Origin of the sequence: Sedimentitalea sp. XS_ASV28 (assembly GCF_041224545.1) — a bacterium.
Classification (GTDB): Bacteria; Pseudomonadota; Alphaproteobacteria; order Rhodobacterales; family Rhodobacteraceae; genus Sedimentitalea.
Genome location: NZ_JBGFGP010000166.1, coordinates 1 through 229,304, shown reverse-complemented (window position 1 = coordinate 229,304; position 229,304 = coordinate 1). Strand labels below are relative to the sequence as shown.

Here is a 229,304-nt window from a genome sequence, read left to right as displayed (position 1 = left end):
CGACCCAATTCTCCTCGGTGCGGGCAGCGCCGATGCCGCGACAATTCCACAGAGAGCAGCGCGAACAGTGAAGAATCCGCATATGAGCGTTGGTCTGCCCTTTTCATGTGCACATTTAGATGGCAGGCTACTGCCCACTTAGTGGCCGAAGAGTCACTTGGCGCAATGCGCAAACAACAACACTGAAATTGGGAGAATTTCATGACTTTCAGATCTTACTTGGCGGCCGGTGCGACAGCGCTGGCGCTGAGTGCCGGCTCCGTTGCGGCACAGGCGCTGGTCTATTGCTCCGAGGGTTCGCCAGAGGGATTCGACCCGGCGCTCTATACCGCCGGCACGACCTTTGACGCCTCGAGTCACCCGATCTACAACCGCCTTACCCAGTTCAAGGTCGGCACCACCGAGGTGATCCCCGGGCTGGCCGAAAGCTGGGAAGTCAGCGAAGACGGCAAGAGCGTCACGTTCAAGCTGCGCGAAGGAGTCAAGTTTCACAGCAACGCCAACTTTACCCCGACCCGCGACTTCAATGCGGATGACGTGATCTTCAGCTTCGACCGGCAGGGTAACGAAGAGAACCCCTATTATACCGTGTCCGGCGGCACCTGGGAATATTTCGGCGGCATGTCGATGCCCGACCTGCTCGAGTCGATAGAAAAAGTCGATGACTATACGGTCACGTTCAATCTGACCCGCCCCGAAGCGCCGTTCATTGCCAACATGGCGATGGATTTCGCGTCGATCGTGTCCAAGGAATACGCTGACGCGATGCTGGAAGCGGGCACGCCCGAGATGCTGAACCAGGCACCGATCGGCACCGGCCCCTTCGTGTTCCAGGCCTATCAGAAAGACGCCGTCATCCGCTATGTGCGCAATGACGACTACTGGGGCGAGCCGGCACGCGTCGAGGCGCTGATCTTTGCGATCACACCGGATGCCAGCGTGCGATATCAGAAGGTGCAGGCGGGTGAATGCCACGTCATGGCCTATCCGAACCCCGCCGATATTGCCGAAATGCAAGCCAACGAAGACATCGTGGTGATGGAACAAGAAGGCCTGAACGTGGGTTATCTCGCCTACAACACCACGGTCCCGCCCTTTGACAACCCCAAGGTGCGCAAGGCACTGAACATGGCGATCGACAAACAGGCGATCATCGACGTGGTGTTCCAGGGCTCGGGCCAGATCGCAAAGAACCCGATCCCGCCGACCATGTGGTCCTATAACGACGCCATCGTGGACGATCCCTATGATCCCGAGGCGGCACGGGCCGCGCTGGAAGCGGAAGGCGTCAGCGATCTGAAGATGAAGATCTGGGCGATGCCGGTACAGCGCCCCTACAACCCCAACGCGCGACGCATGGCCGAGCTGATGCAGGCGGACTTCGCCAAGATCGGCGTCGATGTCGAGATCGTGTCCTATGAATGGGGCGAGTACCTGTCGCGCTCCAAGGAACTGGATCGCGACGGCGCGGTGCTGCTGGGCTGGACCGGTGACAATGGCGACCCGGACAATTTCCTCGCGGTGCTGCTGGGATGTGACGGGCGTGAAGCCTCGAACCGCGCACAATGGTGCCATGAGCCCTTCGAAGAACTGATCGGCAAGGCCAAGGTGCTGCCAACCCAGGCCGAGCGCGCACCGCTCTATGAGCAGGCGCAGGTGATCTTCAAGGAGCAGGCCCCCTGGGCAACCATCGCGCATTCGGTTGTCTATATGCCGATGCGCCCCGAGGTCGACAACTATGTGGTGCACCCGCTGGGCGGCCATATCTTCAACGAAGTCGGCCTGAAGTAAACATGATCGGAGCGGTGCCTCATGCACCGCTCCTCTCTTTTCACGCAGCGAAAGTCAGCCACGTGACCAATTCCCTTTCCAACAGCCTGTCCCAATATGCCGCTGTCGCCCGCGATCTGGATGTCGACGCCGTCGGGCTGGTGCCGGGCCCGAATTTCACCCGCGCCCTGAACCACAGTTTCATGAGCCATGAACGTCCTTTCCTGCTGGTGATCCCCGCCAGCGGTCAGGCGGCGGCGCTGGTTCCCAATCTCGAGTTGCGCAGCTGGGACCTTGTCGGGTTCGACGGTGCGGTGTTCGACTGGCGCGATCAGGATGGCTATGACGCGGCGTTTGCCGCCTTGATGACCCATCTGAACATTTCCTCGCTGGCCGTCGAAGGTCAGGTCATGCGCGTCTTTGTGCATCACGCGCTGAAAGCCGCGCAGCCCGACCTGCGCATCGTGGATGGCGAACGCGCGATCTCGGGCCTGCGGATGATCAAGACCGCCGAAGACGTATCGGCCCTGCGCGCCGCCATCGAGATTTCCGAACGCGCCCTGACGCAGACGCTGGAGAGCGTGCGCATCGGGCAAAGCGAAACCGATATCGAGCAGGTTTTGATCCAGGCTCTGTTCGCCGAAGGCGCCGAGGACATGGCCTTTGGGCCGATTGTCGCCGCCGGTGACAATTCCGCCCGTCCGCATGCCCACGCCCGGTCCGATTACGCAATCAGGCCGGGCGACGCGCTGCTGATCGATTTCGGCGCGCGCAAGCATGGCTTTGCCGCCGACATTACGCGCACCGTCTTTCTGCAACACGCAACCGACGAGGCGCAGCAGGTCTATGATACGGTGCTGCGCGCCAATCTGCGTGGTTTCGAGGTTACGCGCCCCGGCGTCACCGCGCATGAGATCGACGATGCGGTGACCGGCGTGCTCGAAGCCTCGCCCTATGCCGACCGGATCCGCACCAAGACCGGCCACGGGCTGGGTCGCGATGTCCACGAGGCTCCTTATATCATGCGCGGCAACCACATGCCCCTGCCCGCCGGGACGGTCTATACCAACGAGCCGGGCCTCTATGACATCGGCAATTTCGGTGTGCGCATCGAGGATGACATTCTGATCAACGAGGGCGGCTGCACGTCGCTGACCACTTTTCCAAAGGAGCTGACGATCCTGCCATGCTAAAGTATCTCGGTTCCCGCCTGCTGACCTTCATTCCGACGTTCATCGGCGTCACACTCATCTCATTTGCCTTTATCCGGGTACTGCCCGGTGATCCGATCATCGTCATGGCCGGGGAACGCGGTCTGACCGAAGAGCGATATCAGGAGCTGACCGAACAGTTCGGTTTTGACCGACCGATCTATGAACAGTTCTGGGATTACTTTACCGGTGTGTTGCAAGGGGATCTCGGCGATTCCTTCGTCACCAAGCGCCCGGTCTGGGACGAATTCTTTGCGCTCTTTCCCGCAACGCTTGAACTGGCGTTCTGCGCCATGGTGTTCGCCGTCGTGATGGGGCTGCCTGCGGGCGTCATCGCCGCGGTGAACCGGGGCAAGTTCTTTGACCGCGCCCTGATGAGTTCGGCGCTGGTGGGATATTCTATGCCGATCTTCTGGTGGGCGCTGCTGCTGATCATCGTGTTCTCGGGCAATCTGGGCTGGACGCCGGTCTCCGGGCGCATCGACCTTGTCTATTACTTCCCTAACTCCACCGGCTTCATGCTGATCGACAGCCTGATGTCCGGCCAGAAGGGTGCCTTCATCTCGGCGGTGCGGCATCTGGTGCTGCCTGCCATCGTGCTGGGCACGATCCCGCTGGCGGTGATCGCACGCCAGACCCGTTCGGCGATGCTCGAAGTGCTAGGCGAAGACTATATCCGGACCGCCCGCGCCAAGGGCATGTCGCCCGGCCGGATCAACGGCATCCACGCCCTGCGCAACGCCCTGATCCCGGTGATTACGGTCATCGGCCTGTCGGTTGGCACCCTGCTCGGCGGCGCGATCCTGACCGAAACAATCTTCAGCTGGCCGGGGATCGGCAAATGGATGCTCGACAGCATTTTCCGTCGCGACTACCCGGTTGTGCAGGGTGGCCTGCTGCTGACTGCCGTGATGGTGATGGTGGTGAACCTGTCCGTCGATGTCCTCTATGGCGTCATCAACCCCAAGATCAGGAAGCGCTGAGATGACTGACGCAACCGCCCCAGTTGAAACCGCCCGTCCCGGTCGCCTTCGCGAGTTCTGGTTCTATTTCCGCGAAAATCGCGGCGCTGTCTTTGGCCTCTGGATCTTTATCGGCTTTGTCATCTGCGCCGCGCTCGGCCCGTGGCTGGCCCCCTATGATCCGACCGAACAGTTCCGTGAATTCGCCCTGCTGCCCCCGGCCTGGCAGGACGGTGGCGACTGGGCATTTCCGCTGGGCACCGATCCGCTGGGGCGGGACATGCTGTCGCGCCTGATCGAAGGCGCGCGCTATTCCTTCTTTGTCGGGGTGATTGTCGTGACCGTTGCGGCCAGCGGCGGCATCCTGATCGGCATGGTTGCCGGGTTCGCGCCGCAATGGCTAGACAGCGTGATCATGCGGATCATGGACGTGATCCTCGCCTTCCCGTCCCTGCTGCTGGCGCTGGTTCTGGTGGCGATCCTCGGACCCAGCCTGACCAACGCGATGATCGCGATCGCCATCGTTCTGCAACCCCACTACGTACGCCTGACCCGCGCCAGCGTGCTGGCGGAAAAGCAGAAGGATTATGTGACATCGGCCCGCGTTGCCGGCGCCGGGTTGATGCGCCTGATGTTCGTGACCGTGCTGCCCAACTGTCTCGCGCCGATCATCGTGCAGGGGGCATTGTCGTTTTCGACCGCAATCCTTGATGCCGCGGCGCTCGGGTTCCTCGGAATGGGAGCGCAACCGCCCACGCCCGAGTGGGGCACCATGCTGGCCGAGGCGCGCGAGTTCATCCTGCGTGCCTGGTGGGTGGTAACGTTCCCGGGCCTCGCCATTCTGATCACCGTGCTGGCGATCAATCTGATGGGCGACGGGCTGCGCGACGCCCTTGATCCGAAACTGAAGCGGAGCTGAACCATGAGCTTTTTGCGCATCCGCAACCTCAGCGTCGATTTCTCGACCTCCTCCGGCAAATTCCGCGCGGTCGACTCTGTCGATGTCGATATCGATACCGGCGACGTTCTCGCCATCGTGGGCGAGTCCGGCTCGGGCAAATCGGTCTCGATGCTGGCCCTGATGGGGCTTTTGCCGTGGACCGCGACGATCAGCGCCGACGAGATGATGTTTGACGGTCACGACCTCAAGACCATCAGCCCCAAGGCCCGTCGCAGTATCGTCGGCAAGGATCTGGCGATGATCTTCCAGGAACCCATGTCGTCGCTGAACCCCTGCTTCACGGTGGGATGGCAGATCAAGGAAGCCTTGCGGTTTCACCTCGGGCTGGACCGCAAGGCGCGCCACGCGCGCGCCATCGAACTCTTTGAACAGGTGGGCATCCCCGCGCCGGAAAAACGCCTGTCGGTGTTCCCGCACCAGATGTCGGGCGGCATGAACCAGCGGGTGATGATCGCCATGGCGATCGCGTGCAATCCCAAGCTGCTGATCGCGGACGAACCCACCACGGCGCTGGACGTGACCATTCAGGCACAAATCCTCGACCTGCTGGTCAGCCTGCGCAACGACACCGGTATGGGGCTGGTGCTGATCACTCATGACATGGGCGTGGTGGCCGAAACCGCCGAGCGGGTCAGCGTGCAATATGCCGGCCAGAAGATCGAGGAACAGCCTGTTGCCGGCCTGTTCGCGACGCCGCATCACCCCTATACCTCCGCGCTGCTCAGCGCCCTGCCCGAACGCGCCACGGAAAAGCGGCTGCCGACCATTCCCGGCGTCGTGCCCGGGCAGTTCGACCGGCCCAAGGGCTGCCTGTTCTCGCCGCGCTGTCAGTTCGCGGACGCCAGGTGCAAGAACGAACCGCCGGCGCCACAACCCGATTCCATGGGCCGTGCGCGCTGCCACTATCCTCTGAACGGCGATGAAAGGATTGCGTCATGAACGCCCCGGTGATGAGTGCAAGCGCCCTGGCGCGTCACTATGAAATCGGGGCAGGCATGTTTCGCAAGCCTCAGACCCTGCGCGCAGTGCAGCGGGTCGATTTCAATCTCTACGCGGGCCGCACCCTCGCCGTCGTGGGCGAATCCGGCTGTGGCAAATCCACCCTCGCCCGCATGGTGACAATGATCGAGGAACCCACGGCTGGCGAGCTGACGCTGGATGGCAAACCAGTGGTGAAATCCGCCTGGCCCGAGTTGCGCACCGATGTGCAGATCGTTTTTCAGGATCCCTATGGTTCGTTGAACCCGCGCCAGCGAATCGGCACCATTCTGATGGAGCCGCTGGTCATCAACCGCTCCGACATGTCCGCCGCCGAGCGCGAGGCGAAGGCCCGTGAGATGATCGGGCTGGTCGGGCTGCGCCCCGAGCATTTCGACCGCTACCCGCACATGTTTTCAGGCGGTCAGCGGCAGCGCATCGCAATTGCCCGCGCGCTGATGCTCGATCCCAAGGTGCTGGTGCTGGACGAACCGGTTTCGGCGCTCGACGTGTCGATCCAGAGTGCGGTTCTGAACCTGCTCGTCGATATTCAGGAACGGATGAACCTGGCCTATCTGTTCATCAGTCACGACCTGAGCGTGGTGCGCCATGTCTGTGACGACATCATCGTGATGTATCTGGGTCAGGCGGTCGAGACCGGGCCGAAAGAGGCGGTGTTCGCCGCCCCGCGCCATCCTTATACCAAGGCGCTGCTGTCGGCGACGCCGCGCGCCGAACCGGGGGCCAACAAGGAGCGGATCAAGCTGACCGGAGAGTTGCCCTCGCCCCTGGCCAACCTGCCCGGTTGTCCCTTTGCACCGCGCTGCTGGAAGGTGCAGGAGCTGTGCCGCGCGGAGCGACCGTCGCTATCCGGTGACGATCACGCCGCGGCCTGTCATTTCCCGCTCGACGACGAGGACCACGCTCAGACATAGGACGTATCAACCGGCTTGAAATCATCCGCGCGCGCCCTGTTCCAGCGCAGCAGATATCCGAACTTGTCCTCTTCCTCGCGCAGCAGAAATCCCTCGGGAAGATAAGGATAAATCTCTTGTCCGGTGACCATGTCGCGGTCGGCCTCGCGCATCAGCAGGTGATGCGGCAGGAATTTTCCCGGATGATCGAGCCCCGCCGCGCCGGTCATCTCGCCCAACGCCCGTAGCGTGTTCTTGTGAAAGCGAAAAACCCGCTCGGACTTGCGGGTCACGTCAAGCGCGCGCTGACGCAATGGGTCCTGTGTCGCCACGCCGACCGGACAATGATTGGTATGACAGGCCTGCGCCTGGATACAGCCCACCGCGAACATGAAGCCACGCGCAGAGTTCGCCCAATCCGCGCCGAGCGCCAGTACCTTTGCCATGTCAAAGGCGGTGACCACCTTGCCCGACGCGCCGATCTTGAGCTTGTCCCGCAAGCCGACGCCCCGCAGCGTATTGTGGGCAAAGGTCAGCCCTTCGATCAGCGGCATGCCCATATGATTGGCAAATTCCAGCGGCGCCGCGCCGGTGCCACCTTCCTTGCCGTCCACGACGATGAAATCAGGAACCACACCCGTTTCCAGCATCGCCTTGACGATACACATGAATTCGCGCCGGTGCCCGATGCACAGCTTGAAACCCACCGGCTTGCCATCGCCGTTTTCCCGCAGCGTCGCGATAAACTCCATCATCCCGATCGGCGTCGAAAACTCGGGATGCGCCGCCGGCGAGATACAGTCCTGCCCCATCGGAATACCGCGGGCCTCGGCGATCTCTTCCGAGATCTTCGAGGCGGGCAACATCCCGCCATGACCCGGCTTGGCCCCCTGGCTCAGCTTCAGTTCGATCATCTTGACCTGCGGATTGGCGGCCTGGTCACGGAACTTGGCGACGTCGAACCGGCCATCAAGCGTCCGGCAGCCGAAATAGCCGGAACCGACCTCGTAAATCAGATCGCCCCCACCCTGCGTGTGATAACGGCTGATTCCGCCCTCGCCGGTGTCATGGGCAAATCTGCCCTTCCTGGCACCAATGTTCAGAGCCATGATCGCATTGGCCGACAGCGCCCCGAAGCTCATCGCGGATATGTTGTAGATCGAGGCGTCATACGGATTCTTGCAGTGTTCGCCGCCGATACTGACCCTGAAATCCGTATCCTCGATATGGGTTGGCACCACCGAATGGGTGATCCATTCGTAACCTGAATCATAGACCCGTTCGCGCGTTCCAAAGGGCCGCTTGTCCTCGACGCCCTTGGCGCGCTGATAGATGATCGAGCGCTTGTCGCGTGAAAACGGCTCTTCGTCCTGGTCGCTTTCAATCAGGTACTGGCGGATTTCGGGACGGATGCCCTCGAACAGAAAACGCATATGCCCGATCACCGGATAGTTGCGCAGGATCGAGTGACGGTTCTGCGTCACATCATAGACACCAAGCCCGGTCAGATAGGCAAACCCCGCGAAAGGCAGCAGGAACCACCAACTGTAAACGGCACCGAACAGTGACAGCAGCGACAGCGCAGCCACGCCCGCAAAAACCAGAAACCTCATTGATCTTCTCCGTATCGGGTCAGATGACCGCCGAAATTGCTGTTTCGACCTTGTCGGTCAGTTCGTCGAGCTGGTCATCGTTGATGATGAACGGCGGCGCGAGGAGGATATGATCGCCCCGCTTGCCGTCAATCGTGCCGGACATGGGATAGAACACGAGCCCGGCCTCGAAGCCCGCCTTCTTGATCTTGCCCGCAATGCCAAGTGACGGATCAAACGGTTCCCTGGTCTCGCGGTTTTCGACAAGCTCGATCCCCCTGAACAGCCCGCGCCCACGCAGGTCGCCGATATGGGGATGCTGACCGAAGCGGTCCGAAAGCCGCTCTTGCAGCTTGTCGCCCTGCTCCCGAACCCGCGGCAACAATCCCCGGTTCAGGATTGCCGAGACAACGGCAAGGCCGCCCGCTGCGGCGACAGGGTGGCCGATATAGGTATGGCCATGCTGAAAGAATCCGCTGCCATTGGCGATCGTGTCGTACACGTCAGAGGTACAGAGCATCGCCCCGATCGGCTGATAGCCCGCGCCCAGCCCTTTGGCGATACAGGCAATGTCAGGCGCGATACCGTCCTGCTCGCAGGCAAAGAATGTCCCGGTGCGACCCATGCCGCACATTACCTCGTCAAGGATCAGCAACACGCCGTACTTGTCACAAATCTCGCGGATGCGCTTGAAATATCCCGGCGCCGGTTGCAGCGCACCGACCGTTGCACCAACCACCGGTTCCGCCATGAAGGCCATGACAGTCTCGGGGCCAACCCGCAGAATCTCCTTCTCAAGCGCGTTGGCAGCCCGCAACCCATATTCCTCGGCGGTCTCTCCGTCTTGGCGCAGGCGGTATTCGTAGCACGGGTCGATATGGCTCACATCCAGCAGCAGCGGCCCGAACTGCGCCCGGCGCCATGCATTGCCGCCCGCCGACAGCGCACCGATGGTATTGCCATGATAGCTTTGTTTGCGCGCAATGAGGCGGCCCCGCTGCGGTTCACCCTTTTCGACCCAGTATTGCCGCGCCAGCTTGATCGCGGACTCGGTGGCTTCGGAGCCGCCAGACACGAAATACACCCGGTCGAGTTGGCCGGGCGCGTGCTCGATCAGCAGGTCCGCAAGCGCCTCGGCCGGCTCGGAGGTGAAGAAACCGGAATGCGCGAATGCCAGCTTGTCGAGCTGCGCCTTGATCGCTTCGGTGACCTCGGCATCGCCGTGACCAAGGCAAGACACTGCGGCCCCCCCGGAGCCGTCCAGGTATCGCTTTCCGTTGCTGTCGATCAGATAGCAGCCCTCGCCAGCTATCGCGGTCGGAGGATTGAGCTTCGAATGGCGGGGAAATACATGTGACATTGGTCGTTCCGATTTGTCCTCAGGCAAGTCAGGCCGGACCCCGGCAAGGGATCCGGCCTGATCATCTCAGCCTATCTTCAATTGTCTGCCTTGCAATATCACTTCTGCATGACAGGACGCCTCGTTCCTATGCCGCGATTGCATCCGCCAGCGCGGCTTCGAAGATCGCAAGACCTTCCTCGATGATCGCGTCCGAAGCGGTCAATGGTACCATGATGCGGAGCGCGTTGCCATGCATGCCACAGGCCAGCAGGATCAGACCCCGCTTGAGCGCATGGGCAATGACCGACTTGGTCAGGGCCGCGTCCGGCGCCGCGGTTTCGAAATCGGTGACGAATTCGACCGCGAGCATGCCGCCGAGGCCGCGGATATCCCACATCCGGTAGGGGGCCGTGCGGGCGCCGATATCGGCAAAGCGGGCGCGGAAGGTTTCGCCAAGCGCGATGGAACGGGCCAGCAGACCTTCGGCTTCGATGGCCTCGATCGCCGCAAGGGCAGCGGCACAGGCGACGGGGTTGCCACCATATGTGCCGCCCAGACCGCCGGGCGCGGCGGCATCCATCACGTCGGCGCGACCGACGACGCCGGCGATCGGATAGCCGCCTGCCATTGACTTGGCGACGGTGATCAGATCGGGCGCAACGCCGCTGTGTTCGATGGCGAACCACTTGCCGGTGCGGCCAAATCCCGACTGGATTTCATCCGCGATGAGCAAAATGCCATGCCTGTCGCAGATCGCGCGCAGGGCCTGCCACATCTCGGCGGGAACCGGGTGATAGCCCCCCTCGCCCAGCACCGGTTCGAGGATGATCGCCGCCACGCGCGATGGATCGGCATCGGTGAGAAACAGGGTCTGCAGCGCCTTGAGCGCATCGTCGACGGTGACACCGTTGCGGGCATCCGGGAACGGTGCGCGGAAGATGTCAGTCGGGAACGGGCCGAAATCCTTCTTGTAGGGATTGACCTTGCCGGTCATGCCCAGGGTCAGGTTGGTGCGACCATGATAGCCGCCGGAGAACGCGATAACGCCGGGACGACCGGTGGCGGCACGCGCAATCTTGACCGCGTTTTCAACCGCTTCTGCGCCGGTGGTGACCAGCAGCGATTTCTTGGCGAAATCACCGGGGGCCAGCGCGTTCAGCTTTTCCGCGAGGGCGACATAGGGCTCGTATTGCACGACCTGAAAACTGGTATGCGTATAAAGATCTTCCTGTGCCTTTGCCGCTGCGATCACCTTGGGATGACGGTGGCCGGTGTTCAGAACAGCGATGCCGCCGGCAAAATCGATGTACCGGTTGCCTTCCACATCCCACAGTTCCGAATTCTCGGCGCGGGCGGCAAAAACCGGTGCGGCCGATGCAACGCCGCGCGCGACCGCAGCTTCGCGCCGCTTGAGCAATGCGGCATTGCTGCCGCCGGTCTGGCCAGCCGCCGCCTTGGTCGCGCGCGGCGCCGCGGTCTTTGCAGCGGTGGTTTTCGTCGTGCTACGAGGCGTGCGGGTCTTGGACGCCGCGGTTTTCTTGGGGTCTGCCTTGGTTGCAGTGGCCATGTCGCTCTCCATCTGAACGGCTGATCAAAATGATTATTTTCTTGCTTAATATTATTTTCACACCGGAGCAAGCCTTTCCAATCATCCATAAGGAAAATCTGGAATGGTAATATTTTCCTTTATTATCAGCTAACAAGATGATTGACGCCCACAGGTCCTGAGGATTAATATTTCAACCAAGCGGATCAGCAAAGGACGAGACACGTGGATATTGGCGGCAAACTTCGGTCTGTACGGGAAACACGTGGCCTGACACAGCGCGATCTCGCCGGGCGTGCGGGCCTGACCAATGGTGCGATTTCGCTCATCGAACAGAACAAGAGCAGCCCGTCGGTTGCCTCGCTCAAGCGATTGCTGGATGCGATCCCGATGACCATGTCCGAGTTCTTTTCCGAGTTCGAAACCAACGATTCGCCGAAATACTTCTATAACGCTGACGAATTGATTGAACTGTCGCCACAGGACATGGGCCTTGGTTCCGCAGCGGCGCGCGTATCGCTGCGTCAGGTCGGCGACGCCTCGCGCCACGCCCTCCAGATGCTGCACGAGGTCTATCCGCCGGGCGCGGATACCGGCCCCGACCTGCTGAGTCATGTCGGCGAGGAAGCGGGAATCGTTGTTGCCGGGGTGATCGAAATCACCGTCCAAGATCAGGTCCGCGTTCTCAATCCCTGGGATGGCTATCTCTTTGACAGCCAGTTGCCTCACCGCTTCCGCAATATCGGCGACAAGGATTGCATCATTATCAGCGCCTGCACACCCCCAACCTTCTGAGACCATGCGCCGGTCGGTAACATCGGTCACATGACAACAACGGGCAGACAGTTCGGGTGACATCTTTGCTACCGATCCGGCCTGCGGTGTCGCACGATGGAAACCCGCGTTTCCCCGACGGGCTGCGCACCGGGTTGACCGCCGGACCGGCGCAAGCGAGAGTTGTCATGCCCTGAGCGATGGCATAGGTCTTTGCGCAACGTTCCATCAGGGAGACTACCATGACCGACGGCCCCACCTATGGCTTTGACACGCTTCAGATCCACGCCGGCGCACGCCCGGACCCCGCCACCGGGGCGCGCCAGACACCGATCTACCAGACCACCGCGTATGTCTTTCGCGATGCAGAGCACGCAGCGGCGTTGTTCAATTTGCAAGAGGTCGGCTATATCTATTCCCGCCTGACCAACCCGACCGTCGCGGTCCTGCAAGAGCGCATTGCAACGCTTGAAGGTGGCGTCGGCGCTGTCTGCTGCTCCTCCGGTCATGCGGCGCAGATCATGGCGTTGTTCCCGCTGATGCAGCCCGGCTGCAACATCGTCGCCTCGACCCGGCTCTATGGCGGCACCGTCACCCAGTTCAGCAATACCATCAAGCGTTTCGGCTGGTCTGCCACTTTCGTCGATTTCGACGATCTTGATGCGGTCAAGGCGGCGATCGACGACAACACGCGGGCCGTCTTCTGTGAATCCATCGCCAATCCCGGCGGCTATATCACCGATCTGGATGCGATCTCGGCGATGACCGACGAAGCGGGTATCCCGCTTGTCGTCGACAACACCAGCGCCACGCCGTATCTCTGCCGCCCCATCGAACATGGTGCAACGCTGGTCGTGCATTCGACCACCAAGTACCTGACCGGCAACGGCACCGTAACCGGCGGCTGCATCGTCGATTCCGGCAAGTTCGACTGGTCGGCGAATGACAAGTTTCCCTCGCTCAGCCAACCGGAGCCGGCCTATCACGGCCTGAAATTCCACGAAACCTTCGGTCCGTTGGCCTATACGTTCCACGGTATCGCCATCGGCCTGCGCGACCTTGGAATGACGATGAACCCGCAGGCCGCGCATTACACGCTCATGGGCATCGAAACGCTCAGCTTGCGGATGGAGCGCCATGTCGAGAATGCCAGGAAAGTGGCAAAGTGGCTCGAAGACGATCCGCGCGTGGAATACGTGACTTATGCCGGGCTGGAATCCTCGCGCTATTACGACAGGATGAAATCTATCTGCCCGAAAGGTGCCGGCGGCTTGTTCACCTTTGCGGTGAAGGGCGGTTATGACGCCTGCATCAAGCTGGTGGATGCGCTGGAAATCTTCAGCCACGTGGCCAATCTGGGCGATACCCGCTCGCTGGTGATCCACTCGGCCAGCACCACGCACCGGCAGCTGACACCGGAACAGCAGGAAGCCGCCGGCGCGCAGGCCAATGTGGTGCGGATTTCAATCGGGATCGAAGATGCGAACGATCTGATCGCCGATCTCGATCAGGCCCTGGCCAAGGCAACCAGCTAAAACGTTTCGGGATTGACTTGAAACATGTGGTATCACTTAACGCGTTGAAATCTTTGATTTCAGGCGGCGTTGAGTGATTCAGGTTTATCGCGAAATGCTATAGGCTGTGCGGGGCCGCGATACGCGGCCCCATGCCCCTTAATCCGCGATTGCAAAAACCACAGAGACCAGCGCGGACAGGCTGAGCTCGCCCGCAGCGACCGGAACTGATGCCTCTGCCATCATCGCGGCGGTCTGCATCATCATCGGCCGTGCGCCACCGCCCCCCTGTTCCGTGATGGCAACGATCGGACCAAGCGTGATTCCCGCCGCATCGGCCAGCAACTGCGCCTTGGCGAGCGCGTCCTTGACCGCAGCCTGGCGTGCAGCGTCCTGCAAGGGTCGCGGCTCCTGAATATCGAATTGCAAACCATTGAAATCGTTTGCGCCCGCCGAAATCACTGCATCCAGCGTCGTACCCAATGTCGCGAGGTCACGCACCCGCACCATGACCATGTTGCTGGCGGTGAACCCGGTTATTTTCGACTCGTAATTTCCCGAATTGCCACGCCCGGACCAGACCGGGTTCAGCGACAAGTGCTGTGTCTGAATATCTTTCTGGGCGATTCCCTGAGATGTCAGCCGTTCGAGAACCTCCGCGACCGCCGCCGAGGTCGCGGCCATCGCTTCCTTGGCCTCGCGTGCCTCGTTCGTGACGCCCAGAGTGATCGTCGCCATGTCGGGGGTTGCCGCGACTTCACCCTCTCCGGTCACGATGATCTGGCGCGGTTGCTCCTGCGCGGTAATAGGCATCGCTAATGTCGTGGCAATCATCACCGCGAGCGCGACCAAACCTGTCTTGTGTCGTATCATGGGATCCTCCATTTTCGCTGATGTCCACATGGGCATCTACCCGCCGTCAGCGCAAGAGGGTGTCTGGCTTTCCCTTTTCCTCGGTCGGCTCCTGCATTAAAGTCCCGCCACGGACACGTGCCGTATGTGGGTTGGGTCTTGAGGGCTGTGTGTTAATGAAACCGGGATTTGCGCTTTCCCTGTCCCTTGAGGGCATCGCGCTGCTGCACAGGGCTGTGGACGGATGGCGCGTGGTCGGAGAGGTCAGCCTCGACGCGCCGGACCTGGCATTGGTTCTGGAGACCCTGCGCCAACGCGCGATCGAGATCGATCCGCGCGGACCGCTCTGCAAGCTCATCATTCCGAACGATCAGATTCGATATCTCGATGTTCCGGCCACCGGGCCTGACGACGATGCCAACCGCGATCTGGCGCTCGCCGCATTGGCCAAAGCCACGCCGTATACGCTACAAGAACTTGCCTACGACCTGAAGATCGGAGCCGAACGGACACAGGTTGCCGCGCTCGCCCACGCGACGCTTGCCGAAGCGGAACATTTCGCAACCGAGCACGGGTTCGAACCGGTCAGTTTTGTCGCGATCCCCGAAGACGGCACGTTTGACGGTGAACCTTTCTTTGGCGAGGCCGGCGGACTTCCGGCTGGCGCGTCGCTCGAGCGCGACGAGCACCCCGTCTCGATCGTCGGTCCATTCATCGACCCGGCACCGCAAGACCCGGTCGAGACGAGTGATGCCGACGCCCCCGCCGCCCCCGAAGACCTCCCGGATGATCCCGTGCCTTTCGTCAGCCGCCGCGGCCAGGGCGATGAACCATCGTCGGCCCCGCGTCTCGCCGGTGCGTCGCGCGGTGAGCCCGCTGCGTCTGTCGCGGATGCCACGGGCGACGAAAAGCCAAAGCCCGCGCCCGTTGTCACCGACCCCGTCACGCCCGCAGACACAGTCCCACGGCCCGCCGGAGACCGACCGTCCAAACCGGTCATCATCCGCCCGACTCAGGAGGTTGCCCCGCAGGTTTCCGTGCCGGCATCTCCCCAATCGGCGATTCCGGCTCCCAAGGTCACGGAACCCGAGCGCGCACCAGAGCCGGTGCCGCAACCGAAGAACGAAGCGGAACGCCTGACCGTATTCGGTGACCGCGACAAGACCGCAGTCGGGGGCAAGCCGCGACATCTCGGCCTGATCCTGATGGCGGTGCTCTTGCTGTTCCTGGCGGGCGTCGCCGCCTGGGCCGCGCTTTTCCTTGATGACGGCATCGCTGGGCTGTTCGATCGCGGCTCGGAAGCGGAAGAAGCCATCGTCTCGGTGCCGACAACCCCGGACGCGCGAACCCACGCGCCGAGCGATCCTGCCGTCGAGGCGCCTGGCGACGGGCGAGCGGACGAAACCGCAGGTATCGAGCCGGATGCGGTGGCGCCCGTCACTCCGTCGCAGGATGCACCGCTTGCCGCCGCGACCGACCAGCGGCAAAGCGCGCCGGTCGCTCCGGCAACTCCCGAAACAGACGATCTGAACGATCTCTACGAGGTTTCGATCGACCGGACCGATCTTGCCCAGGATGCCCTGGCGCTGCCCGCCATAGCCACACTGGATACCGATCAGCCGCTTGACGCGGTCGCCGCGCCCGCCGCTGCAGGAACCACATTTACCCTCGGCGATGACGGATTGGTAATCCCGACCCCCGAAGGCGCGCTGAGCCCGGAGGGTATCCGGGTGTATCTGGGCAAGCCGCCCGTCGTGCCGCCTGCCCCTCCAACGCGCTTTGAAGCCGAGCCCGACCTTGATGCCGGACGCGACCGGCTGGCGCAGCTTCGCCCGAAATCGCGACCTTCCGATCTCGCGGAGCAAACGGAGCGGGCGCAGCTTGGCGGTCTCACACGCTCCGAGCTGGGCAAGGTGCGGCCCAAGACCCGCCCGCGCACGCAAAAGCAGGAGGCCGAGCGCGACGAGACACCCACGGCGCTGGCCGTCGTGCTCTCCAGAACGCCCAAAGTCCGGCCCCGAAATTTCTCCACCAAGGTGGAAACCGTCCGCAAACAGACCGCCGGCCCTTCCACGCAGGTCGCCGCTGCAACAGTGGCACCGCAAACGGTCACGCCGCCTATTCCCTCTTCGGCTTCGGTCGCGCGTCGGGCGACGCTGGACAATGCAATCAACCTGCGCCGGATCAACCTGATCGGCGTATACGGAACACCGTCGAACCGGCGCGCCCTGATCCGGCTGCCGAGCGGGCGCTATCAGAAGGTCAAGGTCGGCGACCGGGTGGATGGCGGCAAGATCGTCGCGATTGGCGACAGCGAGTTGCGCTATCAGAAGAGCGGCCGCAACGTGACGCTCACGATGCCGCGCGGATGACCCACCATCCCAGATGAAAAACACCGCAGGCCCGTCGGAGCTTGCGGTGTCGCAGATATTGGAACGGCGGCAAGCAAGGCCCACGATTTTACATCCGCCCTGCTGTTCGCATCGTCAGAATGCTTCACGATCCACGCTCACACGGACACGTTGAAGGCTCGGATCACACAAGACCAGCGCGAAACTCTATAGCATTTCGCGATAAACCTGAAGTACCTAACGCTGCCTGAAATCATAGATTTCAACGCGTTAGGTGATACCAGATGTTTCAAGTCAATCGCGAGACGCTTTAGTGACCGACGAGTTCGCCGCTGTCGATCTGTTCTTGCTCGATACTCTCGAACAGGGCCTTGAAGTTGCCCTCGCCAAACCCGTCATCGCCCTTGCGCTGGATGAATTCGAAAAAGATCGGGCCGATCACCGTCTTGCTGAAGATTTGCAACAGGATCTTTGTTTCGCCGCCATCGACAACGCCCTCGCCATCGATCAGGATGCCGTGCTTCATCATCCGGTCCAGCGGCTCTTCGTGACCGACAACACGATCCTTGCTGAGCGCGTAATAGGTTTCCGGTGGGCCGGGCATGAACTTGACGCCTTTTTCGGCAATCGCGTCGGTGCTTTCATAGATGTCGTCCGATCCGACAGCGATGTGCTGGATCCCCTCGCCCTTGTATTTCTTGAGGTAGGACACGATCTGGCCTGTCTCGCCCCGGTCCTCGTTGATCGGGATCCGGATGCGCCCGCAAGGCGAGGTAAGCGCGCGGCTGAACAGACCTGTATATTTGCCTTCGATGTCAAAAAAACGGATTTCCCTGAAATTGAACAGGTCGCCATAAAAGCGGAACCACTTGTCCATGTTCCCCTTGAACACGTTGTGAGTCAGGTGATCGAGGTAAAAGAACCCGACACCGCGCGGCTTGGACTGGGCCAGCCATTCGAACTCTTCATTATAGGGGCTGGTTTCGTAATAGCGGTCGATGAAATAGATCAGGCTGCCACCGATGCCCTTGATCGCGGGAACATCCATGGTCTTGTCATCACCCTCATAAGGCTCGGCCCCTTTGGACACCGCGTGGTCAAAGGCCTGCTGGGCATCCACCACGCGCCAGCCCATCGACGGGGCGCAGGGGCCGTGTTCTTCGACAAATCGTGCGGCAAAGCTCTGCGGTTCGGCGTTCAGAACATAGGTGATGTCGCCCTGCTGCCAAAGCTCGACATCCTTCGACTTGTGCCGCCCGACGCGCGCATACCCCATGCGAGCGAACAGATTGCGCAGTTCCTCGGGTTCCGGATGGGCGAATTCGACAAATTCGAATCCATCGGTGCCGGCCGGGTTTTCGTCGCTGATGACGGATTTCGGGGCATTATGCGGAAATGGGCCCATCCTGAATGTCTCCTGTTGCTGATGCTGTTCGCTTTGATACATATAGGACAGACCAAACGCGGTTTCTGCGCAATCTCGGCCATGCCAATCAGTTGATGCGCGCAATTCCCGCGCGAATCCTGCGAATTTCGAGGGTATCCCGCACATGCTCGATTCGACCGACACCCGCCTTCTGGCTGCGTTGCAAAAGGACGCACACCTGACCGCGCAGCAGTTGGGCGAAATGCTGAACCTGTCTTCGAGCCAGGCGGGGCGCCGTCGCCAAAGGCTGGAGAGCATGGGATATATCCAGGGGTACGCGGCACGGCTCGACCCCTTGCGCCTCGGGTTGACGGTGCAGGGGTTCATCCAGGTTCAACTGGGCACGCACGGCCCGGAACAATCCAGGGGATTCGCGCGACTAATCCAGACCCGTCCCGAGATCACCAGCGCATGGACAATGACCGGCGATGCGGATTACCTGTTGCGGGTGTATTGTGAAGATCTCCCGGCGCTGAACGCGCTGATCCATGACGTGTTGCTGGCCCATCCCGTCGTCGCGCGGGTGCAGAGCCAGATCGTGATGGACCAGTTGAAGCGCGACGCACCACTCCCCACCTGACCGGGAAAAGGACCCTTCTTTCATGGAAAATTTCCTGTATCAGGCCACGATCTATCTGGCTGCGGCGGTGATCGCGGTGCCTTTTGCCGCCCGGTTGGGGCTCGGATCGGTGCTTGGATACCTTGCCGCAGGCATCGTCATCGGGCCGGTTCTGGGGCTGGTCGGCAGCGAAACCCAGGAGTTGCAGCATTTCGCCGAATTCGGCGTGGTGATGATGCTCTTCCTGATCGGGCTCGAACTCGAACCCCGGGCGCTCTGGGACATGCGGCACCGGCTGATCGGCCTGGGCGGACTTCAGATCACGATCAGCACGCTGGCGCTGATGGCGGCGGCCATGTCGGCCGGGCAATCATGGTCGGTCGCGCTTGCCATCGGTCTTGCCCTGTCGCTGTCGTCGACCGCGATCGTGCTTCAAACCCTGTCCGAAAAAGGTCTGATGCAGACCGGCGGCGGCCGGGCGGCGTTCTCGGTGCTGCTGACACAGGACATCGCGGTTATCCCGATCCTCGCCTTGCTGCCGCTGCTGGCCAGCGCGCCGAACATGTCGCTCAATGCCGACGGTTCGATCAAGCGCGCCGCGGAAGGAGAATATGCGGACAAGCTGTCGCTGGTTGACGGGTTGCCCGGATGGGGGGTCACTCTCGTCACGATCGGTGCCGTAGCGGCGGTTATCCTCGCGGGGATCTACCTGACCCGCCCGTTGTTCAGATATATCCACCTGTCACGCCTGCGCGAGATGTACACCGCGCTCGCCCTCAGCATTGTCGTGGGTATCTCGTTCCTGATGACGCTGGTTGGCCTGTCGCCCGCTCTGGGCGCATTCCTCGCCGGCGTGGTCCTCGCAAACAGCGAATTCCGGCATGAACTGGAGAGCGACCTCGAACCCTTCAAGGGGCTGTTGCTGGGGCTGTTCTTCATCACGGTCGGCGCCGGGATCAATTTTGGCCTGTTCTTCTCGGAACCCGCCGATCTGATCGGTCTTGCGTTGCTGGTGATCCTGGCCAAGGGCATCGTGCTTTACGTGCTTGGTCGCGCCTTCGGCCTCAAGGGTCGCGATCGCTGGCTCTTTACGCTGAGCCTCGCGCAGGCCGGTGAATTCGGTTTCGTGCTGATCGCCTTTTCGGTCGGTCAAGGGGTCATTCCAACGTCGGTCTCGGAAAAGCTCCTGCTGATCATTGCCCTGTCGATGCTGATCACGCCGCTTCTGTTCATCACCTATGATTTCATCTCAAGCCGGATGCGGGACAAGAGCCCGGGCCACGAGGCGGATTCGATCGATGAACAAGGACCGGTGATCATCGCCGGAATCGGCCGTTTCGGACAGATCGTGAACCGGCTCGTTCAGGCCAGCGGTTTCAAGACCGTCGTGCTGGACAACAACATGGAAACCATCCAGTTGATGCGCCGTTTCGGCTACAAGGGCTTTCTCGGAGATCCGACGCGGCCCGAACTGCTCAAGGCCGCGGGGCTCGGCAAGGCGCGGGTGCTGGTCGCGGCGATGAACAACCGGCAGGCGGTGACGCGGCTTGTGGCCTATGCGCGGCGCGAACGGCCGGATTTGCATATCGTGGCGCGGGCGCATGATCGCAACCATGTCTACGAGCTTTATCGCGCCGGAGCGAATGACATCGTGCGCGAAATGTTTGACGCCAGCTTGCGCGCGGGCCGATACGTGCTGGAGAATGTCGGGCTCAGCGAATTCGAAGCCGATGCGGCAGAGCGCACATTCTATGATCACGACCGGTATGCGGTGCAACAATTGGCCGAAGTCTGGGATCCGGACATTCCGCCGACCGAAAATACCGCCTATCTCGCCCGCGCACGCGAACTGGAAAAGGAACTTGAGCTCGCCCTGACCAACCGCGCCAGCGAAGAGGGCAGGAAATCGGCCTGATCCGCCTGCCAGCCGCCTATCCGGCGGCGACCCCGGCTTCGGCAAAGGTGGCCATGCCACTATGGCAGGCGACCGCAGCCTTGACGATGTTGATGGCCAGAGCCGCGCCCGATCCCTCGCCAAGCCGCAGGCCGAGCGACAACAGCGGTTCCTTGCCCAAACGGTCGAGCAGGGCGCGGTGCGCGCCTTCGGCACTCAGGTGACCGGCCACTGCGTGATCCAGCGCCCCGGCATCGACCGCCTGCAAACAGGCGGCGGCGGCACAGCAGATGAACCCGTCCAACACGACCGGAATCCGCAGGCTGCGCGCGGCGGCAATTGCGCCCGCCATCGCCGCCACCTCGCGCCCGCCAAGACACCGCAACACGTCGAGCCCGTCCGACTGCGGATGCAATGCCACTGCCTCGGCGACCACCCGCACCTTGTTCGCGAGACCGTCCTCGTCCACGCCGGTGCCGCGTCCGGTCCAGTCTCCGGCCGCTCCGCCAAAAAGCGCATGACAGATCGCCGCCGCCGATGTGGTGTTGCCAATCCCCATTTCCCCGACGACCAGCAGATCCGCCTGTGGATCGACCGCTGCCCAGCCGGCTTGCAGCGCGCTCAGGCAATCCTGCTCCGACATCGCAGGACCGCGCGTGAAATCCGTTGTCGGTCGGTCCAGTTCGAGCGCGTGAATGTCCAGCGACGCCCCTGCCGCCCGGGCCAGTTGATTGATCGCGGCTCCGCCATGTTGGAAATTCGCCACCATCTGCACCGTGACATCGGCAGGAAAAGCCGACACACCCTGTGCCGTCACCCCGTGATTGCCGGCAAAGACGATGATCTGCGGCGATGCAAGGACCGGGCGCGGATTGCCGCGCCAGCCTGCGTACCAGAGCGCCAGATCCTCGAGCCGGCCCAGAGCCCCCGGCGGCTTGGTCAGTTGACCGTTGCGCTCTGCCGCGCCCTGTCGTGCCGTCCCGTCCTCTTGCGGTGCATCGGCAAGCAGTGCGCGCAGCGCATTCAGATCGGTCAGGTCAGGTCGCATTCAAAGCCTCGTTGCATTGGGTTCCGCCCCCGTGTTTAACCATTGCGCAACCCGCGACAACACAGGAAAAGGCCAGCATATGCGCAAACCCGACATTCTCTGCGCGTGGGGGTTGAACGTCGGGGTCGCCTTTGCCCTTCTAAGCCGCCTGCCCCTGCCCCGATTGCCGGATGTGGCCTTTGCCCGACAAGCCGACGCGGTCTGGGCCTTTCCGCTTGTCGGGCTTGTCGTCGGTGGGATCGCGGGGCTTGCGGGGATCACCGGCCTTGCAATCGGTTTGCCCGCGCCCGTCGCGGCGGGGCTGGTGCTCGTCATGCAGGTGGTCTTGACCGGTGCCATGCACGAGGACGGTCTGGCCGATACGACCGACGGGTTATGGGGCGGCTGGACCCGCGAGCGCCGGCTCGAGATCATGAAGGACAGCGCCATCGGCAGCTATGGCGTTCTGGCGCTGATCCTGACAGTCGGGTTGCGGTGGACGGCGCTCACCGCTCTGCTGCCGCTCGGAGCCGGACCGGTGATCGCTGCCGCCGTGCTGGCCCGCAGCTTTCTGCCGCTTCTGATGCACGGTCTGCCGCATGTCCGTGAGTCGGGGCTGTCACACAAGGTTGGCAGACCGCCGCGCGGTCCGGTCGCCGTCGCGGTCGCGCTGGGGTTCCTTGCTGGCTGGATTGCGGTCGGCCCGGCGATTGTCGGCGGCTGGCTTTGTGCCGCGACGCTCGTACTGGCTCTGGCCCTGCTGGCCCGCGCGCGCATCGGCGGGCAAACCGGCGACATACTCGGCGCGGCAGAACAACTCGCGGAAATCGCGGTGTTGCTGGCCCTGCTGGCCATTGCCGCGCCGTGATCGTCAATCGGTGGTGCGCAACCGCGACAGCTGAACGACCAGAATCGCGACCAGCGGCAAGGCCAGCCCCAAGACCGCCACGGTAATCAGCAGCCAGCCAAGCTCGCTGTAATCCGCAGCAACCTCGATCGCGCCGGTCGCCCGGTCCCGGACTTCACGGGTCACGAGGAACAGCTGGTTCAGGTACTTTGTTGCAAGCGCACTGGCCGAAAGCGCGAGGTTGGTAAAGGACGCCATGACCGCAAAGAACGTCGCCTTGAGGTTTGGCGGCGCATTGCGGGCGATCCAGGCGAGCATGGGGATCATCGCCACCTGCCCCAGCGGCGATTCGACCGCCGTATCGAGTATCGCAATAAACCGCGCATCGACGAGTCCGCCGGTATGCGCCGCTGTCCAGTTCTGCACCCCGTAAAAGAGACCGATATTCGGCAAGGACAAGATCGCCGCCGCAAATGTAAGCAGCAGGATGATCTGTGTTATCGGGCGCTTGGCCATCATTGGCCGCAACAGGATGATCCCGGCCAGCGTCAGCACCGAGGTGATGAGGGAAAGCACCGACAGGAATTGCTCGTCAAAGCCCAGCACGTCGATCTCGAACCACGTCTGACCCGGGCCCGGCAACGGCACGGCGCGAAAGACAAAGATGATGATCGCCGTCCCGACCAGCATCCGCGCCTTGGCCGGTTCCAGCACCGCAATCAGCTGTCTCATCAGGAACAACACGATAGCCATCGAACCGACGAACACGACTTCCTGGGAATAGGCGAAATCCGAAAGACCGATTGCGAGCGTCAGGACCACGTAAATCGCACCGCCGGTAAAATACCAGTGATTGGGCGTTGGCTCGTCCCCATCGCGCCCCAGCGCCGCTTCGATCTCGATTTCCGTCTTGCCCAGCCCCAGCAGCCGTCGTTTGTCATACCTGCGTTGCAGAGCGGCGAGCGCAACACCGGAAACGGACAGAAGCGGAATGATCAGCGCGATAAGATAAATCCGCGCATAAATCCCTGCCTTTGCGGTTTGTGGCAGGTCTTCTGCGCTGGCGAACATCACGATATTCAACACCGCCACCGCCACCGTACCGCTGATCAGGGCAAAGCGGCCAAGCGTCTGCATCGTGGTGTGCATAGCGCGAGACTGTTCCTCGGGAATGGGTTCGCCATCGCGATCCAGCCGGGGCACCGCCTCGACCGACATGGCGTCCGCCACTGCGTCCTGAATCACATAGCCGCACGGGGCGAGCAGGACGCTGATCACGTACCAGGCGCTGATCGGCAGGATCGCAGCCATGGCATCGGGATCGGTGACAAGAAGATACATGATGACAAGGCTGGATGCGATCAGCGCCGCCCCGAGATAGATCAGCCAGCCCTTGTAGCGCCAAATCAGGTCGACGAGATGGCCAAGGGGCATCTTGAGCGCCCAAGGAATGCCCGCCCAGAAAGCGATACCGGACAGGAACGCGGCGGACAAACCAAGATAATCCTTGACGAAAAACGTACCGACAATCGCGGTCAGCCCGGACACGCCATAAGAAAAGTAGATCATCAGAGGTGGCAGGAACGACCACCGCATCTGTCGTCCCAGATCGATAAAGACGCGTTCGAACCACCCCGCGTTTCCCGTGTCGGCCAATGTCGTTTTCCTTGTCCTGTCCGCGACGGCACACGCTAGAACGCCGGCTGGCGCATGTCGATTGTCCGCTGTCGGTGATACCGCCTTATCGACGCGATGTCCTGAGACGGCGTCGCGGTTCGGGCTGGTCGCTCATGTTTCGCGCGCCGATCGGACGTCGTTGTTCGTGCGCGCGGCCAGGCAACGCGCCGAGGCACATCCGGCTCCGGCAGGAGCAGGAGCCGGTCGCGCTGCAACGACAGCCGGAACGAAAAACGGTGGCCCCAATGGGCCACCGTTCGAATCTCGTTAAAATCAGCGTGACAGGCATGAGGTCGTAACGACGTTACGCCGCCCGCGACATCAGGACGTCGCCAACCTGTTTGGCCGCGATATCCTCGTCACCCCCGCCGACGGCTGCCACTTCGCGGGTCAGACGTTCGAGCGCGGCTTCGTAAAGCTGACGTTCCGAATAGCTCTGTTCGCGCTGATCGTCGGTGCGGTGCAGGTCGCGGACAACTTCGGCAATTGCGATCAGATCACCGGAATTGATCTTTTGTTCATATTCCTGCGCCCGGCGCGACCACATGGCCCGCTTGACCTTGGCCTTGCCCTTGAGCGTCGTCATCGCCTTGGTGATAACGTCGGGCGAACTCAGCGAGCGCATGCCGATTTCGGTTGCCTTGTGGGTCGGAACCCGCAGGGTCATCTTGTCCTTTTCAAAGGAAATCACGAACAGCTCCAGCGTAATACCGGCAACTTCCTGCTCCTCAACCGAAACGATCTGGCCCACGCCATGCGCGGGATAGACGACATATTCGTTGGGACGGAAATCTAGCTTCTTCGATTTGGTCATTCAGATAGTCCTTGCTTGCGACTGGTTCAGACGGCAAAAACCCGCAGCGGCGCACGACAATGCCCCGTCTGACGGCGTTCGTTTACTTGACTGAGCCACTCCTGATGAGTGCGGAGGAGGGCATTTTCCCAGACTTTGATACCATTTGCGACAGTATCATAGCATAATTTTACCGCTTCCGGAAGTGGACGTGCGTAAACTTGTTGACGATTGCCGGTCACTCCGGCGGAATCGACGCAGGACAGCGCCGAATTACTGTCCGCCCGATCAACCGCCCTCGCCCGGCGCCTCGGAAAAATACTTCTCCAGTTTGCCGCTTTCGCCATCACGTTCTTCGGCTTCAGGAAGCGGATCCTTCTTGGTGATGATCACCGGCCACAATTCCGCATATTTGCGGTTGAACTCGACCCACTTGTCCATGTCCGGTTCTGTGTCGGGGCGGATGGCATCCGCAGGGCATTCCGGTTCGCACACGCCGCAATCGATACACTCATCCGGATGGATGACCAGCATGTTCTCGCCTTCGTAGAAACAATCCACGGGACACACCTCGACACAATCGGTGTATTTGCAGGCGATGCAGGCGTCGTTCACGATATAGGTCATGATGGGCTTTCCGGTTCACGTGTTGGCGGACTAGCTAATTCAGCGCCGCCGGTACTTCAAGTCTGCAATCCGCCACAGCATCCGCGCGCAGGGCCGAATTCCGGCGTTTGCGACCAATCGGCCAACCCACGTTCTACCCAGCGGCGAATGTTGGGCGCGAGTTCTGCATTCACCATAAAAATCGGATCAGAAATCGCCCTCATCCACCGTGCGCAGCGCATCCAGCGCCCTGCGCGCCTTTTTCGTCGGTCGCTCTCCGGCCCGTTCGGGCGGGGGCTGACGCGGCTCTGGCGGTGCGAGATCCTCGTAAAGACCCTGCGCCTCGCCAGCAGGGCCGCGCCGCGCGCCGAGCTCGACAATCCGGACCACCCTCGCCTGCCGCCCCTGAACGAAGGTGAGCACATCTCCGGCGCCGACGCCATAGGCCGGCTTGAGCGTGCGCTCGCCATTCACCCGCACATGCCCGCCGCTGACCTGCTTGGCGGCAAGGGTGCGGGTCTTGAAGAACCGCGCCTGCCACAACCACTTGTCCAGCCTCAGCTTGTCCGGCGGCGCGGCGCCCACAAGCCTATCCGTTGTCCTTGAGCCCCATCAAGGCGGCAGCGAACGGGTTATCCGGATCGATCTGCTTTTCCTTGCGGGGTGGGCGCGCGGAATAGGATTTGGCACCCTTGTCCTTGCGATCGCCCTTGTCCTGCCCCTTCCTGCGCGGGGGACGTCCCTTGCCCTGAGGCTTGGTGCCCTGAGCGTCCCGCTGACCCGTCTTGTTGCCGCGCGAACGCTGCTGGTCACGGCGCGGCCGGGCCCAGGTGAACGTATAAAAGACCTCGATCTCGGGTTCCTGCGGCGCCTCGGGTTTCTGCGGCGCAGGGTCCTCCTGCGCAGCGGGGTCCGCCTGCACGGCAGCCCCTTGCGCAACCGGATCGGCGGTTTGTCCGGCAACGGGTGGAGTCTCCGCCGTATCGTCCGCAACCGGTTCAACCGCTGCGGGTTCGGACGCGGTCGCCTCCTCTGTCGTGGTGCCGGGCGTCGCAGCCGGGGCGGGCTTGACCTTGGCCCGTTCGCCGCGCTCGCCCTTGTAGCCGAGCCCCTGCATCAGATCCGCAAACTGATCCAGCGTCGTCCCGGTGATGGAGAGCATGTCTGGCTTGGCCTCGAAACCGCCCCGGCTGTCCTCGGTGCGCAGCATGTCCGCGAGCCGTTCAAGCATGTCGATCCGCACCGCGCGCTCGCCCGCAGCGCGATAACCGCACATCGTGTGATACCCTTCGGGCGCGTCCTGCACCGTCGGCACGGTCACCAGGCCAGGTGGCGGGGATTCCGGAAACTCCTGCAATCCCTTGGCCAGCGACCACAGCACCAGCCGCAAACGCGTCGGCGCAGGCTTGAGCAACAGTGGCATGAAAATCGTGAACTGACCGAACCGGACGCCATGCTTGCGCAGCGCGCCGCGGGCATCCTGATCGAGATCCTTGACCTCTTGCGCCACCTCGGCACGGGGAAGGATGCCCAGCGACTCGATCATCCGGAAGCCAAAGCCGCGCGCAAGTCCCGACAGTTCCTCGTCGCGTTGCAGGGTCAGCAAAGGCTCGAACAGCGACGCAATCTTGCGGTCGATGAAATGCTGCAACCGGCGCGCGACCTTCTGGGCCACATCGGGTCCGGCCGCTTCATCGACGAACACCTCGACCTGCGGCTTCAGCGGCTCCGGCCCCGCGACCAGCTTGCCCACCGCGTGTTCACCCCACATCAGACCGCCCTGTTCGGTAAAGTCGATCTCGGTATCGGGGGCATTGTAAAACCGATCCGCCCGCAAATGGAATTGCGGCGCAAGCGCCTGAAGCGAGGCGGCCTTGACCGCCTTTTCCTCGGCCCCCGCCGCCGCTGACTTGTCCGCGGAGAATCGAAACCCTTCCAAACGCCCGACGAATTCACCTTCGACGGTCACTTCACCCTTATCGTTCACTTCGGCCAAAAGGGCCTCCTTTTGCTTGAGCCGGCGCAAAAGCACGGATGTACGCCGGTCCACAAATCTCTGTGTCAGTCGCTCGTGCAGCGCGTCCGACACCCTGTCTTCTACAGCGCGCGTCACGTCGCGCCAATGGCTTTCGTCGCCTGTCCAGCCCTTGCGCTGCGCGACATAGGTCCATGTGCGGATAAATGCCAATCGCTTGCTCAGCGTATCGATATCCCCGTCTGTCCGGTCGATACGCCTGATCTGCCGGGCGAGCCAATCGTCGGGCACCCTGCCGCTTTCGTGCAGATAGCCGAAAATGATCTCGAGCAGGGCAGAATGCTCCGCATGGCTGATTCCCCGGAAATCGGGGATCCGGCACACATCCCACAACAGGCGGATCGAGGCGGGGTCGGACGCACGGGCGAAGACCTCGTCCACTTGCGCCAGGGATTTCAGTGCGCCCAGATCGTCCGCCTCGCGCGCCTTGACCAGGTTCTCATCCGTCGGCGTCATCTCCAGCGCGCGGATCAGATGATCGACCGATCCGAACTCCAGCGCGGCGTTGCGCCAGTTCAGCTTCTTCAGGGGTGTGAAGCGATGCTCCATGATCGCCTGTGCCACCGGTTCGTCGAGCGGTCGCGCTTCGCCGGTGACGCCGAACGTGCCATGCGACATGCCCCGCCCCGCACGGCCCGCTATCTGCGCCAGTTCGTTCGGCGCGAGCGGCCGCATCCGGCGCCCGTCAAACTTGGTTAGCGCCGAAAATGCCACATGGTCGATATCGAGGTTCAACCCCATCCCGATCGCATCCGTCGCCACAAGGTAATCAACGTCGCCGTTCTGGTAGAGTTCGACCTGCGCGTTGCGCGTGCGCGGCGACAGCGCTCCCATCACCACTGCCGCGCCACCCTTTTGCCGGCGGATCAGTTCGGCAATGGCATAGACGCCCTCGACCGAGAACCCGACGATGGCGCTGCGCGCGGGCATGCGGCTGATCTTTTTCGCACCGGAATAGACGAGCTGCGACATCCGCTCACGCCCCTGGAACTGCGCCTCCGGCACCAGCGCGCGGATCGGACCGCGCATGGTATCGCTGCCCAGGAACAAGGTTTCGAGATGCCCCCGCGCACGCAGCAAACGGTCTGTAAAGACGTGGCCTCGCTCGGGATCGGCGCAAAGCTGGATCTCGTCGATCGCGACAAAATCGGTCCCCATCCCTTCGGGCATCGCCTCGACGGTGCAGACCCAGTATTGCGTGCGTGGCGGAACGATACGCTCTTCGCCGGTGACGAGCGCCACCACAGACGGACCGCGCACCGCGACAATCCGGTCGTAGACCTCGCGCGCCAGAAGCCGCAGCGGCAGCCCCATGACACCGGTCCGATGGCCCAGCATGCGTTCGATGGCATAATGCGTCTTGCCGGTATTGGTCGGGCCCAGCACGGCCACAATACGCGATGACCCGGTCACCTGTCGCCCCCTGCCCCGTCAGGGCCTAAAGTGCCGCGCCCTCGATTCCCGGGCGCAGACGGTCCAGGGCTCTGGTTACTTCCTCGTGATGGGGATGTATAGCCTGCGCCCGCGTGTAGGCCTGATAGGCCCGCGTTTTGTCGCCGAACTCTTCCAGCAGGGCGCCAAGACCGATTATCGCGTTGTAATCGTTGGGGTTGAGCGCCAGCGAGCGTTCCAGATCCAGAAGTGCCGGCCCGTAAAGCTCGGCGTGAAAATAGGCCAGCGCCCGGGTGCTCCAGCCCTGTGCGAACTCCGGCGCGTGATCGGTCAGCGCCGTCAGATGTTCGATCGCCGCCGCCGTGTCGTCTTGCTCAAGGGCGTCGCGTCCGCGTTGCAGCAACAGGTCCATGGACGGCGAACCGCTGCGCGACCAAAGCCGTTGCAATTGCCGGTCCAGACGCCGCGCCTCGTCCGCATCCGCCGTCGCGAGCGCCTGCAACAGCGCCTGCTCATCCTCGGAATCCGCGGTTTGCGCGATCAAAGGTATGGAATTCATTACTATGGCCAAAACTGCCGCGACGATAGCTTTGATCAAGGGATGGATAACGCTCATAACGTTGTTCAGTGTAACGCGATGCATGGGAAATTCCAGAGCCCCCTGCACCAAAATCTTGAGAGTGAAAATGAGCGAATTCCTTGAAAAGGCTGCGGCCGAACTCAACACGAAGCTGGCGACCTCCGACTTTGACGGCACCGCCAAGTTCGACATCGCCGGTGAAGGCGCGATCATGCTCGACGGCAATGGCGCACGCGTCGCCGATGACGAGGCCGACGTTACCCTTAGCGCCGATGCCGAAACCTTTCAGGCCATTTTCGAGGGCGATCTGAACCCGACCTCGGCCTTCATGACCGGCAAACTGTCGGTGGATGGCGACATGGGCATGGCCATGAAACTGGCATCGGTTCTGGCCTGATGAAACTGGTGTCCGCCCCCCTGCATGACGATATGGTCGGCGTGCCCGAAGGCGGGCGGGCCTACTGGTTGAAAACGTCGGATGGCATCCGCATCCGTGTCGGCGTCTGGCGGCCCGAAGGGCGCACACGCGGCACCGTGCTGATGCTGCCCGGCCGTACCGAATATGTCGAGAAATACGGCGATACCGCCGGTGAACTGGGCCGGCGCGGATACGCGACGCTGGTGATCGACTGGCGTGGCCAGGGCCTTGCCGACCGGTTGCTGGATGACACGCGCCTTGGGCATGTGAACATCTTTACCGACTACCAGAAGGACCTGGCCGCCGCGATGAAACTGGCGCGTGCGATCGAATTGCCGACGCCGTTTCACCTGATCGGTCATTCGATGGGCGGTGGCATCGGGCTGCGGGCGGTGATGGAAGGGTTGCCGGTCCAGAGCTGCGCCTTTACGGGGCCGATGTGGGGCATCTACATGTCGCCGATGGTCAAGCCATTCGGATGGGCGCTGTCGCACGTTGCGCCGATGGTCGGCATGGGAACGCGCCTGCCGCCGAGCACGCGTCACGAAGGCTACGTGACCGCGAATGCGTTCGATGGCAACGCGCTGACAACCGAACCCAGCATGTACAGGATGATGCAGGATCAGCTTGCCGCGCATCCCGAGCTTGGCATCGGCGGACCGACGCTGGTGTGGTTGCGCGAGAGCCTGATGGAATGCCGCACGCTCGCGCAACGGCCTTCGCCCGACCTGCCCTGCATCACTTTCCTTGGCTCCGGAGAGCAGATCATCGATTGCGAGGATGTACGCCAGCGCATGGACCGATGGCCAAACGGGCGGCTCGAAATCGTGCAGGGTGCGCGCCACGAGGTTCTGATGGAGACTCCCGAGATCCGGGCCGACGTGTTCGATCAACTCGACGAACTGTTCAGCCGCCCGCCAAGCGGAACACAGGACAGCGCCGTTTCCGCCTGACCCCGGCAAAGGCGAAAATGGCCAATATCGGAGTGCGCCCGGCGACCGAGTGCCGGACGCTGTTTCCCTAACCGCAGTCGCCAGTCAGGCCGACCCGGTTTTCGCGGATGGCCGCGACGGAAACGGTGCAGCTTTTTCCGTCCACATCCGTTGTCACGCTGTCGCCAACCGCAACCACTTGCGTGCTCAACCCGTTGACGGCCAGCCGCGCCTTGCCGTTGACCACACCCGAGACGAACACCCTCAGGGCACCATCGGCCAGCATCAGCACCTCGCCCGGACCTGCGACGGCACCGCCCTCCAGTGCGACCCTATCCACCGCCGATCTCGTCCAGCTCTCCAGCGACGCCGACATCTCGGCCAGCGTCGTCTTCAGCGAGTCCGCCTGGCTCGCGGCCGTTTCCGAGATCTTGCCGCCCAGCGTATCGCGAAGCCCTTCGATCTTTTCGCCGACCGCCGACACCAAGTCACCCGTCGCGGCCGCCCCATCCGCCACCGCCGCATCCAGCGCATCGAGCCGGGCCGACATCGCCTCAAGAACGCTACCCTGCTCCCGGGCCGCCGCGCTCACCGGTGCGATTTCTTCGCGCACGAGGGTCCTGACGTCTTCGTCCAGCGTATCGTTGCCGATGAACAACCCCAACAGCAGCCCGATCAGCGCACCACCGGCGCCCGTTACCTTCGGATCGTTGAAAATACCCACACCAAATCCTCCCTTTCGATTGTCGCACCATGACCGCACGACGGACCCGGAATGTCAAAGGGTCCGCGATGTTCGCGCGTCGCCGCGAAAGAACCCACTTCGATGCCGGTCCGGCGGATTATTTCGCGGCATTTCCGCGCCGCCACTTGCATCTGCGCGGGCCGGGGCACTAATTCCAAGACAAAGCAGAAGGATTGCGTAATGACGATCAAACCGAATTTCGATGCCAATGCCTCGTCCGGCGGCAAGGATCTTGGCAACCTGCCGGAATGGGACCTCAGCGATCTCTACACGTCGCAGGACGCGCCCGAACTCAAGCGCGACCTTGACTGGCTCGAAACGGCCTGCGCCTCTTTCGCCGCCGATTACGAAGGCAAACTTGCGGATCTCGACGCCGCAGGATTTCTGGATTGCGTGCTGCGCAACGAACGCATCAGCGCGGTTGCCGGGCGCATCATGTCCTTTGCCGGGCTGCGCTATTACCAGCAGACGACCGATGCGGACCGGGCCAAGTTCATGTCGGACATGCAGGAAAAGATCACCAATTTCACCACGCCGCTGGTGTTTTTCACGCTTGAACTGAACCGGCTGGATGACGGGGTTCTCGCGGCCCATTTCGCCGCCAATGCCGATCTTGCGCGCTATCGGCCGGTCTTTGACCGTATCCGCGCGATGAAACCCTACCAGTTGTCGGACGAGCTGGAGAAATTCCTTCACGACATGGGCGTGGTGGGCGATGCGTGGGAAAAGCTGTTCGATGAAACCATCGCCGGACTCGAATTCTCGGTCGACGACGAAACGCTGAACATCGAAGGCACGCTCAACCTGCTGACCGAACAGGATCGCAACATCCGCGAGGCCGCCGCACGCGAGTTGGCCGATGTGTTCGCCGAAAACATCAAGACCTTTGCCCGTGTGCACAACACGCAGGCCAAGGAAAAGGAAGTCGTCGACCGCTGGCGCGGCATGCCCACACCGCAAACCGGCCGGCACCTGTCGAACGATGTGGAGCCCGAAGTCGTCGAGGCCCTGCGCAAGGCCGTGGTCGCCGCCTATCCCAAGCTCAGCCACCGTTATTACGAACTGAAACGCAAATGGCTGGGGCTCGACAAGATGCAGGTCTGGGACCGCAACGCCCCCCTGCCGATGGAAGACAGCCGCGTCGTCGACTGGGCCAGCGCCGAAAAGACCGTGATGGATGCCTATAACGCCTTCGATCCGCGCATGGGCGAAATTGCCGCGCCGTTCTTTTCCAAAGGCTGGATTGATGCCGCCGTCAAACCGGGCAAGGCCCCCGGCGCCTTTGCCCACCCCACCGTGACCGAGGTTCATCCCTATGTCATGCTGAACTATCTGGGCAAACCGCGCGATGTCATGACCCTTGCGCACGAGCTGGGCCATGGCGTGCATCAGGTTCTCGCCGCCGGTCAGGGTGAAATGCTGTCTTCCACGCCGCTGACGCTCGCCGAAACCGCGTCCGTGTTTGGTGAGATGCTCACCTTCCGCAAGATGCTGGATAACGCCGAAACACAGGAGCAGCGCAAGATTCTGCTCGCTGGCAAGGTCGAGGACATGATAAATACGGTTGTCCGCCAGATCGCCTTCTACGATTTCGAGTGCAAACTGCACGCGGCACGGCGCGGCGGAGAGTTGACGCCGGACGACATCAACGCCCTCTGGATGAGCGTTCAGGCCGAAAGCCTTGGGCCCGCATTCGAATTCATGGACGGCTACGAAACCTTCTGGGCCTACATTCCGCATTTCGTGCACTCGCCCTTCTATGTCTATGCCTACGCCTTTGGCGATGGGTTGGTGAACGCGCTCTACTCGGTCTACGCCGACGGCGACCCGGGCTTTGAGGACAAGTATTTCGACATGCTCAAGGCCGGCGGGTCCAAGCACCACAAGGACCTTCTGGCACCGTTCGGTCTGGATGCGTCCGATCCCCGGTTCTGGGACAAAGGCCTCGACATGATCTCCGGCTTCATAGACGAGCTTGAGGCGATGGAAGCATAGAGAAGGGCCGGCACGCACCTGGACAGCCGACCGGAGCCGAGGGATGTCAAAAGAACACAAACGCCTGAACCTTTCCGCCGCGCTGGCCTCTGTTTCGGTGGCGCTGTGTCTGGTGATTCTGAAGCTCTGGGCGCTTGGCCAGACCCAGTCGCTGTCGGTGGCGGCCTCGCTTGCCGACAGCGGTCTCGACCTTCTGGTTTCGGCCCTCGGGCTCGCCGCCGTCGCCTATGCGGCGCTGCCACCCGATCACGATCATGCCTTCGGGCATAGCTCTGCCGAGGATCTGTCCGCGCTTGGTCAGGGGCTGTTCCTGCTGGTCACGGCGCTTGCGCTTGCCACGGTCTCGATCGAACGTCTGCTGACGCCGACCCCGGTCACGCTCGCCGCCGAAGGTGCGGGCATCGTCGTGATGGTGGTGTCCATCCTGCTGACCGGTGCGCTGGTGCTGTGGCAGAGGCATGTGGCCCGGCGCACGGGCAACCGCGTCATCGCTGCGGATTCGCTGCATTATGTCGGCGACCTGCTGCCCAATATCGGGGCCATTGCCGCGCTCTGGATGTCCTCGCGATACGGGATAAGTTCGCTGGACACGATTGTCGGTCTGCTCGCGGCCCTGGTTCTGTTCATCGGCGCGCTGCGCATCGGCATCGGCGCATGGCACGCCCTGATGGACCACCGTGCCGATCCCGACCTGATCGCAGGAATCGAGACGATCATCTCTGCACATCCGGGGATCAGGGGCTTTCACGACATGCGCACCCGCACCGCCGGGAGCCGTACCTTCGTGGACTTTCACATCGAACTCGACGGACAGCTTTCGCTGAACCGGGCCCATGCAATCGGTGCGGATCTGCGCCGGCGAATCATCGACACGTATCCGCAAACCGATATCCTGATCCACAAGGATCCCTACCCGGAGGGCGAGGCCTGATCTACGGAGTGGCAAACATGCTCCCTGATCGGATACAAGTGGCTGTATAATCACCGCAAAGATCAGACCTATATGCAAACCAAACCCGACTCCGACGTAAAGAACACGAACGGCCGCGCCCTGCGCGGCCGTCTGGCACGCGTGGTCGTCAGAATCCGCAGGCGCGTACCGCCGGGATTGCGCCTGGTGCTCGGTCTTCTGCTGATCCTCGGCGGGGTGTTCGGGTTCCTTCCGGTGCTGGGCTACTGGATGATCCCGTTGGGCGTCATGGTGGCCGCGCTGGACGTCAAGCCGCTGCTGCGCTGGTTTCGTGGCGATCACAGGGGTTAGATCGTTTCGCGCTTGGCCGTCTTTCCCGTGGCCATGGCGAGCAACGTCTTACCGGATCATTTCAGCTGGCTGTCCTTGCTGCCCCGCCGGTTGATCCCGCCCCGCGCCTTGTAGGCGCTGTCGCGTTCCTGCATGCAATCAATGCACAGCTTCACGCCGGGGATCGCCTTGCGCCGCGCCTCCGGGATCGGTTCGTCGCATTCCGCGCAATGTGTCAGGCTTTCGCCCTCCGGTGCGCGCCGCGCCTTGAGCCGGGCCAGTTCATCGGAAATCGAAGCCTCGATCTGCTCGCTCACCGCGCCATCGCGCGCCCATCCACCGGCCATCGCCTCTCTCCTTGCAGGTGCGGATAGGATATATGACGTCCGCGCCATTTCGGCTACCCGGTCTGTCATCGTCCGCCGACCGTGCAAACCGCCAACTGGCGCGGATCATCCACGCCCGCACCCCGAGTTGCCCCCGATCCTAGCGCAACGGCACCGATGCACCCAACCCCTTTGCCGCAAAGTCACGATTGTCATTCTCCGGTCACCGGTTAGGCTCGGCTGCAAAACAACCCTGGGAGGCTCCATGCGACGTTTCGCAAAATGGCTGGGGCGGTTCCTGCTGCTCCTTCTGGTACTGGCGGGCGCGTTCTTTGTCTTTGCACCCGGCTATATCGAACGTGCGCGCAACGCCGTGGTGCCTCATGATCCCTACCCGGTCTCCCCGGCGGCGCAGGATCTGCATGACGACATGATCGTCGGAGACTGGCATGCCGATCCGCTGTTGTGGAATCGCGATCTCACCGAACGCGGAAGCTATGGGCAGGTCGATCTGCCCCGTCTGATCGAGGGCGGTGTCGCGCTACAGGTGTTTACCGCCGTCACCAAGAGTCCGGCGGGGCAGAACTATGAACAAAACTCGGCGGAAGCATTCGACAATATCACCCTGCTTGCCGTGGGACAGCTTTGGCCGCCGCGCACGTGGCAAAGCCTGCTGCAACGGGCCGTCTACCAGGCGGAGAAACTGCAGGGATTTGCCGACCAGGCCCCCGGCAGTCTCAGGATCATCAAGAGCCGCGCGGACCTTGACGCGGTGCTTTCGGAGCGCGCAAAGGGCGCAAGAACCGTGGGTGGCATTCTCGGGATCGAGGGCGCGCACCCGCTTGAAGGCAAGCTCGAAAATCTCGACATCCTCGAAGCCGCCGGGTATCGCCTCGTGGGGCTGCAACATTTCTTTGATAACGCGCTCGGCGGATCGCTGCATGGTCTGGGCAATCACGGGCTGACCGAATTTGGCCGGGCCGTGGTGAACGAGGTTGTGCAGCGCAACATGGTGCTCGATCTTGCCCATTCCAGCCCGCAGGTGGCCCGCGATGTTATTGCGATGACCGACATACCGCTTGTCGTCAGCCACTCGGGCATTCACGGGCATTGCGCGACCAAACGCAACTATCCGGACGATCTGATGCGGGACATCGCGGCAACCGGCGGGGTCATCGGCATCGGCTATTGGGCCGAGGTGGCCTGCGGCGACATAGCGCCGGACGGGGTGGCCCGCATGATCCGGGCGGCCATCGATACCGTGGGCGAAGACCATGTGTCGCTGGGTTCGGATTTCGACGGATCGGTCGAAACGGCCTTTGACACGTCGGAATTGCCCGCTCTCACCCAGGCGTTGCTGGATCAGGGCCTGACCGACACGCAGATCCGCAAGGTCATGGGCGAAAACATGGTACGGGTTCTGCGCGCACGGCTGAACTGAACAGGCGGGCGGTCCGTGCGGACCCGGGCCGCACTCGCGGCAACCACGTCCAAAGCGGCGCATCATGAACGCGCGTCCGTTTTGCCGGCGCGCAACAAAAGACCTTGCGAGCGGACATTTCGACCGGTATCGAGCACGGGTCGGTTTTCGCAAGGAATGAAAAGGGAATCCGCCGCCATCTGGCGAAACGGAACTGCCCCCGCAACTGTAAGCGGCGAGTGAGCAGCGAGACATCCACTGTGGCTGGTCCATGGGAAGGTCGCTGTCCACCATGACCCGCCAGTCAGGAGACCTGCCGGCACATAACTGCAACGCGGCCCGGACGGGGTGTCCGGAGAGGTGTCGAATGAAGTCTTTTCCCGGATGGTTCCAGTGGATCATCACAGTCAGAACGAGCCCGGTTGCCATATGTGCGGCTGATTTCGTCAGCGACGGGCACGACATGTCTTTCCTGTCTTCGGGCGCATCATCAACCGGAGACCATACATGTTCATCAGAACCCTGACCGCAGGGAGCCTGGCGGCGGCCTGCCTCATTATGCCCGCGCGGGCCGAGACCACCTACCCCCTGACGCTCGCGAATTGCGGCGTCGAGGTCACCTTTGACGCCGCCCCCGCCAGCGTCGTGTCGGTCGGTCAGGCGGCCACCGAGATTCTCTATGCGCTCGGGCTTGGCGACAAGGTCACCGGAACATCGGTCTGGTTCACCGACGTGTTGCCGGAATACGCGGAACTGAACGCCGGGGTCGAACGTCTGGCCGATAACGACCCGAGCTTTGAAAGTGTCGTCGCCAAGCGCCCTGGCCTGGTTGCGGTGCAATATGAATGGCATGTCGGTCCGCAGGGTATCGTCGCCACGCGTGAACAATTCTCCGATCTCGGCATTCCGACCTACACGCTGCCCGCCGATTGCGTTGGCAAGGACAACTCGAAAGGGTCGGATGGCACGCGTCTGGAACTGTTCTCGATGGACAGCGTCTATCAGGGCATCCTCGAACTCGCCCGGATTTTCGATGTCGGTGACCGGGGCGAGGCGCTCGTCGCCGACCTGCGCGCCCGCGAGGAATCGGCGATCGCAAAGGCCCGCGGCCTCGGACTTGACGACGCTTCGGCGGTCTTCTGGTTCTCGTCTGCGGAAATGGACATCGATCCCTATGTCGCGGGCCAGGGCGGTGCGCCGGCCTATATGATGCAGGCGCTTGGATTGGCCAATGTCATAGAGAGCAACGAGGAATGGCCAACCGTCAGCTGGGAAACCATCGCCCGCGCCGATCCGACCGTAATCGTGGCCGCCCGCATGGAGCGCCGCCGCTTCGAGGCCGATGACATCGGGAAAAAACTGGAGTTCCTGCGCAGCGACCCGGTCGCCAGCCAGATGGAAGCCGTCAAAAATGACCGCATCCTGATCCTGGATGCACATGGCATGGATCCCTCGATCCGCAATATCGGCGCACTTGAAACCCTGGCCGACGCATTGGCCGAGTACGACCGGCAATGACCCATGCGGCCATTCCCGTGACACATGTCAAACCCGTTGCAATGTGGGGCGTGACGGGGATGGCCGTTCTGTTTGCCGCGATCTTTGCCGGCGTGATGATCGGCGAGACACCGCTGCCGCCGCGCATGGTGCTGGCGGTTTTTGCCAACCGGCTCTGGGATGCGGGCCATCTGGTCGATCCGATCGACGCGGGTATCATCTGGAGTTACCGCCTGCCCCGCACGCTGGTGGCGGCGGCCTGCGGTGCCGGGCTTGCGCTGTCCGGCGTTGTCTTGCAGGCGCTGGTGCGCAACGCACTCGCCGACCCGTACCTTCTCGGCGTGTCCGCAGGGGCCGGCACCGGGGCGGTCGCGGTGTCGATCCTCGGTCTGGGCGGCGGGCTCATCGGCATCTCCGCCGGAGCTTTTGGCGGTGCCGCGCTGGCCTTTCTGCTGGTTGCCGCGCTGGCGCGGGCGGCGGGCGGCGGCTCGGCACAGCTCATCCTGGCGGGCATTGCCGGTTCACAGCTTTTCAACGCGCTGACATCGTTCTTCATCGCCAAATCCGCCAATGCTGAACAGGCGCGCGGGATCATCTTCTGGCTGCTGGGCAATCTTTCGGGGGTGCGCTGGCCGGATGTCTCGCTCGCCCTGCCGGCCGCTGCGATCGGCTTGCTCGCCTGTTTCTGGTTTGCCCGTGCCATGGATGCGTTTTCATTTGGGACCTCATCGGCGGCATCGCTCGGCATCGCGGTGCGCCCTGTGCAAGCCGTGCTGATCGGCGCGACCACCCTGATGACCGCCATCATGGTCAGCATCGTCGGCTCCATCGGTTTTGTCGGCCTCGTTGTCCCGCACGCCATGCGCTTTATCGTCGGTCCCCGTCACGGTCGGCTGGTTCCGGCGTCGGCCCTGGCGGGTGCGGTGTTCCTGATCGCCGCAGATGTCGTCTCGCGCATCCTGATTCCCGGACAGGTCGTTCCCATCGGCGTTGTCACAGCACTTGTGGGCGCGCCCGGATTCGCCTTGATCCTCCTGCACAACCGGAGGCGACCATGAGGCTGGCGGCGCGGGATCTGGGCTGGACGACCGGCGGCAAACGCATAGTGGACGGCGTATCGCTCGATATCGAACCCGGCGAGACGCTTGGCCTCGTCGGACCGAACGGGTCGGGAAAATCGACGTTGATGCGGTTGCTTGCCGGGCTTGCACCGCGTCCAAAGGGGAGTGTGCAACTCGACGATGCGCCCATCGAGACCCTGACGCGGCGGCAGGTCGCGCAGCGGATCGCCTTTGTCGAGCAGATCGCCGATACGAGCGAGGCTTTGCGCGTGCGCGATGCGGTCGAACTCGGCCGCACACCGTGGTTGTCGGCGCTGGCGCCATTCGGCGCGCAGGATACACAAATCGTCGATGACGCGCTCGCCGCCGTCGACATGCTCGCAATGGCAGGGAACCGGTGGTCGACCCTCTCGGGCGGCGAGCGGCAGCGCGTTCACATCGCGCGTGCGCTGGCGCAACGTCCGCGCCTGCTGATGCTGGACGAGCCGACCAACCATCTCGACATCCACCACCAGCTGACCCTGCTGCGGCTGGTGTGCCGCCTGCCCGTCACTGTTGTCATGGCGTTGCACGACCTGAACCAGGCGATGTGCTGCGACCGGATCGGCGTGATGGATGGCGGGCGTCTTGTCGCCTGCGGACCGCCCGCCGAGGTCCTGACCCCGCAACGCCTTGCCGTGATCTTCCGGGTGCAGGCCACACCGCTACATGATCCCGTGGACGAAACGACACAGTTTCGGTTCCGATGCCTTGAGAACGACATATGACCCCGCTTCACGCCGCTTTTGCAATCTGCATCCTTACAACTTCCGCGCGCGCCGAAACCCACGACGTGAAAATGTTCACGCGTTCGGAGCGCGGTCCGATGATCTACGAGCCGGACGTCCTGGCCATCGCGCCGGGTGACAGCGTGCGTTTCCTACCGACGCAACCCGGCCACAACGCCGCGACCATCGACGGGATGATTCCCGCAGCGGCCACGCCCTTCAAGAGCCAGGTCAACGAGGATTTCACCGTCACACTGACCGAGCCGGGGCTCTACGGCATCAAATGCAGCCCGCATTACGCCATGGGAATGGTCATGCTGATCGAGGTCGGTGGACAAACCGACAGGATTCTGCCCGACGATCTGCCCGACCGCGCCCGGCAGCGGTTCGAGACCATCCTCGAAGCGCAATAGACGCGCAAAGAAAAGGCAGCGTCCCGTTCAGGACGCTGCCAATTTTCACATACGTACCGGTCAGCCCGGTCAGGCAGTCGCCAGCATTCCCTTTTCGCGGGCGAGTTCACGCATTCTCTTTTGCAGTTTCTCGAATGCGCGCACCTCGATCTGGCGGATGCGTTCGCGGCTCACGTCATACTGTCCGCTGAGGTCTTCCAGCGTCACCACCTGATCGGACAGGCGGCGCTGGGTCAGGATATCGCGCTCACGATCATTCAGCACATCCATCGCCTGCGCCAGCAATTCACGCCGCGCTTCCAGCTCGTCACGCGCTTCGTAATCGCCCGCCTGATCGGCGTCTTCATCCTCGAGCCAATCCTGCCATTGCATCGTCCCCTCGCCTTCCGAGCCGACCGTGGCATTGAGCGAGGCATCGCCACCGGACATCCGGCGGTTCATGCTGATCACCTCGTCTTCGGTAACACCCAGATCCGTGGCGATCTGCTTCACATTGTCCGGATGCAGGTCGCCGTCTTCCAGCGCGCCGATCTTGGCTTTGGCCTTGCGCAGGTTGAAGAACAGTTTCTTCTGCGCCGAGGTCGTGCCCAGCTTGACCAGCGACCATGAGCGCAGGATGTATTCCTGAATGCTCGCGCGGATCCACCACATGGCATAGGTCGCCAGCCGGAACCCTTTTTCCGGGTCAAAACGCTTGACCGCCTGCATCAGACCGACATTGGCTTCTGAAATCACCTCGGCCTGAGGCAGGCCATAGCCGCGATAGCCCATGGCGATCTTGGCCGCCAGCCGCAGGTGGCTGGTGACCATCTTGTGGGCGGCTTCGGTATCCTGCTCCTCGACCCATCGTTTTGCCAGCATGTATTCTTCTTCCGGCTCAAGCAGAGGGAACTTGCGGATTTCCTGCATATACCGGTTCAGACCGCCCTCGGGCGTCGGTGCCGGCAAATTTGCATAGTTGGCCATTCTGATGTCCCTTAATGTTTATTGTCTTAACATGAATATGGTGTGTCTGATGCACCATTCAAGTGAGATCGCTAACACAATGCCCTGAAACAGCGGCTAGTTTGAGGGGGAAAAGAGTGCATTCACGCGCATGTGCAGTTCATGACAGCGCAAATGAAACAAATCGCGTAGAAGCAGCTATAAAAAGGGTCCCGGTCGTGAAATCGCGGTCACATCCGGTAACAATGCGTGAAACGGAACGGCCCGTTATCCGGGTGGCAGGCGCAAGGCTTCGATCAACGCGGTCATGTCATCGGGCATGTCGCATTCGAACCGGACCGCAGCCCCCGTCACCGGATGAACAAAGCCCAACACCGCCGCGTGCAAGGCCTGGCGCGGAAATTCGCGGACCGCATCGGCGGCCGGACCGGCGATCGCCCGCCCCGGCAGCTTGCGCCGCCCGCCATAAACCGGATCGCCGATCAACCCGTGCCCGGCATGCGCCATATGCACCCGGATCTGGTGGGTACGCCCGGTTTCCAGCCAGCATTCCACCAGCGCCGCGACCGGCGGAGCGCCGAACGGCTCGACGATCCTGACGCGTGTCACCGCATGCCGCCCGCCCTGAAAGAGAACCGCCTGTTTCTGCCGGTCGGTTTTGTGCCGGGCCAGTTGCGTGGTCAGGCGCAGGATATTGCCCGGTTCGAACGCCGCCCCCCGTACCCCGCGCAAGCGCGGATCATTGGCATCGGGCACACCGTAACACAGCGCCCGATAGTAACGTTCGACACTGTGCGCCTCGAACTGTGCGGCCAGCCCGTGATGCGCAACATCGGATTTCGCCACCACGAGCAAACCGCTGGTGTCCTTGTCGATCCGGTGCACGATCCCCGGCCGCCGGACACCACCAACGCCCGACAGGTCATCGCCGCAATGATGCAGCAGCGCGTTGACCAGCGTGCCCGAAGGCGTCCCCGGCGCGGGGTGAACAACCATGCCCGCCGGCTTGTTTATCACCACGAGGTCATCGTCTTCGTGCACGATATCCAGCGCGATGGCCTCGGAGCCGATGTGGCTCTCTTCGGCCGACTGCACCGTCAGCACCACCCCGGCCCCCTCTTCGACGCGTGCCTTGGCATCGGTCTGCACCACGCCGTCGACCGACACCGCCCCGTCCGCGATCATCCGGGCAAGCCGCGTACGCGACAACGCCGCGTCGGCTGGTACATCTCGCGAAAGCGCCTTATCAAGGCGCGGCGGCGGATCCGCCGCGATGGAAAACCTGATTTGACGCGTGCCCATGACTGATCCTTCCGAACCGGTCGAAGAACCGGCCAACCTGCGTTTCCTGCGTCGGCTCGTAACGGTGCTGACTGCGGTGATGATTGGCGGGCTTTTAGTGATCGTTTCGCTGATTGTCATCCGTTTCTCGTCAGACCGCACACCCGCGGCGATCCCATTGCCCGATCACATCACCCTGCCCGACGGCACGCGGGCCGAGGCGTTCACGGTGACCGCCGACTGGTACGCGGTGATCACCGGCGATGAGCGCGTGCTGATCTATGACCGCGCGAGCGGTGATTTGCGCAAGACCATCGACCTGCGGACCACCGAGTGAGCAAGGACCAACGCCGTGCCGCTGCGCTTTGCCAATCTCGCCCTGCTGATCCTCTACCCCGTGGCGTGGTTTGCGCCGCTGTTGCGCGCCGGGCTGCTGCCGCTGTTCGGTCTGAGCGAGATCTCGGTCATGACAGGCCTGCAGAGTCTTTGGGACAGCGACATCGTACTGGCGCTGCTGGTGACCTTCCTCGCGATCTTTGCGCCCTACCTCAAGACCATCGGGCTTGCTCTGATCCATTTCGGCCTGATGCGGCGCAAGGTGCTGCCAGCCTTTGATGTGCTTGGCAAACTGGCCATGGCCGACATATTCCTGATCGCGCTCTACGTGGTGGTCGTCAAAGGCATCGGGCTGGCCACCGTCGAGACTGCATGGGGTCTCTATCTCTTTTCCGGCTGCGTGCTGGCCTCGATCGCGATTAGCCATTTGACCGCCAAGCGCTGAGGGGCCATGAAAGCGGCATGGCAAAAACCAATTCCTTTACCTGTTCGTCCTGCGGCGCGTCGTTTTCGAAATGGTCCGGGCGATGCGAAGCCTGCGGCGACTGGAACACCATTGTCCAGGAAGTCCCCCTGTCCGCCGGTCCCGCATCGAAATCCCTCGGCGCGAAACGTGGAAGCGCCGTCAGGCTGACCGATCTTTCGACCGAGGAAACACCGCCCCCCCGCACGCTATCGGGTGTCACGGAACTGGATCGCGTTCTCGGCGGCGGTCTTGTTCCGGCCTCTGCGTTGCTGGTGGGGGGCGACCCGGGTATCGGCAAATCGACATTGCTCCTTCAGGCGGCGGCGCGTTTTGCCCGGAACGGGTTGAAAACCGTCTATGTCAGTGGCGAAGAGGCCAGCGCACAGGTGCGCATGCGCGCCCAGCGGCTGGGCTTGGCGGATGCGCCGGTCAAGCTCGCCGCGGAAACCAACCTGCGCGATATCCTGACCACCCTGGAAGCCGAGAAGCCCGAGCTTGCAATCATCGATTCGATCCAGACCATGTGGGCCGACAATGTCGACAGCGCGCCCGGCTCTGTCAGCCAGGTGCGCGCCGCAGCCCATGAACTGACCACCTTTGCCAAGCGGCGCAATGTCTCGGTGATCCTGGTCGGCCATGTCACCAAGGAGGGGCAGATCGCCGGCCCGCGCGTGGTCGAGCACATGGTGGATACGGTGCTCTACTTCGAGGGCGAGCGCGGCCACCAGTTCCGCATCCTGCGCGCGGTCAAGAACCGGTTCGGTCCCGCCGATGAGATCGGCGTGTTCGAGATGACCGGCCGGGGTCTTGCCGAAGTCACCAACCCCTCGGCCCTGTTTCTCAGCGAGCGGGGCCAGCCGACGCCCGGCTCTGCCGTCTTTGCCGGAATCGAGGGCACGCGACCGGTTCTGGTCGAGCTTCAGGCGTTGGTGGCCCCGTCGCCGCATTCGCAACCGCGCCGCACCGTCGTCGGTTGGGACGGCGGGCGGCTGGCGATGATTCTCGCGGTGCTCGAAGCACGGTGCGGCATTCCCTTTGCCGGGCTCGATGTCTATCTCAACGTTGCCGGCGGCATGAAGATCTCCGAACCTGCCGCGGATCTGGCAGTGGCCGCCGCCTTGCTGTCTGCTCGCGAGGATACCGCCCTGCCCGCCGATACGGTGGTTTTCGGGGAAATCAGCCTGTCCGGCGCATTGCGCCCGGCCCCTCAAACAGAAAACAGGTTGAAAGAGGCGCAAAAACTTGGTTTTACCGCCGCCATCGCTCCGGCAGGTGGCAAATCCGGCACAGTTTCCGGTCTTGCGCTGACGCGGGCGACCGATTTGACGGGATTTGTTGGCGAAGTGTTCGGGGCCGGGTAAGGTCTCGCTGCCGCAGCAGACAGCAACAGGACGGGCACAGACGAATGGACGGTTTTACCATTATCGACGGGCTCGTTGCCCTCATCATCGTTGTTTCGGCGCTATTGGCCTATTCGCGCGGTCTGGTGCGCGAAGCCATGGCGATCGCGGGCTGGATTGCTGCCGCGATCCTCGGGTTCCTGTTTGCCCCCAAGGTCGAACCGCTGATCAAGGAAATTCCGATGCTCGGCGAGTTCGTCGCCGACAGCTGCGAACTCAGCATGATTGCGGCCTTTGCCGCCGTATTTGCGGTTGCCCTGATCATCGTGTCTTTCTTCACACCGCTGTTTTCCTCGCTTGTTCAGCGCTCTGCACTGGGCGGGGTCGATCAGGGGCTCGGCTTTTTCTTTGGCGTGGCGCGCGGCATCCTGCTGATCGCCATCGCCTTCTTCGTCTACGACACCGTGATCACCGGACAGACATTCACGATGGTTGACGAAAGCCGCTCTGCACAGGTTTTTGCCAAGCTCACCGGCAGCATAGAAGAGCAGAATCCCGAACGGGCGCTAGGCTGGGTGACCCAGCAATACGAGAATCTCGTCGGATCGTGCAGCCAGTAACGATTCGTCCTGCTGAGACAGCACATCCGCCAGCACGCACAGGCCCTGGGTGCTGACCCTGCGTGCAACTCACGCCAGACGTGAAGAGACCCCGCTACGCACGATGCCGCAGTGCAGAGTTGCAACGGTTTCATGACAGCACGGGTGACATGGGCCGTCTCAGGCACTATGTCAGGGCCAGATACCGCAAACGGATTCGGAGCTGCCAGCTTTGTCGATGAATTCCATGCCACCCTCGCACCCATTCGATGACGACAAACTCCGTGAAGAATGCGGGATTTTCGGGGTCATCGGCGTGCAGGACGCCTCAACCTTCGTTGCCCTCGGATTGCACGCGCTCCAGCATCGCGGTCAGGAGGCCGGCGGCATCGTCAGCCACGATCCGCAGCTTGGATTCAACCAGGCCCGGCGGTTCGGCTATGTACGTGACAACTTCACCAGCCAGAAAATCATGGAAACCCTGCCCGGTCCGCTGTCGATCGGGCACGTGCGGTATTCGACGTCAGGGAGCAAGGGGCAGACCGCGATCCGCGACGTACAGCCGTTCTTTGGCGAATTCTCGATGGGCGGCGCGGCGATTGCGCATAACGGCAACATCACCAATGCCAATGCCCTGCGCCGCGAGCTGATCGACCGCGGCTCGATTTTCCAGAGTTCCTCTGACAGCGAATGCATCATTCACCTGATGGCCCGATCTCTGCAACGCAACATCCCCGAACGGATGGAAGACGCGCTGCGCCGTGTCGAGGGCGCGTTTTCGGTCGTCGCCATGACCCGGACCAAGCTGATCGGCGTGCGCGATCCGCTGGGCGTACGCCCCTTGGTTCTGGGCAAGATCGGCGATGGCTGGGCGTTGAGTTCGGAAAGCTGTGCGCTCGACATCATCGGTGCGGAATATGTCCGCGAGATCGAACCCGGCGAGATGGTCGTGATCAACGAGAACGGTGTCGAAAGCCGCTTTCCATTCCGGCCGCGCAAATCCCGGTTCTGTATTTTCGAACACGTGTATTTCAGCCGACCCGACAGCATTCTGGGTGGGCGCAGCGTCTATGAAACCCGCGAGAACATCGGTCGTGAACTGGCCAAGGAAAGCCCGGTGGACGCCGACCTCGTTTGTCCCGTGCCCGACAGCGGCACGCCTGCGGCGATCGGGTTTTCACTGCAAAGCGGCATCCCCTACGCGATGGGGATCATTCGCAATCAGTATATGGGGCGCACCTTTATCGAGCCGACCGAGCAGATCCGCAACATGGGTGTGCGCCTCAAGCTCAACGTCAACCGCGCCCTGATCAGGGACAAGCGTGTCATCCTCGTCGATGACAGCGTCGTGCGCGGCACCACCAGCCGCAAGATCAAGGAAATGATACTGGATGCGGGCGCCCGCGAGGTGCATTTCCGCATCGCTTCGCCGCCGACGGCCTGGCCCTGTTTCTACGGTGTCGACACGCCGCAGCGGGAAAAACTGCTGGCCGCAACCATGAGCGAAGAGGAAATGTGCGCGCATCTCGCCGTGGACAGCCTCAAGTTCATCTCGCTGGACGGGCTCTACCGCGCGGTTGGCGAAGCAAATGGCCGCAATGCCGCGACACCGCAATATTGCGATGCCTGCTTCTCGGGGGAATACCCGGTCGAGCCTGCCGACATGCTGGAACAGGGATTTCAGTTGAAGGCCGCCGCCGAATAACACCGAACCGGATTGGCGAGTCCCCGCCGATCCGCAGGGGCGTGTTCACCGCGCCCACTTTCGCCTGCCTCTGGCCCATGTTAGCCGCTGCGTCCGGGGGTGCTGCGGCGCAGCATACCTGACCAACCGGTCCATGAGGCATTTATGACAAGCAGCAACGAGGCGGGGAAAACGCCTGAACGTGTGGCAAGGATCGCCACCACAGATCGCGCACTTGCGCGGGGCAAGACCGACCTGATCGGCCTTTTTGGCCCGCGCAACAACATGTCCGCACTGATCCGCACGTCCAGGGGGGCCATCAAGCGTGTCGAAGTGGGTGAAACGCTCAGCATCGGGCGCATCATCGCCATAGACGAGACAGGCGTCATCTTGTCAAAGAACGGCCAGAACCGACGCCTGACCCTGCCCGCAGGCTGATCCGGGCTTGACCGCCGCGTTTTCCCGGTTCAAAGCGCGCGCATGACACAGATAGCATTGATCACAGGCGCCTCGCGCGGGCTGGGCGCCGCGCTGGCGCAGGCGCTGGCCCCGACACACCATATCGTGGCCGTCGCCCGCACCACCGGCGCATTGGAAGAGCTCGACGATCACATCCAGGCCGCGGGCGGCAGCGCCACGCTGGCCCCGATGGACATCACCGACACCGCAGCCATGCAAACCCTGTGCCGTGGAATCTATGACCGGTGGGGCAGGCTCGACATGTGGCTGCACACGGCCATCCACGCCGCCCCGCTCAGCCCGGCCAGTTTCGTCGACGCCAAGGATTGGGACAAATCCGTCGCGGTGAATGCCACGGCGACCTCTACGCTGATCGGCTATGTTGCCCCCCTTCTCGGAAGCGAAGGGAGGGCGGTGTTCTTCGACGATGACCGGGCGGGCGAGAAGTTCTTTGGCGCCTATGGGGCGACCAAGGCCGCACAGATGGCGCTCGCCCGCAGTTGGGCGGCGGAAACCGTCAAGACCGGCCCCAGGGTTCGGATCCTGTCGCCCCGACCGATGCCCACAGCCGTCAGGGCCCGCTTCTTCCCCGGGGAGCCGCGCGCCCCCCTGAACGCGCCGGCATCCGAGGCGTCACGGCTGCTGGCCGAGTTGTGAGCGCAGCGATCTTGCCGCAGCCCGGCATTATCGTGGCGCAAACGGCGGCGCTCGCTTGCCGCGTGACAACACGGCCACTATCAAGAGCGTGGAGGGACAGGCACATATGCGTATTCTGATCACCAACGACGACGGCATCAACGCGCCGGGCCTCGAGGTTCTGAGCGCCATCGCGGCGGATCTGGCCGGGCCGGACGGAGAGGTCTGGACCGTGGCACCGGCCTTCGAACAATCCGGCGTCGCCCATTGCATCAGCTATACGCATCCGATGATGATCGCGCAGATGGGCGACCGTCGCTTTGCCGCCGAGGGCAGCCCGGCCGATTGCGTGATGGCGGGCCTGCACGAGGTCATGAAAGACACCCGTCCCGACCTCGTGCTGTCGGGGGTGAACCGGGGCAACAACTCGGCAGAGAACGCGCTCTATTCCGGCACGCTGGGTGGCGCGATGGAGGCGGCCCTGCAAGGGCTGCCGGCAATCGCACTGTCGCAATATTACGGCCCGCGCAACAGCGATCTCGACAATCCGTTCGACGCGGCAGCCGTGCATGGCGCGGATGTGGTACGCAGGATCCTCGCCGCGAACCCGGATCAGGGTGACGATTACCGCCTGTTCTTCAACGTGAATTTCCCGCCCGTCCCGGCCCGCGAGGTCCTGGGCACGCGGGTCACGACCCAGGGCTATCGCCGCGGTGTGCATTTCGGGGTCGAGCCGCATAATGCGCCATCCGGGCGCCGCTTCTTGTGGATCAAGGGCGGCAATCAGCAGGTGCGCACCGAACCGGGGTCGGACGCCCATGCGAACCTGGATGGCTATGTCTCGGTCACGCCGATGCGCGCCGATCTGACCGCCCATGATGCACTGGAGGCGCTGAAAGCCATCGAATGACCGGTCCGGAACCCGAAACCAAGATGCAGTTCCTGTTTGCCCTGCGCTCGCGCGGGGTGACCGACAAGCGCGTGTTGCAAGCCATGGAAGAGATCGACCGTGGCGTGTTCGTGCGTGGCCTCTTTGCCAACCGGGCCTATGATGACATGCCGCTGCCCATTGCCTGCGGACAAACGATCAGCCAGCCGTCGGTGGTCGGGCTGATGACACAGGCGCTGCAACTCAGCCCGCGGGACAAGGTGCTCGAGGTCGGCACCGGGTCGGGATACCAGGCGGCGATCCTGTCGCGGCTGGTGCGTCGGGTCTATACCGTGGACCGTCACGCCCGGCTGGTCCGCGAAGCCAACGAAGCATTTTCCGCCCTGAACCTGAGCAACATCACCGCGATGACGGCGGACGGGTCCTTTGGCCTGCCCGAACAGGCCCCGTTTGACCGCATCATCGTGACCGCCGCCGCCGAAGACCCCCCCGGCCCGCTCTTGGCCCAGCTCAAGATCGACGGTATCATGGTGGTGCCGGTGGGCCAGTCGGACGCGGTTCAGACGCTGATCCGCGTTCTGCGCACCAGCACCGGCTATGAATACGAAGAAATCAGACCCGTCCGCTTCGTGCCTCTGCTTGAAGGTCTCGGCAAGGACGGATGAACAGGAAGAGCAACGCGAACTGCACCCGAACCCCCGCACACAGACAGGGGAAGACTTTGAGGACAACGAGATGGCAAATCCCCTAGGACTGACTTCGGCCCGGCTATTGGGCGCGGTGGCTGCGGCTGCGTTGCTGGCCGGTTGCAACGGACCTCTTGATTACGACCTGCGCGGTCAGCTCGGTGCCTTCAACACCACCAACGCCGCCCGCAACGTCACCGCGAGCAGGCCCGCGCCCGATGCGCGCGGGATCATCTCCTATCCCAACTATCAGGTGGCCGTAGCGCGGCGCGGCGACACCATAAACGATGTCGCGGCCCGCGTGGGCCTGCCCGCTGCCGAACTGGCAAAATACAACGGCATCGAGCAGAACGTGACATTGCGCGACGGCGAAATCATCGCCCTGCCCCGTCGTGTCGCCGAGCCTGCCGGAACGGTGGATATCGCCACGCTCGCCGGTGATGCGATCGACAATGCCCCGGACACCTCGCAGGTCCAGACCAGCACCCTGCCGCCCGCAGGCGCCCCGGCAACCCCCAAACCTGTGACCAAGACCGAACCGCTGCGGCACAAGGTGGTGCGCGGGGAAACCGCCTACACGATTTCCCGGCTTTACAACGTGTCCGTCAAATCACTGGGTGAGTGGAACGGGCTTGGCCCGGATTTCGCCATCCGCGAGGGACAATATCTGCTGATCCCCGTCGCCGGCGCAAGCAGCCCGAGCCGGAGCGCGAGCGCGGTTACCCAGCCGGGCAGCGGCTCGCCGACGCCGACCCCGCCAAGCGCAACCGCGCCCCTGCCCGACGAAAAGGTCGCGGCAAACGTGCCGGAGCCGCAGAAAACCAATGTCGGAACCCCCACGCAAACCAGCAACACCGCCATGGCGTTCCCGTTGCAGGGCAAGATTATCCGCACCTATTCCAAGGGGCGCAATGAAGGGATCGACATTGCAGGCAGCCCGGGCGCATCGGTCACCGCCGCCGCCAGCGGCTCGGTCGCCGCAATCACCCAGGACGCGGATCAGGTGCCGATCGTCGTCGTGCGCCATCCCGACAACCTGCTGACGGTTTATGCAAACGTGGACAAGATTGCCGTGAAGAAGGGCGACAGCGTCACTCGGGGGCAAAAACTCGCGCAACTGCGCAGCGGCGAGGATTCATATGTGCATTTCGAGGTGCGCGACGGGTTCGAGAGCGTCGATCCCATGCCGTATCTGGAGTAACCTTGGCGACCGCACAAATGGCGCTTGACCTTTGTCCGGCCGGTTTCACTAACTATAGGTAGAGTGAAACCAAGGGAAACGCATGATGAAATACTCTGTTCTTCTCGGCTTCGCTGTCGCCGCGCTCCCGATTTCCTCCGCGGCACAGGATTGCCGGTGGTCCGGCGGCTCCTACCGTGGTCAGGAAATGTCTTTTGAAGTCCGGATCGACGTCAACGCGGATTGTACTGAAATGACCATGACATCATCGGGCAATGATGGCGTGCAACCGACGGATGCCGCGCAGACCTTTCCGCTGAGCGATGGCAAGCATGGGTGGGTTGCCGACGTCAACGGCGTCAACGCCACGCTCGCAAAAGACGATGATTTCGTGACCTTCTTTGGCGAGGGGATTGACGTCCGCGTCGAAATGCACCCCTTGGAGTGATCGTACCACGCGGGTCGTGCCCCGGTTCGGGGGGGCTGGACGGATAAGCCGCTTGTCAGGTCAGGCTGACACGGTGCCGCCCGGCGAGATCGGTAAAGAACTGCCACGCCACGCGGCCTGAACGCGCGCCTCGGGTCGCCTGCCATTCAATCGCTTCCGCGCGCAGCGTTTCCGGGTCGGCTGCGACCCCGTATTCGGCGCAATAACGGTCGATCATCGCCAGGTATTCGTCCTGCGTACAGGGATGAAAGCCCAGCCAAAGCCCGAACCGGTCGCTGAGCGAAACCTTTTCCTCGACCGCCTCGGACGGGTTTATGGCACTGGACCGCTCGTTTTCGATCATGTCGCGCGGCATCAGATGGCGGCGATTGCTGGTGGCATAGAAGGCGACATTCTCGGGCCTGCCCTCGATCCCGCCGTCCAGCACCGCCTTGAGGCTCTTGTAATGCTGGTCGTCATGGGAAAACGACAGATCGTCACAGAACAACAGGAACCTGTAGGGCGCGGCGCGCAGATGGTTCAGCAGGCGGCTGACGCTGGGCAGATCCTCGCGCTGCAATTCCACCAGCTTGAGGCCCGGATGGTCTTGCAGCACTTCGGCGTGGATCGCCTTGACCAGGCTCGACTTGCCCATGCCGCGCGCGCCCCAGAGAAGCGCGTTGTTCGCAGCGTAGCCCCCGGCAAAACGGCGCGTGTTGTCCAGCAACGTATCGCGCGCGCGGTCGATCCCCACCAGAAGACCCAGACCCACCCGGCTCACCTGTGGCACCGGTTCGAGCCTGTCGGGCTCCACATGCCAGACAAAGGCGCTGGCAATATCGAAATCCGGGGCTGGCATCGGAGCCGGCGACATCCGTTCAAGTGCCGCGGCAATCCGGTCCATCGGGTCATTGATCACTTGTTGTCTTCCTCGTCCAGTCCCGCCATCGCCGCATCCGCGAGGTCCTCGTCGTCATAATACCCGTCGGCCCGCAACTGTTCCTCGCGCTTGGTCTCCACCCGACGGACCAGAAAGATCGAAATCTCGTACAGGCCGTACACCACGGTGAACAGGATGATCTGGGTGATGACATCGGGCGGCGTGACAAGGGCGGCAAGCACGAGAATGCCCACAACCGCGTATTTGCGCACGTTTCCAAGGCCGTCGGCACTGACCAGCCCCGCCTTGCCCATCAGCGTCAGCAGCACCGGCAGCTGAAAGCAGAGACCGAAGGCGACGATGAACTTGATGGTCAGGTTCAGGTATTCCTGCGCGCTGCCCTGGAACACCACGCTCAGCGGCGCGGCGGCCTCGCCTGTCAGGGCCTCGCCTTCGGCACCGAATTGTTGAAAGCCAAGGAAGAAATCATAGGCCAGCGGCGTCACGACGTAAAAGGCAAAACCCGCGCCCAGCAGGAACATGAACGGAGACGCCACGAGGAACGGCAGGAACGCGCCCTTTTCGGATTTGTAGAGCCCCGGGGCCACGAACCGCCACATCTGCAGGCCGATATAGGGAAAGGCCAGCAGGAAGCCGCCCAGAAGCGACACCTTGATCGCGACAAAGAATCCTTCCTGCGGGCTGATGAAGATCAGGTCGCAATCCTGTCCCCGCTCGGCCAGAACTTGGCACAGAGGCGCGGTCAGGAAATTGAAGATCGGCGTCGCGACGGCGAAACAGGCCACCATGCCGATGAGAAAGGCGACAACCGAATGGATCAGCCGGCTGCGCAATTCGGCCAGATGCTCGATCAGCGGCGCGCTGCTGTCGTCTATTTCGTCGGTCTGGCTCATGTCTTGCTTTCCGGGCTGTCCGTCAGCGCGGCCTCGGCCGCATCCGCGCGGGCTTGTGCTTCGGCCGCCTCGCGCCGGAGCCGGTCTGCCTTGGCGCGGGCGGTGGCGGCCTGAATCTTCTTGGCCTGTTCCGCACGCTCTTCGGCCAGCTTCCCGGTTTCACTGCCAGACTCGTATTTCTTGGGATCGAGCTTGGTTGGATTGAGGCTGTCGGTCAGGTCGCGCGTCGCGTCCTTGACGCCGTCCATCACGCTCGACATCGGGTTGGTCGCCGATTTCATGCCCTTGGCCACGTCCCGAATACCCGATTCCTCGGCGGCTTCGTGCATGGCGCTGGAAAACTCGCGTGCCATCCCCTTGGCCTTGCCCACGAACCGTCCCACATTGCGAAACAGCACGGGCAGGTCCTTTGGCCCGACCACGATCAGTGCCACGATGCCAATGACCAGCAACTCGGTCCAGCCCAGATCGAACATGCGGTGTTACGCCTTGTCCTTGTCGGTTTCCGGCGTCACGTCGCGGGCCAGCTCGGACGGGTCTTCGTCATCCTCTTTCTGGCCTTCGCTGATGCCTTTCTTGAAGGATGTGATTCCCTTGCCCACTTCGCCCATCAGCGAACTGATCTTGCCCCGGCCAAACAGCACCAGCACGACGATTGCAATCAGCAAGATGCCGGGAAGGCCAATATTGTTCAACATGTCCGTCTCCTCAGATTCGTGCAGGTCGCGAGTCATCGCCGCGCTGCAAAATTCATCCGTTTTCTAAGCGCCCCAGCGCCTCCACAAAAGCCGGATCGGCCCGAAAGTGCCGCAGGTCGCGCCGTTCGCCTGCGGAAAACCGGCAGCGCCCGGTATTCCTGACAGGTTTTTGTCAGTTTCTATGGACAATGCATCCTCCTCGTGCCACCAAGCCACATGGCCCGCACAGACCGACTTGTGACCCTGATCAACCTGCTGCGTGACGGAGCGTTGCACCGGGCACAGGATCTTGCGTCCGGGCTGGGGGTTTCGGTGCGCACCGTCTATCGCGACATGGATCGTCTGCTTGCCGCCGGGGTCCCGATACAGGGCACGCCCGGCACCGGCTACAGGATGGCCGATACGATCGCGCTTCCGCCGCTGCACCTGTCGCCGGCGGAGCTCGACGTGTTGCAACTGGGAATTGCCATCGTATCCGAGGCCGCCGACCCCGCGCTCAGCGCTGCGGCGCAGACCCTGACGCAAAAGATCGACATGGCGCTGCCAGCCGAAACCGTTGCCGAGGCGGATGCGTGGAAAACCGCACTGACCCCATTGGCGAACGCGGCGCGCGGCCTGTCGCACATGGTCAGCCTGCGCAGCGCCATTGCCGGACGGCAAAAGCTGCGCCTGTCTTACCGCGACACGGCGGAGCAGACCCGACAGGATACAATCCGTCCGCTGAAACTCGAAAGCTGGGGGCGGGTCTGGCTCCTGACCGCCTGGAGCGAGACCGGCAGCGCATTTCGTGATTTCCGCGTCGATCTGATCGAAACCGCGACTCCCTTGCCCGAGCTGTTCGCCGACGAGCCAGGCAAGCGCCTGTCCGACCGGGTCTGATCAGGCGGGAAACACGAAACAGCGGTCGCGCCGGATCGTCAGCCACATGACCTTGCCCGCCGAGGGCAGGAAGACGTTGGGAACCGTGGCCTTGATCACCGAACCGTCGTGCGACATGCGAAACTCGACAAGGCTTTCATGCCCCATGAACCGTGCCCGTTCGACGACACCCCGCGCCGCCACCCCATCGGTGGGGGTGGGCAATGGCCCCGACCCGCCACGGTCGAAATCGATGCGCACATGCTGGGGCCGGAATACGATGTCCACATCGGTGCCATCGGGAATGCCCGGCGCAAGAAACTGGCCAAAGGGGGTATCCGCAAGCGCCCCGTTCACCTGAGCGCGCAAGACATTGGTATCGCTGAAGAACGATACCGCCGCACGATCGACGGGCCGGGTATAGACATTATATGGCGCGCCTTGCTGCACGATCCGGCCATCCCGCATCAGGGCGATTTCATCGGCCATGCGCATCGCCTCTTCGGGCTCGTGCGTGACAAGCAGGACGGCGGTGTCCTCTTCCTTGAGCAGGGTCAGGGTTTCGTCGCGAATGCCATCGCGCAACCGGTTGTCGAGCCCCGAGAACGGTTCATCCATCAACATGATCCGTGGACGCGGCGCCAGTGCACGGGCCAGCGCCACCCGCTGTTGCTCGCCACCCGAAAGCTGGTGCGGATAGCCGTCGATGAATTGCAACAGGTCGACCCGCCGCAACAATTCCTCGACCCGCGCGCGCTTGTCATCCCGCGTGCCGCGCAAACCGTAGGCGACATTGCCCGCGACGCTCAGATGCGGAAACAACGCGAAGTCCTGGAACATCAGCCCGATTTCTCGCCGCTCGGGCGGCACCCGGAAAACGGTGTCGCAGACCAGCTTGCCATCAACCCAGATTTCGCCGCTGTCTTGCATTTCGACCCCGGCAACCATGCGTAGCGTCGTCGACTTGCCACAGCCCGACGGACCGAGCAGGCAGGTCACCTGTCCCGGTTCGATACTGAGCGAGACATCATTCACCACCGTGCGCCCGTGGAATTTCCGCGTCAGATTGCGGATTTCGAGCCTGGGCGCGGAGCGCGCTGGGGCAGGTTGCGCTGTTCTGACGTGCTCCACCGGGTTCCTCTTGGACGTCGCGATCATGGTCGTCGGGTATCAGCGCAGATAACAATCCCCACGCCCCTGCGCAACCTAGCGTGGCGCAAAGACCGACCAGCCGGTGCGCAGCGCCAACCGTTCCAGCGCCCGCGAAGCCAGATGCGAGTTGCCGACCGCATTCAGGCCGGGCGACCAGCAACTGATCGCCGCCTGCCCCGGCACCACTGCCATGATGCCGCCGCCGACACCGCTCTTGCCCGGCAGGCCGACACGAAAGGCGAATTCGCCGGAACCGTCATAGTGCCCGCAGGTCAGCATCAGCGTGTTGATCTGTCGTGCCATCCGCGCGGAAATCGCACGGGGTCCGCCCGGCGACAGGCATCCGTCAAACGCGAGGAACCGCGCGGACGCCGCCAGTTGTTCCGTCGTCATCGCAATTGCGCAATGGTGAAAATATACGCCCAGCGTCTGTTCCGGCGGACTGGTGATGGTGCCAAAGCTGCGCATGAAATTCGCCAGCGCGGCGTTTTGGAACCCCGTCGCCAGTTCCGAACGCGCCACGTCGGGGTCGATGGCGATATCGTCATCGCTGGCCAGGAACCGCACGAAGCGCAGGATTTCGCCCAGGGCTTCCTTGGGCACGAAGCTGCCCAGGATACTGTCGGTGACGACGATTGCACCGGCATTGATGAACGGGTTGCGCGGCAGTCCCTTTTCATACTCCAGCTGCACGATCGAGTTGAACGGATCGCCCGACGGTTCGCGCCCGACCCGGCTCCAGAGACGATCCCCCAGACGACCGAGGCCAAGCGCCAGCGTGAATACCTTGGACACGCTCTGGATCGAAAAACGGGTCTGCGCATCGCCTGCCGAAATCGTCTCGCCGTCGCGGGTGATCACCGACAGCGCAAACTGGTTCGGGTCGATGCGCGCCAGCGGCGGAATGTAATCCGCCACCTTGCCCCGCTCGGTCTCTGCGGCCATCTCCTCGGCGATGTCGGTGACGATGTCACGCAAACGCTCGCTGCTCAGGTCCTGCTTTGCCATGCGTTAATCCGCAATCAGTTCGAATAGTGCCTCGGCCCGCACCCGTCCATTGATCTGAAGTTCGACGCGATGCGGCCCCGGATACAACCGGAATGTGGTGGCGTCGCCCTTGAGCTTATGCGATTTGCGCAGATCGCTCGCGGTGCCTTGCGCAAGGTCGAGCTGTTTCAGCTTGAACACCTTGGGGGCCAGTTCGCCATTGGCGCGGCGCCGCCAGAACACGTAGTCGACCAGCGCACGCGCCCCCGTCGCCGAGCGCAGCGTTGCGGACATCGCCAGCGCATCGCCAATTGCCACGCGATCGGGCACATCAAAGCGCAGCACCTCGATATCCGCACCCGCATCGAAGCCCAGCAAGGAGAGCGCCCGCGCATCCCCCGCCTTGATGAGCCCGCGCAGGGCATGTTGCGTCATCCAGTCAAGCTCCGCGCGCTCCTGCATCGCCTGTCCGGCCCAGTGCTCCAGCCGGTCCATGACAAGAGCCGGGTCTGTCTTGCTGATGTCATTGAGGTGGTTGGCAACCGAGCGGGTGACATATCGCGTCCGGTCCGCATGCAGCACATCGAGCAAGGGCAGCGGCGCGGTGAGGTCGATTGCCACCGATTGCCCCCAGGGCAGGCGCGGGCGGCTGCCTTCGCTTACCAAACGGCGCACATGGTAATTGGGATGGCGCGCCCAACTTTGCATCCGCCCGAGAACAAGGTCCGGCCAGCGGTTCAGAAACGGACGGATCGCCCATTCCATCGAGAACCGCTGGGTGATCTCCTCGAGCAGGTCCAGCGATACATCCGGGCTGTCAAGCCCGCGCAGAACGATCAATTCCCCCAGCGGCGCAAAGATGAAATCCCCGAAATCATCGTCCGTCAGCGTCGGGTCCAGCGGCGGGGGCAAGGCCGCGCGCAAGGTCGGCGCGATTTCATCGAGGGGTCCGGGCAATCGCTCGCCCAGACATTCCGCGATCCAGCTTATGCGCTGTTTCAGCTCGAGTTCGGTCAGGCGCGCCATGACCTGCCGTTCGAACAGATCGCCATCGAATGCCGGGTTTGCCGCCGCGAAAAGACCGGCCAGATAATGCACCTTGCCTGCGTTGAACAGCTGATCCTTCAGCGAAAACCCCTGCGCCATGCTACATCGTCACATTGGTCGCGCCACCGTCGAGCAGGATGTTCTGCCCGACGATGAACCCCGCGTGCCGACTGCACAGAAAGGCGCAGGCCGCGCCGAATTCCTGACGCGTGCCATAGCGCCCGGCGGGAATGGTCGCGGCCCGCTGCGCCTGTGCCTCTTCGAGCGACACGCCCTGCGCCTTGGCAACGCCTCCGTCCAGCGAAACCGCGCGATCGGTGGCGTGAATGCCCGGCAGAAGGTTGTTGATGTTGACCCCGCTTCCGGCCACCTGCCGCGCGGTGCCCGCGACATAACCGGTCAGCCCGGTGCGGGCGGAGTTCGACAGGCCAAGCGCCGCGATCGGCGCGCGCACCGACTGGCTGGTGATGTTGACCACCCGGCCCCAGCCCTTGTCGATCATCGCCGGCATCAGTGCCTTCATCAGCGCGATCGGCGCGAGCATGTTCGCATCCAGCGCCTTGATGAAATCGTCGCGATCCCAGTCGGACCACATGCCCGGCGGCGGCCCGCCGGCGTTGTTGACAAGAATGTCGACCCCCGCCGCCGCTTCGATCACGCGGGCCTGCCCCTCGGCGGTCGCCACATCGGCGGCCACGGTGACAACCTCGACACCATGTTCATCGCGGATCGCCTGTGCAGACGCCTCGAGCGCCTCGGCCCCGCGCGCGTTCATGACCAGGTTGACCCCTGCCTCTGCCAGCGCCTCGGCGCAGCCCAGCCCGAGACCCTTGCTGCTGGCACAGACCAGTGCCCGTTTGCCGGCGATTCCCAAATCCATCTCTGATCTCCCATTGATTTCTGTCCCTCGCATAGCACCGCTGCCGCCGGCAATGCCAGCGAATGCCGCGCGCCGCAGATTGCGGATGCCGATATTCTTGCGCTTGGCGCGTTCCTTACCTATACGCGCCTCATGTTGGACACCGCTTCTAATCGCCCCGAATTGCCGCCCGAAATCGCGCGCCGCCGTACCTTTGCGATCATTTCGCACCCGGACGCGGGCAAGACCACGCTGACGGAAAAATTCCTGCTCTATGGCGGTGCCATCCAGATGGCCGGACAGGTCCGCGCCAAGGGCGAGGCCCGGCGCACCCGGTCGGATTTCATGCAGATGGAAAAGGATCGCGGCATTTCGGTCTCGGCCTCGGCAATGTCGTTCGACTACAACAGGTTCCGCTTCAACCTGGTTGACACGCCGGGTCACTCGGATTTTTCCGAAGACACCTATCGCACGCTCACGGCGGTGGATGCGGCGGTGATGGTCATCGACGGTGCCAAGGGTGTCGAAAGTCAGACACAGAAACTGTTCGAGGTCTGCCGCCTGCGTGATCTGCCCATCCTGACCTTTTGCAACAAGATGGACCGTGAAAGCAGGGACGTCTTCGAGATCATCGACGAGATTCAGGAAAATCTGGCGATCGACGTGACGCCGGCCAGTTGGCCCATCGGGCAGGGCCGCGATTTTATGGGCTGCTACGACATCCTGCGCGACCGGCTTGAACTGATGGACCGCGCCGATCGCAACAAGGTCGCCGAAAGCATCGAGATCAACGGCCTCAATGATCCGGCGCTGGTCGAGCACGTGCCCGCGCAACTCCTCGATCAGCTGCGCGAAGAGCTTGAGATGGCGCGCGAACTGCTGCCCCGGCTGGATCCGCAGGCGGTGCTCGAAGGTCACATGACGCCGATCTGGTTCGGCTCGGCGATCAACAGTTTCGGGGTCAAGGAGTTGATGGACGGCATCGGCCTTTATGGCCCGCAGCCGCAGATTCAGTCGGCGCAGCCCCGCCAGATCTCGCCGGAAGAGAGCAAGGTCGCGGGCTTTGTCTTCAAGGTGCAGGCCAACATGGACCCCAAGCATCGCGATCGTGTCGCCTTTGTCCGCATGGCATCGGGACATTTCAAGCGGGGCATGAAGCTGACCCATGTGCGGTCGAAAAAACCGATGGCGATCACCAACCCCGTTCTGTTCCTTGCCTCGGATCGCGAGCTTGCGGACGAGGCCTGGGCCGGTGACATCATCGGTATCCCGAACCACGGGCAGTTGCGCATCGGTGACACGCTGACCGAGGGCGAGGCGCTGCGGGTGACGGGCATTCCGTCCTTTGCGCCCGAACTGCTGCAGGGTGTGCGCGCGGGCGACCCGATGAAGGCCAAGCATTTGGAAAAGGCGCTGATGCAATTCGCCGAGGAAGGCGCCGCCAAGGTCTTCAAGCCCTCTATCGGCTCAGGCTTCATCGTCGGGGTGGTCGGAGCCCTGCAATTCGAAGTGCTGGCGAGCCGGATCGAGCTTGAATACGGCCTGCCGGTGCGTTTCGAAGCCAGCCAGTTCACCAGCGCCCGCTGGGTTTCGGGGGACAAGGCCGCGGTCGACAAGTTCGCCAACGCCAACAAGCAACATATCGCACATGACCATGACGGCGACATCGTGTACCTGACCCGGTTGCAATGGGACATCGACAGGATCGAACGCGATTACCCCGATGTGCGCCTGACCGCGACCAAGGAAATGATGGTCTGAGCAGATGGGGATTTTCAGCGGCTGCGCACCGGTGTAAGCACAGGGTATGGACAAACGCGACGCAACCTATGACGGCGGCCTCGCGGCCATGCTTGAGCGGTATAATGCGCGCCGCAAGCCCTTCAACCCGGACGTCGTGGCCCTGCCCCCGCTTGATGCGGATCTCGACGCGCTTGCCGCGCAGGTCGTCACACAGACCGATCTGACGCCACGCACCGCGACGCGCTGGTCGCGCAAGAAGGCGCAGATTGCCTCTGAATTCCCCGGCAAGTCGCAGCTTGCCCTGTTGAACGCCCTTCTAATTTCCAACCTGCGGAAATACAGCGCCCCGCCGCACGCGGCGGCGCTGTTTCGACGTCTCTGGCTGGAACAGCACGGGCACCTGATCGATCAGCTTGATCTTCGGTGGAAAGTGTCATCGGTGATGACTTTCGCCGACCACGGCGAAACCGACGTGCAGCGACAGGTCGGACAGGCGCTGCGGATGCTGTTTTCGATGATGAAGCTCTACGAGTTCGAACGTCTCTACGGCAGAACGCCGCCCGGCGTACCTTACCCTGTCAATCGCCGCCTGCAGGTCCCTCTGCCCTTGCAGATGGGCGATTATTCGATCCGCAACGGCGGGCTTGACATCAACATTCTCGCCCCGGTCTGGGAACTCGCGCTGAGCGATCCGGGCATCGCACCGCTTGCCGATCACCTGATGCAGGAACTGAACCGCGACCCCGACAACATCTTTCGCCGGTTGCAACTGATGCGCCAGAAAATTCAGGACAGGACATGATCCGCTGGGGGATCGTTGCAACCATCAAGGCACCGACCAGCGCGGTCCTGAATTTCGTGGCGCATCACCTCGAACTGGGCGCGCACCGGATATATGTCTATCTCGACGAAGCCGATCCCGCGACATTCGCCCTGCTCAAGGAGCATCCAAAGGTCCGTGTGAAGACATGCGACGACGCCTACTGGGCCGAACATCCAAGGCATCCGAAAAAGCACCAGGTCCGACAGTCGGCCAATGCCACCCATGCCTATGCCCGGGCCGAGGTCGATTGGCTGGCCCATATCGATGTGGATGAATTTCTGTGCCCGAAGACCTCGCTTGCGGATCAGCTTGCCGCCCTGCCCGAAACCGCCCAATGTGCCCGCATCTATCCTGCCGAGGCGCTGGCCGGGGACGGCACCGCCTTCAAGCTGACCAAACGACTCCCCTACGAGCGCGCGGCCAGCGCCGAGCAACTTTATCCCACTTACGGAAAATATCTCGAAGGCGGGTTTCTCAGCCATGTCGAGGGCAAACTCTTTGCCCGCACCGGCCTGAAAGATGTGATATTTCGCATTCACAATCTGCTGCACGGCGACATCAGGAACCCCGGCAAAGCCGTGCTCGACGACACGATCCTGTGCCACTGCCACGCCCGGAGCTGGGACGCGTTCATGGCCGCCTATAAATTCCGGCTGGAGCGCGGCTCGTACCGCGCCGACCTCGCACCGATGCGCGTGGAGCGTCGCAACAGAATGACCATGCATCAACTGCTTTCGTTGATCACGAAGCACTACGGAGAGCAAGGGTTGCGCGCTTTCTATGACGAACTCCACGCCGATACCCCCGACCATCGCCGGCGCCTTGCCGAACAGGGTTTGCTGCATCTGTGCGACCTGCAACTCGATCAATCGCGCCGGAAACAATTCCCCTCGTATTGAGAACCGAATGCCCGGACGGAAACAATCGTCAATTCGCACAGGAATTTGACAGCGCAGTTTGACCGCTGCGTCCCTTTTTGTTAATGCAGCGAGACGAGCCAGCATGCGCACAAGCGCAGGACCGCTGTGGTCCGGCTCTGACAGGACGGCGGGCCCAGAAAGTGTCCGCAACACACGGACACAAATGACAAAATTTTCAGAACTGAACCTGAATCCAAAGGTACTCAAAGCAATTGACGAGGCCGGGTACGAATCCCCGACCCCGATTCAGGAGGGCGCGATCCCGCCCGCGCTCGAAGGCAAGGACGTGCTTGGCATCGCGCAGACCGGCACCGGCAAGACCGCGAGCTTTACCCTGCCGATGATCACCCTGCTGGCCCGTGGCCGCGCCCGCGCCCGGATGCCGCGCAGCCTGGTGCTGTGCCCCACACGGGAACTCGCCGCGCAGGTGGCCGAGAATTTCGATACCTATGCCAAACATGTCAAACTGACCAAGGCGCTGCTGATCGGTGGCGTCAGCTTTGGCGAGCAGGACAAGCTGATCGACAAGGGCGTCGACGTGCTGATCGCCACGCCGGGGCGCCTGCTGGATCATTTCGAGCGCGGCAAGCTGCTGCTGACCGGCGTTCAGATCATGGTGGTCGACGAAGCCGACCGGATGCTGGACATGGGGTTCATCCCCGATATCGAGCGCATCTTTTCACTGACCCCCTTTACCCGGCAAACGCTGTTCTTCTCGGCCACGATGGCCCCCGAGATCGAGCGCATCACCAACACCTTCCTGTCTGCGCCAACGCGCGTCGAGGTCGCGCGCCAGGCGACCACCAGCGAGAATATCGCGCAATCGGTGGTGATGTTCAAAGGCAGCCGCAAGGATCGCGAAGCCAGCGAGAAACGCAAACTGCTGCGCGCCCTGATCGATGCCGAAGGCGAAAAATGCACCAACGCGATCATCTTCTGCAACCGCAAGATGGACGTGGATATCGTCGCCAAGTCGCTCAAGAAATACGGCTATGACGCGGCGCCCATTCACGGCGACCTCGATCAAAGCCAGCGCACCCGTACCCTCGACGGATTCCGCGACGGCACCCTGCGCTTTCTCGTGGCTTCGGATGTCGCCGCGCGCGGGCTCGACGTGCCCAGCGTCAGCCATGTGTTCAACTTTGACGTTCCCGGCCATGCCGAGGATTACGTGCACCGGATCGGACGCACCGGTCGCGCCGGGCGTGATGGCACCGCGATGATGATCTGCGTTCCGCGTGACGAAAAGAACCTGGATGATATCGAAAAGCTGGTGCAACGGGAAATCCCGCGACGCGACAATCCGCTGAAGTCCGAGGCCAAGACCACCAAATCGGACAAGGACGACACGGCACCGAAACCGGACACCCGCAGCAAGCCGAAGAAGTCCGATGTCGCACCCAAGGGTGCCGCGAACAAGGCAAAGGCAGAACAGGGCGGTGCGTCCTCGCGCGGGCGCTCGTCCGGTGGCGACAAGGTCGTCGGGATGGGCGATCACCTGCCCAGCTTCATCGCCCTCAGCTTTGAAGAGCGCCGGGCCGGGTAACCCGCCCCGCGTGATGTACCGCCAGCGCAACCGGAGCGGATTACCGCATCCGGCTGATCACTACCGTCACTTCGGGTTTTTTGCCGATCTCGGCCTGGGCGGTTTGTCGGGCGGTGCGGCGCAGCGCCTCTTCCAGCTTGTCGTCGTCGCGCAGGGTCTTGTCTCCGGCGCGCCCAAGGAACTGGCTCAGATCCTCTTCCAGCACCTCGACCAGCAAGGCGTTTGACCGTCCGGTTTCGGCCAGCCCGACGGTGTCGCACCACGGCTCTCCCAACGGCTCGTCCTGCTCGTCCAGAATGACCGTCACGGTCACATGCCCGTTCAGCGCCATGCGGATACGATCGCGTATGATCCCGTCCAGCGCGCCGATCTTTACCGATCCATCCAGGTAGGTCCGGCCGGTCTCGACATATTCCGCGACGCTCGGTGCATTGCCGGACAAATCCATCATCATTCCATTGACCACGACGGCGGATTGATAACCGCGCTCTGTCGCAAGGCGCGCATGTTCACGCAGGTGGCGATGTTCGCCATGCATCGGAATCACCATTTGCGGGCGAACGATGTCATGCATCCGCTCGATATCCGGGCGATTGGCATGGCCCGATACGTGGTATTTGCCACTGCTGTCGTCCACCACGTCCACGCCCATTTCGCTGAACTGGTTGATCACGCGGATCACTCCGCGCTCATTTCCCGGAATCGTCTTGGACGAGAACAGGAACATGTCCCCCTCCTTCATCTGGATGCCGCGGTACTTGCCCCGTGCGAGCTGCGCACTTGCGGCGCGGCGCTCGCCCTGACTGCCGGTAACCAGCAACATCAGGTTCTCGCGCGGGATGTCGCGCGCGGCCTCGTCGCTGATCGTGGTCGGAAAGCCGGACAAGACGCCGGTCTCTCTGGCGGCTTCGACCATCCGTTCCATGGCGCGGCCCAGCAGCACGATCGAGCGCCCGGCCCGGTGCCCCGCCTCGGCCAGCGTCTTGACCCGCGCCACGTTGCTGGCAAAGGTCGTCGCGACGACCATGCCCGCCGCGCCCGCAACCAGCTCTTCGAGCGCCGGACCAAGCGACAGTTCCGAACGCCCCGGATCGGGCGAAAACACATTTGTGGAATCACAGACCAGCGCGCGCACGCCATCCTTGCAGACCTCGGCCCAGAGCCCCGGATCAAACGGCTCGCCCACGACCGGCGTCGGATCGAGCTTGAAATCGCCCGTGTGGATCACCCGCCCGTCCGGCGTGTCGATGACAAGTGCGCCGCTTTCGGGAATCGAGTGCGAGATGGGCAGGAAACCCACCTTGAACGGGCCGGCCGTGACCTGTTCAGGCCAGGCCGAACAGGTCCGAACCGCGTCCTCTGGATGGCCAAGCTCTGCCATCTTGCGGCGCGCGATATTGGCGGTAAAGGCGCGGGCATAGACGGGCGCGGCCAGATCGCCATAAAAATGCGCGACCGCCCCCACGTGATCTTCGTGCGCATGAGTGACAAAGATGGCATCCAGCCGGTCGGCCCGCTCCTTGAGCCAGGTGATGTCAGGCAGGATCAGGTCAACGCCGGGCGAACCGTCCATATCCGGAAAGGTCACGCCCAGATCGACAAGGATGAAACGTTCCTTGTCGGGCGCGCCGTATCCGTAGAGATAGGCATTCATGCCAATTTCGCCCGCCCCGCCAAGCGGCAGGTAAACCAGTCTCTTGCTTGTCATCGGGTCAGCCGTTGTCCTTGTTATACTTGTGGATCACGGTCAGGCCGTGCATCGTCAGGTCTTCTTCCATCTCGTCGAACAGATCCGCGCTGTGCTGAAACAGCGGGGCCAGCCCGCCAGTGGCGATCACCCGCATGTCCCGATCCCGCTCGGCCTTGACCCGTGTGCATATCTCGCGGACCAGTCCCACATAGCCCCAGAAAATGCCGGATTGCATACATTCGAGGGTGTTGGTTCCGATCACCTTTTGCGGAACGCTGATATCCACGTGCGGCAGGGCAGCGGCGGCCATGTGCAGCGCCTCGAGGCTCAGGTTGACACCCGGCGCGATCACGCCACCAATATAGGCTCCGTCGCTGGCCACAACATCAAAAGTGGTCGCGGTGCCGAAATCCACGACAATCAGATCACCGCCGTGACGATCGAACGCCCCCGCCGCATTCACCAGCCGGTCGGGGCCGACCTGCGTGCCCAGATCGACGCGCGGCTCATGGGGCAGCAGGCAGTCGGGCTTGCCCACCACGATGGGCCGGCACCCGAAGAACCGATCGGAAAAAACCCGCAGGTTATAGACCACACGGGGCACTGTGGACGAGATGATCACATCGTCGATTTCCACCTCGATCCCGTAATGCTTCACAAGGGTCGAATACCACGTGAAATAGGCATCTGCGGTCCGGGCGTGATGGGTCGATGTGCGCAGGGTGCACAGAAACTGTTCGCCATCCCAGATCGAGAAGACGGTATTGGTATTGCCGCAATCAATCGCGAGAAGCATCCGCAACCCCCTCAGAAATAGACATCGGCCGCCGGGATCGTCACGCGGCCTCTGCTGGTGTTTAGAACAAGGTTTCCCTGGGCGTCCACCGTCTGGAACGTACCGGTGGTTTCGCTGTTCCCGGTGCGTGCGGTGATCACCTCGCCCAGCCGCGCCGCCCGGTTGAGCCAGGCGGTACGGATCGGCTCGAACCCGTAGGCTGTGAACGCGGTTTCATGGCGGGCATAGGCGGCGGCCAGAAAGGTCAGGAAAGTTTCCGCATCAACCCGCGCTCCGGTCGACGAGAGCAGCGAGACAGGAGGCACCGCACCCGGTTCCACCATTTCCGATGACGGCGCATCGACGAGGTTGACGCCAATTCCGATTGCCAGATGCCCTATCCGTGGCCCCCGCCCCGAGCTTTCAAGCAGTATGCCCGCCAGCTTGCCGCCATTCAGCAGGACATCGTTCGGCCATTTCAACTCGAACCCCTCGTTGCGGCCACAGACGGCGACACAGGCATCAAACAGCGCCAGCGAAGCCACGAACGAGCGGAGCGCGGCAACCGCCGGCGGCTCCTGCGGAAACAGCACCAGTGTCGCCGCGAGATTGCCCTCCGGATTGGACCAGGCCCGGCCACGACGACCCCGCGCGGCGGTCTGGCGATGTGCCATGATCCATTCCGGACCGGCGAGTTCCGGCGCGATGCGGGCCGCTTCGTTCAATGTCGAATCGACTTCGTCAAGCACACGGCGACCATAGCCATCGGGCCACTGGGTCATGCCCATGTCGCCGTCGCGGTCATGGTGTGCGGACGGAAAAGGCCAAGCCGGCTCACTGAAGCAACGTCGCCGCCGCCGCGGCCGCCGCGCCTTCGACGCCGAACATGTTGACGATACCCAGCAACATCACGGCAGCCGACGCCATCAGAAATCCCCAGAGCACGGGCGAGGCGTTGGTTTCCAGCTCGGCACCCTCGTCGCCGAAATACATGAAATAGACGATCCGCAGATAATAGAAGGCCCCGATCACCGAGGCGATGACACCGGCAACCGCCAGCCAAGCCAGGCCACCATCATAGGCCGCGCGCAGCACGTAGAACTTGCCGAAGAAACCGAGCATTGGCGGCACGCCCGCCAGCGAGAACAGCAAGATCAGCATTGCCAGCGCCCGCCCGGGTTCGCGCCGGGCATAGAGATTGAGGGCGCTGATTTCGGTCACTGGACGCCCGTCCTTTTCCATCATCAGGATAAAGGCAAATGTTCCGACGTTCATCGTGACATAAATCGCCATATAGATCAGCATTGCCTGCACACCGAACTCGGTGCCGGCGGCAAGCCCCATCAGCGCAAAACCCATATGCGCAATCGAGGAATAGGCCATCAGCCGCTTGATGTCGCGCTGTCCGATCGCGGCGACGGCCCCGACGAACATCGACAGAACCGAAAGCAGGGCAATCACCTGCTGCCAGTCGGCAACCGCATGGCCGAACGCGTCATGCAACACCCGCGCAAACAGACCCATTGCCGCCATCTTGGGCGCGGTCGCAAAGAAAGCGGTCACGGGGGTGGGCGAGCCTTCGTAGACGTCCGGGGTCCACATGTGGAAGGGGACGGCACTGATCTTGAACGCCAGGCCCGAGATCACGAAAATGAGACCGAAGAGCAGACCCAGCGACACATCGCCATGCTGCGCAGTCTGGATGATCCCCGCGAACAGGGTCGTCCCGGCATACCCGTAAACCAGCGACGCACCATAGAGCAGCAACCCCGAACTCAGCGCGCCCAGCACAAAGTATTTCAACCCGGCCTCGGTGGATTTCACGCTGTCCCGACGCAACGCGGCAACGACGTAGAGCGCCAGCGATTGCAGTTCGAGGCCCATGTAGAGCGACATCAGGTCGCCGGCGCTGACCATCATCATCATGCCGACCGACGCCAGTGCGACGAGCAGCGGGTATTCGAAGCGAAGCAGCCCCCTGCGCGACATGTAATCCTGACTCATCAGCAACACAGCCGCGGCCGACATCAGGATCGTGACCTTGGAGAAACGGGCAAACCCGTCATCCACGAACATGCCTCCAAATGCGATGCTGGTGCCGATGTCCCGGGTGGCGATGAAAATGCCAAGTATCACCATCAACGCAGAGGTCGCCCAGACAAGTGCCGGGCCGAGCCGGTCCTTGCCGGTATAGGCCGCGCCGAGCAGAGCCAGCATTGCAAACACCGCCAGCACGATTTCCGGAATGATTACGGTCAGATCAGCCTGGATCATAGGTCCGGCCCCCTCAATTCGATGCAAGCTGATTGGCGGTTTCCGCCGCCGTCAGCGCAGTGTCATAGCTCGCTAGCAGAGCCGTGGTCGATGGACCGATGATATCTGTCACCAGCGACGGGTATACGCCCAGCAGCAGCGTCATCACCACCAGCGGCGCAAAGATCGCGCGCTCGCGGCCCGACATGTCCTGAATGGTGCGCAGACTCTCCTTGATCAGATCTCCGAACACCACGCGCCGATACAACCAAAGAGCGTAGGCCGCGCTGAAGATCACACCGGTCGCCGCAACGGCTGTAACCCAGGTGTTGACCTGAAAGGCACCCATCATCGTCAGGAATTCGCCGACAAAACCGGAGGTGCCGGGCAGGCCCACATTGCCCATCGTGAAGAACATGAAAACCAGCGCATAGGCGGGCATTCGCACGACAAGCCCGCCATAGGCGTCGATTTCGCGGGTATGCATCCGGTCATAGATCACGCCGACACAGAGAAACAGCGCCGCCGAGATGAAACCGTGGCTCAGCATCTGAAAGATCGCGCCATCCACACCCTGCTGGTTCGCCGCAAAAATGCCCATGGTGACAAAGCCCATATGCGCGACAGACGAATAGGCAATCAGCTTTTTCATGTCTTCCTGCACCAGCGCCACAAGCGACGTGTAGACGATGGCGATCGCGCTCATCCAGAGCACCACGGGAGCCATGACATCCGCCCCGACCGGGAACATCGGCAGGCTGAAGCGCAGGAACCCGTAGCCGCCCATCTTGAGCAGGATTGCAGCCAGCACCACCGAACCGGCGGTCGGCGCCTGCACGTGCGCATCCGGCAGCCAGGTGTGAACCGGCCACATCGGCATCTTGACCGCGAAGCTCGCGAAAAACGCGAGGAACAGCAGCGTCTGCATGCCCCCGACGATCTGCATGCCCATCAGGCTGAAGGTCTCGCTGCCAAACTGGTGGGTCAGCAGGATCTCGATATCGGTCGTGCCGGCATCCGAGAACATGGCCACCATCGCCACCAGCATCAATACTGAACCGAGGAACGTGTAGAGGAAGAACTTGAAGCTGGCATAGATCCGGTTCTTGCCGCCCCAGATCCCGATGATCAGGAACATCGGGATGAGGCCCGCCTCGAAGAACAGGTAGAACAGCACCAGATCGAGCGCCGTGAACACGCCGAGCATCAGCGTTTCGAGCAACAGGAAGGCGACCATGTATTCCTTGACCCGCACGGTCACATTCCAGCTCGCCAGAATGGTAAGCGGCATGATGAAGGTGGTCAGCATCACGAACAGTACGCTGATACCGTCCACGCCCATCTTGTATTGCAGCCCCAGCAGCCAATCCGATTGCTCCACGAACTGAAAGCCGGTGTCGTTCGGGTCGAATTCGAAATAGATGCCCAGCGACACGAGGAACGTCACGCTGGTTGCAAACAGGGCGACATACTTGGCATTGCGTTGCGCCGCCTCGTCATCGCCGCGCAGGAAAACCACCAGGATCAGCGCCGCCAGAGCCGGAACGAAGGTGACTATGGAAAGGATGTTATCCATCAGTTCGCTCCTCCGCCGATCGACATCCATGTGACAAGCGCGGCGACACCAAGCACCATCCAGAACGCGTAGGTAAAGATGAAGCCGGACTGCGCACGCCCTGCGAGCCGGGTAAAGAACGGCACGATGCCCATCGCCACGCCATTGAGGAAGCCGTCGATCAGGCCGACATCCCCGCGTTTCCAGAGCAGGCGACCGATGCGAAGCGCGGGTTTCACGAAGAGCGCGTCATAGAGCTCGTCGAAATACCACTTGTTCTTGAGGAAGAGGTAGAGCGGCCGCTGGTTCTCGGCGAGCCGCGCCGGAAGTGCCGGATTGACGAGGTAGAACCAGATCGCAATCCCGAGCCCCAGCAGCATCGCGACAAAGGGCGACACCTTGACCCAGGCCGGTGCCGCATGGGCATCGTCCAGAACGTGGTTGTCCGGTGCGAAATACAGCGCGCCGTCGCCCGGTTCACCGGCAAAGACGTAATGATGCTCGCCTTCCGTCGCCTCGCCCTGATCCGCTTCGCTGGCCTCTGATTCCGTGCCATGATCGGCGGCCTCTTCGGGCTGCTCCTCGGTCCCATGCCCGCCATTTTCATCCGATGCCGCCGCCTCGGCGACCGGAATACCGTAGAATTTCCCCACCTGATCGGCGTGACCAAAGAAGCTGCCGTACCAGAGCATGCCCGCAAAGACCGCACCAAGGCTCAGCACACCCAACGGGATCAACATCACCATCGGGCTTTCATGAGCGTGCTCATGCGTGTGCTTGTCGCCGCGTTCCTCGCCAAAGAAGGTCAGGAAGATCAATCGCCAGCTGTAGAAACTGGTCATGGCCGCCGCGATTACCAGCATCCAGAAGCCGTAAGCTGATCCACCCGCATAGGCGCTCTCGATGATGGCGTCCTTGGAGAGGAAACCGGCAAAACCGATCGTGGTGAGCGGAATGCCGACACCGGTGATCGCCAATGTGCCGATCATCATCGCCCAGTAGGTATAGGGGATTTTCTTGCGCAGGTTGCCATAGTTGGTCATGTCCTGCTCGTGATGCATGGCGTGGATGACCGAGCCGGCCCCCAGGAACAACAGCGCCTTGAAAAACGCGTGGGTAAACAGGTGGAACATCGCAGCCGAATACATCCCGACACCGGCGGCCACGAACATATAGCCAAGCTGGGAACAGGTCGAATAGGCGATGACCCGCTTGATATCGGTCTGAACCAGACCCACGGTGGCCGCGAAGAACGCGGTGGACGCCCCGAGAACAGTGATGAAGGCGGTGGCACCGGGCGCAAATTCAAACAGCGGCGACATGCGGCAGACAAGGAACACCCCCGCAGTCACCATTGTCGCGGCGTGGATCAGCGCCGAAACCGGCGTCGGGCCTTCCATCGCGTCGGGCAACCATGTGTGCAGGAAAAGTTGCGCCGATTTCCCCATCGCGCCGATGAACAGCAACACGCCGATCAGGTTTGCGGCGTTCCACTCCGCCCACAGAAAGCTGAGCTGTGTTTCGGCAAGCACAGGAGCGGCATCGAAGATGTCGTTCATGTCGATGCTGTCCACCAGGAAGAACAGCGCGAAGATACCGAGTGCAAAGCCGAAATCGCCAACCCGGTTGACCACGAAAGCCTTGATCGCGGCGGCATTGGCCGAAGGTTTGCGATAGTAGAACCCGATCAGCAGGTATGACGCGACGCCCACCCCTTCCCAGCCGAAAAACATCTGAACGAGGTTGTCGGATGTCACGAGCATCAACATCGCAAAGGTAAAGAAAGACAGATAGGCAAAGAACCGGGGCTTGTAGGTTTCACCTTCTTTCCACTGGGGATCATTGTCCATGTAGCCAAAGCTGTAGAGATGCACGAGCGCGGACACCGTGGTCACGACAATCAGCATGATGGCGGTCAGACGGTCCATACGGATCGCCCATTCGGTCGCCAGCGTTCCGCTTTCGATATAGCGCAGCATCGGGATTTGCGACGTCACACCATCAAAGGAAAAGAACACGACCCAGGACAACAGGCAGGACAGGAACAGCAGACCGGTCGCCACCCACATCGCCGCGGTTTCGCCAATGAACTTCCACCCGAACCCGCAGATCAGGGCACCGAGAAGCGGAGCAAAGAGGATGATGGTTTCCATATGTCTCTCAGCCCTTCATCATGTTGACGTCTTCGACCGCGATGGTGCCACGGTTGCGGAAGAAGCAGACCAGAATCGCAAGGCCGATTGCAGCCTCGGCAGCGGCCACCGTCAGCACGAACAGCGTGAACACCTGCCCGACCAGATCGCCAAGAAAGCTCGAGAACGCCACAAGGTTGATGTTTACCGCCAACAGCATCAGTTCGATGCTCATCAGCAGGATGATCACGTTCTTGCGGTTCAGAAACAGGCCGAAAATGCCGATGACGAACAAGGTCGCCGCAACCGTCAGGTAATGTTCAAGTCCGATCATGTTTCACCATTCCAGCAACGGATAACCGTGCTTCCTGCATGCGTGTTGGGCCAGCGCTGCGACCTCGGAGTTTTCCTCGATCTGGTTGAGGTTGAAACCGAGTGAATCGAGCGGAAAGGCCTCGGGCGGGGTCTCGCCCGAATAGACCGAGGCATAGCTCTTGTTCGCGCAATCGAAACTGTGAACGGCATGGGCGCTTCCATCCGCGCCGTCCTTGCGCGAGTGAAGCTGCACAAAACCGTCACCGAAATCCTTGCTGGCGATCTCGTAATCCCTGTCGACCTGTTGCGGTGTGGTGATCGGACTCTCGGCCGATACGGCACTTGCCAGAAGCAACTGGCACCCCGCAAGGATCATGCCGACGCGGCGGGTCGTGGTAGAGGTACGAGTCATCGGTTAAAGCCCCTGCCCGGGTTTGACGTCTTTCAACTCCATCGCGGCGGCCGGATCGCGCATGATCTGCGCAACCACGTTCTGCCGCTTGATGTCGGTCCTGTGGCGCAGGGTCAGCACGATTGCACCGACCATCGCCACCAGCAGGATCAGACCCGCCAACTGGAACAGCAGAAAATACTGATCGTACAGGATCAGGCCCAGGGCTTCGGTATTCTGCCGGTCAACCGGGATGACTTGCGTGCGCAATTCGCTGGCGGCGTGACTGCTCTCCCATACGCCGAAGGCCATGACCAACTGCATCAGGATCACCAGCCCGATCAGCAGCGCAAGCGGCATGTAGCGCGCCATCTCGGCCTTGAGTTCGGCAAAATCCACGTCCAGCATCATGACGACGAACAGGAACAGGACCGCCACCGCGCCCACATACACGATGACCAGCAGCATCGCGACGAATTCCGCGCCCAGCAGAACGAACAGCCCCGCCGCCGAAATGAAGGACAGGATCAGCCACAGCACCGAATGCACCGGCTGGCGGCTGATGACGGTAAACAGGCCGCCGGCGATCACGCTGATCGAAAAGAGGTAGAAGGCAAAAACGCTCATGACTTGTCCTCCTCTGTCTCGCCCATCACCTCTTGCGCCAGTTCCAGCGCCCGGGTCATGGCGGGAATGCCGGCAAAAACCGACATCTGGCCGATGGTTTCGACGATTTCCTGCTTGCGCGCGCCCGCGGCAATGGCGTGGCGCACGGTCTGGCGCACCGCGGTATCTGCCTGCGCGCCCTGCATGGTCAAGCCGCAGAGCGTGATCAGAAGTCTGGTCTTGGCATCCAGCCCATCCTTGTTGACCGTATTGCCGAACATCAATTCCATCGCCTCTTTGGGCATGGTCGGCCACAAAGCCTCAAACCCTTTTGGCGAAAAGCTCTCGAGCGCCGGGTTCAGCGCCTTGGCCATCTCCTGGGCCTGTTTCATCATGGCCTCGAACGGATTCTGCGGGTCACTCATCGTTCATGGCCTCTTCCTCGAATACTTCAAGCGCCGCGTTCTTCGTGTTGATGACGGCCGGAAACCCGCCGTAAAGCGCCATCTGGAAAATCACTTCGCCGATTTCACTCTGCCTGGCACCCACCTTGCGTGCATTGGCGATATTCACCTTGAGCTGCGGCCGAGTCTGACCACCCAGAGCCGTCGGTGCCGCGACGGTCGCCGGCAGGCGGGTTTTCTCGTCCAGCCCCTCGCGCGCACAGAACCGCCCATAGGCCACGTCGAAGATGGTCCGCGACAGTCCCGGCACCAACGCGTCATAGCGTCTGGCCAGCACGGCCTCCATCCCGGGATTGACCTTTTCCGCCAATTCGCTGCCACGTGCATAGGTGCCTTTATCGGTGCCTGCAGTATTCATCGGTACGGCGCGTCCAGCTCCAGGTTCCGGGCGATTTCGGCCTCCCACATCTCGCCATTGGCGAGCAGCTTCTCCTTGTCATAGAAAAGCTCTTCACGGGTTTCCGTGGCGAACTCGAAATTCGGCCCCTCGACGATGGCATCCACCGGGCAGGCCTCCTGACAGAAGCCGCAATAGATGCACTTGGTCATGTCGATGTCATAGCGCGTGGTGCGGCGGGAACCGTCTTCGCGGGGTTCCGCATCGATAGTGATCGCCTGTGCCGGGCAAATCGCCTCGCACAGCTTGCACGCAATGCACCGCTCTTCGCCATTGGGATAGCGGCGCAGCGCATGTTCGCCCCTGAAACGCGGGCTGAGCGGCCCCTTTTCGTGCGGATAGTTGACCGTCGCCTTGGGCGCAAAGAAATACTTGAGGCCCAGTTTCATCCCGACCACGAAATCCCAGAGCAGGAAGTACTTGGCCGCGCGGGTATAGTCGATATTCGCCATGATCAGACTCCCGTGCTCCAGCGGGCGAAAACGCCCCAGAACCAGCCGAATTTTGCCGCGAAGGACACGAAGACCACCCAGACCAGGCTGAACGGCAGGAAGACTTTCCAGCCCAGCCGCATCAGCTGGTCATAGCGGTAACGCGGCGTGATCGCCTTGACCATCGCGAAGAGGAAGAAGAAGAACGCCATCTTGGCGACCATCCAGAGCACGCCATCCGGAAGCCCCGGGATCGGCGACAGCCAGCCGCCGAAGAACAGCAGCGAGGTCAGTGCGCACATCAGGAAGATGGCGATATATTCACCGGCCATGAACAACAGGAATGGCGTGGCGGAATATTCGACCTGGTATCCCGCGACCAGTTCCGACTCCGCTTCGGGAAGATCAAAGGGCGGGCGGTTGGTTTCCGCCAGCGCCGAGATGAAGAACAGGAACACCATCGGGAAGTGGGGCAGCCAGTACCAGCCGAAAAAGCCGAAACCGGTATCCTGTGCCCGCACGATGGCGCTGAAGTTCATCGAGCCCGTGGAAATGATCACGCCGATGATGATCAACCCGATGGACACCTCGTAAGAGATCATCTGCGCCGCCGAGCGCAGGCTGCCGAGGAACGGGTATTTCGAGTTCGACGCCCAGCCCCCCATGATCACGCCATAGACTTCGAGGCTCGATACCGCGAAGACATAGAGGATCGCCACGTTGATGTCGGAAAGCACCCAGCCGTCGCTGAACGGGATCACCGCCCAGGCGATCATCGCGAGCACAAAGCTGGTCAACGGCGCCAGAAGGAACACCGCGCGGTCCGCCCCGGCGGGGACGACCACCTCCTTGACGACGTATTTCAGCGCGTCCGCCACCGATTGCAGCAAGCCATAGACGCCCACGACATTGGGGCCGCGTCGCATCTGGACAGCGGCCCAGATCTTGCGGTCGCCATAGACAAGGAACAGCAGCGAGATCATCACGAAGGCAACCACGGCGAGCACTTGTGCAAGAACCAGCACCGCGATGCCGCCCGGAGTGGAAAAGAAATCAGCCATAGGTCCTCATACCGTCGGTATTCCGTTGTTCTGCTTGCGCGGCGGCCACGGGACAGGTGCCCGGCTTGTCCAGCTTGCATGGCAATGATGACGCGTTGGTGTAAACAGCATCTGCCGGCCATATACCAGCCTCTTCCGCGCATTTCGCGCGCAATTGATGCGCGGCAATCGCCAAGAGGTCTCGAGGGGTGCCCGATGGAGTTATGTTCCCCACACCGATCATTCCGCCGCGACCCGCGCCTGCCCGCGCGCCTTGTTGGCCGCCGACAGTTCGGCCATCAGCGTGCTGGCCCGCGCAATCGGATTGGTCAGGTAGAAATCGCTGATCGCGCAGCGGAAGGATGCCGAGCCGAGAGGCGCCTCGGGCAGCGGCTGAACCTCGTTTTCAGGAACCTCATCCACCTTGGCAAGGTGCGGCACCTCGGCGACCAGCGTGCGGCGCAGCTGTGCCAGCGAGTCATAGGGCAGCGCCTCACCCAACTCGGCACTCAACGCGCGCAGAATCGCCCAGTTTTCCTTGGCCTGCCCCGGCGGGAACCCGGAGCGCAACGCCAGTTGCGGGCGGCCCTCGGTGTTGACGAACAGCCCGGCCTCTTCGGTATAGGCCGCGCCGGGCAGGATGACGTCGGCGCGATGCGCACCGCGATCGCCGTGGCTGCCCTGATAGATCACAAAAGCCCCCTCGGCGATCTCGATCTCGTCGGCCCCGAGGTTATAGATCACATCCGCATCGTCGATGGCATCCATGCCGCGGTCATTGGTGCAGCCCACATCCATCGCACCAACCCGCCCGGCGGCGGTGTGCAGGATCAGCAGGCCGCTCGCCGTCGCCTCGGCGACCTGTTGCGCGGCAGCGAGAACAGCGGCGCCGTCCGCCTCCTGCAAGGCACCCTGCCCGACAATGACCAGCGAGGAGCGGTTGCGGATCTCATCGTCACCGCCCATGTCCACCACCTGCTGCAGCGCCGCGCGGTCCGTGCCGACATGGGCGTAATCGTAAGTGAGGTCCGCCGCCTGCCCGACAAGCGCGATGTCGGAGCCGCGCGCCCATGCGCGGCGGATCCGTGAGTTCAGAACCGGCGCTTCGACACGCGGGTTGGTGCCGATCAGCAGGATGCGCTCGGCCGTATCGATATCCTGGATCCGCGCCGTGCCGACATATGCACCGCGATTCCCCGCAGGCAGCCTGGCCCCGTCGGTACGGCATTCGACCACGCCACCGCGCCCCTCGATCAATTGCCTGAGCGCAAAGGCCGCTTCGACCGGGGCAAGATCGCCCACGACCCCGGCGGGAGTCTTGGCCGAGCCCAACGCGGCGGACGCGGCGGCCAGCGCCTCGCTCCAGCTTGCCGGGCGCAGCTTGCCATTCTCGCGCACATAGGGTTGATCGAGCCTTTGCCGGCGCAACCCGTCCCAGACAAAGCGGGTCTTGTCCGAAATCCATTCCTCATTCACGCCATCGTGGTTGCGCGGCAGGAACCGCATGACTTCGCGGCCCTTGGTGTCGATCCGGATATTCGAGCCAAGCGCGTCCATCACGTCGATGCTCTCGGTCTTGGTCAACTCCCACGGGCGCGCGGTGAACGCATAGGGTTTGGACACCAGCGCACCCACCGGGCACAGGTCGATGATATTGCCCTGCAGGTTGGAATCGAGCGTCTCGCCAAGATAGCTGGTGATCTCGGCATCCTCGCCACGCCCGGTCTGTCCCATCTGGGTGATCCCGGCAACCTCGGTGGTAAAGCGCACACAGCGCGTGCAGGAAATGCAGCGCGTCATGTGGGTTTCCACGAGCGGCCCGAGATCGAGGTCATCCGACGCCCGCTTGGCCTCGCGATAGCGCGAGAAATCGACGCCATATGCCATCGCCTGATCCTGCAGATCGCACTCGCCGCCCTGATCGCAGATAGGACAATCCAGCGGGTGGTTGATCAGCAGGAACTCCATCACCCCTTCGCGGGCCTTCTTGACCATGGGCGAATTGGTCTTGACCTGCGGTGCCTGCCCCTCGGGACCGGGCCGCAGGTCCCTGACCTGCATGGCGCAGGATGCCGCCGGTTTCGGCGGACCGCCGACAACCTCGACCAGACACATGCGGCAGTTCCCCGCGATCGACAGCCGCTCGTGATAGCAGAAACGCGGAATCTCCACGCCCGCCACTTCGCAGGCCTGAATCAGGGTCATCGCCCCATCCACTTCGATCTCGGTTCCGTCGATGTTGATCTTGCGCAGGTCAGACATGGTCTATCTCGCCTTCAGCAGCGCGCCGATCGCGCTGGATTTTGCTATCTCCGCACGACCGAACGCGCAGAAGGTTTCGGGTTTGTCGAGCACGACACCCTTTGATTTCAGGTAGCTTTCGCCCTTGGCGCGCATCCGGGCCTTCTCGGTGTCGGATTCGACATAGGCGCGGATCTCCGCATCGGTATAGCCCATCTCGTTGGCGCGTCCGCGCAGCTTGAACAGCGTGTTGTAACCCTTCAACCACCGCCCGCTGATGGTCTCGCATTTGCGCCCGACCTCGTTGGCCAAAGCGACCACGAACAAGGTGTCCTCGATCTCGGCGACCTCGCTCAGTGGGGGCCTGGATTGCGCCGCCGTCATCGTCGGGCCAATCGCAACAACAAGCAACGCCAGGGCACAGGTTTTCAATCGGATCATGTCGGCATCCTCCTGCAAGAAGGCCCGACAGCAACGATCGCCGGGATGATACGCAATATCATCCGCGCGTTATCACCGGCGATCGCGGCAAAACGGGTCATGGATCGCATTTCCCGCGGAAGGTGATGGTGTCATCCACGATCGCAAGGCGGCTGATCTCGGTTTCTGGGCCGATCGTCCAGGCGATTCTGGAGCTGCCGTAGTTGGTCACGCAATAGATCGTTCCCTGATATCGCGCGGCATCACGGGCACCGTCCACCGACTGCGACACCTTGTAGATGGTCGAGGTGAAATCGGCGCGCGATACCTTCTTGTCCACAGCCTTGGTCTTGGATTTGAAGATCACCCCGTCAAAAGCGATGCGGTTCGGATTGTCCCGCCCGCAGGCAACCGGCCCCGCAAGCGCGGCAACCAGCAGGAGCAGAACTGTTTTGCCGGACATACCCATATTATCCTACTCGCGAGTGGACCGGACGATAGACCGGTTCCTTTTCGATGACGGCAATCGAGTCGTGAATGTGCAGACCCGATACGATGCTGCCGAGTTCGGGATGGCGCATGCCCTTCCTGTGATACCAGCGGTGCATGTCATCGACAAGTTCACGGGCAAACCGGAAGAAATTCTGGTCGCTGTGATAGCCGCCGCCGTATTTCTCGATATAGGCGGTGTGCAGATCCTCGATCATGTAGACACCGCGCTCCTGCAAACGCGGAAACAGCGTCTCGAACGAGGTGCGTACATGCGGCATCCGGTGGCTGCCATCATCCAGAACCACGTCGATACCGCCCATTTCATCGACCAGCGCATTCAAAAAGTCCGGGTCCGCCTGGCTGCCGATACGCACCTGTGCGGCCTGACCGTCGAACTTCGCGCAGTGCTTTCTGATGTCGATGCCGTAGATCACCGCATCATCGCCAAGATAGTTGCGCCACATCTGCAGGCTGCCGCCCTTGTTGATGCCAATCTCCAGGAACCGCACCCCGGTTCCGCGAAACCGCGAGAAATAGCGATCATAGATCGGGATATAATGGTGCCACTTGTGTACCACGGCACCGCTATTGCCGGCAAAAACCGGCAGCATATCACCGTCATACCCATATTTCTCGCGGATATCGGCGGCCACGTCGCCATTTTCATCGAAACGGAAACGCCTCATGCTGCCTTGCCCCCGGAGATCAGCAGAAAACCTGCCTGCATTACCTTCATATCCACACCTTGCCTTACTCCGCCGCAACCGGGACGCAGCGCTTGTCCCGCCACATCGTCGCCTGATCCATCTGCGCCCAGCCGAACGCGGTTTCATCCGGACCATTCCGGCGCAGATGCTCAAGGCGCGCCAAGGCCTCATCCAGCGTCGGACGATGTCCCGCCGGGACCCACCACATGACGAAATGTTGTTCCCCGAGTATGTCGAACCACTCCCGGCGTCTATCGTAGAATTGCTTGTGCACCGTGCCCCAGACGAATTTCTCCAGCGCCGCCACATCTTGCCAGACGGTCAGGTTGGCGACGAACTGGGGATCGTTGCCGATGCTGTTCTCGGTGTTTCCGGTGCCCGGTTCGCCGGATCCTTCCATCATCCAGACAAAGCCCGGCATCCGCTTGCCCAGGCCATTGATCCGGTCGAGATTGTCCATGAAGTCGGCCACGCGCGGGTCATCCGTCGGCGCAACCAGACGCCCGACATTCAATTCCGCCAGATGATAGTCCTGCGTCCCGGTCACAGCGACACCACCCGTCTCGCAGCGCGGCACCGAACAGACACCACCGATGCCGATGCGGGCGCATATGTTTGCAAAGCTCTCATCCCTACTCCGCCGCCACGGCGCTGATCCGCCCGGTTCTCTTGTGCTTGATCCGATCCTCGATCTCGTCGCGGAAATGCCGGATCAGACCCTGAATCGGCCAGGCCGCAGCGTCACCCAATGCGCAGATCGTGTGGCCTTCGACCTGTTTGGTCACATCCAGCAGCATATCGATTTCCGCGACCTCTGCCTCTCCCGTGACCAGCCGGTCCATCACCCGCATCATCCAGCCCGTACCTTCGCGGCAGGGCGTGCACTGGCCACAGCTTTCGTGCTTGTAGAATTTGCTCAGCCGCCAGATCGCCTTGATGATGTCCGTCGAGTTGTCCATCACGATCACCGCCGCCGTGCCCAGCCCCGACCGCTGCTCGCGCAGCCAGTCGAAATCCATGATGCAATCTTCCTTCATGATCTTGCCGGGCAGGCAGGGCACCGACGAGCCGCCGGGAATCACCGCCTTGAGATTGTCCCATCCGCCACGAATGCCACCGCAGTGACGCTCGATCAGTTCCTCGAAACTGATGCTCATGGCCTCTTCGACGACGCAGGGGTTGTTCACATGCCCGCTGATCGCGAACAGCTTGGTCCCCGCATTATTGGGCCGCCCGAATGACGAGAACCACTCGGGACCCCGTCGCAGGACGGTTGGAACGACGGCGATGGATTCGACATTGTTCACCGTGGTCGGACAGCCGTAGAGCCCCGCCCCCGCTGGAAATGGCGGCTTCATGCGCGGCATGCCCTTTTTGCCTTCGAGGCTTTCGAGCAGCGCGGTTTCCTCGCCGCAGATATAGGCTCCGGCTCCATGATGCAGGAAAAGATCGAAATCCCAGCCCGATCCGGCGGCGTTCGGTCCCAGCAGCCCGGCATCATAGGCTTCGTCGATGGCCGCCTGCAAAGCCTCTCGCTCACGGATATATTCACCGCGAATGTAGATATAGCAGGTATTGGCATTCATAGCGAAAGACGCGATCAGGCATCCTTCGATCAACGTATGCGGATCGTGGCGCATGATCTCGCGATCCTTGCAGGTGCCCGGCTCGGATTCGTCGGCATTCACCACCAGATAGGCCGGACGCCCGTCGCTTTCCTTGGGCATGAACGACCATTTCAGGCCCGTCGGAAAACCCGCGCCACCGCGCCCGCGCAGGCCGGAATCCTTCATCTGCTGGATGATCCAGTCACGCCCCTTCTGGATCAGGCCAGCGGTTCCGTCCCAGTGCCCCCGCGCCCTGGCACCGGCCAGCGTCCGCTCGTGCATGCCATAAAGGTTGGTGAATATCCGGTCCTCGTCTTTCAGCATGGCTGCCTACCTTTGACTGTCCTGACGCATGCGCCAAAGTTGATATGTGTTGATCCCCGCATAGACGAAGCCGGCCAGGGCCATGAAATCGAAAAGCAGGGCGTACCGTCCGGGCAATCCGAGGGCCGGGCCGACAAAGATCGACAGAACGAGCCAGGCCACCCCCGTTCCGGCAATGACCAGGGCGATGTGACGGCCCTTGCGGGCAATGGCGATGTCGCGCTCGTTCTCCATTCTGTTCGGCCCGTCTGCCTGTCGCCTCATGCCGAGGCGGAGTTGTTCTCAAATCGCCACGTGCCCTTGCGCGCGGCAAGCTCCGTCTGACCGGGCAGCGCCTTGGAGGCCTTGACCAATGTGCTGGCCGACAGGCCGGGCAGTTGCCCGGCGGAGTCGGCGGCGACCGGTGCCGGGGGCGTTTCCTCGGTCAAGACCGGCTGCGACTCCGGCTCGGTGGGGGCCTGCGCCACCGGTTCAGCGGCCACCGGAGCAGTCCGGGGCTCGGGCGGTGCCGGTTGTGCGACCTCTCGCGTCACCTCGGTTTCCGTCGTGCCGGTCTTTGGCAGGAGCAGAACGCCAAGTCCGAAAATCACCAGCGCCCCGACCACCGCAAAGCCCGGGCCGCTTCCGGCGACAAGCAGGACGAGCCCGACAACGGCCCCGGCGATCGCTGCGGGGACCCAACTGCGTGAAGTCTTGTCTGATGTCGTGCTCATGGCCCAATTCCTTTTTGCTGCCGTTTCGCTCAGGTGTCGTATATCCCGTCTTTCTTGGCGCGCGCTGCAAATTCGGTTTCCTCGCCCGCCGCCAGCTTTCTGGCCTGCGCGACCCAGTCATCACGGCTGACCCGGCCCTTGAAACCGATCAGGTTGTCATCGACCCAGGCGACCTCGTCCGCGCTCCACGCCGCAATCTGATCGAAATGATAAACGCCAATGCCGTTCAGCACGCCTTCGAGTTTCGGGCCGACCCCCTTGATCAGCTTGAGATCATCGGCTCTCCCGCCCCGCGCGGCGTCAAGGAATTCCGGCTTTTGCCCGGTTTGCTCATCGGATGTGACCGTCTCTTGCCTTGCGGCGGCGGCTTCCGGTTTCGCAGCAGACCCTGCCTGATACTTCCAGTCCCCCTTGCGCGCGGCAAGTTCCTGCTGCCCCGGCAACCCGGCGGACGGCTTGATCCGTGCGGCGTCACCACCGTCGCGAGCTTTGGCAACCGGCGCGGGCTTTTCCGCGTCCTGCACCACGTCCTGAGCCTCGGGCGACGCGGACGGTTTGCCGGCATCATTTGCCGCGTCCTTGCGCCAGGGTGTCAGCAACGGCACCTCGGTGCCGTCGATCCGCTTGATGGTATCGCCGATATCCACCGCCAGTTGCGCGCTCGCGTTATACTTGGTGTGGCCGCTGTCGAATTCCTTGAGACTGGTCAGACCGCTCAGCGGTTCGGAGGCGAAGCGGCCATTCTGCGGCCCCGGAACCGGCACCTTGCCCGCCGCCAGTTCGTCGATGATTTCGCCGAAACGGTCGGCGGTCAGGTCCTCGTAGTAATCCTTGCCGATCTGCACCATCGGCGCGTTGGCACAGGAGCCGAGGCATTCCACCTCTTCCCAGCTGAACTTGCCATCCGCGGACAGGGTATGCGGTTTGGCGGCGATCTTTTCCTGGCAGACGCCCATCAGATCCTCGGCGCCGCAGATCATGCAGGACGTGGTTCCGCAAACCTGAAAATGCGCAACACTACCAACCGGTTGCAGTTGAAACATGAAGTAGAAGCTGGCAACTTCGAGCGCGCGGATATAGGCCATGCCGAGCATGTCGGCCACGGTTTCGATCGCCGGGCGGGTCAGCCAGCCTTCCTGTTCCTGCGCCCGCCACAGGAGTGGGATGACGGCGCTGGCCTGCCGGCCTTCGGGGTATTTGCTGATCTGCGCTTCGGCCCAGGCCATGTTGGCATCGGTGAAGGCAAAAGTTTCGGGCTGTTCGGAGTGCAGACGGCGGAGCATCAAATCGTCTTTCTGTTCACGCCGAGACGTCGGACGCCTCCGGCGGGAGTATTTTCACAAAGCTGAAGACTGGAGGGCAGCATCACCGGTCGATCTCCCCGAAGACGACATCCATGGTGCCGATGATCGCCGCCACGTCGGCAAGTTGATGACCGCCCGCAACGTGATCCATCGCCTGCAGGTGCAGGAAACCGGGCGCGCGGATCTTGGCACGGTAGGGCTTGTTGCTGCCATCCGCGACGAGGTAGACCCCGAATTCGCCCTTTGGCGCCTCGACGGCGGCATAGACCTCGCCCTCGGGCACGTGGAATCCCTCGGTATAAAGCTTGAAGTGATGAATCAGGCTTTCCATCGAGGTTTTCATGTCGCTGCGCGCCGGCGGTGTGATCTTGCCACGGGCAAGCACGTCGCCCCGGCCTTCGGGCGCGCGCAGCTTGGCGATGGCCTGGGTGATGATGTGCAGGGACTGGCGCATTTCCTCCATGCGCACGAGGTAGCGGTCATAGCAATCGCCGTTCTTGCCCACGGGGATCCGGAACTCGAACTCGTCATAGCATTCATAGGGCTGCGCGCGGCGCAAATCCCAGGCGAGGCCGGAGCCGCGCACCATCACGCCGGAGAAGCCGTAATCGAGTATGTCCTGCTCGGACACCACCCCGATATCGGCGTTGCGCTGCTTGAAGATGCGGTTTTCGGTCAGCAGCCCGTCGATATCCGCCAGCACGCGCGGGAAATCGGCGGCCCATGTCTCGATATCGTCGATCAGATCGTCGGGCAGATCCTGGTGCACGCCGCCGGGGCGGAAATAGGCCGCGTGCAGCCGCGCACCACAGGCCCGTTCGTAGAAGACCATCAGCTTTTCGCGCTCTTCAAAGCCCCAGAGCGGCGGGGTCAGCGCGCCGACATCCATCGCCTGCGTGGTCACGTTCAGCAGGTGGTTCAGGATGCGTCCGATCTCGGAGTAAAGCACCCGGATCAGACTGGCGCGGCGGGGCACCTCGACGCCGGTCAGCTTTTCGATGGCCAGGCACCAGGCGTGTTCCTGATTCATCGGCGCCACGTAGTCGAGACGGTCGAAATAGGGCAGGTTCTGCAGGTAGGTGCGGCTCTCCATCAGCTTTTCTGTGCCGCGATGCAACAGGCCGATATGCGGGTCGCAACGCTCGACGATCTCGCCATCCAGTTCCAGCACCAGCCGCAACACGCCATGTGCTGCCGGGTGCTGGGGTCCGAAATTGATGTTGAAATTGCGGATTCTCTGCTCGCCCGTCAGGGCGTCGGTCGAACCGTCGTCAAATTTCGAGCCGTCCATCTATAGTTTCTCCAGCTCTTGCAACTTGATACCCATCCACCACAACAGGGCGATGGTTCCGAACGGGACGAGGCACGCCACGGCCCAGTACTTGTTGATGCCAAAGAACGGCAACAGCTTGAGCATCGGTATCGCCGTCAGGGCCGACAGGATCAGCCACCACAATCCGTCCATCACTTGGCCTCCGGTTTCTCATCCCCTGGCAGGATGTACTCGGCCCCTTCCCACGGGCTCATGAAATCGAACTGGCGGTATTCCTGCACCAGCGACACGGGTTCGTAGACGACGCGCTTTTCGGCCTCGTCATAGCGCACCTCGATATAGCCGGTGGTCGGGAAATCCTTGCGCAGCGGATGGCCACGAAAGCCGTAATCCGTCAGGATGCGGCGCAGATCCGGATGGCCGGTGAACAGGATGCCGAACATGTCGAAGACTTCGCGCTCGAACCAGTTGGCCGAGGGGTGAACCTCGATGATCGACGGCACCATGTCCTCATCCCGCAGACCGACCCGCAGGCGGATTCGGTGATTCTGGTACATCGACAGAAAATGATAGACCACGTCGAAACGCTTGGCCCGGTCCGGGTAATCCACCGCCGTGATGTCGACCAGGGTCGAGAACCTGCAGGTCGCGTCCGACTTAAGGAATTCGACGAAGGGCACGATCGACCCCGGCGTGACATCCACGTTCAACTCGCCATGCGACACATCCCATGACAGCACGGAATCCGGGCGCTTGAGTTCGATATGCGTGCCAAGTTCCTTCAGTGCATCGCTCATCTTACGATCGTCCCCGTGCGGCGAATCTTGCGTTGCAGCTGCATCAGCCCATATAGCAACGCCTCGGCGGTGGGCGGGCACCCCGGAACATAGATATCGACCGGAACCACACGGTCACAGCCCCGGACGACCGAGTAGCTGTAATGGTAATAGCCGCCGCCATTGGCGCAGGACCCCATCGAGATCACGTAACGCGGCTCGGGCATCTGGTCATAGACCTTGCGCAGGGCCGGCGCCATCTTGTTGGTCAGTGTTCCGGCAACGATCATCACGTCCGACTGTCGCGGAGAGGCACGCGGCGCGATACCGAACCGTTCGGCATCATAGCGCGGCATCGAGGTATGCATCATTTCAACCGCGCAGCAGGCAAGCCCGAAGGTCATCCAGTGCAGGCTGCCGGTACGCGCCCAGTTGATGATGTCTTCGGTCGACGTCAGCAGAAAGCCCTTGTCCTGCAATTCCGCGTTGAGGGCCCGTGTGGCGACCTCCTTGTCGGCACCGGCGGTGTTAGCACCCGTTTGCACGGCAGTCTGACCTACTCCCATTCCATCGCCCCCTTCTTCCATTCATAGGCGAAGCCAAGCGTCAGCACGGCGAGGAAGGCCATCATCGACCAGAAGGCCGCGTCGCTCAGATCCTTGAAGCCGACAGCCCAGGGAAACAGAAAGGCAATTTCGAGGTCGAAAATGATGAACAGGATCGAGACAAGGTAGAATCGAACGTCGAATTTCATCCGCGCATCGTCAAACGCGTTAAAGCCACACTCATAGGCGCTGACCTTTTCAGGATCCGGATTGCGCACAGCCAGGATCACCGCTGCCAGGATCAGAACGATTCCAAGCCCTGTCGCGACGATCAGAAACACCAGGATCGGGAGGTATTCCCGCAACATCTCTTCCACGAGCGTCTCCATTTTTGCTGCGCGCGGTCTCACGCGACGCTGACTAGGGATTTGTCTACTCTTGACGATCCGGGGGGTCAACCAAGGGAAACTCTGGCAGGCTGGGCGTTATCGACACAGGGGACGACCGGTTTTGCCGATGTCTCGGCGTTCTCGGCGTACTTGACGCAGGGGTAACGGCATGTGTTCATGGCGCCGGATCACCAGTAAATATGGAGAATGAAATGCATTTGGCCCTGACCCGCGCCAGCGGTTTTGCCCGCGACCTGGGCATTGAGCGGCCCATTCTGCTCGCCCCGATGGCGGGCGCCTGTCCGGTATCGCTATCGGCGGCGGTGGCCGCGGGGGGCGGGCTGGGGGCCTGTGGCGCATTGCTGATGTCACCGGAGCAGATTGCCGGCTGGGCACGCGACATGCGTGAAACCTCGAATGGCGGGTTCCAGATGAACATCTGGATCCCCGATCCCGCACCGAAACGGGATGCGGCCCATGAGGAACGGCTGCGCGCCCATCTGGCGGAGTGGGGGCCGGCTGTTCCCACGGATGCTGCGGAAACACCGATGCTCGATTTTGACGCGCAGTGCCAGGCGATGCTCGCGGCCTCTCCGGCGGCGATGTCCTCGATCATGGGGGTGTTCCCGCCCGACGTCGTGACCGAGATCAAGGCGCGCGGCACCCGGTGGTTTGCCACCGTCACCACGGTCGCCGAGGCGCGCGCCGCTGCGGCGGCGGGAGCGGACGTGATTGTCGCACAGGGGATGGAGGCGGGGGGGCATCGCGGGGCCTTTGACGCGGATCGGGCGGCCACCGCGCTGGTCGGGCTGTTCGCGCTGCTTCCGGCGGTGGTGGACGCGGTGGACGTGCCGGTCGTGGCGACCGGAGGCATCGCCGATGCGCGCGGCATCGCGGCGGCGCTGATGCTGGGCGCGTCGGCAGTGCAGATCGGCACCGGGTTCCTGCGCACGCCCGAGGCAGGAACCAATCCCACATGGGCCGACGCCCTGGCGCGGACCGCGCCCGAAGACACCATCGCAACGCGGGCATTTTCCGGGCGTCTGGGCCGTTCGGTGCGCAACGCCTATACGGCGGCGGATGGCCCGGAACCGGCACCCTACCCGATCCAGCGATCGCTCACCGGCCCGATGCGCGCGCAGGCGGCCAGGGATGGCAATATCGATGCGATGCAGGCCTGGGCCGGACAGGCCGCCGCCCGCGCATCGGACGAACCGGCGGCCCGGATCGTCACCCGGCTCTGGGAGGAAACCCTGACGCTCTTCGGTTGACGCGGCTCAGGACATCCATGCGGCCTTGCGCTTGTCGAAGAACGCGGCAATGCCTTCGGCGGCCTCTGCGGTTTCCCAGCGATCGACAAGCGCGCGGATCGTCATGTCGATCGCGGCCTCATCCACCTGAGACGCCAGATCGCGCACCAGTTTCTTGGCCGATGCCACCGCGCCCGGCGCGCAGGACAGGTACGGTACGACTTCGCGCTCGACCGCCTCGGCCAGGTCGCCGGCCGCAACCGTGCGCGCCAGCAGCCCCAGATCAACCGCTTCCGCCGCATCAAACAGCCGCGCCGACATGAAGACGCGCCGCGCCCTCGCCTCGCCCATCCGGGCCACGACATAGGGTCCGATGGTCGCGGGGATCAATCCGAGACGGGTTTCCGTCAGCCCCATCCTGACGTGATCCACACCGATCGCCACGTCGCAGACACTGATCAGTCCGAGACCGCCGCCAAAGGCGTTGCCCTGCACCGCACCGATCACCGGTTTCGGCAGGGTGTTCAGCGCGCCCAGCATCTCGGCCAGCTTGCGCGCCTCGCGAAAGCGGGTTTCACCATCGGCCGCCATCTGCGCCTGCATCCAGCCCAGGTCGCCACCGGCGCAGAACGATTTGCCCTGCGCGGCCAGCACGACCACCCGCACCGCATCGTCCGCGCCCATTTGCGCGGCGGCTTGCGTCAACTCGGCAATCATCTGCGCCGACATGGCATTGTGCTTGTCCACCCGAACCAGCGTCAGCGTCGCAACACCGCGTGCATCCTTGGCGATTTCAATTGTCTCGTACATCACACCCCCCCGCGCATCGCGCGCGCCATGTCCGCCGCCTTGCGCAGCACATCAGGTTTCAGACCGGTCGAATAGCCCTGCCGCTGCAGATGCGCGGCAACCGCTTCGGTGGCGACATTGCCGCTTGCGCCGGGCGCATAGGGGCAGCCGCCAAGGCCGCCAACAGCCGCGTCGAACACCCGCACCCCAAGCGACAGCGACGCATCGATATTGGCGAGTGCGCGCCCTGCCGTATCGTGGTAATGCCCGGCCAGCCGCGACACCGGCACATGATTGCGCACCGCCATCAGCATGCGTGCGATGCTGTCCGGCGTGGCCTGACCGATCGTGTCGCCAAGCGAGATTTCGTAGCAGCCGTATCCAAACAGCGTATCCGCCAGTTCGGCGACCCGCGCGGGATCGGTCTTGCCGTCATAGGGGCAGTCGGTCACGCAGGAAATATATCCGCGCACCGGCAAATCCACGTGACGCGCGGCTGCGAGAATGGGTTTGAAACGCTCGATGGATTCGGCGATCGTCGCGTTCACATTCGCCTTGGAAAACCCTTCGCTCGCCGAGGCAAACACCGCGATCTCGTCAGCCTGTGCCGCAAGCGCATCATCATAGCCGCGCATGTTCGGCGTCAGCGCCGCATAGCGCACGCCCGGAACACGGGTGATACCGGCCAGCACCTCGGCACTGCCCGCCATCTGCGGTACCCATTTCGGGGATACGAAACTCGCCACTTCGATCCGCGAGAATCCCGCACCGCTCAGGCAATCCACCAGCGCGACCTTCTCCCCGACCGGGATCTCGCGCTTTTCGTTTTGCAGACCGTCACGCGGCCCGACTTCGAAAATCTCTACCGACTCGCTCATTGTCTCTCCCACCGTTACATGACCTGTGCCGTTCAGTCGTCTTCGGGTTCCAGCCGCACCAGCGCCGCGCCGGCCTCGACCTGGGAACCGGCGGCTGCCAGCACCTCGGCAACGATACCGTCGCGCGCCGCAAGCAACGCGTGTTCCATCTTCATGGCCTCCAGTACCGCGAGGCGGTCGCCCGCAGCAACTGCTTGTCCGACTTCCGCAAACACCGCCTTGACCAGCCCCGGCATCGGCGCCTCGATCAGATTGCCATCGCCGGCGGCCCCCGCCGCACGCTCCAGCGGGTCGACGATGTCGAAGGCAATGCCATAGCTGTCAAACACGGTGACGACACCTGCGGCGCAGGCGGTGTCCGGCATCGGTTCTCCATCGACCAACCAGCGCCCGCCGACCCGCATCGCGGTCACGTCGCGATCACCCACGGTCCAGGATTGCCGGTCAGGGCCGTCGGCCCGCATCTGCAACTCGGCCGGTTCGCCCTGCCACGCGAGCGTCACCGCGCGAACCAGCGGCCCCCACAGGGTAAAGCCCGTCGCCCAGTCGCCGCCCGTCATGCCAAGCGCAACCATGCCCGCCGCCACCCAATGACGCGGTTCCGGGTCGGCGGTGGCGATCAGACCGTCGATGTCGCGCCCGATCAGGCCGGTATCCACATCACCCGACGCGAACCCCGCATGCCGCGTCAATGCGCCGAGAAACGCGAGATTGGTAACCGTGCCCGCCACTTCGGTCCGCGCCAAAGCGCGATCCAGCCGGGCCAGCGCCACCGCGCGGGTCGGGCCATGTACCGTGACCTTGGCGATCATCGGATCATACCACGGCGAGATCACGTCCCCCGAACGGACCCCGCTGTCGGCGCGGCAATCGTCGGGGAAAGACAGATGCGTCAGGGTGCCGGTGGCAGGCAGAAACCCCTTTGGCACATCCTCGGCATAAAGCCGCGCCTCGAACGCGTGCCCGTTGATCGCCAGTTCCTCTTGCGCGGCAGGCAGCGCTTCTCCGGAGGCGACGCGCAACTGCCATTCCACCAGATCGACACCGGTGATCGCCTCGGTCACCGGGTGCTCGACCTGAAGGCGGGTGTTCATTTCCATGAACCAGAAGCGGTCCGGCCGCAGCCCCTCGCTCGCATCGACGATGAATTCCACGGTTCCGGCCCCCGCATAGCCGATGGCTTCGGCGGCGCGCACGCCCGCCTGCCCCATCGCCGCGCGCATGTCGTCCGTCATGCCCGGTGCCGGTGCCTCTTCGATCACCTTCTGGTGACGCCGCTGCAACGAGCAGTCCCGCTCGAACAGGTGCACCGCCCGCGTCCCGTCGCCAAAGACCTGCACCTCGATATGACGCGGTTTGGCGACGAATTTCTCGACCAGGACGGCATCGTTGCCGAAAGCGGTCCGGGCCTCGCCGCGCGCGCTGTCCAGCGCGGCCGCGAAATCCGCCGCCTTTTCCACCAGCCGCATGCCCTTGCCGCCGCCGCCCGCAACCGCCTTGATCAGCACCGGATAGCCGATCTCCTCTGCCGCCGCCGCGAGGTGGGCCGGATCCTGGTTGTCGCCGTGATAGCCCGGCACCACGGGCACACCGGCCTTTTCCATCAGCGCCTTGGCCGCGTCCTTGAGGCCCATCTTGCGGATGGCGTCGCCGGACGGCCCGATAAATGTCAGCCCGGCGGCCTGCACCTCGTCGACGAAATCCGGGTTTTCGGACAGAAACCCATAGCCGGGGTGGATCGCCTGCGCGCCGGTCTCGCGGGCCGCCTGAATGATGCGCCCGCCCAGCAGATAGCTCTCGGCCGGGGCAGAACCGCCGATATGCACCGCCCTGTCCGCCATCTGCACATGCCTGGCCGCGGCATCGGCGTCCGAATAGACGGCGACGCAGCGCACGCCGATCTTCTGCGCGGTTTCCATGATGCGGCAGGCGATTTCTCCGCGGTTGGCAATCAGTATCGTGTCAAACATCACTCTGATCCTTTGGCTGTTCGGGTCGCCGGGGGCCAGCCCCCGGACCCCCGGGATATTTCAGGCAGGAAAAAGGTCAAAACCGCCGCGCATTCGTAACGCGCCGCTTGCCTCGGGCGGCGGCAAAACCGATGCCGGACAGGATGCGCCATGCCGGTTCCGGCGCGGCATTGCACCCGGGAGGCCACCGGAATGGCTCACATCCGGAACACGCCGAACCGCGTGTCTTCGATCGGGGCATTCAGGGCGGCAGACAGGCTCAGCGCCAGAACCTCGCGTGATTTGCGCGGGTCGATCACCCCGTCATCCCAGAGCCGCGCGCTGGCGTAGAGCGGGTGCGACTGGTGTTCGAACATGTCGATTGTCGGGCGCTTGAATTCGGCCTCTTCCTCGGGCGACCATGCACCGCCGCCGCGCTCGATGGCGTCACGCTTGACGGTCGCCAGGACGCCGGCGGCCTGCTCGCCGCCCATGACCGAAATCCGGCTGTTGGGCCATGTCCACAGGAAGCGTGGCTGATAGGCGCGCCCGGCCATGCCGTAATTGCCCGCGCCGAACGAGCCGCCGACCAGCATGGTGATCTTGGGCACGTTGGTGGTGGCCACCGCCGTCACCAGCTTGGCACCATGCCGCGCGATGCCTTCGTTCTCGTATTTGCGCCCCACCATGAAGCCGGTAATGTTCTGCAGGAAAACCAGAGGGATTTTCCGCTGCGAGCAGAGTTCGACGAAATGCGCGCCTTTTTGCGCGGCTTCGGAGAACAGCACACCGTTATTGGCGATGATCCCGATCGGGCAGCCCTTGAGATGCGCGAACCCGGTTACCAGCGTTTCGCCGAAGCGGGGCTTGAACTCGTCGAAACGGCTGCCGTCCACAAGCCGCAGGATGACCTCGCGGATGTCATAGGGCGTCCGCAGGTCGGCGGGCACGACGCCGAGGATTTCATCCGGGTCGTGGGCCGGCTCTTCGGGGGCTTCCCATTGAACCGTCCGGGGCCTGCCCCGGTTCAGCGATGCCACCGCCCGGCGCGCCAATGCCAGCGCATGGGCGTCGTCCTCGGCGAGATAGTCGGCCACGCCCGAGAGCCGGGTATGCACATCGCCGCCGCCGAGATCCTCGGCGCTGACCACCTCGCCGGTCGCGGCCTTGACCAGCGGCGGACCGGCGAGGAAGATCGTGCCCTGTTCGCGGACGATGATGGTGACATCCGACATCGCCGGCACGTAGGCGCCACCCGCCGTACAGGAGCCCATCACCACGGCGATTTGCGGGATGCCCTTGCCGCTCATCCGGGCCTGATTGTAGAAAATCCGCCCGAAATGGTCGCGATCCGGAAACACCTCGTCCTGATTGGGCAGGTTGGCGCCGCCGCTGTCCACGAGATAGATGCACGGAAGGTGGTTCTCCTCGGCAATCTCCTGCGCGCGCAGGTGCTTCTTGACGGTCATCGGATAGTAGGTGCCGCCCTTTACCGTGGCGTCGTTGCAGACCACCATGACCTCCTGGCCCTGGACACGTCCGATCCCCGCGATCACGCCGGCGCAGGGGGCCGCGCCGTCATACATGTCATGCGCCGCCGTTGCACCGATCTCGAGGAAAGGCGAACCCGCATCCAGCAGGTTGGCAACCCGCCGGCGCGGCAGCATCTTGCCCCGGCTCTCATGGCGCGCGCGGGATTTTTCGCCGCCACCGATCCGGGCGGCCTCGGCGGCACCGCGGATGATCTCCAGCGCCTCAAGATGCGCCGCACGGTTCTGTTTGAAACCGTCCGAAGACGGCAGAGCGCTTGATGTCAGTCTCACGGTTCAGCCTCCTGTTGCGCCGCGACGCGACGATTGAGTTGCCGGGGCCTCGCCGTCTGACGAGCACCGGGCAGCCTGATGGAAGATACAACTTCCTTTTCATATGAGCGCCTTATCAGGCGATCCTCAACATATACTCAAGCGATCCAGCAGCCGGATCCCGACGCGGGTCGATACGTGGCGTCGCGATGACCGGGCATGGCTCAGCCCATGGTTCCCAGCATCTCGCGCCCCACCAGCATCCGGCGGATTTCGCTGGTGCCGGCGCCGATTTCCATCAGCTTGGCATCGCGGAAGATGCGGCCGACCGGGTTGTCGGACAGGTATCCTGCACCGCCCATCGCCTGCACAGCCTGATGCGCCTGCACCATCGCCTGTTCGGAAGCATAAAGACAGCAGGCCGCCGCATCCTGGCGGGTCACGTCGCCGCGATCACAGGCCTTGGCCACCTCGTAGACATAGGCCCGCGCGCTGTTCATCGCGGTATACATGTCCGCCATCTTGCCCTGCATCAACTGAAAGCTGCCGATGGGTTTGCCGAACTGCTTGCGCTCGGCCATATAGGGCATGATCTCATCGAGGCAGGCCGCCATGATGCCCGTGCCGATGCCGGCCAGAACAACGCGCTCGTAATCCAGCCCCGACATCAGGACCGCGACGCCGCGCCCCTCTTCGCCCAGCACGTTTTCAAACGGCACCTCGCAATCTTCGAAGATCAGCTCGGCGGTGTTAGACCCACGCATGCCCAGCTTGTCGAAATGGGGACTGGTCGAGAAGCCCTTGAAGCTTTTCTCGATCAGAAAGGCGGTGATACCCCTGCTGCCGGCTTCGGGATCGGTCTTGGCATAGACCACCAGCGTATCCGCATCCGGACCGTTGGTGATCCAGTACTTGTTGCCATTCAGGACAAAGCGATCATTGCGCTTTTCCGCGCGCAGCTTCATCGACACGACGTCGGAGCCCGCCCCCGCTTCGGACATGGCCAGCGCGCCCACATGCTCGCCCGAAACCAGCCCGGGCAGGTATTTGCGCTTCTGCTCGTCATTGCCGTTCAGCTTGATCTGGTTGACGCAGAGATTGGAATGCGCGCCGTAGGAGAGCGAAACCGATGCGCTTGCACGGGCGATTTCTTCCACGGCGATGACATGCGCCAGGTAGGACATGCCCGAGCCGCCGAACTCTTCGGGAACGGTGATGCCCAACAGGCCCAGTTCGCCCATCTCCGCCCAGAGCTCGGCGGGAAATTCGTTCGAACTGTCGATCTCGGCGGCCAGCGGCTTGACCCGTTCTTGCGCCCAGCGATGTACCATGTCCCGCAGCGCATTTACATCCTCGCCCAGGTCAAAGTGCATTGAAGCGTTGAACATCGCGATCTCCCTCCTCCGATTTAATGAACGACCGTTCAATAAACTCATAACAGCCGGAACCGAGTCGGTCAACTGTCATGCGGCGGCAGGCCGGAAACGCACGCGTCGACCGCCAGCAAGAACGCCGCAGAACCGGCGGCAAACCATTGCCAACACGTGATATAGAGGCCACTCCCAGCCCCTTTGGCCAGCTGAGACCCGCGCGAACCGGGCTGCCGTGTCGCCCGCCCTCAATGCCGTGGTCGATGCGGGGCGTTTCATGTCGATCGCCAGAGGCTCTATCCGATCAGATCGGCAACGATCCCCGGCAGGTCGGCGAACCGATCCAGCAATGCTTCGGGCTGCAACGCCGCCATATCGTCGCCCGATGGCCCGAACGTGACCAGCACCGAAGGCACCCCGGCGGCCCGCGCGGTGTTTCGGTCGGTATCGGAATCGCCGATCAGAACACAATGGGCCGGGTCGCCCCCGGCGCGCCGCGCCGCTTCGCGCAGCGGTTCCGGATCGGGCTTGCGCACTGCCAGCGTGTCGGCACCGACCAACGACGCAAAGGCATCGCGCACCCCCAGACGACGCAGCAGCAGGTCCGCCAGCGCCTCGGGTTTGTTGGTACAGATTCCCACACCATAACCTGCGGATTTCAGAGACTGCACGGCATCCATCGCACCGTCATAAAGCACCGTATGTGTGTCAATCGCCTCTCGATATGCCGCGAGCAGGACCGGATATTGCGCTTCCACCGTTGCCGGGTCGTAGAGACCCAATCGTTCCAACCCATGCCGCAGCATCATCTTGCCGCCGCGCAGCGCGACCCCCGCGTCGTGCTCCGGCACCAGAACATTGCCGTGGCCAAGCCCGCGAAAACAGGCATTCGCCGCCGCGAGCAGATCGCCCGACGTGTCCGCCAGTGTTCCATCAAGATCGAAAATAACCGTGCGCATCCGTTCCCCCGTCTGACCAACCGGCGGCAATTCGCCCGCCCCTGTTGCATACCGCAACCTTGTGTGATTGCTGCAAGCCTTGCCATGCCACGCCCAGCGGATAAAACGGTCGGCACAAAAACACAAAGAGAATTCATATGAGTATTGCATTGGTCATTCTGGCGGCGGGCAAGGGCACCCGGATGGAGTCGGACCTGCCCAAGGTGCTGCACCCGATCGCGCAGGTGCCGATGCTGCTTCACGCGATGCGTGCCGGAGCGGCGCTGGACCCACAAGAGGTGGTGATCGTCGCCGGTCACGGCGCCGAGCAGGTCGCCAGGGTCGCGCAGGACGAAAGTGAAACCGCCCGGATCGTGATGCAGACCGAACAATTGGGCACCGCTCACGCGGTCGATCAGGCGCGCGAGGCCCTGGCCGGGTTCTCGGGTGATGTGGTCGTGCTTTATGGCGATACGCCGTTCGTACAGCCCGAAACGCTCGCACACATGGTGGCGGCACGCGCGAAACACGACCTTGTGATCCTCGGGTTTCATGCCGCCGAGCCCGGGCGCTATGGCCGGCTGGTCACAGAGGGCGATCAGGTGCAGCGCATCGTGGAGTTCAAGGACGCCACCGACGAAGAACGGCAGATCAACCTGTGCAACAGCGGCCTTGTCGCCTGCGACGCCGGACTGCTGTTCGAACTGATTGCCGAGATCGACAATGACAACGCCGCCGGAGAATATTATCTCACCGACATCGTCGCGCATGCCCGCAAGCGGGGCTTGTCCGCAACCGCCGTTACCTGCGACGAAAGCGAAACGCTGGGGGTGAATTCGCGTGCGGAACTGGCTGCGGCGGATGGTGTTTTTCAGGCCCGCGCCCGCGCCGACCTGCTTGCGCTCGGGGTGACGCTGATGGCCCCCGAGACCGTTTATCTGGCCCAGGATACCGTGATCGGGCGTGACACCGTGATCGAGCCGAACGTGGTTTTCGGCCCCGGCGTTACCGTCGAATCCGGTGTCACCATCCGGGCATTTTCGCATCTGGAAGGCTGCCACGTCAGCCGCGGCGCGGTGATCGGCCCCTATGCCCGGCTGCGCCCCGGCGCCGAGTTGGCCGAAGGCGCGCGGATCGGGAATTTCGTCGAGATCAAGAATGCCGTCATTGACGCGGGGGCAAAGGTCAACCACCTGTCCTATGTCGGAGATGCGTCGGTCGGCGCACGCGCCAATATCGGTGCGGGCACCATCACCTGCAACTACGATGGCGTGATGAAACATCGGACAACTATCGGCGCGGATGCCTTTATCGGTTCCAATACCATGCTGGTGGCTCCGGTTTCGGTCGGTGACCATGCGATGACCGCAAGCGGATCGGTGATCACCCGCAATGTCGAGGATGACGCGATGGCGATCTCCAGAAGCAAGCAGGAAAACAAGCCCGATCGCGCCCGGAAACTGTTTGAGATATTAAGGGCCAAGAAGGCCAGACGCGACAAGGAACGGTAATCATGTGTGGTATTGTAGGTGTCCTGGGTAGTCACGAGGTGGCGCCCATACTGGTCGAGGCTCTCAAGCGGCTGGAATACCGGGGTTATGACAGCGCCGGCATCGCGACGCTGAATGACGGTGTCCTGGACCGGCGGCGCGCGGTGGGCAAGCTGGTCAACCTGAGCGACCTGCTGGTTCACGAGCCGCTCCCCGGAAAGTCCGGGATCGGGCACACCCGCTGGGCGACACATGGCGCGCCCTCGGTCAAGAACGCCCACCCGCATCGCGCCGGCGGCGTGGCGGTGGTTCACAACGGCATCATCGAGAATTACCGCGAATTGCGCGCCGAACTGGCCGAAGAAGGCATCCGGTTCACCACCGATACCGATACGGAAACGGTCGCGCTGCTGACCGAGCATTACATGTCGCAGGGCAACGATCCGATTGCAGCCGCCTACAAGACCATCGCGCGGCTGGAGGGCGCCTTTGCGCTGGCGTTCCTGTTTGACGGAAATGACGATCTGATCATTGCCGCGCGCAAGGGCTCTCCGCTGGCGATCGGACATGGCGACGGCGAGATGTTCGTGGGCAGCGACGCCATCGCGCTGGCGCCCCTCACCGACCGTATCACCTATCTGGAAGAGGGTGACCGGGCCGTCGTGACCCGTCAGGGCGTTACCATCCACGATGCCAGAGGCAAGCTCGCCAACCGCGCCATCAAGAAGATCAAGCTGGCCAGCACCAGTGTCGACAAAGCCGGGCACAAGCATTTCATGGCCAAGGAAATCGCCGAGCAGCCCGAAGTGATCGGCGACGCCATACGTCACTACCTGCCCAGCGGCGAAGACACGGTCAACCTGCCCGGTGACGGCATCGATTTCACCCGCGTCAAGCGGATCACCATGGTTGCCTGTGGCACGGCATATTATGCCTGCCTCACGGCGAAATACTGGTTCGAACAGATCGCGCGACTGCCCGTCGAGGTCGATGTCGCGTCCGAGTTCCGCTATCGCGAACCGCCGATCACCGAGGGAACGCTCGCCCTGTTCGTCAGCCAGTCGGGCGAAACCGCCGATACGCTTGCGGCACTGCGTTATTGCAGCGGCAAGGCGCAGCAGATCGTTTCGGTGATCAATGTCCCCGAGAGTTCCATCGCACGCGAAAGCGATCTCGCCCTGCCGATCCTCGCCGGCATCGAGATCGGCGTCGCCTCGACCAAGGCCTTTACCTGTCAACTCGTCGTGCTGCTGATCCTGGCAATCAAGGCCGCGTCGGATCGCGGCGAACTGGACGAAGATACGGTAGCCGACCACATCGCGGCCCTGCGCGGGCTGCCGGCGATCCTGAATGTCGCGCTCGATCAGAACGACACGATCAAGGCCGCGGCCCAACGCCTGAGCGAAGCCCGTGACGTGCTGTTTCTGGGGCGTGGACAGATGTATCCGCTGGCACTTGAAGGCGCGCTAAAACTCAAGGAAATCAGCTATATTCACGCTGAAGCTTATGCGTCAGGTGAACTCAAGCACGGCCCGATCGCCCTGATTGACAAGCATATGCCGGTGGTGGTCATGGCACCGCGCGACACGTTGTTTGACAAGACGGTGTCCAACATGCAGGAGGTCATGGCACGTCGGGGCAAGGTGATCCTGGTCTCGGACGATCGTGGCATCACCGAAGCCAGCGATGGCGTCTGGGACACGATCCGCATGCCGCATATCCACACATCGCTTGCGCCGATCCTTTATGCGGTCCCGGCGCAGTTGCTGGCCTATCACACGGCCGTCGCCAAGGGCACGGATGTGGATCAACCGCGCAATCTCGCGAAATCGGTCACGGTCGAATAGATGGCCAAGCAATTCGACAGTCTCGATGACAGGCACAAGGAGTTCATCGCGGCCCAGCATCTGTTCTTTGTCGCCACGGCCGATGAGAGCGGGCGGGTCAATCTCTCGCCAAAGGGGGGTGACTCGCTGCGCGTGCTTTCTCCGACCCGGCTCGTCTGGCGCAACCTGACGGGGTCGGGCAATGAAACCGCCGGTCATCTGGCACGGGTCAATCGCATGACCGTGATGTGGTGCAGCTTTGGAAAACGTCCCCTGATCCTGCGCGCATATGGTCAGGCCCGCACCGTTCATCCCCGCGATCACGACTGGCACGACCTGAACCGCCAATTTCCGCCCCATATCGGCGCAAGACAGGTCTATGACCTGACCGTTGGTATCGTACAGGCGTCCTGCGGATATCAGGTTCCCTTCATGTCCTTCGAGGGCGAGCGGGATACGCTCGACAAATGGACGCAAGATCGCGGGCCAGACGGCATTTCCGGCTATTGGGATGAACGAAACCGAAAGACCATTGATGGGCTGCCCACGGGCATCCTGCCGGAATGAGCACCCCGAACGCGGGCAATCATCCCGGCGGATAATGCGCGCATTTGCGGAACTCCGACCTTATGCCCCTTGTCGCGTCGCGGCCCGCGCTTTACCTATATCACATGACTGCGCCCCTGATTGATCCCTTTGCCCGCGCCATTACCTATCTGCGCGTTTCCGTCACCGACCGGTGTGATTTTCGCTGTGTCTATTGCATGTCGGAAAACATGACCTTCCTGCCCAAGAAAGAGCTTCTGACGCTGGAGGAACTGGACCGCATGTGTTCCACCTTCATCGGACTTGGCGTGGAGAAGCTGCGCATCACCGGTGGTGAACCTCTGGTGCGCAAAGGCATCATGACGTTTTTCGACTCGATGACCCGTCATCTGGAGAGCGGCGCGCTGAGGGAACTGACCCTGACCACCAATGGCAGCCAGCTTGAACGCTTTGCGGATGACCTCTATGCCGCCGGCGTGCGCCGGGTGAATATCTCGCTCGACACGCTGGATGACGCCAAATTTGCGGAAGTCACCCGCTGGGGCCGCCTGCCACAGGTCATTCGCGGGATCGACGCCGCCCAGCGCGCTGGCCTGAGGGTCAAGATCAACGCGGTCGCGCTCAAGGGGTTCAACGAAGAGGAACTGCCGGCAATAACAAGGTGGTGCGCCGAACGGGACATGGATCTGACCTGGATCGAGGTCATGCCGATGGGCGACATCGGGAACGAGAACCGGATCGGGCAATACTGGTCACTCAAGGATGTGCGTCGCACCTATGCCGAGCATTACACCGTCACCGATCTGGCGGAACGCACCGGCGGCCCGGCGCGTTATGTCCGCCTCGAAGAGACCGGGCAGAAAATCGGTTTCATCACGCCGCTGACCCATAATTTCTGCGAAAGCTGCAACCGCGTGCGGCTGACCTGCACGGGTGAGTTGTTCATGTGCCTCGGGCAGGAAGACAACGCGGATCTGCGCGCCGCGCTGCGCGATCACCCGGACACCGAAGCCCCCTTGCGCGAGGCAATCCGGGCGGCCATCGCGCACAAGCCCAAGGGTCATGATTTCGATTATTCCCGTCAGCGCCCGGACGGGCAGATGTCGCGCCACATGAGCCACACGGGCGGCTGATGGCCCGCCCCGTCGCCAGGCCGACGGCTCTGTTTCACCTTTATCGGGGCGCCGCGAGGGTGTTGTCGCCGTTGGCCTATCTGCTGGTGGCGCGCAAGCTGCGCCGCCACGACGTCAGCCCGCGCCGCATGCATGAACGTCTGGGCAATGCCAGCGAACACCGCCCCGCCGGGCGGTTGATCTGGTTTCACGCGGCCAGTGTCGGAGAGAGCCTGTCGGTGCTCACGCTGATCACGCATATGGGCGACTATCTGACGGATGCGGAGTTCCTCATCACCAGCGGCACGGCGACCTCGGCGGCGCTGATCGCGCGGCGGCTGCCCCCGCGCACCCGGCATCAATTTGCGCCACTGGACGCGCCCGGTCCGATCCGTCGGTTTTACGATCACTGGCAACCCGACGCCGGTATCTTTGTGGAGAGCGAGTTATGGCCCGGCATTCTCGCCGAGGGGCACCAGCGCGGTGTCCCGCTCGCCCTGCTCAACGCACGTCTTTCGGAAAAATCCGCCGCGACCTGGCAAAAGGTGCCGGCGACAGCGCGCTTTGTGCTCGACCGATTCGATTTGATGCTGACACAGAATGCCGAGATCGCCGACAGGCTTTTGTCGATCGGGGCCGATCCCGCGCGGGTCGAGGTGGGTAGCAACCTCAAGGCGACCTCTGCGCCTCTACCGGTGGATCACGATACCCTGGAACAGATGCGCCGCGCGCTCGGCGATCGTCCGGCCTGGGTTGCCAGTTCGACACATCCCGGCGAGGAACAGGTGGTGCTTCAGGCGCATCAGACGCTGCTGCAGGACCATCCGGACCTGTGCCTGATACTGGTGCCGCGCCATCCGGAACGCGGGAATGACGTTGCAACACTGGTGCGCGACGCGGGGCTGAGCATGGCGCGCCGCACCGCGCAGGAGCCGATCACCGACGACATACAGGTCTACATGGCTGACACCCTGGGCGAGACCGGAACATGGTATGCGCTCAGCCCGCTGGTGTTTCTCGGAGGCTCGCTGCGCCCCATCGGGGGCCACAATCCCTATGAGGTCGCACAGGCCGGGGCCGCAGTGATGACCGGCCCGCATGTCAGCAATTTCGCCGAAACCTATGCCCCGCTGTTCGACATGGGCGGCGCGGTCGAGGTTTCCGACGCGGCGAGCCTTGCGAACGGGATGCGTGGCTGGCTGGACGATCCGGACACCCTGGAACAGGCGCGCGCAGCAGCACGTGCATTCGTCGCCAGCCAGCAGGACAAGCTGGCCGGTCTGGTCACCACGCTCTGTTCGGCTCTGGGGCTTGCGCCCCGTGGCTGAACTGTTCGTGACCAACCTGAACCCGCGCTTCACCGGCGTGTCGGCGACCGCCGCCAATGTGCTGCGACAACAGGCACGGCTTCACGACCTGCACCTTGTGGGCCACCCCCTGCCCGGCTGCCCCGCGCCGATCTCTGTCGCAAGGGCACGCGCCTTGTCCCGGACCCCGCCGCCGGATCGTCCCTTTTCGATCTGGCATGTGCGCCGCAATCCAGAAATGCGGGCGGCGATCTGGGCCCGCGACGTGCTGCGCCTGCCCATCCGTATCGTGTTTACCTCGGCAGCGCAGCGTCGGCACTCGGCCTATCCCCGCTGGTTGATCAGCCGCATGGACGCGGTGATCGCCACGACCGACACGGCGGCAGCGTATGTGCCCCATGTCCGCGCAGTGGTGCCACACGGGGTCGATACCGACCTGTTCACCCCGGCACGCGACCGCGCGGCGGGCTGGGCGGCCCTTGGGTATGGCGGCACGATGGGGCTCGCGACGGTGGGCCGCATTCGCCCGGAAAAGGGCACGGACCGGTTCGTCGCCGCCATGCTGCGCCTGCTGCCCAGGTTGCCCGATGCCGTCGCTCTGGTGATCGGACGGGCGACACGGGAACATGCCGGGTTCCAGCGGCACTTGCAGGAACAGATCGCGGCGGCACAGCTCACCGACAGGATCCTCTTTCCGGGTGAGGTTCCTGCGGATCAGCTGCCGTCGCTGATGCGCGCCCTGTCGCTAGTGGTGCAGCTGCCCCGGTACGAAGGCTATGGCATGGTTCCACTCGAAGGCATGGCGAGCGGCCTGCCCTTCATCGGTAGCGACGCCGGATATTACCGCGCCTTTTCGGTCGATGGACGCGCCGGAGTGATCGTTGACCAGGACAGCCCGGATGAGGTTGCCGATGTGGCATTCGGCCTTCTGACCGATGGCGCCCGCTACGCCGAGATGTCCGCAGCGGCACGCGAGGTCGCCGGCACGCGCTTTAGCGCCGCGACCGAGGCCGAGGGGATTGAAGCCGTCTATCGGCAGCTTTGGCAAACCGGCTGAGGCTCGCGTCAAAGAACCGGCTGCTCGCACCGGCCCCTTTCACACGCATCCGGTATCAGGCCGCCGGCATCCGCTGTTCGACAATCCCGGCCCACCAGCTGCACCCGGCGGGAATCGTCTCGTCGTTGAAGTTGTATTCCGGGTGATGCACCGGCGCCGTGTCGCCATTTCCAACAAGAATATAAGCGCCCGGGCGCTCTTCGAGCATAAAGGCGAAATCCTCGCCGCCCATCACCAGCGGCGCGTCTTCACAGGCGCCGGCGACCTGCCGTGCCACATCGGCGGCAAAGGCCGTCTGTTCGTCATGGTTCACCATCACCGGATAGCCCCGGTAATAGGCCACCTCTGCCTGACCGCCAAATGTCGCCGCGACCCCGGTGCAGATCTCCTTGATCCGCTGTTCGGCCAGGTCGCGCATGGCGGCACTCATGGTGCGCACCGTGCCCCTGAGATAGACCTCTTGCGGAATGACGTTGAACGCCTTTGACGAGGTTTCAAACGACGTTACCGACACGACGACCTGATCCACCGGATCGGCATTGCGGCTGGCAATGGTTTGCAGCGCCAGCACGGCATGCGACGCCATTACTGTGGTATCGACTGTCTCATGCGGCTTGGCGGCATGACCGCCCCGCCCTTTCAGCGTGATGTCGAACTGGTCGGTGGCGGCAAAAAAGGCACCTGGACGGATCGCGAAACTGCCGACGGGCTGACCCGGCCAGTTGTGCATCCCGTACACCTCCTGAATGCCCCACCGCTCCATCATGCCATCCTCGCACATTTCGCGACCACCACCGCCGCCTTCTTCGGCGGGCTGGAAAATCACCACCACGGTGCCGTCGAAATTCCGGGTCTCGGCAAGGTATTTGGTGGCACCCAACAGCATGGCGGTATGCCCGTCATGGCCACAGGCATGCATCGCACCGTCCGTCTTGCTGGCATAGTCAAGCCCCGTTGCCTCGTGGATCGGCAGCGCATCCATATCCGCCCGCAACCCGATCACCTTGCCCTGCGTGTCGGTTTTGCCCTTGATGACCCCGACAACCCCGGTACGACCGATGCCGGTCACCACCTCGTCACAGCCGAAGGTTTTCAGCTTGTCCGCGACAAGCGCGCTGGTGCGGTGGGTCTCGAACAGGATTTCGGGATTCTCGTGAATATCACGACGCCAGGCAGTGATCTCATCCTGCATTTCTGCAAAGCGGTTCTTGACAGGCATGGGAATATCTCCTGATTCTTGCAAGGCGTCGAGCGGAACTGCCCCATGTTCTACGCCTCTGTCCTGCAACGCTCAACCGGATCCGCGCAGAGGGCTGCTAGCCATGCTGCAATCTTGCCAGCCGTTTTTACATGGAAATCGACGCCGGCCTGAAACTGCGCGATTTCGATGTATTCCTCGGGTTGATGTGCCTGTGCAATGTCGCCCGACCCACAGACCACGGCGCAATAGTCCGCGTCCGGTTCGAGCGGACCGACATGCGCAAACAGCGCCGCCTTGTGCGGTTGCGGTTCAATCAGTAGCCACTGTCGGTCGTCAGCACATAGTGCCCCGGCTCGACCTCGTCATAGAGCGACGGGGCGGGCTGGTAATCGACGCCGTGGATCGGCGACGGGATCGGCTTGAAATCGAGGTCCTTCTCGGATTTGCGCCGACGCGGGTCTGCAATCGGAACCGCTTTCATCAAGGCCTGTGTATAGGGATGCTGCGGATTCTCGAAAACCCGGGCGCGCGGCCCGAGTTCGACGATCCGGCCCAGATACATCACGCCAACCTGATGGCTGACCCGCTCGACCACGGCCATGTCATGACTGATGAACAGGAAGGACAGGCCGAGTTCCGCCTGCAGTTCCATCATCAGGTTCAGAACCTGCGCCTGTACCGACACGTCCAGCGCGCTGACCGCCTCATCGGCGATGATCAGCTTGGGATTGAGCGCCAGCGCGCGGGCGATGGCCACCCGCTGCCGTTGTCCGCCCGAAAGTTCATGCGGATAACGACGCATGAAACCGCGCGGCAGTTCGACCCGGTCGAACAACATCGCCACCCGGTCACGGATCGATGCGGCGGAGTTGGAGCCGTAATTGCGCAGAGGCTCGGCCACCTGGTCCATCAACTGCATCTGCGGATTGAGCGAGGCGAAAGGATCCTGAAAGATCATCTGCATATCCAGCCGCGCATCACGCAGTCCGCGTGCGCCAAGCTCCAGAATATCGACCCCATCCAGATTGACCTCGCCCGCCATCGGTTCGACAAGACGCAGGATCGAGCGGCCGGCGGTGGACTTGCCACACCCCGACTCGCCCACGAGGCTGAGCGTCTGGCCGCGATTGAGGGTAAAGGACAGGTCCTCGACCGCGTGGACATTGGCAACCGTCCGCCTGAAGAATCCGCCCTTGACCGGGAAACGCGTCGTCAGGTTGCGCACGGTCAGCAACACATCATCCGTGCCGGTGATCGGGGCGATTTTCTGCGCGCGCGCTCCCAGCAGTTTCATCGGTTCCGGCGCGCGCTTGCCGCGCATCTCGCCGAGCTTGGGTACCGCCGCCAGCAGCGCCTTGGTATAGTCATGTTGCGGCGCCTCGAAAATCTGCTCGACGCTGCCTTCCTCGACCTTGCGGCCACGGAACATGACCACCACGCGGTCCGCCATCTGTGCCACCACCGCCATGTCATGGGTGATGAACATTACCGCCGTGCCGGTCTCGCGCTTGAGCCTGTCCATGAGCGCCAGGATTTCGGCCTGAATCGTGACATCCAGCGCGGTTGTCGGTTCATCGGCGATCAACAGCCGGGGTTCACACGCCATCGCCATGGCGATCACCACCCGCTGCCGCATGCCGCCGGACAGTTCATGCGGATATTGTTTCAGCCGCCGTTCCGGTTCGGGGATGCGCACCTCGCGCAGCAACGCCAACGCGCACTCCGTGGCCTCGGCCCGTGACAGCCCCTTGTGCACCCGCAGGCCTTCGGTGAGTTGCCGCCCGACCGTGAACACCGGATTGAGCGCAGTCATCGGCTCCTGAAAGATCATCCCGATCTCATTGCCGCGAATCTGCCGCATCAGGCCCTGGTCGGCCTGCACGACGTCGATCTGCTCGCCATCACGGCGATCGAAAACCAGCCGTCCCGCACCGATGCGACCGCCACCGAATTCGACCAGCCGCATGAGGGAAAGCGATGTCACCGATTTGCCAGACCCCGACTCTCCGACGATACAGACGGTTTCGCCCGGATTGACGTCAAAGGAGACATCCTCGACACCGACCACTGGACCATCCTTGGTCTGGAACTCGACCCTGAGACCCTTGATCTGCGCAATCGGTTGATCCAGCAAAGACGTTCTCCGGGATTGACAAATTCGAAGGCTACGGCGCGAGTGACACCGCTGTCAAACCCTCCGGTTGAATTCAGGAAAGGCAACTCTTGCATTTTCTGCAAACTCTGTTTCGATAAGCAGACAAGTGCCGCAAGGGACGTCGCTAAAAACAACGTATTGTTTTAACCCGTCATTGTATCTCCTGCATGTCCCTGCTGCAGCACAAGAAACACCTGCAGTTTCATGCGGGGAGAGGCGTGAAAGCGTCCAACAAGGAGAACGACATGACTATCAGAGCCCTGTTGCTTGGTGCAATCGCAGGAACAGCGGTTGCACCTTCAGCATTTGCAGAGCGTGGATCGGACGGCGAACTCAAGGTGATCTACTGGCAAGCGCCGTCGATCATGACCCCCTATCTTTCCGGCGGCCTCAAGGATCTAGAAGCCGCTTCGCTGGTGATCGAACCGCTCGCGCGCTACGATCAGGACGGCAACATTGTGCCCTGGCTCGCGGAGGACGTGCCGACCGTCGCCAATGGCGGTGTCAGCGAGGATCTGAAATCGATCACATGGACGCTCAAGGAGGGACTGTTGTGGTCGGACGGCACGCCCGTCACCTCCGAGGACGTGAAATTTACCTGGGAATACTGCACCGCCGAGGGCGGCGGATGTGCCCAATCCGAGAAATTCGGCGATGTCATCGATGTGGAAACCCCGGATGAGCGGACAGTTGTGATCAGGTTCGGCGTGCCCAAGCCGTTCCCCTATGGCCCGTTCGTCGGAGCTCAGGCGCCGATCATCCAGAAAGCGCAGTTCAAGGATTGTCTTGGCCCCAAGGCACCGGAATGCACCGAGGCCAACTTCAATCCGATCGGCACCGGCCCGTTCACCGTGACCGAATTCCGCCCCAACGATGTGGTCACCCTCGCGGCGAATGAAAACTATCGCGATCCGGACAAGCCCGCCTTTGCGACCATGACGCTGAAAGGCGGCGGCGATGCCGCGGCGGCGGGCCGTGCGGTCATGGAAACCGGCGAGTTCGATTATGCCTGGAATCTGCAACTCGCGCCCGAAGTGCTCAAACGCATGGAAGCGGCCGGCAAGGGCAGGAACATCGTCGATTTCGGCACCCAGGTCGAGCGCCTGCATGTCAACCTGACCGATGTGGATCCCGCTCTTGGTGACGAGCGTGGCACCGCCAAGCATCCGCACCCCTTCATGACCGACAAGGCGGTGCGCCAGGCCTTGTCGATGGCAATCGACCGCGCCCTCCTGACGGAAATCGGTTATGGTGATTTCGGCAAGCTGACCTGCAATGTGCTGCCCGCACCCGCGATCTATGCGTCCACCGCCAATGACGGATGCCTTGTGCAGGACATTGAAGGAGCCAACAAGCTGCTGGACGACGCGGGCTGGGTGCGCGGACCCGATGGCATCCGCGCCAAGGATGGCGTGCGCCTGTCGATCCTGTTCCAGACCTCGGTCAATGCGGTACGGCAGGATTATCAGGCGCTGATCAAGGACTGGTGGTCGCAGATCGGCGTGGAGACCGAACTGCGCAGCATCGATGCCTCCGTGTTCTTCGGCTCGGATCCGGGATCGCCCGACACGTTCGAAAAGTTCTTTGCCGATATCGAGATGTTCACCAACAATTTTGACGGCACCGACCCCGAGGCTTACATGGCCAACTGGATCTGCGAAGAGTTCCCGCGCCCGGAAACCCAGTGGCAGGGCAACAACATGATGCGCTTCTGCTCCGAGGAGTATGATGCGCTGGTGGCGGAAATGGCCGTTACCGGCGACCTGAACGAACGCGCCCGCCTCGCCAAAGAGCTGAATGACATCCTGATGCAGGACTATATCATGATTCCGCTGACGCACCGGGGCCGCAACTCTGCACAGGCGAATTCGCTGGGGGGCGTCATCATGAACGTGTGGGATTCCGAATTGTGGAATGTCGCCGACTGGTACCGCAAGTAACGGCCCTGCTGCCTGATCCGCCGACCTGCCGCGCCCCCATTCGTTTCGGGGCGCGGCATCGTCGCAACAAGAACAAGCCGCAAGGGCCACTGAATGCTGACCTTCACGATCCGACGACTGGTCCTGGCAGTACCGACGCTTCTCTTCATCAGCCTGATCATCTTCCTGTTGCTGGAACTGGCCCCCGGAGACCCGATGTCGCAGGTGCCGTTGACGGTGCCGGTAGAAGTCAGGGAAGAGATGCGCAGGGCGCTCGGGCTGGGTGAGCCGGTTCCGCTACGTTTCTGGAAATGGGTGGTGCAGTTCTTCTGGATCGAACCGCAGATCCTGATCGACCATGTGTTCGGCACCCATCTGGCGGATGGCAAGCTGCGCGTTCTGAGCTGGCAAACCCGCTCACCGGTCATGGACATTGTGGTCCAGCGCATTCCGCAAACCCTCTGGGTGGTGGGCACCGCCTATGTCGTGGGTATCCTGATCGCCCTGCCCATCGGCATATACTCGGCCTACCGGCAATATTCATGGTTCGATCAGGCCGGCACCTTCGTGTCGATGATCGGCTTTTCGGTGCCGCCATTCTTTTCGGGGGTGCTGGTGATCGTCATCTTTTCGGTGAATCTCGGCTGGTTCCCCTCGATCTACGACACCACCCATGAGGTGACCGACTGGAACAGCTTTGTCGTACAATTGCGACAGATGATCATGCCGGTCATGGTGCTCGCGCTCCAGATCACTGCCCAGATCAGCCGCTTCATGCGCGCCTCGATGCTGGACAACCTGAACCAGGATTACGTGCGCACCGCCCGCGCCAAGGGCATCAGCGAGTATTTCGTGGTCATGGTGCATGTGCTGCGCAACTCGATGATTCCGGTGGTGACGGTGATCGCGCTTGGCGTGCCCGCGATCTTTGGCGGTGCCATCATCACCGAACAGGTGTTCAAGGTGAACGGAATCGGCCAGTTGCTGATCAGTTCCATTCAGGCGAACGACCTGCCGATGGTGCAGACGCTGGCCTTTATCTTTGCGGTGCTGATCGTCCTGTTCAACCTGATCGCCGATGTTCTTTACGGCATTCTTGACCCGAGGATCCGCTATGACTGACCCGCGACACGACAGGTCATCCGATCCGGTCGATGAAATCGCCGCGCTCGCCGCGCATGATCCGGGCGTGACCGTTGCAGGCGGCCCCGTGCCGGACCGCCCGCCTCGCAGCCGATGGCTGGATGTGTGGGATCAGTTCAAGACCCACAAGGGCGCGCTCTGGGGCGGCATCCTGTTCCTGCTGATCATCCTGACGGTTTATCTCGGCCCTTATGTCTGGACCATTGAGCCGACCCAGATCGACATTCGCGCCCGCAACCAGGGGCCAAGCCTCGCGCATCCCTTTGGAACCGATCAACTGGGGCGCGATATCCTGTCACGCATGATGTCCGGCGGGCAAACCTCGGTTTCCGTGGGCATGACGGCAATGCTGCTGGCGCTGTTCCTCGGGTCCTTCGTCGGGGTGATCGCCGGCTATTTTCGCAGGCTCGACGGCCCGCTGATGCGGCTGACGGATCTGTTCCTCGCCCTGCCTCTCCTGCCGCTGCTGCTGGTGATGATGCTGCTCTTTCGCGAGCCGCTCAGCGCGGCGTTCGGCGCGGAACAGGGCATCTTCATCCTGATCGTCTGCGCCATCGGCATCACCAGCTGGATGCCCACCGCCCGCATCGTTCGTGGCGATGTACTGGCACTGAAGGAACGGGAATTCGTTCTGGCGGCCCGCAGCATCGGCACCACCGACAGCAAGATGATCGCGCGGCATATCCTGCCCAATGTCCTCAGCCCGATCATGGTCTCGGCGACGCTGGGGATTGCCACCGCGATCATCACCGAAAGCAGCCTGTCTTTCCTCGGTCTCGGCTTTCCACCGGATTTCCCGACATGGGGGCGGCTGCTTTTTGACGGCACGGACTATCTTCAGGATTATCCCGAACGGGTGATCTGGCCGGGTGCGGCGATTTCGCTGACCGTGCTCAGCGTCAATTACCTGGGGGACGGGCTGCGCGATGCGCTGGACCCGCGCATTCGCGGCAGATAACCGGTTCGGAGCGTCCCGTTGTGGCCCTCGCAGGCAGCCCGCGTCACTCCATCTTGCGGCGAATACGACGCACCATCCACCAGACCATCGCGATCACCGGCAGTGTCACCAGCGCGGTCAGCATTCCCTTGCTGAGCCCGGTCGCGCCGGCGAGCGGATAGAGCAGGTATCCTGCAAGCGAAACGGCGTAATAGCTGATGGCCACCACCGACAATCCCTCGACCGTATGTTGCAGGCGCAGTTGCAGGTCGGCGCGGCGATCCATGCTCTCAAGCAGGGCCTGGTTCTGCGCGCTGCGCTCGACGTCAACGCGGGTTCGCAGCAGATCACCCGCCCGGATCGCCCGGTCGGCCAGCGATTGCAGCCGTGTCTCGGTTGATTTGACCGTGCGCATCGCGGGCGCATAACGGCGCATCATGAACTCGCCAAAGGTCTGCCGCCCGTGAAACCGCGCTTCACGCAACACCCGGATACGCTCGTTCACCAACGCCTCATAGGCACCGGTCGCCCCAAACCGGAACGACGAATTCGCCGCCAGGGTCTCGAGCTGCGAGGAAATCGACAACAGCTCGGGCAGGATCACGTCCGGCGGCGTTGTGCCCCGTGTCATTTCCGTCATCAGCGCCGCGAGGTTGTTGTCGAGCTGGGCGATCTGCGTCGACATCTCTCTGGCGCGAGAAAACCCGAGCATCGACATGGATTTATAGGTTTCGATTTCGCAGATGCGCTGAATCAGCCGACCGATGCGCGACTCGCTGGTCTGCTCTTCAACGAAAACGGCGAACCGCAAATGTCCGGCGGGGTCGATGCGGAAATCGCCCGACATGATCGCACTCTCGTCCAGCACATGCGCGATGGCCGTGCTCTCGGGCACGAACCAGTCGGCCAGCTTGCGCGTGATCTCCTGGTCAGCAGGCCGTGGCTCCACCCGGACCATCGCCGATGTGATCCGCTGTCCCGGTGCGGTCTCAAGCCAATCTTCGGGAAACACTTCGAAATCGGCCGGGTCGAACGGTCGGCTCGACACGCCGTCGCGATAGGCGGTGTAGCTTACGAATTCGGTATGTTGCTCCCATTTCAGGACGTGCTGACCGATACGGTTGCTGTAATGCGTCGCACCGGGCTGCGGATGTGGCGCGCCATGACGGTCCAGCAGCGCGATCAGGTGGGAAAGATCCGCGCCCCGATCGCGGCTGACCGCTTCGTTCGGTTGCTTGATCGCGACGAATACGACGCTGCTGCCCGCTTGGATTTCAGGAAACGGGCGGGCATGCAGTTCGTTTGCCAGTCGATAGCGTAATGGGTGATCTTCGATTTGGGGCATCAGACCGTCCTGTCAGAGCGCCCGCGAGAACCGGGCACAATTGGCGCTAAATCATATAAATTCAATCAGTTAAAGGAATACATTGGTATACCCGGGCCATGCAAACGCAACTGCCTGAAAATAACGCATGGCCAGTCATTCGGACAAAAAACATGGCGCAACCCGTTTCTCCGCCGCAATTTCAGGGGTTTGAAATGCCGGCCTGCCTTGATGACGCGCCGCACCCTGAAATGAAAAAGCCCCCACCGGATATCCGGCAGGGGCTCTTTTTCGTCGCGTTGCGTCAGGTCACTCGATCATCGGCAACAGCTTGTCGAGCGACTCTTTCGCGTCACCGTAGAACATCCGGGTATTCTCCTTGAAGAACAGCGGGTTCTCGATGCCGGAATAGCCGGTGCCCTGACCGCGTTTGGAGACAAAGACCTGCTTGGCCTTCCAGCATTCCAGCACCGGCATGCCGGCGATGGGACTGTTGGGATCTTCCTGCGCCGCCGGGTTCACGATGTCGTTCGAACCGATCACGATGGCAACATCGGTATTGGGGAAGTCATCATTGATCTCGTCCATTTCCAGCACGATATCGTAAGGCACCTTGGCTTCGGCAAGAAGCACATTCATGTGCCCCGGCAGACGCCCGGCAACCGGGTGGATCGCAAAGCGCACATTCTTGCCCTTGGCGCGCAGCTTGCGGACCAGTTCGCTGACCGATTGCTGAGCCTGCGCAACCGCCATCCCGTAGCCCGGGATGATGATGATGCTGTCGGCATCGTTCAGTGCCTGCGCCACGCCGTCGGCCTCGATCGCGACCTGCTCGCCCTCGACTTCCATCGCCGGGCCCGACGTACCGCCGAAACCGCCAAGGATCACGCTGACAAAGTGACGGTTCATCGCCTTGCACATGATGTAGGACAGGATCGCACCCGACGAACCGACCAGCGCGCCGACCACGATCAGCAGATCGTTGCCCAGCGAGAAGCCGATCGCCGCCGCGGCCCAGCCAGAGTAGCTGTTCAGCATCGACACCACGACCGGCATGTCGGCGCCGCCGATGCCCATGATCAGGTGGTAGCCGATGAACAGCGCCGCAAGCGTCATCAGCAGCAGCGGCAGGAAGCCACCGGTGTTGAAATACCAGATCAGACAGATCAGCGACAACGCCGCCGCACCGGCATTCAGTGCGTGACCGCCGGGCAGCTTGGTTGCAGCAGACGTCACCTTGCCCGCCAGTTTGCCATAGGCGATGACCGATCCGGTAAAGGTGATCGCACCGATGAAGATGCCGAGGAACAGTTCGACGCGCAGGATGTTGATCTCTACCGCATCCTTCTTGGCCAGAAGCGCCGCGAACCCGTCGAGAGATTTCCTGGCTGCGTCGTCCATCGCCAGCACGTTGCCCAGTTCGAAATGCGCGTTGAAGCCGACGAAGACCGCCGCAAGGCCGACGAGGCTGTGCATCGCCGCGACCAGTTGGGGCATCTCGGTCATCTGAACGCGCTGTGCCACCACATAGCCGATCGCGCCACCGGCAGCGATCAGCAGAAGCGACAACAGCCAGAGACCCGATCCGGGCCCGATCAGCGTGGCAAAGATCGCCAGCGCCATGCCCACGATACCGTACCAGACAGCGCGTTTTGCGCTCTCCTGGCCGGAAAGACCGCCCAGCGACAGGATGAAGAGAACTGCCGCGACCACATAGGCCGCCGTCGTGAATCCGAATTCCATGCTACGGCCTCCTTAGGATTTCTGGAACATGGCGAGCATCCGCCGGGTGACAAGAAAGCCGCCGAAGATGTTGATCCCCGCCATGAAAATGGAAAGCGCAGCGAGTATGATCACGAGTAAGCTGCTTGAGCCGATCTGCATCAGCGCCCCAAGAATGATGATCGAACTGATCGCGTTCGTGACGGCCATCAGCGGCGTATGCAGCGAGTGCGACACGTTCCAGATCACCTGGAACCCGACAAAGACCGAGAGCACGAAGACGATGAAATGCTGCATGAAGCTCGCCGGGGCGACGAGACCGACCCCGAGCAGCACCACCGCGCCCACCGCGATCAGCGTCACCTGTTGCTTGGTCTGGGCCTTGAACTCGGCCACTTCCTGCGCGCGCTTCTCTTCCGCGGTCAGTTCCTTCGGTTTTTCCTTGGGCTTGGCCGCGATCGCCTGCACCTTGGGCGGTGGCGGCGGGAAGGTGACTTCCTTGTCATGGGTGATGGTGGCACCGCGGATGACGTCATCTTCCATGTCATGATTGATCGCCCCGTCCTTTTCAGGCGTGAGATCGGCCATCATGTGACGGATGTTGTTGGCATAGAGCGTCGAGCTCTGCGCCGCCATGCGCGACGGGAAATCGGTATAGCCGATAATCGTAACGCCGTTATCGGTCACGATTTTTTCGTCCATCACGGTCAGTTCGCAATTGCCGCCACGTTCGGCGGCAAGGTCGACGATCACGCTGCCCGGTTTCATCGACTCGACCATGTCCTTGGTCCACAGCACCGGCGCGGGCCGGTTCGGGATCAGGGCCGTGGTGATGACGATATCCATGTCCGGCGCAATTTCGCGGAACTTTTCAAGCTGCTTGGCCTGGAATTCGGGGCTGGACGGCGGCGCATAGCCTCCGGTCGCCGCGCCGTCGGGCAATTCGGACTCGTCGAACTCGAGGAACACGAACTCGGCCCCCATGGACTCGATCTGCTCCGCAACTTCGGGACGTACGTCAAAGGCATAGGTAATCGCGCCCAGCGACGTCGCCGTACCGATCGCGGCCAGACCGGCCACGCCGGCGCCAACGACCAGCACCTTGGCCGGGGGCACCTTGCCCGCCGCCGTCACCTGACCGGTGAAGAAACGACCGAAATTGTTCCCCGCCTCGATGACCGCGCGATAGCCCGCGATATTGGCCATCGACGACAGCGCGTCCATCTTCTGGGCGCGGCTGATCCGTGGCACCATGTCCATGGCGATGACGGTTGCGCCCTTTTCGGCGGCCTTGCCCATCAGTTCCTCGTTGGACCCCGGATAGAAGAACGAAATCAGCGTCTGGTCCTTGCGAAGCCGCTTGACTTCGGTTTCGGTGGGCGGGCGCACCTTGGCCACCACATCAGAGGCCTTGTAAAGGGCAGCCGCAGTCTTGACCACTTCAACGCCCGCAGCCTCATAGGCCGCATCCGAAAAGCCGGCCTCAAGCCCGGCCCCGGTTTCGATCAGGCATTCATGTCCCAGCTTCTGAAGCTGCGCCGCGCTTTCGGGCGTCATGGCGACACGACGTTCGCCCTCGTGAATTTCCTTCGGCGTTCCTATCTTCAATCCAAGTCCCCCTGATTTACCCGGCTCGGGCACAATACAGCCAAATTTCTGGTCGCTTCACTACCTTGCGCAACAAACTTGCGCAAGCTGCGCAGACTGCCGCGTGTCAAAAATGTTACTTGCTCACACCCATCTGCGCACTTTTCTTTCGTAGCGGGCAAAATCCATTCGGAACATGCGCCGCAATCTATCTTCTTCCGGAAGAATGAAACGCTTTTCTATCACCCACACGAAAATCGGTACCAGAGGCAGCGACAGAACCGCGTCAAATCGCAGGACAAGGCCCGCCAGGACAAGCGCGTCGCCGACATAGATCGGGTTGCGCGTCCGTGAGAAAATACCCGACTGGATCAGCCTGCCCGGCGTCCCATGCGGGTTGATCGTGGTCGCATGCCTGCGGAATTCGCTCAGGGCGAGCACCATCAGCAGCAGGCCGCCGCCGATCAACATTCCGCCGAGCAGATCGGCCCATTTGCCGCCGAAACTCAACCCGTAGGAAAAATACGTCGACTGAACCCAGGCGAGCGCAACGCAGCCCAAGAGCCAGACCGGGGGAACATCAATCCATTTCATCGGATCATCTTCGCCAGATGGGCGACTCCTTGCGTGGTTTATCGTCGGCGAGTGTGCACCTGAATCGCGTCCCTTTTCCACCCGGCCATTCGTAGCGATCGTCGCACCCTGTGTCGGGGCGCGCTTGTGTCCGGAGCGCGAGCCGATAGGGTAATAGCGAGGCAAGGGAGGAACGGCATGACACTTGAAGGAAAACACGCGATCGTCACCGGCGGCGGCACCGGGATCGGTCTGGCCATCGCGCGGGCGCTTGCGGCAGAAGGCGCACGGGTGACGATCACCGGGCGGCGACAGGAGGTGCTCGACGAGGTCGCCAGCGACGGTCTCTTTGGCATGGCGATGGATGTGCGCGACGAAGACGACGTGATATCCAAGGTCGCGGCGGCGGTCGATGCCCGTGGTCCGGTGCAGATTTGCGTGGCCAATGCCGGCATCGCCGAAGGCCGCGCGGTCCACAAGACCACGCTGGACTTCTGGCGAAACATGATGGCGACCAATTTGGATGGCGCATTTCTGACCATCCGCGAATGCCTGCACAGCATGCGCGGGACCGACTGGGGACGGGTCATCACGATGGCGTCGATTGCCGGGGTCAGGGGGTTGCCGGGCGCAGCCTGCTATACCGCGTCAAAACACGGTCTGATCGGACTGACGCGGGCACTGAGCGAGGATTACTTGGGCAAACCCATGACCTTCAACGCGATTTGCCCCGCCTATGTCGATACGCCGATCGTCGAACGCAACACCGGCAACATCGCCAAGCGCGCCGGGATCAGCGAGGAGGACGCCCGCGCGGTCATGGTCGGTGCCAACCGGCACAAGCGCCTGATCGCGCCCGAAGAGGTGGCCGCCGCCGCCATGTGGCTCGTGCGTCCGGGATCGGAGAGCGTGAACGGCCAGGTGATCGAAATCGCCGGAGGCCAGATGTGAGAAACGCCCGCGCCCGGACCTGCGCAGCGCCATCAACCAGGGAACACCAATGACCGATTTTGCAGCCACAAAGGCGATGTTCGAAATTCCCGAGGGCGTGCTGTATCTGGATGGCAACTCGCTGGGCCCGCTGCCCCGGGCGGCACAGGGGCGGGTGGCCCGGATGCTGAGCGACGAATGGGGCAAGATGCTGATCACCGGATGGAACAAGGCCGGATGGATGGCGATGCCGATGGCCCTGGGCGACCGGGTGGGCAAGCTGATCGGGGCCGAACCGGGCCAGGTGGTTCTGGGAGACACCCTGTCGATCAAGGTCTATCAGGCCCTTGCCGCCACGCTCGACATGAACCCGGATCGTCGCGTGGTGCTCAGTGACAGCGGCAACTTCCCGTCCGATCTCTACATGGCCGAGGGATTGTTGCGCAGCCTTGGCCGGGGCCACGAATTGCGCGTGGTCGATCCGGACGCGGTAGAGGAGGCCATAAACGACGAAATTGCGGTTCTGATGCTGACCGAGGTTGATTACCGCACCGGGCGATTGCACGACATGGCGGAGTTGACGCGACGTGCCCATGACGCCGGCGTGATGACGGTCTGGGATCTGGCGCATACGGCAGGTGCGGTCCCGGTGGACGTTTCCGGGGCCGGAGCCGATTTCGCCGTCGGCTGTACCTACAAATACCTCAATGGCGGGCCGGGCGCGCCGGCCTTCATCTATGTCGCGCCGCGTCATGCGGAGCGGGCAGTCCCTGCCCTGTCCGGCTGGCTGGGTCATGATGCGCCCTTCGCGTTCGAGCAAAGCTATCGCCCCGGTCAGGGTATCGAGCGGATGCGCGTCGGCACGCCGCCCATCATCCAGCTGACCGCGCTGGAAACTGCGCTGGATATCTGGGACATGGCGGATATGCAGGATGTCCGTGCCGCGTCGATTGCCCTGTGCGAGATGTTCATCGCCGAGATCGAAGCCTCCTGTCCCATGCTGACCCTGGCCAGCCCGCGCGAGGCCGCCAGACGTGGCAGCCAGGTCTCGTTCCGGTTTGAGCATGGCTATGCCGCGATGCAGGCCCTGATCGCCCGCGGAGTGATCGGCGATTTTCGCGCGCCGGACATCATGCGCTTTGGTTTTACCCCACTCTATATCGACGCCGACGATGTCCGCGCCGCCGTCGCGATCATTCGGGATGTCATGCAGAACCGGCTGTGGGACCGCGCCGAATACAAGACCCGCGCGGCGGTCACATGAGATCGACGATCCACCCGATTTTGCGGTTTCCAATTCACCCGCAACCGGAGCCGGCACCATGACCGATCCCTATGACCCCTCGCGCGAGGGGGCGCAGATGTCTTTCGACGGGCGCATGTCCTATGGCGACTACCTGCACCTGTCACAAATACTGGACGCGCAGAAACCCCTGTCGCAGGCACATGACGAGATGCTGTTCATCATACAGCATCAGACCTCTGAATTGTGGATGCGGCTGGCGATACACGAATTGTCAGCGGCGCGGGAGGCGCTGCAAGGTTGCGACCGGCGTCCCGCCTTCAAGATGCTGTCGCGCGTGTCGCGCATATTCGAACAGCTCAACAGCGCGTGGGACGTGCTGCGCACCATGACGCCAAGCGATTACACCACGTTTCGCGAAGCGCTCGGGCAATCCTCGGGTTTCCAGTCGCACCAGTATCGCCAGATCGAATTCATGCTGGGCAACCGCAATACAGCGCTGCTCAAACCCCATGCCCATCGCCCCGACATAACGAGGTTGCTGACGGCGGAACTGGCGAAACCATCCTTGTACGACGTGGCCCTCGCCGCTCTGCACCAGAGTTTTCCCCTGCCTGACGCGGTTCTGAACCGGGATCTTGAACAACCCCATTCCGAGAACCCGCAGGTCGCCGACGCCTGGAGCACGGTCTATCGCGATCCGCAAACCCACTGGGAGCTGTACGAACTGGCCGAGAAACTGGTCGATCTGGAGGATTATTTCCGCCGCTGGCGTTTCAACCATGTCACCACCGTCGAACGCGTCATCGGGTTCAAGCGCGGGACGGGGGGCACCGGCGGCATCAGCTATCTCAAGCGGATGCTCGAGGTTGAGTTGTTCCCGGAGCTTTGGCATCTGAGAACCGGTCTCTGAGGGCTCGCCGCTCAGCCTGCCATCAGACCGCCCGCGATGAGTGTTGCGAATATCGCAAGCCTTGCCCGCAATTGGGAAACCGAATTCGCCGTGGTTTTCAACCCTTTCAACCCCACCATAATGACATCCGCGACCTGCTCGGGCGTGTCTGGCAGCGTGATCCGGCCCTCTGCCGCCGTCCGTTCCAGCCATTGCATGTAAATGTCGCGCAACCGATCCTCGCCCGTCTGCTTGATGGTTGCGGTGGTTTTTTCGCCGGTGTCGAGAAGTTCCATGCCGTGCGGAGACTTGACCAGCGTTTCGATCATGTCACCGATCTGAGTTTCAAAGGCATCCTGCAACAGTTCGGGCACGGTTTTTTCGGCGCTCAGGGCCGTCGCAAGATCCCCGGCCGCATTGTCGTAATACATCTGCGTCAGGCTGCGAAAGATGTCGTCCTTGTTCCTGTAATGCTGATAGACGGCGGCACGCGACATTCCCGCACCGTCGGCAATGTCGTTCATAGAGGTCTTGCGAAACCCGTAGGTTGAAAACGCCTGCAATGCCGACCTGAGAATGGCATCCCGTTTGGAAACGTTCGAATCATGCATCATGGTAAAAGGCCTTGATCGTCCTTGATTTTTCGCCTGATTGACATTCTGACATTTTTTGATATATTTGTCAAAATGTCATAGCAATCGCCAGGATCGGGGCCAGCCATGTCAACCCAACTCACCATCAACGGCAAATCTCATCAGGTGGACCTCCCGGACGACGTTCCCCTGCTCTGGGTGCTGCGGGACGAAATCGGTCTGACCGGCACCAAGTTCGGCTGCGGCATCGCGGCCTGCGGCGCCTGCACGGTGCATATCGATGGCGAAGCGGTACGCAGTTGTCAGGTGCCGCTGTCCGATGTCTGGGGCGATGTCACCACGATCGAGGGTATCGGCACACCCGACGCCATGGCGGTCATTCAGGAAGCCTGGGTCGAACATCAGGTTGCCCAATGCGGCTATTGCCAGTCCGGCCAGATCATGCAGGCGGCGGCGCTGCTGGCCGAGACACCCGACCCGACGGATGCCGAGATCGACGACGCGATGCAGGGCAATCTGTGCCGGTGCGGCACCTACCCCCGAATCCGCGCAGCCATTCACACCGCCGCCGGCAAGATGCAGGAGTCCTGATCCATGGCAAGCTTTGGTAAAATCGCCCGCCGGACCTTTCTGATCGGTTCCGCCGCCATCGTCGGCGGCGTGGCATTCGGGGCATATTATGTCTCCCGACCCGCTCCCAACCCGCTGAAACCCGCCGAGGGCGAGGCGGCGTTGAATCCTTTCGTACTGATCGACCAGCAAGGCGTGACCCTGTTTGCGCCCCGTGCCGAGATGGGTCAGGGGGTCAGAACAACCTGGGCGGCGCTTATCGCAGAAGAGCTCGACGTCGACCCGGACGCGGTTCGCATCCTGCACGGTCCAGCGGCAACCGCCTACTACAACACCGCGCTCGTTGGTGATGCCCTGCCCGGCAAGGGGTACGACAAATCCGACTTCATGCACGGTGTCGCCGAAACGCTCGGCGTGTTCGGCAAGGTCATGGGCATGCAGGTCACCGGCGGATCGACCTCGATGATCGACGGGTTCGAGCGCATGCGTGCGGCGGGGGCATCAGCGCGTGAGACGCTGAAAGAGGCCGCCGCGCAACGTCTCGGTGTTGATCGTCAATCGCTCAGGACAGCGAACGGCAAGGTCATTGCGCCGGATGGCGCCGAGATTGCCTATGGCGACCTTGCCGTGGCCGCCGCCGCGCTTGATCCGGTCGAGGCCGAATTGCGGCCAGCCACCGAATGGCGACTGCTGGGCAAGTCGCAGCCGCGCGTGGACATGGTCGGCAAGACCACGGGCACCGCAGAGTTCGGCATCGACGTGCGGCTGGACGGCATGAAATTCGCCTCTGTCCGGATGTCTCCCCGGCGCGGCGGCATGATACGCTTTGACGCGTCGCAGGCCACCGGGATGCCGGGCGTCGAAAAGGTCATCGACCTGGGCACCGGCGTCGCTGTTGTCGCCAACAACACATGGATCGCGATGCAGGCGCTGGACGCGATAGACGTGGAATGGGACGAAGCCCCCTATCCCGCCGAGACCGATCAGCTTTTTGCCGAGATCGCCTCTGCCTTTGACGCCGGTCCGAATTCGACCATGCGTAACGACGGCGATGCGACCAGGACCCCGGAAGGTGCGACCGAGCTTCGCGCGGAATACCGCATGCCCTATCTGGCGCATGCGACGATGGAACCGATGAATGCAACCGCGCTTTATACTGGAACACGGCTCGATATCTGGTCTGGCAACCAGGCACCGGTATTCACCGCCCGCCACTGCGCCGATGCGGTGGGTCTGGAGGTCGAAGCCGTTGATGTGCACACCACCTATCTCGGTGGCGGTTTCGGACGCCGTGGCGAGGTGGACTTTGCGGTGCTCGCCGCGCGGGTCGCCCGGGAGATGCCCGATACCCCGGTCCAGGTCACCTGGTCACGGGAAGAGGACATGCAGCATGATTTCTATCGCCCCGCAGCGATCGGCCGGTTTCGCGGCGCTGTCCAGGATGGCAAGGCCGTGCTGCTCGACGGCGACATTGCGGCGCAATCCTGCAACCATCAGGTGATGGGCCGCTGGCTGGGTGCCCCTGCGGTCGGCCCCGACAAGATCACGGTAGACGGCGCCTTCAACGCGCCCTACGCGATCCCGAATTTCCGCATCCGGGGCTATCTTGCCGAACTGGCGGTTCCGGTCGGCTTCTGGAGATCGGTCGGACCATCGGTGAACGGATTTCTGCTGGACAGTTTCGTTGACGAGATGGCCCATGCCGCCGGGCGCGACCCCCTCGATTTCCGCCTCCAGATGGCGCGCGCCGAATGGGAACCGGCGGCGGCCTGCCTTGAAACGGTGCGTGACATGTCGGGCTGGACCGGCAAGACCCCGGACGGTGTCGGACGCGGCGTGGGCTTTACCTACAGCTTCGGAACCCCCGTCGCGCAGGTCATCGAAGTGGTCGACGAAGACGGCACGATCCGGATCAACAAGGCATGGATCGCCTGCGACCTCGGAATCGTGCTCGACCGCAGCATCGTCGAAGCACAGATGATCGGCGGCATGAACTATGGTCTGTCAGCGGCCTGCTACGGCGAGATCACATTTTCCGATGGCGAGGTCGAGCAACTCAATTTTCCCGACTACGATGCAATCCGGATGCACACGGCACCGGTCACCGAGGTCGCCATTCTCGAGAACAAGGCGTATATCAGCGGCGCGGGGGAACCGGGCACGCCGCCGTCAATGCCGGCACTGGGCAATGCGCTGTTCGACCTGACCGGCACCCGCGCCCGCGACCTGCCCCTGAACAAGCATTTCGACCTTCTGATCTGAGGGCAAAATATGCCCGCCGCGACTCAGGCGCTCTTTTGCAGGGCCGGGCGCGCCGCCCAGGCGCGGACCGCATCGCCGAAAGCGGTAAACAACGGGCGCGAAACCGGGTCATTCGCCGCGTCCCACTCGGGATGCCATTGCACCGACAGGGTAAAGCCCGGCGCGCCATCGACATAGATCGCCTCGGGTGTTCCGTCCGGCGCATGGCCGTCGATCACGATGCGCGGCCCGGCTCGCTTGATGCCTTGCCCATGCAACGTGTTCGTCATGACCTCGGTCGTCCCGAACAGCTCGTGGAACACGCCCCCTTCGGCAAAGCTGACCCTGTGGCGCAGCGCGAATTTTTCTTCCAGCGTGCCATCCGGCGGCATCCGGTGGTTCATCCGCCCCGGCAGGTCGCGGATCTCGGGATGAAGCGTTCCCCCCATTGCCACGTTCACCTCCTGGAACCCGCGACAGATACCGAAAAACGGTTGACCCCGCTCGACACAGGCCCGCACCAGCGGCAGCGTGATCGCATCCCGTGCCCGATCAAACGCGCCATGCGCTTCGGTCGCGTCCTCGCCGTATTCCTCGGGGTGCACGTTCGGGCGCCCTCCGGTCAGAAGGAACCCGTCGCAGGTCTCAAGCAACTCGTCCACCGACAGGAAACGCGGATCCGCCGGGATCAGCATGGGCATGCAGCAGGACACCTTGGCCACCGCTTCGGAGTTGTGCGACCCGCCCGCGTGGGCCGGATATTCGTCATTGATGAGATAGCTGTTGCCGATGATGCCGACGATGGGGCGCGCCATGTGAATGCCTGTCTTTTGCGTTTGCACAAGAATAGGACGCCGCGTGACGAACGGCAACTCCGCGACTCTGCGTAGCGGCGCAGGCGGGTGTGTCGTGACGCACCGATGCGCCGGCATCGGGCCCGTCAGATTTCGCCGTCAAGCCCTGCCGCTTCGATGCCCGCCAGTGCGGCCCGCGCATCGTTGTCCGAGGTGTCGCCGGTTACACCGACCGCACCGATCACCGCCCCTTTCTTGTCGCGGATCAGCACGCCGCCCGGCACCGGCACCACCTGCCCGCCGAAAAGCCCATTTACCGCGTCCATGAAATAGGCCTGCTGCTCGGCCCGCGCCATCTGCGCGGTTCCCGCCATGCCCAGCATCACCGCGCCATGCGCCTTGCCATGCGCAATCGCGAAGCGTCCCGGCGACGCACCATCCTCGCGCTCGAACGCCTGCACATGCCCGCCCGCATCCAGAACCACCACCGACAGCGGTTTCAATTCCAGCTCCCGGCCCTTCTCCAGAGCCTTGCGAATGATGGTTCGCGCCTTGCGCAGTGAAATCGCCATAACCTGTTCCTCCCATTTGCTGCTGGAATATCTGCCGTGGCGCTTTCGTCAATAGCTGATGTCAACGCACGCGGGTTACCGAACCGTCAGACTTCAAACATCCATATCGATATCCACGAGGTCACGACCCCGCAACACGCAACGAACGTCTCTGGTTGCATAGACGATGTCGGGATTTTCCGATGTCCTGTCGATCCGATAGGAAAGATCGATCGTTTTGACATGGTCCCCTTTCGCGGAACTGGAGATGATCTGTTGCACAGGATATTCCAGCCTGCTTCGCGCATGCCCGTCACATATTTCGACGGCGAGCCCGGTGCCGATGGTCTCCTCTTCACGGGCGCGTGCGCGTTCCGCCTCGACCTGCTGAGACACCGCCGCCCCGAGGCTGACGCATTGCGTGAATTCGGCAGTACCCTTCACGAACCCGGATTGAAGGCACGCCCTCTCTGACGAAGAGTACCGGCTGACATCCGTCTTCACCGCCGAAGTGTTCACGTCCATGTTGCATCCGGCAACAAACGCAATCGGAAGCATGATCACTGCTCGCATGTTGATGTCCTCGATATTGGCAGATTTATCGCACCCCGCCGCGTGTTTCCGGCACATGATGCAGAAGGGCCGTTATGAACTGGTCTGTTCCGGATGTCCAGTTTTACGCGCCCGGCCTTGCGAAAAGCGGGTGACGACACGACTGCGACCTGCCCTCCGTCAGCGCGACGCGTTGGCAAGATATGCCGATACAGGATGGCGGTGGCGCGATGCGGCGACTTGCCAAAGTCGCGCCTTCCGTATTGCCGAAATGCGATGCAAGATCCGTGACGACCGGCATCCGGGAGCGCGAGGGCGTCGCCGCGCCCCCGCGTCCCGGTCGCAAGTTATGCGCGAGCGGCGGCTTTCAGCTCAAGACGGCGGGCATGAAGCACCGGCTCGGTATAACCGCTTGGCTGCGCGCGCCCCTTAAACACCAGATCACAGGCCGCCTGAAACGCGATCCCGTCAAACCCCGGCGCCATCGGGCGATAGAGCGGATCCCCTGCGTTCTGTTCGTCGACCACCGCGGCCATGCGGCGCATCGCATCGGCGACCTGCTCCTGGGTGACCACGCCGTGGTGCAGCCAGTTGGCGATATGCTGGGCCGAAATCCGGCAGGTAGCCCGGTCTTCCATCAGGCCGACATTGTTGATGTCTGGCACCTTGGAACAGCCGACTCCCTGATCGATCCAGCGCACCACGTATCCGAGTATGCCCTGCGCGTTGTTTTCGACCTCGCGGATTTTCTGCTCGTCCGTCCAGCGCCGATAGGTCGCCAGCGGAATGGTCAGCACCGCATCCACATGCGCCCGGCGCCCCCCGGCCCTGAGCCTGTCCTGCACCGCGAACACATCGACCTTGTGATAGTGCAGCGCATGCAAGGTCGCTGCGGTCGGGCTGGGAACCCAGGCGGTGTTGGCACCGGCACGGGGATGCGCGATCTTCTGATCCAGCATCGCTTCCATCATGTCGGGCATGGCCCACATGCCCTTGCCGATCTGCGCTTTTCCCTGCAACCCGCATTCGAGGCCGATATCGACGTTGCGATCCTCATAGGCGCCGATCCAGTCCTTGCGCTTGATGAAATCCTTGCGCGAGAACGGACCCGCCTCCATCGACGTATGGATTTCATCCCCGGTGCGATCGAGAAACCCGGTATTGATGAAACAGACCCTGCTCTTCGCCGCCTCGATACACTGCTTCAGGTTGACGCTGGTGCGCCGCTCCTCGTCCATGATGCCGATCTTTACGGTGTTGCGCGGCAGGCCGAGTATGTCCTCGACCATGTCAAATGTCCTGACCGCAAAAGCGACCTCTTCCGGCCCGTGCATCTTGGGCTTTACCACGTAGACCGATCCGCTGACCGAGTTGCCGCCCTCGCGTTGCAGATCGTGCATGGCGATCAGAACGGTCACCATCGCATCCATCAGCCCTTCGAATGTCTCGTTCCCTTCCGCGTCCAGAATGGCGGGGTTGGTCATCAGGTGGCCGACATTGCGAACCAGCATCAGCGCCCGCCCCTTGAGCGCAAGGTCGCTGCCATCGGGCGCGGTATAGGCGCGGTCGGGATTGAGCGCGCGGGTCACCGTCTTGCCGCCCTTCTCGAGCGTCGCCGACAGATCGCCCTGCATCAGCCCCAACCAGTTGCCATAGGCCAGAACCTTGTCCTCGGCGTCCACGCAGGCGACGGAATCCTCGCAATCCATGATCGCGGTGATCGCGCTCTCCATCAGCACGTCGGCAAGGCCGGCCTGGTCGTGACAGCCGATGGGATGCGCGCGGTCGAACACCAGTTCCACATGCAGGCCGTTATTCGTCAGTACCACCGCATCCGGTGCCCGGGGGTCACCCCGATAACCGACGAACTGCGCGGGCTTTACCAGCGGCTGACCATCCACCAACAAGGCACCGTCGCGCACGTGATAGCGGCGCACATCCGCATGGCTGGTGCCGACAATCGGAAAGGCCTCGTCCAGGAACACGCGCGCCCGCGCCACGACGCGCGCGCCGCGACCCCGCTCATAGCCGCCAACCGGCGGGGTACTGCCCATCGCATCGGTTCCGTAAAACCCGTCATAGAGACTTCCCCAGCGGGCGTTCGCGGCATTCAGCGCGTAGCGCGCATTGGTGATCGGCACCACCAGCTGCGGCCCCGGAACCGTGGCGATCTCGGGATCGACATTATCCGTATCGATCTGGAAATCCCCGCCCTCGGGCAGCAGATACCCGATCTCTTCCAAGAAGGACGTGTAGGCCGCGTGATCATGGGTCTTGTCGCGGTTCTCCAGATGCCAGGCGTCGATTTTGGCCTGCAATTCGGCGCGACGGTCCAGCAGCGCACGGTTTTCCGGCCCCAGCTCACCCATGACACGTGCAAGACCGGCCCAGAACCTGCCGGCGTCGACACCCGTCCCCGGCAGCGCCCGTTTTTCGATGAACTCCACCAGTTCGGGCGCGATTTGCAGCCCCTCGATCATGGTCCTGTCGCTCATAAAGGTCCCTCTTCCTGAGATGTGCACAAATGTATACAGCGCTAGTTAGTTTGAAAGTTTCCGATAGGCAACAAGCGACCACGATACGGATCATGCACAGTGAGCGGGTCGCCGGGCGCAAATGCAGACCGCCACGATACGCAGGATTTCATCCCGCCTCATCGACCGGTTGCAACCGGGGGCAGGCGAACCTAACGTCGCCTGCGAACACCTGATGCATTCCGGAGATACAACATGAAGGACACCGCCCCGCAGACGATCTTCCTGAAGGATTACACGCCCTTCGGATTTGTCGTCGAGTCCGTTCACCTGACCTTCGATCTCTCGCCGAATGCCACCCGCGTCGCCAGCCGCATCGCCTTTGCGCCGAATCCCGAGGCGCGCGATCACCGCTTTTTCCTGCATGGCGAAGATCTCAAGCTGATCCGCGCCGCGATCGACGGCACGCCCGTCAGTCCGGATGTCATCGACGAAGGCCTGACCTGCGCGGTGCCGGAGGGATCGTTCATATGGGAGTGCGAGGTCGAGATAGACCCACAGGGCAACACCGCACTCGAAGGGCTCTATATGTCGGGCGGCATGTATTGCACGCAATGCGAGGCCGAGGGGTTCCGCAAGATCACCTATTATCCCGACCGGCCCGACGTGATGAGCGTGTTTACCGTCGAGATCAAGGGACCGCACCCGGTGCTGCTTTCGAACGGCAATCCGCAGGTTCAGGGCAAAGGGCACGCGATCTGGCATGATCCCTGGCCCAAACCCGCCTATCTCTTCGCGCTCGTGGCGGGCGACTTGCTGGCCCATTCCGACAGTTTCACCACCTGCTCGGGCAAGGAGGTCGAGCTGAACCTCTATGTGCGCGCCGGTGACGAGGACAAATGCGCCTTCGGCATGGAGGCGCTCAAGAAATCGATGAAATGGGACGAAGAGGTCTATGGCCGCGAATACGATCTTGACGTGTTCAACATCGTCGCGGTGGATGATTTCAACATGGGCGCGATGGAGAACAAGGGGCTGAACATTTTCAACTCCTCGGCCGTTCTGGCCAGTCCGGAAACCGCAACCGACGCCAATTTCGAGCGGATCGAGGCGATCATCGCGCACGAATATTTCCACAACTGGACCGGCAATCGCATCACCTGCCGCGACTGGTTCCAGCTGTGCCTGAAAGAGGGGCTGACCGTGTTCCGCGATGCGCAGTTCACTTCGGATGTGCGTTCCGAACCGGTCAAGCGCATCCAGGACGTGATCGAGCTGCGCGCCCGCCAGTTCCCCGAGGATCAGGGACCGCTGGCGCATCCGGTGCGGCCCGAGAGCTTTCAGGAGATCAACAATTTCTACACCGCCACGGTGTATGAAAAGGGCGCAGAGGTCATCGGGATGCTGAAACGGCTGGTTGGCGATCAGGCCTATGCCGAGGCGCTGGATCTCTATTTCGCGCGTCATGACGGGCAGGCCTGCACGATCGAGGACTGGCTCAAGGTGTTCGAGGACGTGACCGGACGCGATCTCGCGCAGTTCAAACGCTGGTATTCGCAGGCTGGCACCCCGCGCCTTGCGGTGCGGGAAGAATGGGATGACGGCACCTATACGCTGCATTTCTCGCAATCGCTTGGCGCAAGCGCCGCAACCCCGGAACCACAGCCGCAGGTCATCCCCATCCGCGTCGGCCTGCTCGGTCCCAATGGCGACGAGGTACAGGCCACCCGGACGCTGGAGATGACCGAGGCCACGCAAAGCTTCCGCTTTGAGGGGCTGGGGGCAAAGCCGGTCCCGTCGATCCTGCGCGAGTTCTCGGCCCCTGTCGTGCTGGAGCGTGAAACCGACACCGCCGAACGGGCATTCCTGCTGGCGCATGATACCGACCCGTTCAACCGGTGGGAGGCCGGCCGCACGCTCGCCCGTGAAACCATGATGGACATGGCGACATCCGGGGCGCCGGCGGGCGCAGCCTATCTTGACGGGATGCTCGCCGTTCTGCGCGACGACACGCTGGACCCGGCCTACCGGGCGCTGATGCTCGCGCAGCCAAGCCAGTCCGAACTGGCCAACGCGCTGGCCGAAGCCGGAACCACCCCCGACCCGGATGCCATCTGGCAGGCCAGCGAAACCCTGGCTCTCGCGCTTGCACAACACGCGCAGGACGTGTTGCCGCGCATCATGGCCGAGTGTCGCGTGGACGCTCCCTATCGCCCGGACCCGGACCAGAGCGGCAAGCGCGCGCTTGGCGCACGGGCACTGGCACTGGTGACGCGTCTGGACGGGGGCGCGCAGGCGGCAGAGCAATATGCGGTTGCCGACAACATGACGCTGCAGCTGTCATCACTTGGCTGCCTGCTGGCTGCGGGCAAGGGCGAAGAGCAGGTCGCCGCCTTTTACGCGCAATGGCAGGGCGACCGGCTGGTGATCGACAAGTGGTTCGGCATGCAGATCGCCCAGGCTGCGCCCGACCGGGCGGCGGATGTCGCGGCGCGCCTGACCGAGCATCCCGATTTCAACTGGAAGAACCCCAACCGCTTCCGCGCGACGCTGGGCGCGCTGGCGATGAACCATGCGGGTTTTCACATCGCCGACGGATCGGGCTACCGGCTGCTGGCCGACTGGCTGATCCGGCTCGATCCGGTCAATCCGCAGACCACCGCACGCATGTGCAGCGCCTTCCAGACATGGCGGCGCTATGACAGCGCGCGCCAGTCGCTGATCGGGGCCGAACTTGAACGCATCGCCGAAACGCCGGGGCTGTCGCGGGACACCACCGAAATGATGAGCCGTATCCGGGGAGCGGAATAGATGCGCAGGGCTCTGCTTGTCACCGGGGCGAGCGCCGGTGTCGGAGCCGCCACGGCGCGGCTGACGAGGTGGCCGATGCGATCCTTTACCTGCTGTCCGACGCGGCCCGCTATGTCACCGGCAGCAGTCTCGAAGTTACCAGCGGACGGTGAGTAGCAGGGACCTCATCTTTGAAAGGCGCGGGCGATCACCGGGCATGCTGATCGCCCTTGTCCTGATCTACGCCGTGCTGATCGGCCTTTGCGTGATGGTCGATGCCGCGTGGTGGCTTGTCATGTTGCTCGCGATGCCGACCCTGCCGGCCCTGGTCGATGTGCTGCGCGACACGCGCGCGGGGCTGCGGCTGTCGCGGAACCGGCTGGAATGGCATACCGGGAAACGGCACGGCGCGCTGACGCTGGGCGAGATCGACCACATGCGTCTTGACACGCGATGGGATTTCTCGGTGCGCGCCACCGCGTGTCTGCACGACAACAAGGAGGTCCGGCTGCCTTATGAAGCCATACCGCCGCACCGCGCCCTTGAAGCTGCGCTGCAAGCGCGCGGTATACCGGTGCAACGCCGGCATTTCACGGTGTTCTGAACCGGTGGCGCGCGGCCCTCTTGCCCCGATCTGATCCGTGTCCTAGAAGGCAGCGACGTTGGACAAGAGGCACGCCATGCTGGATCTGAGCTATACCACCCCCAAGCCCAAAACTATTGCCGGGGCCAAGCACGATTGGGAACTGGTCATCGGCATGGAGGTGCATGCACAGATCAGTTCGAATGCCAAACTGTTCTCGGGCGCCTCGACCACCTTCGGGGCCGAGCCCAACTCGAACGTCGCTTTCGTGGATGCCGCGATGCCCGGCATGTTGCCTGTCATCAACGAATTCTGTGTCGAGCAGGCGGTGCGCACCGGGCTGGGCCTGAAGGCCAAGATCAACCTGACCAGCGCCTTCGACCGCAAGAACTATTTCTATCCCGACTCGCCTCAGGGCTACCAGATTTCCCAGCTTTACCACCCGATTGTCGGTGAAGGCGAAGTGCTGGTCGAGATGGGTGACGGGATCGCGCGGCTGGTGCGCATCGAACGCATCCATATCGAGCAGGACGCGGGCAAATCGATCCACGATATGGATCCGAACATGTCTTTCATCGACTTCAACCGGACGGGCGTACCGCTCATGGAAATCGTCAGCCGCCCGGATATTCGCGGCCCCGAAGAGGCGGCCGCCTATGTCACCAAGCTGCGCCAGATCCTGCGCTATCTGGGGACGTCTGACGGCAACATGCAGAACGGCAACCTGCGCGCCGATGTGAACGTGTCGGTCTGCCGCCCCGGAGACTATGAAAAATACCAGGAAACTCAGGATTTCTCGCATCTGGGCACCCGCTGCGAGATCAAGAACATGAATTCGATGCGCTTTATCCAGCAGGCCATCGAGGTCGAGGCGCGCCGCCAGATCGCCATTCTGGAAAGTGGTGGAGAGGTCGAGCAGGAAACCCGTGGCTTCGACCCCGACAAAGGCGAGACGCGCAGCCAGCGGTCCAAGGAAGAGGCGCATGATTATCGCTATTTCCCCGACCCCGACCTGTTGCCTCTGGAAATCGAGCAGGCCTGGGTCGATGACATCGCGGCCAATCTGCCCGAACTGCCCGACGAGAAGAAGGCACGGTTCATCAAGGATTTCGGCCTGTCCGATTACGATGCCTCGGTGCTGACCGCCGATCTGGAATCGGCCGCATATTTCGAAGCCGTCGCGCAGGGGCGTGACGGCAAGCTGGCGGCGAACTGGGTCATCAACGAGCTGTTCGGACGGCTCAAGAAAGAGGATCACGCGATCACCGACAGCCCGGTCTCGCCCGAGCAGCTTGGCGGCATCATCGCGTTGATCACCAAGGGCGACATCTCCGGCAAGATTGCCAAGGACCTCTTTGAGATCGTCTATACCGAAGGTGGCGACCCCGCCGAGATCGTCGAAGCGCGCGGCATGAAACAGGTCACCGATACCGGCGCCATCGAAACCGCCGTGGATGAAATCATCGCCGCCAACCCCGCGCAGGTGGAAAAGGCCAAGGTCAATCCGAAACTGGCCGGCTGGTTCGTCGGTCAGGTGATGAAGGCGACCGGCGGCAAGGCCAACCCCAAGGCCGTCAACGAAATCGTCGCGTCCAAACTGGGTCTCTGACACAACGGTTCACGTCGGTCCGTTCACGCGGCTGGCGTGTATCAGAGCTTCAGGGCCGGGCCCGGGCAGGTTTCGTTGCCAAGGCACACGCGCTAGGATCGCGCGAGCAGGATCAGTAGGAGAGACCAGATGAGCCAGACCGCGCCGTTCATGTCAAAGGTCATGACCGTGAAACCGGAGTGGATCGATTACAACGGTCACATGAACATGGCTTATTACAACGTGCTGTTCGACAGCTGCGCGGACGAGGCCTATACGTTATTGGGCCTTGGCCCGGACTATGCGAAATCGCGCGGCTTTACCACCTATACGGCCGAGTTTCACATCTGCTATGTGCGCGAATTGCACGAGGGCGACCGGGTCCGGGCGAGCCTGCAACTGGTCGATCATGGCGACAAGAGCTTTCACACCTATCAGGAACTCTACCACGAAGACGGCTGGCTCGCAGCAACGGGCGAGGCATTGGGACTGCATATCGACATGAGCGGGCCAAAGGTCGCGCCATTCCCGCCGGACGTTGCCGAAAAATTCGCCGCGATGGCAGCGGCACAAGCGGACCTGCTCCGCCCCGAGCGGGCCGGGCGCAGCATCGGCATTCGGCGATAGGGCTGGTATTGGTCGCAACCGCGCTGTTATAGGAAACCAAGAACGAACCCGGGGATCCCTGACTGACATGCCACGCTATGAATACAAGGTCGTCCCTGCCCCGCAGAAAGGGCAGAAATCCAAGGGTGTCAAGACGCCGGAAGGACGGTTTGCCTTGTCCATCGAGGCGATTCTGAACGAGATGGCGGCCTCGGGATGGGAATATCTGCGGGCTGAACTGTTGCCGAGCGAGGAACGCTCGGGGCTGACGGGGTCGGCGACCAACTGGCGCAATCTGCTGATCTTTCGCCGTGGTCTCGAAGAGGATGCGGCCATCGTCGCCCCGGTGATGGACACCCCGGCGACCGCAGCCCCCGTTGTCGTGCCTGCGCCGCCCGTGAGTTCGGAAGAACCCGTGCGGACGCCGCCGCTGGTGTCGCCCGTCGACACCGCCCCGGCCTCTCCAGACAAGGATCGCGACCCGGTCTGATCCCGTGGTCGGCCCCCGGGCATGTCATGTCTGCGCCATTGGGGCGCTGCACCGCGATCCGGGTTATTGCGCAGGTTTCAGCACGCAGGCAAACAGATGCTCGCCGTCCACAGACCCGACACTGCCCCGCGCCTGCCACAGCGGGACGGAATTCGCGGGTCCGGTCGGGCAGGTCATTTCAATGCGCCTCTTGAACGGGCCGCATCAGACCCCGATATCCAGCGACAGCGCATGGATACGACCGACAAGGTCCGCTCCGAGTGCCGCGTGGACCGCACGGTGTTGCGCGATCCGGGATTGATCGCGAAAGGCCGCAGAGCGGATCCGCACGTTGAAATGGCTTTCGCCCCCCTCTTGGTAGCCGGCATGGCCCCGGTGCCGCTCGCTGTCATCGACGATGTCCAGCGCGGTGGGGGAAAAGGCGGCCTGCAACCGCTCGCGAATCTCGTTGGTGACGCTCATATTCTGACTTTGCGGCATTTTTTTTGCCGCACCCTCTTCTATCTCACGCGACATACTTTAAACTCTGGTCTCCGAGTCTAAAAGACGCCCGTGCAAAGGTTCCCGTGATGACAAAATCAGACCCGTTTGGCTTTGACATGTCAGTCAAGTCCGCCAAGAAAAAGAACCCCCGCGGGCGGCGCGGCATGTCCGGCGCATCCGAAACCTCGGTCCGCCAATGCGAGCATCCCGGCTGCACCGAGGCCGGAAAATTCCGCGCGCCCAAGGCGCCGGACGTGCTGGACGACTATTACTGGTTCTGCCAGCAGCACGTGCGCGAATATAATCTGAAATGGAACTTCTTTGACGGCACGACCGAGGCCGAGATCAATGCGCAACAGACCAAGGACAAGGTCTGGGAGCGCGCGACCAAGCCGATCAGCGATCCCGAGGCGCGCGCCTGGGCGCGGCTTGGCATCGAGGACCCGCATCAGGTGCTGGGCGCGAACGCCACCCAGAACCCCGGCCGCAACGCCGGTGCCGGGCGGCGCCTGCCCCCGACCGAACGCCGCGCCATCGAGATTCTGGAAGCCAAGGATACATGGACCAAGCCGGAAGTGCGCAAGGCCTACAAAAAGCTCATCAAGGTGCTGCACCCGGACATGAACGGCGGCGACCGGTCGCAGGAAGAGCAACTGCAACTCGTCGTCTGGGCCTGGGACCAGATCAAGGTCAGCCGCAATTTCAAGGACTGACGCGCCCAGCAGCCCGCACCGAATCTACCAGACGTTTTCATACTCTTACGCGCGGGGACGGTTGCGCGTCGGATGTGATGGCTGGTGGCCGATGCATCGGCATTTGCGATGGGTTTTTCACAATTCTTTGGCAGAGGGTCCCATTACCTCGACCAAGCTACGGTCGCACCCGATGCCCGGTTGCATGGCGGGGATCCTGAACCCGCCGATCACGCCGGTCCGGCCCCCGACGGCCTTTAGGACACCTCGCAACTGCGCCCGCATATCTTCGGCCCTGAAAGGTTTGACAGAACGTTGGCTGGCGCGGCGACATCTTTCTGCATATCGGACGCGCCGTCACGATCCTGATGCCTACCCCGTCGACCCGAGCCCTGACATCACTCTGCTGGCGCTGTTCTTAACATGGCGTCTGAGGCCCATTATCGGTTTACGCGCGCCACAGCCCGAAGTGCCACCGCTCTCCGTGATTTTACACGCTGGCCGCCGGGGATATCGACGAAGGGTTGCATGATGCATAGAGCTTGCTGCGGCCGGTCATGGGTAACATCCGCCGTTGGCATCCAGTTATTGCTTCCCCGTACGTCGTCATTTTTACGCCTCTTGCGTGAACTGCGCGTGATATAAACTGCGCTTCACCCGTTCTTGAGGACCGGAGCAAAAGCAGATTTATGAGGATATGTCAGGAAAACATACACTAAGCGTACGTTAGGCGATGGCTGTGTATTTGATGATGGTGCGGTCGAGAAGACTCGAACTTCCACGGGTGTTACCCCACAGCGACCTCAACGCTGCGCGTCTACCAATTCCGCCACGACCGCACGTCAGGGCTGGTGGGCGGGCTATAGACCAAGCACGACACCTTGTGAAGGGGCAAATTCACTCTTTGTGACGGTTCACCGATCGACGCCCCCTTCCCTCCCGGTCGGCACCGCGCTAAAGCGACACAATGGTGGACTGGATCACATCCGACTCGCGCGTCGACTACCACGATGCTGTGGCCTTCATGGAGCGGCGCGCCGCCGACATCGCCGCCGGAACCGCGTCCGAGTGCGTCTGGCTGCTGGAACACCCCCCGCTCTACACGGCGGGAACAAGTGCGCGGCCACAAGACCTGACCGACCCCGACCGCTTCCCGGTGTATCCGACCAAACGCGGCGGGCAATACACCTATCACGGTCCGGGCCAGCGCGTGATCTACGTCATGCTTGACGTCGGAAAACGCGGCCACGACGTGCGCAGATTTGTACAGCAGCTCGAGGCCTGGGTGATCGCGGCGCTTGCCGAATTCAATGTCACCGGACACATCCGCGATGGACGCGTCGGCGTCTGGGTCGTTCGTGACGACAAACCGCTGACCGCAACCGGCGCCAGAGCCGAAGACAAGATTGCGGCGATCGGCATCCGCTTGCGCAAATGGATCAGCTTTCACGGAATTTCGATCAACGTCGAACCGGATCTCGATCATTTCAGCGGGATCGTCCCCTGCGGCATCACCGAGCACGGCGTCACCAGCCTGGTCGACCTCGGGCACCCCGTCACGATGCATGACCTCGACGTCGCTCTCAGACGCAGTTTTGACGACATCTTCGGAGTATCGAATCCGCCACCCCGCCCCGCGTGAAGGTTACAGGATGTGCGGCTTCCCATTTCATCTTTGTAAAAATACTCCGGGGGAGACGCCCGCAGGGCGGCGGGGGCAGCGCCCCTAACCGGCGAGCGCCTCGCGAATCCTGTCGGCATGTGCCCGGATCGCGTCCATGTCTCCCATCTTTCCCGGCGGGCGCAAGCCGACATCCGAATGACGCGGCAACACGTGGAAATGCAGGTGGAAAACCTCCTGTCCTCCATCCGCTTCATTGAACTGCTGAATTGTCACCCCGGTCGCATCGAACGCGGCCATCACCGCACGCGCCAGTTTCTGAACGGTTCGCGTCACCGCTGCCAGTTCGGCCTCGCCGGCATCGAGGATGTTGCGGCACGGAGTCTTTGGGATGACAAGGCAATGGCCGTCGGCGCGCGGCATGATGTCCATGAAGACCAGCGTATCGTCGTCCTCGTAGACCCGGATCGACGGGATCTCATCCCGCAGGATCTTTGCAAAGATGTTGTCGTCATCATAGGTCATCGACCTGCTCCCGTATCTTACAATGCCTGCCGCTTTGTGCGAAGTCAGGCGCAGCAGGTCAACCCACACACGCCTCCGGAGGCAACCACCGCCCATTGCATCGGCACGGAAAACAAGGGGGGCGCGGCAATTTATCTTGATCCAAATCAAACTCCACCATTGAAGCCGTTCTGTAGGCATTCTAAAACCTGAGAGGAATTTCGCACGCGCCAGACACTCCGCGCGTGTTCATCTGTTACAGGAGGCGCCAAATGGCCGACGCAGCCATTCATGGTCACGAGCACGCGGACGAGCGCAGTTTCTTTACGCGCTGGTTCATGTCCACCAACCACAAGGACATCGGGATACTCTACCTGATCGTGTCCGCATTTGCCGGTCTGATCTCTGTCGCGTTCACCGTCTACATGCGGATCGAACTGATGGAGCCCGGCGTTCAGCACATGTGCATGGAAGGCGCACGGCTCTTCGCCGATTCGTCGCAGCCCTGTACGCCGAACGGCCATCTCTGGAACGTGCTGATCACCGGCCACGGCATCCTGATGATGTTCTTCGTCGTGATTCCGGCATTGTTCGGCGGATTCGGCAACTATTTCATGCCTTTGCAGATCGGCGCGCCGGACATGGCCTTCCCGCGCATGAACAACCTGTCCTTCTGGCTGTATGTCTTTGGCACCACCCTGGCAGTCTGCTCGGTGCTGGCACCCGGCGGCAACGACCAGGCGGGTTCCGGGGTCGGCTGGGTGCTTTACCCGCCGCTTTCGGTCAAAGAGGGCGGCATGTCCATGGACTTCGCGATCTTCGCGGTACACGTCTCCGGTGCCTCGTCGATCCTCGGTGCGATCAACATGATCACCACATTCCTGAACATGCGTGCGCCGGGCATGACTCTGTTCAAGGTGCCGCTGTTCGCCTGGTCGATCTTCGTCACCGCGTGGCTGATCCTGCTGTCGCTGCCCGTCCTCGCCGGTGCGATCACCATGCTGCTGATGGACCGCAACTTCGGGTTCACCTTCTTTGACCCCGCCGGCGGCGGCGATCCGATCCTGTATCAGCACATCCTCTGGTTCTTTGGCCACCCGGAAGTGTACATCGTGATCCTCCCCGGCTTTGGCCTGATCAGCCATGTCATCGGGACCTTCGCGCGCAAGCCGATCTTCGGCTACCTGCCGATGGTCTGGGCGCTGATCGCAATCGGCTTCCTCGGCTTCGTCGTGTGGGCGCACCACATGTACACGGTTGGCATGACCCTGAACCAGCAGGCCTATTTCATGCTCGCGACCATGACCATCGCGGTGCCCACGGGTGTCAAGGTGTTCAGCTGGATCGCGACCATGTGGCGGGGCTCGATCGAGTTCAAGACACCGATGCTCTGGGCCTTCGGCTTCCTGTTCCTGTTCACCATCGGTGGCGTGACCGGGATTGTCCTCTCGCAGGCCGCAGTGGACCGCTACTATCACGATACCTACTACGTGGTTGCGCATTTCCACTACGTGATGAGCCTTGGTGCGGTCTTCACCATCTTTGCAGGCATTTACTTCTACCTGCCCAAGATGACCGGGCGCATGTATCCTGAAACCATGGGCAAGCTGCATTTCTGGATGATGTTCATCGGGGCCAACCTGACATTCTTCCCGCAGCACTTCCTGGGCCGTCAGGGTATGCCGCGCCGCTACATCGACTACCCCGAGGCTTTCGCCTACTGGAACTGGTGGTCGAGCATCGGTGCCTTCCTGTCCTTCGCCTCGTTCCTGCTGTTCTTCGGAATCATCTGGTACACGCTCACCCGTGGTGCCAAGGTGACCGAAAACAATCCCTGGAACGAGTATGCGGATACGCTGGAATGGACCCTGCCCAGCCCGCCGCCTGAGCACACGTTCGAAACCCTGCCCAAGCAGGAAGACTGGGACAAGCGCCACGCGCACTAGCCCTCTCAGGCAGGTACAGACCAAGAGACCCCGGACAACTTCCGGGGTCTTTTTTGTTGCACCGTCCGCCGCTCATTTGCCGTGGTCCGCGCAACCGTCTTGCGCAAACCCGATCACCGCCCTACCAATTATACATGCATCGCAACGGAGGTTTCCGATGATTACCGTCTCGCCCCTATCCACCCAAGGCGTACTGGAGGTCCAGATATCCGGCAAGCTGACCGCAGAAGAATATGCCAGCACCCTCACCCCCGCGATGGACGAGGCTGCCGCGCGTGAAGACCGCTTGCGATTGTTGCTGCGCGTGGGCCCCGATTTTTCCGGATTTACGCCCAAGGCCGCCTGGGCAGACGCCAAGCTCGGCCTGCGTCACTGGGCCGGTTTCGAACGCATCGCCGTCGTGACCGATGTCGACTGGATCGAGAACACGATGCAGTTCATGGGCTTTGCCCTCCCCGGTGCCGTCGAAACCTTTGATCTGGACGAAGTGGACGATGCACGGCGCTGGCTTACCGAATCTCTCGGCAGCCTGCACATGCGTGATATCGGGGATCAGGTCCTGCATGTTCAACTGCTCGGCAAACTCGACACCGCCGCCTACGCCCGCGGCGAAGACGATATGGATGCTTATGTCCGCGATCACGGCCGATTCAAACTGCTTCTGGATCTGCGCGAGTTCGATGGCTGGCAAGGTCTCGCCGCGCTTGGCGATCACCTGAAACTGATCCGGGATTACCGCCATATCCCGACCAAGGTCGCCGTTCTGGGCGATGAATCCTGGCAGAAACTGGCACAGAAACTCATGCGCTACTTCATTTCAGCCGAGAGCCGGTATTTCGACGAGGACGATATCGAAAACGCCAAAGCCTGGCTTGCCTGATCACAAGCCACAAGAACGACAGGGCGGGCCGACCTTTGAAATCAACCGCCCTGTCACACTTGTCGGCCCATGACAAATCGCCAGATCGAACCTCGCGATGCCCTACAGCTGGTCACATACCGACGCCACCACCCGGGAGTTGCAGCTCTGGCCGCATCAGTCATTGCCACCAAAGGGCTTCGCGGGATTTATCCTCGCCACCTTCCTGTTGATCCTGTTGCCGCTTCTGCCGGTATTGGGAAGCGTCGTGTTGTGGGGCCTGCTGCCCTTTCTGATGTTGGCCGTTGCCGGTCTCTGGTACGCGCTTGAACGCAACCGTCGCGATGCGCAGGTCCTCGAGATCCTGACGCTCACCGAAAGCCACGCCCATCTTGTCCGGCACAACCCGCGCAGCCCGGCGCAGGAATGGCAGTGCAACCGCTATTGGGCGACCACGCAAATGCACGAAACCGACGGTCCGGTGCCACACTATGTGACGCTCAAGGGGGCAGGTCGCGAGGTCGAGATCGGCGCGTTCCTGTCAGAAGACGAACGGATCACCCTGTTCGAAGAATTGGACCGGGCGCTGCGTCCCTGACCAGCGCATCCGTCATCGCTATGTTCGCGATTCGCGCGAATCATGGCAACCGGCACGCTTGCCAGGCCTCAACAGCGGTAGCTTGCATGACACAAGACAGGCGTCGCGGCGGGGTCAGCCGGCGCAGAGACTTTCCTTGACCAGCGGCCCGACCTTGCCAAAGTCCATCTGCCCGGTATAGCGCCCCTTGAGTTCGGCCATCACCTTGCCCATGTCGCGGATCGATGTTGCACCGGTCGTCTCGACAGCCGAGCGGACCGCCTTGGCAATCTCATCCTCACCCATTTGCTTGGGCAGGAATTCTTGAATTATTTCAATCTCCTGCCGCTCTCTTTCGGCAAGATCGATGCGCCCGCCCTCTTCATAGGCGCGCGCGCTTTCCTGTCTCTGCTTGGTCATCTTGCTCAGAATCGCCAGCACGTCGGCGTCACTGACACCGCCCTCCGCTCCTTCGCCACGCGCTGCAATGTCCTGATCCTTGATCGCCGCACAGATCAATCGCAATGTCGACAGGCGCATGGTGGCCTTGTCTCGCATTGCCTGTTTGAGGGCATCATTTACCCGCGTTCGCATGTTCATATTGAGTGTTCCATCCCCATGGAGTTCGAAACACCGACACTACAGAAGTAAAAAGCGCGTTTCAACCGTGGGGCCGCGACGTAACCTGTTGATAATACGCGATGTCCCAAATTGTGACCGGACTTGACCTGTGTCCGCGTGCCGCTTAGGTATCCGTGAATTCAGCCCATAAGAGAGTCGCACCATGGCCCAATCCGCCTTGCCAAAGCCCACCGCCTGCCTGGCGCTTGCTGACGGGTCCGTGTTTTATGGCGTCGGTTTCGGTGCAACCGGGCAGACCACCGCAGAGCTCTGCTTCAACACGGCCATGACCGGCTATCAGGAAATCATGACCGACCCCTCCTATGCCGGGCAGGTCATCACCTTTACCTTCCCGCATATCGGCAATGTCGGTGTCAATCCGGACGATGACGAGACCGCCGATCCGGTCGCGTCGGGCATGGTGGTCAAGTGGGATCCCACCGCACCGAGCAATTGGCGCGCCACCGAGCATCTGCAAGAGTGGCTGGCGCGGCGTGGCCGCATCGCCATCGGCGGTGTCGACACGCGTCGGCTAACCCGTGCGATCCGCCAACAGGGTGCGCCCCATGTCGCCCTGGCGCATGACCCGGACGGCAAGTTCGACCTTGAAGCTCTGGTCGCCGCGGCACGCGGTTTCGCCGGCCTCGAAGGGATGGATCTCGCCAAGGAAGTGACCTGCGCACAATCCTACCGCTGGGACGAGATGCGGTGGGCCTGGCCCGAAGGCTATGCGCCCCAGACCGCCGCGAAACACAAGGTTATCGCCATTGATTACGGTGCCAAGCGCAACATTCTGCGCTGTCTCGCAAGCGCCGGATGCGATGTTACGGTGCTGCCCGCGACCGCATCCTCGGAAGAGGTTCTCGCGCACCAGCCTGACGGGTTGTTCCTGTCCAACGGTCCCGGCGACCCGGCCGCCACCGGCAGCTATGCGGTGCCGATGATCCGCGACGTGTTGGACAAGACGGACATCCCGGTTTTCGGCATCTGCCTTGGGCATCAGATGCTGGCGCTCGCGCTCGGAGCGAAGACCGTCAAGATGAACCACGGGCACCACGGGGCCAACCATCCGGTCAAGGACATGGAGACCGGCAAGGTTGAGATCACTTCGATGAACCACGGGTTTGCCGTGGATGCCCAGACATTGCCCGACGGGATTGTCGAGACACACCGGTCGCTGTTTGACGGTTCCAACTGCGGCATCCGAATGAAGGAACGTCCGGTATATTCGGTGCAACATCACCCCGAAGCCAGCCCCGGCCCGCAGGACAGTTTCTATCTCTTCGAGCGTTTCGCCGAAGCGATGAGCGCGAGAAAGTCCTGACGAAAGCTTAGTATTTTAGGCGCATTGTCGATAAATACCAGCAACTTAATCTGCTGTTAACATCCGCCGCGTCACGCTGATGCCCGACTTCAACTGCTCGTCGGGCCAACGGGATGAATACACAAAACCTGCGACTACTGGCGCCCCGGCCGGCGTTCATCGCACCGGCGCACAGGCCGTTGCCACTTGGACAGTACCTCGTCGAGCGCGGAACCATCACCTCGAACCAGCTCGTGCGCGCGTTGCAACTGCAACTGACGCTCGGCGCGCCAATCGGCGAAATCCTGGTGTCAGAAGGATGGGCCAGCCCCGCCGATATTCGCGATGCCCTGGCGCAACAATACCAGATCCGCGAAGTTGACCTGACGCTTGAGCCACCGGACGAAGACCTGTGCCATCGCATGCCGCACGGCTTCTGGCTCAGTCATCGTGTCATCCCCTGGCGGCGCGAGGACGGTACGGTGCTGATTGCCACGGACCGGCCCGATTGCTTTGAAAGCGTGCGCGCCGCGCTTGGCGATGTCTATGCCGCGCCGCTGCCGGTACTGGCCAGCGGCGCGCAGATCGAGGCCGCTATCGCCGAACGGTTTACCCTGCCCATGGCCAAGGCCGCGGGCGCGCGGGTTCCCGCGCAATTCAGTTGCCGCACCTGGCAATCGCGACACCCCGCAACGCTTCCGCTGCTGTTTCTTCTTTTTGCGATACCGGTGGGCGTCACGCCTGTTGCCGTACTCGCGGCCCTCAGTCTTCTGGCCATCGCGACCTTGTTGATGTTCTCTGCTCTCAAGCTGCTGGCCTTCGTCGCTTATCTGGTGGGAAACGCTGGCACCGGTCTGCCGGACAGATCGCCGATCGCCGCTCGCCCACGACCACGCCGCCCCAAGATTTCGGTACTCGTGCCGCTGTTTCGCGAAAAGGAAATTGCCGGTGCGCTGATCCGCCGGCTGGAGAAGCTGACCTATCCCAAGGCGCTTCTGGATGTCGTTCTGGTGCTTGAGGAACACGACGATGTCACGCGCCAGACCCTCGCGCAGACGCGGCTGCCCGCCTGGATGCGTGTCATCAGCGTCCCGGCCCATGACGGTCTGACGACCAAACCGCGCGCGATGAACTACGCGCTGGACTTCTGCCGGGGCGAGATCATCGGGGTCTGGGATGCCGAGGACGCACCGATGCCCGATCAGCTCGAAACCGTCGCGGCACGCTTTGCCGAGGCACCGGACGATGTGGTCTGCCTGCAAGGTATTCTCGACTACTACAACCCGCGCACCAACTGGCTCGCGCGATGTTTTACCATCGAATATGCAAGCTGGTTCCGCGTGGTGCTGCCGGGTATCGCCCGGCTGGGTCTGGTGATCCCGCTGGGTGGAACAACGCTGTTCTTTCGGCGCGACAAGCTTGCGGAACTGGGGGGCTGGGATGCGCATAATGTGACCGAAGATGCCGATCTGGGCGTCCGCCTGTGCAGGGCGGGGTATCGCACCGAATTGATCCCCACAGTTACCTTCGAAGAGGCGAATTGCCGCTCCTGGCCCTGGATCAAGCAGCGGTCGCGTTGGCTCAAGGGCTTCATGGTCACCTACCTCGTCCATATGCGAGACCCCCACCAGTTGCTTTCCGATCTCGGCCTCGCGCGGTTTCTGAGCCTGCAGGCCTTTTTCGTCGGCACTCTCAGCCAGTTCCTGCTGGCGCCGATCCTCTGGTCGTTCTGGCTGGTCCTGCTGGGCTTGCAACATCCGATTCACACGCTGGTTTCCGCATCAACGGCCACCGCGATCACCGGGCTGTTCGTCAGCGCGGAATTTCTCCTGTTCTGCATCGGTGTCGCAGCGGTCATGGCCCCCGAACGGCGCTTCCTGCTGCGATGGGTGCCGACCATGATCTGCTACTTCCCACTCGCCGCAATCGCCGCCTACAAGGCGCTCTACGAACTGATCCTGCGCCCCTATTACTGGGACAAGACGCAGCATGGCCACGCCCCGTCAGAGCTTGGCGTGGACTAGCACCGCTAACTTGCTGATCTCGGTTTGCAGCCACGCACCCGTGATCCGGCGGGCCAGGCACCGCGCGTGAATTTGGCCGCCGCTGCGCCACGTTGGATCGAAATTCCCCGCCCTTCCCCTTGCCCTTGCCTGCCGAATGTTGCACCACACGCTGGTTCGGCCCCCAATCGGGGCGACAGAGGATGAGGACAACGGGCATGGCCGACGGCACGATTGAGATGAATGCAAAACCGACCGAGGAGATCTCGGTTCGCGAGGTGTTCGGGATTGATACCCCGATGACGGTCAAGGCATTTGCCGATCGGACCGACCGTGTGCCCGAACTTGACGCCACCTACAAGTTCGACCCCGATACCACGCTGGCGATCCTGGCGGGCTTCTCCCACAACCGACGGGTCATGGTGCAGGGCTATCACGGCACGGGCAAGTCGACCCATATCGAACAGGTTGCGGCGCGACTGAACTGGCCGACCGTGCGGGTCAACCTGGACAGCCATATCAGCCGGATCGACCTGATCGGCAAGGATGCGATCAAGCTGCGCGATGGCAAACAGGTCACCGAGTTCCACGAAGGCATCCTGCCCTGGGCCCTGCGCAATCCGACCGCGATCGTATTCGACGAATACGACGCCGGGCGGGCCGACGTGATGTTCGTGATCCAGCGGGTTCTTGAACATGATGGCAAGCTGACCTTGCTGGACCAGAACGAAATCATCACGCCGAACCCGTATTTCCGTCTGTTCGCGACCTCGAACACGGTCGGCCTGGGCGATACGACGGGCCTCTACCACGGCACCCAGCAGATCAACCAGGCGCAGATGGACCGATGGTCGCTGGTGGCGACGCTGAACTACCTCAGCCATGACGCCGAAAGCGCCATCGTTCTGACCAAGGCGCCGCATTACAACACCGAGAAGGGTCGCAAGACCATCAGCCAGATGGTAACCGTCGCCGATCTGACACGCACGGCATTCATGAATGGAGATCTCTCTACCGTGATGAGCCCGCGAACGGTAATCACATGGGCACAGAACGCCGAGATTTTCCGCAATGTCGGATATGCCTTCCGCCTGTCCTTCCTCAATAAATGCGACGAGCTGGAGCGGCAGACGGTCGCCGAATTCTATCAGCGTTGCTTTGACGAGGAACTGCCCGAGAGCGCCGCGAGCACGGCACTGGGCTGAGCCCGGACGAACAGGCCCGTCCTGCTATTTGGCGGGACGGGATTGTTGCCTGCTCGCAAGGGCATAGCTCCATGTTCCCTTGCGACGCCGCAACTGGCGCGGGCCGAGATCGGCATTCAATGCCGCGGCCACGCCCGCAAGGTCGGGATGTTCCCCGTGCAGCACCCGGATCTTGCCATAGACCGAAGGGCACAGGGGCAGCCGGCAATTATAGGTGGCCGGCAGCACATGCGCCCGCCCCGTCCCCTGCCACAGGGCGACCCGCAACAGCCATTGGTCGCTGTTCCCCTCATAGCCACGTGACAACAGCCCATGCCAGTTCGCGATCAGGTCGGACGCGGCCTGTCGGCCTGACAGGAACAGCACGCCGCTGTTCCACTCGGGAAAGGCCGTTGGCAACCTGAGCAGGTCCGGGGGGCTCGGATAGCCCAGAAACTCTCGCTCGTCATGGATCGGAGCGTGAACACCCATGTAATCAAACCGGGTAAGCATATCCCAGGCCGGTTGCAGCGACCCACAGATATGGGTGTCGTTGTCCAGATAGAGGAAATCCGACCCGCAGGCAGCGCGGATCGCCGCCGCTTTCATCAGCGGATCATGCCAGGCGCTCTCGCGCGGGGCTGCGCCCTCGATCAGGTGGATTTCCGCGCCCAGATGGACCAGCCGCGGCGCGCAATCCGGTGTGGTATGCACCTCGATCCGGGCCTTCGGGTGATGCTGCCGCAACGAGCGGATCGACCCCTCGAGTTGCAAGACGTACTTTCGCTTTCCGTAAACACAATATACAACGCGCAAGACCGGTATCCTTCGCCAAATACGTGCGACCGACATCTGCCGGGCCCGATCATCTTGCGTGGGAATACTCCGGCGCGCAACGCTAACCCTGAGACTGTCGAGCATCGCAATGGCCATCAAATCCGACAACCCCGCCGATCCTTTCAAGAAGGCATTGGCCGAGGCGACCAAGGTGATGGCCGACGACCCGGACCTGTCGATCAGCTACACGGTCGATCCTTCGGGACTGTCGGGCGATGCGATGCGCCTGCCCCAGGTCAGCCGCCGCATGACCCGTGAAGAGGTGCTGCTTGCGCGGGGTACGGCCGATGCGCTGGCGCTGCACCGCAAGTACCACGACACCGCCACCCACGCACGATACGCGCCTCCGGGTGACATGGCGCGTGAATTATACGAAGCCATGGAAACCGCCCGATGCGAAGCGATGGGTGCGCGGGATATGCCCGGCACCGCGGGCAATATCGACGCCAAGATCGGCAACGAAGCGCTGCGCCGCGGCTATGACCAGATCACCGAGGCGTCCGAAGCACCGCTATCGGTTGCCGCCGGATACCTGATCCGCCATCTCGCGACCGGGCGCGACATGCCGCGCGGCGCGCAGAACGTCATGGACCTGTGGCGCGGATTCATCGAGGAGCAGGCTGGCGGGACACTCGAAAACCTTCAGGATCGGCTTGCCGACCAGTCGGATTTCGCCAGGTTCGCGCGGCAGGTCATCGCCGATCTGGGCTATGGCGACCAGCTTGGCGAGGATCCCGACAGCGAGGACGAGGACCAGGAAGATCAGGCCGAGGACGATCCCGAAGAGGATCAAGACCCCGACAGCACCGGGCAGGACGACGATGATGACAGCGCCGATGCCGATCCGGAGCAGACGCAGGACGATCAGCAGGATCAGTCCCAGGCACAGGTGAGTTCCGATGATCTTGCCGATCAGGAACTGGCGGAAGATGCCGAAATGCCCGACGGCGAAGCGCCGCTGGAACCCCCTGCTCCACAGCCGATCTCGGACGCGGACCCGGACTACAAGGTCTACAAGACCGAGCATGACGAGGAAATCGCCGCCGAAGACCTCGCCGAACCGGTCGAGCTTGAACGCTTGCGCGCCTATCTCGACCAGCAGCTCGAACCGCTCAAGGGGGCGGTGTCGCGACTGGCCAACAAGCTGCAGCGCCGCCTGCAGGCACAGCAGAACCGTTCGTGGGAATTTGACCGCGAGGAAGGCATCCTAGATGCCGGTCGCCTGGCACGGGTCGTTGCCAACCCCACCACCCCGCTCAGCTTCAAGGTCGAAAAAGACACCGAGTTTCGCGACACCATCGTGACGCTGCTGCTGGACAACTCCGGCTCCATGCGGGGTCGCCCGATCTCGATCGCCGCGATCTGTGCCGACGTTCTGGCGCGGACACTGGAGCGGTGCAACGTCAAGGTCGAAATCCTCGGGTTCACGACGCGGGCCTGGAAGGGCGGGCTGGCGCGCGAAGCGTGGCTGAACGATGGCCGCCCGCAACAGCCCGGACGCCTGAACGATTTGCGTCACATCATCTACAAGCGCGCCGACGCTCCGTGGCGCCGCTCGCGCGACAATCTCGGCCTGATGATGAAAGAGGGCCTGCTCAAGGAAAACATCGACGGCGAGGCGCTGGAATGGGCGCATCGGCGCATGGTGAACCGCCGCGAGGCGCGCAAGATCCTGATGGTGATTTCCGACGGTGCACCAGTCGACGATTCCACCCTGTCGGTCAATCCCGCCAGCTACCTTGAAAAGCACCTGCGTGACGTGATCGATATGGTCGAGCGGCGAAAGGCGGTCGAACTTTTGGCCATCGGCATCGGGCACGACGTCACCCGCTATTACGAACGCGCCGTGACGATCACCGATGTCGAGCAACTGGCAGGCGCCATGACCGAACAGCTTGCCGCCCTGTTCGACGCGGACCCGCGCGCGCGCGCTCGGGTCATGGGGATCAGAAAGGCGGGGTGATCGACCGGGGGTCTTCTGCGAGGCGGCTTTCTCTTGATATCACGCAAGCCGGTCAGAACGACGACAGCGGACGAACCCGTCAGTATTTCTTGTATCGGGCGCTGTAGCAGTTGCTGTTCAGCCCGGTCACATTGCGCATCCGTTCCACTTCCGAGCCGTCGGCGTTGAAGGTGAATTCCCAATAGGTCAGCCCCACGAAATTTCCGGAGCTGTTATAGGCATTAGTCGTGCCGCACATCGTTTTACCGCCGTTGCGGCTCGGGACCGCGCGAGACAATTCCAGCCCGCGAACGCCCCGTTTCGATCCTGCCTTTTCGACCAAAGCATCTGCGGCGAGGTCGGGCAACTCGACTTTCTCTTCGGTGCCTTCTGCGCCAACTGCCATTGGCAACAGGAGGAGGATGGCAATCAGTCGTTTCATCGCCCGTATACTCCCGCAACACTCACACGCAGCCTAGCGTCAGTTCCGCCCGGTCCGCAAGCCGTGCACCGGTCTTCGCACGCACGTTACACGGGCTGGACATTTTGCGCCGACCCGCTCAGGTTTCGCCCGGACACAGGAAGCAGGCAGATCAGACATGTTCCAGAGTTTCGAAGTGACGTCCCGCCCCGAACAAGGCCCCCCGCGCCTCGCCCGGCTGCGCGCGGAAATGAAAGCTCGCGAGCTTGAAGGGTTCCTCGTGCCACGCGCAGATGCACATCAGGGAGAATATGTTGCGGATCATGACGCACGGCTGGCCTGGCTTACCGGCTTCACCGGATCGGCCGGTTTCTGCGCGGCATTGCAGGACGTGGCCGGCGTCTTTGTCGACGGTCGCTATCGCACGCAGGTCAAGGCCCAGGTCGCGCCGGACTTTACGCCCGTACCCTGGCCTGACACCAACCTGCCCGAGTGGCTGATCCGGCACCTTCCGGACGGCGGTCGCGTGGGGTTCGATCCGTGGTTGCACACCATCGCCGAGGTTGAACGCTGGACAGATGCGTTCTCGGGCACCGATATCTCCATGGTGCAAAGCGAAAACCTCGTCGACGCGATCTGGACCGATCAACCGCCAGCCCCGATGCAGCCGGTAAAGGCACATCCGATTGAATTTGCCGGGGAAACTGCGGACTCCAAATTGACGCGGCTGGCAGAGGAATTGCGCAGCGCGGGTCATCGCGCGGCTTTGATAACGCTGCCTGACTCGATCATGTGGCTGTTGAACATTCGCGGCTCCGATATCCCCCGCAACCCTGTCGCACACGGGTTTGCGGTTTTGCACGATGATGCACGCGTCGATCTGTTCATGCAGGCCGACAAGCTGCGCGCCGTGCGTGACCACCTGGATGACTCGGTCTGCATCCTGCCGCCGGACAAGTTCCTTGAGAGCATCGCCGCACTGCATGGTCCGGTGCGGGTCGAAAAATCGTCGGCGCCGCAAAAGATCGCTGATGTGCTGGGCGAATCGATGGTCTTTGGCGACGATCCCTGTTCGCTGCCCAAGGCACGCAAGAACCGCGCCGAGATCGACGGGAGCGCGGCGGCGCATCTGCGTGATGGCGCTGCGATGGTGGAGTTGCTGGCCTGGCTCGATGCGCAGCCCACAGGCAGCCTGACCGAAATCAAGGTGGTCAAGAAACTGGAAGAGATCCGGCGCAGGGACAATGCCTTGCAGGACATCAGTTTTGACACCATCTCGGGCACCGGTCCGAACGGGGCGATCATGCACTATCGGGTTAGCGAGGAAACCGACAGCGTCCTGGAGGACGGGCATCTGCTGGTTCTGGACAGTGGCGGGCAATATCTTGACGGCACGACCGACATCACCCGCACCATTGCAATCGGCCCGCCCGGCGCGCAGGAACGCGCGGCCTTTACACGCGTCTTGCAAGGCATGATCGCCATGTCGCGTCTGCGCTGGCCCAAGGGGCTGGCCGGACGCGATATCGAGGCGATCGGACGCATGCCGCTTTGGCTGGCCGGACAGGATTTCAATCACGGGCTGGGCCACGGGGTGGGTGCCTATCTGAGCGTTCACGAAGGTCCTCAGCGCCTGAGCAGGATGAGCACGGTGCCCCTGGAACCGGGGATGATACTGTCCAACGAACCGGGATATTACCGCGAGGGGGCGTTTGGCATCCGGATCGAGAACCTTCTGGTGGTCGAAGACGCATCGACGCCGCCGGATGGCGACGCCGAGCGTGAAATGCTGTGCTGGAAAACCCTGACCTTCGTGCCGATCGACCGGCGGCTCATCGACACCGACATGCTGTCCCCCGATGACCGGAAATGGCTGAACAACTACCATTGCGACGTCCGCGAAAAGATCGCGCCTCGGGTAGGCAAGTCAGCACAGATGTGGTTGGATGCGGCGACCGCGCCGATCTGAGGTTGCGGCATCAAATTTCGCGCAGGCACAACGGGCCAGACGCATAGTTCCAAGGGGAAACCAGATGGCAAATCATATTCGTATTCGCAAGAAGCCCGGCACCTGGACTGTGCGCTCGGGCGGCGCGGTATTGGGCGAAACCACTGCGGCGCTTGAGTTGAGCGAAGGCGATCTTGCGCCGGTGATCTATTTTCCGCGCGACGATATCGCCATGGCGTTCCTTGACCGGACCGACAAGACAACCCACTGCCCGCACAAGGGCGATGCGAATTATTATTCGATCGTCAACAAATCCTCGGTCGATGAAAACGCGGTCTGGACCTACGAGAATCCGCTCGAGGCGGTGGCCGAGATCAAGGACCATCTGGCCTTCGCGACCGGCGACACGATCAAGGTCGAACAGGTCTGAGCAGGGCGCAGAAATGCAAAAACCGGGGCGCTTGCCCCGGTTTTCACTTATACCATTTTGCGAATAACCTGTTTCGTCAGGAAATTTGCCAACTCTTTATATTAAATTTGTTTACGCGGATGCCTGCTTGCGTTTGACGAAAGCCAGACCGCCAATTGCGCTGGCCATCAACAGGAACCCGGCGGGCAGCGGAACCGGCGACGGCACGGGGTTTTCGACAAGACCGCCATTCAGCGTGCCGATCCCCCCGCCAGAGATCGAAGCATTGAAGATATCGAACGCGTCATCGACAAACCGGAAGGTCATGAACAGGGTCTCGACCGAACCGGCAACCTCGATTTGAGGCGACAGGCCGGAACCGACATTGCTGATCGCAAAGTTGAACGGGTTGGTAAATGTGCGGCTTCCGATGTCGGAAGCACCCAGCGTCGTCCCGAAATCGATCTGAACGCTGGCACCGGATTCGAACAGGCCTTCGCCGCTGCATCCATTGCAATTGTAACCGAAACTGGAGAAGCTTGCGTCGCCGACACCCGACAAATCGAACTGAAACGTAACATCGTTGCTTGCGTCGACAGTTGCGGCGCTGGCCGGTGAAATCAGGCTGGCCACGATAACAAATGCAGCCGCAGCCAACCCTGAAAGTTTGAAAGTCATGCGATGAACTCCGCTTACTGATTACCTCACTGCAGGCGTTATCACCCGGTTTGATGGTCAAATGAGGACCCAATTGCGTCAAGTTTCGGACAATTGTCACTATCGGCGAAAAAAATGTTTCGTGGTCAGGAATGCTCTTCCGCCGCTGTCGCGGCGAGCGCCCGGTTATACGCCTTGAGCGCGTCAACATAAAACAATGCCCCCACAAGTCGCGGTGTGGTGTCATCGCCCTCCAGAACCACGACCGGCAGGAACCCGTCCTCGCCCCGCTCCAGCATAGGCATTGCCGATTCGAGCGTGCTTGACGGCGTGATGCACGTACCTTCGCCGATCATCTCGGCGCAACGCTCGGGATCGGCGGCGCGTGCGTGATCGGGGGGGCGCATCACCGCCCCCGCCCGCAACAGCGACAGCACATAGGCCTGTGGGCCTGCGGCAAGGCCGATGCCCCGGCGCTGCAACTGCGTGAGAAAGAACGAACGATCCACGATGCGCGAGGCCAGAGCCGTCGACAGGCTGACCGAGACCATGACGGCGAGGCCGATCTGCCAGTCTCCGGTCAGTTCGAACACGATCAGGGTGGTCGAGATCGGCGCACCCAGCACCGCCGCCGCCACCGCCCCCATGCCGGCAAAAGCATAAAGCGCATGTGTTCCCGACACTTCGGGCAGCACGTTGGTGGCGATGATTCCAAAGGACAATCCGGTCAGCGCGCCAACCATCAGCGACGGCGAAAACACCCCGCCCCCCATCCGCCCGCCTATGGTGATCGCCACCGCAGCGACCTTGACCACGGTGAACAGGATCGCGGTGACCAGAACCAGTTCGCCCGACAGGGCGATCCGCGTGGTTTCGTAGCCGACACCGATGATATGCGGAAACCAGATCGCGATCACGCCCAGCATCGCCCCGGCAATGGCCGGCCGACTCCACCCGGGAAACCCGAGTCGCGCTTGCAGATGATCGGCGATGTTCTCGGTCCAGAAAATTGCCCGCATCAACACTGCGGCCACAACCCCGCAGACAAGTCCCAGCAGCAGGAACGCCGGAAGCTCGACATAGAATTGCAGGGCCCCCGGCGTGATCAGATTGAACTCGGCCACATCTCCGAGGTGAAGCCGGTTGATGACTGTCCCTGCAACGCTGGCAATGGCAATCGGCGCAAAGGAATGCACGGCAAAATGGCGCAGCACCACCTCAAGCGCAAAGATCGCCCCGGCGATGGGCGCATTGAAGCTGGCCGACACGGCGGCGGCCACCGCACAACCCAGAAGGTCGCGACCGGTGATGCCGTCGGCGTGGATCCGGTCGCTCACCCAGGTGGAGATCACCCCCGCCATGTGAACCACCGGACCTTCCCGGCCAGACGAACCGCCCGAACTGAGCGTGATGAAAGACGCGGCCAGCGATGCCAGGCCGGCGCGGGTCTCGACCCGCCCGTCGCGCAGCGCGGCGCCCTCGATCACATCGGCCACCGCCCGCACCCGGCCATCCGGGGTGAACCGGTTGAGGATCACACCGACAACAAGCCCGCCGACGATCGGAATCACGAGGATCCAGTACCATGGCAATTTTTCCGCATGGCTGTGCAGCAGGCGGACATCCTCGGTGCCGTAAAGCGCCGCCTGCAATGCCGCGATCCCGAGGCGAAAACCAAGCGCCGCAAACCCCGCTGCGATACCGATGAGCAGCGCGATGAACCAGAACTGGATATGGCTCGGGCCGCGCTGGCGCATGACGACCAGGCCGTTGCGCAGCGCGTGACCGGCTTGCGCCAGTTGCCTGGCGAGGATCGAGCGGGTGGTGTCTGCCATCTGGATACCGGTGTCCGGGCCTTTCCTGTCTACTGCGGTTTCACGTCGACCCGAATTTTCGAACTCACGGGCGACCTGTCCTGAACTCGCTTCACCCTGCAAGCAAGGCGCGCGCCGCCGCGCGGGCCTCGTTCGTCACCGTATCTCCGGCGAGCATCCGGGCGATTTCATCGGTGCGCTCGGTCTCGGCGAGGGGCACGACACGCGACAGGGTCATCCCGTCGATGACCTGTTTCTCGACACGCCAGTGATGCGACCCGCGCGCGGCAACCTGCGGCGAATGGGTCACGACCAGTATCTGGCCATCCTCCGCGAGCCGGGCCAGCCGCCTTCCCACCGCATCCGCGGTCGCACCGCCCACACCGCGGTCGATTTCATCAAATATCATGGTCAATCCGTCGTCACGCGCCGACAGGCACACCTTGAGCGCCAGCAGGAACCGGCTGAGCTCGCCCCCCGACGCAATCTTGTTCAGCGCGCCGGCCGGTGCGCCCGGGTTGGTTGCGACGGTAAAGGTGGCCGTGTCCTTGCCGTCAGGCCCGGCTTCCGCCGTATCGAGGATCGTTCGGAACGTTGCGCGCTCCATCCGCAGCGGCGCCAGTTCCGCCATCACCGCCGCGTCAAGCCGTTCGGCGGCAACGACCCGTTCCGCAGAAAGCACAGCCGCGGCAGCATCATAGGCACTTTGCGCTGACCGGAGCTCTGCTTCCTGCTGCGCGAGGTCCGCATCGCCAGCATCCAGTGTCGCCAGGCGGTCGCGCAAGGACGACCCGACCTCGGGCAACGCGTCGGGGATGCAATCGTGCTTGCGCGCAAGTGCGCGCAGGGCGAACAAGCGCTCTTCCGTGGCCAGCAGCTCGTGCTCATCGAAGTCCAGCGTGTCGAGGCTGGATTCGATCCCGGTCTGCGCCTCGCCCAGTTCGACCAGCGCCCGGTTCAGCGCCGCAAGCGGCTCTTCCAATGTGCCATCGGCCTGATCGGCAACCCCATCGAGCCATCGCAGGGCATCCGACATCGCGCCCTCGGCACCATCCCCGCCCAGCAGGCCAAGCGCGCGGACCACGTCCTCGCGAATGCGGACCGCAGCCTGCATCCGGCGGCGTCGCGAGTCGAGTTCCGCATCTTCGTCGGCCTGCGGGTCCAGCGCATCGAATTCCGCGACCGCATGGCGCAGGAACTCTTCCTCTTCGCGGATCGCATCAAGGGCGGCGCGTGTGTCGTGCACGCGCTTTCGTGCCTGCGACAGCGCGCTCCAAGCCGTCCTGGTTGCAGCCCGCGCGGGTGCCAGCGCTCCGAACGCATCGAGCATGTCACGATGCCCGCGCGGGTCGAGCAAGCCACGATCATCATGCTGGCCGTGCAGTTCGACAAGCGTCTGGGAAAGCGCGCGCAACACGTCCCCGGAACAGCGGCGATCATTCACCCAGGCCGTCTTGCGCCCATCAGGCAGGTTGACGCGGCGCAGGATGAGCTCATCGCCCCCCGGCAATCCCGCCGCCTCCAGCACGGCATGGGCCGCATGAGCGGGAGGCAGGTCGAATACCGCAACGACCTCGCCCTGTTCTGCGCCCTGCCGCACCAGTTCGGCACGTCCGCGCCAGCCCAGTACGAACCCCAGGGCGTCCAGCAGGATCGACTTGCCGGCACCGGTCTCTCCGGTCAGCACGTTGAGACCCGGCTCGAAAGCAAGCTCCAGCCGGTCGATGATCAGCATGTCACGAATATCAAGCGCGCGAAGCATTCCACCTATCCCGCGTGCGAAGCGGCCCCAGTTCCGGGCCGCCGCCCCATGTCACGATTGCATCATTTTCGGCTGTGCGCCCTGAAGGATTGCAAGATGCGCTCCGGACCGGCACCGGTTCAGAGCCATTGCCCCTTGACCGACTGTCGGTAGATTTGACTGAGCCAGTTATTGCCACGGCTCTTCATCTTGAGGCCACGGCTGGTCAACAGCTTATAGGCGTCCTCGTACCACTCGGACGAGCGGTAGTTGTATCCAAGGATCGCACCGGCGGTCTGTGCTTCGTCCAACAGCCCCAGCGACAAATAGGCTTCAATCACCCGAAACAGCGCTTCGGCAGTGTGGCTCGTGGTCTGGAAATCCTCGATCACCACCCGGAAACGGTTGATCGCGGCGGCGTAATGGCTGCGACGCAGATAATAGCGCCCGATTTCCATTTCCTTGCCCGCGAGGTGGTCGAACGCCAGATCGAACTTCAGTATCGCCGACGTCGCATACTCGCTGTCGGGGTATTGCTCGATGACCGTGCGCAGCGCTTGCAGCGCCTGAAAGGTCAGCCCCTGGTCGCGGCCGACTTCGTCGATCTGGTCGTAATAGCTGAGCGCGAGCAGATACTGCGCATAGGCGGCATCCTGATCCGCCGGGTAGAAATCGATGAACCGCTGCGCGGCGGCGCGGCTGTTGGGGTAATCCTTGCCCTGATGGAAGGAATAGGCCTGCATGATCAGCGCGCGCTTTGCCCAGGACGAATAGGGATAAAGCCGTTCTATCTCGGAAAAGTACCAGGCTGCGTCGTCAGTGCGGTCCCGCGCGAGGTCGAACTCGCCGCGTTCGAATATCTGTTCCGGGGTATAGCTTTCGAGCGACTCGGTCCGGTCCGCCCTCTGGCTGCCGGAACACGCAGCGAGAAATGCCGCGAGAACAACCGCGCCGATGACCTTGGCCCTGTACTTGCCACCCAACATTCTAGATTACCCTTGTCGCCTGATCCGGGGTGTCGCCCCGATTGCGGTTGGGTCTAGCACAATATTTTCGGGTGCAAAACGCCTTAAAGACATGCGGACGCGATCGTATCGGTTGTGGGGTTTCCAAGTCAGGCGACCTGCGGGATCTCCGCCCAGACAAGCCCCTGCCCCGGCAGGCGCGCGGCCTCCTCGCCATCGCAGATCACCATCCGGAAAGCACCCGGCGTGTCGAACAGCGCCCGCAGCAGCGTATTGGTCAGCGAATGACCGGCCCGTTCACCCACGTAACGGCCAAGAATCGGACCACCGGCAAGCGCCAGATCTCCGAGTGCGTCCAGCATCTTGTGGCGTACCGCTTCGTCCGCATGGCGGAAGCCACCCGGGCTGAGCACATCGTCGCCGTCAACGACAACCGCATTATCCAGCGTTCCGCCAAGTGCAAGGCCCTGCGCATGCATCGCATCCACATCGGCCTGCCGACAGAAGGTCCGGCTGTCGCACAATTCGCGCGCAAAGGCACCGTTGCGCATGTCCAGAACCTTGCTCTGGCGCCCGATCGCCTTGTCGGCGAAATCTATGTGAAATTCGATCTCGAACCCGTCCGCCGGCAACAGCGTCGCGCGCGCGCCGTCTTTTTCCACCGTGACCGGCTGCAAAATCTCGATCGCCACGACCGGCGCACCCTGTACCCGCACACCGCGCGCCATGATACCCCGCACGAACGGCGCGGAAGAGCCGTCAAGGATCGGAACCTCGGGGCCATCGATGTCGATCAGCGCATTGTTGACACCGCAACCGGACAGCGCCGCCATCACATGTTCTATCGTCGAGACGGACACACCCGCCTCATTCACAAGCCGGGTACATAGCGGGCTGCGTTCCACGCGATCCCAGAGTGCGGGGATGACGGAATTGCCAAGCTCGATATCGGTTCGACGAAAGCGGATGCCAAATCCGGCCTGGGCCGGACGCAACACCAAGCGCGCCGGCGCACCGCTGTGCAGACCGACACCTTCAAATGTTACCGGGGCTTTGAGCGTATTTTGCAAGACAGGCCTCTAACCGTTTCTCCAACCACGTCCGGGTCGGCGTATCACCAGTTAAGCGGCTGTCATTTGTCGCTCAACTCAATCTTTGTAACCGAATGAAACATGGATGTAACAGATCGGCAGAACCCCGCCACACCAAACGCAACTTATTGAATTCAAAACGAAAAAGACCGCCCCGAGGCGGTCTCTTTACGGCCTATTGTGACAGGATCAGTTGGCCTGCCTGCGCAGGAATGCCGGAACTTCAATCCGATCCTGCTCGTGCTCGGGCTCGTCATGATAGGGTTCCGCGACGTCACGTTGATGCATTGGCGGTTGCTGACGGACGGTCTGCGCTCCGCGCTCCGCAGGCGTGTCCGCCGCGTGGCCCGTCATCCGGTTGATCAGCGAATTGACGCTGAACCGGGGCTTGTCCCCTGCGTCGACCGGAGCCGCGGCCGCAGGCCGGCGTGATTGTGCGGCCGTGCCGCGCTGTGCCGAGTTGGGCACGTTCTGGACCGCACGTTGCAGGCGGGCCAACGCCTCGGGCGACGGGGTGCCCGGTGCGCGCGGCGCCACGAATTTCTCGACCTCTGCCTGCTCGGCGCGCGGCTCGAACGCAGCGACACGGGGCTCGTAGGCGGGTGGCGGCAAGCCGTCATCCTCCTCTTCGCGGTCGTCGGCCGCCGGGGGATAGAACTCTTGCTGCTCGTCCTCGACCACCGCCTCGGCCGGCTCGACGGTTTCAAACAGCGTGCGCTCCTGGGGCGCTTCGGGCGCGGTCGCCGCAACCGGCGCGTCTTCCTTTTGCGGTTCGGACCGCTCTTGCTCGGTGCTGACACTGGTGCGCAGCGGGGCCGACATCGAGCGGCGCGGAACCGGCACATCGGTGTTGACTTCGACCGCGTCGATACCGGTGGCGACGACGCTGACGCGCATCACGCCTTCCATGTCGGTATCGAGTGTCGAACCGACGATGATGTTCGCCTCGGGGTCCACTTCCTCGCGGATGCGGTTGGCGGCTTCGTCCAGTTCGAACAGAGTCAGATCATGGCTGCCGGTGATGTTGATCAGAACACCCTTGGCACCGCGCAGGCTGATTTCGTCGAGCAGCGGGTTGGCGATCGCCTTCTCCGCCGCCTGGATGGCGCGATCTTCGCCCTCGGCCTCGCCCGTGCCCATCATGGCCTTGCCCATTTCGTCCATGACGGCGCGAACATCCGCGAAGTCGAGGTTGATGAGACCCGGACGCACCATCAGGTCGGTGACGCCCTTGACGCCCTGGTACAGAACGTCGTCCGCCATCGAAAAAGCTTCGGTGAATGTGGTTTTCTCGTTTGCCAGCCGGAACAGGTTCTGGTTGGGAATGATGATCAGGGTATCGACGACCTTTTGCAGGCTGTCGACGCCATCTTCGGCCTGGCGCATCCGCTTGGCGCCTTCGAACTGGAACGGCTTGGTAACGACGCCAACCGTCAGAACACCCAGTTCGCGTGCCGCCTGCGCAATGATCGGCGCGGCACCGGTTCCCGTTCCGCCACCCATGCCGGCAGTGATGAAACACATATGCGCACCGGCCAGATGATCGACGATCTGTTCGATGCTCTCCTCGGCGGCCGCGGCCCCGACGCTGGGTCGGGCGCCCGCACCCAGACCTTCGGTGACCTTGACGCCGAGCTGTACCCGGTTCTGCGACGCGCTCTGCTGCAGCGCCTGCGCATCGGTATTGGCCACAACGAACTCGACGCCGTCGAGCTGTTTTTCGATCATGTTGTTCACGGCGTTACCGCCAGCCCCGCCAACACCAAACACGGTGATCCGTGGTTTCAAATCGTCCTGTCCGGGCATCGAGAGATTCAATGTCATTTGAGTTCCGCCTGTTCTGCCGACCCACGTTCGCGGGTATTTTTTCGTCCAATTGTCACGACCTTAGCTGCCATAGGGCCTGACGTCACCACAAAAACGCAAAAACACCCCAAAATATGGACCATTTCGCGCGTGTTTCCGCCCAATGTCGCGTGTCGAGCAATATCTAGCGGTCACCAATTGTCCCGGAACCACTTCACGGCACGCCGAAACGACCTTGCCGGATAGCGGTCAACGGGAATTTCGAAATCCCACCACTCGTCCTGCGGGTGCGCCGCGAACAGGGCGAGCCCCACCGCACTGGCGAATCCGGGGCCGGTGGCGGCCTGCGGCAGGCCATGTACACGCAGCGGACGCCCCAGCCGCACCTGCTGGCCGAGAATGCGGCTGGCCAACCCGTCAAGCCCCGGTATCTGGCTTCCGCCGCCCGTCAGAACGATCTGCTGACTGGGCAGGTGCTCGAACCCGGCCGCGTCCAGACGCACGCGGACCTCTTCGAGAATTTCCTCGACGCGCGGACGCATGATGCCGATCAGTTCGGCGCGACTGACGGTGCGGCGATCATGTTCGTAATCGCCGGTATCGCCGCCGATTTCGATCAGTTCGCGATCATCCATTCCGGTGGCGTGAACCCCGCCATAAAAGGTCTTGATACGCTCGGCATTGCTCGCCGGGATGCCAAGCCCCATGGAAATGTCAGCGGTGACATGATCGCCCCCCATGCGGACACTGTCGGCATAGATCATGTGTTTCTTCATGAAGATGGAAACCCCGGTCGATCCGCCCCCCATGTCGACACAGGCCGCGCCAAGCTCCTGTTCATCCTCGACGAGCGCCGAGATGCCGCTGGCGTAGGCCGAACTGGCGATACCGGCAAGCTCGAGATCACAGCGCTTGACGCAATGCACGAGATTCTGCACCGCGTCGGCGTCCACCGTCAGCATGTGCATATCGACCGACAGCGCTTGCCCCAGCTGCCCACGCGGATCGATCAGACCCGAACGGTGATCCAGCGCGAAATTGACGGGCTGCGCATGCAGTACCTCGCGCCCCGAACCGTATTCCGGCACGTCACAGGCGGCGAGGACGCGGGCGACCTCGGCCTCGGTCACCACCTGACCCTCGAGTTCGATCTGGGCATCGAGCCCATAGCTGCGCGGGCTCGCCCCCGAGAAACAGGCGATGACATGATCCACCCGGATATCCGCCATCTTCTGTGCCGCCTGCACCGCCGTGCGGATGGCCCGCTCGGTTTCCTGCATCGCGGTGATCTCACCAAACTGCACCCCCCGCGCCCGCGTTGTCGCGGCCCCGATTACGCGGAACGCGGATTGCCCCGCCAGCGAGCCGATGGAATTGTCCTCGCTCAACTGCTCCGGCCCGTCGAATCGCAGTACGAGGCAGGCTGTCTTGGAGCTTCCGACATCCAGAATGGCGATCACGCCACGTTGCAGCGCCTGTCGCCGCATTTGCCGCATCGCCCGCTGTGTGTGATAGAAATCCGCCATTGGTTACTGCCCGCTTCCGTTGATTTCCCGAATCCGCCACCAGTTCTCGACGGCGTCCGATGTCATTCTCAGGGTCGGCCGCGACTCGAGCCGCAGATCGACCACGGCGACGTCGCGCTCGAGCATGTCCTGCGCCTCGCTCAGCGCGATCACCCGTTCAAGCGCCCGCACCGGGCGATCGGGGGGCAACAGGATGCGCTGATCGCGGTCGAGCACCACGTCCCAGCGGCGCTCGCCAACCCGCACCAGCCCGCGAAGACGATCGCCCAACGGTTCCGCGGCCTGGATCAGCGCCAGCGCCTCTGGCACCACCTGATCCGCGCCCTCGCCCGCGATCACGGCAAGATCGGGATACTCAAGGCGGCTGCCGATCATGTCGATATGCGCGCCTGTCCGGTCCAGCAGTTCGACGCCGTTGCGGGTCCGCCAGATAATCGCCGGCGTGCGCGCGATCACATCGACCTGGAGCACCCCGCCGGGGCGAATGCGGACGCTGGCATTCCTGACCGGATCGAGTCCGGCAATTTCGGTGCGGATCTGTTCGAGGTCGAGATCGAAGGAACTGACCGGGAAATCCAGCGGCACGGCTTCCCGGATGTCGTCCGACAGGCTCGGCGAAGCGCCGTCGATGGCCATCAGCCCGACCATGAATTCCGGGCGTTCCTCGATGCTGGTGCGCAACTCGCTGAACTTTTGCATCAGCCCGTCACGACGCGTCTGATCGGCCAGGTAGCCGCCCGCGGTCCCGACCACGATGACCAGAGGAACCCCGATGCGCAACGCGGTCCGGATGCCTGGCGTCAGCATCCAGCGCTGCATGCGGTAGCGCATGCGCGATGGCGCGGGATCGCGCGGTGTCGGCGCTACCGGTTGCATGATGCGTCCTCGACCAGCCAGCGGCACAGCGCGCCGAACCCGATCCCCGTCACCTCGGCCTGTTCGGGGCTGAGCGATGTCGGGGTCATGCCTGGCTGCGTGTTGGTCTCCAGCAGGAACAGACCCTGCGCACCGCGCGCTTCGTCCCATCTGAAATCGGTGCGACTGATTCCCTTGCAGCCAAGCGCCGCGTGCGCGCGCAACGCGTAATCCATGCACAGATCGAAAATCTCGGACGGAATGTCGGCGGGCACAACATGCCGCGATCCACCGGGCTTGTACTTGGCGTCATAATCATACCAGCCATCGGTGAGAATGTCGGTCACGGTCAGCGCCCGATCCCCCATCACCGTCGCCGTCAGCTCGCGCCCCGGCACGAATGTTTCGACCATCACCTCGGCCGGCATATCGTCGGAGAGCTGCGGCGGGCCATTGGACTCTTCATGTACCAGATAGACGCCGACCGAAGACCCTTCGTTGTTGGGTTTGACCACGTAGGGCGTCGCCATCACATGGCGCGCTCGCGCTTCGTCGCGATCGCAGATCAGGCTTTCGACAACGGGCAACCCGGCGGCGCGGAAATATTCCTTGCTGCGCTGCTTGTCCATCGCCAGTGCCGAGGCCAGAACGCCGGAATGCGTATAGGGTTGCCCCAGCCACTCCAGCAGACCCTGCACACAGCCATCTTCGCCCCACCGCCCATGCAGGGCATTGAAAACGACATCGGGCGACAAGGCGCGCAGACGCTCGCACAGGTCCGCGCCCGCATCGAGTTCGGTTACTTCAAATCCTTCGTCCCGCAGAGCGGTTGCGCATTCGCGCCCGGTGGACAACGACACCTCGCGCTCGGCAGAGGGTCCGCCCATCAATACCGCAACTGTCCGGGGTGTCCTGCTCGACTGACCCACGACTAGCGCCTCGATTTCCCGTGCCTTTGGCGGCCGGTGTTTTTCAATTTACCCGATTATTTCACACCCGTGTTCTTGCCTGTCCGGATATGTTCGGGGTCTTCAGCTCGCTACGGGTTCACCGACCCGCATGATTTCCCACTCTAGCGTGATCCCGCTGGAATCGTAAACCTTTTTTCGCACCTCTTCGCCCAGTCCTTCAAGGTCGGCGGCACTGGCCCCGCCCGCATTGATCAGGAAATTCGAGTGCTTCTCGCTCATCTGCGCGCCGCCACGCCGCGCGCCGCGCATTCCGGCGTCGTCGATCACTTTCCAGGCCTTCAGGTCATGCACGTCATCGGCCCGCCCGGTGCTGGAGAATCCGGCGGGGTTGCGAAAAGTCGATCCGGCGCTGCGGTCCCTGGTCGGTTGGGTTTCATCGCGTTTGCGCAGCTGCGCCGCCATACGGGCATGCAGTTCGGCGGAATCCCCGGCCCCGGCCCGCAACGTCGCATCGATCAGAACCGCGCCTTCGGGCAGATCGGTTTGCCGATAGCGCGGATTCAGGTGATCCGGTGTCAGGGTCGCGATCGTGCCGTCGCGCAGCACCACGCGCGCCGACACCAGATGATCGGCGACATAGCTGCCATAGCATCCGGCATTCATCCGCACCGCGCCTCCGATGCTGCCGGGGATGGTCCGCAGAAAGGTCAGGTCGAGCCCCGCATCCGCCGCCTTGCGTGCCACATGGGCATCCAGCGCCGCAGCACCGGCGGTCACCAGATCGCCCCTGATCCCGATGCCGTTGAACCCGCGACCAAGCCGGATCACCACCGCGCGAATCCCCCCGTCGCGAACGATCAGGTTCGAGCCGACCCCCATCGGGAACACGGTCACATTCGGGTCGAGCCATGCCAGAAACGCAGACAGATCCTCGGCATCGGCCGGCTGAAACAGCCAGTCCGCAGGCCCGCCGACGCGCAGCCATGTCAAATCGGCCAGCGGCCGGTCCGCCGTCAGCCGCCCGCGTATCGGTGCAGTGGTAAGGTCAACCATGATCACGCATCCCAAACGATTTCCACCGGACCCAGCGGATCACGCAGATCACCGGCCAGCGCAGCACGGACATCCCCGCCACCAGCGCGATCAGTCCGGCCCAGGGGCCATTCTCATAGGTGACAAGACCCAGGATCGGAATACCGGCAGCGATCAGCGCGTAAGCCCGCCGCCAGTGGTTGTCGCGACTCGGCAATAATGCCAGCACATTTGCAACCAGCGCCCAGAGTGCCGCGAGCGTCAGGGACAGTGGCATTTTCCAGTCCTCAATCGCCTCACCGTCGGGCTCCCCACGATATACATGGCATGCCCGGTAAAACATGGGCACGCTATTGCCGCCTGCAATTGCAAAGTGCAATCCCGCATGGCCCGAAATACGATACAAATGCAGTCACTTTCCGAAACGTCACCCGCGCAGACGATCCGGCAGGTTATTGGCCCATGCGCTGATGGTGCCCGCACCGAGGCAGACAACCATGTCTCCGGGACGTGCCTGCTCGCGGACCAACCGTTCAAGATCCGGTTCATCCATCAGCGCCCGCGCATGCCGGTGTCCGTGCCGGATCAGCCCCGCAACGAGATCATCCCGGCTCGCCCCCTCGACCGGCTCTTCGCCAGCGGCGAAAACCTCGGCGATCGCAACGACATCCGCATCGTTGAAGCAGCCGCAGAAATCCTCGAACAGATCACGCAGGCGGCTGTAACGGTGCGGCTGATGCACCGCGATGACGCGTCCTTCGGTGGCCTGACGCGCAGCCTTCAGGACCGCGGCGATTTCGACCGGGTGATGGCCGTAATCGTCAATGATGGTCACCCCATCCACTTCATCGACCTTGGTAAAGCGGCGGTTGACGCCGCCAAACGCGGCGAGGGCGGCCCGGATTTCATCGGTCTTCATTCCCAGGTGACGGGCAACCGCAACGGCGGCAAGCGCGTTGGACACGTTGTGATCGCCCGGCATCGGCAACGTGCAGCCCTCGATCACCTTGTCCTCGCCCTGAAGCTGGATGTCGAAATGGGCGACACCGGCCTTGTAGCTCAGGTTTACCGCGCGCACATCGGCCTGGGTGTTGAACCCGTATGTCACCACGCGGCGGTCGGTAATCCGACCAACCAGCGCCTGAACCTCCGGGTGATCGGTACAGCACACCGCGACGCCGTAGAACGGAATGTTGGACACGAATTCGTTGAACCCGTCGCGCAGCTTTTCGAAGTCGCCCCAATGTTCCATGTGTTCGGGGTCGATGTTTGTCACGATGGCGATGGTCGCGGGCAGGCGGTTGAAGGTGCCGTCGCTTTCATCGGCCTCGACCACCATCCATTCGCCCTGTCCCATCCGCGCGTTCGAGCCATAGGCATGGATGATACCGCCATTGATCACCGTCGGGTCGAAATGCCCGGCGACCATCAGTTCGGCCATCATCGTGGTGGTCGTGGTCTTGCCGTGAGTCCCGGCGACGGCGACATTGGATTTCAGCCGCATCAGTTCGGCCAGCATCTCGGCGCGGCGCACCACCGGCAGACCGCGCTTGCGCGCCTCGTCCAGTTCGGCATTGCCCCGCTTGATCGCGGATGAGATGACCACCACCTCGGCCGCGCCGAGATTCTCGGCCCGTTGCCCGATGCTGACCTCGGCCCCGAGCTGTGCCAGCCGGTCGGTGATCCTGGACGCCTTGAGATCCGATCCCTGCACCCGGTACCCGTGATTCAGCAAGACCTCGGCGATACCCGACATGCCGATGCCGCCGATGCCGACAAAGTGGATCGGCCCGACATCGAGGGGGAGTTTGGTGGCTGCATTCATAACCGGGCTTCCATCCATCATGAGTTCACTCTGTCCTTTGTGCCAATTCGCTGACCAGCGCAACAAGACGCTCTGTCGCGTCCGGCGCACCCGCGCCCAGTGCCGCCTGCGTCATCTGTGTCGCCGCCCGCGGGTTTTCCAGAATCGCCGTCATCTGTTCGGCCAGGCTCTGCACCGCAAGCGCGCGCTCGGGGATCATGATCGCGGCCCCCGCCTCGACCAGCCCGCGCGCATTCGCGGTCTGGTGATCCCCTGCCGCCGCCGCAAACGGGATCAGGATCGAAGGCCGTCCAATCACCGTGAGATCGGCAATCGACGACGCCCCGGCGCGGCTTATCACCAGCTGGGCTTCGCTCATCCGGCGCGGAACATCCTGAAAAAAGGGCTGCACATCGGCGTCAATGCCATTGGCCGCATAGCGCGCCGCGACCCGGTCGATATCCTCGGGGCGCGCCTGATGGCTGACCCGCAGATGCCTGCGGATCGGATCTGGCAGGGCAACGATCGCATCCGGCACCACATCCGAGAGAATGCGCGCGCCCTGACTGCCCCCCATCACCAGCAGCGACATGGGATAGTCACCCGGCGGAATATAGGACGCCCCCGCCCGGTTGAGCACCGCCGCCCGCACCGGGTTGCCCACATGTATGCCATTGGCCCCTTCGGGCAGTTCGGTCGGCCAGACACCGCAGCCGACACAGGCCACACGGGTCGAAAACACCTGGTTGACCCGCCCCAGAACACCGTTCTGCTCGTGGATCATCCGCGGCAACCTGAGCAACAGCGCCGCCCCGAGCGCCGGAATCGACGGATAGCCGCCAAATCCCACCACAACGTCGGGGCGATCACGGCGCATCTGCAACATCGCGCCCGCGACGCCCGACGCGATCCGCGGCGCGACCATCGCCTTGGCGGCAAATCCCCCGCGCGCGAATGTCGCGCTATTCACCTCGGTGATCTCGGTCGAGTGCGGAAAGCCACCGGTATAGCGCGCGCCCCGCGCATCGGTCGACAGCTTGACCCGCCAGCCCCGCTGCAACATCGCCTCGGCCAGCGCCTGCGCCGGAAACATGTGCCCGCCGGTGCCGCCCGCCGCCATCATCAGGAGCGGACGGCTCATCTGCCGCGCCCCCGCAAGAGATCGGCAAACTCGCCCTGTGGGCGGGTGCGGGTAAACGCCAGCAACATGCCGACCGCGATTCCCCCGGCGATCAGCGACGAGCCACCGTAGCTCACAAACGGCAGGGTCATCCCCTTGGCCGGAAGCAACCGCACCGCGACCCCCATGTTGATCATCGCCTGCACGCCAAAGATGCAGGCCAGCCCGGTTCCCGCCAGCCGGATGAAGGGATCCCGCTCGCGCATCAACCGCAGCAGCGAGCGCACGACGATGCTTGCATAAAGCGCGATTATGATCAGCACGAGCACCAGCCCGTATTCCTCGGCAGCCACGGCCACGATGAAATCCGTATGGGCATCGGGCAGCGACCATTTCACCTGGCCCTCACCCACGCCGACGCCGAACAATCCGCCTTCACGGATCGCGTTGGTGGCGTAACCGAGCTGTGTCGTCGGATCGACATCCGGGTTCAGAAAGCCGTCGATGCGCCGGGCGAAATGTTCGGAATTGGAATAGGCAAGCGTGCCGCCCAATATGACCAGCCCCGCCATACCGACCAGCAGGATCATCGGCGCACCGGCCACGAAATACATGACGCCCCAGCCGAACAGCACCAGACAGGCCTGCCCGAAATCCGGCTGCAACGCCAGCATCAGGACGATCGCGACGCACAGTGTAAAGGACCAGGCCGTACCCGGTGGACCGTTGATCTCCTGACTCGCGGCAAGCATCCACGCACCGACCACGATAAAGCCGGGCTTGAGAAATTCAGAGGGTTGCACACTGGCAAAGCCGAGGCTGTACCAGCGCACCGCGCCCTTGCCGAAATCGGTCCCCAGAAGCGGCAGAAACGCCAGCCCGACAAAGGCCGCAAGAAAACCCAGCACCGCCAGCCGCCGCACAACCGTCGGCGACATCATCGAGGTCAGCAGCATCGCGATCAGCGCAAGGCCGCCGAACACCGCCTGCCGGCTGACATAGTGGAACGGTTCGAACCCGTTGCGCGCCGCAAGCGGCGGCGAGGCCGCAAGCCCCAGCAACAACCCGATCACGAACAGGATAAGGACACAGGACATCGACCACTTGTCGATGGTCCGCCACCATTTTGGAAGAATAGGATCACCGGCCCGCTCGGGGACCGCGCCATACACCATCTCGGTCATGGATTACCGCCGTTTTCTGCCTCATCACGCCCCTTTGCGGGGTCTGTGTCGCGAGGCTACAGCAAAAACAGGCATCAGGCCAGTCTCTTCCTCTTGCCTTTGGCGGCAATCCGCGCCAACCGGCGGGTATGGAATTTGATACCGTGATCCTCGGGGCCGGTGCCGCCGGTCTGATGTGCGCGGCCCATGCCGGCCCCAACGTGTTGCTCGTCGACCACGCCCGCGCACCGGGCGAAAAAATCCGCATTTCCGGCGGCGGGCGCTGCAACTTCACCAATCTTCATGCGGGGCCGGAGAACTTTCTGTCGGAAAACCCGCATTTCGCAAAATCCGCCCTCGCGCGCTATACCCAGTGGGATTTTCTCGATCTCGTGCAACGACACCACATCGCGTGGCATGAAAAGACGCTGGGCCAATTGTTCTGCGACGGATCGGCCAGGCAGATCATCGCCATGCTGCTCACCGAAATCGAACGATCCGGTACAACGCTCTGGTTGCAGACCACGCTCAGGCAGCTGCGCAAGACGGAAACCGGCTTCGCGGTGGGGCTTGATCGCGAAGGCACCCGGCACGACATCGACTGCAAGACCCTCGTACTCGCCACCGGCGGCAGGTCGATCCCGAAGATGGGAGCCACCGGTCTGGCCTATGACATCGCCGCGCAATTCGACCTACCGGTCACCGAAACCCGCCCCGCCCTCGTACCGTTGACCTTTCCGGACGGCCGGTTCTCCGATCTCTCTGGGGTCTCCCTGCCGGCCCGCCTGTCCAACCATCGCACCAGCTTTGACGAGGCACTGCTCTTCACCCATCGCGGCCTCTCAGGCCCCGCCATTCTGCAACTTTCCTCCTACTGGCGCGAGGGCGAAGACATCATCGTGAACCTCGTCCCCGATCTCCCGCTTCTCGACATCTTGCGGCGCCAGCGTCAGAGCGAAGGCCGCCGACAACTCGGCACGGAACTGTCACGCCATATCCCCGCACGGCTGGTACAACACCTGTCCAGCCGCCTGAACCTGTCCGAACGCCTCGCCGATCAATCGGACAAGGCGCTCGATACCCTGGTTGCCGCCCTCGCCAACTGGCGGCTGACCCCCGCCGGCAGCGAAGGCTACCGCACCGCCGAAGTCACCCTGGGCGGCATCGATACCGCCGCGCTGTCCTCGAAAACGATGCAGGCCCGAACCGTTCCGGGTCTCTACGCCATCGGCGAAGCCGTGGACGTGACCGGCTGGCTCGGCGGATACAACTTCCAGTGGGCCTGGTCCTCGGGCCACGCCGCCGGCACCGCCATCGCCGCAAGCCGCTGACCATCCCGCCCCTTCATCTTTGTAAAAATACTCCGGGGGAGCCGCCCGGCGGGCGGCGGGGGCAGCGCCCCCGGAAAGCTTCGCGATGGACCTTGAAGCACCCTGCTCGGCCGATGCGTCGAGTTCCCGCGTCCAGCAACCGTCAGGTTTCTTGCGACACGCTCCCGCCCGCCAGCCGCTGGCGCACCTGGGTGGTGAAATCCTCACCGCGCCGCTCGAAATTGTCATATTGATCGAAACTCGCCGCCGCCGGCGCGAGCAGTACCGTGTCGCCCGCCTCTGCCTCCGCCATGGCGCGCGCCACCGCTTCCGCCATCGTGGTGCAAATTTCGGTCTCCACATCCAGTTGCATCGCGAAATTCGCCGCTTCGCGCCCGATCACATAGGCCTTGACCACCGCGCCGCTCGCCGCGTTCACACCGGCCAGTCCGCCTTCCTTCTCCAGGCCGCCGCAGATCCAGCGAATACGCGCAAAGGCACTGAGCGCCTTGGCCGCGCTGTCCACATTGGTCGCCTTGCTGTCATTCACATAGGTCACGCCATCCGCCTCGGCGATGATCTGACTGCGATGCGGCAGGCCCGGATAGCTCTGCAATGCCCGTTCGATCACCCGCGGTGCCAATCCCACGGCGCGACAGGCGGCATAGGCCGCACAGGCATTCTGATGGTTATGCGCCCCCGGCAGGCCCGCGATCCCGCGCAGGTCGATGGATCCCGCCTGCCGCCCCTTGCGAAACTCCGACAGGAATCCCTTGCGCGCGGCGACCTGCCAGCCCGGGCCGGTCGGCTTGCGCGTCACCGACACCCGGATCACCCGGTCATCCGCAGGCCCCTCGGACAATTGCCCGGCGAGATAGGCGCCCTCGGGTTCGTCAACACCCACCACGGCGCGATCCGGCCCACCTTCCGCGAACAGCCTGCGCTTGGCGGCAAAGTACCCGCCAAGCCCGGCATGCCGATCCAGGTGATCCGGCGACAGGTTGGTAAAGACCGCGATGTCCGGCGTCAGCGCCCGCGCGAGATCGGTCTGATAACTGCTCAGTTCGAGCACCACCACCTCGCCATCCCCCGGCGAATCGATATCCAGAACGCCGCGACCGATATTCCCGGCAAGCTGCGACACGCGTCCGCTCTCGGTCAGGATATGATGGATGAGCGCCGCCGTGGTCGATTTCCCGTTTGATCCGGTGACGGCCACAACACGCGGCGGGCTGTCGAACCTGTCCCATTCGGGCGTCGCGAAAGAGCGAAAGAAAAGGCCTATATCATTGTCCACCGGCACGCCCGCTCGCAACGCGGCGGCAACCACCGGGTTCGGCGCGGGATAGAGATGCGGAATGCCAGGGCTGACGATCAGCGTGGCAATATCCTCGAACGCATCGTTGCGCGACAGGTCGCGACAGGTGAAACCCTCGGCCTCGGCCGTTGCACGCGCCGCCGGATTGTCATCCCAGCAGATCGCGATCGCCCCGCCCGCCCGGATCGCACGCGCCGCGCTCAGCCCGGACCGACCAAGACCCAGAACCGCGACCTGCCGATCGGCCATACCCGTGACTGGGATCATCCCGGCCTACTCCCGTGCTTTTTCCACCACCGCAGCCCCGACACCATCGCCAGCAGCCCGATCAGGAAAATCGCCGCAGCGAGCCCAAGGTGCAAGTGCAATTGCACATGTCCGAAGACGGATCTTATGGAACTCCCGACCCCAAAGCCCAGACCGCACATCGTAAGCGCCCAGAGCAACGTCGCCAGCATGTCCAGCACCGCGAAACGCACCCAGGGAACCGGCGTCATTCCGATCATGATCGCGCCGACCGTCTTCATCCCGAACACGAACCGAAAGCCCAGTATCGCCGCAACGGGATGGCGCTCGATCCGTGTGCGCAGCGCGGGAACCGGCCCACGCGCCAGCTGTTTCTGCACAAAGGCACGGTGCCCGGCATGCCGCCCGAGCAGGAACATGGCATTGTCGATCAACCATCCGCCAAACGCGGCGGCGAGCACGACGCCAGAAAAAGGCAAAAGCCCGCGATGCGCCAGTACACCCCCTAGAAAGGCCACGGCGCCGCCCTCGATCACCGTACCCGCGACGATCCCCGGCAAGCCGACGGCCTGAACGAACGCCTCAAGCGACACGCGATCCGTCCCGGTCTTTCCTGGGATCCGCACGCCGACGCGCCGCCCGCGTCATCGTGAAACTGCCAACATCTGTCACCACGCTCTCCCCCGTTGCACGGCGCGCATTGCATTCCGCCACGAGACGCCGGCGCAGACAGGAACCGGAGCGGTCTAGCGCACCTTCAGCGTCGCGAGGCCGATCATGGCAAGGATCAGCGAGATGATCCAGAACCGGATGACGATGGTTGGCTCTGCCCATCCCTTCTTTTCATAGTGGTGGTGGATGGGTGCCATCAGGAAGACGCGCTTGCCGGTTTTCTTGAAATACAGCACCTGGATGATCACGCTGAGCGCCTCGACCACGAACAGCCCCCCGACAATCGCCAGCACCAGTTCGTGCTTGGTCGCGACCGCAATTGCCCCAAGCGCACCGCCAAGGGCGAGCGAGCCGGTATCCCCCATGAAAACCGCCGCCGGCGGCGCATTGTACCACAGGAACCCGAGCCCGCCACCGAAGAGCGCAGAGCTGAAGATCAGGATCTCGCCGGTTCCGGGCACATAGTGGACATCGAGATATTCGGTAAAATCGACCCGCCCGACCGCATAGGCGATCACACCCAGCGTCGAGGCGGCGATCATCACCGGCATGATCGCCAGACCGTCCAGCCCGTCGGTCAGGTTCACCGCATTGGCGGCACCGACGATCACGATGACCCCGAACGGCACGTAGAACCAGCCAAGGTTGATCAGGGTGTCCTTGAAAACGGGCAATGCCAGTTGCCCCTGCAGGTTCGCGGGATGGTACTGCGCCGCCCAGCATGACGCGATCACCGCGATCAGGATTCCCAGCAGCAGACGCAATTTGCCCGGCACGCCCGAGGTGTTCTGTTTGCTGACCTTGGCATAGTCGTCGGCAAACCCGATCGCCGCAAAGCTGGTGGTCACGAACAGCACCAGCCAGACAAACGGATTGTCCAGCCGCGCCCACAGCAGGGTGGCGGTGATCAGGGCTCCGACAATCAGCAATCCGCCCATCGTGGGCGTTCCGGCCTTGACGAAGTGGCCTTCGGGACCGTCATCGCGGATCGGCTGACCCTTGCCCTGCCGTCTGCGCAGCACCGCGATCAGGGGCTTGCCAAACAGGAACCCAAAGATCAGCGCGGTGAGGAACGCGCCGCCGGCACGAAAGGTGATGTACCTGAAAAGATTGAAAAAATCCCCGCCATCGGAAAGCGCCGTCAACCAATAGAGCATCTTAACGCCCCCTACTCATTATCTTGTGTCGCGAAGTCCGGCTCGCCATGACCCATTTTGCGGATCGCGTCAACGATCTCGCTCAGCTTCATGCTGAGCGATCCCTTGACCAGAACTACGTCGCCGCCATGCACCAGCTTGCGCAGCACGGAGAGCATGGCCGCCCCGGTCTCTTCACGGCGTCCGCGTTTGGCAGGGGGCAGCGCCGCGTGCAGGCTTGCCATCAGCGGTCCGACACAATGCACCGTGTCGATCCGCGCCATTGCAGGCAGTTCCGCCAGCGCCGCATGCATCGCGGGCGCCTGCGGACCCAGTTCCTTCATATCGCCGAGAATGGCGATGCGTCGGCCCCGCCCGGTTTCCGTCGCGGCCAACACCTCAAGCGCGGCCGCCACCGATGTCGGGTTGGCGTTATAGGCGTCGTCCAGCAGCGTCAGGTCGTGATCGGTTTCGACCGGGTCCATGCGGATGATCTCGCGCACACCGCGCCCCTGATAGGGGCTCCAGCGCCCGAGGCTGAGCACCGCAAGTGCCGCATCCGCACCAAGCGCAGTGGTCGCGGCCAGCGCGCCCAGCCCGTTCATGGCAAAATGCCGCCCGGCCGTGGCGATCTTGAACAGCAGCGGCTCGCCCTGCACCGTGGCCCTGGCGATTGTCCTGTCGCCGTTCACCGCAACGTCGAGCAAGCGGTATCGGGTCGCACGAGTGCCGAAATCGATACGCTCGGCCCCGACCGCGTCCGCCTTGGCGCGCAGCAGATCGGCGGTGTCGATATCGGCATTCAGGATGGCCGTGCCTCCGGGTTCCAGCCCGTCGAGGATCGCCGCTTTCTCGGCGGCAATTTCGGCCACGTCTGCAAATGCCTCAAGATGCACGGCGGCCACCGTGGTGATCATCGCCACATGCGGACGGGCCATGCGGGCGAGCGGTTCGATCTCGCCCGGGTGGTTCATGCCGATCTCGATCACCGCAAATTCGGTATCGCGCGGCATCCGCGCCAGTGTCAGGGGCACGCCCCAATGGTTGTTGTAGCTTGCCACGCTGGCATGTGTACGCCCCTGATCGCCCAGCATCCGGGCCAGCATCTCCTTGGTCGAGGTCTTGCCGACGCTGCCGGTCACCGCGACCACGCGCGCCCGGGTGCGGGCACGCGCCGCGCGGCCCAGCCCTTCCAGCGCCTGCTGCACATCCTCGACGACAAGCAGCGGTGCATCTGCCGCGACGCCATCGGGCACATGCGTGACCAGCGCGGCTGAGGCCCCCTTGTCCAGCGCCTGCGCCACAAAGTCATGTCCGTCCCGCGCGGCCCTGAGCGCGACAAAGAGATCGCCGGGCTGCAGGCTGCGGGTATCGATCGAAACGCCGGTGGCTGCCCAATCCCCTTGCGCCTGCCCGCCTGTGGCGGCAGCGGCTTCGCCGGCGGTCCAGAGCGTCATGCCAGCCCCCCATCCAGCGCCGCCACCGCGACACTGGCCTGTTCCACATCGTCGAACGGCAGCACGTCATCCCCCACGATCTGCCCAGTCTCGTGCCCCTTGCCCGCAATCAACAGGGCGTCGCCCGCACCCAGTTCGTCAATCCCGCGCAGGATTGCCTCGGCGCGGTCGCCCACCTCGGTCGCATCCGGCGCGCCCTCAAGCACCGCCTTGCGGATCAGGGCCGGGTCCTCGCTGCGCGGATTGTCGTCGGTCACGATCACGAGATCCGCATTCTCCGCCGCCGCGCGGCCCATCAGCGGGCGCTTGGTCGCATCGCGATCGCCGCCCGCGCCGACAATGGCGATCAAGCGACCGAGCACATGCGGCCGCAGGGCGGCAAGCGCGGTCGCCACCGCATCCGGGGTATGCGCGTAATCAACGAACACCGCGGCCCCGTTCGATCGGGTCGCCGCCAGTTGCATCCGTCCCCGTACCGTGCTCAGCCGTGGCAAGGTGTCGAACACATCCCCCGGCGCATCGCCACAGGCAATCGCAAGCCCGCAGGCCAGAAGCACGTTCTGCGCCTGAAACCCGCCAATCAGGTTCAGCCGCACCTGGTGCGGCTTGTCCCGAAAGGAAAACCGGATGTCCTGACCGGTGGAATCAAAGCGCTGAGACAACAGATTTATGTCGCCCAGGCCCCGGCCAGTGGTCACGATCTGCTGCCCCTTGGCGGCGGCAATCGCACGCATTTCCGGACCCCGGTCATCGTCGAGGTTGATGACCGCCGTGCCCTCGGCGGGCAGTACGCGGCGGAACAAGCCGGCCTTGGCCGCAAAATAGGCCTCGAACGTATCGTGATAATCCAGATGATCCTGGGTGAAATTCGTGAATGCCGCCGCCGTCAGGTGCACACCGTCAAGGCGGCGCTGCTCAAGCCCGTGGCTCGACGCTTCCATCGCGGCATGGGTGATGTCGTGAGCGGCCGCAGCGGCCAGGGTGCGGTGCAAGGTAATCGGTTCGGGCGTGGTATGGGCAAGCGGCGCGGTCCACGCGCCTTCGACCCCGGTGGTGCCGAGATTGATCGCCGCATGCCCGAGTTCGGTCCAGATTTGCCGCACGAATGTCGCAACCGATGTCTTTCCATTCGTACCCGTGACCGCGACGACGGTCTTGGGCTGCGCAGCGAACCAGAGCGCCGCCGTAAAGGCAAGCGTCTGGCGCGGATCATCGGCGACGATCAGCGCAGCATCGGACGCCGCCAATTCGATCTCGGCCAGCGCCGCCCCCTCCGCGTCGGTGAGGATCGCCGCCGCGCCCATGCGCAGCGCATATTTGATGAACTCGCCGCCATGCACGCGGCTTCCCGGCAGGGCGGCGAACAGGAAACCGTCCCTGACTTCGCGGCTGTCGACGGCAAGACCGGTGATCTGCGGATCCCGCCCGCCGCGCGCCGTCAGCGCCAGCTGGCTGAGTGATTTGACCGGCGGTGTTTCGGCTGTGCTCATGTGCCCGGCTCCCCAAGGCTAGTTTGAAGTCAGCCTTATACCAGCGGACTGCCCCGGTTCAACGTCAGGACGCACCCCCAGAAGAGGCGCGATGCGGCCGATCATTTCCGCCGCGACCGGAACCGCTGTCCAGCCGGCGGTACGCCGTGGTTCGCTGCCGGAATTCTCGGACGGTTCATCCAGCGTGACGATCAGCACGTATTTCGGATCCTGCACCGGGAACAGGGTGGCAAAGGTCGCGATGACCTTGTCTTCGTAATATCCGCCGCGGGGTTTGGGTTTGTCCGCCGTTCCGGTCTTGCCGGCCACACCGTATCCCGGCACCTCGCCAAGGCTCGCGGTGCCATCGGTCACCACCCGGCGCAACATGTAACGGGACGCCGCCGCCGCCTGGTCGGACATCACTCGTGGCCCGTATTGCGGACCGTCCTGACGCAGGATCGTCGGCTTGACGTAGAATCCGCCATTGGCGATCGCCGCATAGCCTGCCGCCAGATGCATCGGGCTGATCGACAGACCATGACCGTAAGAGATCGTCATCGTACTGAGCTCGGACCAGTTTTTCGGCAGGAGCGGCTCGGCGCCGCTGGCCTCGACAACTTCGAACGGCGTCACCGACAGCATGCCAAGCGCGCCCAGGAATTGCTTCTGACGTGCGGCGCCGACCTGTTGTGCCAGCCGGGCGGTGCCGATATTCGAAGACTTCTCGATGATCTTGGATACCGACAACTCTTTGCCATAGTTTCTGAAATCCGAGATCCGGAACTTGCCCCAACGCAGTGGCCCGCGAATGTCGATCATCGTGTCCGGACCGACAAGGCCAAGGTCCATCGCCTGAGCGGTGGTAAAAATCTTGAAGGTAGACCCAAGCTCGTACACGCCCTGGACCGCCCGGTTGAACAAAGGGCTGGCCGACGGATCAAACCCCGACGTAGGGGGGCGCGGGCGTTCGTTAGGATCGAAATCGGGCAACGATACGACCGAGATCACCTCGCCCGTATGCACATCCATCAGGGTCGAGGTGGCACCGCGCGCGTTCATCAGCTTCATGCCGCCATAAAGCACCCGTTCGGCCGCCGCCTGCACCGTCAGGTCCAGCGACAATTGCAACGGTTTCGTCCCGTTGGCCGGGTCGCGCAAATAGTCGTCAAACTGCTTTTCGACCCCGGCAACCCCGATCACCTCGGCGGCGTTCACACCCTCCTTGCCGAAACGCGTCCCGCCGAGCACATGCGCCGCGAGCGTGCCATTCGGGTAGAGCCGCATCTCGCGCGGGCCGAACAACAGCCCCGGATCGCCAAGATCATGCACCGCCTGCTTCTGCTCGGGGCTGATCTTTTTCTTGATCCAGACGAATTTGCGCTTGCCGGTAAAGTCCTTGAGCAGGCGGTCCGGGTCGAGATCGGGGAAAATCCGTGCCAGCCCCTCGGCCGCAGCCACCGGATCGATCAGCCTGGGCGGCTGCGCATAGAGCGAATGGGTCTCCAGATTGGTTGCCAGAATGCGGCCCTTGCGATCGACGATATCGGCACGCTGCGTGGCGATGGTCGTATCCCCGCTGCTGGCGACGGGTTCCTTGGCTTCGGACGTCGCAAGAAACCCCATGCGCAGACCAACCACGGCGAACGCGCAGAAAAAGAAGAACCCGAGAACCAGCAACCGCCCCTCGGCACGGGCGCGGGTGCGATCGCGCATTTCCTCGTGGCGGCGGCGGATATTCTCGCGTTCGATGACGTCGGGATTTTCTCCCTTGGCCCGCGCGGAGAGAATACGTGCGAGCGGACGGAGCGGCGTGCGGATCACAGCGGTTCCTCCACGGCCAGCGTGGAAATGTCGATCGGGTTGATCAAGGACAGCGCCTCTGGCACCGGATAGCTGACTTCGTCGACACGGCCGAACTGATCCGGACGCAACGGCAGAAGGCCCAGCCTGTCGAAGTTGATGTTGGCCAGTTCGCGAATGCGGTTGGGACGATTCAGATAGGCCCATTCCGCGCGCAACACGCTCAGCCGCGCCTGCGCCGCCCCGATTTCACGCTGCAACTGCCGAGTCTCGCCCAGAACCCGCTGAGTGGCATAGTTTTCGCGATAGGCCCAGAAGGCCAGCCCAAACACCGCGAGGGCGGCCAGAACATAAGCGATGCTGCGCATCAGTGTCCTCCTTTCAGCTGTGGCATTCCGATGGCCTGCGCATCGAGCTCGCCCGCAGGGGCATCCGTGCGGATCGCCACCCGCAGCTTGGCCGACCGCGCGCGGGGATTTTCGGCAAGCTCGATCTCGTCAGGTCCGATCGCCTTGCGTGACTTCAGGGTGAATTGCGGAGGGGCCTCTTCGGTTTCGGGCGCATAGCGATTGGCCCGCCCGCCCTGTCCGGCGCGCGCCGCCAGAAACCGTTTGACCATGCGATCCTCGATGGAATGAAAGCTGACCACCGCAAGCTGCCCGCCGGGGCGCAGCGCCCGCTCTGCCGCCATGAGGCCGCGATAAAGCTCGTCATATTCCTCGTTGACGGCGATGCGCAGCGCCTGAAAACTTCGCGTCGCCGGATGCGATTGCCCGGGCTTGGCGCGCGGCAGGCAGGATTCGATGATCTCGGCGAGCTGCAGGGTGCGCGTGATGGGCGCGTCGCTGCGCGCGCGGATGATGGCCCGCGCGATGCGCCGGCTTGCCCGCTCCTCGCCATAGTGGAACAGGATGTCGGCAAGCACGCTTTCGCCCGCTTCGTTCACCAGATCCGCCGCGGACGGCCCGGTTTGCGACATGCGCATGTCCAGCGGTCCGTCCTGCATGAAGGAAAAGCCGCGCGCGGCCTGATCAAGCTGCATCGAGGACACGCCCAGGTCGAGCACCACGCCATCGAGATCGCTGGCATACTCGTCCATCCGCGAGAACACGCCCTGCTGCATCAGCAACCGATCACCGTATTGCGCGGCCCATCCCCGCGCCATCTCGAAAGCCAGCGGATCGCGATCGACGGCCACCACCCGCTCGGCCCCCGCGTCCAGCAGCCCGCGGGTATAGCCACCCGCGCCAAACGTGCCATCCAGCCAGACACCGCCAACCGGCGCAACGGCCGCAAGCAACGGGCGCAGCAGGACCGGAATGTGCGCATCAGACCTGTCCGCGCCGCCCGCGACCGTCATCAGATCAGCCCCCCGAACCGCCGGGCGGTGCGGCACCGTCCAGGTAGACAAGGGGATCGAAATCGTCGGGAAGATCGTCCAGCCAGGCCTCGGTCTTGGCCAATTCCTCGGTATCATAGGTCTCGGGCTTCCATATCTGGAATGTGTCGCCGGCAGCGATAAAGAACGCTTCACCCTCCAGCCCGATCTTGTTTCGCAGCTTGGCGGGCAGAACCAGGCGCCCGGTCTCGTCAACATTGGTCGGAAAGGACTGGCCGTGGAACAGGCGTTGCAGCATCTTGCGCTCCATCGAGCCACGGGGCATCGCGTCGATCTTGGCATCGACCTCGTCGATCGCCTCCATCGTGTAACACTCAAGGTAGTTTCGCCGGTGATCGCCGTAGACGATCACAAGCTCGGGGTTGCCGCCGGGATGACAGCTGGGATCGCCGGCTTCGAGAACGCGGCGAAAAGAGGCCGGGATCGTCACCCTGCCCTTCGTGTCCACCTTGTGGTGGCCTTCGCCTCTGAACCTGCGGCCCAAGTTCTCTGCCTTTCCTTGCGCGTCCCGACGCCCGTCCGTTCACCCCCTGAATGAGAAACGGCGGGTTGATCCGCTGCCACCGATCAACCCGCCGCCATCGTCCCGCTTTGCGGGTGTCCAGTCGCGCGCGCCACCTGGGGGGATGTCTGCTCGCTTGCGCGCCGGATCTCTTTGGTCTGATGAAGCCGAAGCCTGTATGAAACCTGCTTATCGTTGGTTGGGGTCGTTTGGTGCCCCTGCTGTCTTCTTCATCCGATGAACTAGGGATGACACGGGAATTCATGGGACGCAATAGTTTTCTACGGGAAAATTTCACTCATACAGAGCAATGCGGATCAAGACACCCCCTGAAATTCATGAAATCTGTAAGATTATTGTCACAAGTTGGGATGATTTAGAGACCGACCACAATATGTAGTAAATTTGAGCCACCCGAAGAATTTCCCACGATTTCCCGAAAAATATCGATCCTGTGTCATTCCCGACTCAAATGTTCACTATGGGTTCTAGTTTTCGCTCAAAAACCCAGATCAATACGACGACTGCGCTTTGCTTGATTCTGACCGGTTCGCACAGTCGGCGGCCCCGTCCCATGATTTCCCAGATCGGGTTATTACAATCGCGGTGCGCGTATGGAGGCATCGTCCTTACCGCCGCCATACATTATAATAGCATCCGAATACCGACCGAACCGGACCCATCGAAACAGGCATCCGTCGGTATTGCTGCACGGGTTCGCTCACGCCATCCCGCCGTCGATGAGCCCCAGTCTGTCCGACCCAGCAGCTGCTGAAGAGCGCCATCAACATCGGCCCCCGCCAGACCACCGCCCTTGAGTCGTCCACCATCAACCCGATGAACATCATCGTGACCCCGTGCGCCCGCACAGGAATGATGGTTCTCCGGTCAGATGACGCAGGCTTGCCCGACGCTCCCATCATTCGCGGTCGGCGCAGCCGATACCACCTCGACAGCCTGTATATTCAAGACTGCAGTTTCTGCATCGCAGCGAAGCGACCCCACCTGATCGGCGATCGCGGATCACGCGGCTTCGATCACGAAACGCACGGATTTTCCGTCAATCGTGATGGCGCGCACCATGTCACGACTCACAAGATCGCCGCCATCAGAGAGAATCAGGACCGAAAATACTGATTTAACATGACCTTGCGTCAATTTCACAAGGTCACTCCTTGCCTGATACTGGCAGACGTACACTCCGCTTCACCCAACACGGGAAATCTGACGGTTTTCTGAGCAAATATGAGGCAAGCGCCTGACAAACATACATTTACCCCATGCAATTGCTGCATAGCAGCATTGTTCAGACCTCTATTGTGCATCCGCAGCATTCGCCTATCTTGGTGTCAAGTTGAGGCGCCAACAAGCGACAGCGCATCTGAGGTAAAGAACAATGAGCACACTTGTACTTGAAAAATCAAACAGCGTCCCGATTGCATCCAACTGGCTGCAGCGGCTCAAAACGCGGTTTCACAACTACCGTGTATATCGCAATACGCTGAACGAGCTGTCTGTTCTCTCCGATCGCGAACTCGCAGACCTGGGCCTGCATCATTCGATGCTGCAACGCGTTGCCTATCAGGCCGCCTACAAAGCACACTGACAGCGAAGTCACACCAGTTAACCGGATTCAGGCTCTCCTCTCCTCCTCCCTGGAGCGTCTGTTTCTAGCGGCGGCACCTCTCCTCCTCCCTTGTGTCGCCGCACCTTCCATACCGGTCCAGCAGACCGGCCCTGATACACCGGGCGCTCTCCTCCTCCCTGCGCCCTGGTGTTGTAAGAGCGGCGGCACCCCTCCTCCTCCCTGGTGTCGCCGCACCCTTTTTCATCCAGCATATTGCAAAGACGGCCAGAACCGTTGCCAAACCGGCGCGGATCATTTCTGTTGTCGACGAACCGTATCCGCATCCCCCACAGGAAGACCGAACGCATGATTGCCCTGTCGCTCCACATTCTGGTTGTCATCGCGCTCAGCATCCGACTGCTGCTGCGCGAAGACCTCGCATCCACCACGCGCCTGGCCTGGTTCATGGTGATCAGTGTCCTGCCGGTCGTCGGTTCGGTGCTCTATTTCCTCTTCGGCGAGATCGACCTGGGCCACACCGCCAGCAAACGCATTGCCACCGTCACCCGAGAGGTACATGCGGCGGGGCGCGATTTGCAGCCAAGGGAACATGACCCCATCGATCAGATACCCGACCGGTTTGTCCCGGCTTTTTCCTACAGCCATTCGATCAATGGTTTCCCCGCGGTTTCGGGCAATGCTGTCGAACTGATGCCCGACGCCCAAACCGCGCGCGAGCGGCTGATCGCGGATATCGACGCAGCACAGCATCAGGTCCATGTTCTCTACTACATCTGGCTTGATGACGAGACCGGCACCAATACGGCCCGCGCGCTTATCCGCGCCGCGCAGCGTGGTGTCACCTGCCGGGCGATGGCCGATGGTCTGGGATCACGGGTATTGGTGAAATCCGCGCTCTGGGCCGAGATGCGCGCCGCCGGCGTCCAGGTTGCGGTGGCCCTGCCCATCAACAACCCGGTCGCAACCATTCTCAAGAGCCGGCTCGACCTGCGCAATCACCGAAAGATCACGGTGATTGACGGAAAAATCACCTATTGCGGCAGCCAGAACTGCGCCGACCCCGAATTCCGGGTCAAGGCGCGTTACGCCCCCTGGGTCGACATCATGCTGCGTGTCGAGGGCCCGGTGGTGGCGCAGAATCAGTTGCTTTTCGCCGGAGACTGGATCGCCCATTCCGGCGGTTCACTGTCCGATTTCCTGCTGACTCCGGATCGGCACAACCCCGGCTGCATCGCCCAGATCATGGGCGACGGTCCGACCGAACGCCGGTTGGCCACGCCGCATCTGTTCTCGGCCCTGATGAATGGCGCCCGGCAACGCGTGACCATATCAACCCCCTATTTCGTACCCAATTCCATCGTGCTCGAAGCGATCTGTGCCGCCGCCTTTCGCGGGGTTGCAGTGACCATGATCTTCCCGGAACGGAACGACTCCTGGGTCGTCGCCGCCGCCAGCCAATCAAGCTATCGCAACCTGCTCGACGCTGGCGTCGCAATCCACGAATACAAGGGCGGATTATTGCACTCAAAGACGCTCACCATTGACGACGAGGTCAGCCTGATCGGGTCTTCCAACCTCGACCTGCGCAGCTTTGATCTGAATTTCGAGAACAACATGCTGCTCTGTGACCGGGCGATCACCGCCGACATCACGGCACGACAGGCCGAGTATCTCGCCAATTCCGATCGCGTGACACTTGCCGAAGTCGATGGCTGGAGCCGCCCGCGGCGCATCTGGAACAACGCGGTCTCCAGCGTCGGCCCGATCCTCTGACCGGGCCGCAGACCGCCTCAGAACGGAATATCGTCGCTGGTGCTGACAAAACGGGCCACGACCTTTTTGGACCCTGCCTTTTCAAAATCGATCTCGAGCTTGTCGCCTTCGATCCCGGTGATCGCGCCATAGCCGAACTTCTGGTGAAAAACACGTTCGCCGATGGTAAAACTGCTGACCGCGCTCAGGTCGATCACCGTGTTGCGGCTTTCCCTGGGTTGCGACAACCGGCGTTCGCCGGCCCGCGCCTGCAGGCGTTTCCAGCCCGGCGAATTATAGCCATCCGCATTCGCCACCCGTTCGGCGATCTCTGACTGGGCGGATTGCCGCGCCATGCCCGCCGCACCGTAACCGCCACCATACAGCCCCGGCGGCGTCAGCACCTCGACATGCTCCTCGGGAAGTTCGTCGATAAACCGCGATGGAAGCTGCGATTGCCATTGTCCAAAGACGCGACGGTTTCCCGCAAAGGAAATCGTGCACAATTCCTCGGCCCGCGTGATACCGACATAGGCCAGCCGCCGCTCTTCCTCGAGCCCTTTCAAACCGCTTTCATCCATGCTTCGCTGGGATGGAAACAGGCCGTCTTCCCAACCGGGCAGGAACACGGCGGGAAATTCCAGGCCCTTGGCCGCATGCAGGGTCATGATGCTGACCTTTTCGCCCGCATCGTCCTTTTCATTGTCCATGATCAGACTGACATGTTCGAGAAACCCTTGCAGGTTTTCAAACCCTTCCAATGCCTTGACAAGTTCCTTGAGATTCTCGAGCCGTCCCGGCGCTTCGGGGGTCTTGTCGTTCTGCCAATGGGCGGTATAGCCACTTTCATCCAGGATGATCTCGGCCAGTTCCGTATGGGTCATCTCCGGCTCGCCCGTCATGCGGCCCCAGCGCGCGATACCCTCGACCAGTTGCGCCAGCGCCGCGCCGCCCTTGCCCTTGATCAGCCCGCTCTGCACCGCCAGCCGGGCCCCTTCAACCAGCGACACACCATTGGTCCGCGCGGTGGTCTGGATGATCTGTTGCGCCTTGTCGCCTAAACCGCGCTTGGGCGTGTTGACGATGCGTTCGAACGCGAGGTCATCGTCGGGGCTGACCACGACGCGGAAATAGGCCATCGCATCGCGAATCTCCATACGCTCGTAAAATCGCGGCCCACCGATCACCCGATAGGGCAGTCCGATGGTCAGAAAGCGATCTTCAAAGGCGCGCATCTGGTGGCTGGCGCGAACGAGAATCGCCATCTGGTCGAGCCCGATGGCCCGCATCCCGCGCGCGCCGCGCTGCATCGCCTCGATCTCCTCGCCAATCCAGCGCGCCTCTTCCTCGCCGTCCCAATGCCCGATGAGCCGGACCTTTTCGCCATCCTCGGCCTCGGTCCACAATTCCTTGCCCAACCGCCCCTCGTTGCCGCGAATGACCCCCGAAGCCGCCGCGAGGATATGCGGGGTCGAGCGATAATTCTGCTCCAGTCGCACCACATGCGCACCGGGAAAATCCTTTTCAAACCGCAGGATGTTGCCCACCTCGGCCCCGCGCCAGCCATAGATCGACTGATCGTCATCCCCGACACAGCAGATGTTGCGATGCGATGCCGCAAGCAGCCGCAGCCACATGTATTGCGCCACGTTGGTGTCCTGATACTCGTCCACCAGAATATACCGGAACCAGCGCTGGTATTTTTCGAGCACATCGGGGTGGGTCTGGAAAATCGTCACCATGTGCAACAACAGGTCGCCGAAATCGACCGCGTTCAATTCCTTGAGCCGCGCCTGGTATTGCGCATACATCTCCACGCCCCGGTGATTGTAGGCACCGGCATCCGCCGCCGATACCTTGGCCGGAGGCAGCGCGCGGTTCTTCCAGTCATCGATGATCCCGGCCAACTGCCGGGCGGGCCAGCGTTTTTCGTCGATGCCGGCGGCGGAAATCAGTTGTTTCAGAAGCCTGATCTGATCGTCAGTGTCGAGAATCGTGAAGTTCGACTTGAGCCCGGCAAGCTCCGCGTGACGGCGCAACAGCTTGACACAGATCGAATGAAAGGTGCCCAGCCAGGGCATCCCCTCGATCGACTGGCCCAGCATTTCGCCCACGCGCTCTTTCATTTCGCGCGCGGCCTTGTTGGTAAAGGTCACGGCCAGAATCTCGTTCGGGCGGGCCGCCCCGGTGTTCATCAGGTGCACGATCCGCGCGGTCAGCGCCCTGGTCTTGCCCGTTCCCGCCCCTGCCAGCATGAGAACCGGGCCGTCCAGTTGCTCGACCGCCTTACGCTGCGCCGGGTTCAGGCCGTCAAGATAGGGCTGTGGACGCGCCGCCATTGCGCGCGTCGAAAGCGATCCGCCCTCAAAGGCGTCGATGTCGTCAAAGCTGCTCATGCGGGCAATGTAGACCATGCCGCCGGGCAGGAAAAGGGATGTTCGCGGCTTGTTCCCGGCTTAGTCGATACCGCGCAGAACCTCGAGCAATCCCTCGCCGCTGACGCCGAAATGCGCCTCGGCGGCCTCCTGCGCCGCCTTGGTCCTGGCCCCGAACAGCCCATCGATCGGCCCCGGGTTGAACCCGGCATTCAGCAGAAGCGACTGCCATTCGGCGGTGCTGGCTTCCCCGGTCAATTCCGCGTGCGCCCTGCCGGTCAGCACCACACGATCCGACAGGCCGTGCGTGCCGCCATTGATGGCCTTTGTCACCATGATGATGTCGGGCACGTCGGACCATTCCAGCACGTTCCGTCCCGATCGCCGCGTCCGTGCGAAATACTCCGCCGCGATCAGCCAGCAGACATCGGGATCGGCCGCGCGGTCCGGGTTGGCCACCAGATCCTCGCCAATCGCGTCGCCATAGCGGGTGTAATTGTCCTTGCCCGTCAGTTGCAGAAACCCGCGCCCGCGATACCGCCAGCCATCGCCGGAGGCCGGGTTGCCGTTGCCCATGCGGTTGGCATAGACCCGGTTTGCGATCTTTTCGGGCTGGCGGGCAAAGGAGTTGGTCTCGGCCTGCGACGCAAATTTGTGACGGAAAACCTTCCACAGCACGGCCGCAGAGTAGTTGAGGTTCTCGAACCTCATCCTGAACTTCGCGCTTTCATGGGCGCATTGCCCGATCAGGCTGGCGCGGCGCCGGTTGGTGTTGACACCGATCTCTTCCATTTTCGATTCAATGGCTTGCCAGGCAGAAAATGCCGCTGTCGCCGTGACGGATGAGGACGCGCAAACGCGAATTGCGGTTTCAATGGTCATTGGAAACTCCAAACAAATTTTTAATTAAAATAATGACAACTTTAACACGAAATCGCATTTCCATCCAGTCCCGGCAGTCTTAGCGCTTGCGCTGCGGCGCGGCACAACGGAAAAGACAGTATGGATTTGCACAGCAGCTATCCCGGCCTGATCGACCTGAAATGGCGCGCCCGCCGTCGCCTGCCCAAATTCGTCTGGGAGTTTCTGGACAGCGGCACGGGCACCGAGGCGACGAAATCGCGCAACCGCGCGGCGCTTGACCGGATCGGTTTCACCCCGTCCATCCTGCACGGTCCGATCGAACCGGATGTCAGCACCAGCTTTCTGGACGAGAGTTATCCGAAACCGTTTGGCATCTCGCCCATCGGCATGTCCGGCATGGTCTGGCCCGATGCCGAAGCCCTTCTGGCGCAGGCCGCGGCGATGGCAGGATTGCCCTACTGCATGTCCACCGTGGCCAGCGCCAGCCCCGAAGATATCGCGCCGCATCTGGGCCGGCACGCGTGGTTCCAGCTCTATCCGCCCAAGGATCACGAGATACGGCGCGACATGCTCGGGCGCGCGCGCGATGCCGGGTTCGGCACCCTGGTCTTGACCGTGGATGTACCCGTCGCCTCGCGTCGCGAGAGACAAACCCGCTCCGGGCTGACACACCCCCCTCGTTTGACGCCGCGCCTGATGGCCCAGATCTGCATGCGCCCGACCTGGGCCGTTGGAATGGCCCGCAAGGGGATGCCGCACATGCGCACGCTCGACAAATACATCAGCGGCGCGCAGGCCAACCTGCCGCCGACCGCGCATGTGGGCTATCTCCTGCGGACCTCACCGGATATGGAATACGTGCGCTGGCTGCGCGACAACTGGGACGGGCCATTCCTGATCAAGGGCATCCTGCGCCCCGAAGACGCGGCGCCGCTGGAACAGGTCGGGGTCGATGCGCTCTGGGTCTCCAACCACGCCGGACGTCAATTCGACGGGTCTCTTGCCAGCATCGAAGTGCTTCCGGCCATTCGGGCGGAGACATCACTGCCCCTGATCTTTGACAGCGGGATCGAGAGTGGCCTCGATATCCTGCGCGCCCTGGCACTCGGGGCGGATTTCGTGATGCTGGGCCGCGGCTTTCACTACGCGCTCGCCGCGCTCGGCGCCGACGGACCTGCGCATCTGATCGACCTGCTTGCGAGGGACATGCAAGCCAATATGGGGCAGATCGGAGCCCATGACCTGAAAAACCTGCCGACCCCGATAGATTTGCCGCGGCTCTGTTGATGCATCCGTTACAGAACGACATTGCGCGGCGCGATACCGATTCAAGTAGACGTTTACGTCAGGTAACAAGCTGAATAGAAAAGCCGGAACGCTACGGCACCAGGAGACCAGAATGCCCGATTTCCAGAAAATCCTAGTCGCAAACCGTGGGGAGATCGCGATACGCGTGATGCGTGCGGCGAATGAGATGGGCAAGCGCACGGTCGCCGTGTATGCGGAAGAGGACAAGCTGGGCCTGCACCGTTTCAAGGCGGACGAGGCCTATCGGATCGGTGAGGGGCTGGGTCCTGTCGCGGCCTATCTGTCGATCCCCGAAATCATCCGCGTGGCGCGGGAATGCGGCGCCGACGCGATTCATCCGGGCTATGGGCTGCTGTCCGAAAACCCCGATTTCGTGGATGCCTGCGATGCAGCCGGAATCACCTTTATCGGGCCGCGCGCCGACACGATGCGCGCCCTTGGCGACAAGGCAAGCGCGCGCAAGGTGGCGATTGCAGCCGGTGTTCCGGTCATTCCCGCGACCGAGGTGCTGGGCGATGACATGGACGCGATCCGCGCCGAGGCGGCGGAGATCGGCTATCCCCTGATGCTCAAGGCGTCCTGGGGCGGCGGCGGGCGTGGCATGCGCCCGATCCAGAAGCCCGAGGAACTCGAAGAGAAGGTGCGCGAAGGCCGTCGCGAAGCGGAAGCGGCCTTCGGCAATGGCGAAGGGTATCTGGAAAAGATGATCACCCGCGCGCGCCATGTCGAGGTGCAGATACTCGGCGACAAACACGGCGGGATGTATCACCTGTACGAGCGGGACTGCTCGGTGCAGCGGCGCAATCAGAAGGTCGTCGAGCGTGCCCCCGCGCCCTATCTTACCGAGGCGCAGCGGGCCGAAATATGTGACCTGGGCTATCGCATCTGCAAGCATGTGGATTATGAATGCGCCGGCACTGTCGAGTTCCTGATGGATATGGAAAGCGGCGAGTTCTATTTCATCGAGGTCAACCCGCGCGTGCAGGTCGAGCATACCGTCACCGAAGAGGTGACCGGCATCGACATCGTGCGCGCGCAGATCCTGATCGCCGAAGGCAAGACCATCGCCGAGGCCACCGGCAAGCCAGCGCAGGAAGACGTGCAGCTGAACGGTCACGCGCTGCAGACCCGTGTGACCACCGAGGATCCGCAGAACAATTTCATTCCCGATTACGGGCGCATCACCGCCTTTCGGTCGGCGACTGGCATGGGTATCCGGCTGGATGGCGGCACCGCCTATGCCGGCGGCTTCATCACGCGCTATTATGACAGCCTGCTTACCAAGGTGACCGCCTGGGCCCCGACGCCGGAGATGGCGATCGCGCGGATGGACCGGGCGTTGCGCGAATTCCGTGTGCGCGGGGTCAGCACAAATATCGCCTTTGTCGAAAACCTGCTGAAACATCCGACATTCCTGAACAACACCTATACCACCAAATTCATCGACGAGACGCCCGAGCTGTTCCAGTTCAAGCGCCGCCGCGACCGGGGGACCAAGGTTCTGACCTATATCGCCGACATCACGGTGAACGGGCATCCCGAGGTCAAGGACCGCCCGCGCCCGCGCGCCGACCTCAAGCTGCCCCGCGCCCCCGAACAGCGTGGCGAGCCGATGATGGGCACGCGCAATCTTCTGGAACAGAAGGGCCCGCAGGCGGTCGCCGACTGGATGAAGGCGCAGTCGCAGCTCCTGGTCACCGACACCACGATGCGCGACAGTCACCAGTCGCTGCTGGCCACCCGCATGCGCTCGATCGACATGATCCGGGTGGCCCCGGCCTATGCCACCAACCTGCCGGGCCTGTTCTCGGTCGAGTGCTGGGGCGGGGCAACCTTTGACGTGGCCTATCGCTTCCTGCAGGAATGCCCGTGGCAGCGTCTGCGCGACCTGCGGGCGGCGATGCCCAACGTGATGACCCAGATGCTGCTGCGCGGCTCCAACGGGGTCGGATACACCAATTATCCCGACAATGTGGTGCAGAAATTCGTGCACCAGGCGGCGGAAACCGGGGTCGACCTGTTCCGGGTCTTTGACGCGCTGAACTGGGTCGAGAACATGCGCGTGGCGATGGATGCGGTGCTTGAAGCGAACAAGCTCTGCGAAGGTTCGATCTGCTACACCGGCGACATCAACGACCCGGACCGCGCCAAGTACAACCTGAAATACTACGTCGAGGCCGGCAAGGAACTGCGCGATGCGGGGGCGCATATCCTCGGCCTCAAGGACATGGGCGGCTTGTTGAAACCCACCGCCGCCAAGGCATTGGTCAAGGCGCTGAAGGAAGAGGTCGGTCTGCCGATCCACTTCCACACCCATGACACCGCCGGTGTCGGTTGCGCCACCATCCTCGCCGCCTCCGAGGCGGGCGTGGATGCGGTGGATTGCGCAATGGACGCCCTGTCCGGCAACACCAGCCAGCCGACGCTGGGGTCGGTGGTCGAGGCGCTGCGCCGCACCGATCGCGATACCGGGCTCGACATTACCGCGATCCGCGAGATCAGCGAATACTGGGAGGCGGTGCGCGCGCAATACGCGGCGTTCGAATCCGGGTTGCAGGCGCCCAACTCCGAGGTCTATCTGCATGAAATGCCCGGTGGCCAGTTCACCAACCTCAAGGCACAGGCGCGCAGCCTCGGACTCGAGGAACGCTGGCACGAGGTGGCCCAGACCTATGCCGACGTGAACCAGATGTTTGGCGATATTCCGAAGGTCACGCCGTCGTCCAAGGTGGTGGGCGACATGGCGCTGATGATGGTCAGCCAGGGACTGACACGCGCCGATGTCGAAAATCCGGATGTGGATGTGTCCTTTCCGGATTCGGTCATCGGGATGATGCGCGGCGACCTTGGTCACCCGCCCGGCGGCTTTCCCGAGGTCATAACCAGCAAGGTGCTCAAGGGTGCCACGCCGAATATGGAACGTCCGGGCAAGCACCTGCCCGCCGTCGATCTCGAGGAGGAGCGCGCCAGGGTCAGCGCCGAGCTCGAAGGCAAGGCCGTCGACGACGAGGATCTCTGTGGCTACCTGATGTATCCCAAGGTGTTCATGGATTACATGGGCCGCCATCGGACTTATGGGCCGGTACGGACCCTGCCGACCACCACGTTCTTTTACGGCATGGAGCCGGGCGACGAGATAAGCGCCGAGATCGACCCGGGCAAGACGCTCGAGATCCGCATGCAGGCGGTGGGCGAGACCAATGACGAGGGCGAGGTCAAGGTATTCTTCGATCTCAACGGCCAGCCCCGCGTGATCCGCGTGCCAAACCGGATGGTCAAGTCCACCACCGAAAAACGCCCCAAGGCCGAGGCGGGCAACGCCAATCACGTCGGCGCCCCGATGCCCGGGGTGATTGCCACCGTCGCGGTCACCGCCGGTCAGACCGTCAAGGAGGGCGACCTGCTCCTGACCATCGAGGCCATGAAGATGGAAACCGGCCTGCACGCGGAACGCGACGCGACCATCAAGACGGTGCACGTAGCGCCCGCAAGCCAGATCGACGCCAAGGATCTGCTGATCGAGCTGGAATAGGGTGGCTGCCACGTCTGACAAGAGCACAGGGGCGCATCCGGACTTGCGCCTCTGCGACACATGCCGATCTGATCGCAAGAGCGTTGGGCGCCGGCACAAGACGCGGCGTCGGACGCAGACGCTGCGCTACAATCCGAGTTCTGCGCGCTTTTTCCTGCTCAGCTTTGCAACGATCATGGCATAGGAATCCGATATGTGGCGTTGAAGTTCCGCATCCGAAAGCCCCGGTTCCGCGTAGTGCTGCAACCATTTCAATCCGCGCGACGCAAGATAGGGCGCCGGCCGGACGCCCGGCATGTCTGACAGCACCTCGAACGCGATGTCGGATGCCTTGAAGGTGAAGGCATCCCCGCCCTCTGCCCATCCGCAAATTGCGAAAACCTTGCCGCCGACCTTCCAGACATCCGAATTGCCCCATTGAACCACATGGGTCGCGCCGGTGAAGGTTGCACAGAACCGGTTGAATTCGTCCCTGACCATCTCGCACTCCCTGACACGCCCGCTTCAAGAGCCGACAGGTCCGGAACCTAGACCGTGTGACGCGCGCCCGAAAGAGGGTCGTGGCAGATCATGGGACAGTCTGGCCTACCCCTCCGTGGCGGTTCAGCTGACCGCCATGCAGCCATGATGCGTCGGCCCGTCGACATGCATCGCTTCGGCCGTGCGCCCGTTGACGGCAAGGCCCAGAATGATTGCCCCGCTCAACACTGCGATCCTGCATTTTTCACCAAAGGTCATCGCCGCGCCCTTCTTCTGATTTGTACCATCTACCCCTTGTTACGCAGAGGCGTCGCGGTTCCGTCGCGTTGACCGTGAATTTTTTTGACGAACTCCCGATTTTCCTCTTGCGGGTCGCGTCAGTTGTTTATATCTCACGCCTCACTCAAGGACGCGGGCGTAGCTCAGGGGTAGAGCATAACCTTGCCAAGGTTAGGGTCGTGAGTTCGAATCTCATCGCCCGCTCCATTGAGATAATCACAAAATACGAAAAATGCGATGCTCCGCCGGGGCAATGTATCGAGCGCATGCCTGCGGTCCAATGCTGGATTTCTCGTCGCCGCTTGCTAGGGTCGGCACAGGAAAATGGAGAAATCAATGAACATCATCTGGCTTGGACATGGCAGCTTTCGCATCGAGACCGGCGATCTGGTATTGCTCATCGACCCCTGGCTGACGGGTAACCCGATGCTGGCCGAAGACCAGCACGAAGCCGCGGTCGAGGGGGCAACGCATATCATCCTGACCCATGCACATTTCGACCATGTGATCGACGTTCTGTCATTGTGCCGGAAACTGAACGTTCCGGCGGTCGGACAGTACGACATCATGGGATACTGGAACGAGGTGGAAAAGATCGAGACGGTCGGCTTCAACAAGGGCGGCACGGTGGACCTTGGCGGGGCCACGTTGTCGATGGTCACGGCCCAGCATTCCTCCACCTTTGCAACCGAAGACGGTCTGCGCACCGGCGGGTCCGAGGTGGGTTACATGCTGAGCGCGGAAGGACGCACGATCTATATCAGCGGCGACACCGATATCATGGCCGACATGGAGTGGTTCGCGGATTACTACAAACCGGATATCGGCATCATGTCTGCGGGCGGGCATTTCACCATGGACATGGCCAAGGTCGCCTATGCGGCCAACCGGTATTTTGAGTTCAAAACCCTGATTCCCTGCCATTACCGCACTTTCCCGATCCTCGAACAATCCGCCGACGCATTGGCCAAGGCGCTGCCCGAGGTGGACGTGATCGAGCCGCAGGTGCTGCAACCCATCGCGCTTTGACACGATTACACACCCCCGGTTCGCCCACGCCACCGGGGGTGTGTAACATCAATATTGTTGATGGTTCAAAGATCAAACATTCATTACACTAATGCGCGGGTCCAACCTATATCCTCGACACAAGATCACATCGTCAGGATAGGAGACCATCGTGACACATACTGTAGACAGCATCTCATCGTCGAACGCGCGCCCCGTCAGCCGGAATTCGGACCGCAGCCGCCTATGGATCGCACTTGCACTGGCGGCGGCCGTTATCGGCTTTCTTACGATTGAAGGAACCGGCGCGCGCGCGTTTCTGGCTGGCCTGAATCTCGAAACCGGCAGCATCCCGGGCGAGGATTGGCACGGAAATGTCCGTCGTTCGACGCCGTCGAACTGACAGGTGAAGCCCGCCGCTTCAAGCAGCGCATCACACCGCCGACCGCTTCAGGCCAACGTCGAATCGCTGTCAGCGCCATTGCGCCGGTTTGCAAAGAACCGGCGCAGCATTTCCGCACACTCCGCCTCGGCCAGCCCGTCATAAACCTCTGGTACGTGATGGGTCTGGGCATGTTCATAGACCCGTGCCCCATGCGCCACCCCGCCCGACTTGGGATCGGATGCGCCGTAATACAGGCGTCCGATCCGCGCAAAGGCGATGGCGGCGGCACACATCGGACACGGCTCCAGCGTGACGTAGAGGTCATGCCCGAGCAGACGTTCGCTCCCCGTCGTCGCGCAGGCCGCGCGGATCGCCAGCATCTCGGCATGCGCCGTCGGATCGTTCAATTCACGCGTGCGGTTTCCCTCGGCTGCGACAACCCTGCCATCCGGCGCGACAATCACCGCCCCGACCGGCACCTCGCCCCGCTCTGCCGCCAGACGAGCCTGTTCAAGCGCCTGAGTCATCTGGGATTTGAAAACCATGGCGCACCCTGCCCCGCATTCCCCGCTTTCGCAAGGGCGTGGAATGGGTTAAGCCCCGCTTCATGAGCGACAAACCCACCCAACCCGGCGACCGGATCGCCAAGGTCCTCGCCCGCGCGGGACTCGCCAGCCGCCGCGAGGCCGAACGGATGATCGAGGCCGGACGCGTGACGGTGAACGGGCGCAAGATCGACAGCCCCGCTCTGAACGTGACCGCAAAGGACCGGATCGCGGTGGATGGCACGCCGCTGGCCGAACCGGAACCCGAGCGCATGTGGCTCTATCACAAGCCGACGGGGCTGGTGACCACCACCAACGACGAAAAGGGACGCAAGACCATTTTCGACGAGCTGCCCGACGACATGCCGCGCGTGATGAGTATCGGGCGGCTGGATCTCAATTCCGAAGGCCTGCTGCTTCTGACGAATGACGGCGGGATCAAACGCAAGCTGGAACTGCCCAGCACCGGCTGGCTGCGCAAATATCGCGTGCGGATCAACGGCCGTCCATCCGATGAAGATTTCGCGCCGCTGCGCGCGGGCCTCTTGATCGAGGGCGAGCGTTTCCAGCCGATGCAGGTGACCCTGGATCGACAGCAAGGCGCGAACGCGTGGCTGACCATCGCCATTCGCGAGGGCAGGAATCGCGAAATTCGGCGGGCAATCGCCGATATCGGGCTGACGGTGAACCGGTTGATCCGGGTGTCCTACGGTCCCTTTCAACTGGGCACGCTGAAGCCCGGCGAGGTGCAGGAGCTCAAGCGGCGCGTGTTGCGCGAACAACTGGGGCTGGAAAGCGCGCCCCCTGTCGGCACCGCCCGCCGCAGTCGCGGGCGCGGAAAAAAGACACCCCATCGCAAGACCTGAGCCAAACAGCGCACAGTTCCCCCTAGCAAGCAGTCAAAGCATGACCTACCTTCCACCCCATGGAACGGTCTGGGATTTGACATGTCGCACTCAGGACTTCGCAAGATGGCCTATGTCCTCTTGATTATCGTGATGTTCGGTGTGTGCACCGGATGGCTGGGAGGGCTCTAGACCATGGCGAAACGCTATGGCGGCAAGTACAGCCCCGAGGGACAGACAGACGAACAGACCGCAGAACCCCGTGGCAGGTTTGACGGAGCACGCGTGGACCCCGCAGGCGCAAGGTCGAACGTCTTGTTCATTCCGGCGATTCCGCTGGTTTTCATGTCGCTGGACGACGGCGCACTTGGACTGACCCTCGCGCTTGTTGCGGCGGGTGTACTGACCCTTGCGGCGTGGCTGCTGCGCGAGGGGCTGCGCGCCGAAGCGGCCTATGACGCACGCAAAGTTGCAAGACGCCCGGCCTTTCCCCGCAAGATGGCGGCAAGCCTGCTGACAGGTATCGGTATCGCGCTGGCGGCCTACAAGTCCGAACCCGGCCTTGTCGCGCCAATCCTCTACGGCGGTGTTGCGACCGTGCTGCACAGTTTCGCGTTCGGTCTGGATCCGCTGCAAGACAAGGGAATGGAAGGCGTCGACACGTTCCAGCAGGATCGGGTCGCCCGCGTCATCGAAGAAGCGGAAGGCCGGTTGTCCGAGATGAGCGATGCCGTCCGTCGCGCCGGAGATCGTAAGGTCGAAGCCCGTGTCGAGCGTTTTCAGACCACGGCCCGCGACCTCTTCCGGACGGTCGAAGAGGACCCCCGTGACCTGACCGCCGCCCGCAAGTACCTGACGGTCTATCTGCAGGGCGCGCGCGACGCGACCATCAAATACGCCGACATTTATGCCCGCACACGCGACGCGCAGGCGCGAGAAGACTATCTCGCCCTGCTTGACGATCTCGAAAAGAACTTCGCCGCACGGACCCGCAGGATGCTGCTGGACGATCGCGGCGACCTGACCGTTGAAATCGAAGTGCTGCGCGACCGGTTGCAGCGCGAAGGCGTCCGTACCGACGCCCCGTGACATAACAAGGAGCCCATCCATGTCCGACACAACCCGCAAGAAGGCACAGGAAGCCCTGACCGAGGTCGAAGAGATCACCGCCGTGGTTCTTCCCGATCCGGCAGCGGAAATCGTGCCGCTTGAACAGGCGGACGCGCCGGTCAGCGCCGAAATCACCAGGCGGATGAACGAAATCAACATGAGCGACACCAACTCGATTGTCGCTTTCGGCTCGGGTGCTCAGACGGAGTTGCAGGAGATCAGCCAGGCCATGCTGGCGGATGTGCGCAACAAGGATGTCGGCCCTGCGGGAGACTCCCTGCGCAACATCGTCACGACGATCCGCGGTTTCTCGGTCAGCGAACTTGACGTGCGCCGCGAACGCAGCTGGTGGGAAAAGCTGTTGGGCCGCGCCGCGCCCTTTGCCAAGTTTACCGCCCGCTTCGAAGAGGTTCAGGGCCAGATCGACCGCGTCACCGACGAGCTGCTCGGTCATGAACACGCCCTGCTCAAGGACATCAGGTCCCTGGACAAGCTCTATGAAAAGACACTGAATTTCTACGACGAGCTGGCACTTTACATCGCCGCCGGAGAAGCCAAGCTGGCACAGCTGGATGCCACCGACATCCCCGAAAAGGAAGCCGCCGTGGCCGCCGCGCCCGAGGAAAAGCAGGTCATGGCCGCGCAAGAGTTGCGCGACCTGCGCGCGGCGCGCGACGATCTGGAACGCCGGGTGCATGACCTCAAGCTGACGCGACAGGTCACGATGCAGTCGCTTCCCTCGATCCGTCTCGTACAGGAGAATGACAAGAGCCTCGTGACCAAGATCAACTCGACGCTCGTCAACACCGTTCCGCTGTGGGAAACACAACTGGCGCAGGCCGTCACCATCCAGCGCAGCTCCGAGGCCGCCTCGGCAGTGCGCGATGCCAATGACCTGACCAACGAACTGCTGACTGCCAACGCCGCGAATCTGCGCGAAAGCAACAAGATGATCCGCCAGGAAATGGAACGGGGCGTTTTCGACATCGAAGCGGTGAAACAGGCGAATGCCGACCTGATCGGCACCATCAACGAAAGCCTCGCCATCGCGGACGAGGGCAAGGCCCGGCGCGCCGCCGCCGAGGACGAGCTGAAGAAGATGGAGGCAGAACTGCGCGACACGCTCGCCTCTGCCAAGGCGCGCCGCGACGGGGTTGGCGACAACGCCGGCACCGCCGTACCGAACTGAGCCGCCGCATGTGGACGGGGAAGCAACGATGCGGGGCCTTGCTGGCCATTTGCGTCACCCTGTTGCTTGCCTGCTGCGACCAGATGGGCCTGAAATCCTCGCCCAGCCCGCAGGCGCGCCCGGCCAGTTTGCGCATTGCGCCGCCTGCTCCCGTCGGGCCTTCGGCGCGCAGTGTCGATCTCGCCCGGTATTACCAGAAAATCCAGAATGGTCTGCTGACCCGCGGATTACTGCGCACCGACGGAGGCGGCCCCGACACGCCTTATTCCGCCGAAGATCTGGCCCGCAACTTCGAGAACATCGTTTTCTACAACGAATATTCCAGCGGCGACGGGCTGAGCCCCGCGCAACGCCGCCAGAGCGGCCAACTCAGCCGCTGGAGCGGCCCTGTCCGCATCGGCACCGAGTTCGGCGCCAGCGTCCCCCCCGACCAGCGCAGCCACGACCAGGTCCAGATCGACCGCTACGCGGAACGGCTGGCACGCATCACCGGTCATGCCATCACACCGGTGCGGAGCGGCGCGAATTTCAACGTCCTCGTCGTGGGCGAGGACGACAACGACTTCCTGCGCCGCCGGCTCCGGCAGATCATTCCGGGCATCGGCCCGGCAGAGCTGGACCTATTTTCCAACCTGCCGCGCTCCTATTATTGCCTGGTGATCGCCGTATCCGGTGCCGGCAATCCCAACGACTACACCCGCGCCGTCGCGCTGATCCGAACGGAACACCCGAACCTGGTGCGCCTGTCCTGCATCCACGAAGAACTCGCCCAGGGGCTCGGCCTGTCCAATGACAGCCCCTATGCCCGCCCGTCGATCTTCAACGACGATGACGAATTCGCGCTCCTGACAAGTCACGACGAACTCTTGCTCAAGATGCTCTACGATCCGCGCCTGAAACAGGGCATGACCGCCGATGAGGCACGTCCGCTCGCCGGCGCGATCGCCCGCGAGCTTCTGGGCGAACAGCCACAAGACCCGATCTGAAAGGAACCTCACTATGGGCATCTTCGATTTCCTGAGCGGTGAATTCATCGACGTGATCCACTGGGTCGACGACACGCGCGACACGATGGTCTGGCGGTTCGAGCGCCAGGGCCATGCCATCAAGTATGGCGCCAAGCTGACGGTGCGCGAGGGCCAGGCCGCCGTGTTCGTGCACGAAGGCCAGCTCGCCGACGTGTTCACGCCGGGGCTCTACATGCTCGAAACCAACAACATGCCGATCCTGACAACGCTGAACCACTGGGACCACGGCTTCAAAAGCCCCTTCGTCTCCGAGATCTACTACGTCAATACCACCCGGTTCACCGACCTGAAATGGGGCACCAAGAACCCGATCATCTGCCGCGACCCCGAATTCGGCCCGGTGCGCATCCGCGCCTACGGAACCTACTCGGTCCGCGTGACCGATCCCGCCCGGTTCATGACCGAAATCGTCGGCACCGACGGCGAATTCACGATGGACGAGATCAGCTTCCAGGTCCGCAACATCATCGTGCAGGAATTCTCGCGCGTCATTGCCGGCTCGGGCATCCCGGTTCTCGACATGGCCGCCAACACCGCCGATCTCGGCAAGCTGATCGCAACCGAGATTTCACCCACGCTGGAAGACTACGGCATGTCGATCCCGGAACTCTATATCGAAAACATCTCGATGCCCCCGGCGGTCGAAGCCGCGCTCGACAAGAGGACCTCCATGGGCCTCGCCGGCGATCTCGGGAAATTCACCCAGTATTCCGCCGCCGAGGCCATGACCGCCGCCGCCGGCAACCCGGCGGGCGGGGGCATGGCCGCCGGCCTCGGCGCCGGGATGGGCATGGCGATGGCCGGTCAGATGGCGGGCCAGGGCCCCTGGGGAGCGGCACCGCGCGCACCAGCGCATCAGGCCGCGCCACCGCCCCCGCCCCCTGCCGAACATGTCTGGCATATCGCCGAGGGCGGTGAAACCAGGGGTCCGTTTTCCAAGGCCCGGCTGGGCCGGATGGCCGGCGAAGGCGCCCTCACGCGCGACACCTATGTCTGGACCGCCGGACAGGATGGCTGGAAACGCGCCGAAGACGTCCAGGAACTGGCGCAACTCTTCACCATCCTGCCGCCGCCGCCCCCCGGCGCCTGACCCGCCCTTCATCTTTGTCGAAATACTCCCGCCGGAGGCGGACTATCCCCGTGACCGAAACAGGCGCTGACATCCCCGTGACCGAGCATCGCTTTCCCTGCGAACAATGCGGCGCGGACTACCGGTTCGATCCCGCACGCGACGCGCTGGTCTGCGACCATTGCGGCGACACCCGCGCCATCGAACACGGGCCATGGTCCGGCGCGGCCCTGCGGGAGCTCGATTTCGACGCAGCGGCGGCTGAAACCCTGCCGGAAACCGAGATCGAGGAAACCCGCGTCCTGAACTGCCCCAATTGCGCCGCTCAGGTTGAATTCGATCCCGACACCCACGCGGCCGAATGCCCGTTCTGCGCCACGCCGGTAGTCACCGACACCGGCATCAACCGCCATATCAAACCGCGCGGGGTGCTGCCCTTTGTCCTCGATGAACGCCGCGCCCACGCGGCCATGACCGACTGGCTGGGGCGGCTGTGGTTTGCACCGGGCGGGCTCAAGACCTATGCCCGCAAGGGGCGCAGGATGCAGGGTATCTATGTCCCCTACTGGACCTTTGACGCCCAGACGCGCTCGCGCTACCGGGGCGAACGCGGCACCATCTACTACACCACCCGCACCGTCGTGCAGGACGGCAAGCGCGTGCAGCAACGCGTCGCCAGGATACGCTGGACACGCGCTTCGGGCCGGGTCGCGCGCTTTTTCGACGATGTGCTCGTACTGGCGTCGACCAGTTTGCCCAAGCGCTTTACCGATGCGCTGCAACCCTGGGACCTGGCGGCGCTCGCCCCTTATCAGCCGCAATATCTCGCCGGATTTCGTGCCGAGGCCTATTCGGTGTCGCTGCAACAGGGGCATGACGAGGCGCGCGGGCATATGGCGCGGGTGATCGAACGCGACGTGCGTTTTGACATCGGCGGCGATCAGCAGAGGATTCACGATATCGACACCGATGTCAGCGAAGTGACCTTCAAACACATCCTGCTGCCGGTCTGGCTGGCTGCCTACAAGTATCAGGGCCAGACCTATCGTTTCGTGGTCAACGGCCAGACCGGGCGCGTACAGGGCGAGCGCCCCTATTCGGCGATCAAGATCACACTGGCGGTCGTCCTCGCGCTGCTGGTGGCGGCGGGGATCGGATATCTGGTGGCCACCGGCCAGTAACGCGTCCAAACGCCCCTTGCGGAATGGGTGCGCCATCGTCATCTTACGCGCCAAATCACTCCGGGACCCAACCATGACTCCTTCCGATCTGGATGCCCTTCTTGCCGCCCGACATTCCTGCCGGGCGTTCCGTCCCGATCCCGTGCCCCGCACCGTCATCGAGGGCATCGTTTCCACCGCCCGCCGCGCACCGTCCTGGTGCAATGCGCAGCCCTGGCAACTGACCGTCACCAGCGGCGCGGAAACAGACCGGTTTCGCGCCGCCCTGCAACAGGAAGCGAATGACGAGACACCGGACCCCGATCTGGACTGGCCGACACGATATTCCGGCATCTACCAGGAGCGTCGCCGCACCTGCGGCTGGCAACTCTACGAAGCAGTCGGTGTCGCCCGTGGAGACCGCGCCGCCTCGGCGCGGCAGATGATGGAGAATTTCGCCCTGTTCGGTGCCCCGCATTGCGCCATCCTGTCCAGCCCTGCCGAGCTTGGACCCTATGGGGCAATGGATTGCGGCGGCTTTGTCACCGCCTTTACCATCGCCGCGCAGGCATATGGGGTTGCCAGCATCGCACAGGCCGCGGTTGCGTCATACGGTCCGTTGCTGCACCGCCACTTCGCGATACCCGAGGATCGGCTGATCCTGTGCGGGATCTCGTTCGGCTATGCGCAGAGCGACCACAAGGCCAACAGCTTTCGCACCGAACGCGCGGCGGTGTCCGATATCGTGGACTGGCGCGGGGTCGCCTGATGCGCGCGGTGATCCAGCGTGTCCGTTCGGCCAGCGTGACGGTCGATCGCCGTGTGATCGCAGAGATCGGACCCGGCCTGCTCATCCTCGTTTGCGCGATGCAGGGCGACGACGACAATGCGGCGCGAAAACTCGCGGTCCGGATACCGAAACTGCGTATCTTCGGCGATGACGCGGGCAAGATGAACCGCTCGCTTCTCGATACCGGCGGCAGTGCCCTGGTCGTCAGCCAGTTCACGCTTGCCGCCGATACCTCACGCGGCAATCGCCCCGGTTTTTCGGCGGCCGCGCCGCCACGGGACGGCGAGCGGCTTTACCAGCTGTTCGCCAGGGAATTGACAGCGCAGGGCATCACGGTCGAAACAGGCGAATTTGGGGCGGACATGGCGGTGGCGCTGGTCAATGACGGCCCTGTAACCATCTGGATGGAGAATTGAATGGACACCCGAGCGATCAAAATCTGGCGGGCCGGCGTTGACGCGGTTGGCGGTTATCAGGCCACGCGCACGGCACTTGCCGGCGCGGATCAGCAGCCGCCGGACCAGGTGATCGCGGTCGGCAAGGCCGCGGGTGACATGGCCCGTGCCGCGCTGGATCATTTCGGGTCGCTGCCAACGCTTGTCGTCACCAAGGACGGTCACGCCGAGGGGCTGCCCGCAGACGTGCATGTCATCGAATCCTCGCATCCCGTGCCGGATTCGCGCAGCCTCGCGGCGGGTCGCGCCCTGCGCACGTGCGTTCAGGGCATGAAGGCGGGGACGAACCTGCTGCTGCTGGTATCGGGCGGCGCGTCGTCGCTGGCCGAGGACCCGGTCGAAGGCAAGACTCTGGCCGACCTCCAGGCGCTGAATTCCAGGCTTCTGGCCGAGGGGCTGGACATCACCGCCATGAATATCGAAAGACGTAAAATCTCGCGCATCAAGGGCGGCGGTCTGCTGGCGGCCTTTGCCGGCAAATCCGCACGGGTTCTGGCAATTTCCGATGTGCCCGGCGATGATCTGTCCGTTGTCGGATCGGGCATCGGCGCGCCACCGGGAACCTGCGAGTTCGACTGTGACACCCGGATCATCGCCAGCAACACCATCGCCCGCGATGCCGCCTGTGACGCGGCAGATACTCTGGGCCTGCCGGTGATCGAGAATGCCGAGGCGCTGCATGACGACCTTCCGACGCTGGCCCGGCAGATCGGCACGCGCCTGCGCGACATGCCGCGCGGCGTCCTGGTGCTCGGTGGTGAGCCCACGGTGGTTCTGCCCCCCAATCCCGGTCGCGGCGGGCGCAACCAGGCCCTGGCGCTCGAGCTTGCAAGGGAAATCGCCGGCATCGACGGGCTGACGGTGATCGTCGGCGGCACCGATGGCAGCGATGGTCCCACCGACGCGGCCGGTGGGGTGGTCGATGGGCACACCTGGCGGCCCGAGGCGGAACAGGCGCTGCGGGCCGCCGACAGCGGCAGTTTTCTCGAGCGGCATGGCGCGCTGTTCACCACCGGCCCCACCGGAACGAATGTCATGGACCTCCTGATCGCGGTGCGCGATTGATGCGCGCAACAACTGACAGGACCCTGCACCGATGAATGACTCCGCCAACAGTCTGCGTGAGATCGAAGAACTGCCCGATATGGGGATCACGCTGCCCGACGGGTGCCGCCTCTCCGCCCGCGTCTGGCGTCCCGTCGATGCGGCGCGAAATCCTGTGCCGGCGATCCTCGAATACCTGCCCTATCGCAAACGCGACGGCACATGCGCGCGCGATGCGCTGACCCACCCGTGGTTCGCGCGGCGCGGCTATGCCTGTATCCGTGTGGACATTCGCGGCAATGGCGACAGCGAAGGGCTGATGTCAGACGAATACACGCCACAGGAGCTCGCCGACGCGGTCGAGGTGATCCGTTGGCTGGCCCGGCAGGAGTGGTGTTCCGGCAGCGTCGGCATGATGGGCATCAGCTGGGGTGGCTTCAATTCCCTTCAGGTGGCGGCGCTCGAACCCGAACCGCTCAAGGCGATCATCACCCTGTGCTCGACGGTCGACAGATTCGCCGACGACATTCATTACAAGGGCGGCTGTCTGCTCAATGAAAATCTCGGCTGGGGCGCGACGATGTGGTCCTATTCCAGTCGCGCTCCGGATCCGGCGCTGCGCGAGAACTGGCGGGACATGTGGCTTGACCGGCTAGAGAACGAGCCGTTTCTTCCGTCGCTCTGGCTGCGTCACCAGCGACGCGACGCCTACTGGAGGCACGGATCGGTCTGCGAGTCCTATGACACGATCAGGGCGCGCGTGCTTGCCATCGGTGGCTGGGGCGATGCCTACAAGAACGCGGTTCCGCAACTGGTCGAGGCCGTGCCCGGCAGCAAGGGCATCGTTGGCCCCTGGGTTCACAAATATCCGCATTTCGCCGTGCCGGAGCCACGTATCGGATTCCTGCAGGAGGCGTTGCGGTGGTGGGACCGTTGGCTCAAGCACGCGGACACGGGTGTCGAGGACGACCCGGACTATCGGGCCTTCCTGATGGATGGCGTGCGTCCGGCGACCTGGTACACCGAACGTCCCGGACACTGGCTCAGCGAGGAGAAAGGAGCGACCTCGCACCTGTCCCTGCGCACCCTGCACCTGACCGATTCAGGGCTTGGCGATCAGGGCGGCGGATTGTCCGCAACCGTACGCTCACCGCATCACTGTGGCATGATGGCGGGCGAATATTGCGCCATCTGGCTGGGTCCCGAATTGCCGGGAGACCAGCGTGCCGATGATGCACTTTCGGTCTGTTTCGACAGCCGCCCGCTGGAGGAGGACATGGATATCGTCGGCGCGCCCACGCTGCGCCTGACGCTTAGCGCGGATCGCCCGCAGGCACAGATTGCCATCCGCCTGAACCACGTCCACCCGGACGGGGCGAGTACGCGCATCACCTACGGTGTGCTCAATCTCTGCCACCGCGACGGATCGGAACATCCCGCGCCTCTTTCCCCCGGCGCGGCGGTGGATGTCGAGTTGTCGCTTGACCATATCGCCTATCGTGTCCCAAAGGGCCACCGCTTGCGCGTCGCGGTGTCGAGCGCCTATTGGCCGTTGATCTGGCCCAGCCCGGAAACCGCAACCCTGACCCTGACGCGCGGTGCGCTGGAATTGCCGATACGGGAAAAGGCCGCTGGCGATGAATGGCAATTTCCTCCGCCAGATGCGGATGCGCCGTGGGAGATCGAGCAACTGCGTCCCGAGGCGCATGTCCGGCGTCAGGAAACCGATCTGACCACCGGCGAAGTTCACCTCGTGATCGAGGACGATTTTGGCAAGGTGCGTGACGCGGATCATGGGCTGATCAACGGATCGATCGCCCGCGAGCGCTGGTCGATACATCCTGATGATCCGCTGTCGGCGCGTGGCTCTTGCCACTGGACCGACGAGTTGGAACGCGACGGCATCCAATTGCGCACCGAGACAACTTGCGAGATGTGGTCTGACGCCACGCAGTTTCATCTGAAAGCCCGTCTGCAGGCTTTTCAGAACGGTTCGCTGGTTCTGGAGCGCGACCTGAGCGACAGCGTGCCACGCGACCTGCTGTAATGTCGCCACGGCACGATCGGACTTCCCCCTTGCGAGCAGGCCGGAAATGCGCAAACCTTGACCCATCAATCAATAAACACGCGCGCCAAGCGCGAAATCAACGGGAGTTTCAGATGAACAACGAACTTGACTACATGGCCAGCCGTGTCACAGCCGGGAAGATGACCCGTCGTGAATTCATGGGCAAGGCCGCCGCACTCGGCATCAGCACCGTGGTCGCGTCCTCGATCTACACAGGCGCGGCCAAAGCAGCCGAACCCGTCAGGGGCGGCACGATCAAGCTCGGCTCGTCCGGCGGTGAAAGCACCAACACGATGGACCCGGCGCTGACCGCATCCGAGGTTCCGCTGTCCAACATCCGGCACTGGGGTGAAACGCTGGTCGATGTGAACCCGGACGGCTCGCTCGACTTCCGCATGGCCGAAAGCGTCGAGGCCTCGGCCGATGCCATGACCTGGACCTTCAAGATTCGTCCCGGCATCGAATTCAGCAACGGCAAGACGATGACCGCCGAAGACGTGCTCAAGACGATGCAGCGCCACTCCAACGAAGACAGCCAGTCAGGGGCGCTCGGCATCGTCAAGGACATCGAAGCGATGCGCGCGGATGGCGACAATTTCATCGTCGAGCTTGGCACGGGCAATGCCGACCTGCCCTATCTCATGGCGGACTATCACCTGATGATCCAGCCCGATGGCGGCATGGATGATCCCGCGGCGGGGATCGGCACCGGCCCCTATACGATCGAGTTCGACGAACCGGGCGTGCGCCACGGCTTCAAACGCAATCCGAACTACTGGGACCCCGAAAACCGTGGCTTTGCCGAGTTCAGCGAAGTTCTGGTGCTGAACGACGCCACCGCGCGCGCCGCCGCGTTGCAATCCGGACAGGTTCACGGGATCAACCGGGTGGATCCCAAGGTCGCTTCGCTGTTGAACCGCGCGCCCAACCTCACCGTCGAAAGCGCCTCGGGTCGTGGCCATTACGTGTTCATCATGCATATCGATACCGCGCCCTTCGATACCAACGAATTGCGGCTGGCGCTGAAATACGCGATCAATCGGCAGGAGATGGTCGACAAGATCCTGCGCGGCTATGGCAGCATCGGCAACGACTTTCCGATCAATGGCTCCTATCCGCTGTTTGATACCACGATCCCGCAGCGAGAGTTCGATCTCGAAAAGGCCGCCGAGCATTACAAGGCCTCTGGCCACGATGGCAGCCCGATCATCCTGCGCACCTCCGACGGAGCGTTTCCGGGTGCGGTCGATGCCGCCGCGCTGTTTCAGCAATCGGCACAGGCCGCGGGTATCCCGCTGGAAATCAAGCGCGAACCGAATGACGGATACTGGTCCGAAGTCTGGAACAAGCAGCCGTTCTGCGCCTCTTACTGGGGTGGTCGTCCGGTTCAGGACCAGATGTATTCGACCGCCTATCTCTCGACCGCCGACTGGAACGATACCCGCTGGAAGCGTGACGATTTCGACGCGATGCTGCTGGCGGCCCGTGCCGAGCTGGACGAAGCCAAGCGCAAGGAAATCTATTCCAACATGGCCCAGATGCTGCGCGAGGAAGGCGGCCTGATCCTGCCGATGTTCAACGATTTCGTCAGCGGCGTCGCCAATTCCGTCGGGGGCTGGATCGAAGATCCGAACGGCGAGATGATGAACAACAAGTTCAACATCAAATGCTGGGTCGAAGCCTGATCAGATGCATCCGGTCCTGAAACTTGTGGCCCAGCGATTGGCGCTGGGTCTGGTCCTCCTCTTCTTCGCCTCGATCCTGATATTCGTTGGCACGATGATTTTGCCAGGGGACGTGGCCCAGTCCATTCTGGGCCAGTCCGCCACCCCCGAAGCCATCGCAAACCTGCGCGAGGAGCTCGGGATGAACAAACCCCCGATAACACGCTATTTCGACTGGCTGGGCGGTGTCATGCAAGGCGATCTGGGCACTGCCCTCACCAATGGCCGCGACATCGCCGAGAGCCTCGGCGTGCGTTTCAAGAATACCATCTTCCTTGCCTTCTGGGCCGCCGTAATCGCGGTGCCTCTGGCGATCTTTCTCGGACTGCTCTCGGTGCGCTACCGCGACCGCTGGCCGGACAAGCTGATATCGGCGATATCGCTGACGTCGATCTCGATACCCGAATTCCTGATCGGTTACGTCCTGATGTATTTCATCTCGGTCAAGTTGGGCTGGTTCCCGTCGGTTTCGATGATCAACGACACCATGTCGCTGGGTCAGAAGCTCAATGCCATCGCCCTGCCCGTCATGGTGCTGACGCTGGTGGTTCTGGCACATATGATGCGCATGACCCGCGCGGCGATCCTCAACGTCATGCAATCGGCCTATATCGAAACCGCCGAGTTGAAAGGGCTGTCCGGTTTTGACGTGATCCGCAAACACGCCTTTCCCAACGCCATCGCCCCGATCGTGAACGTGGTGATGCTCAACCTGGCCTATCTCGTGGTCGGCGTCGTGGTGATCGAGGTTGTGTTCGTCTATCCCGGCATGGGCCAGTACCTGGTCGATCACGTGTCCAAGCGTGACGTGCCGGTGGTGCAGGCCTGCGGGCTGATCTTTGCCGCAGTCTACATCGCGCTCAACATGTTTGCCGATATTGTCTCGATCCTGTCCAATCCGCGTCTGAGGCATCCGAAATGAAGAACATTCCCATCTCGGCACTCATCGGCCTGTTCTTCACCAGCCTCTATTTCCTGATGGCCATTTTTGCGCCGCTCCTGGCCCCCTACGGCATGGCGGAAATCGTCGGCGACGTGTGGGAGCCTTCATCGTCACAGTTCCTGCTCGGGACCGACAGTATCGGACGGGATCTTCTCAGCCGGATGATCTATGGCGGGCGTACCACGATCTTCATCGCGACCATGGCCACCGTCCTGAGCTTTGTCACCGGATCGGTTCTCGGCTTTCTCGCCGCAGTTTCGGGCGGATGGGTCGATCAGGTTCTGTCACGCTTTGTCGATCTCATCATGTCGATCCCGACGCTGATCTTTGCGCTGGTGGTTTTGTCGGTCATGCCGGTGACGATCCCGGTGCTGATCCTGGTGATGGGCTTGCTCGATTCCACCCGCGTCTACCGTCTGGCGCGCGCCGTCGCGGTTGACATCACCGTCATGGATTATGTCGAGGCCGCGCGCCTGCGCGGCGAAAAGACCGCCTGGATCATATTTCGCGAAATCCTGCCCAACGCGCTCAGTCCGCTGGTCGCGGAAATGGGCCTGCGCTTCATCTTCATGGTGTTGTTCGTCTCGACCCTGTCATTTCTCGGCCTTGGCGTACAGCCGCCCGAGGCCGACTGGGGCGGGATCGTGAAGGAAAACAAGGAAGGTATCGTCTATGGCATCCCTGCTGCGCTGATCCCTGCCTTTGCCATCGCGACGCTGGCGATTTCTGTCAACCTCGTCGCCGACTGGGTGCTCAATCGCACCACCAGCCTGAAAGGAGGGCGCGGATAATGTCAGAACCACTCGTCAAGGTCCGCGGCCTCAAGATCGGTGCGACGGTCTATCCTCCGGGGGAAAAGCCCCACGATATCGAAATCGTGCATGGCGTCGATTTCGACCTGCAAAAGGGCGAGGTTCTGGGGCTGATCGGAGAATCTGGCGCCGGCAAATCCACCATCGGTCTTGCCACCATGGCCTATGGGCGGGGTGGCGTTAAGATCACCGGCGGCGAGGTCTGGGTCAATGGCCGTGACATCCTGAAAAGCGGGCTGCGCGATGTGCGCCGGTTGCGCGGCAGCGAAGTCACCTATGTCAGCCAGTCCGCCGCCGCGTCGTTCAACCCGGCCAAGCAGATCATGGAACAGGTGACCGAGGCCGCGATCCGGCACAACAAGTTCAGCCGCAAGGAGGCCGAGGCGCGCGCTGTCGACCTCTTTACCAAGCTCGGCCTGCCCGATCCCGAAACCATCGGCAACCGCTATCCGCACCAGGTGTCGGGGGGGCAGCTGCAACGCTGCATGACGGCGCTGGCGCTGTGTCCCGAACCCGATCTGGTGGTGTTCGACGAACCCACCACCGCGCTGGATGTGACAACGCAGATCGACGTTCTGGCCGCGATCAAGGACGCGATCCGCGATACCGGCGTCGCCGCGCTGTACATCACCCATGACCTTGCGGTGGTGGCACAGGTCAGTGACCATATCATGGTGCTGCGCATGGGCGACACGGTGGAATACGGCACCACCGACCAGATCATCAACGCGCCACAGGAAGAGTATACCCAGGCGCTGGTCTCGGTTCGCTCGATCAAGCATATCGAAAAGGAACCGACGCCGGAACCGGTGCTGTCTGTCCGGAACATCACAGCGCGCTATCCCGGCACCAAGTTCGACGTGCTGCACGATGTGAGCGTCGACCTGCATCCGGGACAGACCCTCGCCATCGTCGGGGAAAGCGGCTCGGGCAAGTCCACCCTCGCCCGTGTGATCACCGGCCTGCTGCCGCCGCGCGACGGGGTCATCGACTTTGCCGGGCGCACCCTGTCGCCTGCATTCGAGAGCCGGACCCGCGAGGATCTGCGCGAATTGCAGATGATCTACCAGATGGCCGATGTGGCGATGAACCCGCGCCAGACGGTCGGCACCATCATCGGCCGGCCGCTGGAATTCTATTTCGGCCTCAAGGGGGCCGAGAAACAGAAGCGCATTCAGGAACTGCTGGACGAAATCGAACTGGGCACGGGCTTTCAGGACCGCTATCCGGCGGAATTGTCTGGGGGGCAGAAGCAACGTGTGTGCATCGCCCGCGCGCTGGCGGCCAAGCCCAAGATGATCATCTGTGACGAGGTGACCTCCGCGCTGGATCCGCTTGTGGCCGATGGCATTCTCAAGCTGTTGCTCGAACTACAGAAAATCGAGGATGTGGCCTATCTCTTCATCACGCATGATCTCGCGACGGTGCGCGCCATCGCCGACTCGATCGCGGTGATGTACCAGGGCCGGGTCCAGCGGTACGGCTCGAAAACCGAAGTTCTGAGCCCGCCATTCGACGACTATACCGACCTGCTCCTGTCCTCGGTCCCCGAGATGAAGCTGGGCTGGCTGGAAGAAGTGCTCGACCATCGCAAGATGGAAAGCGCCGGGAACTGACCGTCGATCCGACGGGCTGAACCGTGGCGCCTTGTCAGGGCGCCACGGTGATCTTGCCTTACTGACCCGACTGGATCTGGCGCGCCAGCATGATCGCGGCCATCTTGGTGCGCTCGATCAACGTGTCGACCGTAGAGGCTTCGCGAGAGGAATGTATACCGGTCCCGTTCAGGCCCAGCCCGTCGATCGTCGGCAGCCCGGCGCTTTGCACGATCGAGCCGTCCGTGCCGCCACCGGACACATTGGTTTCCGTGATCGGTTCATCGCCCAGCAGCTTCGACAGCCCCATGGCCTGTGCGATCAGGGCGTCGACCTCTTCATGGGGCGGTTTCGCCGGACGGTGCAGCACGACCCAGCTTTCAACGGTCGGAAATTCAGGATAATCCGGGTTGCTGACAACGGTGCTGGCGGCGATCTCCTCGATGCCGTTCTTCAGCTTTTCACCCGACTCGGCCGTCAGATACCGCATATCGATATAGGCTTCGGCGCAGCCCGGAATGGTATTGCGCTTTTCGCCGCCGCTCATGGTGCCGGTGTTCACGGTCGATCCCGCCTCGTAGTCGGTCAGCTTCTCGATCTCGATCACTTTGTGCGCCAGTTCCAGATTGGCCGACACACCTTGTTCGTGATTGGCCCCGGCATGGGCTTCGCGGCCGGTGATCTTGAGTCGCGCCTGGCCCAGCCCCTTGCGTGAGCGGGTCATCTTGCCCGGAGGCGAGGGCTCATAGATCAGGCCGATGTCATGATCCTTGGCAAGTGACAGCAGCAATTCACGCGAGCCCAGCGATCCGATTTCCTCGTCGCTGTTGAAGGCGATGGTGATATGCCCATCGGCAAGCAAGCCCTGGGCCTGGACCGCACGCAGCGCGTTGAGCATGACGACGATACCGCCCTTCATGTCGCCAACGCCCGGCCCCTTGAGCGTTCCATCCTCTTCGATGGTCAGCGACTGGAATTCATCGCTGGCCGGAAACACCGTGTCCATATGGCCGTTCATGAAAATGCGTCGTGTCGAATCGCCACGGATCGTTCCGACCAGATTGTCGGCAAACGCCATCTCGCCGCCCGCGCAAGTCAGGATTTCGACCGAAGGCGCCGGAAATGTTTCGGTCTCAAAGCCCAGTTGTTCGAGATCCGCCTGCAACAGGTCGCGATAGGCATCCAGACCCGCGATATTCTCTGTGCCGGTATTCATCCCGACATGTTGTTCAAGCTCGTCCAGAATGGCCTGACGGTTCTCGTCTACCCAGGCGATCATTGCCTGTTCCGTGTCGCTCAGCGTCACCTCGGCGGGCTGAACGTCTGCCTGCGCCGTCGCCGTCACCGGAAACGTCGCGCCGCAAAATCCAATCAGCGTGGCCGAAAGGACGGCGGGCGTATAGCGGAGTATGTTCATGATTTCTCCTGAATGAAACGTGGATAGTGTAGGTGTTGAGTTCAGTCATTGAACGCTCAAATCTGGCATCTGTAAATATGAATACGGCCTGCGCCCGACGCGGCGCAGTTGCTCCGGATGCAAACCTTTTTTGCACTCGGGGCGGTTGCTTTTGCGCGCGCGCTCGGCTTTTGTCACGTCGAGCAGAAAGCGGGACCGGGCATGCAGAACAAACTTCTCCTCATCATCCTGGACGGCGTACCCCATCGCAATTGGCGACGGTTGTTTGGCAATCTCGAGGGCTGGGTGCAATCCGGCGAGGCGCGGGTCTGGACCCATCGGGCGGTGCTGCCTTCGATCTCGGCCAGCTGCTATGCCTCGATCCACACCGGGGTCAGCCCGCAGGTTCACGGCTGTACCGGTAACGGAAATGTGTTCCGCCTGAGCCAGCCTGACATCTTCAGCCAGGTTCGCGCCGCGAACGGCGTCACCGGTGCGGTGGCGCATTCCTTCTGGTCGGAATTTTTCAACCGTCACCCGTTCGATTACGTCCGCGATATCGAATATGACGAACCCGAGAGCGATACGATCAATCATGGCCGTTTTCACACCATGACGGGATATGGCCATGACAACCAGATGACACCGTCCGACGTCGACCTGTTTGCGACACTGACCAACCTGTGTCTGCGCTTCGGCCTGAATTACGGATTGCTGCACACCTGCACCCTCGACAGCATGGGGCACCGGTTCTTTCACGACTGCACGCAGATGGACCACGCCTGTTTCGTGATGGACGAGATGCTTGCGCCTTTCATTCCGAAATGGCGGGCGGCAGGCTACGAGGTCATCGTCACTGCGGATCACGGGCAGGATGCGCGCGGGCATCACGGGGGGCGCGATCCGTTGCAACAGGAGTCTGCGCTCTATTATTTCGGCCCCGCCAGCGGCCCGTCAGAGGATACGGTGATCGACCAGCTGCAACTCGCCCCGACCATCCTGTCGCGCTTGGGCGCTCCTGTCCCCGACACGATGCAGGCACGGCCCTTTCTGACCTGACACGCGACCCGGTCAGTCGTAGGGCCAGATATCCTGCCCAAGCGCTTCGATCGCGCACACGATCCGTTCGAAACTGTCCCGTGCGCGATCGACCGTGGTGCGCGCGCGCAGATAGCCGTGAACAAGCCCCGGTTCGCGTATCCAATGCGCCTTCCCCCCGGCGGCGCGAATGCGCTCGCAATACACGCGCCCGTCATCGCAGACCGGATCGCATTCGGCAGAAAAAACAATGCTGCGCGGCAGGTTGGAAAAATCGCTGTCATGCAGCGGCGCATAGGTCGGATCGTTTTCCGGGGCCTCGCCATCCACCCCGCGGACACCGGCGTACTGGATAATGTAGGCCCGTTGCAGCAGCGGCGCGTCGGCATGTTCGATATAGGACCCCGCGTCGACATCCCCGCCCAGCCCGGGATAGATCAGAACCTGCCCGAGAATGTCGCGCTGCCCTCCCCGTGCATGCGCGGCCACCGCAGCGGCAAGGTTCGCGCCGGCGCTGTCTCCGGCAAGAATGATCGGATCCGAAAATTCGGTTCCGGCCCAGCATGTCGCATTATAAGCATCGTCAAAGGCCGCCGGATGTTTGTGTTCCGGAGCCAGACGATAATCCACCGACACAACCCGGTATCCGGTCTGGGCGCAGATTTCGGCGCAGACGTCGTCATGGCTGTCAAGACCGCCCACCACGAAGCCACCGCCGTGAAAATACATCACGGTCCGTGTCGGGCCGCCCGCAGAATAGACACGCACCGGCACGCCGTTGGCGGACATGTCACGCACCTGCACCACGTCAGGACGCGGGGCACGGAACGCGGCGCACATCGCATCATAGGCTGCACGTTCTTCTGCCAGTGTCCGGCCCGCTGGATCATCCGGATATGTTTCTTGCGTCCTCCGGATAAACTCCCAGGTTTGCGCGTCAATCAGCGAATCGTAATCCATTGCCGCCTCCGCTCAGGTTGTTGCCCCGGCCTGATCCGCCCATTCCCACGGGCGTGTGAAATCCCCAAGAATCTTGGCGACCTCCTCGTCCTTGGCTCCATTGCTCTGCAGCCGCGCGACAAGCCCGCGCTTCTTGTCGTCGATAACCTCGCTGACGCGCGCCGCGCTGCCCGCCTCCTTGAGCGCGGCATCATACACACGGGTGATGGCGATCTTGCGCAAATCGGGTTTGAAGATCTTGCCGACAGCGGTTTTCGGCAACTCGTCCATGATCTCGATATGCTTGGGTCGGGCAGCACGTTCATGCACATGCACCTGGCAATATTCCATCAGTTCCTCTGCGGTGACCGACGCACCTTCGACCAGCTCGACAAAGGCACAGGGCAATTCTCCAGAATGTGCATCCGGCTGGCCGATGGCGCCGGCAAAGGCAACTGCATCGTGGCCCAGAAGCGCCTCTTCGATCTCGGCAGGATCAATATTGTGCCCCCCGCGAATGATCAGATCCTTGGCTCGCCCGGTGATCCACAGGTATCCGTCCGCGTCGATCCGGCCAAGATCGCCGGTGCGCAGATATTTGTCCTGATAGTAGAGATCCGCGTTCTTGGCGGTCTCGGTATAGGTGTGGCCGGGGTAAACGCCTGGATTGCTGATGCAGATTTCCCCGATCTCGTCCACCCCCACTTCGGCAGGTCCATCCGCCGATCCCTTGATGATCTTGACGTCCGTATAGGGGAACGGAATGCCGATCGAGCCGATCTTCTTTTCCCCGTCAACCGGGTTGCCCGATACGAGGCATGTCGCCTCGGTCAGACCATAGCCCTCGATGATGGTGACCCCCGTCGCCTGCTCGAACCGGCGAAACAGTTCGAGCGGCAGGGGGGCCGACCCCGAGAACGCCTTTTTCACGGTCGAGATATCCGCATCCACCGGCCGCTGCATGCTGGCCGCGATGGCGGTTGGCACGGTAACGATGAACGTGGTCTTGTAACGCTCGTTCAGCTTCCAGAAATTGTCGAAAACCCCTTCGCCGCGATACCCCTGCGGCGTGGGAAAGATCACATGGCTGCCGCAATAGACCGCCGCCATCAGGATCACATGGCAGGCCATCACGTGGAACAGCGGCAGCGGACACATGATGTTGTCCTCTTCGCTGAGCAGCAGTTCACCGCCCACCCAGCCGTTATAGACCACCCCGCCATAGGTATGCTGCGCCACCTTGGGCATCCCGGTCGTGCCACCGGTGTGGAAATAGAAGGCCACGCGGTCCTGTTTGCTGTCCTCAAAGGACAGGGTCGTGGGCTGGCGCGCCAACTCGGAATTGAAATCCTTGTAATCCGCGTGGGCGAGATGTTCCTTGTTGGGCATCTTGGGACGGATCAGAGGAACGATCCACGATTTCGGCGGCGTCAGGTACCGGTTCAGATCGACTTCGAGAACAGTATTTACATCGGGCGCGTGGCGCACCGCCTCGGCGGTCTTTTGCGCGACATCCGTCTTGGGAAACGACTTGAGGGTCACGACCACCTTGGCCTTTGTCTCGCGCAGGATCGACGCGATCTGTTCCGGTTCCAGAAGCGGGTTGATCGGGTTGACGATCCCCGCGATGGCCCCGCCCATGATGGTCAGCACCGTCTCGTTGCAATTGGGTAATATGAACGCCACGGTGTCCTTTTCCCCGACCCCAAGCGACCGGAACAGGTTGGCCGCCTGCACGCTGCGCCGCAAAAGCTCGGACCAGGTCAGGGTTTCCGCCTTGTCCGTGGGACCGGACAGGATCTGATAGCTGACCGCGTTGCGATCCGGAAACCTGTCGGCGGTACGCGACATCATCTGGAAAAGAGTCTTGGGAAGGTCCCGATCCGCCCAGGGCATTTCATTTTCAATAGCGTTTCGATCCGCCAGATTCGCAATGGACATCGTGATTTCCTCCCAGGGTCGCCGTCGGTTCAGGCGTGACTTTTCCGGTCAGGATGCGGGGAAAAAAACAGTCGTGCAAGGGCGCAAGCGACGCGGAAGCGCACCACGGGGAAATGACGTCACGCAACTTGCGCGGTCCGGACCTCAGGCCGCGACGCTGCCGTCGGTAAACTGCAACCGTGCGAGCCGGGCATAAAGCCCGCCTTCGGCCACGAGCTGCTCGTGCGGTCCGGTGGCGACAATCCGACCCTGATCCATCACCACGATCCGGTCGGCCTTTTTCACGGTCGCCAGCCTGTGTGCGACGATCAGCGTCGTGCGACCGGCGCTCAACTCGTCCACCGCCTGCTGCACGAGGCGTTCGCTTTCGGCGTCCAATGCGCTGGTGGCCTCATCCAGCAACAGCACCGGCGCGTTGCGCAGGATCGCGCGGGCAATGGCGATCCGCTGTTTCTGCCCGCCAGACAACATGACGCCCCGCTCGCCCACATAGCTGTCATAGCCCTCGGGCAGGGCCGCAATGAAATCATGCGCCGCCGCCGCCCGCGCAGCCACCTCGACCTCGGCATCCGAGGCATCCGGGCGACCGAAGCGGATATTTTCACGCGCCGAGACGGCAAATATCACCGGGTCCTGTGGCACCAGCGCGATATGCTGCCGGAAGGCGTCACGGGCCAGCGCGTTCAGCGCCACACCGTCAAGCGTGATACGGCCGCTATCGGGATCATAGAAACGCTGGATCAAATGGATGATGGTGGTCTTGCCCGCCCCCGACGGCCCGACAAAGGCCACCGTTTCGCCCGGCGCGATCTCAAGAGAAACATCGGACAGGGCCGCGGTTTCCGGCCGGGAAGGATAGCGGAAAGACACGTTTTCAAAGGCAATGTGCCCCTGTACCGGTTCGGGCAACACGGCGGGTTGTTCGGGGTCCTGCACCGCATCAACGCTCGCCAGCAATTCCACCAACCGTTCCGTCGCCCCGGCCGCGCGTTGCAACTCGCCCCAGATCTCGGACAGCGCGGCAACCGAGCCGGCGACCATCACCGAATAGATCACGAACTGGATCAGCGTGCCTTCGGTCATGTTGCCGGTCCGCACGTCCAGCGCGCCCATCCAGAGCACGCCGACAACACCGGTAAAGACCAGGAAGATGACAATCACCGTCATCAGCGCGCGGGTCCGTATGCGGCGGCGCGACACCTCGTACGAAGTCTCGGTCATCTCGGCGAACTGCGCCCGGCTTGCCCGCTCATGCGTGAAGGACTGCACGGTCTGCACCGCTGCCAGGGCCTCGGCGGCATTGCCCGAACTGGCGGCGATCCAGTCCTGATTCTCGCGGCTGATGCTCCGCAGCTTGCGGCCCAGCACCAGGATCGGAACCACCACCACCGGTACGATCAGCAGCACCAGGCTCGTCAACTTGGCCGATGTCAGCAGCATCAGCACCAGCCCGCCAATGAACAACAGAAGGTTGCGCAGCGCAATCGACACCGACGAGCCCAGCACCGACTGGATCAGGGTGGTGTCGGTGGTGATCCGGCTCAGAACCTCGCCGGTCATGATCTTTTCGAAGAACTGCGGGCTCATGCCGATCACCCGGTCGAACACCGCCATGCGAATGTCCGCGACGACGCGCTCGCCCAGTCGGGTCACGAGCGCATATCGCAACCCCGTCCCCACCGCGAGCAGCGCCGCAATCGCAAGCGCCGCAATGAAATACTGGTTCAGGATCGCACCATCCTGCGCCCGGAAGTTATCGACCACGCGGCGCACCGCCAGCGGCAAGGTCAGCGACACACAGGCCGTCAGAACAAGTGCCATGATCGAGGCGACGATCAACCCGCGATAGGGTGCCATGAAGGGCCAGAGTTCCCGCAGACCGCCGATCGCCCTGGACCGCGCGCGCTCTTCGGTGGCATTGGGGGCCACTGCTGGCACGGCTTGGCTTGTCTTGGGTCGGCGGGCCATCTCGCCTCCTTTGGTCCTGCGGCATGCCCGTTTTCCGGGGCATTTACTGGCCCTGCTTCATGGCCGTGCAGGGTCGCGGGGTCAAGCGTTCGATCCCGTCTGCGGCCTCAAACGCCACATAAGTCGCACCCCCCTGACACCGCGTGCGCAGCGCAAAGCCATTTGACCCGCCCCGGACAACAGGATACCTGAAATTCCGATCCATCGTGGGACGAGCGACAAGGCGGGCATGCAGGTCATCATTCATACAGGCGCGCATTGCACCGATGGTGATCGCATCCTGAAATGCCTGCTGCGCAACAAACAGGCCTTTGCGGACCGCGGCATCGCGGTGCCCGGCCCCGGCAGGTATCGCGAGCTGCTCGGACACTCGTTTCGCGCCATGTCTGCCACTGCGCCCGCCCCGGATGCGCGCGAGGTTCTCATGGACGCCATTCTCGACGAGGAACATGCCGACCGGATGATCCTGTCCAACGCCTATTTCTTCGGCTCGCGTCGTCTTGCCGTCCGCGACGGACAGCTCTATCCGGCGGCACCGGAACGGGTGAGGTATCTGCACAAACTGTTCCGCGGAGATCGGCTGACGATGTTCATGGGGCTGCGCAATCCGGCCAGCTTTCTGCCTGCGGTACTGGGAAATCCCACACGCGAACAGCTTGCGGATGTGCTTGGCGGCACCGATCCGGGCAAACTGCGCTGGTCCGATTGCCTGCGCCGGATCCATGCGGCGGCCCCGGACATGGACATGATCGTCTGGTGCAACGAGGACACGCCGCTGCTCTGGGCGCATATCATCCGCCAGATGGCCGGCTTGCAGCCCGATGAAAAGATCGTCGGCGGGTTCGATCTTCTGTCCGATCTCATCACCCGCGAAGGCATGCAGAAGTTCCGCGCCTATCTGCACACACACACCGGGCTGAACGAAAACCAGAAGCGCTGCGTGATCGCGGCTTTTCTCGAGAATTTCGCAATTCCGGAGCGGATGGAAGAGGAACTGGACCTGCCCGGCTGGACCGAGGAACTCGTCGAAGAACTGAGCGACGCCTATGACGACGATCTCACGCGCATCCGGCAAATTCCCGGAGTCACCCTGATTGATCCCTGAAACACCTCGCGTGTTTATCCGCTTGCAACGCGGTCCACGGCTTTGCCATATCTCGGCGAGGACTTTGAAACGGAGGCGTCCAACCATGCTGCATACATTGACCCGACGGCTGTTCATGGCCGGCGCGCTGGCGATGCTGTCGATGCCCGCGCCTGCGGCTTCAGAGACACCGGTGACGGTTTTTGCCGCCGCGAGCCTCAAATCGGCGCTGGACGAGCTGGTTTCGATATATGATGGCCCGGTGCAGGTGTCTTACGGCGGCAGTTCGATGCTGGCGCGCCAGATCCAGCAGGGCGCTCCGGCGGATCTCTTTATCTCGGCCAACATCTCCTGGATGGATGTATTGGAACAGGACGCGCTCATTGTCGACACGAGCCGCAAGACGTTGCTGACCAACCGTCTGGTTCTGATCGCCGGTCGTGACGTCAAGTCCGATCTTGTGATCGAACCGGGCTTTGATCTCGTCGGCGTGCTGGGCGAGGATCGTCTGGCCATGGCCCTTGTCGATGCCGTGCCCGCCGGCATCTACGGTGCCGCCGCCCTGCGTGCGCTTGGTGTCTGGGAACAGGTCGCACCGCATGTTGCCCAGACGGACAACGTGCGCGCCGCGCTCATGCTGGTCGCTCTGGGCGAGGCCCCCTATGGCATCGTCTATGCGACCGACGCGGCGGCGAGCCCTGACGTGCGGGTTGTCGGCGTCTTTCCTGAAGACACCCATCCGCCGATCCGCTACCCCGCCGCACTGGTGGCAGGCGGCCAGGCCGACCCGGCGCAGGCCTTTCTGGATTTCCTCGCTTCGCCGCGCGCCGGTGACGTGTTCAGATCACATGGCTTCGGGCTGCCCGGGGACGGCGAATGAGCGACTGGCTCGGCCCGGAGGAATGGCAGGCGCTCTTGCTGTCCCTGCGGGTCTCTTTCTTTGCCACGTTGCTCAGCCTGCCACTTGGCATACTGGTCGCCTACGCGCTGGCCCGCTGGCAGTTTCGCGGCAAGCAACTTCTCAATATGCTCGTCCACCTGCCCCTGATCCTGCCGCCGGTCGTCACCGGATACCTTCTGCTGCTCACCTTCGGACGGCAGGGGGCGATCGGCGGCTGGCTCTATGACAGCTTCGGAATCATGCTCGCCTTTCGCTGGACCGGTGCGGTACTGGCGGCGGCAATCATGGCATTTCCACTGATGGTCCGGGCGCTGCGGCTGGCGATCGAAGCGGTCGATCCCAAGCTCGAACAGGCAGCGGCTACGCTTGGAGCCTCGCGCGTCTGGGTGTTTTCCTCGGTGACCCTGCCATTGATCCTGCCGGGGCTGATCGCGGGGGCCGTGCTCGCCTTTGCCAAGGCCATGGGCGAATTCGGCGCGACCATCACCTTTGTCTCGAACATTCCGGGACAAACCCAGACCCTGCCCTCCGCCATCTATGCGTTCCTGCAGGTTCCCGGCGGCGAAGCGCCTGCGCTGCGCCTCGTGCTTGTGTCGATCGCAGTGGCGATGGGCGCGCTGCTCGTGTCGGAATGGCTGGCACGGCGGGCTGCCCAAAGGATCTCCGGTACATGAGCCTCTCGGTCGACATGCGCCATCGTCTCGGAGCCCTGAACCTGCAGATTACGTTCCAGGCGCCGGGTGGCGTCACCGCCCTGTTCGGCCGATCCGGTGCCGGCAAGACAACGGTCATCAACGCGGTCGCGGGCCTGCTGACCCCGGACAGCGCGCGCATCTCACTTGACGGGCAACTTGTGCTCGACACCCGGTCCGGCCATGCGGTTCCCACCCGCAAACGCCGCGTCGGCTATGTCTTTCAGGACGGGCGGCTGTTTCCACATCTTTCGGTGCGCCAGAACCTGACCTATGGCGCGCGTTTCGCCAGTGCCGCACCACGCACCACGCTGGCCGAGGTCAGCGAGCTGCTCGGAATATCCGACCTGCTGGATCGCCGCCCTGGAACCTTGTCGGGGGGCGAGAAACAGCGGGTGGCAATCGGGCGCGCGCTGTTGTCGCAGCCCCGGATCCTGCTCATGGACGAACCGCTCGCCGCGCTCGATTCTGCGCGCAAGGCCGAGATCCTGCCCTTTCTCGAACGGCTGCGCGATCACACCGACATCCCGATCCTTTATGTGAGCCATTCGGTCGCAGAGGTCGCCCGCCTCGCAACCACCGTCGTTGTCCTGGAAAACGGCCGCGTCACGCGATCGGGCCCCGCCGAACAGGTCCTGTCCGATCCCGACATGGTGCGCCAGCTTGGCGTACGCGAGGCCGGTGCCGTTCTTCCGGCCACCGTCACACGGCATCATCAGGACGGGCTGACCGAACTCACCGTGTCCGGCGGGCGCCTGTTCCTGCCAGAGATGGAGACGCCGCCGGGCACAGCCACGCGCGTGCGTATCCTGGCGCATGATGTGATCCTGTCGCGTGACAAGCCACGCGGGCTGTCGGCGCTCAATATTCTCTCGGCATCGATCCTCGCCCTACGCGACGGCGACGGGCCGGGCGTCATCGTCCAGATGCAATGCGGCGAGGATCGCCTGCTCGCGCGCATCACCCGCAGATCCGCCGATGCGATGGCCCTGCAACCCGGCGATCATATCCATGCGGTCATCAAGTCGGTGTCAATCGCGCGCACCGATGTCGGGGCGGGATAGCCCCTTACATTCCGAGGGCTTCCTTGTACATTTCCAGGATCGCCTCTTCTTCGGCGATGTCGTCCTTGTCACGCTTGCGCAGGGCGATGACCTTGCGCATGACCTTGGTGTCATAGCCGCGCGCCTTGGCCTCTGCCATCACTTCCTTCTGCTGATCGGCGATGTCTTGCTTTTCCGCTTCCAGCCGCTCCACCCGCTCGATGAACTGGCGCAATTCATCGGCAGTCACTCGATAGGAGGTATCGGTATTGGTATCGCTCATTGCGGGCTCCGTGGATCATTGGATGTCAGAGCCTGCGGGATAACGCTGCCCCGGTCCCGCTGCAAGGCTCAAACCGTCACGCGCGGCATTGAAGCCTGTTGCGCATGGCCGGTCGATCCGCTAGGCGCGTCGCATTGAACAAATCCCGGGGGCGGCATGTTTGAAACGATGGTCTGGGTTGGTGCGGCGGTGTCACTTGCCGGTCTTGTCGGGCTGATATGGTGCATCCTGCGCGTCGCCAGGGCACGACGCGCCAAGCTCCCCGACGACGAGATGCGCGCCACGTTGCAGTCGGTGCTGCCGATGAACATCGGCGCGCTTTTCCTGTCGGTGATCGGACTGATGCTCGTCGTCGTGGGCGTGATGCTGGGCTAGGCCTTCAGACAGGCATGTTGTCGAAACGCGCTTCGATCGCTTCGTCGAGCAATGCCGCGTCCAGCTGACGCATCCGCCTCGGCACCCTGGCGCCCTCTGCGGCGATCTTGCTCAGAACTCTTGAAAACTGGGGCTGAAGCGCAATTCGCGTTTCGGCCTTGGCCGCAGAGATCCGCTCTTCCAGATGCTTTGCCCTGAGTTGCAACTCGTCGATGTTCATCTCATTTCCCCCCGAATAGTTCGCTATGGATACACCGCAATCGTAACGACTGCACAACACCGTCACACAAAACAGATGCACCACCCCGTCATGTTCTCAGAAAAGACGTACAACCCCAAGGTGATTCTTTTCTTTTTTACAGATCTCGCATCTGACGGGCGTGATTGCCTTGATACAGGTCAAGCCGGCGCACATTGATCGCCGCAATTAATGGAAAACGCTCTGCACGGACCAGCGGATCGGGGGCATACCAATATCATGTCTGCGAATGTCATCGCCGACCGCCCAACCGTACCGATGGGATCGGGCGAGGTTTGGCACCCCACGCGCCGATTGTGCAAGCGCCAAATGCGTGCTGCAGCGGAAGGGTTGTGTGCGACGCAGCCCATGCACTCGCTCACCTTCCCCTCGGTTCCGGCAGACATGTGCGCCCCGGATCGTTTGCCGACTGGACAGCGTGCCGGAGCGCGCGTAAAGAGCGGAGCATGGACCTGCGCAGCTTATCCCCCGACTATTCCGTCTCGCCGCAAATCTCGGTCGAGGACGTGCCCGCGCTTTCCGAGGCCGGGATCAAACTCGTGATTTGCAACCGACCTGACAGCGAAGTGCCGCCAAGTCATCAGGCCGAGGCAATCGGGGCCGCAGTGCGCGATGCCGGCTTGCGGTTTGAAGTCCTGCCTCTGACGCATCAGACCATGACCCCCGAGAACGTTGCGCGCCAGGCGGAACTGATCGCGTCAGCCGGAGGGCCGGTGCTGGCCTATTGCGCGTCGGGAACCAGGTGCTCGGTGGTCTGGGCCTTGGGGCAAGCTGCGACGCGCAGCGCCGATGACATTCTCGCAGACGTCTCGGCGGCGGGTTATCAGCTTGAGGGGCTGCGCCCGACGCTCGAACAATTGCACCAAGACACGGACGCCTAAAGCGTTTCGCGATTAACTTGAAACATCCCGCATCAGCTAACGCGTTGAAATCTTTGATTTCAGGCAGCGTTAGGTGATTCAGGTTTATCGCGAAATGCTATAGCCAGAGATTACCCTGCGGCCTCCCTGAGCTCGTCCACCTCTTCTGCGTCCAGCCCGGCAAGCGCGGAAATCTCCACGGCGGCATCCTCCGGGCTCATCCCCGAAAAACTGTCCTCCTCGCTTTCGGCGGCAGGGTCCACGTGCACATCGACGGGCGCGGCCTGCGCTTCGACCAGGTGACCATCCACCGTCATCGGATCATCCAACGCCGCCTTTCTGGCAAGGCCGCTCGCAAAACTCTCCTGGTCGCCCTGCATCGGAGTGCGAATTTCGTTCAGACGCAAGGCGCGCAGCCCACCGGACTGGCCCAGTCGGCCGATCGCGATTTTCTGCCCCGAAATCGAAACAAGCTCGACCCGATCCAACCGTTCCTGCACCAGCGGCAGCATGTCCCCCGGCTGCATCCTGGACAATTCCGCCAACGGGACGCGCACGCGCGACAGAACCGCCACCAGATCGGCGCGCGCGATCCCGATCGCCTGCCCGAGCGTTGGCGCATCCTGCGCGGCAACGACCTCCTTGCCGGTCTCGGTCTGCGGTTTTGGTTCCGGCAGGATCAGACACATTTCCCCTTGCAGAACGCCCCCATCAAGCTCAAGCGTCAGATCGAAAGTCCGATAGGTATCCGCATCCAGCACCAGCATGGCCGCCCGCTTGTCCTCGACCCGTGCACCAAAGCGAAACCCGGTCAGGCAGTTCTGATCGGCCGGCACCTCGGCCAGTTTGGCGGCGCGCTCGAGCATCCCATCCACCAGCGGTGCCACCATCGCCGCGTCGGTCGCGGTGAACGGGCGGTCGTCCGGCGCGATTGCCGTGACGCGCCCCATCGTCTGTTGCTGTACCAGCGCGACGACCAGCACCCGATCCAGAACGATGGCACCCGTCAACCCGTCGGGCCCATCCAGCAGAACCAACAACCTCGCGTCGGCCAGGTGCTGCTCGACCGCGTCCTGATCCACCCGCGATTGCCGGATACCGATGACCGAGACCACAAGATCGAACAGGTTGGCCGCAGCCCGCGCGACGCCCAACCGCAGCGCGCCGGCCGCGGTTCTGCCGACCGTCGCGCCGCTTTCGCGATTGGTGTCGGTCTTGCGTTTCAGCGCAGAATTTGAGCCGGAGGTACCCATGAATTTCGACCTGCTCGTGCAACGATATTGTTTCCGGTCTAGCGCAGGGTTGGTTACGAAGAGCTTTACGCCGTGTGTTATTGCGCCGCGACCCTCGCACCCAGCGGGAGCATCACCCGAAACGCACCGCCCGATTTTCCCGGCAAATAGCTGACATTGCCGTCAAGGCGCTGCATGATCTCCCGGCTGATCGCCAGCCCGAGCCCCGCGCCACCGGCCTTCTCGCCACTCACGCGCGTGAACTTCTCGAAAATCACCGCGCGGGAATCGGGCGGTATGCCGCTGCCATTGTCGACGAAATCGACCAGTAACCGGTCGGAAACCGCGCGTACCTTGATCCGCAACTCGGGGTGATCGGCGTTGCAGTATTTCTGGGCGTTGGCAATCAGGTTGATGAACACCTGCGCCAGCCGGTCGAGATCGGTATAAAGTGCGAATTGTTCCTCTTCCCGTTGTCGCCTGACCAGCAGCGGGCGCTCCGACCCTGCCAATGCGGCGGCTTCTGCCCTGTCCAGCACCTCGAACAGGTGTCCGCTCCGCATGTTCAGGCTGACCTGACCGCTTTCCAGAACGCTGAGATCGAGCAGATCGTTCAGCAGCCGCGTCAGGCGCAGTGCTTCGTCGTGAATGATCGTCGCGTAATGTGTCTTGTCTGCTTCCCCCAGCCCATCGGTATCGCGGAGTATCTCGGAAAAGGCGCTGATCGAGGTCATCGGCGTTCGCAGTTCATGGCTGACCTGGCTGAGAAACGCATCCTTCTGCACCGACAGTTGGGTCAGCTTGGCATTCGCCTCGCGCAATTGACGCGCCGTTTTGCTGAGCTCTGCGGACTTGGCCTCGAGCTTGCCGGAATATTCCAGCAGTTGCGCGCTTTCGTCTGCCACCGCCAGCAGGTCCTCGACCGAGACCGACGAACCGCCGACGATCTGTCCGATCATCGCATGCGCGGTCGCCGCACCGACCGATCCCGACAACTCGCGCTCCAGCCGGGTCAGGAATGCCGGGCTTGGCTCGGGCAGGTAACCCCGCTGCCCCTGCGCCTCGGCCTCGCGGTGAAACAGATCCTGCGCCTGTTGCGCGCCGAGGATGCGCTGCGACATGATCATCAGGTCTTCGCTCTGACCGATGGAACCGGTCCAGCCTCTGGGCGCGACGGAATGATCGAAAACATTGACGAATTGTGCGGCCTGCAAACGCTCCAGCGGACTTGGAAAGGTCACAAGCGACACGATGCAGAATCCCGCGGCATTCAGAAGAAGGCTCCACATCACCGAATGCACCACCGGATCAAGGTCGTCGGCACCGAACATGGCCAGCGGCCTGAGCCAGCCGATGCCGAACGGCCCGTCCCGGATCACGCTGTCGGAGAGGAAATTGCCGCCGAGTTCCGGCAGCAACAGGGTATAGAGCCACACGGCAAAGCCCAGCACCAGACCCACAAGCGCACCGGTCCGCGTGGCCCCGCGCCAGAACAGCCCGCCGACCAGAGCCGGCAGGATCTGCGCGATCCCTGCGAACGCGATGAGGCCGATCGAAACGAGCGCGTCCCCCCCGCCGGAAAGCCGGTAATAGAAGTAGCCCAACGCCAGAATGCCCGCGATCGAGATGCGCCGCGCCAGCAGGACAACGTTGCGCACATCGCCCGAAACCGACGCGCCCTCTCCGTGCCAGGACAGCCAGATCGGCATGACCACGTGGTTGGACACCATCGTCGACAACGCCATTGCGGCAACGATGACCATTGAGGTCGCGGACGAGAATCCGCCGAGAAACGACAGCATCGCCAGCCCCTCGCGCCCCTGGCTCAGCGGCACGGTCAGCACGAAAAGATCAGGGTTGGCGCCTTCGGGCATCAGGTCCAGGCCCACCACCGCGATGGGAATGACGAAGAGACTCATCAAAAACAGGTAAAGCGGAAACGCCCAGGCCGCCGTGCGCAGATGCCGTTCGTCGCTGTTTTCGACCACCAGCACCTGAAACATGCGCGGCAGGCAGACAAAAGCGGCGGCGGACAGAAAGGTGAACGTGACCCATCGCCCGGACGCGACATTCCACCTGCCAATCTCGGATCCATCGATCTGGGCCATGACCGGACCAATGCCGCCTGCCAGCTCCCAAACCACAAAAGCGCCGACGGCCAGCAATGCCAGCAACTTGACAACCGCCTCGAGCGCAACCGCCGTCACCACGCCATGATGGCGTTCGTTGGCGTCCAGGTTGCGCGTTCCGAAGAGGATCGCAAAAACCGCCAGTCCCGACGCCACGTAGAACACGCTGGCACCGTCGCTATAGACGCTTCCGGGGTCTGCCTCGGCAAATATCGAGAACGACAGGGTGATCGATTGCAGTTGCAGCGCGATATAGGGCGTGACGCCGATCACCGCCAGAAGGGTCACGCAGATGGCCAGCGAATTCGACTTGCCATAGCGCGACGAAATCAGGTCGGCGATCGATGTCACCCGCTGGCTCCGCCCGATGCGCACCAGCTTGCGCAGGCCCCACCACCATCCCACCATGACCAGCGTCGGGCCAAGATAGATCGTCACGAATTCGAGCCCCGAACGCGTCGCATAGCCGACCGCGCCATAAAACGTCCACGCGGTGCAATAGATCGACAGCGACAGCGTGTAGATCAGCGGCGTATGCAACCAGCGACTGCGACCCCGCGCCGCCAGCCGGTCCGCGACAAAAGCGACAATGAACAGCACCACCACGTATCCGAGACACACCAGGACAAGCAGGTTCAGCGATGCCACCCTGTCACCTCCGTGCGTCACCCGGACGCGACCATGCCCGCGTCATCCTGCCGAAAATCAGAACCGCGAGGATCAGTGCGGCCCAGACCGAAAAGACATAAACGATGGCCGCCGACATGGTGACACCCGCGTCTTGCGCCGCGCCATCCGACACCGATGGCCACAGCAGGGGCAGCGCAAAAAGCACCGCCCCCAGGAGCGGCAGAATGCGCGCGGCATCCATCAGCCGCCGGCGGCGGTAACTCTGGCGTTCAAGAAACACCGACGGCCGCATCCTGGCGGCAGGATCACCATCGGCGCGACGCTGTGTCATTGCCGCGACGCATGTGCCAGCAGGTCACGCACCGCTGTCAGGACTTCAGCGTTCGAAAACGGCTTGGTCATGAAACGGCTCACCCCGGCCTTCTCCGCCATGTCCCGGTCGCGCGATTGTCCCCGCGCCGTCAGCATCAGCACCGGCAGACCGGCAAGCGCGGGAATCTCGCGCAGGTCACGCAGGATTTCCATGCCGCTCTTGCCCGGCAGCATCAGGTCGAGAATGACGAGATCCGGCGAGGCCGCCCGAATGACTTCAATCGCATCCGATCCATCGGAATGCGTCCCGACGTCCCACCCGTCGCGGGTGAGCAGGAATCTGATAGCCTCGATGATGTTCGGTTCATCCTCGATCAGCAGGACATGTCGCCCCATTTGCGCCGTTCCTCCCCAAGGCGCGCGCTTGCCGCGCAACTTTATTGTTTTTCCAGTTAACCTAACCTTGCTTTCACAACCCTGTCAAAAGCCTTCACTCAGGATCGAGGGTTCACGACGGGCACGACATTCGGAACGCGGACAAACCCGACAGCTGCTGCCGACCGGTTGCACCGGTGCCTGGTCTGCGCCGTTTCCCGAGATCGGAAGAATCAGCATTGTCGACTGATAGAGCGGGTCTTCATCAAAAAAGCGTTGTCCCGACGGGTTGCGCGATTGCCATGCAATCGAAGAGCATCGCGGAACGCCCCAGTTGCGACACATGGCGACGCACCGGCATCAGCGGTCGGCTGAGCGCCGTAAAAACCGGCCATAACGGACAGGATGCGCCAAAACGCGGCAGCGCAAACCCCTCGATCTGCTTGCGATAGAGGATGCTTCCAGAGGCGTCACAGACCACAAGCCCCACATCGCCGGACAAGACATCGTCCGGCATCGCGGCGAGCCGACGAAACACCGCCGACAGGTCCGCGCCAAAAACCTGGGCCAGCGCGACCGGATCCGGGCCGACCTCTGCGATCGTCTCGCGGAAATCGTCCAGCGGCATGGCCCGCGCGTCTTTGGCATAGCGCGACAGGACTTCGGCGGCGATCAACCGGGCCGCGCGCGATGTCAATTCGGGCGCGGCGTCGGCAAGGGCTTCGGGCTCGGATGTGCCATCCTCCAGATCGACGAAGTGAAAGCCACAGCGGGCAACAAACGCCTCGACCTCTTCCTGCGGCGAGCCACGCCGTTCCTCGGCGTTTTCGCTTTCGTCGAGATAAGCGACCAGCGCCTTGCTGCTCTCTGCCAGACGCAGGCTGTCTTCGTTCAGGTTCCTGTGGAACCGCTCACGCCACTCCTGTTCGAGTTCTCCGGTCTCGGCAAGGATCGAGGCGGTGGACCGAATCGCGGCCGCTGTGGACAGCACTTCGTGCAGCGACGCCGCAAGCTGCGGGTCATGCGTCAAGCGATCAGACAGGGTTTCCACGGCCCGCTCCAGCGATGCGATGCGCCGATGCCCGGCGGCCAGAACCTCGGCCCATCCCGGAAATCGGCCGGCAAATTCATCGGCCCTGTCAATCTCGGCCGCCACGGGTCCGGCATCGGCAGCCGCCTCGCGCAGGGTCGCGATCAATGCCGCCTCTGCGCCCTGCGTCAGCATCGAAGGTTCGACCCCCAGGATCTGCGCGATGTCGAGCAGAAGTTTGCCGCCGATCCTGCGTCGGTTATGCTCGATAAGATTGAGGTAAGAGGCCGAAATTCCCACCTGCCGGGCAAGATCTGCCTGCCGCATCCCCGCAATCGACCTGCGTTCGCGGATACGGCTTCCGGTCAGGGTGTCGCGGGCCATGACGCGGTCAACTCCTTTTCCAGTGGTTTCGGATGCAATCCGCATCCCGGCATGGGGTGATTTACAAAATACCCTGAATCCTGTGGATTTATTTACAATATTCTGATGGTTTTCAAGTGGCTTATCGCAATGTTTTCAGACGCTAGGACTGGCAATGCTGCGTCGCGCATGTTTTGTGCGGTGCGCGGCAACGACAATCCGATCAGCAAACCGACCCGGCCCAGACCTGCCTGCGAACACACCTGTCCGGTAGATCATCCAATCCGGGCGGCCGATTGCGGCCTGACCGGAAGAATAAAATTAATCTATATTTTTCAATATAGTTACACTCCGGCATTAATCATTTGGCAATCTCTGATCCGCATGCTGATCACCGGGTGAGGGCGCGATCAGATGATAGGAGCAATCAAATGAATATCTCCATTGCACTACCGGCAATGGCGCCACAGACAACCGGCCATCCGGCTTCGCTTCCTGCGGACCCGGTCGAGGCGGGAAACACGCAAAAGGTAACCCCCGCATCGGAGGGCGCGGCATCGGGTGAAACCGGCCAGCGACAGACCGGCAGCGACGAGCAGCAGGAAACCGCGCCGCCATCCGCGATGCAGATCAAGATCATGGAAATTCTTGAGATGCAAGCCCGCGAAATGGACGAGACGCAGAGCTAACCAGCGCTATCGTGCGGCCCGGCAGCCATCGACCGGAATGGCCGCACCGGTGACGTTATGTGCAACCGGGTTGCACAGCCAAAGCGCCAGCGCACCGATTTCCGAAGGGTCGGAACCGCGCCGGTCACAAGCGCCGTTTTTCCGTTCAGCACCGTCATCGCCGATCCTCCAATCTCTTTCGCAACTCGGTCTTGAGAACTTTGCCATAGTTGTTCTTGGGCAGTTCATCGAGCGTGACATACGTCTTCGGCCGTTTGAACCGGGCGATATTGTCGATGCAGAGGCGGTCAAGTTCCTCGAACGGCGCGGTCCCCACGACGAACGCGACCACGCTTTCGCCCCATTCCGGATGCGGTTGACCGACAACCGAAACCTCGCGCACGTCAGGATGGGTCAACAACACCTCCTCGACTTCGCGCGGGTAGACATTCGAACCTCCCGTGATGATCACATCCTTCGAACGGTCCTGCATCGTCACATAGCCGTCCGCGTCCATGAACCCCATGTCCCCGGTCATCAACCAGCCATCGATCAGCGCCTTTGCGCTCGCCTCGGGGTTTTGCCAGTAGCCCGGCATGACCACATCACCCGACACCATGATCTCGCCATGCGCACCAGCGGGTACAGGCGCCCCTCTGGCATCGCCGATCCGTACCTCGACCGGGGATTGCGCGCGTCCCACGCTGGCCAGCCTCTCGCGCCAGCGGACATGCGTGCGGTCCGTCACATCGTGTCGCGACAAGGCGGTGATCCCCATCGGGCATTCCCCCTGCCCATAAATCTGAACAAATACGGACCCGAAATGCGCGACCGCCTCGATGATGTCCGCGTTGTACATGGGCCCTCCCGCATAGACGATAGTGCGCAAACCTGTACCTGTCTCACCTGTCGCCCGCGCCGTTTCGGTCATGCGTTTGACCATTGTGGGCGCAGCGAACATATGAACGCGTCCGAAATGCCGCGCGAGATCGAGAATCTCGGATGTCTCGAATCCGCCTGACACCGGACAGACATGGCGCGCACCGTGCAGCACGTGAATCATGTTGTAGATACCGGCACCGTGACTCATTGGGGCCGCATAGATCGCCGCGTCTTCGGCGCTCACGCTATCGACATCCACCGGATAGGCCAGCGACATCGCGATCAGCATGCGATTGGTGATCATCACGCCTTTGGGTTGCCCGGTGGTGCCCGACGTATAGAACAACCAGGCCAGATCGTCGGCGGTCCGGGCCAAAGGCGCCGCGATGGGCGATGTGGTCAGCGCCAGCAGGTATTCGGCGGCGCCGACCGTCACGACACGGCATGTCACCCGGGCGTCGCGCAAGGAGTCGGCCAGTTCCGTGGTCGCAAAAACCAGCGCCGCACCGGAATCGTTCAAGATGAAATCCGCCTCGCGACCATGCAGCTTGGCATTGATCGGCACCGCCACGCCCCCGGCATACCAGATGCCATATTGCACGACGAGATAATCCGGGCAGTTCTTCATTAAAATCGCGACACGATCGCCGGGCGAAATGCCCTCGGTCGCCAGCCATGCCGCGATCCGGGCGGCACGATCATGAAAGCCCCGGTAATCCGCAACCTGCGCCTTGCCCAGGAACAGCGCGGGACGCTCGGGATGCGCCTGTGCCTGCCGGAACAACCAGTTCCCCAAATTCATGACATCCCCCTTTCGGTCCTCGTGACCGGATGTAGACAGAATTTGCCGCATCTGGCCACCTCACGTTCGCAACATCACGTGCCCGCACCCGCCATGCCGGGCACGCTCCCCGGCCACGCACTGGAAATCCGGGCAACAAACGGCCATGTTGAGCAGAGCGAACGGCGCTTTTCACAGGCAAGACCTTGTCCTATAAGCGCCCTGACGAAAACCCGCGGGACAGACGGGCACAGCAGAACCGGTCGAGGACATCATGACAGACACCAAACACGAGTCGGACGTGGCATTCATCAAGGCACTTGCCGAATTGCTGCGTGAAAACGACCTGACGGAAGTGCAGGTCAAGCGCGATTACGGCGAGGATGACAGCCTGAATGTCCGCGTCAGCCGCGTGACCCCGGTCGCCCCCGCCGCTGTCGCACCGCTCCCGGTCGCCGCGGCCCCCGCACACCCTGCCGGGGGGGGGGGGGGGGGGGGGGGGGGGGGGGGGGGGGGGGGGGGGGGGGGGGGGGGGGGGGGGGGGGGGGGGGTGGGGGGGGGGGGGGGGGGGGGGGGGGGGGGGGGGGGGGGGGGGGGGGGGGGGGGGGGGGGGGGGGGGGGGGGGGGGGGGGGGGGGGGGGGGG

211 protein-coding genes, 2 tRNA genes, 3 pseudogenes and 1 riboswitch are annotated in these 229,304 nt (G+C 62.6%); of the genes and pseudogenes, 102 read left to right on the top strand and 114 right to left on the bottom strand.

Annotated elements, in window-relative coordinates:
* Positions 1–201 precede the first annotated feature (201 nt).
* The 6 genes from AB9K34_RS20160 to AB9K34_RS20135 all read left to right on the top strand — a co-directional run bounded on the left by AB9K34_RS20160 (position 202) and on the right by AB9K34_RS20135 (position 6,817).
* The gene (locus tag AB9K34_RS20160; RefSeq protein ID WP_369956298.1) at positions 202–1,791 is read left to right on the top strand and encodes an ABC transporter substrate-binding protein; all 1,590 of its coding nucleotides are present in this window, start codon (positions 202–204) and stop codon (positions 1,789–1,791) included.
* A 62-nt stretch (positions 1,792–1,853) separates the two neighbouring features.
* Complete coding sequence (locus AB9K34_RS20155) at positions 1,854–2,963, top strand: M24 family metallopeptidase (protein ID WP_369956297.1); 1,110 nt, start codon at positions 1,854–1,856, stop codon at positions 2,961–2,963.
* Complete coding sequence (locus AB9K34_RS20150) at positions 2,957–3,964, top strand: ABC transporter permease subunit (RefSeq protein ID WP_369956296.1); 1,008 nt, start codon at positions 2,957–2,959, stop codon at positions 3,962–3,964. The genes AB9K34_RS20155 and AB9K34_RS20150 overlap by 7 nt, the downstream gene beginning before the upstream one ends.
* A 1-nt stretch (position 3,965) precedes the next feature.
* Positions 3,966–4,862 carry an ABC transporter permease subunit gene (locus AB9K34_RS20145; RefSeq protein WP_369956295.1) on the top strand — a complete coding sequence of 299 codons (897 nt, stop codon included), beginning with the start codon at positions 3,966–3,968 and terminating at the stop codon, positions 4,860–4,862.
* Between the two features lie 3 nt (positions 4,863–4,865).
* On the top strand, positions 4,866–5,843 hold the full coding sequence (locus AB9K34_RS20140; protein ID WP_369956293.1) for an ABC transporter ATP-binding protein: 978 nt from the start codon (positions 4,866–4,868) through the stop codon (positions 5,841–5,843).
* Positions 5,840–6,817: an ABC transporter ATP-binding protein gene (locus AB9K34_RS20135; RefSeq protein ID WP_369956291.1), complete on the top strand. Its 978-nt coding sequence runs from the start codon at positions 5,840–5,842 to the stop codon at positions 6,815–6,817. Before AB9K34_RS20140 ends, AB9K34_RS20135 begins: the two co-directional genes overlap by 4 nt.
* Here AB9K34_RS20135 and AB9K34_RS20130 read toward each other — a convergent pair.
* The 3 genes from AB9K34_RS20130 to gabT form a co-directional block, all read right to left on the bottom strand.
* Positions 6,808–8,409 carry an FMN-binding glutamate synthase family protein gene (locus AB9K34_RS20130; protein ID WP_369956289.1) on the bottom strand — a complete coding sequence of 534 codons (1,602 nt, stop codon included), beginning with the start codon at positions 8,407–8,409 and terminating at the stop codon, positions 6,808–6,810. The two genes, AB9K34_RS20135 and AB9K34_RS20130, sit on opposite strands and share 10 nt — an antisense overlap.
* Positions 8,410–8,428: 19 nt before the next feature.
* Positions 8,429–9,748 (bottom strand): aspartate aminotransferase family protein, encoded by a 1,320-nt coding sequence (locus AB9K34_RS20125; RefSeq protein WP_369956288.1) that lies wholly within the window; start codon positions 9,746–9,748, stop codon positions 8,429–8,431.
* A 127-nt stretch (positions 9,749–9,875) separates the two neighbouring features.
* The gene (gene gabT / locus AB9K34_RS20120; protein WP_369956286.1) at positions 9,876–11,297 is read right to left on the bottom strand and encodes a 4-aminobutyrate--2-oxoglutarate transaminase; all 1,422 of its coding nucleotides are present in this window, start codon (positions 11,295–11,297) and stop codon (positions 9,876–9,878) included.
* A 204-nt stretch (positions 11,298–11,501) separates the two neighbouring features.
* Between gabT and AB9K34_RS20115 the strand changes: the two genes are divergently transcribed.
* On the top strand, positions 11,502–12,071 hold the full coding sequence (locus tag AB9K34_RS20115; RefSeq protein ID WP_369956285.1) for a cupin domain-containing protein: 570 nt from the start codon (positions 11,502–11,504) through the stop codon (positions 12,069–12,071).
* Between the two features lie 221 nt (positions 12,072–12,292).
* The gene (locus tag AB9K34_RS20110) at positions 12,293–13,585 is read left to right on the top strand and encodes an O-acetylhomoserine aminocarboxypropyltransferase/cysteine synthase family protein (protein ID WP_369956283.1); all 1,293 of its coding nucleotides are present in this window, start codon (positions 12,293–12,295) and stop codon (positions 13,583–13,585) included.
* A 138-nt stretch (positions 13,586–13,723) separates the two neighbouring features.
* On the opposite strand, the gene AB9K34_RS20105 is transcribed toward AB9K34_RS20110, so the two are convergent.
* Positions 13,724–14,437, bottom strand: a complete 714-nt coding sequence (locus tag AB9K34_RS20105) for an SIMPL domain-containing protein (RefSeq protein WP_369956281.1) — start codon at positions 14,435–14,437, stop codon at positions 13,724–13,726.
* A gap of 155 nt (positions 14,438–14,592) precedes the next feature.
* On the opposite strand from AB9K34_RS20105, the gene AB9K34_RS20100 reads away from it, so the two are divergent.
* Positions 14,593–16,788 carry a hypothetical protein gene (locus AB9K34_RS20100; protein ID WP_369956280.1) on the top strand — a complete coding sequence of 732 codons (2,196 nt, stop codon included), beginning with the start codon at positions 14,593–14,595 and terminating at the stop codon, positions 16,786–16,788.
* A gap of 289 nt (positions 16,789–17,077) precedes the next feature.
* Here AB9K34_RS20100 and hppD read toward each other — a convergent pair whose 3' ends face one another.
* Positions 17,078–18,172, bottom strand: coding sequence for a 4-hydroxyphenylpyruvate dioxygenase (gene hppD, locus AB9K34_RS20095; protein WP_369956278.1), 1,095 nt, complete (start codon positions 18,170–18,172; stop codon positions 17,078–17,080).
* A gap of 145 nt (positions 18,173–18,317) precedes the next feature.
* Between hppD and AB9K34_RS20090 the strand changes: the two genes are divergently transcribed.
* Positions 18,318–18,773: an Lrp/AsnC family transcriptional regulator gene (locus tag AB9K34_RS20090; RefSeq protein WP_369956277.1), complete on the top strand. Its 456-nt coding sequence runs from the start codon at positions 18,318–18,320 to the stop codon at positions 18,771–18,773.
* Positions 18,774–18,795: 22 nt separating this feature from the next.
* Positions 18,796–20,667, top strand: a complete 1,872-nt coding sequence (locus AB9K34_RS20085; protein WP_369956276.1) for a monovalent cation:proton antiporter-2 (CPA2) family protein — start codon at positions 18,796–18,798, stop codon at positions 20,665–20,667.
* A gap of 16 nt (positions 20,668–20,683) precedes the next feature.
* Here the strand turns inward: AB9K34_RS20085 and cobT (AB9K34_RS20080) are convergent, their stop codons facing one another.
* Entirely contained in the window at positions 20,684–21,694 is a 1,011-nt protein-coding gene (gene cobT / locus AB9K34_RS20080; RefSeq protein ID WP_369956275.1) for a nicotinate-nucleotide--dimethylbenzimidazole phosphoribosyltransferase, read from the bottom strand.
* Between the two features lie 79 nt (positions 21,695–21,773).
* Between cobT (AB9K34_RS20080) and cobS (AB9K34_RS20075) the strand changes: the two genes are divergently transcribed.
* The gene (gene cobS / locus AB9K34_RS20075) at positions 21,774–22,541 is read left to right on the top strand and encodes an adenosylcobinamide-GDP ribazoletransferase (protein ID WP_369956273.1); all 768 of its coding nucleotides are present in this window, start codon (positions 21,774–21,776) and stop codon (positions 22,539–22,541) included.
* 3 nt (positions 22,542–22,544) lie between these two features.
* Here the strand turns inward: cobS (AB9K34_RS20075) and AB9K34_RS20070 are convergent, their stop codons facing one another.
* The 6 genes from AB9K34_RS20070 to AB9K34_RS20045 form a co-directional block, all read right to left on the bottom strand.
* Positions 22,545–24,116 (bottom strand): hypothetical protein, encoded by a 1,572-nt coding sequence (locus AB9K34_RS20070; protein ID WP_369956501.1) that lies wholly within the window; start codon positions 24,114–24,116, stop codon positions 22,545–22,547.
* Positions 24,117–24,501: 385 nt separating this feature from the next.
* Positions 24,502–25,011 (bottom strand): CarD family transcriptional regulator, encoded by a 510-nt coding sequence (locus AB9K34_RS20065; RefSeq protein WP_369956272.1) that lies wholly within the window; start codon positions 25,009–25,011, stop codon positions 24,502–24,504.
* A gap of 267 nt (positions 25,012–25,278) precedes the next feature.
* Positions 25,279–25,617, bottom strand: coding sequence for a ferredoxin FdxA (gene fdxA, locus AB9K34_RS20060; RefSeq protein ID WP_085640277.1), 339 nt, complete (start codon positions 25,615–25,617; stop codon positions 25,279–25,281).
* 186 nt (positions 25,618–25,803) lie between these two features.
* Positions 25,804–26,181 carry an RNA-binding S4 domain-containing protein gene (locus AB9K34_RS20055; protein WP_369956271.1) on the bottom strand — a complete coding sequence of 126 codons (378 nt, stop codon included), beginning with the start codon at positions 26,179–26,181 and terminating at the stop codon, positions 25,804–25,806.
* 4 nt (positions 26,182–26,185) lie between these two features.
* On the bottom strand, positions 26,186–29,044 hold the full coding sequence (locus AB9K34_RS20050) for a helicase-related protein (RefSeq protein ID WP_369956270.1): 2,859 nt from the start codon (positions 29,042–29,044) through the stop codon (positions 26,186–26,188).
* Positions 29,045–29,069: 25 nt separating this feature from the next.
* Positions 29,070–29,639 (bottom strand): hypothetical protein, encoded by a 570-nt coding sequence (locus AB9K34_RS20045; RefSeq protein ID WP_369956500.1) that lies wholly within the window; start codon positions 29,637–29,639, stop codon positions 29,070–29,072.
* Between the two features lie 70 nt (positions 29,640–29,709).
* Between AB9K34_RS20045 and AB9K34_RS20040 the strand changes: the two genes are divergently transcribed.
* Together AB9K34_RS20040 and AB9K34_RS20035 are read left to right on the top strand one after the other, a co-directional pair.
* Positions 29,710–30,000: an SCP2 sterol-binding domain-containing protein gene (locus AB9K34_RS20040; protein ID WP_369956269.1), complete on the top strand. Its 291-nt coding sequence runs from the start codon at positions 29,710–29,712 to the stop codon at positions 29,998–30,000.
* Entirely contained in the window at positions 30,000–30,974 is a 975-nt protein-coding gene (locus AB9K34_RS20035; RefSeq protein WP_369956268.1) for an alpha/beta hydrolase, read from the top strand. Before AB9K34_RS20040 ends, AB9K34_RS20035 begins: the two co-directional genes overlap by 1 nt.
* A 67-nt stretch (positions 30,975–31,041) precedes the next feature.
* Here the strand turns inward: AB9K34_RS20035 and AB9K34_RS20030 are convergent, their stop codons facing one another.
* Positions 31,042–31,677 (bottom strand): hypothetical protein, encoded by a 636-nt coding sequence (locus AB9K34_RS20030; RefSeq protein WP_369956267.1) that lies wholly within the window; start codon positions 31,675–31,677, stop codon positions 31,042–31,044.
* Positions 31,678–31,878: 201 nt separating this feature from the next.
* Here AB9K34_RS20030 and AB9K34_RS20025 point away from each other — a divergent pair, with 201 nt between their 5' ends.
* The 3 genes from AB9K34_RS20025 to AB9K34_RS20015 all read left to right on the top strand — a co-directional run bounded on the left by AB9K34_RS20025 (position 31,879) and on the right by AB9K34_RS20015 (position 34,954).
* Positions 31,879–33,693 carry a M3 family oligoendopeptidase gene (locus tag AB9K34_RS20025; RefSeq protein ID WP_369956266.1) on the top strand — a complete coding sequence of 605 codons (1,815 nt, stop codon included), beginning with the start codon at positions 31,879–31,881 and terminating at the stop codon, positions 33,691–33,693.
* A 43-nt stretch (positions 33,694–33,736) separates the two neighbouring features.
* Positions 33,737–34,624, top strand: a complete 888-nt coding sequence (locus AB9K34_RS20020; RefSeq protein ID WP_369956264.1) for a cation diffusion facilitator family transporter — start codon at positions 33,737–33,739, stop codon at positions 34,622–34,624.
* 72 nt (positions 34,625–34,696) lie between these two features.
* Positions 34,697–34,954, top strand: coding sequence for a hypothetical protein (locus tag AB9K34_RS20015; RefSeq protein WP_369956263.1), 258 nt, complete (start codon positions 34,697–34,699; stop codon positions 34,952–34,954).
* A gap of 56 nt (positions 34,955–35,010) precedes the next feature.
* Here the strand turns inward: AB9K34_RS20015 and AB9K34_RS20010 are convergent, their stop codons facing one another.
* On the bottom strand, positions 35,011–35,280 hold the full coding sequence (locus AB9K34_RS20010; RefSeq protein ID WP_369956262.1) for a DksA/TraR family C4-type zinc finger protein: 270 nt from the start codon (positions 35,278–35,280) through the stop codon (positions 35,011–35,013).
* 244 nt (positions 35,281–35,524) lie between these two features.
* On the opposite strand from AB9K34_RS20010, the gene AB9K34_RS20005 reads away from it, so the two are divergent.
* The 5 genes from AB9K34_RS20005 to AB9K34_RS19985 all read left to right on the top strand — a co-directional run bounded on the left by AB9K34_RS20005 (position 35,525) and on the right by AB9K34_RS19985 (position 40,417).
* The gene (locus AB9K34_RS20005) at positions 35,525–36,700 is read left to right on the top strand and encodes a dipeptidase (protein WP_369956261.1); all 1,176 of its coding nucleotides are present in this window, start codon (positions 35,525–35,527) and stop codon (positions 36,698–36,700) included.
* Positions 36,701–36,824: 124 nt separating this feature from the next.
* Positions 36,825–37,015, top strand: a riboswitch (cobalamin riboswitch).
* A gap of 171 nt (positions 37,016–37,186) precedes the next feature.
* On the top strand, positions 37,187–38,197 hold the full coding sequence (locus AB9K34_RS20000) for an ABC transporter substrate-binding protein (protein ID WP_369956260.1): 1,011 nt from the start codon (positions 37,187–37,189) through the stop codon (positions 38,195–38,197).
* Between the two features lie 41 nt (positions 38,198–38,238).
* A complete protein-coding gene (locus tag AB9K34_RS19995; RefSeq protein ID WP_369956498.1) occupies positions 38,239–39,234 on the top strand; it encodes a FecCD family ABC transporter permease in 996 nt (331 codons plus the stop codon).
* The gene (locus AB9K34_RS19990; RefSeq protein ID WP_369956259.1) at positions 39,231–40,004 is read left to right on the top strand and encodes an ABC transporter ATP-binding protein; all 774 of its coding nucleotides are present in this window, start codon (positions 39,231–39,233) and stop codon (positions 40,002–40,004) included. The genes AB9K34_RS19995 and AB9K34_RS19990 overlap by 4 nt, the downstream gene beginning before the upstream one ends.
* Positions 40,001–40,417, top strand: a complete 417-nt coding sequence (locus tag AB9K34_RS19985; RefSeq protein ID WP_369956258.1) for a pseudoazurin — start codon at positions 40,001–40,003, stop codon at positions 40,415–40,417. Before AB9K34_RS19990 ends, AB9K34_RS19985 begins: the two co-directional genes overlap by 4 nt.
* A gap of 69 nt (positions 40,418–40,486) precedes the next feature.
* Here AB9K34_RS19985 and rpoH read toward each other — a convergent pair whose 3' ends face one another.
* Together rpoH and AB9K34_RS19975 are read right to left on the bottom strand one after the other, a co-directional pair.
* Positions 40,487–41,383: an RNA polymerase sigma factor RpoH gene (gene rpoH / locus AB9K34_RS19980; protein ID WP_369956257.1), complete on the bottom strand. Its 897-nt coding sequence runs from the start codon at positions 41,381–41,383 to the stop codon at positions 40,487–40,489.
* A 246-nt stretch (positions 41,384–41,629) separates the two neighbouring features.
* On the bottom strand, positions 41,630–42,664 hold the full coding sequence (locus AB9K34_RS19975) for an RluA family pseudouridine synthase (RefSeq protein ID WP_369956256.1): 1,035 nt from the start codon (positions 42,662–42,664) through the stop codon (positions 41,630–41,632).
* Here AB9K34_RS19975 and AB9K34_RS19970 point away from each other — a divergent pair.
* The 11 genes from AB9K34_RS19970 (at position 42,663) to AB9K34_RS19920 (ending at position 51,366) form a co-directional block, all read left to right on the top strand.
* Entirely contained in the window at positions 42,663–42,980 is a 318-nt protein-coding gene (locus AB9K34_RS19970; RefSeq protein WP_369956255.1) for a DUF6476 family protein, read from the top strand. The genes AB9K34_RS19975 and AB9K34_RS19970 overlap by 2 nt on opposite strands.
* Positions 42,981–42,995: 15 nt before the next feature.
* Entirely contained in the window at positions 42,996–43,424 is a 429-nt protein-coding gene (locus AB9K34_RS19965) for a paraquat-inducible protein A (protein WP_369956254.1), read from the top strand.
* A gap of 17 nt (positions 43,425–43,441) precedes the next feature.
* Positions 43,442–44,806, top strand: coding sequence for a DNA repair protein RadA (gene radA / locus AB9K34_RS19960; RefSeq protein ID WP_369956252.1), 1,365 nt, complete (start codon positions 43,442–43,444; stop codon positions 44,804–44,806).
* Between the two features lie 44 nt (positions 44,807–44,850).
* Complete coding sequence (locus tag AB9K34_RS19955) at positions 44,851–45,405, top strand: CvpA family protein (protein WP_369956250.1); 555 nt, start codon at positions 44,851–44,853, stop codon at positions 45,403–45,405.
* 226 nt (positions 45,406–45,631) lie between these two features.
* Positions 45,632–47,089, top strand: a complete 1,458-nt coding sequence (purF, locus tag AB9K34_RS19950; RefSeq protein WP_369956248.1) for an amidophosphoribosyltransferase — start codon at positions 45,632–45,634, stop codon at positions 47,087–47,089.
* Between the two features lie 144 nt (positions 47,090–47,233).
* Positions 47,234–47,506, top strand: a complete 273-nt coding sequence (locus AB9K34_RS19945) for a hypothetical protein (RefSeq protein ID WP_369956247.1) — start codon at positions 47,234–47,236, stop codon at positions 47,504–47,506.
* Between the two features lie 42 nt (positions 47,507–47,548).
* Positions 47,549–48,184, top strand: a complete 636-nt coding sequence (locus AB9K34_RS19940; RefSeq protein ID WP_369956246.1) for an SDR family NAD(P)-dependent oxidoreductase — start codon at positions 47,549–47,551, stop codon at positions 48,182–48,184.
* 106 nt (positions 48,185–48,290) lie between these two features.
* Positions 48,291–49,073, top strand: a complete 783-nt coding sequence (gene surE, locus AB9K34_RS19935; RefSeq protein ID WP_369956245.1) for a 5'/3'-nucleotidase SurE — start codon at positions 48,291–48,293, stop codon at positions 49,071–49,073.
* The gene (locus AB9K34_RS19930; protein ID WP_369956244.1) at positions 49,070–49,717 is read left to right on the top strand and encodes a protein-L-isoaspartate(D-aspartate) O-methyltransferase; all 648 of its coding nucleotides are present in this window, start codon (positions 49,070–49,072) and stop codon (positions 49,715–49,717) included. The genes surE and AB9K34_RS19930 overlap by 4 nt, the downstream gene beginning before the upstream one ends.
* Positions 49,718–49,787: 70 nt before the next feature.
* On the top strand, positions 49,788–50,939 hold the full coding sequence (locus AB9K34_RS19925) for a peptidoglycan DD-metalloendopeptidase family protein (RefSeq protein WP_369956243.1): 1,152 nt from the start codon (positions 49,788–49,790) through the stop codon (positions 50,937–50,939).
* Positions 50,940–51,024: 85 nt separating this feature from the next.
* Positions 51,025–51,366, top strand: coding sequence for a hypothetical protein (locus AB9K34_RS19920; RefSeq protein WP_369956242.1), 342 nt, complete (start codon positions 51,025–51,027; stop codon positions 51,364–51,366).
* Positions 51,367–51,421: 55 nt separating this feature from the next.
* Here the strand turns inward: AB9K34_RS19920 and AB9K34_RS19915 are convergent, their stop codons facing one another.
* The 4 genes from AB9K34_RS19915 to AB9K34_RS19900 are packed head-to-tail and all read right to left on the bottom strand — an operon-like array spanning position 51,422 to position 53,837.
* A complete protein-coding gene (locus AB9K34_RS19915) occupies positions 51,422–52,249 on the bottom strand; it encodes an ATP-binding protein (RefSeq protein ID WP_369956497.1) in 828 nt (275 codons plus the stop codon).
* 11 nt (positions 52,250–52,260) lie between these two features.
* On the bottom strand, positions 52,261–53,139 hold the full coding sequence (gene tatC / locus AB9K34_RS19910) for a twin-arginine translocase subunit TatC (protein ID WP_369956241.1): 879 nt from the start codon (positions 53,137–53,139) through the stop codon (positions 52,261–52,263).
* The gene (gene tatB, locus AB9K34_RS19905) at positions 53,136–53,615 is read right to left on the bottom strand and encodes a Sec-independent protein translocase protein TatB (protein WP_369956240.1); all 480 of its coding nucleotides are present in this window, start codon (positions 53,613–53,615) and stop codon (positions 53,136–53,138) included. Before tatB ends, tatC begins: the two co-directional genes overlap by 4 nt.
* A 6-nt stretch (positions 53,616–53,621) precedes the next feature.
* Positions 53,622–53,837, bottom strand: a complete 216-nt coding sequence (locus AB9K34_RS19900) for a twin-arginine translocase TatA/TatE family subunit (RefSeq protein WP_369956239.1) — start codon at positions 53,835–53,837, stop codon at positions 53,622–53,624.
* A 216-nt stretch (positions 53,838–54,053) separates the two neighbouring features.
* On the opposite strand from AB9K34_RS19900, the gene AB9K34_RS19895 reads away from it, so the two are divergent.
* On the top strand, positions 54,054–54,716 hold the full coding sequence (locus tag AB9K34_RS19895) for a helix-turn-helix transcriptional regulator (protein WP_369956237.1): 663 nt from the start codon (positions 54,054–54,056) through the stop codon (positions 54,714–54,716).
* On the opposite strand, the gene AB9K34_RS19890 is transcribed toward AB9K34_RS19895, so the two are convergent.
* The 4 genes from AB9K34_RS19890 to AB9K34_RS19875 form a co-directional block, all read right to left on the bottom strand.
* Entirely contained in the window at positions 54,717–55,826 is a 1,110-nt protein-coding gene (locus tag AB9K34_RS19890; protein ID WP_369956236.1) for an ABC transporter ATP-binding protein, read from the bottom strand. It abuts the gene before it with no gap.
* Between the two features lie 75 nt (positions 55,827–55,901).
* A complete protein-coding gene (locus tag AB9K34_RS19885) occupies positions 55,902–56,855 on the bottom strand; it encodes a glutaminase (RefSeq protein WP_369956235.1) in 954 nt (317 codons plus the stop codon).
* Between the two features lie 3 nt (positions 56,856–56,858).
* On the bottom strand, positions 56,859–57,980 hold the full coding sequence (locus AB9K34_RS19880) for a hypothetical protein (protein ID WP_369956233.1): 1,122 nt from the start codon (positions 57,978–57,980) through the stop codon (positions 56,859–56,861).
* A gap of 1 nt (position 57,981) precedes the next feature.
* Positions 57,982–58,761, bottom strand: a complete 780-nt coding sequence (locus tag AB9K34_RS19875; protein ID WP_369956232.1) for an SDR family oxidoreductase — start codon at positions 58,759–58,761, stop codon at positions 57,982–57,984.
* 132 nt (positions 58,762–58,893) lie between these two features.
* On the opposite strand from AB9K34_RS19875, the gene AB9K34_RS19870 reads away from it, so the two are divergent.
* The 4 genes from AB9K34_RS19870 to AB9K34_RS19855 all read left to right on the top strand — a co-directional run bounded on the left by AB9K34_RS19870 (position 58,894) and on the right by AB9K34_RS19855 (position 63,772).
* On the top strand, positions 58,894–60,501 hold the full coding sequence (locus AB9K34_RS19870; protein ID WP_369956231.1) for a peptide chain release factor 3: 1,608 nt from the start codon (positions 58,894–58,896) through the stop codon (positions 60,499–60,501).
* A gap of 46 nt (positions 60,502–60,547) precedes the next feature.
* Positions 60,548–61,285 (top strand): hypothetical protein, encoded by a 738-nt coding sequence (locus AB9K34_RS19865; protein ID WP_369956230.1) that lies wholly within the window; start codon positions 60,548–60,550, stop codon positions 61,283–61,285.
* Complete coding sequence (locus AB9K34_RS19860) at positions 61,282–62,205, top strand: glycosyltransferase family 2 protein (RefSeq protein WP_369956228.1); 924 nt, start codon at positions 61,282–61,284, stop codon at positions 62,203–62,205. Before AB9K34_RS19865 ends, AB9K34_RS19860 begins: the two co-directional genes overlap by 4 nt.
* Before the next feature lie 184 nt (positions 62,206–62,389).
* Entirely contained in the window at positions 62,390–63,772 is a 1,383-nt protein-coding gene (locus tag AB9K34_RS19855; RefSeq protein ID WP_369956227.1) for a DEAD/DEAH box helicase, read from the top strand.
* 40 nt (positions 63,773–63,812) lie between these two features.
* On the opposite strand, the gene AB9K34_RS19850 is transcribed toward AB9K34_RS19855, so the two are convergent.
* The 27 genes from AB9K34_RS19850 to AB9K34_RS19720 all read right to left on the bottom strand — a co-directional run bounded on the left by AB9K34_RS19850 (position 63,813) and on the right by AB9K34_RS19720 (position 86,600).
* Positions 63,813–65,480, bottom strand: coding sequence for a ribonuclease J (locus AB9K34_RS19850; protein ID WP_369956226.1), 1,668 nt, complete (start codon positions 65,478–65,480; stop codon positions 63,813–63,815).
* 4 nt (positions 65,481–65,484) lie between these two features.
* Positions 65,485–66,258: a type III pantothenate kinase gene (locus AB9K34_RS19845; RefSeq protein ID WP_369956225.1), complete on the bottom strand. Its 774-nt coding sequence runs from the start codon at positions 66,256–66,258 to the stop codon at positions 65,485–65,487.
* An 11-nt stretch (positions 66,259–66,269) separates the two neighbouring features.
* Complete coding sequence (locus tag AB9K34_RS19840) at positions 66,270–67,019, bottom strand: biotin--[acetyl-CoA-carboxylase] ligase (RefSeq protein ID WP_369956223.1); 750 nt, start codon at positions 67,017–67,019, stop codon at positions 66,270–66,272.
* A gap of 52 nt (positions 67,020–67,071) precedes the next feature.
* On the bottom strand, positions 67,072–68,511 hold the full coding sequence (gene nuoN / locus AB9K34_RS19835) for an NADH-quinone oxidoreductase subunit NuoN (RefSeq protein ID WP_369956222.1): 1,440 nt from the start codon (positions 68,509–68,511) through the stop codon (positions 67,072–67,074).
* 13 nt (positions 68,512–68,524) lie between these two features.
* On the bottom strand, positions 68,525–70,066 hold the full coding sequence (locus AB9K34_RS19830) for an NADH-quinone oxidoreductase subunit M (protein ID WP_369956221.1): 1,542 nt from the start codon (positions 70,064–70,066) through the stop codon (positions 68,525–68,527).
* A complete protein-coding gene (nuoL, locus tag AB9K34_RS19825) occupies positions 70,066–72,198 on the bottom strand; it encodes an NADH-quinone oxidoreductase subunit L (protein ID WP_369956219.1) in 2,133 nt (710 codons plus the stop codon). Before nuoL ends, AB9K34_RS19830 begins: the two co-directional genes overlap by 1 nt.
* 7 nt (positions 72,199–72,205) lie before the next feature.
* Positions 72,206–72,511, bottom strand: coding sequence for an NADH-quinone oxidoreductase subunit NuoK (gene nuoK / locus AB9K34_RS19820; protein WP_005984024.1), 306 nt, complete (start codon positions 72,509–72,511; stop codon positions 72,206–72,208).
* 3 nt (positions 72,512–72,514) lie between these two features.
* Positions 72,515–72,904 (bottom strand): hypothetical protein, encoded by a 390-nt coding sequence (locus AB9K34_RS19815; protein WP_369956218.1) that lies wholly within the window; start codon positions 72,902–72,904, stop codon positions 72,515–72,517.
* A gap of 3 nt (positions 72,905–72,907) precedes the next feature.
* Positions 72,908–73,510, bottom strand: coding sequence for an NADH-quinone oxidoreductase subunit J (locus AB9K34_RS19810; RefSeq protein WP_369956216.1), 603 nt, complete (start codon positions 73,508–73,510; stop codon positions 72,908–72,910).
* On the bottom strand, positions 73,507–73,914 hold the full coding sequence (locus tag AB9K34_RS19805; RefSeq protein WP_369956214.1) for a carboxymuconolactone decarboxylase family protein: 408 nt from the start codon (positions 73,912–73,914) through the stop codon (positions 73,507–73,509). Before AB9K34_RS19805 ends, AB9K34_RS19810 begins: the two co-directional genes overlap by 4 nt.
* Positions 73,907–74,311: a carboxymuconolactone decarboxylase family protein gene (locus AB9K34_RS19800; protein WP_369956213.1), complete on the bottom strand. Its 405-nt coding sequence runs from the start codon at positions 74,309–74,311 to the stop codon at positions 73,907–73,909. Before AB9K34_RS19800 ends, AB9K34_RS19805 begins: the two co-directional genes overlap by 8 nt.
* Positions 74,308–74,802, bottom strand: a complete 495-nt coding sequence (nuoI, locus tag AB9K34_RS19795; protein WP_369956212.1) for an NADH-quinone oxidoreductase subunit NuoI — start codon at positions 74,800–74,802, stop codon at positions 74,308–74,310. Before nuoI ends, AB9K34_RS19800 begins: the two co-directional genes overlap by 4 nt.
* 2 nt (positions 74,803–74,804) lie before the next feature.
* Entirely contained in the window at positions 74,805–75,842 is a 1,038-nt protein-coding gene (nuoH, locus tag AB9K34_RS19790; RefSeq protein WP_369956210.1) for an NADH-quinone oxidoreductase subunit NuoH, read from the bottom strand.
* 219 nt (positions 75,843–76,061) lie between these two features.
* Entirely contained in the window at positions 76,062–78,083 is a 2,022-nt protein-coding gene (nuoG, locus tag AB9K34_RS19785; RefSeq protein WP_369956209.1) for an NADH-quinone oxidoreductase subunit NuoG, read from the bottom strand.
* Positions 78,084–78,086: 3 nt separating this feature from the next.
* Entirely contained in the window at positions 78,087–78,503 is a 417-nt protein-coding gene (locus AB9K34_RS19780; RefSeq protein WP_369956208.1) for a DUF5333 domain-containing protein, read from the bottom strand.
* Between the two features lie 97 nt (positions 78,504–78,600).
* Positions 78,601–78,945 carry a hypothetical protein gene (locus AB9K34_RS19775; protein WP_369956207.1) on the bottom strand — a complete coding sequence of 115 codons (345 nt, stop codon included), beginning with the start codon at positions 78,943–78,945 and terminating at the stop codon, positions 78,601–78,603.
* A 7-nt stretch (positions 78,946–78,952) separates the two neighbouring features.
* A complete protein-coding gene (locus tag AB9K34_RS19770) occupies positions 78,953–79,660 on the bottom strand; it encodes a class I SAM-dependent methyltransferase (protein ID WP_369956205.1) in 708 nt (235 codons plus the stop codon).
* 64 nt (positions 79,661–79,724) lie between these two features.
* Complete coding sequence (locus AB9K34_RS19765) at positions 79,725–80,228, bottom strand: DUF3291 domain-containing protein (protein WP_369956204.1); 504 nt, start codon at positions 80,226–80,228, stop codon at positions 79,725–79,727.
* A gap of 85 nt (positions 80,229–80,313) precedes the next feature.
* Complete coding sequence (gene nuoF / locus AB9K34_RS19760) at positions 80,314–81,612, bottom strand: NADH-quinone oxidoreductase subunit NuoF (protein WP_369956202.1); 1,299 nt, start codon at positions 81,610–81,612, stop codon at positions 80,314–80,316.
* 6 nt (positions 81,613–81,618) lie between these two features.
* Complete coding sequence (locus AB9K34_RS19755; RefSeq protein ID WP_369956201.1) at positions 81,619–81,846, bottom strand: DUF5337 domain-containing protein; 228 nt, start codon at positions 81,844–81,846, stop codon at positions 81,619–81,621.
* Between the two features lie 26 nt (positions 81,847–81,872).
* Positions 81,873–82,325 carry a hypothetical protein gene (locus tag AB9K34_RS19750; protein WP_369956200.1) on the bottom strand — a complete coding sequence of 151 codons (453 nt, stop codon included), beginning with the start codon at positions 82,323–82,325 and terminating at the stop codon, positions 81,873–81,875.
* Positions 82,326–82,354: 29 nt separating this feature from the next.
* Complete coding sequence (locus tag AB9K34_RS19745) at positions 82,355–83,608, bottom strand: NADH-quinone oxidoreductase subunit E (protein ID WP_369956199.1); 1,254 nt, start codon at positions 83,606–83,608, stop codon at positions 82,355–82,357.
* Between the two features lie 82 nt (positions 83,609–83,690).
* Positions 83,691–84,920, bottom strand: a complete 1,230-nt coding sequence (locus tag AB9K34_RS19740) for an NADH-quinone oxidoreductase subunit D (RefSeq protein WP_369956198.1) — start codon at positions 84,918–84,920, stop codon at positions 83,691–83,693.
* The gene (locus AB9K34_RS19735; protein ID WP_369956197.1) at positions 84,921–85,094 is read right to left on the bottom strand and encodes a hypothetical protein; all 174 of its coding nucleotides are present in this window, start codon (positions 85,092–85,094) and stop codon (positions 84,921–84,923) included.
* Positions 85,094–85,699 carry an NADH-quinone oxidoreductase subunit C gene (locus tag AB9K34_RS19730; RefSeq protein WP_369956196.1) on the bottom strand — a complete coding sequence of 202 codons (606 nt, stop codon included), beginning with the start codon at positions 85,697–85,699 and terminating at the stop codon, positions 85,094–85,096. The genes AB9K34_RS19735 and AB9K34_RS19730 overlap by 1 nt, the downstream gene beginning before the upstream one ends.
* Positions 85,696–86,244 carry an NADH-quinone oxidoreductase subunit B family protein gene (locus AB9K34_RS19725; protein ID WP_369956194.1) on the bottom strand — a complete coding sequence of 183 codons (549 nt, stop codon included), beginning with the start codon at positions 86,242–86,244 and terminating at the stop codon, positions 85,696–85,698. The genes AB9K34_RS19730 and AB9K34_RS19725 overlap by 4 nt, the downstream gene beginning before the upstream one ends.
* Positions 86,235–86,600, bottom strand: coding sequence for an NADH-quinone oxidoreductase subunit A (locus tag AB9K34_RS19720; RefSeq protein ID WP_369956496.1), 366 nt, complete (start codon positions 86,598–86,600; stop codon positions 86,235–86,237). Before AB9K34_RS19720 ends, AB9K34_RS19725 begins: the two co-directional genes overlap by 10 nt.
* Before the next feature lie 224 nt (positions 86,601–86,824).
* Between AB9K34_RS19720 and AB9K34_RS19715 the strand changes: the two genes are divergently transcribed.
* A complete protein-coding gene (locus AB9K34_RS19715; protein ID WP_369956193.1) occupies positions 86,825–87,883 on the top strand; it encodes an NAD(P)H-dependent flavin oxidoreductase in 1,059 nt (352 codons plus the stop codon).
* A 6-nt stretch (positions 87,884–87,889) separates the two neighbouring features.
* Here AB9K34_RS19715 and AB9K34_RS19710 read toward each other — a convergent pair whose 3' ends face one another.
* The 6 genes from AB9K34_RS19710 to AB9K34_RS19685 form a co-directional block, all read right to left on the bottom strand.
* On the bottom strand, positions 87,890–88,672 hold the full coding sequence (locus AB9K34_RS19710; protein ID WP_369956191.1) for a crotonase/enoyl-CoA hydratase family protein: 783 nt from the start codon (positions 88,670–88,672) through the stop codon (positions 87,890–87,892).
* The gene (locus AB9K34_RS19705) at positions 88,672–89,529 is read right to left on the bottom strand and encodes a hydroxymethylglutaryl-CoA lyase (RefSeq protein WP_369956190.1); all 858 of its coding nucleotides are present in this window, start codon (positions 89,527–89,529) and stop codon (positions 88,672–88,674) included. Before AB9K34_RS19705 ends, AB9K34_RS19710 begins: the two co-directional genes overlap by 1 nt.
* A gap of 32 nt (positions 89,530–89,561) precedes the next feature.
* Complete coding sequence (locus AB9K34_RS19700) at positions 89,562–91,499, bottom strand: biotin carboxylase N-terminal domain-containing protein (protein WP_369956189.1); 1,938 nt, start codon at positions 91,497–91,499, stop codon at positions 89,562–89,564.
* A 197-nt stretch (positions 91,500–91,696) separates the two neighbouring features.
* Entirely contained in the window at positions 91,697–93,301 is a 1,605-nt protein-coding gene (locus AB9K34_RS19695) for a carboxyl transferase domain-containing protein (protein WP_369956188.1), read from the bottom strand.
* A gap of 203 nt (positions 93,302–93,504) precedes the next feature.
* Positions 93,505–94,668 (bottom strand): isovaleryl-CoA dehydrogenase, encoded by a 1,164-nt coding sequence (locus AB9K34_RS19690; RefSeq protein ID WP_369956187.1) that lies wholly within the window; start codon positions 94,666–94,668, stop codon positions 93,505–93,507.
* Between the two features lie 278 nt (positions 94,669–94,946).
* Positions 94,947–95,609, bottom strand: coding sequence for an HAD-IA family hydrolase (locus tag AB9K34_RS19685; RefSeq protein ID WP_369956185.1), 663 nt, complete (start codon positions 95,607–95,609; stop codon positions 94,947–94,949).
* 137 nt (positions 95,610–95,746) lie between these two features.
* Between AB9K34_RS19685 and glmU the strand changes: the two genes are divergently transcribed.
* The 6 genes from glmU to AB9K34_RS19655 all read left to right on the top strand — a co-directional run bounded on the left by glmU (position 95,747) and on the right by AB9K34_RS19655 (position 102,926).
* Entirely contained in the window at positions 95,747–97,099 is a 1,353-nt protein-coding gene (glmU, locus tag AB9K34_RS19680; protein WP_369956183.1) for a bifunctional UDP-N-acetylglucosamine diphosphorylase/glucosamine-1-phosphate N-acetyltransferase GlmU, read from the top strand.
* A 2-nt stretch (positions 97,100–97,101) separates the two neighbouring features.
* Positions 97,102–98,925 (top strand): glutamine--fructose-6-phosphate transaminase (isomerizing), encoded by a 1,824-nt coding sequence (gene glmS / locus AB9K34_RS19675; protein WP_369956182.1) that lies wholly within the window; start codon positions 97,102–97,104, stop codon positions 98,923–98,925.
* Positions 98,926–99,471: a pyridoxamine 5'-phosphate oxidase family protein gene (locus AB9K34_RS19670; protein ID WP_369956180.1), complete on the top strand. Its 546-nt coding sequence runs from the start codon at positions 98,926–98,928 to the stop codon at positions 99,469–99,471. It abuts the gene before it with no gap.
* 104 nt (positions 99,472–99,575) lie between these two features.
* Positions 99,576–100,583 (top strand): GTP 3',8-cyclase MoaA, encoded by a 1,008-nt coding sequence (moaA, locus tag AB9K34_RS19665; RefSeq protein WP_369956178.1) that lies wholly within the window; start codon positions 99,576–99,578, stop codon positions 100,581–100,583.
* Positions 100,583–101,890: a 3-deoxy-D-manno-octulosonic acid transferase gene (locus AB9K34_RS19660; protein WP_369956177.1), complete on the top strand. Its 1,308-nt coding sequence runs from the start codon at positions 100,583–100,585 to the stop codon at positions 101,888–101,890. The genes moaA and AB9K34_RS19660 overlap by 1 nt, the downstream gene beginning before the upstream one ends.
* The gene (locus tag AB9K34_RS19655; protein WP_369956175.1) at positions 101,883–102,926 is read left to right on the top strand and encodes a glycosyltransferase family 4 protein; all 1,044 of its coding nucleotides are present in this window, start codon (positions 101,883–101,885) and stop codon (positions 102,924–102,926) included. Before AB9K34_RS19660 ends, AB9K34_RS19655 begins: the two co-directional genes overlap by 8 nt.
* Before the next feature lie 55 nt (positions 102,927–102,981).
* On the opposite strand, the gene AB9K34_RS19650 is transcribed toward AB9K34_RS19655, so the two are convergent.
* On the bottom strand, positions 102,982–104,145 hold the full coding sequence (locus tag AB9K34_RS19650; protein WP_369956173.1) for a M20 aminoacylase family protein: 1,164 nt from the start codon (positions 104,143–104,145) through the stop codon (positions 102,982–102,984).
* Positions 104,146–104,276: 131 nt separating this feature from the next.
* Between AB9K34_RS19650 and AB9K34_RS19645 the strand changes: the two genes are divergently transcribed.
* Positions 104,277–104,447, top strand: a complete 171-nt coding sequence (locus AB9K34_RS19645; RefSeq protein WP_369956172.1) for a hypothetical protein — start codon at positions 104,277–104,279, stop codon at positions 104,445–104,447.
* Here AB9K34_RS19645 and AB9K34_RS19640 read toward each other — a convergent pair.
* Complete coding sequence (locus AB9K34_RS19640) at positions 104,441–106,261, bottom strand: ABC transporter ATP-binding protein (RefSeq protein WP_369956171.1); 1,821 nt, start codon at positions 106,259–106,261, stop codon at positions 104,441–104,443. The two genes, AB9K34_RS19645 and AB9K34_RS19640, sit on opposite strands and share 7 nt — an antisense overlap.
* A 266-nt stretch (positions 106,262–106,527) precedes the next feature.
* Here AB9K34_RS19640 and AB9K34_RS19635 point away from each other — a divergent pair, with 266 nt between their 5' ends.
* From AB9K34_RS19635 to AB9K34_RS19625, 3 genes are all read left to right on the top strand, one after another.
* The gene (locus AB9K34_RS19635) at positions 106,528–108,222 is read left to right on the top strand and encodes a peptide ABC transporter substrate-binding protein (RefSeq protein WP_369956169.1); all 1,695 of its coding nucleotides are present in this window, start codon (positions 106,528–106,530) and stop codon (positions 108,220–108,222) included.
* A gap of 93 nt (positions 108,223–108,315) precedes the next feature.
* Positions 108,316–109,323, top strand: coding sequence for an ABC transporter permease (locus tag AB9K34_RS19630; protein WP_369956168.1), 1,008 nt, complete (start codon positions 108,316–108,318; stop codon positions 109,321–109,323).
* Complete coding sequence (locus AB9K34_RS19625) at positions 109,316–110,302, top strand: ABC transporter permease (RefSeq protein ID WP_369956166.1); 987 nt, start codon at positions 109,316–109,318, stop codon at positions 110,300–110,302. Before AB9K34_RS19630 ends, AB9K34_RS19625 begins: the two co-directional genes overlap by 8 nt.
* A 43-nt stretch (positions 110,303–110,345) precedes the next feature.
* On the opposite strand, the gene AB9K34_RS19620 is transcribed toward AB9K34_RS19625, so the two are convergent.
* From AB9K34_RS19620 to AB9K34_RS19605, 4 genes are all read right to left on the bottom strand, one after another.
* Entirely contained in the window at positions 110,346–111,626 is a 1,281-nt protein-coding gene (locus AB9K34_RS19620) for a DUF3422 family protein (RefSeq protein WP_369956165.1), read from the bottom strand.
* Between the two features lie 288 nt (positions 111,627–111,914).
* Positions 111,915–113,348, bottom strand: coding sequence for an NAD(P)(+) transhydrogenase (Re/Si-specific) subunit beta (locus tag AB9K34_RS19615; protein WP_369956164.1), 1,434 nt, complete (start codon positions 113,346–113,348; stop codon positions 111,915–111,917).
* Positions 113,349–113,360: 12 nt separating this feature from the next.
* Positions 113,361–114,935: a Re/Si-specific NAD(P)(+) transhydrogenase subunit alpha gene (locus tag AB9K34_RS19610; RefSeq protein ID WP_369956163.1), complete on the bottom strand. Its 1,575-nt coding sequence runs from the start codon at positions 114,933–114,935 to the stop codon at positions 113,361–113,363.
* Between the two features lie 123 nt (positions 114,936–115,058).
* Complete coding sequence (locus AB9K34_RS19605) at positions 115,059–115,508, bottom strand: isoprenylcysteine carboxylmethyltransferase family protein (RefSeq protein WP_369956161.1); 450 nt, start codon at positions 115,506–115,508, stop codon at positions 115,059–115,061.
* A 177-nt stretch (positions 115,509–115,685) separates the two neighbouring features.
* Between AB9K34_RS19605 and AB9K34_RS19600 the strand changes: the two genes are divergently transcribed.
* From AB9K34_RS19600 to kynA, 3 genes are read left to right on the top strand one after another with little or no spacing between them, the layout of a single operon-like run.
* Positions 115,686–116,438 carry an SDR family NAD(P)-dependent oxidoreductase gene (locus AB9K34_RS19600; RefSeq protein ID WP_369956160.1) on the top strand — a complete coding sequence of 251 codons (753 nt, stop codon included), beginning with the start codon at positions 115,686–115,688 and terminating at the stop codon, positions 116,436–116,438.
* Positions 116,439–116,487: 49 nt separating this feature from the next.
* Positions 116,488–117,681, top strand: coding sequence for a kynureninase (gene kynU, locus AB9K34_RS19595; protein WP_369956158.1), 1,194 nt, complete (start codon positions 116,488–116,490; stop codon positions 117,679–117,681).
* Between the two features lie 58 nt (positions 117,682–117,739).
* Positions 117,740–118,573: a tryptophan 2,3-dioxygenase gene (gene kynA, locus AB9K34_RS19590; protein ID WP_369956156.1), complete on the top strand. Its 834-nt coding sequence runs from the start codon at positions 117,740–117,742 to the stop codon at positions 118,571–118,573.
* Positions 118,574–118,584: 11 nt separating this feature from the next.
* Here the strand turns inward: kynA and AB9K34_RS19585 are convergent, their stop codons facing one another.
* The gene (locus tag AB9K34_RS19585; RefSeq protein WP_369956155.1) at positions 118,585–119,166 is read right to left on the bottom strand and encodes a TetR/AcrR family transcriptional regulator; all 582 of its coding nucleotides are present in this window, start codon (positions 119,164–119,166) and stop codon (positions 118,585–118,587) included.
* A gap of 105 nt (positions 119,167–119,271) precedes the next feature.
* Here AB9K34_RS19585 and AB9K34_RS19580 point away from each other — a divergent pair, with 105 nt between their 5' ends.
* On the top strand, positions 119,272–119,736 hold the full coding sequence (locus tag AB9K34_RS19580; RefSeq protein ID WP_369956153.1) for a (2Fe-2S)-binding protein: 465 nt from the start codon (positions 119,272–119,274) through the stop codon (positions 119,734–119,736).
* A gap of 3 nt (positions 119,737–119,739) precedes the next feature.
* Positions 119,740–121,977, top strand: coding sequence for a molybdopterin cofactor-binding domain-containing protein (locus AB9K34_RS19575; RefSeq protein ID WP_369956152.1), 2,238 nt, complete (start codon positions 119,740–119,742; stop codon positions 121,975–121,977).
* Between the two features lie 23 nt (positions 121,978–122,000).
* Here AB9K34_RS19575 and AB9K34_RS19570 read toward each other — a convergent pair whose 3' ends face one another.
* The 4 genes from AB9K34_RS19570 to AB9K34_RS19555 all read right to left on the bottom strand — a co-directional run bounded on the left by AB9K34_RS19570 (position 122,001) and on the right by AB9K34_RS19555 (position 126,348).
* Complete coding sequence (locus tag AB9K34_RS19570; protein WP_369956151.1) at positions 122,001–122,771, bottom strand: gamma-glutamyl-gamma-aminobutyrate hydrolase family protein; 771 nt, start codon at positions 122,769–122,771, stop codon at positions 122,001–122,003.
* Positions 122,772–122,896: 125 nt separating this feature from the next.
* Entirely contained in the window at positions 122,897–123,322 is a 426-nt protein-coding gene (locus AB9K34_RS19565; protein ID WP_369956150.1) for a heme-binding protein, read from the bottom strand.
* A gap of 93 nt (positions 123,323–123,415) precedes the next feature.
* On the bottom strand, positions 123,416–123,874 hold the full coding sequence (locus tag AB9K34_RS19560; protein ID WP_369956148.1) for a hypothetical protein: 459 nt from the start codon (positions 123,872–123,874) through the stop codon (positions 123,416–123,418).
* A 326-nt stretch (positions 123,875–124,200) separates the two neighbouring features.
* Positions 124,201–126,348: a malate synthase G gene (locus AB9K34_RS19555; protein ID WP_369956146.1), complete on the bottom strand. Its 2,148-nt coding sequence runs from the start codon at positions 126,346–126,348 to the stop codon at positions 124,201–124,203.
* 234 nt (positions 126,349–126,582) lie between these two features.
* Here AB9K34_RS19555 and pepN point away from each other — a divergent pair, with 234 nt between their 5' ends.
* The 6 genes from pepN to AB9K34_RS19525 all read left to right on the top strand — a co-directional run bounded on the left by pepN (position 126,583) and on the right by AB9K34_RS19525 (position 132,384).
* Positions 126,583–129,138, top strand: coding sequence for an aminopeptidase N (gene pepN, locus AB9K34_RS19550; RefSeq protein ID WP_369956145.1), 2,556 nt, complete (start codon positions 126,583–126,585; stop codon positions 129,136–129,138).
* Positions 129,135–129,290, top strand: coding sequence for an SDR family oxidoreductase (locus AB9K34_RS19545; protein ID WP_369956495.1), 156 nt, complete (start codon positions 129,135–129,137; stop codon positions 129,288–129,290). The genes pepN and AB9K34_RS19545 overlap by 4 nt, the downstream gene beginning before the upstream one ends.
* 44 nt (positions 129,291–129,334) lie before the next feature.
* Complete coding sequence (locus tag AB9K34_RS19540; RefSeq protein WP_369956144.1) at positions 129,335–129,721, top strand: hypothetical protein; 387 nt, start codon at positions 129,335–129,337, stop codon at positions 129,719–129,721.
* Positions 129,722–129,797: 76 nt separating this feature from the next.
* A complete protein-coding gene (gene gatB / locus AB9K34_RS19535; RefSeq protein ID WP_369956143.1) occupies positions 129,798–131,309 on the top strand; it encodes an Asp-tRNA(Asn)/Glu-tRNA(Gln) amidotransferase subunit GatB in 1,512 nt (503 codons plus the stop codon).
* Between the two features lie 129 nt (positions 131,310–131,438).
* Complete coding sequence (locus AB9K34_RS19530; RefSeq protein ID WP_369956142.1) at positions 131,439–131,915, top strand: thioesterase family protein; 477 nt, start codon at positions 131,439–131,441, stop codon at positions 131,913–131,915.
* Between the two features lie 67 nt (positions 131,916–131,982).
* Positions 131,983–132,384 carry a DUF4177 domain-containing protein gene (locus AB9K34_RS19525; RefSeq protein WP_369956141.1) on the top strand — a complete coding sequence of 134 codons (402 nt, stop codon included), beginning with the start codon at positions 131,983–131,985 and terminating at the stop codon, positions 132,382–132,384.
* Positions 132,385–132,588: 204 nt separating this feature from the next.
* Here the strand turns inward: AB9K34_RS19525 and AB9K34_RS19520 are convergent, their stop codons facing one another.
* Positions 132,589–132,846: a BolA family protein gene (locus tag AB9K34_RS19520; protein WP_369956140.1), complete on the bottom strand. Its 258-nt coding sequence runs from the start codon at positions 132,844–132,846 to the stop codon at positions 132,589–132,591.
* 107 nt (positions 132,847–132,953) lie between these two features.
* On the opposite strand from AB9K34_RS19520, the gene AB9K34_RS19515 reads away from it, so the two are divergent.
* Positions 132,954–133,580, top strand: a complete 627-nt coding sequence (locus AB9K34_RS19515; protein ID WP_369956139.1) for a J domain-containing protein — start codon at positions 132,954–132,956, stop codon at positions 133,578–133,580.
* A gap of 731 nt (positions 133,581–134,311) precedes the next feature.
* On the opposite strand, the gene AB9K34_RS19510 is transcribed toward AB9K34_RS19515, so the two are convergent.
* Positions 134,312–134,398: transfer RNA gene (locus AB9K34_RS19510), tRNA-Leu, on the bottom strand.
* 128 nt (positions 134,399–134,526) lie between these two features.
* On the opposite strand from AB9K34_RS19510, the gene lipB reads away from it, so the two are divergent.
* Positions 134,527–135,201: a lipoyl(octanoyl) transferase LipB gene (lipB, locus tag AB9K34_RS19505; RefSeq protein ID WP_369956138.1), complete on the top strand. Its 675-nt coding sequence runs from the start codon at positions 134,527–134,529 to the stop codon at positions 135,199–135,201.
* An 84-nt stretch (positions 135,202–135,285) separates the two neighbouring features.
* On the opposite strand, the gene AB9K34_RS19500 is transcribed toward lipB, so the two are convergent.
* Positions 135,286–135,705: an HIT family protein gene (locus AB9K34_RS19500; protein ID WP_369956137.1), complete on the bottom strand. Its 420-nt coding sequence runs from the start codon at positions 135,703–135,705 to the stop codon at positions 135,286–135,288.
* Positions 135,706–135,956: 251 nt separating this feature from the next.
* Here AB9K34_RS19500 and ctaD point away from each other — a divergent pair, with 251 nt between their 5' ends.
* The 3 genes from ctaD (at position 135,957) to AB9K34_RS19485 (ending at position 139,087) form a co-directional block, all read left to right on the top strand.
* The gene (gene ctaD / locus AB9K34_RS19495; RefSeq protein ID WP_369956136.1) at positions 135,957–137,630 is read left to right on the top strand and encodes a cytochrome c oxidase subunit I; all 1,674 of its coding nucleotides are present in this window, start codon (positions 135,957–135,959) and stop codon (positions 137,628–137,630) included.
* 157 nt (positions 137,631–137,787) lie between these two features.
* A complete protein-coding gene (locus AB9K34_RS19490) occupies positions 137,788–138,510 on the top strand; it encodes an STAS/SEC14 domain-containing protein (RefSeq protein ID WP_369956135.1) in 723 nt (240 codons plus the stop codon).
* Between the two features lie 97 nt (positions 138,511–138,607).
* Positions 138,608–139,087, top strand: coding sequence for a DUF2244 domain-containing protein (locus tag AB9K34_RS19485; protein ID WP_369956134.1), 480 nt, complete (start codon positions 138,608–138,610; stop codon positions 139,085–139,087).
* 114 nt (positions 139,088–139,201) lie between these two features.
* On the opposite strand, the gene AB9K34_RS19480 is transcribed toward AB9K34_RS19485, so the two are convergent.
* Positions 139,202–139,666, bottom strand: coding sequence for a GatB/YqeY domain-containing protein (locus AB9K34_RS19480; RefSeq protein WP_369956132.1), 465 nt, complete (start codon positions 139,664–139,666; stop codon positions 139,202–139,204).
* A gap of 184 nt (positions 139,667–139,850) precedes the next feature.
* Between AB9K34_RS19480 and carA the strand changes: the two genes are divergently transcribed.
* The 3 genes from carA (at position 139,851) to cobS (AB9K34_RS19465) (ending at position 144,198) form a co-directional block, all read left to right on the top strand.
* Positions 139,851–141,011, top strand: coding sequence for a glutamine-hydrolyzing carbamoyl-phosphate synthase small subunit (carA, locus tag AB9K34_RS19475; protein WP_369956131.1), 1,161 nt, complete (start codon positions 139,851–139,853; stop codon positions 141,009–141,011).
* Positions 141,012–141,124: 113 nt separating this feature from the next.
* Positions 141,125–143,014: a glycosyltransferase gene (locus AB9K34_RS19470; protein ID WP_369956129.1), complete on the top strand. Its 1,890-nt coding sequence runs from the start codon at positions 141,125–141,127 to the stop codon at positions 143,012–143,014.
* Positions 143,015–143,211: 197 nt separating this feature from the next.
* Entirely contained in the window at positions 143,212–144,198 is a 987-nt protein-coding gene (gene cobS, locus AB9K34_RS19465) for a cobaltochelatase subunit CobS (protein ID WP_369956128.1), read from the top strand.
* A gap of 24 nt (positions 144,199–144,222) precedes the next feature.
* Here cobS (AB9K34_RS19465) and AB9K34_RS19460 read toward each other — a convergent pair whose 3' ends face one another.
* A complete protein-coding gene (locus AB9K34_RS19460; protein WP_369956126.1) occupies positions 144,223–144,993 on the bottom strand; it encodes a hypothetical protein in 771 nt (256 codons plus the stop codon).
* A 109-nt stretch (positions 144,994–145,102) separates the two neighbouring features.
* On the opposite strand from AB9K34_RS19460, the gene cobT (AB9K34_RS19455) reads away from it, so the two are divergent.
* The gene (gene cobT / locus AB9K34_RS19455) at positions 145,103–146,977 is read left to right on the top strand and encodes a cobaltochelatase subunit CobT (protein WP_369956124.1); all 1,875 of its coding nucleotides are present in this window, start codon (positions 145,103–145,105) and stop codon (positions 146,975–146,977) included.
* 79 nt (positions 146,978–147,056) lie between these two features.
* On the opposite strand, the gene AB9K34_RS19450 is transcribed toward cobT (AB9K34_RS19455), so the two are convergent.
* Positions 147,057–147,398, bottom strand: a complete 342-nt coding sequence (locus tag AB9K34_RS19450; RefSeq protein ID WP_369956123.1) for a hypothetical protein — start codon at positions 147,396–147,398, stop codon at positions 147,057–147,059.
* A gap of 157 nt (positions 147,399–147,555) precedes the next feature.
* Between AB9K34_RS19450 and AB9K34_RS19445 the strand changes: the two genes are divergently transcribed.
* Both AB9K34_RS19445 and AB9K34_RS19440 read left to right on the top strand, forming a co-directional pair.
* Positions 147,556–149,346 (top strand): aminopeptidase P family protein, encoded by a 1,791-nt coding sequence (locus AB9K34_RS19445; RefSeq protein WP_369956122.1) that lies wholly within the window; start codon positions 147,556–147,558, stop codon positions 149,344–149,346.
* 64 nt (positions 149,347–149,410) lie between these two features.
* A complete protein-coding gene (locus AB9K34_RS19440) occupies positions 149,411–149,755 on the top strand; it encodes a DUF427 domain-containing protein (protein ID WP_369956120.1) in 345 nt (114 codons plus the stop codon).
* 111 nt (positions 149,756–149,866) lie between these two features.
* Here the strand turns inward: AB9K34_RS19440 and AB9K34_RS19435 are convergent, their stop codons facing one another.
* The 14 genes from AB9K34_RS19435 to ftsW all read right to left on the bottom strand — a co-directional run bounded on the left by AB9K34_RS19435 (position 149,867) and on the right by ftsW (position 166,240).
* Complete coding sequence (locus AB9K34_RS19435) at positions 149,867–150,412, bottom strand: VPLPA-CTERM sorting domain-containing protein (protein WP_369956119.1); 546 nt, start codon at positions 150,410–150,412, stop codon at positions 149,867–149,869.
* Between the two features lie 125 nt (positions 150,413–150,537).
* Complete coding sequence (locus tag AB9K34_RS19430) at positions 150,538–152,226, bottom strand: chloride channel protein (protein ID WP_369956117.1); 1,689 nt, start codon at positions 152,224–152,226, stop codon at positions 150,538–150,540.
* 91 nt (positions 152,227–152,317) lie between these two features.
* Entirely contained in the window at positions 152,318–153,967 is a 1,650-nt protein-coding gene (gene recN, locus AB9K34_RS19425; RefSeq protein ID WP_369956116.1) for a DNA repair protein RecN, read from the bottom strand.
* A 119-nt stretch (positions 153,968–154,086) separates the two neighbouring features.
* Positions 154,087–154,932, bottom strand: a complete 846-nt coding sequence (locus AB9K34_RS19420) for an outer membrane protein assembly factor BamD (RefSeq protein WP_369956114.1) — start codon at positions 154,930–154,932, stop codon at positions 154,087–154,089.
* A 128-nt stretch (positions 154,933–155,060) separates the two neighbouring features.
* The gene (gene lpxC, locus AB9K34_RS19415; protein ID WP_369956113.1) at positions 155,061–155,981 is read right to left on the bottom strand and encodes a UDP-3-O-acyl-N-acetylglucosamine deacetylase; all 921 of its coding nucleotides are present in this window, start codon (positions 155,979–155,981) and stop codon (positions 155,061–155,063) included.
* Positions 155,982–156,191: 210 nt separating this feature from the next.
* On the bottom strand, positions 156,192–157,826 hold the full coding sequence (gene ftsZ, locus AB9K34_RS19410) for a cell division protein FtsZ (RefSeq protein WP_369956111.1): 1,635 nt from the start codon (positions 157,824–157,826) through the stop codon (positions 156,192–156,194).
* Positions 157,827–157,999: 173 nt separating this feature from the next.
* Positions 158,000–159,334, bottom strand: coding sequence for a cell division protein FtsA (gene ftsA, locus AB9K34_RS19405; protein ID WP_369956110.1), 1,335 nt, complete (start codon positions 159,332–159,334; stop codon positions 158,000–158,002).
* A gap of 3 nt (positions 159,335–159,337) precedes the next feature.
* Positions 159,338–160,210, bottom strand: a complete 873-nt coding sequence (locus tag AB9K34_RS19400) for a cell division protein FtsQ/DivIB (RefSeq protein WP_369956109.1) — start codon at positions 160,208–160,210, stop codon at positions 159,338–159,340.
* Positions 160,198–161,118: a D-alanine--D-alanine ligase gene (locus AB9K34_RS19395; protein WP_369956108.1), complete on the bottom strand. Its 921-nt coding sequence runs from the start codon at positions 161,116–161,118 to the stop codon at positions 160,198–160,200. Before AB9K34_RS19395 ends, AB9K34_RS19400 begins: the two co-directional genes overlap by 13 nt.
* 102 nt (positions 161,119–161,220) lie before the next feature.
* On the bottom strand, positions 161,221–162,153 hold the full coding sequence (gene murB, locus AB9K34_RS19390; RefSeq protein ID WP_369956107.1) for a UDP-N-acetylmuramate dehydrogenase: 933 nt from the start codon (positions 162,151–162,153) through the stop codon (positions 161,221–161,223).
* Entirely contained in the window at positions 162,146–162,409 is a 264-nt protein-coding gene (locus AB9K34_RS19385) for a DUF2484 family protein (RefSeq protein ID WP_369956105.1), read from the bottom strand. The genes murB and AB9K34_RS19385 overlap by 8 nt, the downstream gene beginning before the upstream one ends.
* A 150-nt stretch (positions 162,410–162,559) precedes the next feature.
* Positions 162,560–163,957, bottom strand: coding sequence for a UDP-N-acetylmuramate--L-alanine ligase (murC, locus tag AB9K34_RS19380; protein ID WP_369956103.1), 1,398 nt, complete (start codon positions 163,955–163,957; stop codon positions 162,560–162,562).
* A 25-nt stretch (positions 163,958–163,982) separates the two neighbouring features.
* Positions 163,983–165,077, bottom strand: a complete 1,095-nt coding sequence (locus AB9K34_RS19375; RefSeq protein ID WP_369956101.1) for a UDP-N-acetylglucosamine--N-acetylmuramyl-(pentapeptide) pyrophosphoryl-undecaprenol N-acetylglucosamine transferase — start codon at positions 165,075–165,077, stop codon at positions 163,983–163,985.
* Positions 165,074–166,240 carry a putative lipid II flippase FtsW gene (ftsW, locus tag AB9K34_RS19370; RefSeq protein ID WP_369956100.1) on the bottom strand — a complete coding sequence of 389 codons (1,167 nt, stop codon included), beginning with the start codon at positions 166,238–166,240 and terminating at the stop codon, positions 165,074–165,076. The genes AB9K34_RS19375 and ftsW overlap by 4 nt, the downstream gene beginning before the upstream one ends.
* Positions 166,241–166,368: 128 nt before the next feature.
* Here ftsW and AB9K34_RS19365 point away from each other — a divergent pair, with 128 nt between their 5' ends.
* Complete coding sequence (locus AB9K34_RS19365) at positions 166,369–167,550, top strand: NAD(P)/FAD-dependent oxidoreductase (protein ID WP_369956098.1); 1,182 nt, start codon at positions 166,369–166,371, stop codon at positions 167,548–167,550.
* Positions 167,551–167,692: 142 nt separating this feature from the next.
* On the opposite strand, the gene murD is transcribed toward AB9K34_RS19365, so the two are convergent.
* The 10 genes and pseudogenes from murD to AB9K34_RS19315 form a co-directional block, all read right to left on the bottom strand.
* Positions 167,693–169,114: a UDP-N-acetylmuramoyl-L-alanine--D-glutamate ligase gene (gene murD, locus AB9K34_RS19360; RefSeq protein ID WP_369956097.1), complete on the bottom strand. Its 1,422-nt coding sequence runs from the start codon at positions 169,112–169,114 to the stop codon at positions 167,693–167,695.
* Positions 169,111–169,719 carry a DedA family protein gene (locus AB9K34_RS19355; protein ID WP_369956095.1) on the bottom strand — a complete coding sequence of 203 codons (609 nt, stop codon included), beginning with the start codon at positions 169,717–169,719 and terminating at the stop codon, positions 169,111–169,113. Before AB9K34_RS19355 ends, murD begins: the two co-directional genes overlap by 4 nt.
* Before the next feature lie 120 nt (positions 169,720–169,839).
* On the bottom strand, positions 169,840–170,922 hold the full coding sequence (gene mraY / locus AB9K34_RS19350; RefSeq protein ID WP_369956094.1) for a phospho-N-acetylmuramoyl-pentapeptide-transferase: 1,083 nt from the start codon (positions 170,920–170,922) through the stop codon (positions 169,840–169,842).
* A gap of 11 nt (positions 170,923–170,933) precedes the next feature.
* A complete protein-coding gene (gene murF / locus AB9K34_RS19345; RefSeq protein ID WP_369956093.1) occupies positions 170,934–172,358 on the bottom strand; it encodes a UDP-N-acetylmuramoyl-tripeptide--D-alanyl-D-alanine ligase in 1,425 nt (474 codons plus the stop codon).
* Entirely contained in the window at positions 172,355–173,848 is a 1,494-nt protein-coding gene (locus tag AB9K34_RS19340) for a UDP-N-acetylmuramoyl-L-alanyl-D-glutamate--2,6-diaminopimelate ligase (protein WP_369956091.1), read from the bottom strand. Before AB9K34_RS19340 ends, murF begins: the two co-directional genes overlap by 4 nt.
* Positions 173,849–173,866: 18 nt before the next feature.
* The gene (locus AB9K34_RS19335; RefSeq protein WP_369956089.1) at positions 173,867–175,651 is read right to left on the bottom strand and encodes a peptidoglycan D,D-transpeptidase FtsI family protein; all 1,785 of its coding nucleotides are present in this window, start codon (positions 175,649–175,651) and stop codon (positions 173,867–173,869) included.
* A complete protein-coding gene (locus AB9K34_RS19330; RefSeq protein WP_369956088.1) occupies positions 175,648–175,998 on the bottom strand; it encodes a cell division protein FtsL in 351 nt (116 codons plus the stop codon). Before AB9K34_RS19330 ends, AB9K34_RS19335 begins: the two co-directional genes overlap by 4 nt.
* Positions 175,998–176,990 carry a 16S rRNA (cytosine(1402)-N(4))-methyltransferase RsmH gene (rsmH, locus tag AB9K34_RS19325; protein WP_369956087.1) on the bottom strand — a complete coding sequence of 331 codons (993 nt, stop codon included), beginning with the start codon at positions 176,988–176,990 and terminating at the stop codon, positions 175,998–176,000. Before rsmH ends, AB9K34_RS19330 begins: the two co-directional genes overlap by 1 nt.
* A 4-nt stretch (positions 176,991–176,994) precedes the next feature.
* Positions 176,995–177,513: a division/cell wall cluster transcriptional repressor MraZ gene (gene mraZ, locus AB9K34_RS19320; RefSeq protein WP_369956086.1), complete on the bottom strand. Its 519-nt coding sequence runs from the start codon at positions 177,511–177,513 to the stop codon at positions 176,995–176,997.
* 759 nt (positions 177,514–178,272) lie between these two features.
* Positions 178,273–178,475: pseudogene (locus AB9K34_RS19315) on the bottom strand (P-loop NTPase); the annotation flags it as partial.
* A gap of 452 nt (positions 178,476–178,927) precedes the next feature.
* Here AB9K34_RS19315 and AB9K34_RS19310 point away from each other — a divergent pair.
* Complete coding sequence (locus AB9K34_RS19310; protein WP_369956084.1) at positions 178,928–179,137, top strand: DUF1127 domain-containing protein; 210 nt, start codon at positions 178,928–178,930, stop codon at positions 179,135–179,137.
* 282 nt (positions 179,138–179,419) lie between these two features.
* A complete protein-coding gene (gene cls / locus AB9K34_RS19305; RefSeq protein ID WP_369956082.1) occupies positions 179,420–180,892 on the top strand; it encodes a cardiolipin synthase in 1,473 nt (490 codons plus the stop codon).
* 17 nt (positions 180,893–180,909) lie between these two features.
* On the opposite strand, the gene AB9K34_RS19300 is transcribed toward cls, so the two are convergent.
* Positions 180,910–183,267 carry an ATP-dependent helicase gene (locus tag AB9K34_RS19300; protein WP_369956494.1) on the bottom strand — a complete coding sequence of 786 codons (2,358 nt, stop codon included), beginning with the start codon at positions 183,265–183,267 and terminating at the stop codon, positions 180,910–180,912.
* 60 nt (positions 183,268–183,327) lie between these two features.
* Positions 183,328–184,128 carry a glycoside hydrolase family 19 protein gene (locus AB9K34_RS19295; RefSeq protein ID WP_369956081.1) on the bottom strand — a complete coding sequence of 267 codons (801 nt, stop codon included), beginning with the start codon at positions 184,126–184,128 and terminating at the stop codon, positions 183,328–183,330.
* Between the two features lie 120 nt (positions 184,129–184,248).
* On the opposite strand from AB9K34_RS19295, the gene AB9K34_RS19290 reads away from it, so the two are divergent.
* Together AB9K34_RS19290 and AB9K34_RS19285 are read left to right on the top strand one after the other, a co-directional pair.
* Positions 184,249–185,397 (top strand): alpha-hydroxy acid oxidase, encoded by a 1,149-nt coding sequence (locus AB9K34_RS19290; RefSeq protein WP_369956079.1) that lies wholly within the window; start codon positions 184,249–184,251, stop codon positions 185,395–185,397.
* A gap of 112 nt (positions 185,398–185,509) precedes the next feature.
* Positions 185,510–188,950, top strand: coding sequence for a pyruvate carboxylase (locus AB9K34_RS19285; protein WP_369956078.1), 3,441 nt, complete (start codon positions 185,510–185,512; stop codon positions 188,948–188,950).
* 126 nt (positions 188,951–189,076) lie between these two features.
* Here AB9K34_RS19285 and AB9K34_RS19280 read toward each other — a convergent pair whose 3' ends face one another.
* A complete protein-coding gene (locus AB9K34_RS19280) occupies positions 189,077–189,430 on the bottom strand; it encodes an MmcQ/YjbR family DNA-binding protein (RefSeq protein WP_369956076.1) in 354 nt (117 codons plus the stop codon).
* A gap of 411 nt (positions 189,431–189,841) precedes the next feature.
* Here AB9K34_RS19280 and AB9K34_RS19275 point away from each other — a divergent pair.
* The 3 genes from AB9K34_RS19275 (at position 189,842) to AB9K34_RS19265 (ending at position 191,120) form a co-directional block, all read left to right on the top strand.
* A tRNA-Gly gene (locus AB9K34_RS19275) sits at positions 189,842–189,916 on the top strand.
* Positions 189,917–190,045: 129 nt separating this feature from the next.
* Positions 190,046–190,738: a metal-dependent hydrolase gene (locus AB9K34_RS19270; protein ID WP_369956074.1), complete on the top strand. Its 693-nt coding sequence runs from the start codon at positions 190,046–190,048 to the stop codon at positions 190,736–190,738.
* Positions 190,739–190,889: 151 nt separating this feature from the next.
* A complete protein-coding gene (locus AB9K34_RS19265; protein WP_369956073.1) occupies positions 190,890–191,120 on the top strand; it encodes a hypothetical protein in 231 nt (76 codons plus the stop codon).
* Positions 191,121–191,167: 47 nt separating this feature from the next.
* Here AB9K34_RS19265 and AB9K34_RS19260 read toward each other — a convergent pair whose 3' ends face one another.
* Entirely contained in the window at positions 191,168–191,647 is a 480-nt protein-coding gene (locus AB9K34_RS19260; RefSeq protein ID WP_369956072.1) for a nucleoside deaminase, read from the bottom strand.
* A gap of 62 nt (positions 191,648–191,709) precedes the next feature.
* On the opposite strand from AB9K34_RS19260, the gene AB9K34_RS19255 reads away from it, so the two are divergent.
* The 14 genes from AB9K34_RS19255 to AB9K34_RS19190 all read left to right on the top strand — a co-directional run bounded on the left by AB9K34_RS19255 (position 191,710) and on the right by AB9K34_RS19190 (position 207,500).
* Positions 191,710–192,513 (top strand): pseudouridine synthase, encoded by an 804-nt coding sequence (locus AB9K34_RS19255; RefSeq protein ID WP_369956070.1) that lies wholly within the window; start codon positions 191,710–191,712, stop codon positions 192,511–192,513.
* Positions 192,514–192,687: 174 nt separating this feature from the next.
* A complete protein-coding gene (locus AB9K34_RS19250) occupies positions 192,688–193,581 on the top strand; it encodes a 5-bromo-4-chloroindolyl phosphate hydrolysis family protein (RefSeq protein WP_369956069.1) in 894 nt (297 codons plus the stop codon).
* Positions 193,582–193,600: 19 nt separating this feature from the next.
* Positions 193,601–194,791 carry a toxic anion resistance protein gene (locus tag AB9K34_RS19245; protein WP_369956068.1) on the top strand — a complete coding sequence of 397 codons (1,191 nt, stop codon included), beginning with the start codon at positions 193,601–193,603 and terminating at the stop codon, positions 194,789–194,791.
* Positions 194,792–194,799: 8 nt separating this feature from the next.
* Positions 194,800–195,777 carry a DUF2927 domain-containing protein gene (locus AB9K34_RS19240; protein ID WP_369956067.1) on the top strand — a complete coding sequence of 326 codons (978 nt, stop codon included), beginning with the start codon at positions 194,800–194,802 and terminating at the stop codon, positions 195,775–195,777.
* Between the two features lie 13 nt (positions 195,778–195,790).
* Positions 195,791–196,909, top strand: coding sequence for an SPFH domain-containing protein (locus tag AB9K34_RS19235; protein WP_369956065.1), 1,119 nt, complete (start codon positions 195,791–195,793; stop codon positions 196,907–196,909).
* Between the two features lie 50 nt (positions 196,910–196,959).
* A complete protein-coding gene (locus AB9K34_RS19230; RefSeq protein ID WP_369956063.1) occupies positions 196,960–198,069 on the top strand; it encodes a primosomal protein N' (replication factor Y) - superfamily II helicase in 1,110 nt (369 codons plus the stop codon).
* A gap of 73 nt (positions 198,070–198,142) precedes the next feature.
* Entirely contained in the window at positions 198,143–198,817 is a 675-nt protein-coding gene (locus AB9K34_RS19225; protein ID WP_369956062.1) for a nitroreductase, read from the top strand.
* Positions 198,817–199,254 (top strand): D-aminoacyl-tRNA deacylase, encoded by a 438-nt coding sequence (dtd, locus tag AB9K34_RS19220; protein ID WP_369956061.1) that lies wholly within the window; start codon positions 198,817–198,819, stop codon positions 199,252–199,254. Before AB9K34_RS19225 ends, dtd begins: the two co-directional genes overlap by 1 nt.
* On the top strand, positions 199,255–200,358 hold the full coding sequence (locus AB9K34_RS19215; protein ID WP_369956059.1) for a glycerate kinase: 1,104 nt from the start codon (positions 199,255–199,257) through the stop codon (positions 200,356–200,358).
* A 31-nt stretch (positions 200,359–200,389) separates the two neighbouring features.
* The gene (locus AB9K34_RS19210) at positions 200,390–202,384 is read left to right on the top strand and encodes a CocE/NonD family hydrolase (RefSeq protein WP_369956057.1); all 1,995 of its coding nucleotides are present in this window, start codon (positions 200,390–200,392) and stop codon (positions 202,382–202,384) included.
* Positions 202,385–202,497: 113 nt separating this feature from the next.
* Positions 202,498–204,090, top strand: coding sequence for an ABC transporter substrate-binding protein (locus AB9K34_RS19205; RefSeq protein ID WP_369956056.1), 1,593 nt, complete (start codon positions 202,498–202,500; stop codon positions 204,088–204,090).
* Positions 204,091–204,094: 4 nt separating this feature from the next.
* Positions 204,095–205,051: an ABC transporter permease gene (locus tag AB9K34_RS19200; protein ID WP_369956055.1), complete on the top strand. Its 957-nt coding sequence runs from the start codon at positions 204,095–204,097 to the stop codon at positions 205,049–205,051.
* Positions 205,048–205,863 (top strand): ABC transporter permease, encoded by an 816-nt coding sequence (locus AB9K34_RS19195; RefSeq protein ID WP_369956054.1) that lies wholly within the window; start codon positions 205,048–205,050, stop codon positions 205,861–205,863. The genes AB9K34_RS19200 and AB9K34_RS19195 overlap by 4 nt, the downstream gene beginning before the upstream one ends.
* A complete protein-coding gene (locus tag AB9K34_RS19190; protein ID WP_369956052.1) occupies positions 205,863–207,500 on the top strand; it encodes an ABC transporter ATP-binding protein in 1,638 nt (545 codons plus the stop codon). Before AB9K34_RS19195 ends, AB9K34_RS19190 begins: the two co-directional genes overlap by 1 nt.
* A 58-nt stretch (positions 207,501–207,558) precedes the next feature.
* On the opposite strand, the gene AB9K34_RS19185 is transcribed toward AB9K34_RS19190, so the two are convergent.
* The gene (locus AB9K34_RS19185) at positions 207,559–208,896 is read right to left on the bottom strand and encodes a M20 family metallopeptidase (RefSeq protein ID WP_369956050.1); all 1,338 of its coding nucleotides are present in this window, start codon (positions 208,894–208,896) and stop codon (positions 207,559–207,561) included.
* 201 nt (positions 208,897–209,097) lie between these two features.
* Here AB9K34_RS19185 and AB9K34_RS19180 point away from each other — a divergent pair, with 201 nt between their 5' ends.
* Entirely contained in the window at positions 209,098–209,934 is an 837-nt protein-coding gene (locus AB9K34_RS19180; protein WP_369956049.1) for an alkaline phosphatase family protein, read from the top strand.
* Positions 209,935–209,946: 12 nt separating this feature from the next.
* Here the strand turns inward: AB9K34_RS19180 and AB9K34_RS19175 are convergent, their stop codons facing one another.
* The 3 genes from AB9K34_RS19175 to AB9K34_RS19165 all read right to left on the bottom strand — a co-directional run bounded on the left by AB9K34_RS19175 (position 209,947) and on the right by AB9K34_RS19165 (position 214,761).
* Positions 209,947–210,873: an alpha/beta hydrolase fold domain-containing protein gene (locus AB9K34_RS19175; RefSeq protein WP_369956048.1), complete on the bottom strand. Its 927-nt coding sequence runs from the start codon at positions 210,871–210,873 to the stop codon at positions 209,947–209,949.
* A gap of 12 nt (positions 210,874–210,885) precedes the next feature.
* Positions 210,886–212,793: an acyl-CoA synthetase gene (locus AB9K34_RS19170; RefSeq protein ID WP_369956046.1), complete on the bottom strand. Its 1,908-nt coding sequence runs from the start codon at positions 212,791–212,793 to the stop codon at positions 210,886–210,888.
* A 144-nt stretch (positions 212,794–212,937) separates the two neighbouring features.
* Positions 212,938–214,761, bottom strand: coding sequence for an ABC transporter transmembrane domain-containing protein (locus AB9K34_RS19165; RefSeq protein WP_369956045.1), 1,824 nt, complete (start codon positions 214,759–214,761; stop codon positions 212,938–212,940).
* Between the two features lie 229 nt (positions 214,762–214,990).
* Between AB9K34_RS19165 and AB9K34_RS19160 the strand changes: the two genes are divergently transcribed.
* The 4 genes from AB9K34_RS19160 (at position 214,991) to modC (ending at position 218,502) form a co-directional block, all read left to right on the top strand.
* Positions 214,991–215,866 (top strand): hypothetical protein, encoded by an 876-nt coding sequence (locus AB9K34_RS19160; protein ID WP_369956044.1) that lies wholly within the window; start codon positions 214,991–214,993, stop codon positions 215,864–215,866.
* An 85-nt stretch (positions 215,867–215,951) separates the two neighbouring features.
* The gene (gene modA, locus AB9K34_RS19155; protein ID WP_369956043.1) at positions 215,952–216,725 is read left to right on the top strand and encodes a molybdate ABC transporter substrate-binding protein; all 774 of its coding nucleotides are present in this window, start codon (positions 215,952–215,954) and stop codon (positions 216,723–216,725) included.
* On the top strand, positions 216,722–217,420 hold the full coding sequence (gene modB, locus AB9K34_RS19150) for a molybdate ABC transporter permease subunit (RefSeq protein WP_369956041.1): 699 nt from the start codon (positions 216,722–216,724) through the stop codon (positions 217,418–217,420). Before modA ends, modB begins: the two co-directional genes overlap by 4 nt.
* Positions 217,417–218,502 carry a molybdenum ABC transporter ATP-binding protein gene (gene modC, locus AB9K34_RS19145; protein WP_369956039.1) on the top strand — a complete coding sequence of 362 codons (1,086 nt, stop codon included), beginning with the start codon at positions 217,417–217,419 and terminating at the stop codon, positions 218,500–218,502. The genes modB and modC overlap by 4 nt, the downstream gene beginning before the upstream one ends.
* A 4-nt stretch (positions 218,503–218,506) precedes the next feature.
* Here modC and AB9K34_RS19140 read toward each other — a convergent pair whose 3' ends face one another.
* Entirely contained in the window at positions 218,507–218,764 is a 258-nt protein-coding gene (locus AB9K34_RS19140; protein ID WP_369956038.1) for a DUF2312 domain-containing protein, read from the bottom strand.
* Between the two features lie 156 nt (positions 218,765–218,920).
* Here AB9K34_RS19140 and AB9K34_RS19135 point away from each other — a divergent pair, with 156 nt between their 5' ends.
* The gene (locus tag AB9K34_RS19135; protein ID WP_369956037.1) at positions 218,921–219,139 is read left to right on the top strand and encodes a hypothetical protein; all 219 of its coding nucleotides are present in this window, start codon (positions 218,921–218,923) and stop codon (positions 219,137–219,139) included.
* 4 nt (positions 219,140–219,143) lie between these two features.
* Here the strand turns inward: AB9K34_RS19135 and AB9K34_RS19130 are convergent, their stop codons facing one another.
* On the bottom strand, positions 219,144–219,359 hold the full coding sequence (locus AB9K34_RS19130) for a hypothetical protein (protein ID WP_369956036.1): 216 nt from the start codon (positions 219,357–219,359) through the stop codon (positions 219,144–219,146).
* A gap of 485 nt (positions 219,360–219,844) precedes the next feature.
* Here AB9K34_RS19130 and AB9K34_RS19125 point away from each other — a divergent pair, with 485 nt between their 5' ends.
* Entirely contained in the window at positions 219,845–220,279 is a 435-nt protein-coding gene (locus AB9K34_RS19125; RefSeq protein WP_369956035.1) for a TIGR01244 family sulfur transferase, read from the top strand.
* 110 nt (positions 220,280–220,389) lie between these two features.
* Here the strand turns inward: AB9K34_RS19125 and AB9K34_RS19120 are convergent, their stop codons facing one another.
* From AB9K34_RS19120 to AB9K34_RS19100, 5 genes and pseudogenes are all read right to left on the bottom strand, one after another.
* Positions 220,390–221,511 (bottom strand): FliM/FliN family flagellar motor C-terminal domain-containing protein, encoded by a 1,122-nt coding sequence (locus AB9K34_RS19120; protein WP_369956034.1) that lies wholly within the window; start codon positions 221,509–221,511, stop codon positions 220,390–220,392.
* A gap of 77 nt (positions 221,512–221,588) precedes the next feature.
* Positions 221,589–224,267, bottom strand: coding sequence for an ATP-binding protein (locus AB9K34_RS19115; RefSeq protein WP_369956033.1), 2,679 nt, complete (start codon positions 224,265–224,267; stop codon positions 221,589–221,591).
* Between the two features lie 4 nt (positions 224,268–224,271).
* Positions 224,272–224,580, bottom strand: coding sequence for a hypothetical protein (locus tag AB9K34_RS19110; protein WP_369956031.1), 309 nt, complete (start codon positions 224,578–224,580; stop codon positions 224,272–224,274).
* The gene (locus AB9K34_RS19105) at positions 224,577–224,957 is read right to left on the bottom strand and encodes a response regulator transcription factor (RefSeq protein ID WP_369956029.1); all 381 of its coding nucleotides are present in this window, start codon (positions 224,955–224,957) and stop codon (positions 224,577–224,579) included. The genes AB9K34_RS19110 and AB9K34_RS19105 overlap by 4 nt, the downstream gene beginning before the upstream one ends.
* 84 nt (positions 224,958–225,041) lie before the next feature.
* Positions 225,042–226,350 (bottom strand): annotated as a pseudogene (locus AB9K34_RS19100) (helix-turn-helix domain-containing protein).
* A 410-nt stretch (positions 226,351–226,760) separates the two neighbouring features.
* Here AB9K34_RS19100 and AB9K34_RS19095 point away from each other — a divergent pair.
* Entirely contained in the window at positions 226,761–227,018 is a 258-nt protein-coding gene (locus AB9K34_RS19095; protein WP_369956028.1) for a hypothetical protein, read from the top strand.
* A gap of 154 nt (positions 227,019–227,172) precedes the next feature.
* On the opposite strand, the gene AB9K34_RS19090 is transcribed toward AB9K34_RS19095, so the two are convergent.
* The gene (locus AB9K34_RS19090; protein WP_369956027.1) at positions 227,173–228,681 is read right to left on the bottom strand and encodes an AMP-binding protein; all 1,509 of its coding nucleotides are present in this window, start codon (positions 228,679–228,681) and stop codon (positions 227,173–227,175) included.
* 253 nt (positions 228,682–228,934) lie between these two features.
* Here AB9K34_RS19090 and AB9K34_RS19085 point away from each other — a divergent pair.
* A pseudogene (locus AB9K34_RS19085) lies at positions 228,935–229,138 on the top strand (acetyl-CoA carboxylase, biotin carboxyl carrier protein); the annotation flags it as partial.
* Positions 229,139–229,304 lie beyond the last annotated feature (166 nt).

What these genes read in the sequence shown, in the direction of transcription:
- AB9K34_RS20160 (WP_369956298.1), top strand. Translation starts at nt 202, where the DNA reads ATGACTTTCAGATCTTACTTGGCGGCCGGTGCGACAGCGCTGGCGCTG.
- AB9K34_RS20150 (WP_369956296.1), top strand. Translation starts at nt 2,957, where the DNA reads ATGCTAAAGTATCTCGGTTCCCGCCTGCTGACCTTCATTCCGACGTTC.
- AB9K34_RS20145 (WP_369956295.1), top strand. Translation starts at nt 3,966, where the DNA reads ATGACTGACGCAACCGCCCCAGTTGAAACCGCCCGTCCCGGTCGCCTT.
- AB9K34_RS20140 (WP_369956293.1), top strand. Translation starts at nt 4,866, where the DNA reads ATGAGCTTTTTGCGCATCCGCAACCTCAGCGTCGATTTCTCGACCTCC.
- AB9K34_RS20135 (WP_369956291.1), top strand. Translation starts at nt 5,840, where the DNA reads ATGAACGCCCCGGTGATGAGTGCAAGCGCCCTGGCGCGTCACTATGAA.
- AB9K34_RS20130 (WP_369956289.1), bottom strand. Translation starts at nt 8,409, where the DNA reads ATGAGGTTTCTGGTTTTTGCGGGCGTGGCTGCGCTGTCGCTGCTGTCA.
- AB9K34_RS20125 (WP_369956288.1), bottom strand. Translation starts at nt 9,748, where the DNA reads ATGTCACATGTATTTCCCCGCCATTCGAAGCTCAATCCTCCGACCGCG.
- gabT (WP_369956286.1), bottom strand. Translation starts at nt 11,297, where the DNA reads ATGGCCACTGCAACCAAGGCAGACCCCAAGAAAACCGCGGCGTCCAAG.
- AB9K34_RS20110 (WP_369956283.1), top strand. Translation starts at nt 12,293, where the DNA reads ATGACCGACGGCCCCACCTATGGCTTTGACACGCTTCAGATCCACGCC.
- AB9K34_RS20105 (WP_369956281.1), bottom strand. Translation starts at nt 14,437, where the DNA reads ATGATACGACACAAGACAGGTTTGGTCGCGCTCGCGGTGATGATTGCC.
- AB9K34_RS20100 (WP_369956280.1), top strand. Translation starts at nt 14,593, where the DNA reads ATGAAACCGGGATTTGCGCTTTCCCTGTCCCTTGAGGGCATCGCGCTG.
- hppD (WP_369956278.1), bottom strand. Translation starts at nt 18,172, where the DNA reads ATGGGCCCATTTCCGCATAATGCCCCGAAATCCGTCATCAGCGACGAA.
- AB9K34_RS20090 (WP_369956277.1), top strand. Translation starts at nt 18,318, where the DNA reads ATGCTCGATTCGACCGACACCCGCCTTCTGGCTGCGTTGCAAAAGGAC.
- AB9K34_RS20085 (WP_369956276.1), top strand. Translation starts at nt 18,796, where the DNA reads ATGGAAAATTTCCTGTATCAGGCCACGATCTATCTGGCTGCGGCGGTG.
- cobT (WP_369956275.1), bottom strand. Translation starts at nt 21,694, where the DNA reads ATGCGACCTGACCTGACCGATCTGAATGCGCTGCGCGCACTGCTTGCC.
- cobS (WP_369956273.1), top strand. Translation starts at nt 21,774, where the DNA reads ATGCGCAAACCCGACATTCTCTGCGCGTGGGGGTTGAACGTCGGGGTC.
- AB9K34_RS20070 (WP_369956501.1), bottom strand. Translation starts at nt 24,116, where the DNA reads ATGCGGTGGTCGTTCCTGCCACCTCTGATGATCTACTTTTCTTATGGC.
- AB9K34_RS20065 (WP_369956272.1), bottom strand. Translation starts at nt 25,011, where the DNA reads ATGACCAAATCGAAGAAGCTAGATTTCCGTCCCAACGAATATGTCGTC.
- fdxA (WP_085640277.1), bottom strand. Translation starts at nt 25,617, where the DNA reads ATGACCTATATCGTGAACGACGCCTGCATCGCCTGCAAATACACCGAT.
- AB9K34_RS20045 (WP_369956500.1), bottom strand. Translation starts at nt 29,639, where the DNA reads ATGAGCGTTATCCATCCCTTGATCAAAGCTATCGTCGCGGCAGTTTTG.
- AB9K34_RS20040 (WP_369956269.1), top strand. Translation starts at nt 29,710, where the DNA reads ATGAGCGAATTCCTTGAAAAGGCTGCGGCCGAACTCAACACGAAGCTG.
- AB9K34_RS20035 (WP_369956268.1), top strand. Translation starts at nt 30,000, where the DNA reads ATGAAACTGGTGTCCGCCCCCCTGCATGACGATATGGTCGGCGTGCCC.
- AB9K34_RS20025 (WP_369956266.1), top strand. Translation starts at nt 31,879, where the DNA reads ATGACGATCAAACCGAATTTCGATGCCAATGCCTCGTCCGGCGGCAAG.
- AB9K34_RS20020 (WP_369956264.1), top strand. Translation starts at nt 33,737, where the DNA reads ATGTCAAAAGAACACAAACGCCTGAACCTTTCCGCCGCGCTGGCCTCT.
- AB9K34_RS20015 (WP_369956263.1), top strand. Translation starts at nt 34,697, where the DNA reads ATGCAAACCAAACCCGACTCCGACGTAAAGAACACGAACGGCCGCGCC.
- AB9K34_RS20010 (WP_369956262.1), bottom strand. Translation starts at nt 35,280, where the DNA reads ATGGCCGGTGGATGGGCGCGCGATGGCGCGGTGAGCGAGCAGATCGAG.
- AB9K34_RS20005 (WP_369956261.1), top strand. Translation starts at nt 35,525, where the DNA reads ATGCGACGTTTCGCAAAATGGCTGGGGCGGTTCCTGCTGCTCCTTCTG.
- AB9K34_RS20000 (WP_369956260.1), top strand. Translation starts at nt 37,187, where the DNA reads ATGTTCATCAGAACCCTGACCGCAGGGAGCCTGGCGGCGGCCTGCCTC.
- AB9K34_RS19995 (WP_369956498.1), top strand. Translation starts at nt 38,239, where the DNA reads ATGTGGGGCGTGACGGGGATGGCCGTTCTGTTTGCCGCGATCTTTGCC.
- AB9K34_RS19990 (WP_369956259.1), top strand. Translation starts at nt 39,231, where the DNA reads ATGAGGCTGGCGGCGCGGGATCTGGGCTGGACGACCGGCGGCAAACGC.
- AB9K34_RS19985 (WP_369956258.1), top strand. Translation starts at nt 40,001, where the DNA reads ATGACCCCGCTTCACGCCGCTTTTGCAATCTGCATCCTTACAACTTCC.
- rpoH (WP_369956257.1), bottom strand. Translation starts at nt 41,383, where the DNA reads ATGGCCAACTATGCAAATTTGCCGGCACCGACGCCCGAGGGCGGTCTG.
- AB9K34_RS19970 (WP_369956255.1), top strand. Translation starts at nt 42,663, where the DNA reads ATGACTGATCCTTCCGAACCGGTCGAAGAACCGGCCAACCTGCGTTTC.
- AB9K34_RS19975 (WP_369956256.1), bottom strand. Translation starts at nt 42,664, where the DNA reads ATGGGCACGCGTCAAATCAGGTTTTCCATCGCGGCGGATCCGCCGCCG.
- radA (WP_369956252.1), top strand. Translation starts at nt 43,442, where the DNA reads ATGGCAAAAACCAATTCCTTTACCTGTTCGTCCTGCGGCGCGTCGTTT.
- AB9K34_RS19955 (WP_369956250.1), top strand. Translation starts at nt 44,851, where the DNA reads ATGGACGGTTTTACCATTATCGACGGGCTCGTTGCCCTCATCATCGTT.
- purF (WP_369956248.1), top strand. Translation starts at nt 45,632, where the DNA reads ATGCCACCCTCGCACCCATTCGATGACGACAAACTCCGTGAAGAATGC.
- AB9K34_RS19945 (WP_369956247.1), top strand. Translation starts at nt 47,234, where the DNA reads ATGACAAGCAGCAACGAGGCGGGGAAAACGCCTGAACGTGTGGCAAGG.
- AB9K34_RS19940 (WP_369956246.1), top strand. Translation starts at nt 47,549, where the DNA reads ATGACACAGATAGCATTGATCACAGGCGCCTCGCGCGGGCTGGGCGCC.
- surE (WP_369956245.1), top strand. Translation starts at nt 48,291, where the DNA reads ATGCGTATTCTGATCACCAACGACGACGGCATCAACGCGCCGGGCCTC.
- AB9K34_RS19930 (WP_369956244.1), top strand. Translation starts at nt 49,070, where the DNA reads ATGACCGGTCCGGAACCCGAAACCAAGATGCAGTTCCTGTTTGCCCTG.
- AB9K34_RS19925 (WP_369956243.1), top strand. Translation starts at nt 49,788, where the DNA reads ATGGCAAATCCCCTAGGACTGACTTCGGCCCGGCTATTGGGCGCGGTG.
- AB9K34_RS19920 (WP_369956242.1), top strand. Translation starts at nt 51,025, where the DNA reads ATGAAATACTCTGTTCTTCTCGGCTTCGCTGTCGCCGCGCTCCCGATT.
- AB9K34_RS19915 (WP_369956497.1), bottom strand. Translation starts at nt 52,249, where the DNA reads ATGGACCGGATTGCCGCGGCACTTGAACGGATGTCGCCGGCTCCGATG.
- tatC (WP_369956241.1), bottom strand. Translation starts at nt 53,139, where the DNA reads ATGAGCCAGACCGACGAAATAGACGACAGCAGCGCGCCGCTGATCGAG.
- tatB (WP_369956240.1), bottom strand. Translation starts at nt 53,615, where the DNA reads ATGTTCGATCTGGGCTGGACCGAGTTGCTGGTCATTGGCATCGTGGCA.
- AB9K34_RS19900 (WP_369956239.1), bottom strand. Translation starts at nt 53,837, where the DNA reads ATGTTGAACAATATTGGCCTTCCCGGCATCTTGCTGATTGCAATCGTC.
- AB9K34_RS19895 (WP_369956237.1), top strand. Translation starts at nt 54,054, where the DNA reads ATGGCCCGCACAGACCGACTTGTGACCCTGATCAACCTGCTGCGTGAC.
- AB9K34_RS19885 (WP_369956235.1), bottom strand. Translation starts at nt 56,855, where the DNA reads ATGGCAAAGCAGGACCTGAGCAGCGAGCGTTTGCGTGACATCGTCACC.
- AB9K34_RS19880 (WP_369956233.1), bottom strand. Translation starts at nt 57,980, where the DNA reads ATGGCGCAGGGGTTTTCGCTGAAGGATCAGCTGTTCAACGCAGGCAAG.
- AB9K34_RS19875 (WP_369956232.1), bottom strand. Translation starts at nt 58,761, where the DNA reads ATGGATTTGGGAATCGCCGGCAAACGGGCACTGGTCTGTGCCAGCAGC.
- AB9K34_RS19870 (WP_369956231.1), top strand. Translation starts at nt 58,894, where the DNA reads ATGTTGGACACCGCTTCTAATCGCCCCGAATTGCCGCCCGAAATCGCG.
- AB9K34_RS19865 (WP_369956230.1), top strand. Translation starts at nt 60,548, where the DNA reads ATGGACAAACGCGACGCAACCTATGACGGCGGCCTCGCGGCCATGCTT.
- AB9K34_RS19860 (WP_369956228.1), top strand. Translation starts at nt 61,282, where the DNA reads ATGATCCGCTGGGGGATCGTTGCAACCATCAAGGCACCGACCAGCGCG.
- AB9K34_RS19855 (WP_369956227.1), top strand. Translation starts at nt 62,390, where the DNA reads ATGACAAAATTTTCAGAACTGAACCTGAATCCAAAGGTACTCAAAGCA.
- AB9K34_RS19850 (WP_369956226.1), bottom strand. Translation starts at nt 65,480, where the DNA reads ATGACAAGCAAGAGACTGGTTTACCTGCCGCTTGGCGGGGCGGGCGAA.
- AB9K34_RS19845 (WP_369956225.1), bottom strand. Translation starts at nt 66,258, where the DNA reads ATGCTTCTCGCGATTGATTGCGGCAATACCAATACCGTCTTCTCGATC.
- AB9K34_RS19840 (WP_369956223.1), bottom strand. Translation starts at nt 67,019, where the DNA reads ATGACCCAGTGGCCCGATGGCTATGGTCGCCGTGTGCTTGACGAAGTC.
- nuoN (WP_369956222.1), bottom strand. Translation starts at nt 68,511, where the DNA reads ATGATCCAGGCTGATCTGACCGTAATCATTCCGGAAATCGTGCTGGCG.
- AB9K34_RS19830 (WP_369956221.1), bottom strand. Translation starts at nt 70,066, where the DNA reads ATGGATAACATCCTTTCCATAGTCACCTTCGTTCCGGCTCTGGCGGCG.
- nuoL (WP_369956219.1), bottom strand. Translation starts at nt 72,198, where the DNA reads ATGGAAACCATCATCCTCTTTGCTCCGCTTCTCGGTGCCCTGATCTGC.
- nuoK (WP_005984024.1), bottom strand. Translation starts at nt 72,511, where the DNA reads ATGATCGGACTTGAACATTACCTGACGGTTGCGGCGACCTTGTTCGTC.
- AB9K34_RS19815 (WP_369956218.1), bottom strand. Translation starts at nt 72,904, where the DNA reads ATGACTCGTACCTCTACCACGACCCGCCGCGTCGGCATGATCCTTGCG.
- AB9K34_RS19810 (WP_369956216.1), bottom strand. Translation starts at nt 73,510, where the DNA reads ATGAGCGTTTTTGCCTTCTACCTCTTTTCGATCAGCGTGATCGCCGGC.
- AB9K34_RS19805 (WP_369956214.1), bottom strand. Translation starts at nt 73,914, where the DNA reads ATGAGTGACCCGCAGAATCCGTTCGAGGCCATGATGAAACAGGCCCAG.
- AB9K34_RS19800 (WP_369956213.1), bottom strand. Translation starts at nt 74,311, where the DNA reads ATGAATACTGCAGGCACCGATAAAGGCACCTATGCACGTGGCAGCGAA.
- nuoI (WP_369956212.1), bottom strand. Translation starts at nt 74,802, where the DNA reads ATGGCGAATATCGACTATACCCGCGCGGCCAAGTACTTCCTGCTCTGG.
- nuoH (WP_369956210.1), bottom strand. Translation starts at nt 75,842, where the DNA reads ATGGCTGATTTCTTTTCCACTCCGGGCGGCATCGCGGTGCTGGTTCTT.
- nuoG (WP_369956209.1), bottom strand. Translation starts at nt 78,083, where the DNA reads ATGTCTGACCTGCGCAAGATCAACATCGACGGAACCGAGATCGAAGTG.
- AB9K34_RS19780 (WP_369956208.1), bottom strand. Translation starts at nt 78,503, where the DNA reads ATGATCCGATTGAAAACCTGTGCCCTGGCGTTGCTTGTTGTTGCGATT.
- AB9K34_RS19775 (WP_369956207.1), bottom strand. Translation starts at nt 78,945, where the DNA reads ATGTCCGGCAAAACAGTTCTGCTCCTGCTGGTTGCCGCGCTTGCGGGG.
- AB9K34_RS19770 (WP_369956205.1), bottom strand. Translation starts at nt 79,660, where the DNA reads ATGAGGCGTTTCCGTTTCGATGAAAATGGCGACGTGGCCGCCGATATC.
- nuoF (WP_369956202.1), bottom strand. Translation starts at nt 81,612, where the DNA reads ATGCTGAAAGACGAGGACCGGATATTCACCAACCTTTATGGCATGCAC.
- AB9K34_RS19755 (WP_369956201.1), bottom strand. Translation starts at nt 81,846, where the DNA reads ATGGAGAACGAGCGCGACATCGCCATTGCCCGCAAGGGCCGTCACATC.
- AB9K34_RS19750 (WP_369956200.1), bottom strand. Translation starts at nt 82,325, where the DNA reads ATGAGCACGACATCAGACAAGACTTCACGCAGTTGGGTCCCCGCAGCG.
- AB9K34_RS19745 (WP_369956199.1), bottom strand. Translation starts at nt 83,608, where the DNA reads ATGCTCCGCCGTCTGCACTCCGAACAGCCCGAAACTTTTGCCTTCACC.
- AB9K34_RS19740 (WP_369956198.1), bottom strand. Translation starts at nt 84,920, where the DNA reads ATGGACGGCTCGAAATTTGACGACGGTTCGACCGACGCCCTGACGGGC.
- AB9K34_RS19735 (WP_369956197.1), bottom strand. Translation starts at nt 85,094, where the DNA reads ATGGACGGATTGTGGTGGCTGATCCTGTCGGCCCTGACGGCGATACCG.
- AB9K34_RS19730 (WP_369956196.1), bottom strand. Translation starts at nt 85,699, where the DNA reads ATGAGCGATGCACTGAAGGAACTTGGCACGCATATCGAACTCAAGCGC.
- AB9K34_RS19725 (WP_369956194.1), bottom strand. Translation starts at nt 86,244, where the DNA reads ATGGGAGTAGGTCAGACTGCCGTGCAAACGGGTGCTAACACCGCCGGT.
- AB9K34_RS19715 (WP_369956193.1), top strand. Translation starts at nt 86,825, where the DNA reads ATGCATTTGGCCCTGACCCGCGCCAGCGGTTTTGCCCGCGACCTGGGC.
- AB9K34_RS19710 (WP_369956191.1), bottom strand. Translation starts at nt 88,672, where the DNA reads ATGTACGAGACAATTGAAATCGCCAAGGATGCACGCGGTGTTGCGACG.
- AB9K34_RS19705 (WP_369956190.1), bottom strand. Translation starts at nt 89,529, where the DNA reads ATGAGCGAGTCGGTAGAGATTTTCGAAGTCGGGCCGCGTGACGGTCTG.
- AB9K34_RS19700 (WP_369956189.1), bottom strand. Translation starts at nt 91,499, where the DNA reads ATGTTTGACACGATACTGATTGCCAACCGCGGAGAAATCGCCTGCCGC.
- AB9K34_RS19690 (WP_369956187.1), bottom strand. Translation starts at nt 94,668, where the DNA reads ATGTTCAACGCTTCAATGCACTTTGACCTGGGCGAGGATGTAAATGCG.
- AB9K34_RS19685 (WP_369956185.1), bottom strand. Translation starts at nt 95,609, where the DNA reads ATGCGCACGGTTATTTTCGATCTTGATGGAACACTGGCGGACACGTCG.
- glmU (WP_369956183.1), top strand. Translation starts at nt 95,747, where the DNA reads ATGAGTATTGCATTGGTCATTCTGGCGGCGGGCAAGGGCACCCGGATG.
- glmS (WP_369956182.1), top strand. Translation starts at nt 97,102, where the DNA reads ATGTGTGGTATTGTAGGTGTCCTGGGTAGTCACGAGGTGGCGCCCATA.
- AB9K34_RS19670 (WP_369956180.1), top strand. Translation starts at nt 98,926, where the DNA reads ATGGCCAAGCAATTCGACAGTCTCGATGACAGGCACAAGGAGTTCATC.
- moaA (WP_369956178.1), top strand. Translation starts at nt 99,576, where the DNA reads ATGACTGCGCCCCTGATTGATCCCTTTGCCCGCGCCATTACCTATCTG.
- AB9K34_RS19660 (WP_369956177.1), top strand. Translation starts at nt 100,583, where the DNA reads ATGGCCCGCCCCGTCGCCAGGCCGACGGCTCTGTTTCACCTTTATCGG.
- AB9K34_RS19650 (WP_369956173.1), bottom strand. Translation starts at nt 104,145, where the DNA reads ATGCCTGTCAAGAACCGCTTTGCAGAAATGCAGGATGAGATCACTGCC.
- AB9K34_RS19645 (WP_369956172.1), top strand. Translation starts at nt 104,277, where the DNA reads ATGGAAATCGACGCCGGCCTGAAACTGCGCGATTTCGATGTATTCCTC.
- AB9K34_RS19635 (WP_369956169.1), top strand. Translation starts at nt 106,528, where the DNA reads ATGACTATCAGAGCCCTGTTGCTTGGTGCAATCGCAGGAACAGCGGTT.
- AB9K34_RS19630 (WP_369956168.1), top strand. Translation starts at nt 108,316, where the DNA reads ATGCTGACCTTCACGATCCGACGACTGGTCCTGGCAGTACCGACGCTT.
- AB9K34_RS19625 (WP_369956166.1), top strand. Translation starts at nt 109,316, where the DNA reads ATGACTGACCCGCGACACGACAGGTCATCCGATCCGGTCGATGAAATC.
- AB9K34_RS19620 (WP_369956165.1), bottom strand. Translation starts at nt 111,626, where the DNA reads ATGCCCCAAATCGAAGATCACCCATTACGCTATCGACTGGCAAACGAA.
- AB9K34_RS19615 (WP_369956164.1), bottom strand. Translation starts at nt 113,348, where the DNA reads ATGGAATTCGGATTCACGACGGCGGCCTATGTGGTCGCGGCAGTTCTC.
- AB9K34_RS19605 (WP_369956161.1), bottom strand. Translation starts at nt 115,508, where the DNA reads ATGAAATGGATTGATGTTCCCCCGGTCTGGCTCTTGGGCTGCGTTGCG.
- AB9K34_RS19600 (WP_369956160.1), top strand. Translation starts at nt 115,686, where the DNA reads ATGACACTTGAAGGAAAACACGCGATCGTCACCGGCGGCGGCACCGGG.
- kynU (WP_369956158.1), top strand. Translation starts at nt 116,488, where the DNA reads ATGACCGATTTTGCAGCCACAAAGGCGATGTTCGAAATTCCCGAGGGC.
- kynA (WP_369956156.1), top strand. Translation starts at nt 117,740, where the DNA reads ATGACCGATCCCTATGACCCCTCGCGCGAGGGGGCGCAGATGTCTTTC.
- AB9K34_RS19585 (WP_369956155.1), bottom strand. Translation starts at nt 119,166, where the DNA reads ATGATGCATGATTCGAACGTTTCCAAACGGGATGCCATTCTCAGGTCG.
- AB9K34_RS19580 (WP_369956153.1), top strand. Translation starts at nt 119,272, where the DNA reads ATGTCAACCCAACTCACCATCAACGGCAAATCTCATCAGGTGGACCTC.
- AB9K34_RS19575 (WP_369956152.1), top strand. Translation starts at nt 119,740, where the DNA reads ATGGCAAGCTTTGGTAAAATCGCCCGCCGGACCTTTCTGATCGGTTCC.
- AB9K34_RS19570 (WP_369956151.1), bottom strand. Translation starts at nt 122,771, where the DNA reads ATGGCGCGCCCCATCGTCGGCATCATCGGCAACAGCTATCTCATCAAT.
- AB9K34_RS19565 (WP_369956150.1), bottom strand. Translation starts at nt 123,322, where the DNA reads ATGGCGATTTCACTGCGCAAGGCGCGAACCATCATTCGCAAGGCTCTG.
- AB9K34_RS19560 (WP_369956148.1), bottom strand. Translation starts at nt 123,874, where the DNA reads ATGCGAGCAGTGATCATGCTTCCGATTGCGTTTGTTGCCGGATGCAAC.
- AB9K34_RS19555 (WP_369956146.1), bottom strand. Translation starts at nt 126,348, where the DNA reads ATGAGCGACAGGACCATGATCGAGGGGCTGCAAATCGCGCCCGAACTG.
- pepN (WP_369956145.1), top strand. Translation starts at nt 126,583, where the DNA reads ATGAAGGACACCGCCCCGCAGACGATCTTCCTGAAGGATTACACGCCC.
- AB9K34_RS19540 (WP_369956144.1), top strand. Translation starts at nt 129,335, where the DNA reads ATGCTGATCGCCCTTGTCCTGATCTACGCCGTGCTGATCGGCCTTTGC.
- gatB (WP_369956143.1), top strand. Translation starts at nt 129,798, where the DNA reads ATGCTGGATCTGAGCTATACCACCCCCAAGCCCAAAACTATTGCCGGG.
- AB9K34_RS19530 (WP_369956142.1), top strand. Translation starts at nt 131,439, where the DNA reads ATGAGCCAGACCGCGCCGTTCATGTCAAAGGTCATGACCGTGAAACCG.
- AB9K34_RS19525 (WP_369956141.1), top strand. Translation starts at nt 131,983, where the DNA reads ATGCCACGCTATGAATACAAGGTCGTCCCTGCCCCGCAGAAAGGGCAG.
- AB9K34_RS19520 (WP_369956140.1), bottom strand. Translation starts at nt 132,846, where the DNA reads ATGAGCGTCACCAACGAGATTCGCGAGCGGTTGCAGGCCGCCTTTTCC.
- AB9K34_RS19515 (WP_369956139.1), top strand. Translation starts at nt 132,954, where the DNA reads ATGACAAAATCAGACCCGTTTGGCTTTGACATGTCAGTCAAGTCCGCC.
- lipB (WP_369956138.1), top strand. Translation starts at nt 134,527, where the DNA reads ATGGTGGACTGGATCACATCCGACTCGCGCGTCGACTACCACGATGCT.
- AB9K34_RS19500 (WP_369956137.1), bottom strand. Translation starts at nt 135,705, where the DNA reads ATGACCTATGATGACGACAACATCTTTGCAAAGATCCTGCGGGATGAG.
- ctaD (WP_369956136.1), top strand. Translation starts at nt 135,957, where the DNA reads ATGGCCGACGCAGCCATTCATGGTCACGAGCACGCGGACGAGCGCAGT.
- AB9K34_RS19490 (WP_369956135.1), top strand. Translation starts at nt 137,788, where the DNA reads ATGATTACCGTCTCGCCCCTATCCACCCAAGGCGTACTGGAGGTCCAG.
- AB9K34_RS19485 (WP_369956134.1), top strand. Translation starts at nt 138,608, where the DNA reads ATGCCCTACAGCTGGTCACATACCGACGCCACCACCCGGGAGTTGCAG.
- AB9K34_RS19480 (WP_369956132.1), bottom strand. Translation starts at nt 139,666, where the DNA reads ATGAACATGCGAACGCGGGTAAATGATGCCCTCAAACAGGCAATGCGA.
- carA (WP_369956131.1), top strand. Translation starts at nt 139,851, where the DNA reads ATGGCCCAATCCGCCTTGCCAAAGCCCACCGCCTGCCTGGCGCTTGCT.
- AB9K34_RS19470 (WP_369956129.1), top strand. Translation starts at nt 141,125, where the DNA reads ATGAATACACAAAACCTGCGACTACTGGCGCCCCGGCCGGCGTTCATC.
- cobS (WP_369956128.1), top strand. Translation starts at nt 143,212, where the DNA reads ATGGCCGACGGCACGATTGAGATGAATGCAAAACCGACCGAGGAGATC.
- cobT (WP_369956124.1), top strand. Translation starts at nt 145,103, where the DNA reads ATGGCCATCAAATCCGACAACCCCGCCGATCCTTTCAAGAAGGCATTG.
- AB9K34_RS19450 (WP_369956123.1), bottom strand. Translation starts at nt 147,398, where the DNA reads ATGAAACGACTGATTGCCATCCTCCTCCTGTTGCCAATGGCAGTTGGC.
- AB9K34_RS19445 (WP_369956122.1), top strand. Translation starts at nt 147,556, where the DNA reads ATGTTCCAGAGTTTCGAAGTGACGTCCCGCCCCGAACAAGGCCCCCCG.
- AB9K34_RS19440 (WP_369956120.1), top strand. Translation starts at nt 149,411, where the DNA reads ATGGCAAATCATATTCGTATTCGCAAGAAGCCCGGCACCTGGACTGTG.
- AB9K34_RS19435 (WP_369956119.1), bottom strand. Translation starts at nt 150,412, where the DNA reads ATGACTTTCAAACTTTCAGGGTTGGCTGCGGCTGCATTTGTTATCGTG.
- AB9K34_RS19430 (WP_369956117.1), bottom strand. Translation starts at nt 152,226, where the DNA reads ATGGCAGACACCACCCGCTCGATCCTCGCCAGGCAACTGGCGCAAGCC.
- recN (WP_369956116.1), bottom strand. Translation starts at nt 153,967, where the DNA reads ATGCTTCGCGCGCTTGATATTCGTGACATGCTGATCATCGACCGGCTG.
- AB9K34_RS19420 (WP_369956114.1), bottom strand. Translation starts at nt 154,932, where the DNA reads ATGTTGGGTGGCAAGTACAGGGCCAAGGTCATCGGCGCGGTTGTTCTC.
- ftsZ (WP_369956111.1), bottom strand. Translation starts at nt 157,826, where the DNA reads ATGACATTGAATCTCTCGATGCCCGGACAGGACGATTTGAAACCACGG.
- ftsA (WP_369956110.1), bottom strand. Translation starts at nt 159,334, where the DNA reads ATGGCGGATTTCTATCACACACAGCGGGCGATGCGGCAAATGCGGCGA.
- AB9K34_RS19400 (WP_369956109.1), bottom strand. Translation starts at nt 160,210, where the DNA reads ATGCAACCGGTAGCGCCGACACCGCGCGATCCCGCGCCATCGCGCATG.
- murB (WP_369956107.1), bottom strand. Translation starts at nt 162,153, where the DNA reads ATGGTTGACCTTACCACTGCACCGATACGCGGGCGGCTGACGGCGGAC.
- AB9K34_RS19385 (WP_369956105.1), bottom strand. Translation starts at nt 162,409, where the DNA reads ATGCCACTGTCCCTGACGCTCGCGGCACTCTGGGCGCTGGTTGCAAAT.
- murC (WP_369956103.1), bottom strand. Translation starts at nt 163,957, where the DNA reads ATGAATGCAGCCACCAAACTCCCCCTCGATGTCGGGCCGATCCACTTT.
- AB9K34_RS19375 (WP_369956101.1), bottom strand. Translation starts at nt 165,077, where the DNA reads ATGAGCCGTCCGCTCCTGATGATGGCGGCGGGCGGCACCGGCGGGCAC.
- ftsW (WP_369956100.1), bottom strand. Translation starts at nt 166,240, where the DNA reads ATGACCGAGATGGTGTATGGCGCGGTCCCCGAGCGGGCCGGTGATCCT.
- AB9K34_RS19365 (WP_369956098.1), top strand. Translation starts at nt 166,369, where the DNA reads ATGGAATTTGATACCGTGATCCTCGGGGCCGGTGCCGCCGGTCTGATG.
- murD (WP_369956097.1), bottom strand. Translation starts at nt 169,114, where the DNA reads ATGATCCCAGTCACGGGTATGGCCGATCGGCAGGTCGCGGTTCTGGGT.
- mraY (WP_369956094.1), bottom strand. Translation starts at nt 170,922, where the DNA reads ATGCTCTATTGGTTGACGGCGCTTTCCGATGGCGGGGATTTTTTCAAT.
- murF (WP_369956093.1), bottom strand. Translation starts at nt 172,358, where the DNA reads ATGACGCTCTGGACCGCCGGCGAAGCCGCTGCCGCCACAGGCGGGCAG.
- AB9K34_RS19340 (WP_369956091.1), bottom strand. Translation starts at nt 173,848, where the DNA reads ATGAGCACAGCCGAAACACCGCCGGTCAAATCACTCAGCCAGCTGGCG.
- AB9K34_RS19330 (WP_369956088.1), bottom strand. Translation starts at nt 175,998, where the DNA reads ATGCGCAGCATCGCTTATGTTCTGGCCGCCCTCGCGGTGTTTGGGCTG.
- rsmH (WP_369956087.1), bottom strand. Translation starts at nt 176,990, where the DNA reads ATGACGGTCGCGGGCGGCGCGGACAGGTCTGATGCGCACATTCCGGTC.
- AB9K34_RS19310 (WP_369956084.1), top strand. Translation starts at nt 178,928, where the DNA reads ATGAGCACACTTGTACTTGAAAAATCAAACAGCGTCCCGATTGCATCC.
- AB9K34_RS19300 (WP_369956494.1), bottom strand. Translation starts at nt 183,267, where the DNA reads ATGAGCAGCTTTGACGACATCGACGCCTTTGAGGGCGGATCGCTTTCG.
- AB9K34_RS19295 (WP_369956081.1), bottom strand. Translation starts at nt 184,128, where the DNA reads ATGACCATTGAAACCGCAATTCGCGTTTGCGCGTCCTCATCCGTCACG.
- AB9K34_RS19290 (WP_369956079.1), top strand. Translation starts at nt 184,249, where the DNA reads ATGGATTTGCACAGCAGCTATCCCGGCCTGATCGACCTGAAATGGCGC.
- AB9K34_RS19285 (WP_369956078.1), top strand. Translation starts at nt 185,510, where the DNA reads ATGCCCGATTTCCAGAAAATCCTAGTCGCAAACCGTGGGGAGATCGCG.
- AB9K34_RS19280 (WP_369956076.1), bottom strand. Translation starts at nt 189,430, where the DNA reads ATGGTCAGGGACGAATTCAACCGGTTCTGTGCAACCTTCACCGGCGCG.
- AB9K34_RS19270 (WP_369956074.1), top strand. Translation starts at nt 190,046, where the DNA reads ATGAACATCATCTGGCTTGGACATGGCAGCTTTCGCATCGAGACCGGC.
- AB9K34_RS19260 (WP_369956072.1), bottom strand. Translation starts at nt 191,647, where the DNA reads ATGGTTTTCAAATCCCAGATGACTCAGGCGCTTGAACAGGCTCGTCTG.
- AB9K34_RS19255 (WP_369956070.1), top strand. Translation starts at nt 191,710, where the DNA reads ATGAGCGACAAACCCACCCAACCCGGCGACCGGATCGCCAAGGTCCTC.
- AB9K34_RS19250 (WP_369956069.1), top strand. Translation starts at nt 192,688, where the DNA reads ATGGCGAAACGCTATGGCGGCAAGTACAGCCCCGAGGGACAGACAGAC.
- AB9K34_RS19245 (WP_369956068.1), top strand. Translation starts at nt 193,601, where the DNA reads ATGTCCGACACAACCCGCAAGAAGGCACAGGAAGCCCTGACCGAGGTC.
- AB9K34_RS19240 (WP_369956067.1), top strand. Translation starts at nt 194,800, where the DNA reads ATGTGGACGGGGAAGCAACGATGCGGGGCCTTGCTGGCCATTTGCGTC.
- AB9K34_RS19235 (WP_369956065.1), top strand. Translation starts at nt 195,791, where the DNA reads ATGGGCATCTTCGATTTCCTGAGCGGTGAATTCATCGACGTGATCCAC.
- AB9K34_RS19225 (WP_369956062.1), top strand. Translation starts at nt 198,143, where the DNA reads ATGACTCCTTCCGATCTGGATGCCCTTCTTGCCGCCCGACATTCCTGC.
- dtd (WP_369956061.1), top strand. Translation starts at nt 198,817, where the DNA reads ATGCGCGCGGTGATCCAGCGTGTCCGTTCGGCCAGCGTGACGGTCGAT.
- AB9K34_RS19215 (WP_369956059.1), top strand. Translation starts at nt 199,255, where the DNA reads ATGGACACCCGAGCGATCAAAATCTGGCGGGCCGGCGTTGACGCGGTT.
- AB9K34_RS19210 (WP_369956057.1), top strand. Translation starts at nt 200,390, where the DNA reads ATGAATGACTCCGCCAACAGTCTGCGTGAGATCGAAGAACTGCCCGAT.
- AB9K34_RS19205 (WP_369956056.1), top strand. Translation starts at nt 202,498, where the DNA reads ATGAACAACGAACTTGACTACATGGCCAGCCGTGTCACAGCCGGGAAG.
- AB9K34_RS19200 (WP_369956055.1), top strand. Translation starts at nt 204,095, where the DNA reads ATGCATCCGGTCCTGAAACTTGTGGCCCAGCGATTGGCGCTGGGTCTG.
- AB9K34_RS19195 (WP_369956054.1), top strand. Translation starts at nt 205,048, where the DNA reads ATGAAGAACATTCCCATCTCGGCACTCATCGGCCTGTTCTTCACCAGC.
- AB9K34_RS19190 (WP_369956052.1), top strand. Translation starts at nt 205,863, where the DNA reads ATGTCAGAACCACTCGTCAAGGTCCGCGGCCTCAAGATCGGTGCGACG.
- AB9K34_RS19185 (WP_369956050.1), bottom strand. Translation starts at nt 208,896, where the DNA reads ATGAACATACTCCGCTATACGCCCGCCGTCCTTTCGGCCACGCTGATT.
- AB9K34_RS19180 (WP_369956049.1), top strand. Translation starts at nt 209,098, where the DNA reads ATGCAGAACAAACTTCTCCTCATCATCCTGGACGGCGTACCCCATCGC.
- AB9K34_RS19175 (WP_369956048.1), bottom strand. Translation starts at nt 210,873, where the DNA reads ATGGATTACGATTCGCTGATTGACGCGCAAACCTGGGAGTTTATCCGG.
- AB9K34_RS19170 (WP_369956046.1), bottom strand. Translation starts at nt 212,793, where the DNA reads ATGTCCATTGCGAATCTGGCGGATCGAAACGCTATTGAAAATGAAATG.
- AB9K34_RS19165 (WP_369956045.1), bottom strand. Translation starts at nt 214,761, where the DNA reads ATGGCCCGCCGACCCAAGACAAGCCAAGCCGTGCCAGCAGTGGCCCCC.
- AB9K34_RS19160 (WP_369956044.1), top strand. Translation starts at nt 214,991, where the DNA reads ATGCAGGTCATCATTCATACAGGCGCGCATTGCACCGATGGTGATCGC.
- modA (WP_369956043.1), top strand. Translation starts at nt 215,952, where the DNA reads ATGCTGCATACATTGACCCGACGGCTGTTCATGGCCGGCGCGCTGGCG.
- modB (WP_369956041.1), top strand. Translation starts at nt 216,722, where the DNA reads ATGAGCGACTGGCTCGGCCCGGAGGAATGGCAGGCGCTCTTGCTGTCC.
- modC (WP_369956039.1), top strand. Translation starts at nt 217,417, where the DNA reads ATGAGCCTCTCGGTCGACATGCGCCATCGTCTCGGAGCCCTGAACCTG.
- AB9K34_RS19140 (WP_369956038.1), bottom strand. Translation starts at nt 218,764, where the DNA reads ATGAGCGATACCAATACCGATACCTCCTATCGAGTGACTGCCGATGAA.
- AB9K34_RS19135 (WP_369956037.1), top strand. Translation starts at nt 218,921, where the DNA reads ATGTTTGAAACGATGGTCTGGGTTGGTGCGGCGGTGTCACTTGCCGGT.
- AB9K34_RS19130 (WP_369956036.1), bottom strand. Translation starts at nt 219,359, where the DNA reads ATGAACATCGACGAGTTGCAACTCAGGGCAAAGCATCTGGAAGAGCGG.
- AB9K34_RS19125 (WP_369956035.1), top strand. Translation starts at nt 219,845, where the DNA reads ATGGACCTGCGCAGCTTATCCCCCGACTATTCCGTCTCGCCGCAAATC.
- AB9K34_RS19120 (WP_369956034.1), bottom strand. Translation starts at nt 221,511, where the DNA reads ATGGGTACCTCCGGCTCAAATTCTGCGCTGAAACGCAAGACCGACACC.
- AB9K34_RS19110 (WP_369956031.1), bottom strand. Translation starts at nt 224,580, where the DNA reads ATGACACAGCGTCGCGCCGATGGTGATCCTGCCGCCAGGATGCGGCCG.
- AB9K34_RS19105 (WP_369956029.1), bottom strand. Translation starts at nt 224,957, where the DNA reads ATGGGGCGACATGTCCTGCTGATCGAGGATGAACCGAACATCATCGAG.
- AB9K34_RS19095 (WP_369956028.1), top strand. Translation starts at nt 226,761, where the DNA reads ATGAATATCTCCATTGCACTACCGGCAATGGCGCCACAGACAACCGGC.
- AB9K34_RS19090 (WP_369956027.1), bottom strand. Translation starts at nt 228,681, where the DNA reads ATGAATTTGGGGAACTGGTTGTTCCGGCAGGCACAGGCGCATCCCGAG.